Raw genomic sequence first — 230,686 nt, forward strand, 5'->3', positions numbered from 1 at the left:
TGCACTGTTACCCGCCCTCATCTACCCGGCAGCACTACTCTGGATCTTTGCCGCCCCCAGCGCTCAGCACGCCTGGCGTGGTGTACTAACTGGCACACTGTTTTGCGGTATCCTGGCCTTAATTGCTGCCTGGTTAAGGTAAAGGAGAATTATTATGAATCAACCTCATTTTGCTAAAAAAACTTTTACCCGGGCAATGAGTGAATTACATACCTGGGGCGGGTTAGTGTTCGGCTGGCTGTTATTCGTTATCTTTTTTACCGGCACACTGGCGGTATTTGGACAGGAAATTACGCATTGGATGCAGCCGAATGTACGGATTAACCAGGCTGCGCCTGTACAGGCGGTGGCTTCAGCTGACCAAAAACTGCGCCAGCTTGCGCCCCAGGCTGATCTCTGGATGATTGCCCTGCCGCAAAACCGCCATCAAGATCTGGAGATTATATGGAGAAAAGGCCAGGCCATGCTGGAAAGACATTTGGACCCGCAAACTGGAGCAATCATTAAAATGCCGGCTACCGAAGGTGGCCATTTCTTTGCCCATTTCCATTATCAATTGCATAGCGGCAAAACCGGCATGTGGCTGGTTAGTTTAGCCTCGGTTGTTATGCTGGCGGCCCTTGTGTCCGGTATTGCTATCCGCAGCCAGGTCTTTACAGATTTTTTTCGCCTGCGCTGGCGAAGAAACTGGCTGGATGCCCATACCCTATCTGGCGTTCTTACTTTACCCTTTGTCCTGTTAATTACCTATACGGGCCTGACTATTACTTTCTTCATGCTACTGCCGACAGTACCACAAGTGCTATACGGCAGCTCCTGGAAAGGGCCGGTTGCGGTAGCTGCTACTAATTTTGAACGTTCCCCGGCAAATCTTCCTGCCGAATTAGTGCCACTCACCCGTCTCCTGCCATTGGCGGAAGAAAAACTCGGCCAAGGAAAAATCTTCTTTATCCGTATCAGTAATCCCGGCGACAGGCACTCTGTCGTAACCTTTTTTCGGACTGTTGATGACACTATTGTCGCAATGAGCGCGAGGGCATCTTTTGACGGTGTTACCGGCGAATTGCTGGGCAGTCAGACTACCTGGAACAAATATGTGCAAATCTACCGTTCGCTGGTTGGTCTGCATATTGCCAGATTCGGCGGCTACCCCATATCCTGGCTGTATTTTACCGCCGGCCTGATCAGTTGCGTCATGATTGCCGCCGGTCTGATATTTTTTACCGTTAAACGCCGCAATCGCTATAGCCGGAGCAACGCGACAACGCAAATGCTGTACCGCGCCATCGAAGCCCTCAATATAACAACGGTTACCGGCATCATTATTGCCTGCCTTGCCTTTCTATGGTCCAACCGCTTGCTGCCGCCGGGGCTCAAAGACCGGGCGGATGCTGAAATAACCGTATTTTTCAGCATATGGCTACTCATGCTGATTCACGCTTGTCTGCGCCCGCCGCTGCGCGCCTGGGCCGAGCAGCTTGGACTTGCCGCCGGACTCTGTATTGGCTTACCGGTGCTGAATGCACTAACAAGCAATGTCGGTTTATTACCGTCTATCAGGCAAAACGATTGGATGACTGCCGGCGTCGATTTAACAGCACTCCTGCTGGGGGCCTTATTAGCAATCACAGCCTGGCGTGTTGCCTTAAAGCAGGATAAAAGTCAGGCCGCATACCACCCCTTAACTCTCCCTAACACTAACAAATAATCAAACAGTAAAACTGACCGGCTCGGGGTTTCGCATTGTACCGGCTTCGAAACTAAGCGGGCGATTACGGTTTAGCTATATCTTTTGAGCCGCTAAAGCAATCCAATCTCCGCCATCCTTATATTCTTCTCCCGTTAGGCCATTCCACCGGCGCGCAATCTTGAAACCATGCCGGGCCAGTACTTCTGATATTGTTTGCAGCGAATAATCATGAAACCACATATGATATTTTCTGCATTCTCCGTCTTCCTGAATGATCGTGTATTGATCCACCCAGGTATCGTACTCCGGATAATCAAATCCCTGTTCTAATACGACATATTTTCCCGAATGCCAAAAACCGCCATCAGAAAACTGCCATCTATTTTTTAATCCCTCACGCTTTCTCAGTTCACGGGTGGAAACATCAAAAATAAATAAGCCATCTTTCTTCAGCGCTTTATGAACCATTCTAAGCAACCGGTCCCGCTCTTCATCAGGAAAAGTACATAGTTCTCCATATATCTGCAGAACGCTGTCAAATCTTCCATCATAGTTCATGTCAAAAAAATTCCCATGAACATAAGCAATACGCAGCTCCTGCTCCTGCGCTTTTCTCTGGGCGTATTCAATTGACCGCTTGGATAAATCAATACCGGTCATATGTATACCAAATTGACTAAAACTGCTGCTGTATAATCCCGGACCACACCCCAGATCCAACACCCTATCACCGGGTTTTAACAGAGTACTTCTCGTAAGATTTGCAACCGTCCTCTCGATAGTAGCTAGGGTTCGGCTTGCACCGTCAAATTCAGGGGTTAAATGGGCAGCAAGCAACTGCTCAGAAATGTAAGGATCATCCCAAAACAAAACCGCGTCTTTTTCAAATAAGGCCGGTTTTTTAACCGAATCAGCAATCCATTCGAATACTTTTTGAAATTGTGGCTCTATGATTGCCATTGTTGCACCTCCCCCAATTTAATTCTATGTTGCTATATATAGTGTACCATTTCATCAATCCTTTGTATCCAGTGTTTGCGCCGGCCATTCCTATTTTTCCCGCCGCGCAGTTTGCGGCTCCCGTTTTGCCGTTATTTCTTTTGGTCGTGACTAATACGATAAGCGTGGCCAATGCAATTGCAAATGTCAATGCTTCGTAAATCGTCATCATACCACCCTCTTCCTGTAACAGGAAGGGGCTAACCGTCCCCCGAGTAGCCTGCACCGTCATATAGCATATTTTGCCAAAGGTGAAAAAAATTTCCCCGGCTATGCGTGCCGCCTCCACTGGATGAGGGCGGCCTTTTTTATTTTCCCCCGGTGTACTTTCCTTACTGACGCCGGTTGGCAGACAGCCTGGCAGCGCCGGCTTTCCCCCTCTCGCATGATAGCCGAAGGTTTGCGCCCTTTACGGCTGACGGAATTAAAATTTACTTTGTCGTAGCAACAGGAATAAGGGGGGCTCGGAGCCCTCTTGGAATGATTTGTGCATACAGGACGAAATTAATTGACATTGATTATCATTATCTTATATACTTTGTTTTATAGCGAAACAAGCTGAATCCGTGGCGATTACCCTGAATATAAGACAAGAAGGGTAAGTTGCATTCGTTCAGCGCTGTTTTGTTGCCTTGACCATTGCCATTGCGCCGGGACAAGCAGGCTTTCGGCATGAGCCAGGGACCATAAATCTTAAAGGAGTGTGAGGGAACGAATGAAAAAAAGAACACTAAGCCCGGCCAAAAAAAGGCTGCTGTATGCCCTGATCGGCAGCAGCCTTTTTTGGCAATATCCCGTTTACGCCGCCGCAGAAGCAGCGCAACCGCCGTCTGAACAGGCCGTCCGGGAAACAGCAGCCGCCGGTGATGCGACACAGCGTGAATTTGCCCTGGAGGGCGTGGAGGTCACAGCCGCAAAAGACGCCGGCTATGTCGCCAAACGCAGCTCTGTTTCCACCAAGACCGACACGCCACTCAACGAAACGGCTCAGTCCATCAGCGTAGTCACCCGGGAACAGATGGAAGCCCGCGCCGTACAAACCCTGGATGAAGCCATCGCCTATACGCCGGGCATCACGCCCACCACATACGGCAAAGACGCTCGCGGCTACAGCTATGTACTCATCCGGGGGCTCAGCAGCGGCAACTATTCGTCCTTTACCGACGGCCTGCGAAACCCGGTCGGTGTGTTTGCTACAGCCAGTACCGACACCTATGCCTTTGACCGGATTGAAATCCTGCGGGGGCCGGCTTCTATTCTCTATGGCGCCAACGCTCCCGGCGGTCTGTTTAATCAAGTTACCAAGCAGCCGCCTGAGCAGGAACTGCATGAAATCCAAGTTCAGGCTGGCAACAACGCTAATAAAAGTATTGCCCTGGATGTCGGCGGACCGGCACGTGCGGACGGTAAACTGTTGTTTCGTCTGACAGCCCGGACCCAGGAGCAGGATTTTGAGCGGGATTATAGCAGCGGCAGAAGTGTTTTTATTGCTCCGGCGCTAACGTGGAAGCCGGCTGCCGACACGAAACTAACCATCTTAGCTAATTACCAAAAAAATGATATTAAAGGCTTTGCTACAGGCACCCGGGGAATTTTTTCATCCGATAGCCCTCTGTACGGCTATCCCAGCACACTGTTTATCGGCGAGCCGGGTTATGACCGCTTCGAGCGGGAGCAGAAACAGATCGGCTATATTTTTGAACATAAGTTCAACGATATGTGGTCAGTAACGCAGACTGCCCGCCACTCCGATATTGACATAAAATATAAATATATAGACATAGGCGGACTTAGCAGCGATGGCCGAACCTTAGAACGTGTCGCATATTCAATGCCGGAAACCTTGAGTGCCGATACCATCGATACTCATTTTCAGGCCAAATGGTCAAATGGGGAGTGGGCGCATACCGCTTTACTGGGTTTGGATTACCAGCGGCGCAACTTTGATTCCCGTTGGCTAATGGGCTCTGCCCCCAGCCTTGATTTAGTAAGCTTAAATTATGGTCAGGCGGTAACCGCGCCAACTACTCCCTTTTATTCTCAATTGTCTCATATGCGGCAGCGCGGTTTATATCTGCAGGAACAGGCGAAGTTGGGCGACCGTTGGGTGTTTTTGGCAGGCGGCCGCCGGGATTGGTATGAAAATGACGCGAATAGTATCAAACAGACGGCCAATACCGGCCGGGCCGGCATCGTCTATCATGCTACCGACGAGCTGTCTCCGTATATCAGTTATACGAAATCCTTCGAACCGCAGGCCGGCGCGGACCGGTACGGCAAGGCTTTTGTACCGACCACCGGAACCCAGTACGAGCTTGGCGTCCAGTACCAACCAGCCGGAAGCACTGCCCGGTTTACCGCCGCTGTATTTGACCTGCGCCAGCAAAATGTGCTGACCGCCGACCCGCTGAATGAAATCTATACCGGCCCTGAGTACAATGTACAAACCGGAGAGGTGGCATCAAAAGGGCTGGAACTGGAAGCCCAGCTGACACCGGTTAAAGGTCTTAATATTATCGCCGCCTATACCTTTCTGGATAATAAAACAACGAAGAGTACGGTTGCAACAGACATTGGCAACCGCACCGCGGGGATTGCCAAGCACGTCGCCTCACTCTGGACCGATTACACAATACAGGAAGGCAAGCTGAAAAGGCTTGGTTTTGGCGGCGGGCTGCGCTATATCGGTTCCCGTTATAATAGCGCCAACACCGTCAAGCATTCGGGGGTGGTGGTGACCGATGCGATGATCCGCTATGATCTGGACGAATGGCGGCTGGCACTGAACGCCCGCAATCTGTTTGATAAGTTTTATGATGTCGGCACCGGCTATGCCGGCGAAGGCCGGACCGTGCTGCTGACAGCCACGCACCGCTGGTAAGAATAGAAAATATGCTGTCAGCTTCAAAAATTTTGCGATATGCGATAAAAGGAGGGTTTCATGCGGTACTGGTATTCCCTTCATAAATGGTCCAGCCTGATTTGCGCCCTTATCATGCTCATGCTTTGTATCACCGGGCTGCCGCTTATCTTCCACGATGAGCTGGAAGACGCGCTGGACAGCCGCCCGCATTTGACGGCGCGGCCTTCTCTGTACCGGAATCTGGACACGCTTGTCGCGGCCGCTACGGCCGGGTATCCGGCCTATCAGCCGCGCTGGGTCATTATTAATAATGAAAAACCGGAAGTTTCAGTCGGCCTGGCGTCGCCGGACAACGGTGAAAATCCGTGGATTACCTTGAATGCTTACACGGGGAAAGTCATCACGTCCTCAGAAACCAAGTCTCCGGAAAAAACCGCGCTAACCTGGATCTCCCGTTTGCATGCCGATCTGTTTGCCGGTTTGCCAGGACAGTTGTTTCTCGGCTTTATGGGACTTTTATTCCTGCTGGCCCTGGTATCCGGCGTCATCATCTACAAGCCGTTTACGCGGTTTACTGCCTTTGGCGCCATTCGCACCGTGGGTTCGCCGCGCCAAAAATTTGCCGATCTTCATAAGCTGCTGGGCATAGTGGCTTTGGTATGGACTGTGCTCGTGACGGGAACCGGCGTTTTACATACGCTGTCCGCCCCTTTATATCAGCATTGGCAAACTTCGTCTATGCAGTCCCTGCTGGAGCCTTACCGCCATCAACCGCCGCCTAACCGGCTCAGCCCCGTACAGCAGGCTGTCGCTACCGTCCGGGCGGAGCTTCCCGGCCACCGCGTCGCCTTCCTCTATTTTCCCAATGACCAATGGGGCAGCCCATATCATTATATGATATATACAACAGGAGCAACATCGTATACCACTCATTGGTATACGCCGGCGCTGGTTGATGCGGCAACCGGGCAGCTAACGGCCGTCGCCGCCGTTCCCTGGTATATACGCCTGCTGCAGCTCGCACATCCGCTTCATTCCGGAAATTATGGCGGGCTGCCGCTAAAAGTCCTGTGGGCCTTGCTGGATATCGTCACGATCGGTGTGATTGTCAGCGGCAGCTATCTGTGGCTATTGCGAAAACGGCCGGCATCGCCGCTTATATCACAGCAAATGCTGACTGTTTCCGAACTGTCGGCCGCGAAAGCGCCGCAGCCGCAATCCAGCTGGCAAATATGGAAACTGCCCCTGCTGTTAGGGTCCTTAACCGTCCTGGGCTGCGTGGCCGCACTGTTCGGAGCCGGAATCTGGCAGGGATTGTCCTGGTTGTTTCTTAGTCTGCCGCTGCTGATTGCCATAAAGTTATGTTTGCGTTCAGGTCAAAACCACTGACGCGGACTATAAGGAGGCAGTCCCCCCGCTCCTGGAGCAAAGCGTTGACTGTCTCGCCGGCAGCCATTGCTGCCGGCAAGCCAGTGATCAACAATGAGAAGACAATGACCTGGTATTCCCCGACCCCTTCGGCAAACTCCAGGACCGGCGCAACTGGTCCAAACGCTTCAACGTCTGGCCAAAGCGGCCAGCCTTACTGCAAGCAAACTACGAACATCTACAAAAAAATTAAACAGTCTTAGTCCGCTGGAGTTTCGAACCAAGACTGCTTAACTTCTCTATGTCTACTAAATGAGGGTCATTCCAGAAGAGTTACGGGGGAACCTGTAACTCTTCTGCTTTTACATCAACCAGCATTCCGCAGGCGATAAAGTATCGGTGGCATAGTCAAATGCTGACACATCACCACCCCCTAATTTGAAAATGGGTTGCGCGTTGGGAGGAACGGCGGTTGCCGCTTGGCCAGGCGAGTGGCGGCAGGTCGCGTATCGTAAGGCGTGCTATTTCCGTTCCGAAAATGCAAGACGCAATCCGAAACCGACAAATATTAACCCGGTTAGCCAATTAAAATATTCCTGTATTTTTTCATTGCTTTCCATCCAAGAACGTATTTTCGCTGCCGCTAAAGCGTAGATATTCAATATAGCAAATCCCATTATAACAAACACGACCCCGAACAAAATCATTTGCTGGTTCGCATAAGCGCTTTTGTTATCAATAAATTGCGGCAAAAAGCTGAGAAAAAAAAGCGTAGTCTTCGGATTTAACGCAGAGGTTAAAAAACCGGTGAGAAATAAGTCTTTGCCTGTGGATTGCACATTAGAGGTCGCTACAGACATCTTCTGTTTATTTAGCAAACAACTTATTCCAACATAGAACAAATAGCTGGCCCCAAGCAGCTTTATGATAAAAAATGCTAACGATGATGCTTCTAACAAAGCCGCTAACCCAAAAGCAGCCGCCAGTACCTGAAACATATCTCCGATTGAGGCTCCCAATACCGCCTTACATGCTGCTTGGGGTCCCTCCGTCATTCCTTTCGTAATGATGTATATCGTAGTTGGCCCAGGTGTCAAAATCAGAATGAAAGATACCAAAACAAACAAATAAATATTGGTTAGTTCCATATATGAAACACCTACCTTCGCAAAATGTTTTTCTATCCTATCAAGGATAAAGGCTGCTTGTTTCCGCCCCGGGTTGGCTATGCACCTGCCGGCAAATTGAATTTGGCTGTTTTAGATGATGCCGGTTTATTGCAAGGCTAACGCCATTTCGTCGGTGTTAACAAATCCCATCTTTTGATAGATTGGTTTACCTTGCTCAGAGGCCAGCAGTCGTATTGTCCTAACACCTTTGCTTTTGAGCCAAGCAATCGTTGCTTTTGTTAATTCTGTCGCTAAGCCTCTGGTGCGTTCCCGGGGTACTGTATACACATCCCCGATAAAGCCATAAAAGGGTTGCTTAAAAAAGCAATAGGGTATATCTGATTTAATAAAACCACCACAACAAGCCATAATCTTGTCACCATCTTTAACAATGAAATGTGCTGCCTCGTCATTTTGATAAAGATGTATGTATTTTTGCCGTATTCTTTGCTTTGCATCATCTGCCAACAAATCCATATATCCGCTTTCACGAAACATACTAAGTTTTAATTCTATAATTTCATCTATCTCACTTAATTTAGCTTTGTGTACCAAATGGACACCTCCATAAAACATAAAATATTTTGTTGTTGCTATTTATATTCTACTGCAATGCGGTAATTTACACCATCGCTATCTTTTAAGTCCGCAATGTACGTACTTGCAGCGTGCGGCCAGCCGCCGTGATCCCGGTTGCACTTCCAAGCCGGCGGTATGGGACAAAGTGGTTGAAGACAGTGCGCTAGCGTTTTCCCGTCCCAGCATGCACAGGATTTCCTTTGCGCCTGGCGAAAATATCCAGAAGAATAGCAAGGGAGGTTTTCCGCATGTCCGTCTTATCGCCCGTGAAAAATCGGTTGCCATATTATTTTCTGTCTGCCGCCGGCCTGAGCGCCGCGCTGTTCTTTTTCTCCACCGGCTTTTACGACAACTGGCCGCTGACCTGGCTGGCCCCGCTGCCGGTCTGCCTGTACGCCCTGCCGGAAAACCAGGAAGCAGGGCTGGCGCTGTTAAGCCGGACAGCGGCGAGGAACCGGGTTGCTCTCATTGCCGGCCTCAGCCTCCAGCAGGAGCGGCTGGCCAATACGGCCGTCGCCTTTGCTCCGGACGGCTCACTGTCCGCCGCCTATGACAAGCAGCATTTGCTGCCGGCCTACGAAAGCCGCTATACGCCCGGCGACAGCCTGGCCCGGCTGGACGCCGGCGGGGCCGCGGCGGGGCTGGCCATCTGCAAGGACATGGATTTTGTCCGGCCGGCCAGGGACTACAGCCGCCAGGGTACCGGCCTGCTGCTGGTGCCGGCGCTGGATTTTCACGATGACGGCTGGCTGCACGCCCGCATTGCCGTCCTGCGCGGCGTGGAGGGCAATATGGCCGTCGCCCGCGCCGCCCAATGGGGCCTGCTGACGCTCAGCGACAGCCGCGGCCGCATCCTGGGCATGACCGCCACCGATGCGGCCGCCGGCGAAGCTATCCTGCTGGGGCAGCTCCCGGCAGGCGGCGGCCGCTCGCTGTATAGTCTGACGGGCGACTGGCTGGCCTGGCTGTGTCTCGCCGCCACCGCCTTGGCTATAGTTCGATTCAGACAGCTCAGATGAGGATGATCGCACTCATCACGTTTCTGGTGCTGCTGATAGCCGGTGGAATTCGTTCGATACCGACCGTTTTCATTGTTCCCTTTGAACATTACTTTGGCTGGAACCGGGCCGTCATAGCGTGTGATAGGCTTCCATCTCACGGACGTAATAAATCCGCAGAAATTTGTCTACACTTTTAAGAATACCAAAAGCTGCCGGCATTACCGGCAGCCTCCCTGCAAAAACTGCATAAACGTCCCCAAACCCAGCAGCCCGCGTCAGTTGCACCCGTATCCATTCCGAACCGTCCCGGCTGGTCACCAGCCGGCCGCAGAGAACCCTACTGCTTTGCAGCTTCTTCCTGACCTGCTCAACGGTCAGCATCGTTACCGCCTACCGTTCCCCGGCGGGCAGGGCTCCGGCAAGAGACGGGCCTTGATGAACAGGCTGCCCTCATTTTCTTTCACTTCGATTTGTAAGCCCGGCCGCAGAAAGCGCAAAGGCCTGGACAACTGCCTATTGCAGGTTACGCGCCGTGCCGGGCACACGTTTTTTCTGAGCGCTTGCATATTTTTCATTCTATGGGTATACTATAAAAAAAGGACTGACGTGTTGCAAGCACGCCAGCCCAACAGGCTGCCTAACCGGAAAACGGTTAGCCTAGAAATAACCGCGAAACCTTGGCTAGGGCGCGGTTATTTCAGGTTTTTATGACCACAACAAGTGTTGCGAATGCAATCATTAAGTACATTGCCTCAAATGCTGACACATTACCACCCCCTTTCTTACAAAGGGAATGGCTAACCGCTCCTCGACAGCCTGTTACGCTAATTATAGCATATTCTGTCAGGGCGAACAGAAAATTTCGTTCCTGCCGCCTTGCCACTGAGCGGCTTTTTTTTATTTCCCCTGCCTAGCCGGTGAGGGCCGCCGGACAGGCTTACGGTGAGCGGCTGCACGGCTGATCATGGTAAGCTGAACCTCACTCTCTGGTGCCTTTTGCCATCAGTACACGTTCCGCCGGCGCCTATGCGTCTCCGGAAGTAAGAGAAGCAGCAGAACAGGAATTAAGCTGATTCTTTCAGAAGTCCAGGCTATTTGTGAGGCAAACGGCGTTGAGGCCAGAGCTCATTCGCTCTTTGGCAATGCCGTCAAAGAAATTCTGCTTCATGCCGATTCCTGCCGGGCTGACAAGATTATCTGCGGTACCAGGGGGGTGGGCAACTTTGCCGGTTTATTGCTGGGCAGTGTGGCGCGTACTCTGGTAACGTACGCCAAAATCCCCGTAATGGTAATTAAATAGCGGAATTGAAATAAAAAAGAAGAGTTTCTCAGAACTCCTCCGGCTTTCCCCCGCAAACACAGCAGCACGCCCATCAGCGTGCTGCTGTCCTTCCTGCGAAAGATTGAATTAATAACCGTCAGTTCACCCTACTGGCGTTGACACTTACAGACCGTTTATCTGTCATCCGGTACCACACCATGAGCCATACGTTGCCGTCCGGTTATTTATAACTGCCTGACACCCGGGACTACGGCCGGCGTCTTATCGTAATCAATAATCACTCCCATACTAAAGTGGACGAAGAGATCCGGATATCCATCCACTGGCATCCAATAAGCAACTGCTTCTCTGTCGCCATATTTATTTTTTCTAAATACCGGCTGTTGAGTACTTATTGCCTGATTGGCCAAACAACCTTTATGAACTTCAGGCGTACCACAGGAAGAACACTTTTTTCCTTTCACTTGCCCAACGCTTTCACTTGCTGCATTTAGTACGATTATTTCTCGATTTTTGTACGCCAGTTGAGCCGGTTCAGGGTAATGTCCCCACATGAGATGGAAAGCTCGCACTAATTCAGCTAATTCACTTTGTTCAATTTTCATATCCATAAACAATAACCTCCGTTTTATTATCAGGTTGACGAATAAACGCTCTGAAGAACCTAGCTTTCGCCTTTACCTACCGTTGTCTCACTGCGCTTACTATGGTTTCAGAAACCAGGGGACTTTTATCCCTGTCCATGGTGCGATCCTCCTTTTCCTCTAAATTGGCCTTCTAATTACAATAACGAAATTCCGTCCAATTTATTGCAGAGGAAGAATAAAAATGTATAAAAGGCAATTTGGCCACGTTATTAAACTGCTGTAAAAACGACAAAAAGGCTTTACGAAAATTTCGTAAAGCCTTTAAATACAAATGGCGACCCCGGTAGGATTCGAACCTGCGACCTTTTGTTTCATAGTCAGGTTCGGGCTCCATCTTTCGTTTCAAAACGCCATGGATATTTGTCACTGCTGGATTTCCATTACGGAGCGTCACAGAATTTTTAGCGTAGTTATTGTAATATTGTTGCCGGATCTAATATATTTTAGGTTTTTACCTTAATCACGATCGAGCAAGAGAAAAAAGTCTTGACTTAGAGTTTACTTTAAATGATATATTTAAGTACATATCCTCAGGCAATTTATTGATCGTAATAAACCTTTTCATTAATGCCCCTTCACTGATTTGAATAAAGTACTTTCGCCGTCCGCCTATTCCGGCCGGAAAGTGCTTTTAAATATTACGAAACAGAAAAGAGGATGAACATGGAACAGAAAAAATTAGGTTTTGGCTTTATGCGATTGCCGTTAAAAAACCAGGATGACCCGGAAAGCATCGATCTTGCAACAGTAAACCAGATGGTAGACAGCTTTCTGGAACGAGGGTTTACCTATTTTGACACGGCATACATGTATCATGCCAGTAAAAGCGAGATCGCTTTCCGGGAAGCCCTGGTAAAGCGTCACAACAGAGACAGCTTTACCGTCGCCACAAAATTGCCGACCATGTTTCTAAAAACCAAGGATGATCAGATCCGCATTTTTAACGAGCAGCTGGAAAAGTGCGGTGTTGACTACTTTGACTACTATCTGCTGCACAACCTGGGCATATCGAACTATCGAACGGCACAAAGGCTAGACAGTTTTGCCTTTGCGCTGGAAAAGAAAAAAGAGGGGAAAATCAACAGGCTGGGCTTCTCGTTTCATGACCGGGCGGAACTGCTGGACGAAATCCTGACCGCGCACCCGGAGGCAGAGTTTGTACAACTCCAGATTAATTATCTGGACTGGGAAAATGAAAGCATTCAGTCCAGGAAGTGCTATGAAGTAGCCCGGAAGCACAATAAACCCATTGTTGTTATGGAGCCGATTAAGGGAGGCGCACTGGCAAAGGTACCCGAAAAAGCGGAACAGCTGTTTAAAGCCTATCATCCGGAAATGTCGGTACCGTCATGGGCCATACGGTATGCGGCTAGTCTGGAAGGCGTCATGATGGTATTAAGCGGCATGTCGGACATGAATCAGCTGCTGGATAATACCGGTTATATGCAGCAACTCGCACCATTTACCAGCCAGGAACGCGAAATTGTAAACAGCGCCGTAAACATCATCAATGAATCCATCGCCATTCCTTGTACGGCCTGCCAGTACTGCGTGGAAGACTGTCCGAAAAATATAACCATTCCTAAATATTTCGCATTATATAATGCGGAGAAGCAGTCCGCCGGCCAAAGCCCTACCATCCAGCGGGTGTACTATAATAACTATGCGCAATTCCACGGCAAAGCCTCTGACTGTATTGAGTGCAAGCAATGTGAAAACCATTGCCCGCAGCATATCAAAATTACGGAACACTTAAAAGATGTAGCCGCCGCTTTTGAACCGTAACTCCCCCCGCTAAGGCAAGAAAATAGCGACGATATTCGTTACATGCAAAAGGGTGTCACCGCCGGGATATAATTGACCCATAGAGCCGAAAAGAAATTGACCCACACCAAAATCATAAGCTACCATGGGGATTGACAAGATCACCAGGAGGTAGCAAATGTTAAGGAGTGGGCTAATACTTATGATACGGCAAAAAGCTTTGGCGGGTCAATCCCCGTATACAATTGGCAAAGAATTAGGTATATCGAAAAATACGGCAAAGAAATATGCTGCCGGTGATACAGGACAGCACCGGCTGAAAGGTCGGACAAGGCCTTCTAAACTCGATCCATTTAAGTCCATAATCGACGAAATGGTACAAAACGGCATATTCAACTGTGTAGTAATCTATGAACACCTACAAAACCTTGGTTATACAGGCGGCATTACCATCCTTAAGGACTATGTGAAGGACATGCGTCCAGCAAGGAATTCACCGGCGGTAAGGCGATATGAAACCCCTCCCGGTAAACAGGCTCAGATGGACTGGGGCATCACTCACTACCTGGATGAGCATGGCATCGTTCATAAAACGCCGGTATTCGTGATGATCATGGGTAGCTCAAGAAGTAAGTATGTGGAGTTCACGAAACGCTGCGATTTCTACAGCCTGCTTCGCTGCATGGTAAACGCCTTCGAATATTTCGGCGGTGTTCCCCAGGTTGTTCTCACTGACAGGATGAAGACAGTCATTGATGGCAGCGAGGCCGGCAAGCCGCTCTGGAATAAGCGCTTTGAGGATTTTGCCGCCGATATGGGCTTCCTACCAAAAGTTTGTCGGCCGAGAAGGCCTCAGACTAAAGGTAAGGTAGAACGGCTTGTGGACTATGTAAAAAACAACTTCCTTCCAGGCAGACAGTTTCTGGATGTTGACGACCTGAATCTTCAGGCACTGGAGTGGTGCCGTAAAGTGGATAGCAAACCACATGGTACTACGGGCGAAATACCACTTCATGCTTTACAGAAGGAGCCGCTCCTGCCTCTACCGGATAAAGCGGTTCGCGATAACTATCGCTGGGAACTGCGAAAAGTGACGCGCGATGGTTTTGTCAGCTTTGATGGAGCTAAATACGGCGTACCTTGGCAGTATAGCGGACGTGAAGTCAGAGTGCGAATTTCCGGTGACAAATTTGAGGCTTATGACGGCGAAGTGAGAATCGCCCATCATAAAGTGGTATATACATCGGGCAGAATCGTCTGGCTCAAAGGCCAGTATGAAGGATTGGCAGAAAGAAATGGGATGGCAGCCCCGTTTTCGTATGCGAAGCAGACGGACAACCCGACGGTTGAAATCAGGCCGCTCAGCTTGTATGACAGGGTTGCCGGGGTGATCTGATGATAGAACTGGAACACACCCGTGACCTTTTAAAAGAACTGGGACTTAGCACGGCATCTGAGCTGCTGGATGCACGGCTTGAGGCTGCGGCTCACAGTGAACTAACTTATTTATCATTCCTCGGAGGGCTTCTCGAAGTAGAGAACGCCGAGCGTAAACGGCGCAGCGAAGAAACAAGGATGAAATTATCTCGTCTTCCGCACCGTAAAACACTGGATGATTTCGATTTCAACTTTCAGCCAGGCATAGATAGCAGACAAATGAAAGAACTGGCAACACTAGCCTTTGCGGCACGGCGAGAAAATGTAGTGTTTCTCGGTCCGCCTGGTGTGGGTAAGACCCATCTTGCCGTTGGCCTGGCGGTTGAGGCGCTCAGAGCAGGCCTCACAGTATATTTCGTCAGCTTGGCTCAGCTCATTGCTGATTTGAAAAAAGCCATGCTGACCGGTAAACTGGACCGGCGATGGAGGGTCTACACAAGGCCAGCCATACTGATCATTGATGAGGTTGGGTATGCGCAGCTCGACCGCGAGGCAGCGGAGTTAATGTTCCAGCTAATCTGCTCACGCTACGAGAAGGGCAGCATAATACTTACTAGCAACAAGTTCTTTAGCGACTGGGGCGAATTAATGAGCGACACCGTAATTGCAACGGCCTTGCTGGACCGGTTACTGCATCATGCCCATGTCATCAACATTCGCGGAGACACTTATAGACTCAGGGATAGATTGAAGACCGGCGTAAAAACGGTGCCACCGGCTGACATCCATGCAGCGGACAAACCGGCGATATCTTGATCGGCGGTTACGGGCTCCGGCGTTTTTACTTCCGGCGAGTGGGTCATTTTTCAACCGGCGATTCGGTCATTTTTAATCCGGCGTTGACACTCTTAGCTTATTGAATACTTTCCCGCTTAAAAACGCCTGCCACTAGTATGAATGGCAAGCGCATAGAGACATGTTATGATAACATATATTGTAACAAAAATAGCCATTTTTTTCAATGTATGATACTGTGTATCTTTGATCACAATCATTTCTATGTTTGTAATATTGCAAGCATTTCTTATAGGAATGATATTTAGCACAAAAAAGGCTGCCAGCATCACCGGCAGCCTCCCTGCAAAAACTGAACAACCATCCCCAGCGTCATTACCCCGCCGACCAGCACCACCAGCCAAAACACCGACAATAGCAAGCTATAATCGGCACAATACCGGACACTCGCCTGGTCCTTCCGGTCCAGTGCGTTCCAGTAGCAAACCCACAGTGCGGCCTCAACCCGCCAATATCTAGCTAGCTCATCCCACATACCCCTGCACCTCCGCTCGTCAGCAGCAGTTCTCCCGCCGACCTCACCTCAGAGCGGCACACCGTGTCACCCGTAGGGGCGCAGCGAAAGCGGAGCAGGCGCAGCCTTGACCGGTGTGATACCATGACAAGACCGGCGGCGGGACGTTCCCAGTAGTTAGATCAGCTTTTTCCCTTCATCAGGTACTGCTTTGATTAACAATGCACCGCTATGGTCTTCAATGGTAATCTTATTCCCACTCTGAAAACCAAGGTCCTGGAGCCATTTACCCTGCAGCCGGATTAGCGGCCAACGGTCTTTTCCGTTATTGAGGTATGTATAATAGACAGTCAGAATGCGTGAACTTTCCCTTTCACCGGACAAATCTATACCCCCTATCGCAAGCTACAGCAAGTCCCTTGTTATTGACCGGCCCTGCCATTGCTTTTTATAGGGGGAAATTAAAAAGCGCATGCGAGGTTTTAACCCTACACATGCGCTTTGCTTCGTCGTTTGCTAAAGCCCAGACCCAATAAACCGGAACAGAACCGGCTGTCAAACAGAAAAGCAGTCAGTAATATGTACGCGAACACTTGCCTTTCCGGTTGATGGGATCAGGAATAGGCTGAATCATCTGCTGCGTCAAGTCGCACAGCTGCTCCCCAACACCCCACTATACCGCGCCTCGCTTGTTTTCAAGCGGTCGGCATTGTATAATAGAAATGTCGTCGTGGACAGCTAAGCTGTTACGTGTAGGTGCCCAAACACCTGCGCGTGCCTCGGGAGTGCTCCAACACTTCCGGGTCACGGCGACTCTTTAATTTCCACCTATTTCTAATTATAGCCCTTTCTGAGTGAATTGCAAGTCAAGCAGGACAGACAGACCAGGATTTTTTATTGACGGATTGCATATTTTACAATCTATGGGTATAATATAAGAAAAGGACTGACGTGTTGCAAGCACGCCAGCCCGGCAGACTGTCTAACCGAACGGTTAGCCCGGATTACGTTATTGAGAAATAACCGCAAACCATGGCGTGGGAGCGGTTATTTCTGTTTTATGATGAGCACAACAAGTGTTGCGAATGCGACCATTAAGTACATTGCCTCAAATGTTGACACCATACCACCCCCTTCCTGGAAGGAAGTGGCCAACCGTTCCCCGACAGCCTGTTACGCTTATTATAGCATAATCTTCCAGGCTGAAAAGAGAAAATTCTATGAATTGCTTTCACACTGCCACCTTTCAAACGAAGGCGGCTTTTTTATTTTCCCGCGGGCGCCGTCTACCTTGGCTATCTCGGCCTTACCATGCTGCTGGCGAAGGATACGCTGGCGGCTGCACCGGCGCAAGCGGCCATGTCGCCCAAAGATACCTTCTGGCAGGGGTTAATCATCGATGTCCTCAATCCCAAAGTAGCGTTGTTTTTTCTTTCGTTCCTGCCGCAGTTTATTGATCCGCACAACAGTTACGGGATCATTCCCTTTTTAATCTTAGGCCTGACCTTCATCGTTACCGGTGCCCTCTGGCTGCTGGGCGTAGTTTATTTTTCCGCCAAGGTCACCACGCTGCTGCGTGAAAAGACGAATGTGATGAACAAAGTTTGCGGCAGCCTCTATCTCCTGTTGGGAGCCAAACTGCTCGCTGCCGAAAAAAGCTAGGAAAACAAAGGATGGTGTGTGAACATGGCGCATGAGGCAACCCGCCTGCGTGCCTCCGGGACGCCGCCGTAGGGACAGGCCCTGACGGAACCCGGAGCAATCGCCAGCAAAGGAGGTGTGTGGATATGGAACAAACCCGCAGCGGCAGCTTCTGCCGCCGGCAGGACTGCCAGGAAATGGCCGTCACTTCCAGCCATCAAGCCGCCGTTATCATGGCCTAGGCTGTGCCTGTAATTCATTGCTTACCGCATGCGGTGGCAGTGGGTCATACAACAACAGCGCACAGCAGCCCTGCCACCGACATTACCAAAGGTGGTGTGGTGTGTGCTCATGGCCAAACGGGCCAACGGCGAGGGAACCATTTGCCGCCACAGCAACGGCCTGTGGATGGCGGCCGTCACAATCGGACGGGACGCCGCAACCGGCAAATCCATTCGCAAATACTGCTACGGCAAAACCAAAGCAGAAGTCCAGCAAAAAAAAGATGCCCTGATCGAACAAAGCAGAGGACCGGTCTACATCGACGCCGACAAAGTCACCGTCGGCCAGTGGGTGGAAAAATGGCTAAACATCTATGCCAGGGCCAGTGTCCGGGAAAATACCTTTATGGGCTACCGCTCCATCGTCACCACTCACAATCAGCCCCACCTCGGTGCGATCAAGCTGCAGAAGCTCCGGGGCATCGACATCCAATACATGATCAATTACATCCGGGACCATGGCGGCAGTCCGCGTCTGGCCGAACTGGCCTTTGCCATCCTGCGCATTGCCCTGAACAAAGCGTTTAACGAAGAGCTCCTGCACCGGCTGCCTTTCAAAATCGTAACCCTGCCCAGGAAGCGGCGCACCGAATTTACACCGCTGACCACGCAGGAATGGGCACGCCTCTTCGCGGCCGCCAAAGCCGATCCCGAAATGTATACCGTCCTGTCCCTCGAATGGGCCACCGGTATCACCCGCTCCGAACTGCTGGGATTAAAGTGGATAGACTTTAATTTCAGCAACGACACTGTCAGTATCCAGCGGGCCGCCATTATCACCGACAAGGGACTGAAACTTGATGATACCAAAACCGATGCCCGCCGGCGGGTGCTGCCCCTGCCGGAAGTGACGATGCAGGAGATCCGGCTGCACCAGGAACGGCAGAACATCCTGATCAAGTCCAGAGGCCGGTCCTGGCAGAAAAACAACCTGGTCTTTCCCGATAACAACGGCAGAATCCAGGACCCGAAAAAATGGTCCCAGCGGTTCAAACTCACCGCCCAGGCGGCAGGGCTTACGCTTACCTTCCATAAACTACGCCACGATCATGCCAGCCGCCTCTCGGCAAACGGCGCCAGCATCAAGGATGCCCAGTACCGTCTGGGCCACAGCACCACGCAGATGCTGCTCAATGTCTATACCCACCAAAGAATATCCGGCGGTCAGGAACAAATCGCCTTATGGCTGAATTCTTCTTTTCCGGCCGCTCCGAACAATCATGAAACACCACTTAATTAGCATGACAGAAAATGCAGTTACAGCCGCGTTGTTGTACGGTTGTTGTAAAACTGCTATGAAAACGACAAAAAAGGCTTTACGAAAGTATCGTAAAACCTTTGAAATATCAATGGCGACCCCGGCAGGATTCGAACCTGCGACCTTTTGATTCGTAGTCAAACGCTCTATCCAGCTGAGCTACGGAGTCTCTTTATACTAGCCAAAAGCATTCTACCATACTCTTTCAGTTAAAGTCAAGGCGCTTACCAAAAAGCCCTCTTTATTATCCACATGCACGTTATCCTACTTATCCACAGCAAAAATCCTTATATCGTCACTATTTATCTCTTCATCCACAGATTTTTCCCACAAACAATCACATGGTTATCCACAATTTCACGTGTTTTGGGGATAAGTTTGTGGATAAGTCTATTATATGCCTAATAAAAAGCAATAGTGTGATATTTCATCACGCTACCGGCCGGCTCCAATCAACATGGACACCTGTTTTTTCCCAGATGCGGGTAAGGGCTGTTTTAAGCTGCTCGGCACTTTCTGCAGGACGAATTGTAACATCCTTAAAATCCATAAGGCCTTCACCAGCTACCCGGATTATATGTTCTGATGCGAGATAAGCTTCAATAATTTGGCGGGTGGCAGCATCGTCAAAGGCTACTTTAACAGACTTACTCCTCTCGTCGTACTCAATATATCCGCACTTACTATTATGCTGAACAGCCACTTTAAAATTCTTTTGCATAAATACAACCTCTTTTCCAATAAAATATAGCTTATAATACTATATATTACACCGGCAGGATAAACTCCTGCCTTATTTATTATTGTTACTCAGCCCGCTTATATAATGGTTTAAGGCGCTGCTCGATTGTAATATTTTGAACCTGTACAGCCGCTTGTGCCTCAGCATAAAACTCCAACTGGCTATTTACCATTTTACCGCGCTTATCAACGCGTCGGTAGGTGCCATCTTTTTTCATAATATACGCTTTTTGGTTGTCTGTGAGGGAAATTTCCAAAATATCTTTGATTCTTTTAATATGGTTCAAATCCTCAATAGGGAAAAATAACTCTACCCTCTCATTAAGATTCCGTGGCATCCAATCAGCGCTCGATAAAAACACCCGCTCATTGCCACCATTGCCAAAATAAAATATGCGATGATGCTCCAGGTAGCGCCCGACAACACTACGGACCGTTATATTATCACTTACACCAGCCACACCAGGCCTAAGAACACAAATACCCCGTACAATCAGGTCAATCTTAACACCTTGGCAGGAGGCCTCATACAGCTTGAGAACAATATCTTTATCCACAAGTGAATTCATTTTGGCAATAATCCGTCCGCCTCTACCACCTGTTGCAAACTCAATCTCCCGGTCAACCAATTCCTTAATTTTTTCCCGCAGCCCCAGCGGGGCCACAACAATTTTATTCCATACCGGCGGGTCAGAGTAACCTGACAATACGTTAAAAAAGGCAGAGGCATCAGCCCCAAACTGATCATTAGCCGTAAATAACCCCAAATCGGTGTACAGTTTGGCAGTAGCATCATTATAGTTGCCTGTTCCCATGTGAACATAACGTTTAATGCCGTCCTGCTCCTGCCTGACCACCAATATCATTTTGGCGTGGGTTTTCAATCCCACCAGACCATAAATAACATGACAACCTGCTTCCTCCAGGCGTTTAGCCCAGAGAATATTATTTTCTTCATCAAACCTGGCTTTTAGCTCGACAAGCACGGTAACCTGCTTGCCATTTTCTGCAGCCTGAGCCAATGATTTTACGATTGGCGAATTACCACTCACCCGGTACAAGGTCTGTTTAATCGCCAAAACCTTAGGATCCCATGCCGCCTGACGAACAAATTCCACTACCGGCTCAAAAGATTCATAAGGGTGATGCAACAGAATATCCCGCTCACGGAGAGCTTCAAATAAATTATCACTGCCAATAAGATCCTGGGCCAGTTGCGGCCCCATCGGGCTGTAGCGAAGGTGCTCCAGTCCCGGGGCCTCACTAAACTTGAAAAAGCAGGTAACATCAAGTGGTCCCGGAATCTCATAGACATCCTGCTCTTCAATATTAAGTGTTTGCACTAATAACTCTTTTAATTGCTTATTATTGGTTTTACCTATCTCCAGCCTCACAGCCTGGCCTCGCTTGCGCTGTCGCAGCGATTTTTCAACTTCGGCCAGAAGATCTTCAGCATCCTCCTCATCAATGGAGAGGTCAGCATTTCTTGTTATCCGGAATGGCACTATATCTTTAATAATGAAACCATGGAACAGGTGTGCACAATAATGTTTGATAATATCTTCTAAAAATACAAACTGCCGTTTACTTCCCTCAGAAGGCGCTTCGATGATACGGGGCAAAACGCCGGGGACCTGAATGACGGCGGCATGGGTCTCGCCCCGCTCACGGCCCAAAAACACAGCCAGATTAAGGCTGCGGTTGGCCAGAAAGGGAAAGGGATGACCGGCATCCACGGCCATGGGGGTTATAACAGGAAAAATAGTATTGTTATAATAATTCTCAACCCATTCAAGCACCCGATCATCGAGGCTGTTGATATCGGCAAAATTAATATCGGCCCCTTCCAGTTCCTTAAGAATATTTTTTAAATACCTGTATTTTAACTTAACCAATTCATGGGTATCTTCAGCGATACTTGCCAGTTGTTGTCTGACCGTCAGGCCGGCCGCATCAGTTTTATTGATACCGCTTTCAAATTGATGTTTAAGCCCAGCCACACGAATCATAAAAAACTCATCTAAATTTGAACTGGTAATGGCAATAAACTTGAGGCGCTCTATCAGTGGCTTATGTTTGACGTCGGCCTCTCCCAGCACCCTCCGGTTAAACTTGATCCAACTTAATTCCCGGTTAAAGAAGAATTCGGGATTGTCATGGATATCACAGTCTCTGGCATTTGCCATAATCATTACCCCGCCCTTCTAATCAATATTGCTTTTATGCCAAAAACATCTTCAAAAAAATCAGCTTTCTCCGCAAAAGTCCACCTTTCCAGCGACATATCCTCACTACTGACTACAGTTATAATCATTTCATCGCCCCGCAGTACAACATCGGCTTGGCTGACTTTTTGCCGATGGCTGCGATCAATGGCATCGGCAATCCGTATGATGGCAGAAAGCTTGGAAACCGTCACTTTTTGCCCTGGCGTTAAACTGGCCCAGTTAGTATCAGTGTCGGCGGGAGTGCCTTTGGAATGATAAAATGCTATATTGGCCATTATATGTCTCTCGGCTTCTGAAAAACCCATAATATCTGAAGAAATAATTAAACGGTAAGAATAGAAATAATGACGTCTTAAATTAACGTATTTGCCAATATCATGCAGAATGGCGGCCACTTTTAAGAGGCGCCTGTGGCGCTCGCCCAGGCCATGCACACGGGCCAGTTTATCAAACAGGAGTAACGACCACTTTTCGACAGCGGCCGCATGATTAGGATCATAATAATATTTTTTGCCTATCTCCCAGCATAAACTAATCAGTTGATCTTCAATCAGCTGCTTATGTTCATGGCCGGTCTTTTCAGCAATATGTTTAATAATAACGCCATCAATAAACTGATCGCTCGGAATTGCAATCTCTTCGGGGTTAGTGAGTGATATAATCTTTTTGTAAAGCACGATCGTAGGCAATACAATCTCGGCTTTATTTTCAGTAAGATCAAAATTCTTTATAATCTGCGGCAGATTAAGTGAACCAACCTGCTTATAGAGATTGTTAAATTCGGACAGACTGACAAAGGTAACCCGTCCTTGCTCTTTCCCCAGCATTTTTAACAGCAGCTTAGTCTCAGGCCCTGATAGTATCAGCCGCTTAATATTATGCTGGCACATTTCCTTCTCTACCGGCTCGATAGTACTGCTTATATATTGGGATAATGCTTCATGAAAATGGGCTGAATCACGCTGGCTTTTATCAAAGCTTTCTTTAATCCTCAGCGCCCCGATATGGATATTTTGCTGATAAGTAAGGCTGCCCTCTTTGTATAGTGTAAAGCCAAGTCCACCAGAAGAAATATCGACAAATAGCATACCATCCTTTTGATTCAGCAAGCCCCTTTCGTTTACAGTCTTAACCAGGGAAACATATTTATAAAAAATTTCTTGTGGCATGTCAACAACTTCCACATTAAAACCACTCTTCACTTTTATCTGGTCAATAATGTACGGTTGGTTTTGCGCTTCACGGATAGCAGTAGTTGCTACCAAACGATAATCACGCACCCCATATTCAGTAAGTAAACGGCGGTAGCCCTTTAACAGTTCACAAACTTCGCTTACGGCGCCAAAGCTGACACGCCCGGTTTTAAAGGTTTCCTCACTTAACATTACCTGTCGATAGCTCTGTTCAACGATTCGAACATCATCCAGTGTGGTATATTCGACAATCTGAACACCGATCTGCTCTGAACCAACATGAATGGCAGCAAACCGGTCCGGAGCATGTCTGGCCATTGTCTGCCCCCCCTAAATATCTTGATTTTATATAATATGCTCTAATTCGACATTAACAACCAAAAATCCTATCATTTTTGGGACTTAATACTAAATTAACAGTAAATTAATGATATTATCCTTTAGCAACATTTTTTTGCGAATGATACATTTTGGTAGTCTAATCTAGCAGGATTTTATAAATAATAGCAATAACTATGTTATACTAAATTGTTAGTCCAAAAGTGTTAGGAGCTGAACTATTTTGACAGAACGGGTAGCAATCATCGACCTGGGTTCGAATTCAGCCCGCCTGATTGTTATGCACATCTACCACAATGGCGCTTATAACCTCGTATACAATCAAAAAGAAACAGTACGTCTGAGCGAAGGCTTAGCCGAAACCGGGGTATTAGCCCGTGATTCAATGTGGCGGGCCATTGGCACGCTTAAAATTTTTGCCCATATGTGCCAATTAGTAAAAGTTGATAAAATCCTTGCAGTCGCAACAGCCGCTGTTCGTATCGCTAAAAACGGCAGTGAATTCATCAATCTGGCACAGCAGCATACCGGCATCCCGCTGCAGGTTATCAGCGGAGAAGCCGAAGCCCACTTAGGCTTTACAGGTATCATAAATACCATTGATGTTGACAGTGCGCTTCTTTTCGACTTAGGCGGTGGCAGTACCGAAATAACTTTGGTAAAGGACCGGCAGCCGGTCGAGGTTTTTAGCCTGCCGTTTGGCGCTGTCAATCTTACCGAAAAAATTGGTTGCCAGGATAAGGTAAGCGAAATACAGTTAGCAGCCATGCGCGGACATATTATCACACGACTGGAACGACTGCCTTGGCTGAAGCGGCTGGGGCTGCCTATTGTTGGTGTCGGCGGCACAGCCCGCAATATTGCTAAGATGGACCAGAAGCGCAAAAACTACCCGTTTCCCAAAGTTCACAACTACAGGCTTGGAGCGATGGCTTTCGATGAATTGTGGCGGACGCTTACTAAAACTAATCTGACTCAGCGCCGTAAATTTCCTGGACTGAGTACGGAACGGGCTGATATTATTATCGCCGGAACAACCATCGTCAAATCACTGATTGATCTGTCACTGTCGACTAATATTATCATTAGTGGCTGCGGTGTACGGGAAGGAATGTTTCTTAATTACTATCTAGCCAAACAGCAGCACTCTGAGATTATTCCTGATATCCTGATGCATTCAACCCACAATATGCTATTATTTTACAAAGGCAATGAAACGCATGCCTATCATGTAGCCAAGCTTGCTGAAACTATGTTTGACAGCTGGCAGCCTGTTTTAAGATTAGACAGTCGTGATAGAAAGCTGCTGAGAGTAGCAGCATTATTGCACGATATAGGCATTACCATCAACTATTATGATCACGCACGTCACAGTGCTTACCTTGTGGAAAACGCCCGCCTCTTTGGCTTAACTCATCGTGAACAAATGCTGGCGGCAGTGGTTGTTGGCTGGCATAATGGCCCCTCAGCCAAATATATCCGCAATAAACTATATAATGAATTTCTTGACCAGCATGACTGGCAGACGGCCCGCAAGCTGGCACTCCTTGTTGCTTTAGCTGAGAGCTTGGAAACAACTCAGCTGGGACTGGTGCATGATGTTATTCCCTCGTTTTCCTATAGCCAGGCTCATTTGCGCCTGTTAACAGCTGATCCGGTAACGATTGAGCGGCAGGCTATAGATCAACATCGTAAATGGTTCAAAAAAGAGACGGGACTAGAGTTAACAATCAGCTAATAAAATAACACCGGCGGGATATATCCGACCACCGGTGTTATTTTATTAGCGGTTCTAACCGCATAATGCCCCGTCCAGCATGAATACGGGGGCTGCAAGGCCGGAAATAGCATTAGGTACTGCTTGCTGCACCACACCTTTGCAGCGCAATAAGTTATGTTATTCAGTTACATTTATAGCAATTAAGTGCATACTTTTTTTTATTTGCCAAATTATAGATAAAAGGATAAAATAAAGATGTCTATGCGATTTTTCTAGGAGGAAAACGCTATGCCTGCAGACTTTTTATACCCAGCTTCAGGCCTTACACTTCTACCCGAATTTATACGCAAGGTCTTCCCTATGGTTGAACAGGAACTTTCATCCTGGCAGCGGTATGCCGAGGAAAACGGTATGCGGGAATTAGCCGACCAAGCCTTGGCTAGTCTTCATTCCAAAAAATTTCATTGTCAGGGCGGTAGTATCTACAGCCTGTATAAAGGCGTGCCTACCCGTGAATTTGTGCGTCTGATAGTAGCGCTCCAGACCATAAGTGATTATCTCGACAATTTATGTGACCGTGCCGGTTTTACAGATGAAGGAGCCTTTCGCCAACTCCATTTGGCAATAACTGATGCGCTTGATCCCGCCACACCGCTTAATCAGTACTATATCAACTACCCCTTCAAAGATGATGGCGGCTATTTGACAAAGCTGGTTAACACCTGCCGTGATGAAATCTTAAAACTGCCGGCCTATCATTTAGTCAAAACAGAACTTCTCCGGCAAGCTGTACTCTATAGTGAGCTTCAGACCTACAAGCACCTTGACCTTGCCATAAGGGAAAAAAAAATGCTTGACTGGATAAATTGCCACCTACCAAAATACCAGGGAATCAGGCCATGGGAATTTGCTGCCGCTACCGGCTCAACATTAGGGATGTTTATGTTGTGTGCTGCCGCTTATAATCCAAAACTCACACAAAACCAGGCTGATCAGATTTCCTGCGCTTACTTTCCCTGGATTAACGGCTTACATATCCTTTTGGATTATTTTATTGACGGAGACGAAGACCGCCTGAGTGGCGATCTTAACTTTGTTGCTTATTATCCGAGTCATCAGGAAACGCTGGACCGGCTGACTTATTTTAGCAAAGAAGCCCGACGCCGGATAGCGTTGCTGCCGGAACCAGCCTTTGGCCTCACGGTAGTTAACGGTCTGCTGGCGATGTACCTGTCCGACCCCAAGACCGACGCGCCGGCCGAACGCGCGATTCGGGACAGTCTGCTGGATTCGGCGGGATTGTATCCCCGGTTCATGTACAGGCTATGCCGATTGCTCAGAAAAAAAAGTATTCTTTAATTAAAAAAGTGAGCTTCGGCTAAGCTCTTTAGGCTGTCGGCAAAAGCCGCCTATATGTTTGGTATAGAGTTTCTTATCCCTGACTTGCATTAAGATTTTATAAATTATGACGGCCACAAAGAGGGATTGCTACTTCTGCAGTTAGCAATCCCTCTTTGAATTTTTGATTACCCTCAGAGCTTGCTTTGGCTAACAGCTTTAATTATCGCTAAAGCATAGTTACCGCTATTGTAAAGATCCTCTTCTTTAATGAATTCATCGGTGGTATGCACCTTGGACATGCCTGTGCCAAGTACTGCCGTCGGCACGCCAAAGCTGTTGAAATAATTGGCATCACTACCACCGCCGGTGGCTTTGATGACTGGTTTCAGGCCGATGGTTTCGGCCGCCTGGCGAGCCAGCATCACTACCGGCGCGGACTCGGACAACACATAAGCATCATACTCTTTACTAATTTTAACCTCACAGCGGCCACCGGCGGCTTTAACCGTCTCTTCAAATACTTGACGCATATGCTCGGTTTGTGCTGCCAGCTTGCCGGCGCTGCGGCTGCGGGCCTCGGCCTTGATTTGAACTATATCTGGTACAATATTAGTCGCTGAACCGCCTTGGATACTACCAATATTGGCTGTAGTCTCAAAATCAATACGGCCGTCTTTGACTGCCGTCAAAGCCTTACCGGCCAGGATAATGGCATTAAGTCCCTCTTCAGGGGCAACGCCGGCATGGGCCTTTTTACCATATACAGTAATATCAATTTTATTTTGGCCAGGAGCCATATTAATAACTTCACCAGGTGATCCACTGGAATCCAGAGCATAGCCAAGATCAGCCCTTAATAAAGCCGGATCAATATTTTTAGAACCGTTAAGGCCGCCTTCCTCGGCAACTGTAAAGATCACCTGAATGCTGCCATGGGCAATATTCAGCTCTTGCACAATTCTCAGGGCTTCCAAAATGGCCACCACGCCGGATTTGTCATCAGCACCCAGAATCGTATCGCCGGATGAGGTAATGATACCTTCTGTCAATACCGGTTTAATATTGTCACAGGGCTCAACACAATCCATGTGGGCGGTAAACAACAGACAAGGGGCCTCGGCCACAGTACCTGGTAAATAACCCAATACATTACCGCAGTTACCGCCGATCTTGCTGCCGGTATTGTCTTCTGACACCTCCATATGTAGGTCAGCCAGTTTTTGTTTAATGATATCAGCCACCTGACGCTCTGCCCGGGTTGAACACTTAATTTGCACTAACTCCAAAAACTCATTTAACATCCGCTTCCGGTTAATTATATGGATCCCCCCTACATATTTATTTAAGCACCCAACCATATTAAAGCTATCATCTGTAGAAAGGGTGCTCATCATGACAAAAACAATCATCCTGGACGGCCATAACCCCAAATTAGCCAATGCTCTTACCGATTATGGGTTTCAGGTTGTGGACATCACTAACCGCTCTAAACCCGGCCATGCTGCTGACGCTTATCTATATACCAGTTACCGGCCTGATACAGACGACTGTCTTACCAGCCGGCCCGGCCACGCTGATATTTGCATTGGTAATTACCATTATAACACATCTGATCACCCAGACACTGTCACGTTAAATATTACCGGCTTAACCGCCAGCCAGATTGCTGATATCCTGATCCACAAACTCGCACACCGCCCCAAACTCTAAACCGCTAGTGCCTTGGCAAAGTTAGATGTTAGTTTTAGACAACGTAGATTTTTTCGCAATGCAGGGCGGAGGGCGCTAACTGATTCATTAAGATCTGCTTTAATGATCCTGTATGATATGGGCCTCTTATTACTGGCACGGGCCGCGCAGACCGGCAATCTGTCAGCGACGACAACGAAGCAGGGCGGGAAAAGACCGCAATATAAGCCAAACTTTTAGGTGACACACGGCACTATGACTGACGTACAATCAGTGCCCTGCCCCGGGTCACTGCCCCTTCACCAAACCGTTCCTTCAAACGATCAACAGCTTGGGCAACAGCCAGTATTTTTCCATCCCCTTGATCAAACAAGGACATTTGTCCGCTCGCAGTGGCAAGCCCGCTTACGGTTACGCCCAGCAGCCGCACACCTTCATTCAGAGTAATATTGGCAAGAGCTTCTTCAGCAATGCGAAAAATAGTTTCATCAAGATTAGCCGCTACTACCAAAGTCTTACTGCGGGTAATCGTCCGGAACGATGCAAATCGCACTTTAACAGTAATGGTTCGCCCACTTAGGCCCTGCCGCCTAAGCCGCCAGCCTACCATCTCAACCAGCAGCCACAACTGAGTCTTAAGCCCTTCCCGGTCCCGGATGTCTTCGGCAAAAGTGTTTTCTTTGCCAATTGATTTAGGTTGCCGGTCTGCAACGACCGGCCGCTCATCCTGGCCGTTAGCAAGCTGATGAATAATATATCCCACCTGACCACAATGCTTGGCTAAATTCCCCGGGTCAAACCGGGCAACCTCACCAATGGTTTTAAGTCCCAGGTTGTCTAGTATCTGCGCGGTAGACTGGCCTACACCCCATAACCGCGTAACCGGAATAGCAGCCAATACCTGTACCACCTGTTCCGGGCGGATAACCATCAATCCGTCCGGTTTCTTCATATCCGATGCCAGTTTAGCCAGAAATTTATTAGGGGCTACCCCGGCTGAAGCCGTAAGGCCAAGCTCAGATTTGATACGTTCTTTAATTTTAACAGCAATATCGACCGGACTGCCAAACAAACCGTCCATACCTGTAACATCAAGGAAAGCTTCATCAAGTGACAATGGCTCAATTACCGGTGAAAAATCAGTAAATATCTGTATAATTTGCTGTGAAACCTGGTTATATTTTTGATGGTCCGGCGCTAAAAAAATACCGTGAGGGCAGCGTCGTTTAGCCTCAATAGCCGGCATAGCTGACCGAACACCAAATTTACGGGCTTCATAGGAGGCTGTAGCTACTACACCACGCGGCCCGGTACCGCCGATAATAACAGGACGGCCACGCAGTTCGGGATTATCCCGCTGCTCAACAGCCGCATAAAAAGCATCCATATCGACATGAATAATCCAGCGCTGCATTGCGCCACCTCGCACAAGTTCATTTAGAACGCACGTTCTATTGTAAAATTATACATCAATAAGGCCGGCTGATCAACATACGGTTACTAATCTTTGAATTTATTCCCCATCTATGCTAAACTAATGATTAAAGAAAGGAGGAGTTACATATGAAAATCGGTCTGCTCTGTTTTGGTATTATCCTGTTACTGACGCAGAGCGCAGCGGCGGAAATATCGCCAATTATCTGGTCAGAATCAATTCGCACTGCGCCGCCGAAACCAGTCAAAGAATGGATTAATCTTGACAATCATATGATTTTAAAATCTGACCGCAGCCTCTCAATCAATCTGAGTGAGCATTCACCACTAAAATCGATTGAATTGCGCCTGGATGATAATGAATACTTACATTTAAATAAACAGGATTTCCTTTTCAAGATTCAACTTTCAGATAAAATCACCCGGATTATTGATATCCCGTTCGGTGAACATAAATTTAATTAGAAAAATTGGCTTATGCACTCGTCTTTTAGGACGCAGCCAGAAGCCTTACCTTTTTTTATCCGGTGTCATAGAAATTCTGCTGGGGTTAGAAAAAGAAGTCCAAAGCGATAACACGTCAGGACTTCTTTTTGTTCAATGACCAAAATACTTTAATGTCTTTTCAAAAACCTGACCCAACATTTCTTCACCTGGCATTTGGTTAGCATTAACAAATTCCAAATCAAAAGTAATATTATCCAATTTGATAAAAGGTACCATTTCATGATGGGTTTGTAAAAATACCGGCTCGGCAAAAGAGTGAACAATCTTTTCCTGTTCGGTACCGGCGCTATTTCGTTCTTTGCCATAATAATCAAAAACACCCTGAACAGAGTCCACACAATTGCCGTTCTCATCGTATAAAAAAGTATATTTGGGATTTGCATTCATTTGAATCATTTCGTCACCTAAGCCGGCCTGCTCTTTCGCCGCTTTAACCCAGGCCGCATCCACGTTAATCCGGATATTACTTATAACAGGCTCCCAAATTCCGGCAGTCAGCGGCGCCAAAAGCTCATACAGAATAATACCGGCGTTTGCTGCCATATCTTTAACATCTTTCTTATATACCGGCTGAGTCACAATAACACCCATAACCTGTCCTGGAATATCTCTTACAATCCGCAAGAAGGAAAATAATTCACCCAGACTTACCTGCTCTTTCGCCTGAATAAGTATTTTATAGATAATATCACCATCGGTAAACTCCCAATATATGTCGGCTTCATGGGTTTCTGTCCGGCCTTCGATCACAGCGTTGTACTGAGCCTTAATAGTTTTAATGGCAGCTGCACCGGCGATTGCTGCATACATATCATAAACAGCCTGCTGATAGATGTTTTGGGTTGTCAATATAACACCACCATACTGATTAATTGCCTATTATATATATTTTACCGCCATTTAAGTATAAATACAACGTTTCTGCTTATTCTTGTGCCCATTCCTCACTTAACCGATATATATCCCGTCTTAAGGTGGCGCTCCGATTAAAGCTACCCGGTAGTGCCTTGTCTTCCTCCCGGATAAATTGTTCAGTTTTTGCGCTTAAATTATCCAGATAATGCAGGATTTCCGCTTCCAGGATCATCGGTTCCACCGGACTGCCCCACTCAGCCTGCCCATGATGGGAATAAATACAGTGTTTAAGGATTAAGCAAAGCTCTGCCTCCAGATTAAATTTCCTGCACGCCTGTTCAACCAGCTCCATCCCCAAATAAATATGGCGCAGGAGTTTTCCCGCTTTTGTAAAACCAACCGGCAGCCCCAAAGCATCCACTTCAATCTCACGGACCTTGCCAATATCGTGAAATAGAGCTGCAGCCAGTAAGATATCCTTTTTGACCCTGGGGTTACGAACACAATAGTCCAGAGCAGTTGTCGCGACCTCCACTGTATGCTGGAGCAAGCCTCCGATACAGGCATGGTGGTTCTTGACTGCACCGGGATGGCGCTTAAACCTCTCGACAAACTCTTTATCATCAATAAAGACATAGTTAAGTATTTGCTTTAATGATTTACACTCCACGCCGGCAATGATTGCCGTCAATGCCTCATACAACTGTCCGATATCCTGTGATGCCATCATGCCCAGCGTGTTTAGCGCCTCATCGATCTCCTGGCGCGAGGGGATAGCAACACTATCAATAATTAGCTGCGGAGCCTCTTTGAAGTGATCAAGGGTGGCTTCAATATACAATACCAGGTTTTGCTGCAAAATCTGTGAGTACTCGCCCGATATATCCCAGAACTTAGCAGGCACATCAAAGCTATGATCGCTAATATAACAATCACCATAGGTCTTGCCGTTTTTTGCGGTTTTAAGCTCAAATCGCGAAACACGGTATATCCCCGCCAAGCGGGCCCCTTTCGGATTCCTGACCAATTCACCAAGCTTCATCGTAATTCTCCTTCACCGGTAGTCTGCTTTCTGCTTAAACAGCAGGAAATACTTAAATATTCTGCTGCGGACAGACAAACTCCTGTCAAACAACAGGGAACGCCTGCTAATACAGAAAATTTCCTGCAGCTTCCGGCTAACCCACATGCTTACTACAACATATTTGAAGATTATAGCAACTACCTTTACAAGCAATGGCTATAAATATGGTCAGGGCAATCATGCAATACAAATTTTTGAATAATCCACAGCTAAATTACACATTTATATAGTAGGGTACTATTATCCCGATAATGTTATTTAAGGGGGTCATACAATGGGCGGGAGAACTCTTGATCAGTTTCGTAGCCGTCAGCGGGCTAAATCTAAAGGATCGCAATCAACGCAACAAACACCTAAAACTGCTGACGATTATCAACACAAGCACACTAAGCCTACCCAAAACCCGGAAGAAGTCTAGCATCAACTATATTGACAACTTTCCGTTTTTGTTACAGCAAATGGACCTCCGCCCCGCGGAGGTCCATTTACCTGTAGTTGCCAAAACAGATTCATATGTTTTGGCCGGTACTGTCCCCCTCCTCCAGCCAATTTATTCACCTTTCACCAGCTATGCTAATATAATATACCAATAAATATAAGGGGGGTATTATGTTGGCTTCCTACGATAAAATTATAAAATATATTGTAGAAAAATTTCAGCAGGCTCTTTATCCTTTGCAAGAGATAACAAAAAATCAAGAAATTATTATTGCCCAAAATAAGCAAATAATCGATTTACTGGCAACTCTAAGTAATAGTCGTGAGCATGATACGGTGCAAGAAGATGTAGTGATCAGTGAAACAGCCGTTAAACCGGAAGCGCCCATAGAAGCTTAAACAGCTTATACAAAGACCACTTCCAAGAATTCAGTTTGCCGAAAATTCCGGAACAATGTCATTCTGACAAGCAGCTAAATCGTTTGTGAGACTGTTAAAATCGCTTCCCGAGGTGTTGCAAATGATTAGAAAAACTTGGCTTATGCCAAGTCCTTTAGGACGCCAGCAGAAGCCTAAGCTTTTTCTTAGCCCTTAGATCATAGTCCCGGAATTTTTATAAATTCTGATGGGGTAAAGAAAACACGGCTGGCGCCGAGCCTTGGCGAAAGCGTAAGCCGATGTTGCCCTTATCCAGGGAAAGTTATACTTTCTATCCTGAAAAATAACATTTTTTATTCTTTGCTGGTGCCGTTGTAACGGCATGGCTGTCTATCAGGATAAAAAATAGGCGGGTATAAATCCGCCTATTTCTTATGCCTTGCTACAACTATGGACAAACAACAAAACTATTCTAGCAGTTTGTAGCCTGTCCTTACTTAAAGATTGCTGAAATCGAATTACAAATCGTATAAATTGTAAGCAACGCTGTAAAAATTACGATTGGATGATTGCGAAATCGAATCAAGCTACTGATCACCTCACATTGTTTTGCTACTCCATACTATTCCCCGTTTGTAAGTATGCTAAACAACTGTGAGCATAAAATTTTTGTTAAGCAAGTGGGTTTTTCTTAATGTAAGATTGACTAATAGGTAACAACGGTCAGGCCTGCCAGTTACTTCCGCCTTTACAGCGGTCGCTTATCCGGACTCGTGGCAGCTCTGCGGTAAATTAAATCACCCGGCACTGAATGATAATTTTTTTTAAAAAAGGGTAAAAAAAATTTACCAGGGAACACTAGCTCTGAGGTGATTAATATGAAAAAGTCTGTTGAAGAGCAGAAGCTTGACGCAAAAATGCCGGCAGGGTATGGTCCGAATAATCCTGAACCATTATCCCTGAGGGAATCTGAACTTCCAAAAGAAAAAAATACTCATCAGCCAACTTCACAGTATAATACCACACCCGATGTTAACCCCACTGCCAAGTTGGTAAATAGAACGGAACCATAACCGGGCTATTAAAATATCGAATAATTTAATAGCCCGGTTCATTGCCCGGCCTCCCGGACCGATGCCTCCGGTAGTATAATTGTTTGGCGGCTGGTAAAACTAACACCAACTTCTCTCTCCTTTTTTAAGCGCCGTTCATCCTGGACGGCGTTATTTTACTGTCTATTGACTATGAAGCGCATCGCATGCAGCCCACAAGAATGCCACAACAATAAACAAAGGTCTTGTTTATTAATTGTTTACAATTTATACAGGCTTTTTGTTCAGTTCCCTAATAAATAAAAAGAGCCCCTCAGGGCCTAGACAGAAATACAAAATTGACCAGATCACATAAAGAAGTCTATCCCACACATACTATATAGGGATAGTTAACCTCACTACAACAGAACAGGAGGCGGGCGCTATGACAACAATAGCAATTGCAGTATTAATTGTGATCGGTATATGTTTCTTAGCTGTCACGTACTTCGAAAGAGTATCCTATCCCTGGCAGTAAATTTTGCCGTTTGGAGGGCTTACGTAAGCCCTCCAAAATTAATTCATTAATGCTGTAACCCAGGGCTGTTCGTTTAAAATTCAGCACTATTAATAATTTGATGAAAATAGTTAACCTCTTCCGGTGATATATTGGAATGGGCATAATCCGATCTTACACAGTCCTTAATCAGGATTTCGTTATAGCTGCTACAGTTGTACGCTACGCTGGTGCTAATTATTTCCTGGAGCAATGCTGTGGCCGGTTCAATAGCTGCCGCTGGTGTTGCCGGATCTTTTATGACTGTAACCAGATATTCAGCCCGCATAGCATGATGCATTTCTGCAACAATTGCCGAATCGAGAATTCTATAACCTAGACTTTGTGAAAGACAGATATAGGTCCGGCAACTTGCCGGTCGATCTTTGTAAACAAGACATCTTGCCAGGCCATCCAAATGCCGGCATTTCTTATGTCCTGCAACCAGGAATACCTCCAGTTTATTGTTCCCGACATCAACAAACAACTTGGAAACTATGCGTTCGACCTTGCCTTTAGCAATTTTCTTAGCACTGACACTATCCATATTGATTTTGAATCTGCCTTTACAACAATGCTGTTTGCAGATATTACAAGGCAACGGATTTTCAGTCAAAAACGCATCGACAGCATCAAAAAAATCCTGCACAGTAGATCCGGGCGTTAACCCCACAAGATCCACCTCATTTTCTTTGTTAAAAATCAGCTTCAGTTTGACCATTCCTTTCTAAAACCGGATGATAATAATTCTTTTCCGGCACCGCTATGAGCCAATAAAGATATGGACTATCTTCTCTTTTAAATCGCTAATTCCTTTAAATCAAAAAACCGTCCACCCAAGGGGAAGACGGAGAGCAAGGAGAACAGTTCTATAGTTACAGAACGATTACCGTTCTGAGTTATATATTTATCATAACCACCAAATTTTAGAATTAGTTTAGAATGAAATTTAATCTTACGAATTAAAATTAGCAAATGATAGACAAAAATAAATAGCGAGAATATAATGAAAATAGAAATAATATAAGGAGGATACGATTATGCTAAAAGATTATCCTGCTACTCAATTATTTCTTATATCGTTGGTGGTATTATTGATTTTGATCTTTATTACTCCTTTTATAAGGGAATGGCACGTTTGGGCCTTACTGCTAGACAGCCTGAAATTTATAGTAAAAGTTATCTGTGGCTTTTTCTTACTCTGTACAATTGTGATTGACGGTGAATCTATCTTCGCAAAAATAAAATCACATCGCTAAATAGAGCTGCCGATAGTGCAGCTCTTATTCATTAATTACAAATTATGTTAATCTAAGAAAATGCAACTTATGTACGCTCTGTTTTAAGCGCTTCTAACTCCTTAATGATATTAGGCAATTCCGCCAACAATTCCTCTAGTTCTTCTTCACTCATGTTTACACTATCCAGATTATTACTTTCGGCACCAGCTATCACTAACACCCCCAGTAAAGTTTCATTTTTAATTAAAAATTGCCAGGATTACACATTGTGTGCAACCTGGCAATCATAGATGTTAACAATCTTTAGACCCATGGCTTTGCGTCCCTTCCTTTTAGAAGGTTTGCTCTGATATATTTATTTCCTTATAAAGAATTATAAACGAAAACCGTCCGCCTGACAACCCTCTCCCTATAATTTAACCCTCTGCCATTCGCAGAGGGTTAAATTATAGTTTATGTTACATAGGTTGTGTCATTCACAGCCACATTTATGCCCGTTCCACAAATGCTTGCTCTTGCACATCCATTCCTGCACATCATTTAAGGTCTCGCCAAACCGCTGGAAATGAACAACCTCCCGTTGCCACAAGAAGCGGAGGGTATCTTTAACACAAGGGTCATCCGTACAGGCAATTAGATGCTCGTAGGTCACCCTTGCTTTCTGTTCTGCGGCCATATCCTCAGTTAAGTCGGCGATTGGATCACCAAGACAGGCAATGTACGAGGCACACCAAGGTATACCGTTGGCATCGGTCCAGAACAGACCATGATTATGCTGTACATATTGACCTTCCCAGCCAGCCGCTTTAAAATCTTCACAAGTTGCACCGTCAACCAGTTTATATACCATAGCAGCAATCATTTCCATATGAGCCAGTTCTTCTGTTCCAATATCTGTCAATAGAGCTTTTGCTTTATCTGTAGGCATACTATAGCGTTGATTCAGATACCGCAGGGAAGCCCCCAGCTCACCGTCAGGCCCTCCATACTGAGTAATAACCATTTTGGCAAATTTTACATCCGGGCAGGTGACGCGTACAGGATGTTCCAGTTTCTTTTCATATATCCACATATCCACTGCTCCCCTATCACATAATTATAATTCCCAAGGCCATGGTCCTTGGACCCATTGCCAGGGTTCCTCGGATAAGCCGCCAAAACCAAAATTTAGAAGCGGTCCAAATTCAGCCTCATATCTTTCCTTATGCTTTTGTAACATTTCTACAGCACAGTTAAAATCATTAATTGCATCACGGTCACAGGGATGGGTGTCAAGATAAAGATTAAGTTCAACAGCTACAAACTCCATCTCCTGAACTTTTCTAAGCATTGCCCGCTGTTTATCATAGTTCACTTACTTTACACCTCCATGTTTAATCTATTTGGGTATTGCGTAGGCACCCCAAAGCTCGGGAAACAGCGTGCCCTTGACAAGCGCTTCAGACGGGGTAAATGCTTTTTCATAATATTGCCACGGGACATACGAGTGAGCCAGCATAATACAGTCCGGCAGATCACCGTCCATGTCTGGTCTGCATTCTAGACCTGCCATATCGCACATATCCATGTTATGATCTATATCTTCGACCAGATCATCGCTCTCACACATATCGTCCAGATCGTGAAGCTCATCCTTCATTTTCATACCTTTAGCTTTTGCGCGTTCTTCATCGACTTCATTCCGGGTCTTTTTTCTCACAAAGAAAGCCTCCTCTCAATTAACCTATTGTATTTTATGTGAAGCTAACAAAAAACGTCACCTTATTGTCACAAAAAAATCCGGCAGGTCCAAAACCTGCCGGATCAACCGCAATATTAGGAAACAGGCATTATTAGAAAGGCCAGAATGTATAAAACAATGCCGGCTCCACGATACAGAACAGACAAGGCCCATGCCAGACGGATTAACGTAACATCTAAGCCGGTATAAGCGCTAAAACCGGCGCACACCCCCAGAACCATACCATGTTGCTGATCAAGAGCCAGTTGCTGATGAATGCCGGCCGACTCTGGTGCACCAGCACCCTGAATAAACTGCCACACAGTCAAACCACTGAAAAGATATGCACCGGCCCGGATTAGCCAAATCATAAGAAAAGGCCCCCTTTACAGAAATGCCTGCTACGACCGGCGGCTTACCCTTGCAAGCCGCCAAATTTGTCAGACAATTCCATCACTAAATTAATGAATAGAAAAATCATTTCATTAGTAATTATTACCGTAAAGGTAAGCCTTTAAACACGATATTTAGGCGCCGCCCGGACGTCTGTCTTTTTTAACCAGCTTTAGCTTTGAACGAACAGGGGGCGCCGGGGCCTGCTCCGGGCGAATGGCTTTAGCATTTGCCCTCCGGCCAATACTAATTAAGAGACCTACTGCAGCACAATTGATAATAAGGGAAGTCCCGCCAAAACTGATAAACGGAAGGGGTACGCCAGTAACCGGGAAAACGCCGGATACCATGGCAATATTGCCAACAGCCTGCCCTACCACCAGTGCTGTCACACCGACTGCCAGCATAAAACCATAACCGTCTGGGGCACGCCGGGCGATCTGTAATCCATACCAAGCGATAGCACCGAACAGCATTAAGACAAGGCCGGCCCCTACAAAGCCCATTTCCTGGCACAATACGGCAAAAGCAAAGTCTGTATGAGCTTCCGGCAGATAGTGAAATTTGCTTGCTCCCATGCCCAGCCCGGAACCAAACAAACCGCCAGAGCCAATCGCCAAAAGTGATTGTACCGTCTGATAGCCGGATGTTTGCTGATAGGCCCAGGGGTCAATCCAGGCCAGAATCCGTTCAGCCCGGTAGGCTGCGGCATATACTAGATATATGGTTATAGTAGCGGCTGCCATGCCTAAATAAGTAAGTTCCTGCCGGGGAATACCTGCCAAAACATACAGTACCAGACCCAAACCAACAATAACGGCAGCAGTACCCATGTCAGGCTGTTTAAGTACCAACACGCCCATAACCAGTGTAACACCTAGCGGCCAGGAATATAGAGATACCGGTAATCCCCGGTCAAGCCGGGCTCCCAGGTAAGCGGCAGTAATCACAATGGTCGTAAGTTTGGCTATCTCGGAAGGCTGAAACTGAAAGCTGCCAAGCTTAAGCCAGCGTCTGGCCCCGTTGGCATACTCTCCATTAAAATGGACAGCCAGCAGTAAGCCAACGGCTGCAAGTATCGCTACTATCAGCCAACCGCGGCTTAGCTTGCGGTAATCAATGGCGGCAGCTATAACCATAACCACAAAGCCTACGCCAAAAGACAGCAAATGCCGGCTAACAAAAAAGTAGCCGTCCTGAAACAACTGCCCCCCCAGCACAAAGCTGGCGCTAAACACATTCACCGTACCGATCAGGAATAATATCCCAGCAATAAAAAATACCGCCTCAGCCGGGCTAACCCATAGTTTGGGAAACCTTCGAATCTTTTTTGCTCGCACGTACGGGCACTCCCTTCAAAAACACGTTAACCAAACAGCCATTAAATCATAGTATATAATAAGACTCAGCTTAGAAAAGTTGCACTCTCTTAACTCCCAGCGCTAAAAAACGGGAGCTGTAAGAAATCGATAAACGATGGACAAAAAATGAGGTGATCGCATGGGGTAACACCATATAAGCTACTGGCTGTTGATGCTAGTACCCATACCGTAATTATTGTGGATGGCCCCAGCGGGGAAATCCTGACTGAACTGGCCTTTTCCCCGGAATTAAGTCCCACTGAGCTTACTGTAACTGCCGATTATACAAAAGCTTACCTGCCCTGTGCCAATACCAGCGGAAAAAACGAAATATTGACAGTAAACTTAATCAACCAGACACTCTATAGCCTGCCAATGACAATTCCTTACCCTGCCCAGTTTATCTTAGCCGAAACCAGTCTAACTTCTGCCTACCTTGCCGAAGCCTGCGGCACACTGCACCGCTTTGATCTGGCGGCAATGTCCAGCCAGACACTCGGGGCACCGGCGGTTAAGGCAAGCTGTGTGGGCTTAGCGGCTGATGCCGGGAGAATTTATGCCGCCTGGGAACATCATGCCGGCGGCACTATTATGGAACTGGACACTAATGGGAACATCGCCTGGCAAAATGATATTGCCGGCATTCCTACAAATATTATTTTAGCCGGCAGCCGCCTGATAGTACCATTTACAAACACAGCTTTTACCGGTGAAGGTGTGGCTTTGTTTAACTTAAGTAAAAAGCGCCGTATACCGCTGGTAGTGACTATTCAATGTCCCAGCTGCCGCAGTCTCGCAGCCTATCCCTGCCATGCCGCCGTGGCACCAGATAATCAGACTGCGTATATTGTCAACGAAGATGGAGCATCTATTTTTGTAATTGACCTGAGTACCGCCCAGATTATTGATCGTCTGGCCATCGGGAGATCATTATCCCGTTTATACCTGATTCCTAACACGGACCAGGCAATTGGCACCAGCAACTTATTTGCCGATCTCAGCCTGATTGATTTAGCCAGCGGACAGCTGTTGGCAGTGACAAATACCCAGCGCCAGCTTATGTCAAGTATTGCTATTCTCCCCTAATAGTTCGCTACATACAGGCTAAACCCCTCCCGCAGATCGGGAGGGGTTATTTTCAGTAAATTATTATATCTTTAGTTTTCCTAGCTGGCGCGGCCAGTTTTCGCCCCATTTATACTTGCCTTTTTTACTATTCTTTTCAGTTTTAGTCTGCTCCGCTACCCCTTTGTCTGACAAAATTTCAGTTTTAATCTGATATTTGGCTTTTGTTTCACTACTCAAGTCGTCGGCCCGGCCTACCTTGCCCTCGCTGGAGTCTGCATCAGTCTCACTATGCTCACGATCGGTTTCGGGTGTGTAATCTAGTTCAATATCATCAATAGGATTTTCTTCAGAAACCTGATCCCGTTCTACAAACTCTGTGCTTTCGCCAATATTGCAGGCAGCTTCTTCATCAACAAGGATGCCAAATTTGGTATGATTCTTATATTTCACGTCGGCACAGTCTTTTTCTATCTTAATTACGCCTTTTTCCATCATAGCCAGCACCAGGAGGAAATGATCTGTTTCGCGGCGGACATGGTCGGCTAAAACTGCAGGAATTGCACTAAGCAGCCTATTGGTAATAATCATGTCATAAGTTGCCTGCTCAAAGTCGCGCAGGCGAACAGTTGCCGCACGACTATCCTGGAGAAAGCGATTGAACGCAGGCAAGTCAATAGACTTATGCTCAAAAAAGCTCACATAGTTCCACCCCTGCATTGTCAAGTCGTCAAATTCGGCTTGATAGCCCCTGACAACATCAATCAGGCTGATCTCGGACGGGTCCAGCCTGCTGCCGATAAATTTGGTATGTTCAGCCATAATTCTCAGCCAGAAATCAGCTTCAAGCGCTTTGACAACAGCTAATTTCTTACCAGCCCGAATTTTCTCTAAAAGAGCCATAAAATATTCGGCTTCGCGAATTATATGGTCAAAAAAGAGTGGCGGTAACGCGCTGCCCAGTTTATTGGTCAGCGATAAGCCAAGCAAAAGGGTTTTATACTTAATAAACTCTTTCAGAGACGCCATAGTGTCGGTAATAAGTTCAGCAAATTTTTTCTCAATCTGAGGTTTTTCAGCCCGCCCACGCAAAGCCTTAAACTCCCGTTCAAAACTACTGGCTTCTTCAATCAAATCAGGCTTATCAAAGGGCAGACCGGTCTTTATGAACAGAGCATGATCTTCCATGATATGCAGCCAGAACTTGACTTCTTCAAGATCAAGTGGCGGCACCGGCTGAACATTGCCTGTACCAGACGAGCGACGCGGCATAGCAACACACTCCCAACAAAAACGGATTTTAGTGTATTGTATGCCGCGTATGGCCGTAATGTGTTCAGTTAGTGTCTGTATCAGTCTTAAAAAGTAGCGATACAGCGGCAAATAGGCAGCCCTAACAAGCTGAACCGGGTTTCGTACTCGGTCATAATATTTTCAGTAAAATTACTGTTATGAAGATCATAGGTTATATAATCAACAGCAAGCCCAAATTGGCTAAACTGTTCTAATGAAAAATCAAACAGCTGTCTGTTGTCTGTTTTAAACCACAACTGACCGCCAGCTTTTAAAACAATGCGATATTTTTCCAGAAAACCGGCATGAGTGAGGCGACGTTTGGCGTGACGGTTCTTAGGCCAGGGGTCGCAGAAATTAATATACAGCCGGTCAAGCTCCCCGGGTGCGAAAATAGTCAGCAGATCATTCACATTAAAAACCATAAGGCGCACATTCTCTAATTCTTTTTTCCGAGTCTTGAGGGCCGCATTATAGAGAACATCCTTTTGCGCTTCAACACCAATAAAGTTAATTAAATTCTGATGCCGTTCCGCCATCCCGGTAATAAAATCGCCTCTGCCAGTACCGAGTTCGGCATGCACTGGCCAATGATTGCCAAACAAGGCCGCCCAGTTACCCTTAAGTTCTTCACCCGGGTTTTGCAGTACGATATTAGTGAACGCTGTTAATGCCTCAGCAACCCAGGGCTTCTTTCTCAGTCGCAAACGTGCTCCTCCTTACTCCTTATCCAAGCCATATTTTTTTATATAGCGATAGAGTGTGACCCGACTGACATCAAGCATATTAGCCAGGCGGCTGATATTGCCCCCGGCAGCTTTCCAGGCTTCAACAAAGGCCTCTTTATCTTCCTTCCAGGCTTTGCTTAAACGCTGCTCGCCGGGCATGGTAATCTCATTAGCGGAAATAATATTCCCGGCAGTACGGAAAAAGGCCTGCTCGATTACTCCCTGCAGTTGCTTTATATTGCCAGGCCAGTCATAACCCATAATCACCGCTGCGGCCTCCGGGGCTAATTGCTTGGCAGGCAATCCATGCAGAGCTGCCAGCTCCTCGACAATGTGCGCAGCCAAACCAGGCACATCGTCCCGCCGCATCCTTAGTGGCGGGACCCGCACGACAGACCGGGAAATAAGTTCATATAATCCGGCAAAAAACACACCTTTTTCAACCAAGCGTTTAAGATCAGTATCGCAAGCAGCGATAACCCTGACATCAATAGGCCGCTGTACACTTTCCCCGCACCGTGATAAATTGCCGTCTTTGAGGGTCTCTGCCAGCTTGTCCTGCAAAACTGTAGACAGCTTCTCGATCTCATCGAGAAATAGCGTGCCCCCGCTGGCCAATTCTAATTTACCCGGACGCCCCTCAGCCTCGTTCCCACCGCGGCCGAATAACTCCACTTCCAGGATTTCCGGCGGCATATCACCACATTTAACAGCGATCAGAGGGCCGGCCGCCCGGGAACTTGCCTGATGAATCCCGTGCGCTAACCGCTGCTTACCAGTGCCTGATTCGCCTTGCAGTAAAAAGTGATAGTCATTTCTAGCCGTACGGCTGGCCTTATCCTTCATCGTAGTAAATACCTGACTGTCTCCTACCATGCTTGACAAACTGTAGCGGGCCGTGTAACCAGCCGTATGGGCAACCAGGGTCCGCAAATCTTCAATAGGTAATGATACAGCTACAATACTCTCTACCTCACTGTCATCGCCGGCAAGTGGCACAACAGTAGTAATATCCTCATAAGTTTTGCGGGGGGTTATCCAGGTGACCTCCCGATTATAAGAAGGAACCCCGAGAAACCCTTTATAAATTGGTGTATGCCGGTAGTTTACAAGCACATCACTCAGGTTTGGTCCTTCATTTTTATCTTCGGTCCCAGGTGGTACAATGCCTAACAATCTGCTGTTACCAAGCTTATTGGCATAAGCGACCTCACCACCGGGTAAAATGTGATATACCGCGAGCGGTACCGCATCCAGGATAGTGTTCTTGGCATTTAAACTGGCTACCATGGCCAAATGCTGTTCCATCGCATATTTAATACTGAGCACCATGGCCACCATCGCGCTATAAGGCAGTTCCTCCTGCTGGATTGAAACCACTGTTACAACAAATTTCACTTGGTTATCTACGATGATGGGGGCAGAGCAGGCGTCGCCATTTTGACAGTCTTTAATCCACATCTCGGGGCCAAACATTAGAAACGGGACCTTATTTCGGAAAGCGATACCAATACTTGATGTACCAATGTCTTCTTCCTGCATACGGGCACCCTCAAGCTCCCCGGCAGTTTTCTGATAAAATGGCATTGCATAATTTTTTAGGACATACAGGTCCTGATCCGTTAATAACATACTTAGGTTATAGCTGGTAAAATGCTCTTTTATCTCATTATATAATCCATCCAGGAAGTCAATGGCCGTAGTATAACGTTCCCGTCGTTTGCTGATTTCTTCTCTTGACAGCTTAATGTTCAGATGGAAGACATCGCGACCCACACCCAGGTCTTTGCTGCGCTGCCAGGACTCACCAATCCAGGGATGAACATTAGGGTCAACAACGCTGTCATTAACAAATTTATTGTAATATAGTTCAAGTTTTGCTTTATTGCGGCGCTCACGAATCATTATATACCTCCAATATATGTCTTATTAATGTCCAATAAAACTGATAATGTCAAAGATACCTCTTTATTGGATTCATCTAAGATACTATCACATAAATATGACATTTCCATTCTATTCTTTCCATCCCGATCTACTTAAACACATTTTTATAACAACAATCTGGTAAGAATAAACTATGCAAACATCAGGCGGGGTTTTATCCCCGCCTGATGCTAACTTGATGATTAAGTACGGTAGGTGTTGAGATCTTCACTGAAGTGCTGAATAACAGTCTTAAACTCGGTAATTTTCCCCATCATAGCCTGTAGCTTTTCGTTATACACATGCACTGAGGCACTAACCTCCTCACTGGCAGCTGAGTTTTCTTCAGAAATAGCAGCCAACGACTCAATTTTACCATATACCTGATTAAGGCCTGTCATCTCCTGTTCAAGTTTTGTAATCATATCAACGATGTTAACCGCTACAATATCAATGTAGCCGACGTTCTCGGCACTGCCTGTTACAACAGCATTCAATTGCCTGCTTTCAGAAGCAAGGATATCGAATTCAGCCTCAATCATTTGGACAACCTGATCAATAATATTCATTAAGACTTTTAAATCGCTGGAGATACTTTCAGAGTGATGATGCGACTGTTCAGCCAACTTCCGGACTTCTTCAGCCACAACCGCAAAACCACGCCCTTGCTCGCCAGCCCGGGCCGCTTCAATGGCGGCGTTAAGTGCCAGCAGGTTTGTTTGTCCGGCAATAGCTGCCACCATGCCGGTAATTTCATTAATTTTCGTAGCTTGCGTCTGCAGGTGCTCGGCCGAACGTTTCACTTCGGCGAACTTATCAAGGCTGTGCTCTAACTTAGCTGTCGAAGCCTGCACTTCTGCAAAGCCTTTATTAATTTCCGCTACTGCTGCCTCCAGCTGCTCTTTATTTCGGCTTTGCTCAGTTACCACCGTGCTCAATGTTTCAAGATTCCCATTTAAAATACCTACAGCACTCGCTGTTTCCATGGCTTGATTAGTAGCAGCAGTAGCAACATCATGTACCACCCCTGATATTTCATCTGAGGTAGCTTTCATCCGGCCGGCCAAAGAGTTAAAGTCATCGCCATATTTATTCATCTCATCGGTAATTCCTTTAAAACCAATGAACTCACTCTTAACACGTTGCTTATAGCGGGCCAGCATTTGCATGATTTCTTCAAACTCATCACTTGATTCCAGTTTAATCTCAGTAAAGTACTTTCGATCGTGAATGTCGGCGATCTCCTCCCGGATTGTCGCCAATGGTCTGAGAAGAAGCGCGGCAGCAACAGCAGCCACTGCCCCCTGTAAGAAGGCTGTCCATAATGACACAGGTACATTCACTGCCGCCAGCAATCCGTCTGCCAGTAGTGAAAACGCAGTAACAACTATGCCAATTTTAGCGGGAATACTCTTACACATGCCAAAAGACAGCATTTTATTAAGCCGGTAAACAACAGTATGGGTGATCGGTTGCGGGAATGTAATAACCATCTTAAGATGCTCTGATGAAGACTCAAGGATCTCAGTTTTAATGTCTTCTTTAAAATAATCGGCAGTTCCAGCCAAAAGACCTTTCATATAACCAAACATACCACGGTGGGAACGATAACTCAAAACCGCCTCATATTCTGACACCGGACTAATCAAAAGCTCCGGCGGCTTGGCACCTGGTATCCGCTTTACCATAACTACATGAACATCGTACATCGACCGCAAGAAAGAATACAGACTCTCTTGACGGAAGAAAGCCGGGTAAGACTGGGCAAATGTCCGGACATTATCCTTGCCGATAGCAAGCCAGATTTCTTCCTGGCTTTTACCTGTCCGCTCAGCTAAATAAGCAACAAAAGACTTAGGTTTAGCATCTTCAATCTCTTCGGTCGGCATAAACATTGTATCAGGCTGCCAGCCAACATGCCCCATTGCGTCAGTGGTTAAGGCGTCACCCCAGATCTTGCGGGCTGTATTGACCCATGTGCCAACTACCGTTCCCTTCATAAATCACCACTCCGTATTATAAAAATCGCTTTTTTGCTGAGGAAAAACATTCCACAATATTACTACTTTGTATTCTCGACTCAATCAAAAATCCCTCTATATATTTATAGGCTTTGCCCTTTTTCCCCCTAGAATCTTAAGCAAGTCACCTGAAGCTAAAGCACATCAGGGCATGAATGAACCAGCCACAGCCCACCAATAGTAAATCTTTGAGACCTTTTATCATTTTGCCGCCTGCTTCGGGTTAAACTAACACCATAACATGAGCAGGAGGTGATAGTTTGTCCAATAATGAAAACAACAGTATTTACAGCTTTTGGAACGGCAAAAATTTAAAAGGGACCAATGAATACTTTGACCACATCGGTAGCGGTGAAAATTGTACCGAATTCAAATGCGTAGAGGGTACCGAAACAGTCTGCGCCGATGAGCTTTAACAACAACAAAAAATCCACGCCAATACTGGGTGGATTTTTTGTTATTTTACTGGGTTTTATCTATTTTTACAATTAAAGGCACTCAAGCCTAAAGCGTCGTCGCCTTACACTGAACAGCTGCAACTTTGGCACCATTCTAACCGCTCCCTGCTCTAAAATAAATCCTCTCGCAATTATTATCTTACTGTTATATTCTTAAATCCCGACTTTTTTAATGGTTTTTTATCCAATTCTTACTGTGAGTTGCTCGTTAATTCCTTGGTTAAACTATCGAATGAGGAGGTGGTATATATGTTTCACAAAAAGAAACGCAGGTCAATGCTGGGCATGGATATGGACATGAATATGGATGTAACTTCGGTGCTTAAAGCTGTGGCTGTCGGCGCAGTTATTTACCAGGCTGCCAAATTCATGATTCATGAAATGACGGAAGACTAAAAAACCCCTCCCCTCATTTATCGAAGGAGGAGGTGATATTATGTCTAAAAAACAAGATCTGTGCGATAAAAACTGTCAAAGCAGCAAAGCCAATGTAGAATTTGGCAAAGAAATTTGCCCAAATGCCAAAGAAAACAAAAAACAGGAAAAAAGTTGCAAATAATATAATAGATCAGGGTGGGAACTACTCCACCCTGTTTTATTTTTTAAATAAATTATTTAATGTGGTATATTTATCCAAAATTGGGGAATGCTGATACTGGAGGTGAGTGGAATGGGTTTTAAGGATCTACCAGGCGGCTCTAGTGCCAAGCAGGGCCAATCCGCTGCTGACAAAACCACAGCTCAGCAAGCTCCGGCTGCTAGCGATACCCTTCAAAAACAAGAATCTCTTACCAACACCAAATCTTCCCAATAATCCCCTTTTATAATAATAGAGCGGTTGCAACCGCTCTATTATTATTTTTACAAGTTGCCATTACTCTGCAAATCCTTATATATCCTGCTCAAGTATTTCATCGAAATTGAAACTTTGGAGAAACTATAAGTAACCTTAAAACGCAAGGAGGGATTGGATGAAAAAACTTATTCCGGGGATGTTTTCCAGTGTAACCGATGCCGAATTAATCTTGGCCACCACCGGTTATGTCGATGATGCACCCGAAAACGAAACAGATAAGTTTAGCGACAATGCCGGTGACAATAGCCTGTCCCGCGCCGAAATCAATTCCTCAATTATCTCTGAAGCGACTGCCAATGAAACAGCTTACCGCAAGGCCATGGAAGAAGGATTTGAGGATTCTTTAAAATAATAACAACAAAAAAATCCCTGTAGGCATCAGCCTCACAGGGATTTTTCCAGTAGCAAAGATTTCCGGGAAATAATTTCTTGATAGACACTAATGATCATAGGATTAATTTTTTCTAAATCTGCAGGCGCCAGTTGTGACAGTTTATACCGATCCTCCATCATAGTCAGCAACTGGCTCAGTCGCTGTACATCGTCCTCGGCAATCGCCATCTGTTCCCGGTACCAATTCATTCCACACATATCTTCACCCCCATTTTCCTACTATTCGTGAAAACAAATCCGAACCCTCTAAGCCGGGACCTCGTTTGCTACAGCCTCACTTTTAGCATCGCAACCGTCAAAAATCCGCTCACGGCAACGCGAACAGCACTTGGCATCGGCATGCTGCATCGCATAGGCAATTGCGTGTTCCGTATGCACAAAAAACCGCTCTTTGCCAATCCTTTCTGCAAGGCCAGTCGTGCGCAAAATTTTCTGCGGTTGATCATTCAGACCGGAAATTAAAACCATGATGCCGCGTTTTTGCAAACTCTCCACAATGGTACGCAAATGATCCTCACCTGTCAGATCTATAAACGGCACCTTACTAAGGCGAAGAATAAGAATCCTGGGATTATACTGAATGGTATCCATAATACTCGCGGAGAACATCTGGGCTGCGCCGAAGAAAAGCGGCCCTTCAATACTAAAGATGCTGATCTGAGGGCAATCATGGGTATCCAGCCGCGACTGAGCCGCTACTTTAGATAAGTGGTTTTCCGGATTAGGGAGAACTTTGGTTACAACCAGAATGTCGCTCATGCGTTTGACAAAAATAACCATAGCCAGCAACAGTCCAACCTCGACAGCTACTGTCAAATTCGCCAGTACCGTAAGCAGAAACGTAACAACAAGCACGCTGCTACTATTGGATCTGGTCTTTAAAATAGCAAAAAAAGCCTGATGTTCACTCATATTATAGGCAACCAGCATCAGCACCGGTGCCATACTGGCAAGGGGAATAGCCCCGGCATAAGGGGCTAGGACAATGAGGGTTGCCAATACGAATAAGGCTGATATTACAACCGAATAGCGGGTGACGGCCCCGCTCTTAATATTGGTGGCAGTCCGGGCAATGGCCCCGGTAGCCGGAATACCGCCAAAGAGTGGCGTTACTATATTGGCAATCCCCTGCCCAATTAATTCCCTGTTGCTATTATGACGTGTTCCGGTCATGCCATCGGCCACAACAGCCGAAAGCAATGATTCAATAGCTCCCAGCATTGCGATAGTAAAGGCCGGCCGGATAAGCTGCTCCAGCTTATCAACAGTAATGGCTGGGAGTGCAAAATGCGGCAACCCGCCTGGAATCCCCCCGAAAGCGGTCGCAATAGTAGCTACTTGCCCCGGATACATGAATGCTGCCAGTGCCGTTGAGGCTAATAAGCCAACAAGCGAACCGGGGATTCTGGGCAGGAAACGCGGTGTAAGCAATATAAGCGCCAGGCAGACTATCGCAGTTAAGATACTGTATGGATTAAGTGTATCAAGATGAAGGAGGATCTCCCGGATACTGTCAATAAAGCCTTCATGGCCTTGTATTCCTGTCAAACCAAGGAAATTTGCGATCTGTCCTGTAAAAATATTAATTGCAATCCCGGCAGTAAACCCGACAGTAACCGGCCGGGGGATAAACTTTATGAGCGTACCCATTTTAAGAAGGCCCATAACAATTAAAATTATACCTGCCAGCAGGCCGGCCAGCAACAAATTCTCATACCCATGGACCAGTACAATAGAAAGCAGTATGGGTATAAATGCCCCTGTTGGTCCTGTAACCTGGTAGCGGCTCCCCCCAAACAGGGAAGCCAGTACAGCCGCAATAATTGTCGTGTAGATCCCATATTCGGGCTTTACCCCGGCAGCAATCGCAAAAGCCATTGCCAGCGGCAGCGAAATTACACCGACAGTAAGGCCGGCCATTAAGTCTTTTTGAAAATGCCTGGAACAGTAGCGTTTTAGTGGTACTTTTAGACTGCGTAACATGTAATATTCCCTTCAGAAAAAAGTGTGCAAACTAATTATACCCCCTTGATTACATTATGTAAATTTAACCAATCGTCATATTAGTAGATTGAGCTGGAATTATCCCCGTTTTTCGGTGTTAACTGGCAATAACCAACTCAGGCAAGCAAATAATAGGCAAAGGTTACTTCTGAATTAAACTTTGGCATTACTTTATAGAAATCCCATTGTTATTCCTCAAATTTGCAGGATTCTGACTACTGATAAAGAAAAAGGTTAAGTATCGGTATCGTTTATAAACCGGAAATGAGGAGGGTTTCTAATGTTTTCACTTAATTTTATATCGCCTCATAATGAAAAATTATTAATTGCCCGGCAAAAAAGCGCTACTATCCGTTTAGGGGATATTAGGGATATTTATTCCGAAAACTCTATCGTCTGGATTACATTTGGCAGCAAGTACGGACCCAAAAAGAAATTATATGAAGCAATGATCGACAAGGCCCTTACCAAAAAATTCTGCGATTTAACGACTAAAGAACTGATCCATCAAAACCCTGATATCTCAACCGTTGACGAACTAATTCGCACCTTCGAAGCAATATACGAAAAACAGATCCATGTCGACGATACTGTTACTGTGATTCACTTTACCGAAGTAGTGAGAGAATGAGGGTCGCTATAGATTAAACCAACAGGTGCAGGGAGATACTGTACATACGGAGGTAAAGGCATGGGTAAAATTTCTCCTAAGAGCAGCTATAAGAATAAGAAGACAGCAGTAAAAAGTTCCCAGTTTTTTATTGATAAACAAGCAGTTAAACTTCTAAAAATTAAACAGCAACCAAAGGACACCAGTGATATTTAGCAATATAAGGGCATCCTAAAACCTGTCTGAACGCTCGTTCTAGACAGGTTTTTGCTTTTCTGGGAAGCTGATAATTTTATAGTACGTTCTTATGTACACACATCTTGTGTCTTAATCATAGAATGTATCATAACCCCAAAAATATTTAAGGAGGACTATTATGGATGGATTTGGCTTTACGTCTATAAGCGGCACCCGCAGTATGGTCCATGAATTATGCAATGAAATCGGGCTCAATATGGTTATATTCTTATCTGATGGTACCACTTACTATGGCCTTCTTCAGCGTGTCGAGGATGGACGTTTTGCAAGGTTAGCCCCTGCTGGAGGACAACAGAATGTTGTTGTAATTCCCCCTAATGGTTTAGCCTATTTGGAAGATTTTACCTTGATTGACCTGTGTACTATTGTCGCTAAATCTGTAAATACAAATACATTTCCCTTTAGCGACATCGACATTGCGGGAGGAGGCAAAATAAATGACTGAAGAAGATCGCAGCAAAGGCTCATTCATAAGCCAGTTATGTTTCTACCAGGGGCAGGCCGGGGTAAATATTAGAACATGGGGTGGCTTTCAGTTTACCTGCGGCCGCCTGATGGATATCGACGACTGTTTGGCAACTCTAACAGATGTTGCCGTTGTCCTTCCTGGCTCCGAAGAATGTTTTCAGTTAAACTTTGTTACCGTTAATCTTTCACTACTAACTTCTTTTGGTATTTCCGACCGTGAAAACTGCCCTGATTGCGATTACTGCTAACTGTATTTATCCTGTTCATTAATGCATGCAAAGCATATGCGAACGCAGCAGGGAAATCCCGTTTAAAACAACAGTTTTAGGCGGGATTTCCTGATTGCCGCCCCTGAAGACTGCATCCTCTCATCACTGCTTAAATAAATAGCAAAAGACCGGCCCTTAATAAAAAATTACCCAGAAGCATTCAGCCCTGGGCATCAAAGTGTTTATAATAGGGATATTTTATATAAATAGAAAAGCGGGGCTTTTCTATAATTTTACGCTGTCTATAATGAATTATAATTGCCTATTTTTATAATTTGATTAGAGAATTATGGAAAGATAAAAAACAGCAGCCAAAGCCACCGGCAGGTGATCAAAATAATATGCTCTTTGAATTTGCGTAAACTTTCAAAACGTATTTTACCCGCTCACAGTTTAGGAACAGGCATAAACACCCTTCGCGATTGCCTCGGTCAATTTTTCGTTGGTACTCGGACGTCTGTAATAAGTGGCGTTCTCTATGTTAGTTATATAGCCAAACTTCAATATAAAGCAGCCGGTATTTTATTGCGCCGCAGAACAAAAAAATCGGCCTCTTGGGCTGACCCTCCACTAGTTCTACGCGGGCCATTAAATTACGTTTGTATCGCCCCTAACATTATCACCTTCTGAGCCAAGCTCCATGTCTACTGATTATAGGTAGTTTTTTGTCCTGGCACATTTTGCTTGCTACACACTGAACCACTATTTTTGAATATATATAATATAAATACTAATTTAGAAGTTAATGTGCAAGTAACTTGCCTGAAAGGGGGAATTTGATTATATGGACAATGATGAGGAAAATGCACGTTTGTTTGTACATTCTCTGAAGACACTAATAGGCATATATGATGAGGAAAGCGGTGAATCGGTCCCCATAGAAAAGCTTAAGTCGCTCTTAGATCACTATGGCTTATATAATTGAAAGCCGTTGGCTATTTATATTATTTTAAAAATACCCTTTCCAGCCAACATCAACAGACCCGCATGCCTGCAAGTCCGGTCTCGGCTTGAACCGACTCCGTCAATAGCTGATTTTGTTAATTTGCTGTTGTTAAAGAATTAGCTCCTTTATTCTGGTTAAAACCAAATATCTATTATCTCCTGCCCACTTAAAGCGCCGCCCATCGCTGGACGGCGCTTATTCTTTATGCCAGTATCACGGTTACGACAGAATCGTCTTGGGCGTCGAAAATATCTACAGCCGTATTATTGGCCACAATAGCATACCGGCCTTCAGCAACAGGATTACCGTTAAGCAAAATAACATCCACCGAATCAAAGGACAACCCTTCCGGCAATGCATATACCCCGGATTCGTCAGCACGGATTAATTCAATGATCTTACCCATCTTATACCTCCTCGATATTATGTTACTTTATTATATGCACTTACTATTTTGCTGGTACCATCTGGCTTACCGCCGCCTGTCTGCAGACAGCGATCAGAGTAGAGTCGCCGCATGCCCTTTAGGGTAAAGATTTTTCTTATCTCTTAGATAATAGCAGCGAATTTTTATAAATTCTGATGGGGTTAAAAAAACCGCCAACGCGGCCCTTGGGGATTACCGCCGTTCCCAATACTGCCCCCACTGCCGGCGGCCATGATCTATACGGACTTTCAGCCTCTCAAAACTTATAAGCTTTGATATTATAATAAATAGTATAACAAAAGCCGCCTACCCACTGGGCAGGCAGCTTACTATTTAGAATTCTGATACTTCATAAAGAACCATATGCCAGACCAATAACACTAATCTCCAGGACTATTCGCGGACTTTTTCCCGCGTTCAGAAGTTAATACGACTACGGTTCCTGCTAAAACCAGGCTTCCTGATAAGCCCCAACCTATTAGCCCTTCACAAGCATCACATCCATTTATGGTATTTTGCTAAAGTACTCCCCTCATGGTGATTACTGAACTTGTAAGAATAAACCGCACCTAGCAACCGCCCACGTTGTCTGGCTGCTTCTGGGATTTTCCCTGCGCAAGCAGCATTAGTCTCCAGTGTGTGAACAGAGCGAGGTTTCGCCTTAATAAGAATCATTTTGTTTAGGAATTACAATTGAGTCAGGCATTAACTGACTACCCTCTAAGGGCACGTTCCTAAATATCTCGTCATTGGAATTATCATCTCTGACTCTCTTGGTGCTCAACACCTTGCGATAGTGAATAAAAGAGCCCTTGTTGCCGCATTCCGGGCAATAGGTATTATCGCTTCGGTGGCGGTTGGCTTTCCAAGAGAATAAATTGAAGTGAAGCCCGCAGTTCTGACAAATAAAGCCGTTTACAAATACCCCTTCGCGCTCTTTTTCTTTAACCCCTACGGGTTTGCTTTTTAAGATAAGCACTGGCTGATTTTCTCGATTAAAACGGTTGGACTCATCTTTCATAAGTAGAACCATTCCTTTCGTTTACTCGCGGCATAATCGAAATGAAATCAAATTGAGCCCCGAGAATTTTTTTAAATAAACCTTCGTCATCTATTATGAAAACATTATAAGTGAAAATTCAGCAATTTGCTAGTACTTCATCCTTCTTAAAACCAGGGGAATAGCTTGCGTAGATTTTTTCGCAATGCAAGGCGGAGGACGCTAACTGATTCAGTAAGATCTGCTTTAATAAGGCCGGTAGGTGATATGTCTCTTATTACTTGCGCGGGCCGCGCATATCGGACATATGTAAGGTGACGACAACGAAGGGTGGCGGGAAATAGACCGGCAGTATTTACTGGATTAGGCTGACAAGGTACTAGTGTTTTAAATAATGATAAAACGGCCTCAGGCGACTTCGGCAGGCGGTCCCCTACATTAAACACTCTGCATCCTTATCAAGTAAATAAGTTAAATAATCACGGATAATTGCATTTGCTCTGGACTTATCGTCAACGTTCGCAAAATGAAAGTTTCCGTCAGCAATCCTGAAATCAGTAATCCCGTTTACGACTAACTGTTCTTGTATGCGGGCCGTTAACTTACTTAATAATGACTCTTTCATATCAGTGACCATAATATCACATCCTTTTTTCCATAATTTGGATATTATTATAGCACTATATACAAAAAAAGCCAATAGAAAAAGCGCCCACCCCCAGGCTAAACGATTTACCAAGAAATAATTGTGGTTTCTGATGCTCATGCTTGTATTATTACGTTTATACCTGTTTTTAGGCTTAATACCTTGATTGGGATACAATCCGGCTACGACTTAACATAAAAACAGCCTCCCGAATCCTCGGAAGGCTTGAGTTATTGGAGCCGATAACAGGATTCGAACCTGCGACCTACTCATTACGAATGAGCCGCTCTACCAGCTGAGCTATACCGGCAAATTAACATTATCATTTTAGCTTACTCCTGTAATAATGTCAAGATCGGTCATAAGTAATACATTGCTGTGAACAGTAAATGTTATTCTTTGCAGGTTTGCTCTGGCGACCAGCTCATTTCCCCAATTTGGTTGATCAGACTCCCCAAGCCGCTGCCATCACTAAACAAATCGGCCACAATACCACCATCAATCTTGCGATTATCGACCATACCGCGCATAATCTTTTCAATATCCCGTGCACTAAGCGGGCCACGATAAGGTCGATTCTCACTTAAGGCAACAAAAACATCGGCCACACTGACCATCCTGGCACCTAACCGCAATAAATCGCCCGGCACACGAAAAGGATAACCCGAGCCATCCAAAGTCTCGTGATGGAAAGCAGCCCATTCGGCTACTGTAGAAAACCCGTCAATTTGTTCAAGAATTCGATAGGTATAATAGGGATGCTGCTTAATTATGGAGAACTCCCGTTCCGTAAGCTTCCCGGGTTTTTCCAGATATTCATTGGGGATCGACAATTTACCTAAATCGTGAAACAAACCTGCGATCTTCATCAATTTTACTTCCTCTAAACTATAGCCTTTAGCTTTTGCCAGGAATGCCGATACCAGGGCTACACTCCGGGAATGCATACCTGTAAATCGGCTAGTCCGGTCAATGATAGTTGCAAAAATCTCTCCAATGTTAACAATATCGTCAATATTAAATATCATACGGCCATAGGCATCAATCTGGCGAAAGAAATTCTGATAATAATGTGGGTTAGTTAAATCCAGCCAAAAACTCTCCTGGCGGGCAAATTCGTGCAGTGCCTTCACTAGATTCGGATCAAAATAACTGCCGCTCAACTCTCTAATTGCCGATAAAATATCAGGTCGCTGTTCAAATATGTAAACTTTATCCCGAATCAGTATTTCCAGGCGGTCTGCCAAGTTAATTATCCTGCTGATGATCGGAATATTGTGACCGGCAAGGCCGTACGGACTAGAGCCATCCCACATATCATGATGGTGGCGGATGCCTTCAGCCAGCATACTAAACTGAGGTGACTCCTTGAGCAACTGATACCCGGCCTCAGCATGCTGATAAATATCATCGCCAACTTTAAACATATGCAATTTCTTTTTTTCCGACCAGTTGGAGGCAGCTCCAATATCATGGAGTAACGCGGCATATACCAGTAATTGACGCTGCGAATCATCTAAATTAATCTGTTCGGCAATGCGATTGGCAATAAGTGCCGTCCGCCAATGGTGGCGTGATAAACCATCTGTTGATAATTCTAACGCGATAGATAAGGCACTTACTAAATTACTAGGGTGGATATTAAATAACATACTCTCCGCTCCCTATATGAAACAAACTACCTGCGGAACACCGGCGATCACGCAACCATATTAACAGTTGCGAATTTAAATATGAGCCTGCCGATCAAACAGTTCCGCCTGCTTAGCAGAGTTAAACCGGTCTTCAGTACTAAGGTAACCGGTAATACGGCGTACCCGCTTGATGGGTGAACGCTCAACCGCCTTGACAACGATTTCTTCACCCTCAACCATTAACTGTACCCCTGCAAGCTCTTTGCCTTGCCGATGCCACAGCCGGATTTCTTCCTGAACAATAGACCGGATTTCTGCCTCAGTAATCCCTGCTTCAGTTATAACTTTAATTCCGTCAATAATCATATCCATTCCTCCTAATGTAAGGGTTACCTTTAATAATAAACGCTGCCAATAAATAGTCAATAGAACTTAGGTCCCTTAAATTGCGTCCATTCACCCCGGGGATTAACCCTGCCGAGCTGCGCTAAGATCGGCAAATTGTTCCATAGATACACATAAACACACGCAGACGCCCCCTCAGTCAAACGACCTTGCGGATAACCCGTTCATATAAGTATCTGCGCACCCTGGGCCATGATAGTCTGCAAGCGCATCAAGTATCTGCAAAGCATGTTCTACCTCATTTAATGCAAAAACTTCGTCCATAAATTTTCCCATTACCGTCTATTGCCCCTGGATATCGAATGGCAAGTCATATAAAATGCCTGGCAGCACAGCCTTTTGAATACTATTGTCGCAAGGGTTGTATCTTGGGATGATTACAAAAAGCCTGTTTTAAGGTTCCATAAACAAAATTTTATTTATTGCATCAATAACTCCTGTGTTGAGGCCGAAATAAAAAATCAGATTCCCGGTTGAGAATCAGATTTCCTTTGTTCCACTTCCGTTGTATATTATATCATACTTCTGAATGTCATGTGCGATAAAGTTGGATAATAATGGGCAGAATCGAGATCTATGTACTGCCTGTAGTGCTTGCCTTCACGGTTGCCCGGAGTATGCCCTACAGTCTAGCTAGCTAAAACAGCTATGTAAAATACCGGTGATTTATATAATTGATGGTCATTGGGTTTCGCGTAGGAAATAGGCCTATGCTCTGCAAAAGAAAAAGACTAAATAAATCTAATGATTTACCTAGTCTTAATCCCCTGAATTCCGATTCAAAGGTCCTTTGGAGCGGACGACGAGATTCGAACTCGCGACCCTTAGCTTGGGAAGCTAATGCTCTACCAGCTGAGCTACACCCGCATACTATAAATAACTGTAGTAGATTTAAGAGTCATGCCGAAGATAGTCAGTATCCTAACTTAAATAATTATAGCATAAGAACAAGGACAGAGCAAGAGGTATTAAATGGACCCCGGGCTCTGTAATCCCCGGGGTCCCATGCATATTTACAACCTAACAATACCATTTGGGGCCAAACGATGATATTCTACTGCCTCTTGGTCGGTCATTTCTCTAAAATCTTTGTAGTAGCTGCCAACAGACTTAAATACATCTCTTTCATCCACGCAGATAACAGTGATTTTTTCCTGACGTAATCTATTTGTCACATCATTAGGTGCAACCGGCACCGCAACCGTTATGCTGACAGGATTCCATTTCTGGAGCCATTTAACTGCTGCCTGCATAGTGTAGCCAGTAGCAACTCCATCATCAACAACAATAATATCTTGGCCTTTTATCTCATGGTTTTTAACAATCCTATCCTCATATACCTTGACCCTTTGCTCAAATACTTTGCGCGCCGCAGCTACCAACTGGTCAAAACTGTCCTGCTTTACACCTATTCCGCTAACATATTGATTGTCATGAACAAGACTGCCATCCGGCATTATCGCGCCAATAGCCACTTCAGGATTTAGGGGATGACCTATTTTTTTTGCAATAAGTATTCCCATTTTAGCCTGCAGCTTAGCCGCAATTGGTGATGCCACAGCAATCCCGCCGCGGGGAACTGCCAAAATATATGGTTTTTTTAGATTGTGGCCTGCTAATCTCTCTGCCAAAACTTGGCCGGCATGATTACGATCATCAAACATAGCTTACCCTCCTAAAATTCAGATATATATATATAATTTGTGGCAGCGATAATTTTAATGCAAAAAAAGTACTATGGCTAAAACTAATTTAGCCATAGTACTTATGGTGCCTCAGGGCAGAATCGAACTGCCGACACGAGGATTTTCAGTCCTCTGCTCTACCGACTGAGCTACCGAGGCGTATTAAATTAGCATGAGTGAATATAGGATGTTCTTCGCTACCGCTCAGAACTAAGCGATTCACACCAATCAGCCTTCGCCTCTCGGCTCGCCTTCTTGTGTTCACTGCTTATGGCGACCCTGAACGGATTTGAACCGTCGATCTCCGCCGTGACAGGGCGGCATGTTAGACCGCTACACCACAGGGCCGCTTTTACCAACAGAATTATTATATATTACCCCAGTATATTAGTCAAGCAGCTATACATAAGTAATTGCGAAATAAAATTTTTGATTTGACAAAGCTTCCATCCCGGCATATTCAGTAAATTCGAAAAATATTTCACAGAGTCCGCTATCTGAAAAGGGGGAAGCATTACCTGTGACGAATATTCTTTTGTAGATTATGCAGGAGGAACCTATGACAGTTTTTAGTCTGTTAGAATCAATAAGCGCATTGTCTTTTATTGCAATGACGGCATATCTTACAGGACGCAGCCGCTTCATTATGCGTTGCACCAGGTACCCCTTCCATATGCCGAGTCAGTTGCCGCTTATCATTTTATTCTCCTTCCTGGCGATAACAGGCAGCTACAGCGCCCTTCCCTGGGGTAAGCCACTCATTACTACCCGCTTAATTGCCTTACTGTTATCCGGTATCGCCGGCGGCCCCTTTACAGGCTTTAGTGTTGGGATTATCTGTAGTGTGTATATGCTCCTTACTGAAATGCTGGCAACCTCCTCCGCTGTCTATATTGTTTTAGTTGGAACATTCTCCGGATTTGTGCGGCTCCAATTCGGATTTCATCAATTGACTCCTCTCACAGGTGCAAGTATAGCTCTGGTCGCAGAATTATGCCAACTGACTATATATACACTATTTTTAGCCGAAGAATTACTTGCTGCTTTTATTATGAAATCTGCGATCCCTACAATGATCGTCAGTATTGCCGGTATATGGATTTTTCTGTTTATTGTTAATTGGATCGAAGCTGAACAGGATATTTATGGAGCCAGGGCGGCTCAATTGTCACTAAACATCGCCAGCCGTACCCTTCCTTATCTCCGGCTGGGTTTTAATACCTATTCCGCAACCGTTACTGCCCGGATTATTTATGAGCTCACCGAAGTAGATGCTGTTTCTATTACCGGCAGGTATAAGCGCCTGGCATTTATCGGCCAAGGTGCCGAGCATCATAAACCGGGAGAACCGATTATCTCCGCAGCAGTTAAGGAAGCCATTACCAATAAAGTAATGAAAGTTATTAACGCGCCGCTGGACCGGGGCTGCCCTGTTTTGCACTGCCCTCTGCAGGCCGGGGTTGTAGTACCTTTATTTACAGGCAGCAAGGTCGTTGGCACAATCGAACTTGCCAGGGTTAACAATAAAACTGTCTCCGAGCTGGATATCCGCATTGCTAACGGCATTGCCAATTTACTATCAGTACAAATTCAACTGGCGGAGATTGATGAACAACGAAAAATGCGAGAAAAAGCTGAATTGAAAGTACTTAGAGCTCAGATCAATCCTCATTTTCTTTTTAATACGATTAACATTATTATGTCCTTTTGCCGCACCGATCCCGATAAGGCGCGTAGTTTATTAGGCAGCTTGGCAACTTTAATGCATCGTGCTTATTCTAATCAGGAAGACTTTCTGCCGCTGCAGGATGAACTAACTGCCGTTACTGCTTATCTCGAAATTGCAAGATCACGGTTTGGCGACAGGTTAGATGTTGCTGTTCATGTCGAAGATGCTGCAATTAACGCACTCGTACCAGTGCTTTCCCTCCAGCCCTTAGTGGAGAATGCCTTAAATCATGGTTTGTTTCCTAAGGTAGGCCACTGTTTACTCGCAATTGAGGCTTCCATTGAAGCAAATTTACTAATTATTACTGTCACTGACAACGGTGTGGGGATTCCCCGCGAAATACAGGACCAAATCCAGGCAGGTAATTGTGACGGCATCGGTCTGCTAAATGTTCATAAAAGACTGACAAGCCTCTACGGTCCGGAGAACGGTATTACAATAGCATCCAATCCTCCTTTTGGCACAGAAATCCGGCTACAAATTCCGGTCAAATATCCGGTGATATCTAACCAGAAAGTGAGTGGTGCATCGTGAAAACAAAAGCTGTAATTATCGACGATGAACAGCCTATTTGTGATGAAATTGAGTATTTGCTGAATCAGCGGGGGGATATCGAGGTATGCGCCAAATTTACCAATTGTGTCGATGCACTCATTCACATCCTGGGAAAAAAACCGGACATTGTATTTTTAGATGTTATTATCCCTGGTATGACCGGCCTGGAGATGGCGCAAAAGCTCAACAGTATGAAGGAGGTGCCTTATATTGTTTTTATTACCGCCCATACCGAACACGCTATTGAAGCTTTTTCCACCCCTGCTGTTGGCTATGTGACTAAACCCATTACTGAGGAAAAATTAGGAAATGTTTTGGCAAAGATACGCAATCTCTCTGCCAAAACCGCAAGCGAGCGGGGAACTCAAATTGCAAAGGTCTGCGTATTATCCGGCGGTAAAATTGTTCCCGTAAATAAAAAAGACATCGTTTTCATTTATGTAAAAGACAAGGATGTCTTTGTCCGCACTCGCAGCGTTGAGTTCTCAGCTATGCTGACCTTACAGGAGTTTGATAACCTATTGACTGAACCTAATTTTCTGCGCATACATCGCCAGTATATTATAAATCTGGATGAAGTATTGGAGATTACTCCATGGTTTCACGGTTCCTATCTGCTGCGCATGAATGACCTCAATAAACAAGAAGTTCCCGTTAGCCGCACCCGGGTGAAACAGCTCAAGATTGCGCTTGGCCTCAAGTAAATAAATGCAGGAGGTTTACAGAGTCATTGCGTTTAAAAACAAGGCTTACAGTATTTTTTGTCGGTGTAGCCCTGATCGTTTCCCTTGCGGTAGGTATTGTCATTATCCGCGACATGCAGATTCAAATTGAAGTGGCAATCTCCGAGAAAGCCAGATCAGACCTGGCCACAGCGCTTGAGATTGCGGACTATATGCGTCCGGGTCCATGGCACATAGAACATGGAGAACTTTACAAGGGCCGGTTTCGGATCAATGATGATAATGAATTAGTGGATAAAATTGGCCGGTTAACAGATGACACTGTCACTATCTTTTTAAATAACACCCGTGTTGCCACCAATATTATCAGGGATGGCAACAGGGTTACAGGCACACAGGCTGCTGATTATGTTACCCAAACCGTACTGGCCGGAGGAATCTATACCGGTGAGGCTGAAGTAATCGGAATCAAATACCAAACCTCCTACGCACCTATCAAAAATGATGCCGGGCAGATTATCGGCATGTTTTATATCGGTGTGTCAAAAAACTTTGCCGATCAGCTTAAGCACAGCTTTACTGCCGTCGCTATCTTATCTACCCGCATTGCTTTGTTATTTGCCCTTGCGGCCACCTGTTTTATCTCAGTAGATGCCTGGTCTACCGCATCTGTCAACCGTACCAGCCCTCGCTGGACAACGCCACCGCCGCACAAAAAAGAGACGCCGCCTTAGCCAAGGGGCCGTCTCTTCCTTATGAAACAAGGCGTCAATTTTTACTATAAGGGTTTACCAATCTCAACCTTAGCTTTGGGAGGAGCGGCTAATATCGGTAAGATTATTGCCATAGCCAGGACAAGGGCGGTGATAACAAGCGCCTCACTATAATTGCCTGATGACTGGCGGATCCGTGCAAACAGCATTGGTCCCATTATCCCGGCGGCCCCCCAGGCAGTTAACATCCAGCCATAGATCCGGCCAACATATTTTGTGCCAAAAACATCGGCGGCATAAGCAGGCATGGTGGCAAAACCACCGCCATAACAGGCATAGATATATGAGCAGATAATAATAAACATAGTCATGTCGTTCGTATTGGATAAGAAATAAAAAGCCACCGCTTGCGTACCAAACAGGATAAAAAATACCGTACGACGGCCAATTTTGTCAGAGGTAGAAGCCCAAAACAGCCGGCCTAAGCCATTAACTATTGCAAATATACCGAGAATGGCCCCGGCCTGCATTGCCTTGTCCGCAGCGCTCATGGATCCGGGCATAAGATCCTGCGCCATCGGTGAAGCCTGGGAAATAAGAGCAATACCAGCAGTAATATTGAGGAACAGCATCGCCCACAGAAGATAGAAATACTTGGAACTAACAGCCTCACCTAAAGTCATGCCGGCTGCCGCAGCTTTGCCGCCTGGAGCTATCCAGCCAGCTGGCACATAGCCTGGCGGTGGTTCAACCATAAACTGAGCAGCGGCTGTAACCGCCACCAAAAAAATTGCACCAAAGATATAAAATGTCATCGCTGTACCCATACTGGCAATCATTCCCGGTGAAAGCACGGTAAGCATAAGCGAACCAAGGCCAAAACCCATTACAGCCAAACCGGTAATGAGTCCTCTTTTGTCCGGGAACCACTTAACCAACGTAGCAATCGGGGTAATATAGCCAAAGCCCAGACCTAGTCCGCAGATAAGGCCATAGCCAAGATAAATTACCGTAAGCGAACCAATCTGATCGCCAAAGCCTGTGATAAGAGTACCAAGACCAAAGAGAACACCACCGATAGTAGCAACAATCCGTGCACCTTTTGTATCAAGAATATAACCACCGGCAGCACTGGAAAGAGCCAGGAAACCAATAGCAATGGTGAAGGTTAACGTAACATCAGCGTTACTCCAGTTGTGGGCAGCCATTAAAGGCTTAGTAAATACGCTCCAGCCATATACAGTACCTAAGCAAATCTGCATTACTATTCCCGCTAATGCAATCAGCCAACGGTTAGGGTAGCTTTTTCCCTCCATGCAAGAACACTCCTTCCTATTCATGTCCTGACGTATAATCCATGAAATTAGCTAGGAGATTTAATATTTATTAAATATTCCCACTACTTATCAGGCAGTGTTACCCCGGCGCCAAAGCAACATGCCTGCCCTGCAAATTCATGAACTACACCCCCATTATAGACGGAGGCTTCTGCCGCTTCCACAATGCCTTACTGAGCCGCGAAATATCCTTACTCAAGTGTTCTATATGGAGGCTGAAACGTCTAATTTATTATTTAATATTCTGAACTTTTTAATATAAAAAAGAACCTTTGCAAGGCAAAGGTTCTTTTTTGGTGGGCGATGACAGGATCGAACTGCCGACATCCTGCTTGTAAGGCAGGCGCTCTCCCGGCTGAGCTAATCGCCCGCATTTCGAGGTTCGCTTCGTTCGTCGGTTCGATGATTCGAACTTGCGATCTATCGAACCTCGAATCATCGAAATGGTGACCCGTAAGGGAATCGAACCCTTGATACCGCCGTGAAAGGGCGGTGTCTTAACCGCTTGACCAACGGGCCAAAAATGGTGATCCACCCGCGACTCGAACGCGGGACACCCTGATTAAAAGTCAGGTGCTCTACCAACTGAGCTAGTGGATCATCTTCACAAGACAAAATTATACAAGATATCAACAGGCTTGTCAATCAAAAAAAAATAACCTGAGGCACCGCCAGCAGGTTATTTTTTTATAAAATTAGAACATATTTTCAAGGATTATAGTTTGCTCACGTCCGGGGCCTACAGAAACAATCCCAATCCCGATACCGCTAGTCTCACTTAAGCGCTCAATATAGCGGCGGGCATTCAGGGGCAGGTCTTCATATTTGCGTATATCACTAGTAGGCTCATCCCAACCTGGCAATTCCTCATAGATAGGTTCCACCTGGGCCAGTACTTTAAGGCTGGCAGGAAATTCATTCAGGATTTCACCTTTATATTTATAGCTGGTACAAATCTTAAGGGTTTTTAAGCCGTCAAGAATATCGAGACGGGTAATTGCCATATAATCTATGCCGCTGACATAACCGGCATAGCGAACAACACAAGCGTCCAGCCAGCCGCAACGGCGTGGGCGGCCAGTTGTTGTCCCATATTCATGCCCCCGCTCACGGATGGTTTGGCCAATCTCATCCTGAAGCTCAGTCGGGAATGGCCCCTCCCCAACACGCGTCGTATACGCTTTGACAACGCCAATAACTTTATTAATTTGCGTTGGCCCTACCCCGGCGCCGATGCAAGCCCCGCCCGCGATAGGGTGGGAAGAGGTTACATAAGGATACGTACCATGATCTAAATCAAGCAGTGTTGCCTGCGCACCTTCAAAAAGAACTTTTTCATTATTTTTAATCGCTGCATGCAGCACCGCAGCAGTATCAGTAACATAAGGTTTAAGCTGACGGGCATATTCCAGATATTCTTGCTTTACTTGCTCATAGTCAAAGCCCTCAACGCCGTACACAGCTTTAAGCAAATGATTTTTGGCCTCTAAATTATACTCAAGCTTTTCACAAAATTCTTCTTCATCCATCAGGTCCACCATCCGGATGCCGGCCCGGGAGTTTTTGTCCATATAACAGGGGCCGATGCCCCGTTTCGTAGTACCGATTTTTCGGTCACCGCGGGATTCTTCTTCCACTTCGTCGAGCAACCGGTGGTAAGGCATAATTACATGGGCCCGATTGGAAACTTTAAGCCCGGAAGTATCAATCCCTTTATCTTGCATGCTCTTCAGTTCTTTAAGCATCACGGCCGGATCAATAACTACCCCGTTGCCAACTACACAGGTCTTACGGGAATATAATATTCCTGACGGCAGCAAATGCAGTTTAAACTCCGCACCGTTAACAACCACTGTATGCCCGGCATTATTGCCACCTTGATAACGGACAACAACATTGGCTTGTTCAGCCAGGAAATCAACGATCTTGCCTTTACCTTCGTCACCCCATTGGGTGCCAATAACAACTACAGAAGACATCTAATCAATCCTTTCCTACACAACTGGATAAATAATCATTCTCCTACAACCCGAAACGTGCCATAATAGTATCCACATGCCGCAGATAATAGGAATACTCGAAGCACTCTTCGATATCTGAAACGCTAAGGTATTGCTTGATATCAGGATCGGCGATTACATTGGTTTTAAAATCCGCACCCTCCAGCCATCTAGCCATAGCGTTACGCTGTACCCAGCGGTAAGCATCCTCCCGCACAGCCCCTTTATCCACAAGTTTTAGCAATACACGCTGACTAAAAATTAAGCCCCCGGTTTTTTCTATGTTGGCCTTCATTGCCTCAGGATAAACCAGCAGGCGATCAACAACATCAGTAAAAATCCGCAGCATATAATCGACTAAAATAGTACTATCAGGCAAAATAACACGTTCGACCGAAGAGTGGGAAATATCACGTTCATGCCATAGCGGCATATCCTCAAGCGCAGACATAGCATGGCCGCGTACTACCCTGGCCAAACCGGTCACCCGTTCACAGGTGATGGGATTGCGTTTATGCGGCATAGCCGAAGATCCCTTTTGCCCTGGGTGGAAATATTCTTCCGCTTCCCGAATATCAGTACGTTGTAAATTTCTAATTTCAGTAGCAAATTTGTCCAGTGAACCAGCTACAATAGCCAGCGTAGTCACGAATTCTGCATGACGGTCACGCTGGATAACCTGAGTAGCCAGCTTGGCGGCTTTAATCCCCATTTGCTGACATACAAAAGTTTCTATATAGGGATCAATGTTGGCATAGGTGCCTACAGCACCGGATAGTTTGCCAATAGCCACAGCATCCCGGGCACGTTTTACACGCTCGATATTGCGTTCGGTCTCATCCATCCACAACGCAAATTTCAGGCCAAGGGTAAGCGGTTCGGCATGAATTCCATGTGTACGGCCAATCATCGCAGTATATTTATGCTCTGCTGCCCGACGTTTCAGTATATCACGCAAGGTAACAAGATCGTCAATGATAATATCAGCAGCCTGTTTCATCATCACGCCTAAAGCTGTGTCTTTTACATCACTTGACGTTAAGCCCATGTGAATATATTTTGCCGGTTCACCCACATTCTCAGCCACAGCGGTTAGAAATGCTAAAATATCATGACGGGTTTCCTTTTCAATTTCACGTATACGCTCTACTGAGAACTTAGCTTTCTCCTTAATAACAGGTACAGCTTCAGCCGGAATCTGCCCCAGCTTGGCCATAGCCTCACACGCTGCGATTTCAATATCAAGCATTGTTTGGAATTCATTTTCGTCAGTCCAAATACGTCCCATCTCGGGATACGTATAACGTTCAATCATGATACCACTTCGCTTTCCGAACTGTTCTAAATGTTAGCAGGCAGTCCTGTATTTTTTACATAATCAAAAAACACTCTGATTTGCAGATAACCGCTCTCTAGTTTTTCCCCTTTTTTCCCTTGTTTATCATAGCACTAGCAGATAATGGCTGTCAATAAAAAACGAATGATTATATTAATATTAAAATTAATGTTCGGAAAATCAGGCAAACCTGCCGTCTCCGCAACAGCAGGCTTGATTGTTTATTGCCGGGAAATATCCGGTCACTACCTGTATTTTTTCTGGTAACCCCCTCTAAAAGCACATTCATTACCTGTAAGCATACAATGTAATAACTATACTTCTATATAAGGAGGAGTTATTATGGATGATCAGCAGAGATTTATCAGCCAGGACTTCTATTGGGATGGTTGGATTTGGATTATTATTATTATTCTCTGCTTTGTCTTTTTATGCTGTGGAAACAGGTCTGCGCTTTAGCTGTTAATATGGCATGCCACGCGGCCTCATCCTTGCTAACATGCGGCTTATCTCTTTTGAAGAGGAAGAGTTAGCGATGTTGTTATTGCTAACTCTTATTGGGGGAATGGCTTAAGAAAAATTTGCTTATTTTTAAAACCGGACTTTAGTATTTGGCTGATAATGCAGGCCGCATTGAGCACTGTAACATGAGCATCAATTATAGAATAATATAAAGTGATTTACTAATTGACCTAGAAGGAGGATTTTTTATGTTTTGGAATACCAATAGAGAGCTTTGGTTTATCATTCTTGTCATCAGTTTATTTGTCTTATTATTCCCTGGGTTCTTTGATGATACTTCTTGTTCTTAATAGATCCAACCATAAATAATCTAAAAAGTATTTTTACTTATCCTGCCTGAGGATCCCCGGAAGAAAGCCGCGCTGCATGCAGCGCGGCTTCTTTCATGAGCTAATGGGAATGGGAAGGATATAAAAGAAGACAGCCACAAAATGGCATATACTCCCAGCAAGAACAAATATATGCCAAACTGCATGATTATAGGGCAATCTGCGCCAGAGATAAACGCCAGCCCCGACTGTATACAAGAGTCCACCGGCCAGCAGCCAGCCGATTCCCATTGTTGGCAAAATGAGTATCAGCGGCTTTATGCAGATAACCATCAGCCACCCCATAATCAGGTAGCATATCGTGGACAAAATTTTAAATCTCCCGGCATAGAATATTTTGTAAAAAATGCCGACTAAAGCCAGTCCCCAGATCACGCCGAACACCGTCCAGCCCAGCGCACCGTGCAGTACAACCAGCGTAAACGGCGTATATGTACCGGCAATTAACAAATAAATCGCAGCATGATCGGCAATTTTAAAAATATATTTAAGTTTTTCATCAGTGAAGCTGTGATAAAGTGTTGAAGCAAGATACAACAGAACTAATGAAACCCCATATATGCTGAAGCTGACCAGATGCCAAACAGTACCGTATAACTGAGCTGCCGCAATAAGTACCACAAGCCCGCCAACAGCCATTGCAGTACCGATACCATGTGTTACCGCATTCAATCTCTCTTCCATTTTCGCTCTCCTGTCTCGGATTTTTTGTAAAGCCCCTACCTTCATTATAAAGCCCTGCCGGCATATTGGAAATACGTTAATTCTTCCATTCCAATAGCATTCGCCATTTACCAGGGTTTATGCCCTTTATAATTGAATACTTTCGAATTCTGCCGGGGCAAAAAAAAGCAGCCCGGCGGGCTGCTTTGCAGCTAGTTGCCGGGCCCCGGCTTATCCGGGCAGCTTAGATAAATCACTAAACTTCGTAAACTGCTTATGGAAAAAGAGTTGAATACTATCAACAGGACCGTTCCGGTGCTTAGCTACTATTATGTCGGTGATATTTTTGCGCTCAGTCTCAGGTTCATAATAATCTTCGCGATAGATGAAAGCAACAATATCAGCATCTTGCTCAAGTGAACCTGATTCCCGGAGATCACTCAGCATTGGTTTTTTTACCTGCCGGGATTCTACACCCCGGCTCAGCTGCGATAAAGCAATTACCGGCACTTTAAGTTCACGGGCCAGTGCTTTCAGGGAACGGGAGATCTCTGATATTTCCTGCTGGCGGTTTTCACTGCGGGAGCTGCCGACACTGCCCTGCATCAGTTGCAGGTAATCAATAATAATGAGCTTTAAATCATGTTCAATTTTAAGCCGCCGCGCCTTGGAACGCATCTCCATTACAGTAATACCGGCAGTATCATCAATAAAAATCGGGGCTGCAGCCAGGCGGTCGGCAGCCCGGACCAGCTTATCCCAATCATTGTTTTCTAATTCACCAATCCGGAGACGCTGGGCATCGATCGGTGCTTCAGCACACAGCATGCGCTGCACCAGTTGCTCCTTGGACATTTCCAGACTGAAAAAAGCAACTGATTGTTTTTCCTTAATGGCAATGTTTTGCGCAATATTGAGAACAAATGCGGTCTTACCCATACTGGGGCGGGCGGCAATCAGGATCAAGTCTGATGGCTGCAGGCCTGAGGTCAGTTTATCCAGGTCTTTAAAACCGGTAGACAAGCCGGTAATACCGCCTTTAGAGGAATACAGTTCAGATACTTTGTCAAAAACATCAAAAATAATGTTTTTAATGGAAGCAAACTCCTGCCCGGCTTTGCGGCTGGATACCTCCAAAATCATTTTTTCAGCCTTGTCCATAATGACGGCGACTTCTTCATTGGCCTCATACCCCATCCCGGCTACATGGGTAGCAGTATTGATCAGATTGCGTAACAGCGCTTTCTCCTCAACAATCCGGGCATGATACATTACATTGGCAGCAGTTGGAACACTGTTGGCCAAAGCCGAGACATAGGCTATGCCACCGGCAGGCTCCAGCTTTTCGTCCCGCCGCAATACCTCTACCACGGTTACTAGATCAACCGCATCGTTTTTATTAAAAAGCTCCAGCATTGCTTTATAGATAAGTCGATGGGCTTCCCGATAAAAATCCTCCGGCCTTATGATTTCCGAAACCTTAGAAATAGCCTCGCGTTCAATCATCATGGCGCCAAGCACCGATTGCTCGGCTTCTACGTTTTGGGGCGGAACGCGGTCAATCATGTATTCTTCTCCCTCACTTAAATGCCGCGCCGGCCCAGGCGAAGTCGTCCTGAAAGCAAAGCGCGGCAAACTCTCTTACTGTTTACGCGCTGGCTGCCTGAGTTTCGTCAAAAAGTATAGCCAACGCCTCTTCTACGGTAGTAACTGGACGGATATCCAGCCCCAAGTGGCCTTCCGGAATATCTGTTTTATTTTCGTGGGGAATAATCATCGTAACAATTCCCGCCTGTTTGGCTCCATAGGCTTTTTCAAAAACACCGCCCACGGCCTTAACCCGGCCCTGGATGGAAATTTCACCGGTAATAGCAACATCCTGACGGATTGGCTTGCCGGTAATTGATGAAATAATGGCCGATAATATAGCGGTACCGGCTGACGGGCCATCAATGCGGCCACCACCGATAATGTTAACATGCAAATCATAACTGGCCAATTCGTGGCCTGTTAGCTTTCTGACAACAGCGGCAGCATTAAATACAGAGTCTTTGGCCATACTGCCGGCGGTATCGTTGAACCGGATGCTGCCTTTGCCTTTTTCGGCCGGGAAGGCGACAGCCTCAATCTCAAGTACTGAACCAAGGTATCCGCTTACGCCAAGGCCGAATACCCTGCCGACTTCATGGGTAACCGATGCCTTACGATTAACATAAGGGGACAGACGGCTGACTTGCGCCACCCGGTATACATCCTCACTGCTGATGCTAACAGGCTCTTGATCATTGCCAGTCCGCAGCAGAGCCATGCTATAAGCATCAGACAGGATATTCACAGCCTTGCGGCCTTCAATAGTATAATCACTGATAAGATGCGGCACTTCCGGCTCAATGGCAACTTGCAGTTTGAGAGCCGCATTATAGACGATTTCCTCAATATGCTTAGGGGTCAGTGGTTCGAAATATATCTCAGCACAACGCGAGCGTATCGCCGGGGTAATATCACCAGCCTCACGGGTAGTTGCACCAATTAAGACAAAGTCGGCTGGTGCGCCCTCTTCAAACAGTTTTTTAATATATTTGGGCACACTGGCATCGGAAGGATCATAATAGGCAGAGTCAAAAAAGACCCGCTTATCTTCAAGGACCTTTAGCAGTTTATTCTGCAGCATGGGGTCCATCTCACCGATTTCATCAATAAACAATATGCCGCCGGTAGCATCTGTTGCCAAACCGGGCTTGGGTTCAGGTACACCACTTTCTGCCAGATCACGGCGAGCGCCCTGGTAAATAGGATCATGTACCGATCCTAACAGCGGATTAGTAACATCACGCGGGTCCCAGCGGAGGGTTGTGCCATCGACCTCGACAAACGGGGCATCCTGGGCAAACGGGGTATTTCTCAGTTTCTTGGCTTCTTCCAGCACGAGGCGGGCAGCCGTCGTTTTACCAACCCCTGGCGGTCCATACAAAATGAGATGCTGAGGATATGGTGAGGCCAATTTGGCTCGGAGGGCTTCAACCGCCCGCTCCTGACCGACAATCTCGTCGAGAGTAGCCGGCCGCAGCAGAGCCATAGCGGATCGGGTTAATTTGCGGTTCTCCAGTTTTTCCAGCAAAGCGAACTTTTTAAGCGTCTGCGGGTTTTCGGCGTTTGCATCGCTTTCTTCTTTTATAACCTGCAGGCGGATTTCCTGCACATATTCCTGATGACGTTCTTCCATCTTTTCAGCAATTTTCTTTTCGATGCGTTCTTCTAAAGTGCGCCGGGCGCACAGGTCAGCCAATTCTTCCTCTATCTCCCCTAAAATTCCCGGAATATCCTGGCTTGGTGGCAACGTATCAATTGTCGGATCTTCAAACACCAGCTTCTGCAATGCCAGAACCCGCTCAGGCAACTCCGTGGAGCGCATAAGTTCCAGAGCTCCCAGTTTGCCCGCTTTGAGTACAACTTTTTCTGCGCCCATAACACCGGTGTACAAGCCGTACAAGGCAGCTACTTGGCGCTTAAGTTGATCTTCCTGATTGCCGAGACCGCTAGCAGCACGTTCCCGGCTGCTACTGCGTACCAGTTTGTTAAAAAAATCTTTCATTGTATTAAATACCTTTCTATTTTACGGTTTGAAAGCCGGGACCGGTAGAGTGTCGGGAAGGTTCATCCGGTCTTTACTCCGGCTTTACTATTACTTGAATCTGGGTACCAACTTCCTGATGCAGCTTAATCGGTACAGTAAATGTCCCCAGTGACTTGAGTGCATCTTTAAGCTCAATTTTACGCTTATCAATCTCAAGTTTATGCTGGGTGGCCAAGGCATCGGCAATGTCCTTGGCCGTCACTGAACCAAAAAGCCGGCCGCCCTCGCCCATTCTTACCGGAATGGCAACAGTTATTTTAGCCATTTGCGCAGCCAGCAGTTTGGCTTCATCCAGGATCCGCTCTTTTTTGCGTTCCTGTGATGCCTTTTGCTGCGTGGCTGTGATAACGTTATTTACAGTGGCCGGAATGGCCAGTTTTTGCGGCAATAAATAATTACGGGCATAACCCTCGGCTACTTCCAAGATTTCACCTTTTTTACCGAGTTTTTTCACTTCTTGCTGTAGAATTACTTTCATGTGTTCCACTCTCCTTTATGTAATTATCTACTATATCAATAAGTTTAGCTTTAACCTCATCCGTTGTGGCATTTTTGACTTTGGCGCCAGCGACTGACTGATGGCCGCCGCCCCCCAGCTGTTCCAGGATTACCTGCACATTAATATCGCCATGCGACCGCGCACTGATCCCAATACCTTCCTCAGTTTTAAATAACACAAAGCTTACACGCACACCTTCAATATTAAGCAGCATATCGGCGGTTTGCGCCGCTGCCACCTGCGCGTTTTTAACATCGGCCGGACAAATGGCGATAACGACGCCTTCGTGCGGCATATCCGTATTTTCAATAATAGCGGCCCGGTTTTTCATTGTTTCAAAATCAACCCGGAACAGATGCCGGACCAAAGCCGGGTCCGCACCGGCCCGACGGAGATAAGAAGCCGCCTCAAAGGTTCGCACGCCTGTCTGAACAGCAAAGTTTTTCGTGTCAACGACGATACCGGCATACAGTGCCGACGCTTCTAACCGGTTCAGCTCCAGTTTATCATCAAAGTAACCTAGAAGCTCGGTAACCAGTTCACTAGCAGACGAAGCTGACGGCTCCAGATATACCAGCAGGGTGTTGCCAATAATAGTCTCAGCCCGCCGGTGGTGGTCAATAATAACTGTCCGCTCGGCTCTTGCTAAAACGTCGGGAGCTGCAGCCAGTTCCGGACGATGTGTATCTACAACAAAAACCATAGTTTTGGCATTAACGAGTAAGGCCGCCTGCATTGGTGATATAAACAAGTCACGATATTCTTCATAGTCCAGTAATAGTTCTGACAATTTATCAACAGCCACGCCGGGCTGACTTACAACGATATGAACCTGTTTCTTCATGTGACGGACCATTTTGGCAACCCCCAGGGCTGCGCCCAGACTGTCAAAGTCTTCCCCGGTATGCCCCATCACCACAATACTGTCCGATTGATCAATGAGTTCCCGGATAGCCTGAGCCACAATACGGGCTTTAACCCGGGTATTTTTCTCAACCGCTTTAGCTTTGCCCCCAAAAAACTGAACCTTACCGCTGATATTGACAGCAGCCTGGTCACCGCCGCGGCTAAGAGCCAGGTCCAGACCAGCCTGAGCTCGCTGCCCAAGCTCGGCTACCGAGTTTTCCCCGGTAGCTGCCCCAAGGCTTAACGTCACCGGAATCTTATTACCGGCCTGAATCCCACGAATCCGGTCTAAAATATCAAATTTATCCCCGGTCATCAACCGGTCAAGGGCACAGCGGTTTAATACTGCGATATAGGTATCTTCACTGTATTTTTTGAGATATCCGTCAAGTTCGGTAATCCATTCAGCCAGCAGCCGGTTTACTTCACCTAAAATCGTTGTCCGCTGGCTTTCACTTAAACCGGTCAATGCATCATCATAATTGTCAATTTGGATATAGGCCAGTACCGTCTGAATCTGGCAGCTTGCCACCCTGTCGGACTCGTGTCCGGTAACATCGGCAATATAAAGCACGGTACGGGCCTGGTCAACGGCGCGGTAGATGACATCAAAGTGATGGTTATCGGCCTCAAATCTAATCTGCCCGTCTTTATCAGCCAATTTTTCAATTGGCAGCGACGGCCAGATTCTAGCCAGCGACTGACCCGGCTCGCTTGATTCTGCGACCCATTCGGCCAACAAATGATTGCGCCATTCAATAATCCCCTGCTGATCAATGATCACGATAGCCAGAGGCAGATTCTGAAATGCCTGGGCCGCTGCCGAATCAACGCAGCGCCCAATTGTCTCCAGATAGTCGTTAACCGCTTTCTGACGGGCAAAGTAGCGTTCCCGCCCATATAAATAGAGGGCGTATAGTAAGACTGCCCCCAACACGGCGGCATAAGGGTTATAATAACCGATAATCAGCAAAAAAGTTGCCGTAACAGCCAGATAAAGCCGGGTGTCAAACCAGAATGATGGACCCTGGGGCATTTTAATCCCTCCTGTTACTCCAAACGCGGAGCACGCAGTTGACGATAGTCGAAAATCAGATCAAACGCGCCGCCGACAATAATGGCCTGCATGAAAATCCCGTTAGAGAAGATCAAGAATAGTATAATACCTCGTACAAGTCTTGACAAATTGTATTTATCGGCAAGGAAGTAAAAGACAGCCAATCCCTGAACAGCCAGCAGCATGGTAGCAATTACCTGCAGATTCATACCGGCCTTATATAAAAGTTCAAACTCCCGCGACTGGCCCCAGTAGAGAGCCAGTAACGAAACCACCAAAGCATATATGGTAATTCGGGGCACTGTCCAGTGGCGAAACGGCGGAAATGGCTCAACGCGATGACCAAGCCTGCCTAAAACAGCCTTAGCTACTTGGAAGTTAAGAAAGGTATCCACAACAGCCGCCAATACAAACCCGGCAGGTAAAATAATCTTCATAAGATCAATCATCGGCCGCATAGCAGCCTCCATCTGAGCCAGATTTTCCGCATTCATCCCCATAGTGCGGTAAAATTCAATCGCTTGCTCCAGACCTTTAACCATTGCCTCTGTTTGCAGATTGAGCGGGTTGAAACCCATAACCGCAGCCGTAATCGCGATAACCGCAGCTTTGGACACCAGTGACGCCGCCGCCCCTAAAAGTAGCGTTTTCGCAGGTGAAAAACCCTGCCGAAGCGCAAAACCCAGGGCAATCCCAATTAGGCCAAACCCTACAACGACGGAAACAGCAGTTAGCGGATGCATGAGAAGTGCAATTATGATGCCTGCTGCGACAACAGCCAGGATACTCCATCTATATCCATGCCGTACCCCAAGAAGTACGATAGGAACAGGCCAAAGTAGGTTGACAAAAGTTCCGATAACAGGTATATAGACGCTGATCAGAGCAAAAAGTATAGCAACAGCGGTAAGTATTCCGCCTTCTACGATCGGTCTGACTGGAGTTTTTTGCATATTTCACCTCTTCTGGCGGAGATGGCGGCGGTATTCGCTCATATCTCCAAACCAACGTTCAACTTCAGGTTCCTGGTCTATATTGTGCCCAAGCTTAGCATTTACAGCCTCATCCATTTCTGGATAATCAATCCCTAACCTGCGCCCTAAGACGTAGGCTGAAATAATAATCTGAGCCAGCGCTTCGCCGATAGCTTCCCGCTGATTGCGGGCCATCGCCTGATATAGTTTACCCACTTCAGCCAAAAGATCAGCTTTTAATCCCTCAATTAGCCTAATCTTTCTCAAGATATCCGATTCTTGGGAGAACACTAAACCCCCTCCTTAGTCCATCCTATTATATTCTAAGGAGGCACTATTATTTCCTTCTTGGCAGCTAAGGAAAATCATTGAAGGCCTTGGTATAAAACCGAGGCCTGCTATAAGAGGATAAATGTTATAATTGCTAAATTACGTCTCGCAAAATTTAAACCTGCTTTTTATTAAACTTTACATACACAGTAGTACCGGTTGAACCGGTAGTAATGTCAATTTGCGCATTATGCCTGCTGGCAATTCCATAACATACGGCTAACCCCAGGCCGGTACCATTAGCCTTACTAGTTAAAAAGGGAGTCCCTAAACGATTGATAATATGGCTCGGAATCCCCTCGCCTTCATCTTGTACAACCAAAATGACTTGCTCTTTCTCTTCATACGTCCTAACCATAATTGTACCTGTTCCCGACATAGCCTCCAGGCCATTCCGTACTAAATTCAGCAATAGCTGGCGAATCTCTTTTTCATCTACGTACAGGTTATGAACAGCCCCCAGTTCGAGCACTACATATTTGCCGGCAGCCAACGCATCGGATGACAGTAATGGTTCAATTGCCCGAATAATGTTATTTATGTTTGCTTCCCGGCAATCCTGCTGCCTGGGCTTAGCTACTGACAAAAACTCGGAAATAATCGAATTGGCGCGATCCAGCTCGCTAATCATCAATTCGAAATATTCTTGATATTGCTGACAGCCATCTTTCTTCATCAGCATTTGCAGAAAACCCCGCACAGTTGTCATTGGATTACGGACTTCGTGGCTGATCCCGGCTGCCAACTGACCGACCAGATTTAATCTGTCCAGGTGCTGCATCTCTTTCTCCATAATCTTAATCTCAGTTATATCATAAGCATTAGTTAATAGTAACTCTATAAACTTCATCGCCTGTTGGGAAAACTCAATTTGAGCGTCATTGAAACCTGCCGGCGAATTGTCAAAGACTAAACAACCAATTGTACTGTCGCCGCGTACGAATAATGGCATAACCAGAGTAGCGACCCTGGCACAGATAGTGCCGCTTTCTGCGGCGTCAAAACTATCCTCACGCTCAAATACTACCGGCTGCCGCCTAATAATTGCCGCTGTTAATTGTGGTATAATACTGTCAGTTAATGGAACACCAATAATATCCGGAGATTGATTATATACATATCTTATCTGCCAACGGTCTTGTTCTTGCCTGCAGCCCACAGCCGAGTGACAATCCATACCTGCTGCCAGGGAGGTAATAATTATTTGAATGAAATGATCCATATCGGTGATCCATTCTAACGAGTTTCTGATACTGCTGAAGGTCTCCGGCAACCTCCGCAAGTACCTCTCGGTAGTTATATCCTGACAAAAAACAAGTAGGCCACCGGAATAGGGCACGGCCCTGCTTTTCAGCCAACTATTATACTCTGCAACAAATGATTCAGCTTCGACCACCTGCCCTGTTGCTACAGCCTCCTGATATTTGTCCAAAAAAGGATGACCCCGTCCCGCTGCCAGCACAACATAAATATTCTGCCCAATGAGTTCCTGCCAGGTTTTTCGCAGTATTTTTTGAGCTTTAGCATTAGCATACGTAAATCGCCAATTAGTATCTAGAGCAAAGTATCCATCGCTGATGTTTTCCAGTAATACAGCTGAATTGCCATATTGCATAGATTTACCCCCCCGGTACTCAGCCGGCCAGACAGCCTTGTTACATTTGCCTAGCCTGCACCAACATTCGACATGGCTATATATTCCATGGCACTCAACATATTTCCTTTTTGTTAGAAAAACTTGGCTTGTGCCAAATCCCGTAGGGCGCCGGCAATAGATTTTTCTTATCCCTTAGATCCAGCATTGAATTTTGTAACTTCTGATGGGTAAAAAAAGAGTAAGAAGCCAAATAGAAGAGGCTTCTTACTCTTTAGGGTACAATATGCCCGCCTTTTTATTCTGCAGTAAACGGCAGAAGAGCGATATTACGAGCGCGTTTAACAGCTAACGTCATCTGACGTTGATGTTTGGCGCAATTACCAGAAATGCGGCGCGGCAGGATTTTGCCCCGCTCAGTGGTGTACCGGCGCAGTTTCGGAAGATCTTTATAATCGATAGAAGTTACTTTATCAACACAAAAGCTGCAAACCTTTTTCTTAGGTTTACGGCCTCTTTCACGTTTCATAGCCATTCATTTACCCCCCTTTTAAAACGGTATTTCCTCTTCAGGGAAGACATCTTTGCCGAACGAATTTACATCTATATTCCCGGCGTCACCAGTTGACGCCTGTTTACGTTCCAGGAATTCAATGGACTGCGCTACCACTTCGGCGATGCGACGTTTCTGCCCATCATTTGTTTCATATGAGCGGATCTGCAGACGACCCTCGACTAATACCCGCTGACCTTTTGTAAGATTGTTGCCGCACGTTTCCGCCAGTTTTTCCCAGGCAACAATCGGGATAAAGTCAGCATTGTTTTGCCCCTGAGCACCACCGCCAAATCGATTGACGGCCAGTGAAAAGGATGCAACAGCTTTGCCGCTCTGGGTATATCTCACTTCCGGATCTTGCGCCAAGCGGCCGACAAGGATGACCTTATTCATATATCCTCACACCTCCTGGCTACAAAATTAATCTTCCAAGCGAATAACCATGTGCTTAAGAATCTCATCCGTAATCTTCAGCACCCGTTCCAGCTCAAATACCGTAGCTGGCTCGGCAGTGAAGTTTATCAGGGTATAATACCCTTCCATGAAATCTTTTACTTCATAAGCCAGACGTTTTTTGCCCCAGCGGTCAACCTTGTCGATTGTACCACCAGTGTTCTTAATAATATTCTCGAACTTGGCAATGGTTGCATTGGTAACTTCTTCGTCGTTAGGCTTAACGATAATCACGACTTCGTATTTTCTCACGAAATCACCTCCTCCTTTGGACTATTGGCTCCCATTAGGGAGCAGGGAAGGTTTTGAATAACAAAACCACATCGCACTATGTAACTGCGACTAAATAATTATAGCATTACTTGTCTGGTAATTGCAAGAAAAATACTGCAAAATTGTTAGATAGTCTGTATTTGGCTGCCAGCAGGCTGCTTTATCGGCTGAGGAAACCATAACCAGCATCCCACTCATCGTCAGGGAAAGACCCAGCTTAACCATAACAATAGGCAGTGCCGGTAAAAAATTAGCGTAAAAGTCACTGCAAAAATGCCCCGTCCCCAGCAAAGTAACATTTAAAAAACTAGAGTGCTATAGAGTGCTTGGGTGGTTTATTCACACTGCTACTCTCCTAAAAAGAAAAAGAGCGGCCGGCTTCCGCTCTATACATTAAATCTAAAATAGGTTACATCGCCGTCCTGCATAATATAGTCTTTGCCCTCGAGACGGACCCAGCCTTTTTCCTTAGCCGCATTGTGGGAGCCGGCTGTCATTAAATCGGTATAGGATACAATCTCCGCCCTGATGAAGCCACGTTCTATATCACTGTGAATCTTACCGGCAGCCTGCGGCGCTTTCGTGCCGCGGACAATTGTCCAGGCCCGCACTTCCTGCTCCCCGGCTGTAAAAAACGTCATGAGACCCAACAGCTTAAAACTCGCCCGAATCAATTTATCCAGGCCGGATTCATTCAAACCTAAGTCAGCTAAAAATTCACAGGCCTCAGCAGCAGGCAGCTCGGCAATTTCCGACTCGACTTTGGCCGAAACAACGATGACCTCCGCCCCTTCCCGTGCCGCATAATCTTTAACTTTAGCCACATGGGGATTCACATCGGCATCAGCGGCTTCTGCTTCACTGACATTAGCAACAAACAGGGTTGGCTTTAACGTCAGCAGAAACAAGTCTTTGAGTATTTCTGCCATAGCCTCGTCAGTTACAACCCGGCGCGCCGGCTGACCATCAGCCAGTGCCTGGTGCACAATTTTCAAGACTTCCAATTCGCCCTGGGCTTTTTTATCACCACTTTTAAGCATCTTTTGAGCACGGTCAATGCGTTTCTCCACGGTCTCCAGGTCAGCCAGGCATAGCTCGGTATTGATAATATCAATATCTCGCAGCGGGTCCAGACTACCGGCCACATGGGTAATATTATCGTCGGTAAAGCATCTGACTACCTGAGCCACAGCATCGACCTGACGGATATGGGATAAAAATTTATTGCCAAGTCCTTCCCCCTGGGCTGCGCCCTGTACCAGGCCGGCAATATCCACAAACCGCATCGCCGCTGGCAAAGTCCGCTGCTTGGGTTTATACATTGCCGTCAGTTTTGCCAGGCGGGCATCGGGAACATCAACAACACCGACATTAGGCTCAATTGTACAAAAAGGATAGTTGGCAGCCTCAGCTCCGGCTTTGGTAATCGCATTAAACAGCGTGCTTTTACCTACATTCGGCAAACCGATAATACCAACTTCAAGATTAGTGCTCATGAATATTACTCCACCTTTAATTTTTTCAGCCAAATGCTTAAATAAATACAGTTAACTGTTACATTGTATGATATCGCCGACTGAAATACAAGTACGTATCGGCCAAGCTTGTCTTACCTGCCTGCCGGCGGTCCTGCCTGCACAACCGCCTTAACACCTTTTTCAAACTTTGGCCGGGGAAGCATTACCTGACGGCCACACTGCAGGCATTTAAGACCAAAATCAATCCCTGTACGGGTAATCTCCCAGCAGTCACCACCACAAGGATGGGGTTTTTTCATTTTGACGATCTCACCGACTTTATAATTGTATCTTTCGTTCATGTCATCCTCCTGTCTTAACCAACTCCCGGGGACTTACAAGCTGACGTGACCTGATCTTAGCTGCTGTAACCGTTCTTTGATCAACCGTCGTAATGTTGTTTCCACTTTCACCTGTTCTAATGGTACCGTTTTGGCCGTTATACGGATAACCACCTCGCCGGGTTTGAGATCAACCACACCTACAACATTCGGCCCTGCCAACACTTCAGGCATACTTGTCCCAACAGTACTGCAGGTTTCCTCTAAAATTTTTAAAATCTCACTAATATCGGCCTCATAAGGTACAGGCACATTGACAACAGCCTGCATATAGCCGCGCGTATAATTGCTCACCTTGAGAATAGAACCATTAGGAACTATATGAAGAGTGCCGTTGCCATCCCGCAGTTTGGTAACGCGAAACCCCATTTCCTCGACAGTCCCGGTCATATCGCCAATCACTACATAATCGCCAACCCCATACTGGTCTTCGAGGATAATAAAAAAGCCGGTAATAAAATCTTTAATCAGGCTCTGGGCACCAACCCCTACGGCCAAACCGATAATACCGGCACCGGCCACAATTGAGGTCGTATCGATTTTGAACTCCTGGAGCATCAATATTGCAACTATAAAGTAAATAACATATCTAACAATACTGTGCAGCAGGCTGCTGAGCGTTCTGGCCCGCTGTTCTTCCAGGTATATTGTCTTTGCCCCTGGCTTAGGAATAAAAACTTGTGCAATGATTATACTGGTAAATCTAAGCAGCACCATACCGCCTATGCCAATCGCCACCAGCCGGATCAAGGTCACCGCCATCCCCAGCCAGAAGTCTGATGTCAGCAATTGTTCCACAGACTAACCTCCATACTCAGTAATCTTCTCATAAACATACACGTTATCGCCTGCCAGCGCCCTGCTAAATAATTTTGACCAGCGTACCCTGGCGGCGGCAAACAGGTTAAAGATCAGGTGTTCCTGCCGAGCCGCAAACAGCAGGCATTGGCCGCAGCTAATATCGATCTCCCGTGGTGTTGGCAGGGCATAGGCCGGAATACCGTTTTGTGCCAGTAATTTTTCCGCTTTAACGGCCTGATGCACTGACGCAAAAGAAATCAGCCGGTCATAGCTTTGATAGCTAATAATATCACCTGCTTTATAAAGTCACAGCTTTAGCGTGGGAAATGGTCTCAACAATAGTATACATATTCGTCACTTCGCCTACCGACAGTTGTTCCTTAAGTTGATAATAATCAAGGCAGGTACCGCACGCCAGAACAGTAACGCCCCTCTCAGCCAGCATTTGCAGTTGCTCCAGCACCGGCGAACCCTGTATAGTCAGCCTGATACCGCTATTGATAAACAGCAGTGCCGCCGGTTGCGGCCTAGCCTCGAGCAAGGTCGTCATAAACGCTTTCATTAAGACTGCCCCCAACTCCGGTGCACCGTGCCCCAATGTATCCTGCGTAATCAGGTATACCTGGCCGCCGGCTTCCGGGGCGGAACCTGGTATTGGCGCAGCAGCTGACACTGATTGCTGGCCTGTACCTTTAATGACTGTAATATAGTAGTGTCCGTTTTTTTCCTCTACAGCTGCGCTCAAACCCTTGGCAGCCGCAAACTTAATGACATTAATTTTTGCTACCTCATTATCCACAATGATGGTAATCCGGCCTGACTCGACTGCTTCCAGCGTCTTTTTAGTCTGAATAACCGGCTGTGGACAAACCAGTCCTCGGCAATCAACAACTTTATCTGACATAAATCTCTCCCCCTCCGTCCATAACTTGTCCAATCAGGCAGGCTTGTGCCAAACCTGCGTCATGTAAGGCAGCAAGTAATTCTTCAGCTTGCTTTGCAGGTATCGCTAATAGCAATCCCCCTGATGTCTGGGGATCAAAGCAGATATCCCTGATGTTTTCCTGTACATGTTCAGCAAAGGTCACCGTTTTGAGATAATTACGGTTGGCGTAAGCCCCGGCAGGCACCAGCCCCATACCAGCGGCCTCAGCAGCATCAGGCAGCAACGGTAAGGCTGCACTATTGACAGTTATCGATACTTTACTGCCTGCCGCCACTTCATAAAGATGTCCTAATAGTCCAAAACCGGTAATATCGGTACAGGCATGAACACTAAAACCTGCGGCAACCTTGGCGGCAACCGCATTTAGTGCTGCCATACCGGCAGTTGCCGCAGCCACACCCTGAGGAAATAAATCGGCGCGTGCTGCTGACGTCAGAATACCAGTGCCCAGCGCTTTCGTCAGCACCAGTTGATCCCCGGGTTGTGCCCCCGCATTTGTCCAAATCTTGTCTGGATGGGCAAGACCGGTAACTGTCAATCCGTATTTGGGTTCATCATCGGCAATGCTATGCCCGCCAATAATAACGGCCCCAGACTCAGCAACCTTATCCTGCCCGCCTTGCAAAATAGCCTGCAGTACTTCTCCCGGCAGTTTACAATTAGGGAAAGCCACCAGATTGAGTGCCGTTATCGGCGTTGCCCCCATCGCATAAATGTCACTTAAACTATTCGCCGCAGCAATTTGTCCAAACAGATATGGATCATCAACAATGGGGGTAAAAAAATCAACGGTCTGCACCAGGGCGGTTGTTGCATTTAGTTTATAGACCCCGGCGTCATCTGACGTAGCTATGCCAACAAGCACATTAGGATTAAATGTTACCGGTAGCTGTTTTAAAACCCCGGCCAGCTCCCCTGGCCCCAGTTTGGCAGCGCAGCCGCCGCGCTGACTGTACTCTGTAAGTCTTACCACAGGTATCCCTCCCTGGTTAATATTCGATTAGAGTGCCTATTGATATATTATAACCTGCCTCGTTAAAATCCTGCTTCACTCATGCTTACAGTTTTCACCGCATTCAGACGGGCAAAAACCAAAGCCCTCATTATAGTCACACGGTTCTAAATGAATAACAACATCACAGGGAGCAAACTGAGCCTTTATAGTAATTTCAATTTCATCACAAACATTATGGGCCTGTTCAAGATACATATCTTTCTTAAGCACGATATGCATATCAATCAGACGGAAACTGCCGGATCGTCTGGTTCTTAGCCTGTGGAAAGCAATAACCTCCGGATGCTGGTGCACAATTGCCCTGATTTCCGCTTCTTCGGCTTCAGGCAAAGTAACATCTGTCAGTTCATAAATACTTTTCATAGTCATGCTAAAACCGGCTTTAAACACGATAACGGCCACAGCGATGGCAATGATTGGATCAAGCCAATACAAACCTGTCAGCTTAATAATAGCCAAGCCGACAAAAACACCGGCACTTGTCCAGATATCGGCCTTCAGGTGCAGCGCATCGGCCTCCAAAGCCTGCGAACCGGTAAGACGGGCCACATAATACAGTTTACTGGAAACCCAGTAATTAACAACGATGGATACAGCCATCACAATGAGACCGTATTCCAGATATTCCGGCATATGAGGATTATTGATCCTATCTATGGACTCATAAACAATCCATAGGGCTGCTACTACAATCAGCACCGCCTCAAATGCGGCTGACAGGTTCTCAATTTTTCCATGGCCGTACGCATGTTGGCTGTCAGGTGGCTTGCTGGCTTTTCTTACGGCAACGTAAGCCACCAGGGCCGCAATTAAATCGACGGCGGAATGGGCTGCTTCCGAAACAATACTAACCGCCCCTGTAAATAAGCCGACAACTAGCTTAAGCGATACTAATAACGTATTCGATATGACCGATAGCCGTGCTGTTTGTTGCTTTAAATGGTTATAGTTAGTTTCCAAACCTTTCCCTCCAAATTAAAACATTAGAAAAACTTGGCTTGTGCCAAGCCCTGTAGGACGCCGGCAGATGCCACCGGTGCCCTTAGAGTATAGATTTTTCTTATCCCTTAAATCATAGCATTGCGCCTTATAAAGGCTGATGGGGTAATAAAAAAAACCTGCGGAGACGATTAGGTCCCGCAGGTTTTACCTGCTGCTTGCGCTGCCCGGCTGCACCGGCTTAGCCGGTCGCCTGTTCCTACGCTTATTATATTAGCACAGCAAACAAAATGTGTAAAATTCCTTTAGCCGATTTAGAGTACAACTAGCCGATCTGAACAATATGCTGCACTGGATAGCCCAACGCCGCTAAGCGGTCGGTTAGTGTTTTAACATCACTAATCTCGGCCCGGATAACCACCTCATATTGATTATCCTCCGTAGGAAAGCTGACAAAACTGCCAATGCTGACACCTTGCTCTTTAAATACACCGGAAATATCATTAATAACACCTAAACGGTCCGGAACGATCAGACTCAGGCGGGTTTTTCCCTGCGGTAATCCCATAGCATCGACAAAAGCCTTAAATATATCAGTTTCTGTCAGGATGCCGACTACCGTCTGATTGGCATCAACAGCAATTAACCCGCCAATTTTATTATTATACATTAAAAGGGCTGCTTCTTCCACCGTAGCATCAGCGCTTATTGTTAATACCTTTCTGGTCATAATGTCTTTTACCTGCATTTTAGCCAGGAGATAGTTTAGTTCAAATACAGATAACGATGTTGCCGGCGAAGCCGATACCTCCCGGAGATCCCGGTCAGTGACGATACCCACCAGCTTGCCATTATCGACCACCGGTAAACGGCGGAACTTGTTACTGCGCATAATCTGCAGCGCATCCACAATCGTCATGGCTGACGTAATCGTAGTGGGGTTGGCTGTCATTCGTTTGGATACGATCATAGCATACACTCCCCTGCATATGTATTTTTATTGAACAGCGGCTTATGGTATCAGGGCGGTTGGTTAACCGCCCAGATACGCCTTCCTTATCTCTTCACTGGCCGCCAGTTCTTTGGCATCGCCTGACAAAATAATGCGCCCGGTCTCCAGAACATAGGCTTTATGAGCAATAGACAGTGCCATATGGGCATTTTGTTCAACCAAAAGAATCGTGGTACCGGTCTGATTGATATCTTTAATAATTGAAAATATTTCCTTAACCAATAGCGGCGCCAAGCCCATAGAGGGTTCATCCAGCAGCAGAATTCGCGGGCGGCTCATTAGGGCCCGTCCCATCGCCAGCATCTGCTGCTCGCCACCGGAAAGTGTGCCGGAAAGCTGACTGCGCCTTTCACCCAGCCGTGGGAAGCGGGCAAATACATTATCCATATCGGCTTTAATTTCTTTGGTATCAGAGCGAAGATAGGCACCTAGTTCAAGATTCTCCAGCACCGACATATGGGCAAACACACGCCGGCCTTCAGGGACCTGGGATATGCCCATTTTAACAATATTCTGCGCAGGTATACCCGCAATATTTTGACCCTCAAAGGATATCTGGCCGGTTTTAGGTTTTAACAGGCCGGAGATAGTCCGGAGTGTAGTGCTTTTACCGGCCCCGTTGGCGCCAATAAGGGTAACAATCTCGCCCTGATTTACTTCGACACTAATCCCTTTTAGCGCATGGATGGCACCATAATATACATTAATATTATCAATTTTTAACATAGCCATAATCTAAACCTCCTCACCGAGGTAGGCCTCGATAACCCGTGGATTATTTTTAATTTCCTGTGGCGTTCCCTGGGCAATAATACTGCCATAATCAAGAACATAGATCCGCTCACAGACGCCCATAACCAGGCTCATATCATGTTCGATCAACAGAATGGTGAGATTAAACTCCTTCTTTATCCAGCGAATCATGTCCATAAGCTGATGCGTCTCCTGGGGATTCATCCCCGCAGCCGGTTCATCTAGCAATAATAGCTTAGGCTGAGCTGCCAGCGCCCGGGCAATTTCCAGCCGGCGCTGTTCACCATAGGGGAGGTTTTTGGCAATTTCGTCTTTTTTATCTGCCAGTTGAAAAATTTCCAAAAAACGAATAGCCTTCTCCTCAAGCTCCGCTTCTTCCGAATGATAGCCGCCCATGCGCAGGAAAGATGCTATAAGACCATACTTTACGTGAAAATGATAGGCAATTTTTACATTGTCAAGCACAGTAAGATCGGCAAACAGCCTGATATTCTGGAAAGTGCGGGCAATCCCCCGCTGGGTAATCTGGTAGGGCTTGAGGCCAACAACACTTTGGCCGTCAAACTCGATTTGCCCTTCTGTTGGCTCATACACCCCGGTTAGGAGGTTAAACGCCGTTGTCTTACCGGCACCGTTAGGGCCAATGAGGCCTACCAGTTCACCGGGCGCAATATCAATCTCAAAATTAGAGACCGCCCGCAGGCCGCCAAAAACTTTTGACAGCTTAGTTGCCTTGAGTAGAGTCATGTTTCTTACCTCCTGTCAAGCGGCCCAGCATCTTCAGGCTTAACTCTTTATTGCCAAACAGGCCCTGCGGCCGGTACAACATTAAAATGATGAGCATCAGCGAATAGATAATCATCCGCCACTCGGGGTAGCTGGCAAGCGCCGCTGACACAAAGGTCAGTAAAACAGCAGCGGTAATACTGCCGGAGATGCTGCCGAGGCCGCCCAATACCACCATTGTCAAAATATCAAACGATTTCATAAACGTAAAAGATGCCGGATGGGCAATATAAAAATAATGGGAGAACAAAGAACCGGCCACACCGGCAAAAGCTGCCCCCAGAGTAAAAGCCAGCACCTTATATTTGGTTGTATCGACCCCCATGGCTTCGGCGGCAATTTCGTTTTCACGAATAGAAATACACGCCCGGCCGTGGGTGGAGTCAATAAAATTCTTAATGGCAAATACCGTAAACACGACAAGTCCAAATACCCAGGTAAAATCGGTATAACGGGGGATACCCATAAAGCCTGACGCCCCGCCAACATAGGGAATGTTGAGGATACAAATCCGGATGATTTCACCTAAGCCCAAGGTTGCAATTGCCAGATAATCCCCATTTAAACGCAAGGTTGGCAGACCAATAGCAAAACCTAACAGGCCGGCGCCAAGGGCGCCGCCAAGTATGGCAACAATAAAAGGCAGTTGCAACTTTACAGTCAGTACGGCACTCATATAGGCGCCAACAGCCATAAAACCGGCATGACCGATAGAGAACTGCCCGGTAAAACCGTTAATAAGATTAAGGCTTACAGCTAAAATAATATTAATGCCAATCAGAACAATATTAAGCTGCCAGAAAGGCCCGATTACATCAGCAAGGATCAGGCTCTGAACAGTGGCATACACTAGTATACAGGCCACTAACCCTATAAGATCTGTTTTAGTTTTCCTTCGCAAATTCATGGCCTGTCACCTACACTTTCTCCCGGATATTTTTACCCAAGAGACCAGTTGGTCTCCACAGCAGGATAATAATCAAAATCCCAAACGCAACAGCGTCCCGGAAGGTTGAAGACCAAAAGCCGCTGACCAATGCTTCAATAACCCCCAGCATAGTGCCGCCAAGCATGGCACCGGGAATGCTGCCGATACCGCCTAACACTGCAGCGACAAAGGCTTTTAGACCAGGCATGATCCCCATCAACGGATCAATCGAGTTATAGTAAATACCAACAAGCACACCGGCTGCCGCCGCCAGTGCCGAACCAACCCCAAAGGTAAAAGAGATTACCCGGTCAACATCAATCCCCATAAGCCGGGCAGCATCGGTATCAAAGGACACAGCCCGCATCGCTTTTCCCATTTTTGTTTGTTGTACGACATAGGTCAGAATGACCATTAATAGCAGGGATACCACTAAAATAACAACTTGCTGGCTGTTAATAATCAGACCCCCGACATTATATATCTCGGCATTAAAAACTGCCGGAAAAGTCCGTGGCTGAGGTGACACCAGCAGCATTCCGCTATACTCTAAAAACAGGGATACGCCAATAGCCGCGATCAAAATCGCAATCTTAGGCGCACTCCGCAGAGGCCTGTACGCTACTTTTTCAATTGTCATACCGAGAATAGCCGCAGTAGCCATTGAAAAAAGCAGCGCCGGAACAAAAGAAAACTTAAATACAGATGTGGCAAAATAACCTGCATAGGCGCCCACCATGTATATGTCGCCATGGGCGAAATTGATCAGCCTGATTATACCGTAAACCATGGTATAACCCAGCGCAATGAGCGCATAAATGCTGCCCAGGGAAATACCATTAATTAGTTGTTGCCCAAATTGTACAATTAAGCTTGAGGAATCCAATGCGCTCTCCCCTCTCCATTTCAAAAAGTATTATTATATATTGAAGGGCCGGGTTGGTCCGGATGGCCGGGAAAATCCCGGCCACAGGGAACGCAACATCCACCCTAACTTAGGGATTTACCTTCTCTTTAAAGGTTTGCTTGCCGTCTTTCATTTCAATAATTACGGCACTCTTAACCGGATCGTGGGTAGCATTGAAGGTAATTAAACCAGATACGGCCTGATAATCCTTGGTTTTAGCCAATTCTTCCTTAATCTTCACAGGGTCTGCACTGTTGGCCCGTTTTATCGCTTCAATCACCATCATAGTAGCGTCATAGGATAAGGCGGCAAAAGCATCCGGAGTCTGATTGTACTCTTTTTTATAAGCTTCGACAAAGGTTTTTACCGCCGCACTGTTATCGTCAGGCGAATAGTGATTGCTGAAGAAGCTGTTATTTAAAGCCTGAGCACCGCCGATTTCCGGCAATTTAGCCGAATCCCAGCCGTCCCCGCCCAGGAAAGGGACAGTAAGTCCAAGCTCGCGGGCTTGTTTAATAATCATACCAACTTCCTGATAATAACCGGGAACAAACACTACATCAGGATTCTGAGACTTGATTTTGGTCAGCGTTGATTTAAAATCAGTATCTTTTGCTAAATACGCTTCACTGGCGACAATTTTTCCACCATTTTTTTCAAAGGTTTCCTGGAAGAACTGGCCTAACCCTTTAGCATAGTCACTGGAGTTATCAATATATACGGCAGCCGTCTTGGCCGAAAGTGATTTTTGGGCAAAGGTAGCCATAACCGAACCTTGGAACGAATCAATAAAAGCTGCGCGGAAGTTAAAATCACGCACCTTGCCGCTGTTAGGGTCAACAGTAACTTTGGGATTTGATGCAGTCGGGCTGATAGCCAATACTTTGTTATCAGCATTAACCTGGGCCGCAGCAATAACACTGGATGAAGCAATCGGGGCAATAACAGCCACCACCTTATCCTGGGTTACCAGCTTTTGCATGGCATTGGCTGCTTCCGCTGCTTCACTTTTATTATCGGCCACAACTAAAGTAAGCTGTTTACCAAGCACACCACCTTTGGCATTTACTTCCGTGATTGCTAATTTAGCGGCATTTGTTGCCGACTGGCCAAAAGTGGCATTGCCACCGGTCATCTCCAGGTTGGCGCCAAGCTTGATTACATCTGCCTGCTGGCCGCCGCCGCAACCGGCAGCGAGTCCGGCCACCATCAGCACACCTACCATTACACTTACCAACTTTGCAAATCTTGTTTTTGACATGGTTTCCCCTCCCAAATATCAAAACTGGATACCGTGATGCAAATATTGCAGTACAGTATCGACCCCTTGCGTTGAGACCCAATCAGCGTAAAAAGCAACAGATCTCAACAGTTGTTAGTACCCGTATGTCCACTAACAACAACTACTTGTTTCGCATACAGTGTAATTATAGGGGCCTTGTCCATCTCTGTCAATACTTTCAGCACAGTACATCTTACTATTTGTCCACGGAGGAGATACTTTAATTGTATTGCTGTTATTAAAAAGGGATAAGGCCTTAGCCTTACCCCTTGCACTCCATTGTACACGGCAGAGTTTATTGTCACAATATTTTAAATATCCAGGTATTAGGGATTTATCTTTTCTTTAAAGGATTGCTTACCATCTTTCATTTCAATGACGACTGCGCTTTTTACCGGATTATGGTTGGCATCAAGGGTAAGAATCCCGGTGCTTACCTGTAGATTTTTCGTTTGTTCCAGAGCATCGCGGATTTTGGCAGGATCAGCACTGCCGGCACGTTTAATCGCATCAATGATTACCAGGCCGGAGTCATAGCCGAGAGCTGCCAAGGCGCTTGGCTCCTGACCGTATTCTTTTTTGAAGGCTTCCACGAATTTTACTATATTAGGATCTTTATCCTGTGAGGAATAGTGGTTGCTGAAAAAGCCGTTGTTAAGGGGGGCAGCACCGGCAATATCAACCAGCTTGCTGTCATCCCAGCCGTCTGTCCCCAGCAGCGGCACAGTGATGCCAAGCTCGCGGGCCTGTTTGACAATTTTGCCCACTTCCTCATAATAAGCGGGGATAAAAATTACATCAGGGTTAGTGCTTTTGATTTTAGTCAAGGTAGCTTTAAAGTCGGTATCCTTCTGCAAGAAGCCTTCCTTAGCTACGATCTTGCCACCGGACTGAGTAAAAGCTGTCTCGAAAACCTCGGCCAGACCTTTGGAGTAGTCTGAGCTGTTGTCAATATAGATAGCGGCTGTTTTGGCATTGACACTTTTGCTGGCGAAATCAGACATTACTTTACCTTGGAAAGGGTCAATGAAGCAGGCGCGGAATACGTAAGGCCGTACTTTGCCATTATCAACCGTTACTTTAGGGTTCGTCGCGGTAGCAGTAAGTACCGGGATTTTATTATCTTGAGCAATTTGCAGGGTAGCCAATACATTGGAACTGGATACCGGGCCAAGCACAGCCACGACCTTATCCTGGGTTATCAGTTTGGTAATCGCATTAGCTGCCTCGGCTGGTTCTGATTTGTTGTCAGCCACTACAAAGGTAAGCTGTTTTCCCAGTACGCCGCCGGCGGCATTGGCTTCTTTGAAGGCCAGCTTAATACCATTAGTTGTTTGGTTGCCAAAATTAGCAATCCCGCCGGTCATTTCAAAGTTACCGCCAATTTTAATATCTTTGGCATCGGCAGTCTGTGATGACGTTGCCCCGCCGCAGCCTGCCACCAGGCCGGCCAGCATGGTGAGCCCTACTGCTAAACTGATAAACGTTAGCCACTTTTTACTCACGGTAAATCCCTCTTTTCTCCTCAATCTTCTTTCTACATGCACAAAGGACACGGGGAACAATCTGTCTGGCTAGCATAAGAGAAAAGTACAGTATAAAATTCCAAATCAGATTCGTTCCAGGTTTACAGTTTGTTAAAACCCCAAACCCCATGTTCCCCAGTCGCAGATATTTGTGTGCATATGTCTATAAATATTATTATATTGGCAAGCCCAGCGACCTGTCAATACGTTTTTTTCAACACTTGTAATTTTATTGTTTTTGCAGAACGGATTAAAGTCCACAAAATACAAAACATCTCCGCCTTCTGTCCTGTCAGCGGAGATGTTTTGTATTATCGATAAAACTGAATCGGCTCCCCGTTAGTGTCCATACTCCAGACACCACAGGGGCAAATGCCGGCACAGATACCGCAGCCGATGCATTTATTCGGGTCAGACATATATTCTGCTCCCGCTTGGCCGGGTATTCGGGTAATTGCGTTTTCCGGACAAGACTTCAGACACATATGACAATCACGGCAAGTACCACAGCTGATACAGCGGTTATAATCATTATTGGCTTCAGGCACATCACAACTATGACATTTCTTGAAATAGGCCGTGCTCATCCTGTCAGGAGAAATCTTCGTCTTTTGGACAGCAGTATAACTGCTGTTCCCCAGGTAAGCATTGGCGGCAAGTGCCGCCTGGCGGCCAGCTCCGATGGCATCTACCAGCCTGCCCGGGCGAATGGTGTCGCCGGCAATAAAGATACCGGCGCCAACACTATAATCAGGAGCCGGCTGTAGACAACCGCGGTCAAAGGCAAAATCGGCAGGCAGGAAGCCAAGATCCGGGGTCTCGCCGATTGAGATGATGACAGTATCGCCTTTAATCAGCTGTCCGTCCTGAGTGATAATCCCTTCAGCTGTTACCTCTTTAGTAAATACCGGCCAGAGAATCTCCCCCCCCAGGGCCTGCACATGGGCAAGCTCATGGGCAAAGGCCGCCGGCCGTTGAACGTCAATACAGGTCACCTGCTCGGCCCCCAGGCTGTAGGCGCCGACCGCGACATCCATCCCGGAGTTGCCGCAGCCAATTACAATGACTTTCTTCCCAATACCAGGACGTTCACCCCGGTTTATCGCTTTGAGGAAATCCAACCCCTTGACCAGGCGTTCGTGGCCGGGCCAGGAGATCACCTTCGTAATATGAGCACCGGTGGTAACGATCACTGCATCATAGCTGGCTTTTATTGAGGAAAACTTTTTTTGGTCAACCGCTACGCCTGTTTTAATCGCAACCCCCATTTTTTCAATCCTGGCAATCTCCCGCGCCAAGGTTGCCTGTGGCAGACGCGTGCGGGGAATAACCTGCTCCATTTTGCCGCCGGCTTTGGCATCAGCTTCAAATACCGTTACCTCATGCCCTAGCCGGGCCAGCTGCCAGGCAGCAGTCAGGCCGGCCGCACCGCCGCCAATAACAGCGACCTGCTTGCCTGTCTTAACTTCAGCCCGCGCCAGATCCGCTTCAGCCGAATAACTGCCCAATTTACCGATTTGCGCTGAGATATCAACAGCCTTCCGGGTACAATCATCCATACATAAGTTCGGACATACCGAGCCGCATACCGAGCCGGGAAACGGCGTATATTCGAGCACCAGCCGATAGGCTTCATCAATCTTGCCGTCCCGCAGCAGATTAAAGCGCTGTTGGGAAGGAATCGAAGCTGTACAGTTAAATTCGCAGGGCGCGCTGTATTTGGCATTCTCCCAAACCGGAACCCGCCGGCGGTATACACCGGTGGCAATAGCACCGATAACCGCGAAATCATCATCACAGACATCGCCGAAGATGCTGCCAGGCACCCAAGTGCCGGTCCGAAAAGCATTAAGATTGGTGTTAGCTCTTTTAGGGCGTTCATCATAAGAAAGGGGAACTACTTTCTGCCATTCACTCCACACAGTCAGCTGGCTGCGGATTTCCTGCCGCCCGATGGCAGTCAGAAAATCATCCATCTTACCGTCAAGATAGGAAATATCGTCGGCATTTAGTGTCAGTATCTTAGTATCTTTCGCCGATATGCCCTGGGCCCGGCCCCGGAAATAAACAATACCGCCGACCATGCCTGTACAGGCACGATCGCCTAAAACAGATGCAAACTGATCGCTGTCATAGCCGCACACTACGGCAATGCCGCCCCCCATGAATTCAAAGGCAAAACTACCGACATTTTTCAACACCCAAAACTCAGGGGCCTCATACAAGGGATCATGCTTCATCAGTGAACCGGAGCGGGTTCCGGCCCGCCCGCCAACATAGATACTGCCGGCAGCCGCACAATGGGCCGTAGTATCGCCGCCGTCACCCTTAACGATAATCCGGCCGCCGGCATTAAGCCAGCCGACGTCGGCCGAGGCTGAACCCTCCACAATAATTTCGGTACCCGGCAGACACATCGAACCGACCCGCTGCCCGGCATTTCTTACAATAAACTTAAGCGGCTTGCCTTCCGGGTGCCATAGCGGACCGCCAATATCATGCTGACCTGCCGCTTCAATATGAAACTCTGTTTCTCCCTGGGCCAGCGCCGCATTGACACTCTCTAAGAGGTCTTGCGTTGACATCCGCTTATTGCCGTCAATTGTATTTATTTTAAACATGCGCATTCCCTCCTAGCATACATATTGGATAGCCAGCTTATCAGCAATCGCTCTATCGGTAGTTACCAGCGCATCCGAACGGCCAACAGGCAGTGAGCTGTTGCCGACCGGTGCCATCAGCTTTTTGAGTTCACTGTCTAGCGCCAGCATGTAGTCAACGATGTTCTGCGCCGCTTTATCAATATCCAGCCGTTTAACCAGCCGCGGGTTTTGTGTACATATCCCGGCCGGGCAGTTGCCGGTATTGCAGGCATTACAGCGTCCCAGTTCATTCCCCACACAGCCGCACAGCTGAATAAGGATTTTACCCAGGAATATACCATTGGCACCCAGGCAGATCATTTTGAACGCATCAGCAGCCGCGTTACCTGTCAGGCCAAGGCCTCCCCCCGCCCACAAGGGAATTTGCCCCTGGCGTCCTTGTTTAACAGCAGCCAGGTAGCATTCGCGGGTTTTGGATACCACCGGATGGCCGGTATGGTCAAGGGATACTTCATTGGCGGCACCGGTACCACCCTGAATCCCGTCCAGGAAAAACCCGCCGCAGATTTTATACGGGTCTCGCAAAAGGTTATTATAGACAGATACCGATGTGGCCGAGGCTGCACATTTAATAGCAACAGGAACGCGGAATTTAAAGGCGGCATTCATCGACATAAACATTTTTTGTACCGACTCTTCAATCGAATATAAACCCTGGTGATTAGGCGGCGATAAGAGGTCAGCCTTAGGCACACCCCGGATAGACTGAACCGGCTTAGATACCTTGGCTGCCGGCAACAAGCCGCCGTCACCGGGCTTTGCTCCCTGGCCGATTTTTATCAGAATTCCGGCCGGGTCAGCCTGCATATGCGGCATGGCCTGAACGATACGGTTCCAGCCAAAATGCCCTGAGGCAATTTGTAAAATCATATATTTTAGGTACTCCGACCGTAAAAGCTTAATCGGCATCCCCCCTTCGCCGGAAGACATCCGGACAGGCAGCTTATGCTTCTCATTCAGATAAGCCGTGGCTATCGCGACAGCTTCCCAGGCCCGGGTAGAGAGGGCGCCAATTGACATATCACTGAATATGACCGGATAAATCCAGTTAACAGGCGGTGTATGCCCACTCAGTGTAAGCTCATTACCGTCAGAAGTAAGCGGCAGCTCATGCGGCAGCAAAACACGGCCAAAAGGGGCCAGAATATCGAAAGTATGGCGTTCCGAGTCCAGGGCAGGGTCAGTCATCTGTGAAATACGGCCAACAACAATTTTATCCAAAGTCCGTTCATTATTACCGAGGTTATTACGGCCGCCCCGTTTTACCGTGGCCCCGCCGCTGCGATTGAGATAATTAATCCGCGAGTCAGGATTGCGCACCGGCTTAATCGCATTATTGGGGCAAACCTTTTCGCACATGCCACAGCCAACACAGGCATTAGCAACAGCTGCCCTTTGTTTAATTACCGGTATTGCCAGATGGCGCTGGCTGGGGTCCGGTTGATGCCCTGTTGAAACAGTCACCGACCGCCGTTCCATTACCGCCTCAATGGCGTTAAACGTACATGCGGCAACACAGCTGCCGCACATGGTACAGCGCTCACTGCTGTACTGCAGCTTCCACGGCAAATCGTTTACACTGACATCCTGTACTTTTACTGCTTCCATCGTTCTACCTCCAAGTCCGGGGTAATAACCACAACTTCCCGTTCATTCGGATAAATATCCTGTTCCTGATTACGTCCCGGCATGATCTGATTAAGGCCGCAAACTTCGGAGGAAATGGCAATCATCGTGCCATCACTGCCAACCACGACAGGGCGTAGTTTCTTGGAATCACAACAGGTCACCATCCGCCCGTCAGGCAGCATAGCAATAATGGTATTAGGTCCGTTAATTTCCAGATGACCTAGCGACTGACGAATCGCTGTCAATTCACGATGATCAGGCCGTTTGGCGATTTCATCAAAAGGCAATGGTGTAATGACATGTTTATAATACTTGATCGGCCACTTCAGGACATTAAGTACATAATGTAAAGTATAAAGAAAGTTTTGCGAGTCGGATTCAAACCCAATATAGCCGCGGTGCAAAGGTTTCTGGTATTCTTTATTCTTTGTATAAAAAGTATTTTCACCATTTGCGCACAGGGTATAGCCCTGCAGAAAGAACGGATGGGCGGCATAGCGCACAATTTCATAATTAGTATTCTGCCGGCACTGAACAACAATATTTTTGGCCATGAGTTCGCCGGTATTATCCCATAGTTTAAAATAGACAGCTATGTCGCGGGGATCACCAATCTCTTTCAGTGTCAAAACATCGGGCCAGAAAGAATACACATAGCCCTGATCTTCGTTCTCAAGTAACACTCGCAGAGCCAGCCGCGTGTCTAACAATAATTCTGCTTTGGCCTCCGGCGTGGCAGTACGGTAATATTCCGGATAATCATAGGCCCGGAATATATAATAGGGCATAGCTTTAATATCTAATCCGGGCTGACGGACACCACGGGGAATCCATTCATAAACAGGGGTAAAGTTGTTGGTTTCCATAAAGTGCTCTACCAGCGCGGCCCCTTTTTGGGTACAAGCCATGGATAATAATGGTTTATCTTTATAATTGGCGAAAACTCCTTCGAGGTCTTGCATGACCATGGCAAAACCGGAGTTATCGTGCCCCTCCTGCTGAGGCAGCATCAAATGCAGTGCCAGCGACGGATGAAATGCTACTTTGCTTTTTATAGCCCCTATTCTACACATTCTACTCTCCCACCCTCTTCAATCGGCTGCTGCTAACGCCCGTTTGAACATTCTAGTCAGCCTTATATTTAATAAGGAACAAAAAAAAGCCCAGCGCGAAGATACCCCTCCCTTGGGACCTTCCGCCGGGTCTTTTATACCCACGGTGTAGTGCGTGCCACGCTGCACCTGTGCCGCTTGGTCCAGACCGCTGTAGCAGCGCGGAACCCTAGACACACTCCCTTAAAACATATGTACATTCCAAAAATACCGAAATGTACACTATATGTTTTGAGTTTAATTATAGAAACGAATCGTTTTGCTGTCAATATGCAAATTTAAAGTAAGTTTATTCTGATAAATCCAGGATTTTACGGCTAGGATAGCGAACATCTCCAATCCTCACTGTATATTTATTCACATCAAGGTATTCCATTACCGGTACTGCGATCTTGCGTGAAGTGTTCAGTATATCCCGTAACTCTGACACTGTAAGTGTCTCATGGCCTTGAAAATGCTTGTGAATAAGCTGTACAATGTACTGAATTGTTTTGCGGTATACAAAAATATCATTAACCTTTATTAGCACGCCGGCCCGCGTAAGGATGTCATGAGCAGCCTTAGATTTATCGGCCGGCAATAATAATTTTTGCGCCAGCAAGGCCGGGCTAACGTTTTCCAAGCCAATATTTTCCAAAAAAACTGCCGCTTGGCCAACCAGTTCCTGTTTCCAGTCACCATGTTTGTCGGCATGGCTCTTTAACGCAAGATCGCCGCCGGTAATTGCCACCATGCCCTTGCGTAGCCATACTGCCAGTAATGTTTCAAAGCTTTTTTCAGCAAGCTGCAGCTTCTGCCGGATTATTTCTTTGGATAAGCCACTCCGCTCTGGCTGGGTTTTATGATACTCTTTCAGAATACCGGTAATAGCTCTGGTTTGTTGATCAAATATCTCTGCGGCAATATAGGTCCCGTCCAGACAATGTATTCTTGCCTGTGCAGTCAGCTTATCAATTATTTCATCCACAGTTTTGTCGGACAAATAGCCACTTTGTTGCCGGATTTCCGCCCTTGTCAGCAACAAGGGGCTTTCGGCCAGGCGGTAATAAACAGCTGCAGACAGATCGGCCGTACTCACCGCTGCCGCCAGGGCAGTTCGGCTGGCGGTTAAACGCCTTGTGGCCCGGCCTGGGGCTATTAAGGTAACCCCTCCCAGCAGATGCTGCGGCGAATATAGCCTGATAATACCCCGGTCACCACTGCCGGCGGCTAGCGGTTGTTCCAAAATTAGCCGCATCAGACGATGAGAGGCTCCTTTAAAAGCATAAATCCTGCCCAGAAATTCACCGGTTCCTAAATGCAACCTGACGCGCAGGCCACTCTCGACGGCCTGCAGCCAATCGGCAGCCACATCCCAGATCTGGCTGACTTCTCCCCGTTCAACCGCGCTGAGGATCATACCCCGGCTGATTTGCTCCAGTTCCGGCCCGGCTAGATTAACGGCTGCCCGCTGACCGGCCACAATCCCGTTAACCTTAGCGCCATGCCACTCCAGGCCGCGCACACGAATAAGCTGGCCTGACGGATACAATCTTAGGGTATCACCAACCTGAGCTTGTCCGCTTAATACCGAGCCGGTCACCACAAGGCCATGACCTTTAATGGAAAAGACCCGGTCAAGCCAAAGTCGGAAAGGCGCATTACAATCCCTGGCAGTCAACCGGCCTGCTATTTCGGCCAACTTCTCCCCAAGTTCCGCAATCCCTTCGCCAGTGAGCGCCGATACCCGGCAAAGGGGAGCATTCTTTAAAAAAGTTGGCTCTATAAACTCTCTTATATCACTCTCAATAAGCTCCAGCCATTCGTTATCTGCTTTATCTATTTTATTGACAACAATAATTCCCTGTTTGATTCCATATAATTCAAGCATGGCTAAATGTTCTCTGGTCTGGGGCATAACCCCCTCATCGGCCGCTATAACCAGCAGGACCAGATCAATACCGCCTGTTCCGGCCAGCATATTTTTTAGAAAACGTTCATGGCCGGGTACATCGACAATCCCCGCAACCAGCTCAGCGCGCAAAGGCAGGGCGGCGAACCCCAAATCAATGGAAATTCCCCGTAGCTTTTCCTCTTTCAGCCGGTCGGTATCAGTCCCAGTCAGTGCCCTGATCACAGCCGACTTGCCATGGTCAACATGGCCGGCAGTACCAATGATAACACACTTCAAGATGCTCTTTCCTCCTGACTAAGACATAGTCTTAAAAGCTGCAGCAATCTCCGGCAAGTCCCGCTCGGCTAAGCAGCGCACATCAAAAATAACCCTCTCGTCTTGTATCCGGACAACAATCGGCATCTCCCTTTGCCGCAGACGGCTCTCCAAACACCCGGCACTTATGCCCGGCAGGGTTACAGCCACACCATAGCCTGTCAGCACGGCTGCCGGCAAGGCCCCTCCTCCCACCGGCGAGTTTAATGCTACTACCTGGCAAGTAAGCAGCGGGTTCTGCTGAACAAGCAACCGATACAGACCTTCAGCCCGCTCCTTTAAAGCCCGGGGGGTTATCGTCAGCATTGCCAGCACCGGAATATCCTGCCAGGGATCGCCGGCCATATAGTCCTGCAGAGTGCCTTCAAGGGCGGCTAATGACAGCTTATCAATACGGACGGCCCGCAGCAGCGGATGTGTCTTCATTAGGTGGATATACTCTGCCTTCCCGGCAATAATGCCCCCCTGCCCGGCCCCCAGCAGTTTATCACAGCTAAAAGTAACAAGATCAAATCCCAGGGCCAGCTGCTCGATAACTGACGGCTCTGTCTGCCCTCCTACTGCTAAAGATCTTAGCGTACCACTGCCCAAATCCTCAATCACCGGCAAACGGTGCTTGTGGGCTAACGCGGCGAGACCGGCTCCATCCGGCTGCGACGTAAAACCAACAATACAATAATTACTGGTATGAACTTTTAGAATCGCTGCCGTATTCGGGCCAATGGCCTGTTCATAATCGCCCAGGTGTGTTTTATTGGTAGTGCCAACCTCAACAAGAACAGCACCACTTTGTTTTAAAACATCAGGAATACGGAAAGAACCGCCGATTTCCACGAGCTCGCCGCGACTGACAATAACCTCCCGCCCCCGGGCTACAGACGATAAGACTAACAATACCGCTGCCGCGTTATTATTAACGATAAGTACATCTTCCGCCCCCGTCAGTTGGCGGAGTTTTTCTGCAACATGTTCATAGCGGCTGCCGCGTTCGCCTGAGTTTATATTATATTCAAGGGTGCTATAACCTTCCATAATCTGAGAAACACTGGCAATGGCACGCCGGCCAAGCGGTGCCCGCCCCAGATTGGTATGTAACACAACCCCCGTAGCATTAATCACTTTGCGTAAGCTGGAACGGGTTTGGTACTCAAGCAGCTGTCTGGCAGTTGTAACAAGCGCCTCAGGGCTGGTATCCACATTGTCCCCCTTAACTAGTACTGTTCGCAACTGGTCAGTGACTTTACGCAAACAGGCAATGATTAAATTACGGGGATACTTATTCATATCAGGCTCAGCTGCAGCAACAGCAACGAGGCGGTCAATAGCAGGTATTAAACGTAGCTTCCTATTATCTGCACTCATTTAGTCTATTCCCCCCACCAGGTTCTTTGGCGATTTATGGGCCGTAAAGATTCGCTGTATACCCTCCAATGATTATTTACAGACAGGCTTTAGCGCGGAATGCAAACGATTGAATGTTGTCACTATCCTGCCTGGAAAGAAATATCGTTTGGTTTTCATATATAATCATTGTTAAATTTTTCTTATTTTATTCCTTTATTGCCGGGAAAATTCCTGCTATTACGTATAGATTTAGCATTACTTACACATAATGGTAATATCAAATATCTTTACCGGGAGCTGTGGCATGCTAAATAACATATTAAATTTCCCAGGCCTGAATAAACTATCGCCTATCAAACAACCCCCGCCGGCACCTGAACCTACACAGGAATCGAGATTTAATATTGCCCAGCCTAGTGCTGTATACGACTTGGCAATGTCTGTACGGACCCTTGTCCAGGGTGCCAGGGCTGAGGGGCGTGACATTGTGGTCCTGTGTATCGGCACTGACCGCTCGACAGGCGATTCCCTAGGTCCGCTGACAGGAACTAAACTTAAGAATATTAATTTATTTCCTCATATCTACGGCACTCTCGATGATCCGGTCCATGCCACTAACCTTGAGTCTATGCTCAAATCCATTAACACTGCTTTTCCAGCCCCTTTTGTCATTGCTGTGGATGCCTGCTTGGGCAAACTTGAGAATGTAGGCTATGTTACACTGGGGCAGGGTTCTCTTAAACCGGGGGCGGCAGTCAACAAAGACCTGCCGCCGGTCGGCAATGCCTATATAACCGGCATTGTTAATGTCGGCGGCTTTATGGAGCATTTGGTACTGCAGAGTACCCGTTTGAATTTGGTCATGAAAATGGCTGATACAATCGCCCATGGTTTATCATTTGGTTTAGGGCGCCCCCAGATTCATACACAGTAAAACGCAGAAGAAATAAAGAAAACACGGCTTGCGCCGAGCCTTTGGCGAAAGCGTAAGCCGATGTTGCCCTGATCCAGGGAAAAAATCTTTTTAGCAGGATAAAAAGACCAGGCTACTAGAAAACTAGTAGCCTGGTCTTTTTGGGGATTACTCATCTTCGCCGCCAGCCGACTCCTTGAGCATCTGGCAGGCACCGCGGAATACCGCGCCCTCATTAATAGTTAAAATACCAACCTTAATATCCCCGTACACTTTGGCGGTAGGCAGTAGTTCCAATTTATCTGAAACCTCGATATTGCCGGTGATTGTACCGGCAATAATTACGTTACAGGCTTTTAATTGCGCCTGTAACCGGCCACTTTCACCAATCACAACATCACCAACAGTAACCAGTTCTCCCTCGTGCTGGCCATCAATACGGATCGTCCCCTGCGAGGAAATACTACCCTTAAAAGAGGTATCCCGTCCGAGAATCGTGCCAACCTGATCACTCATACTAATGGCCTGTTTCTTGCTGCTGCCAAACATGGTTGCGGCTCCTCCCTTATAAGAAACTGGACGGATTAACGGCCGTCCCATTTACGCGGATTTCATAATGGCAATGCGGCCCCGTGCTTATACCTGTGTTGCCCATATAAGCGATCGTCTCGCCTTTTTTTACTTTTTGTCCTGGCGCAACCAGCAATTCAGAATTATGTCCGTAAATTGTAATAATGCCGTTGCCATGATCAATCTCAACCAGTTTTCCATAACCGCCATACCAGGTACTATTGGCAACAACACCATCAGCAGTGGCAACAACCGGCGTACCGGTATCATTGGCAATATCAATCCCTGGGTGCCAGTCACTGCCCACCCCCCAAGGCGAACTGCGCCAGCCAAAACGTGAAGTAATGTCACCATTGGTCGGCCAAATAGACGGAGTGGCCGCTAAGCGCTCATTTTTCTCGATCAGCGAATTCTTTAACGCTAACAGGCTTTGTTCCCGTTCTTTAACAGAAGTTCCCAGCTCTTGCACCAGATTATTCAGTTCATTAATACCAGGTTTACTTTCTGGCCCCCCCAGGCCATTATGATTTCCCACCCTGACGGGTGCTGAACGGGAAGCACCTGTTGAGTCATCACTATTTACCAGCCGTCGCAAATCAGCATCCAGTTGATTCAGGCGGACCATATCTTCCTGTAGCTGAGCTGTCGTTCTCGCCAGTTCCTCCAACTGTGAATACTGTTTGCTGTTTACTTCCCGCAGCTGCGTCAGTTCCATTTTTTCCTGGGTGGCGATATTAGCCTGATAACGATAACTAAGCATCGTTCCCGACAGTATTGTAAGACAAATACCCAGCGCTGCGGCTGCATATTTGACAGTTTTAATTGGTATGCGCACACTAAATACAGATTTGGCATGATGTGGCACTATCATCAAGGTATATTCCCGTTTGTCAGGTTTTGGCGGTTTTGAATGCAATACTTTCACCTCTTAATTGTCTTTTATGCCTAATTGGATATTATTCGCCAAAAACTGCAAAAATCCTGCCATTTTATGAATTTTTTCCCAACGCTTTATTTAATGCGCCTTTTTCCTCATCGGTCAGGTAATACGCAGATTCACCCTTAGTTATTGGTTTTGCGTAAACCCGGGACTCATTCCGACCATAAATACTTGACAGCACAACCCCGGTTTTACTCCCGTCGAGTAAGGCCAGCGCAAAGCTTAGGTCACTGCCCGTATCTTCAAAAGCATTAAAACGGACAACACCAACATACTGAATAGAGGCGGCCGTAACTGTGGCGAGGCGGCGGCACTCGCCCTCCAGACGATTAACCTTGTCTACAGCCAGCCGGACTTCCTCAACATGCTGTACCAGTAACCGTTCGATATTAATGCCCTCCATGCCTGCCATCATTTTTTTATACCGTCTAGTCAATCTGCTCAACTTACGATTGATGTTGATAAAAACAATAAGAGCCAGAAAAATCAGCACGGTTAATACCAGTAATATATAAGGAAGATTTGTAGTAATGAATACAGTATACTGAGATATATCCAAAATCGACATTGTATCACCTTTCCTCTAATCTGCCCAGCAAATAAAGTTATTTACATTGGCGGCCAAAAATAAGCAATAACCGCAGCCGCAGGGATGGCTGGCAGCAAATTTGCCAGCCTTATTTTTTTTAGTTCCAGCATTAGTATGCTCACCCCAACGATAAGAATGCCGCCGGTGGCTGTCATTTCCTTAATTACATTGTCAGACAGAACCGCACTTAAAAACCCGGCTAGTAAGGTAATCAGCCCCTGATAAAGCAAAACGGATATACTGGAAAACATTACACCGATGCCCATAGTTGAGGCAAAGACAATAGCTGTAATTCCATCTAACAATGATTTGGCATACAGCGTACTGGTGTCACCGGTCAACCCATCCTGAATCGAACCAACAACAGACATTGCCCCAATGCAGTATATCAGGCTGGCAGTGACGAAACCGCGGCCAATACTGCTTTGGCCGCCGCCGCTCTGTTTGCCAAGTTTCAACGATAAACGCTCGCCAAGTTTATTTAGATAATGATCAATATTGAGGGCCTCGCCTATCACTGCCCCCATTGCCAGTCCTAAGATGACGACAAGTATATTTTCTGTTTTAAGTGCCATTTGTAGGCCTATAACCCCAACAGCCAACGCCATTCCCTGCATAATAGTATTGTGATATTTCTCAGGTATGCCCTGTTTTAATGCCAGTCCGATACCGGAGCCGACGAAAACAGCGGCAGCATTAACGATAGTTCCTTTCATTACCGCAAACCTCCCGGCAGCGCCAGCTCCCGTACGGCAGCAATGGCCTGTTCAATCTCCGCCCGAGTATTAAAATAGCCTGGGCTAAACCGCACAGTTCCTGTTTTAATCGTCCCCAGCGTCTGATGGGCCCAGGGAGCGCAGTGTAAACCGGCGCGGCAGGCGATGCCATATTCTCTGTCCAGAGCATGGGCTATCAGACCACTGTCCTTGCCGGCCAGCGTAAACGATACCACGGCGGTACGTCCGGCAGTACTTGCGGCTCCATAAAGTTTTACCGCCGCAATATCCTTTAAGCCGGCAAGGAGTAATTGCGTCAGTGCCAATTCTTTGGCCTGTATATTTTTTCTGCCGGTAGCCAGAATAAAGCGGACACCGGCTTTTAAGCCGGCAATGCCAGGGGTATTAGGTGTACCGCTTTCCAGCCGGTCAGGCATAAATTCCGGTTGGTTGTCAGATTCAGACAAACTGCCGGTACCGCCGACTCTAAGCGGGGCTACAGCCACTGTTCTGCTGACAAATAAGCCGCCGGTGCCCTGAGGCCCCAGCAGACCCTTATGACCGCTAAAGGCCAGTATATCAATGCCCATCCCGGCAACATCAATAGCTTCGACCCCGGCCGTCTGCGCAGCATCAACAATCAAAACAACCCCCTGCCGCCTGGTCATCTCTCCGACCTCGGCCACCGGCATAAGGGTACCGGTAACATTGGAAGCATGGCTCATAATGACGGCTTTAGGTTTATTGCTGATAGCGGCCCGCATTGCCGCCAAATCAAGCTGGCCGTCGCCGGAACAGGGGATAACCGTAACTTGTACGCCTTTGGCCTCAACAAAACGAACAGCCCTGGCGACAGCGTTGTGCTCCATGGCTGTTGTAACAATCCGGTCACCGGGACTTAATAGTCCAAATATAGACATACAGATAGCATCGGTGGCATTATGGGTAAACACGATCTGGTTCGCATCCTCAATGCCAAATAATTCAGCAAGCCCCTCACGCGCCTCATATAATAACAAACTGGCTTGACGCGCCATACTGTGACCGCCACGCCCCGGATTTGCTCCTATCAATCGTAAGCAATCATCAACAGCCTGATAGACAGACTCTGGCTTAGGCCAGGTTGTAGCCGCATTATCAAGATAAATCAACTCATTCGCTCCTAATCTTCCAGTATCATCCGGGCCAGGGGGAATGGTTCCAGGGCCCGGTATAAAATACCATGTACCTGAGCAATCAATAGCCCATAATTAACAATTGGCACCCCCGCCTCCCTGGCCATTGCCAAACGATAAAGCATTTCCCGCCGATTAAGCATACAGGCGCCGCAATGGACAATTAATTTATATTTCTTTAAATCCGGGGGAAATGAACTCCCGGAAAACCAGTCGAAATCCAACTCGCTCCCGACCGACTGCCTAAGCCAGCGGGGAATCTTCACCCGGCCAATATCATCAGCCTGACGGTGATGGGTACACCCTTCCGCAATAAGCACCTTATCGCCAGGCTGTAGTGCCCCGATGGCTTTGGCCCCGGCCACGAGAGTTTCAAGATCGCCTTTATGCCGGGCCATTAAAATCGAAAAAGAGGTCAGCATAATACCTGGCGGGGTATCGGCTCCAACCTTCATGAATTCCTGTGAATCAGTGACAACCAGGCGCGGCGGGCTTTTGAGTCCTGCCAAAGCTTCTTTTAGTTCACGTTCTTTAACAATCACAGCACAGGCATCATTATCTAAAAGATCGCGTATTGTCTGAACCTGCGGCAGAATCAAGCGTCCTTTGGGTGCTGCTAAATCAATAGGTACAACCAATACCACCGTATCTCCCGGCGACACTAAATCACCAATAACCGGCGGGCCTTCCCAGTTATCTGGTGCTAACCTGATAAGTAAGCGTTTCAATTCTTCAATGCCCTGACCATTTTTGGCACTAATACTGCTTAACGGTAAAGCCAGCAATGCGCTGTACTTATCAATTAGCTCGGCTGTAACCGGCATAATATCGCTTTTATTGACAACACCGGCCATAGGCAAACCACGCTTGCGGATATTCTGCACCAGCGTCTGCTCAAACTCCGTAACACCCTGTTCAGGCTCAATAACCACAATGGCTAAATCAGCTTTATTGAGAACCTGCAGCGTACGCTCGACCCTTAACTGTCCCAAATCACCAACATCATCAATGCCGGCCGTGTCAATAATCATTACCGGCCCCAGCGGCAAGATTTCCATAGCCTTATATACAGGATCAGTCGTTGTCCCCGGCACAGCAGAAACCAATGCAATATCCTGGCTGGTAAGGGCATTAATTAAGCTTGACTTACCGGCATTACGCCGTCCAAAGATCGCAATATGCAGCCGTGATCCCTTGGGGGTTTCTTGCATATGTTCTCCCACCCTTCTATTTTTGTGACCCGGCGATTCCTGGCCGGGTCATAGCCCGGGGGTCCAGAACGGCATCAAGCTCCTCGGCAGACAGAACAGCTAATTCCAGGGCCGCCTGACGCACACTAATACCGGCCTTCATCGCCCGCCGGGCAACCTTTGACGCCTGATCATAGCCAATATGCGGAACCAAAGCCGTAACACTGACCTGGCTGCCTGCCAATAACAACTGGCAGCGTTCAGAATCTGCCATGATTCCCTGAACACAAAACTCATTAAGTATGGTTACTGCATTTGTTAATATTGACAGGTTTTCCAGCAGATGATGGGCAATTAAGGGCATAAAGGGATTAAGCTCAAGCTGCCCGGACTGCGCAGCCATAGCAATTGCAATATCTGAAGCCATAACATGAAAGGCTACTTGATTAACAGCTTCCGGAATAATCGGATTCACCTTACCGGGCATAATGGATGACCCGGCCTGCCGTTCCGGCAGCCGTATCTCGCCCAGTCCGGCCATCGGGCCAGAAGAAAGCAGTCTAAGGTCATGAGCCAGCTTTCCCAGATTTACTGCCAAGGCCTTAAGCAGACCGGATACCTCAACAAAAACATCTGCATTCTGAATAACATCAATCATGTTTTCAGCCCGGGCTAAGCCAATGCCGGCATATTGCCGCACCCGGTCATTTACCATAAAGATATACTTCCTGTCAGCATTTAGGCCTGTGCCAATCGCCGTACCACCTAGGGCGGCCTGCCGCAGACGTTCCTCAACCTTATACAACCGCCAGCGGTCCCGGGCAATCGCACCGGCGTAGGCACTAAACTCCTGGCCTAACATTACTGGTACCGCATCTTGCATCTCGGTACGGCCAACCTTTATCACGCCGGCAAACTCAGCTTCTTTGGCCTGCAATGCTGCCTGCAGTCCAGCACAACTCTCGCTTAACGGCTTAAGCAGCCATATGGCGGCAATTCTAAGTGCCGTTGGATAAACATCATTTGTAGATTGATGTTTATTAACATGGTTTAACGGATGAACTATATCATAGTCACCGAGACGTCCGCCTAAAAGTTCAATAGCCCTGTTAGCAAGCACCTCATTCACATTCATATTGGTGGAGGTCCCGGCCCCTCCCTGCAAGGCATCAACAACAAACTGGTCACTTAACTTGCCGTTCATTACCTCTTCTGCCGCCGTGGCTATCGCTCGTGCTTTGTCTTGAGGGAGAAAACCCAATTCGCTGTTGACTTCTGCTGCTGCTTTTTTTATTAGGCTTATCGCCTTAATTAGCGTATATGATACTTTATAACCGGATAACGGAAAATTCTCCCTGGCCCGTAAGGTATAAATCCCATAGTATACACCGGCAGGAATTTCCCGTTCTCCCAACAGATCTTTCTCTAGCCTCATATGCAGCTAACCCACCTCCTGCTTCAGAGCCTGATAAATCAATGTTTCACGTGAAACATTTTATTTCACACTACAAGGTGGCCACGAAAGCCGGTATTAACCGACTCTTGCCGGCTGGACAACATTTCGATAATCCGTTCTAAGTCTTCTGGTGAATAATACTCAATTTCAATTTTGCTTTTTAGTTTTCCCGGTTTAATTCGCACTTGCGTGCCTAGCATCATTTTTAAACGATCCTCAAATTCATTCATAAAAAACTGATGATCCGCTACGGTCTCCGGCTCGACTTTGCCCTCAGTCTTCTTGGCCGGACGCCGGGCAGCTAAACGACGTACCAGTTCTTCGGCGTCCCGCGCCGATAAATCTTCCTCAATAATTTGGTTAGCAGCCTCAAGCTGCACTGCCGGCACAGTCAGGGCTAACAGTGGTCTGGCTTGTCCGATAGATAATGTTCCACGTGAAACAAATTCCTGGACCTCAGCCTGCAGGTTGAGCAAGCGTACAATATTAGCAATCATCGAACGGCTGCGCCCGATCTTCTGCGCGACCTCTTCCTGGGTTAAGCCAAACTCCTCCATTAACCGCCGGAATGCCATGGCTTCTTCAATAGGATTAAGGTTCTGACGTTGCAGGTTCTCAATTAATGCGATCTCCATCATTTCTGCATCGGTATAATCACGGATAACCGCCGGAATCTGTTTTAACCCTGCCAATTGTGAAGCCCGCCAGCGCCGCTCGCCAGCTACAAGTTCATACCCACTAAGGGTTTTACGGACAATAACCGGTTGGATGACACCATGTTGCTTAATAGACTGAGCTAGTTCAGCTAATGCCTCTTCATCAAAACTTTGCCTAGGTTGATGAGGGTTAGGCATAATATCTGTAAGGGTAATTTCATTGGTGTACTCCGGTTCTGCATTCATTTCAACAGTGCCCGGAGAACCAAACAAAGCGTCCAAGCCTCTGCCCAATCCTCGTTTACTCATCACCAATCACCTCACGTGCTAAATCAAAATACACTTCTGTACCTTTAGATTTAGGATCATATTTTATTACAGGCTGCCCATGGCTGGGGGCCTCGCTTAAACGGACATTACGGGGAATAATTGTTTGATATACTTTATGACGGAAATGGTTTTTAACCTCATCAACGACCTGAATGGATAAATTGGTACGGGCATCAAACATGGTAAGCACAACACCTTCAAGCGTCAAAACTGGATTTAAATTCTTTTGCACCAGGCTCACTGTACTCATCAATTGTGTCAAGCCCTCCAAAGCATAAAACTCGCATTGAATAGGAACTAGCACCGAATTAGCAGCCGTCAATGAATTAATTGTTAGTAAACCCAACGAAGGCGGACAGTCAATCAAAACGTATTCATAGCTGAATTTTGCCTTATCCAGGGCTCGCTTTAATTTACCTTCACGGGACATCATTGATACAAGCTCAATTTCAGCCCCAGCCAGCTGAATTGTCGCCGGCAACAGCTTAAGATTCGGGATTTGGGTCGGAAGCACAATTGTTTCCAGCGGGACATCGTTTACCAGCGCATCGTAGACACAGCGTTTAATTGAGCCTTTATTGAATCCCAATCCGCTAGTGGAGTTACCCTGCGGGTCAATATCAATAAGCAGCACCCTTTTACCCAGCTCAGCCAGACAAGCCGACAGATTAACCGCTGTTGTCGTCTTGCCAACTCCCCCTTTTTGATTGGCGATAGCAATCACTTTTACCAAACTAGTTCACCTCAAATAGATTGTAGCATTAGAATCGTTTTCATCCTTTCATTCTCCCACCTATGCATAATTTCCTGCCAAATATTTTTTTGATATGAAAAACTTGGTAATGAAACATTAAAATCAATAAATTATTTGTAAATCTGCAAATATCACAGCTTTAACTAATTGGCAAAATATAATATAATGCTAATAATACCGCACTTCATTAAGGAGGTCTTTCCCATGCCGATATATCATCCCCGGTTAACGACTATCGACCTTGATGAAACCAAACGCTATGCAGGGTTAAGCGGTAAAACAGATTTTTCCGCTACACTCCTTTCTGATGCATGCACGCAAGCTCAGCTTTTGGCTACGCCCAGAGGAGTCTGGCAGGTTTACGCCTATGATCAGGATTCACATACCATTATGTCGCCTTCTCCGCTGATACTTACGGCCGAAGCAATTATCAGGCATCTGCAGGGAGCCGCAGAAGTAGCAATAATGGCAGCAACAATTGGCATCAGCCTCGAACAGGAAGTATCTAACCTATTCTCTAAAAATCAATATACGCTAGGCCTGTTACTGGATGCCGCCGGCACGACAGCAGTAGAAATGACCTGTAACGCAGTCTGTTATGTAATATCCGGGCAAGCAGCCCGTTCCGGGCTTACTGCCGGCCGCCGCTTTAGTCCCGGTTATGGCGGCTGGCCAATTATTGTACAGCCTGAAATCCTCCAGTTAGCCTCAGGCGCTGCCATTGACCTGAGCGTTACAGATACCAAAATGCTTGTACCGCGCAAATCTGTCACAGCTATTATTGGTTTATATCCTTATCACCAAACATTAAATTTACATCATGAGCAAGTTCTGTCATGCGATAAATGCGGACAGCCGGGTTGTCATGCACGAAAGGAGACCACTACTGAATGATCCATATTTTTGACGGTGCAATGGGAACTATGTTGCATCAAGCAGGCTTAGCACCAGGAGAATGCCCCGAAGCATGGAATATTGCTCATCCGGAAAAAATAACAAAAATCCATCGTCAATATATTGAAGCCGGTGCAACAATAATAGAAACGAATACCTTTGGCGGCAACCGCATAAAATTAGCTCATTACGGCCTTGAGCAGAAAACAGTTGCCATTAATGCGGCTGCCGTGGCTGCGGCCCGCCAGGCCGCAGGCACTCATGCCCAACTTGCCGGTTCTGTCGGCCCCACCGGCAAGTTTATTGCCCCACTAGGTGATTTAACCTTTGACACTGCCTATGATGTTTTCTTTGAGCAAATAAGTGCGTTGGATCAGGCCGGAATTGACTTTATAATCATTGAAACTATTATCGATATGCAGGAAATGCGGGCCGCTCTCCTGGCTGCCAAAGCAGCAACCCGCAAGCCCATTATCTGCCAGCTATCTTTTGATGCTGACGGCCGCACAGTAACAGGCACCGATCCCCGCACAGCCGCCATCACCCTGGAAGCTATGGGAGCAACAATAATAGGTGCTAATTGCTCATTAGGCCCGGCTCAGCTTTTGCCGGTAATTGCGACCTTAGCCCAGTCCAGTTCCTTAGCCATCAGTGTCCAGCCAAACGCAGGCATGCCGGAGTTAATTAATGGACACACCGTTTTCCCGATGAAAGCGGGCGAAATGGCCGCCTGGATTCCGAAGCTGGTAGCCGCAGGCGCTACTTTTATCGGTGGCTGCTGTGGCACCACCCCGGCCCATATTAAGGCGATCAGGCAAGCAGTAGACAACCTGAGCACTCCGGTTAGCCACAGGCCTCATACTGCCTGCACGGCGTTAACCAGCCGGACCCGGACCCTATACCTTGGTCCCCGGTTTGCACCGGTCATTATTGGTGAACGCATCAACCCCACTGGCCGTAAAGCCTTAGCTAAGGATATTAAAGAAGGTAACCTCATCACAGTAAAAAAGGAAGCGCTGGCCCAGATTAAAGCCGGGGCCGGTATCCTTGATGTTAATATGGGCGTACCTGGAATTAATCAGGCAGCCACCATGAAACAGGTTATCGAAGAATTATCGGTCTTAGTTGATGCGCCGCTGGCTATTGATACAACTGACCCGGCCGCGCTTGAAGCCGGGCTCAGGGCTTATCCCGGCCGGGCCCTGATTAACTCGGTCACAGCCGAAGCCGAAAGGCTGGAAAGCTTTTTACCCTTAGCTAAAAAATATGGGGCAACCGTATTATGCCTGCCACTATCCGACGGCGGCGTTCCCACTACAGCAGCAGAACGAATAAAAGTGGCCAAACAAATTATTGATGTTGCCGTAGAACATGGCTTAAACCGGCAAGACCTGTTGCTTGACGCCTTAGTGATGACAGTAGCAACAGATGCCCGGGCGGCAGCAGAAACATTATTAACGCTCAAGTTATACCGCGAGCATTTTGGCTGCCCTGCCGTTATGGGCCTCAGTAATGTCTCCTTCGGTCTGCCCCGGCGCGATTTAATGAATGCCTCATTTTGCGCGATGGCACTTGCCTCAGGCCTTGATGCGCCAATCCTTAATCCCTTCGATCCGCTTATGCAGGATATCTGGTCAGCAGCCTCCGCCCTCAGCGGCCATGACAGCCAGGCCATTGCTTACAGCAGGAAATATGTTGAACAGCCTGCCCCACCAGTTACTGTTAGTAATACACCACCTGATCTATTAATGCAGATCCGGCAAACTGTTATTAACGGTGAAACAACAGGTGTTGCCCCGCTCATCCGGCAGGCACTTGCCGAAAACTATCCACCTCTCACTATAACTGATCAGGCTTTGACAGCAGCCATGAATGAAGTGGGACTGGCTTTCGGACAAGGCCGCTGCTTTTTACCGCAGGTCTTATTGTCAGCTGAAACTATGCGCATTGCTTTTAATACAATTAAAGAGGTTCTACCGGCCCATACTACCCAGAGTTTAGGAACAGTATTGTTAGCTACAGTAAAAGGCGATATCCACGACCTCGGTAAAAACATTGTTGCCGCCCTGATGGAGAATAATGGCTTTACTGTTATTGACTTAGGAAAAGATGTCGCTCCGGCAGCGATTGTAGCTGCTACCAAAGAATACCGGCCTCACATTATCGGTCTCTGTGCGCTTATGACAACTACACTGCCTCAAGTTGACATAACTATAAATGCCCTAAAAGCTGCTGGTTTCACTGTCAAAACAATTGTCGGCGGTGCCGTGCTTACAGAAAGTTATGCCCTGCAGGCCGGCGCCGATGCCTACGCCGCCAACGGAGTAGCTGCCGTCAATATTGCCAAACAACTGCTTGGCAGCAGCAATTAGCGCAACCCCGATAGGATAGCTGCCTGAGGTAAGCTCTGTTATGCAAACATACCGCAACAGTCAGTACGCTGCCGGCGGCAATGATCGCAATCGTTCCGCCTATAACAAAAACAGAAGTCCTGATACCATAGTTTTATCTGGTATCAGGACTTTTTTTAATCCGTAGCTATAGTCACCACAATACTAAAGTGGCCCTCTTACTATATTTATTTTGCAGGTTGCTGCGGGCGATTATTTTTTACCTGAATATTAATAATAACATAATCGCCTTCAATATCCTGTTTAACTTTGATATCCATACCGCTTTTTTTCATTTGACTGACGACACTATTGATTGTATTGATAAAAATACGCACATCCTTAATTATCTTTACAACCGTTTGTTTGGGAGTTGCCTGTTTTTCCTTTTCCCGGGAAATATTTACGGTATAGGTTTCAATTAAATCCTCTGTTTCCCGTACATTTAAGCCTTTTTCCTTTACCCCGCCGAGTATTTCCAACTGTACATGTGTGTCTTCAATTTTTAATAAAGCCCGCGCATGGCGTTCAGTTAAATTTTGTCCAACCACAGCCTGGCGTACTTCTGACGCAAGTTTTAATAACCGAAGTTTATTAGCAATTGTTGACTGATTTTTCCCTACCCGTCTGGCCAGTTCTTCCTGCGTAAAGTTAAAGCTTGCAATCAAATGCTGATACCCTTCCGCTTCTTCCAAAAAGTGCAAATCTTCGCGCTGCAGATTTTCAATCATGGCTAACTCTGCCATCTCTTTATCCTCAAGTTCCCGCACAATCACAGGAACCTCCGGCAATCCAGCCAAGCGCGAAGCCCGCAATCGCCGTTCACCGGCAATCAATTCATAAACAGGCCCCCGTCGACGGACCAGCAGCGGTTGAATCACACCAAACTCGCGAATGGACGCTGCCAATTCCTGCAAAGAATCGTCATTAAAGGTTTTTCTGGGCTGAAAAGGATTAGGGATAACAATATCAGGCGATACCCGTTGCACTGCTTGCACTTCATCAGCAGAGTCCGTATCTGTATTTAGAGCAGGTTTAGCTGCAACTATTTCATCAACAATAACGGCAGAACTTTTCTCGGGAACAAGTTCAGGAATAGTTGGCGAAGCATCTCCAATACCAAACAGCTTAGCCAAGTTTCTCATGTTTCCACCACCTACAAACAACATTTGCGACTTGCGTTATTTTATATATTCTGCAAGAACTGGAATTTTCCTCTAAATTAGAGCGGTTTTTTTTCCGGTGTTCCCGGCCGGCGGGGATATTCAGCAGGTGTCGCCGCCATCTTTTTAATATAAATAACTGCTCTTTTATCGGCAATACCGGGCAAATTGACAGGTTCCAGCCGGTCGATGCTGCCACCAAGGATTGCTATCGCCCGGGCTGCTTCTGCCACTTCCTCTTCATATTGCGCCCCTTTCAGGGCTATAAACCAACCACCCGGCCGGACAAAAGGCAAACAGAGCTCACACAGAATATTTAGCCTGGCCACAGCCCGCGACACCGCAATCTGAAATTTTTCCCGGTATTGCCTGCCTTTGCCGCCCTCCTCCGCCCGGGCATGTACAAGCTCAACCTCCCGCAGCTCCAGACGGTCAGTCACCGCCTGCAAAAATAGTAATCGCTTATTCAGGGAATCCATGAGTGTCAGTTTTAGATCAGGCCGGTAAATTTTAAGCGGAATACCCGGAAACCCGGCGCCTGTGCCAACATCAATTATACAGGTATCAGTATTAAAAATATCCTGCCGGTAACAGGACAGAGAATCAATCATATGTTTAACCGCCACATCCTGTGGCCGGGTAATGGCAGTCAGGTTTATTTTTTTGTTCCATTCAACCAGTAACTGATAATAACTGTCCATAGCTGTCAGTTGATTGTCTGATAATGCCAGACCATATTCAGTCGACGCTTGCAACAGCAGTTCTTTAAAATCTTCCATACCTTGCCCCCTCTATTCCCCCTGTCGGCTGCGCCGTTGTTCCAGATACACCATTAGTATGGAAATATCGGCAGGTGATACACCCGATATCCGTGCCGCCTGCCCCACTGACAGCGGCCGGATTTTATTAAGTTTCTGCCTGGCTTCTAAGGCCAAGCCACTCATCTGGTTATAATCAATCTCTTCCGGCAAATGTTTAGTCTCCAATTTAGCAGAGCGCTCAACCTGTTCAATTTGTTTTTGAATATACCCTTCATATTTAACAGCAATCTCAATCTGTTCCCTCACTAATGCCGGTATATCAGGCAGGTCAAACTGTGTACGCATTGCCTCATAGGTAATTTCAGTCCGCCTAAGTAAATCATACAGGGTTATACCTGTTCGCAGCTCGGCGGTGCCAAGCGCTGCCAATTTACTCTGTATCTCAGCCACTGGCGTAATTTGCCTGCTTTTTAACAGCGCCAGCGTGTTTTGAATCGCATCACGCTTAACAGTAAACCGCTCGTACCTTTCGTCACTGACTAAACCAAGGTCACGGCCTTTTTCGGTCAGACGCAGGTCCGCATTATCCTGCCGGAGAATTAGCCGGTATTCCGCCCGTGATGTCATAATCCGGTAGGGTTCACTGGTTCCTTTAGTCACCAGATCATCAATCAGCACACCGATATAAGCATCGGCTCGCGACAAAATGAAGGGGGGCTTAGCCTGTGCCAACCTCGCCGCATTAATACCCGCTATCAGGCCCTGAGCGGCTGCCTCTTCATAACCGGAGGTGCCGTTAGCCTGCCCGGAGGAAAACAGCCCTCTGATCTTTTTCGTTTCCAAAGTAGGCTTTAGTTCTGTCGGATCAATACAGTCATATTCAATCGCATAGCCGACCCGCATGACTTCCGCCTTCTCCAGTCCGGGAATGGTCCGCAGGAAAGCCATTTGAACATCAACAGGCAAGCTTGTAGACATCCCCTGCACATACATCTCTGTAGTTCCTGTACCTTCAGGCTCAACAAAAACCTGGTGCGATAATTTATCAGCAAACCGGACGACTTTATCCTCAATTGACGGGCAATAACGCGGCCCTGTCCCTTCAATTAGCCCCATATATAAAGGCGACCGGTGCATATTTGCTCTAATAATAGCGTGGGTCTCGGCATTCGTGTAGGTAAGCCAGCAGGGTGTCTGCTGCCGGGTAGTAATATCACTCATAAAAGAGAAATTATGGGTAATCTCATCACCAGGCTGAATAGCCATTTTCCCGGTATCTACAGTCCGGCCATCCACTCTGGCCGGGGTTCCGGTCTTAAACCGCATAAGCGTAATACCTAAAGCGCGAAGTGTTTCGGACAATTTTACTGCCGGCCGCTGTCCGGCCGGTCCGCCAGGATAGTTAATGTCACCAATGATAACCCGGCCGCGAAGATAAGTGCCTGTAGCTATCACAACACAGGCAGCAGCGTACAACTCCCCTAACTCAGTAACAACACCTGCAACCTGGCCATTCTCAACAAGAATCTGTTCAATCAGTGCCTGTTTAACAGCCAAACCCGGCTGCATTTCCAGCGTATGCTTCATAGTTAGCTGATACAGCTGTTTATCAGCCTGCGCCCGCAAAGCATGAACAGCAGGGCCTTTGCCGGTATTAAGCATCCGCACCTGGATACAGGTCTTATCAGTATTAATACCCATTTGACCGCCTAAGGCATCAATCTCCCGCACCAGATGGCCCTTGGCCGGTCCGCCTACAGCAGGATTACACGGCATCATTGCTATATTATCCAGATTAAGTGTAGTGATGAGCGTCCGGCAGCCCAGCCGCGCGGCCGCCAGGGCAGCCTCACAGCCGGCATGTCCTGCACCAATCACTATTACATCATACTTTCCTGCCTGAAACAAATTCCCTTCACCTCATTAATTAATTAGAAAAACTTGGCTTATGCCAAGTCCTTTAGGACGCCGGCAGAAGCCGCCTGTTAATAAATATTCGCTCGTGGCTATTTACCAATACAAAACTGAGCAAATATCTGATCAATAATATCCTCACCGATAGTGTCGCCGGTAATTTCCCCTAGTTTCTCCCAGGCGGCCCGCAGATCAACAACAACGCAGTCCGGCGGCAGGCCGCGCTCAATCGTTGCCAAAGCCTCGGCCAGTCGTTGATTCGTTTGCCGCAGAGCATCTGCATGTCGAACATTATTCACAAAAGCGGCTTCACCCTGACTGACCTGACCCTGATAAACCAAGTTCGCTATTATCTCCTCCAGCTCGGCCAAACCTTCTCCCAGTGTTATCGAAGTTCTTACGACCAGCCTGTTGCCGCTATACTGCTCCAGGGCTGTAAAATCAAGCAAAGGGGGCAAATCACTTTTATTAACAATAATAATAGCCTGTTGACCTGCAAGCAACTCTAATATTGCCCGGTCTTCCGGTGCCAGCGGCATGGAAGCATCCAAAAGCAGTAAAACGAGATCAGCCTGCTTCACTAATGCCTTAGCCTTTTCCACACCAATTCGCTCTACAATATCAGTTGTTTCATGAATTCCTGCCGTATCAATTATTTTAAGCGGTATCCCGCGGATATTGACATATTCCTCAATGCTATCTCTGGTCGTACCGGGAATATCCGTAACAATCGCCCTTGTTTCCCGCAGAAGGGCGTTAAGCAGGCTAGACTTGCCCACATTAGGCTTACCAATAATTACTGTCGCCAAACCTTCCCGCAGTATCCGGCCGGTCTGAGCTGTGGCCAACAGTTTATCCACATCTGCTTGCACCTGGATAATAAGCTGCGCTACATCAGCGGCTGCCGCTTCCTCAATATCTTCTTCCGGAAAATCGATGGCCGCTTCCAGCTGGGCAATCATACTAAGGATAACATGGCGCAGGTGTTTAATCTCTGTTGATAACAGCCCGGAAAGATTACCCACTGCCGTCTTGAGTGAAGCATCAGTTTTTGATCTGATAATATCAATGACAGCCTCAGCCTGAGCCAAATCAAGCCGTCCATGTAAAAAAGCCCGCTTGGTAAACTCACCAGGCTCAGCCAGCCTGGAACCCAGCACAAGCGTCAGCTCTAAAATTCGCTGTAATGGCACTGGTCCACCGTGACAATGAATTTCGACAACATCCTCCCGGGTATAAGACCGGGGTGCCCGCATAAGGATTAATAGCACCTCATCAACCGTTTCGCCGCTCTCTGGATCAATAATGTCACCATATACAACCTGATGTGACACAATCCTTGCTGCCTGCTTACCGCTTTTACTGCTGAACAGCCTGTTAGCAATAGCCACAGCTTTATTGCCGCTAATTCTGACAATACCAATGCCGCCCTCACCCACCGCTGTAGCTATAGCGCTAATTGTATCATTGTCTGTCAGCATATTCAAAAAAACTCCACTCCTTGAGTCCTGTAATCAACACGTAATCTAAATAAACCGATAAATGTAATATTATTCCCTATACCTTGCCCTTTTCCTGCATAAACAATAATTAATATAGTATTTACAGCCAAAAATGAAAATACACATTAATTTATTCTTACAGACAAGTTGCTAGCAGGTAAAAGATCTCTAAGATAGAAATAAATAGGTAATTAAAAAATGTCTATATTTGTCGTTATAGAAAAAAGAAAGAAGGGCTGGCAATGTCTGAAAAAAAAGGCATTTTACTGGAAACTGGCACAAATGAATTTGAAATAGTTGAATTCTCAATAGGCCCGGTCAGCTACGGCATTAATGTGGCTAAAGTCAGAGAAGTAATCAACCCCTTACCGGTCACCAAAATGCCAAATGTCCACCCCTGGGTTGATGGTATCTTTACCCTGCGCGGCCGGGTTATGCCATTGATTAACCTCCCCCGCTGCCTGAACAGCCAATCAACCACAACCTCACCCAAAATTATTGTAAGCGAGCTTAACAACTACTATGTAGCCTTCCTTGTTGATGAAGTATCCAGGATTCACCGGATCTCCTGGACAGCCATGGAGCCACCCCCTCATATCGCCAACTCAGAAATGGTTGTCGGCATTATAAAAATGGCCGATAAGATGGTGGTTCTGCTTGATTTTGAAAAAATAGTAGCCGAAATCAACCCCGAAATGAATCAGAAATTTAATGAAGTTACCGAACAGTCAGCCGATATAACGGCAATTCGTAAGAATAAAACAATTTTAGTGGCTGAGGATTCCAAACTGCTGCGGGATTTATTATTAGGCACCCTGCACAAAGCCGGTTACGCCAATATTATCCTGACAGAGAACGGCCTGGATGCCTGGCAAAAAATTGAGCAATTAAGCGGCAGCGGTGAACCCATTGAAAGCAAAGTGCAGCTAATAATAACAGATATTGAAATGCCCCAAATGGACGGCCATCATCTTACCAAACGTATTAAAGAAAATGATAAATTGAAACATTTGCCTGTCCTAATCTTCTCCTCGCTCATTAATGAAGAGATGCGGATCAAAGGCCAGTCAATCGGGGCTAACGGCCAGGTCTCAAAACCTGAAATAAACCAATTAATTGACCTTGTTGATAAATTCATTCTCTAAAGGGTAGCGATTATTTTTAGCCCTTAGGCTGCACAACATTTAACTTTATAAATTCTGACAGGTTAGAAAATCGGCTACCACTGAGGTAGTCGATTTCCTTATCCTCTCAATCGGCGCTACTTCATTACCAGATCCCATAATTGTTTGCCAATCAGCAGACTGGTCATGCTAATAAATAATGGACGTACATAGGCAGTACCGCTTTTAATCGCAACCTGTGAACCGGCAATTGCACCGGCAATCATGGCTCCCCCCATGATAAAGCCATAATAAAAATTCACTGAATCAAGATAAATGAATGTTATCACCGCAGCAATATTACTGGCAAAATTCATTACTTTAGCATTGCCTGCTGCCACTACAAAATCAAACCCCAGCATCAGAAAGGAAAAAATAAAAAATGAACCGGCCCCGGGACCAAAAAAACCGTCATAAAAACCAATCGCCAGCACAGACAGGGCAATAATTGACTTTGTTTGCGGAGTAAGTCCCTGATACGTTGATTCTGCGCCCCAGTCTTTTTTTAAAATAGTATATATAGCCACGACAATTAGCAGCACAACCACCAATGGCTTTAAAAACTCCGGTGGAATGTGACGAACCGTATAGGCGCCCAAAACGGAACCAATAAAGGATAAGGGAAACAGCCAAACGACCAGACGGCAGTCAATCTTGCCTGATCGCAAGAAAGAAATTGTACTTGTGATTGAGCATAGCGAGCTGGCAAGTTTATTAGTACCTAGCACCACACTCGGCGGTAAACCGGTAAACATAAGTGCCGGTAAAGAGACTAAACCGCCCCCGCCTACAACCGAATCAATAAAAGCAGCAATAAAGCCCGCAATAAGTAAAAATAAAATAATTTCAGGGCTAATTGAATCCAAATTAACATCTCCTATTGCGCTGAGCACACAACAATCAATGCTCTTATCATAAACCGTATCAGATTTATAAATCAAGTACTTTTTCACTTTCTTATATTGTCAATAAATTCCCAGCAGTGTACAATATTGAGTGAAAGTGAGGTGCCTGTATGGCCTGTGAACACAAGTATTATAGCCTTATCCTCAAAGGCTGCTCCCGGCAGGAAAACCTGCGGCAGCAGCTGGAGAATGTCTTATTACGCGGAAAATTAGCCATAAAAATGGCAATTGACCAGATGCCGTCTGTTATAATATATAAGGGTAAAGTTAACAATATACTGGAGATACTGCCAATATTTACAGCCGAAAAGGCGGCAATCACAGTTACCTTTGGCGGTGTCCCGCAACCATTGCCTCTAAAAAAAATCTACCCTCATTTTTCAGAATTAACGCCTGACTTACAAGCATTATTAACCCCTGTTCCCCAAAATCTCTGGTTAGGTGAAACCATACATTTGATTATAGCGGCAACATTTTTAGAGGAAAATGGGGCATTGATCATATCCAGCCATGCTATCTACTTTGTTGATAAACCGGCAGACGATACTAACTGCCGCTGGCTTATTATTCCCTATACTCAAATTACCGGTTTCCCGGCTGTGTCCCCGGGAAACAACCTGATAATAAACTGTTGCGATCCTAACGGTTGCCAAACCAATACCTTCTCACTGCAGGCAGAGTCCTTGCCCGCTGCTGCAACAGCCATCCGTAAGGCCAAGGCTGCCAAACACTATTTAACAAAGGTTAGAACAACCTGCCTTGGTTGCGGTTTCTTATCTGAAGATTATGCAGACAGCGCCCCGTTCGAAGCCCTTTGTCACTGTGGTCAGCCCTATGAGCGGATAATTATTGCTTAAAAGCCCTGTGCCGGCCAACTCCGGCACAGGGCTTTTCTACGGCAAAAATAAAGCCGGGGCATATGCCCCGGCTTTATTGCTTATCTTTTTAATGTAATAACCACTTTGCGATAGGGTTCATCGCCTTCGCTATAGGTGACAATACGATTATCACCCTGAAGAGTCATGTGAATGATTTTGCGTTCCTGCGGACTCATAGGTTCAAGAACTACCCGCTCACCCCGTCGCTTAACCTTATCGGCCAGCCGCATAGCCAAGCGGGAAAGTGTTTCTGCCCTGCGCTTGCGATAGTCTTCAACATCTAAAACAATGCGGCTGCGCTCATCAGCGTCACGATTGGCGGCCAGATTAGTCAGATATTGCAAAGCATCCAGCGTTTGACCATGTTTACCGATCAATATGCCTAACTCTTCACCCCTGAGGTTAATGACCACATGGTCCTCATTATTCACGCTCTCCATACTAACATTAATTTTCATAGTCTTAAATATCGAGTTTAAGAACTGCTTTGCCTCAGCCACCGGATCAATAGGACGAATAGACACTCTTACTTTGGCAAGCTTAGAACCGATAAAACCAAACAATCCTTTGTTCGGTACCTCCAGCACCTCATGGTCAATCCGGTCACGGCTTACCCCTAGCTCGGCCAGAGCCAATTCAATGGCTTCTTCAATTGTTTTACCAGTCTTTTCTGTACATGTAAGCTTACCGTTCATAAGTTAACGTGCCTCCTCACGAGCAACCGGCGCATTATTACGATACATAAACCACTGTTGGCCAATCTGGAACATATTGCTTACTACCCAGTAGAGTACTAAACCCGCCGGGAAAGTTAAGCTAATATAACCAATAAATATGGGCATAAAGATTAACATCATTTTATTTTGCTGCGTCATCTCTGTCGTTGTCTGTTTTTGCTGAATGTAGGTAGTGAGGGCCGATAATACAGGTAATATAAAGGTAGGATCAGGCTGAGCCAAGTCTGTCATCCATAAAAAACTTGGTGGCAGCAGAGCATATTGATAATCCCGGATCGCGAAAAAAATCGCTATTAAAAACGGCATTTGCACAAGCAGCGGCAAACAACCTGCCAAAGGGTTTACCCCAGCTTCTTTATACAAATTAGCAAGCTCTTTATTAAGCTTCTCCGGATTGCCCTTGTATTTTTCCTGTAATTCTTTCATTTTCGGCTGAATATCCTGCATCGCTTTCATTGACTTTACCTGCTTAACAGTCAGCGGATACATCAGCGCTTTAATCGCGATAGTTAGTAAAATAATCGCTATCCCATAATTAGGAAAGCCAATACTGGTAGTCACATTATAAAAGAAAGTCAATGCAGTTTGCATAATATTGCTTAAAAAATCCAAAAAATTTCCCTCCTGCAAATAATTGGCTGTTTATTTAAACAGGATCATACCCGCCGGGATTAAACGGATGGCAGCGTAAAATACGCCGGATAGCCATCATCGAACCGCGGGCAACCCCATACTTTTCAATAGCTGTTAGTGCATACTCAGAGCATGTAGGCACAAACCGGCAGCTAGGCGGTTTTAACGGCGACAAAAACAGCCGGTAAAATTTTATAGTGCCGATAATAAAACAGGTTATAATCTTTTTCATAATTTTTCCGCCATCAGCTTAGCTTTAGAGCATATTTCAAGAAAAGCCTTAGTAGTCTGGGCCTGTCCAGCTTTAACCAACGGCTGACGGGCAACAAGAACTAAATCAACCCCATTCAGTATCTCGCCCTGATGAAGTCGATATGCTTCTCTTAACAAGCGTTTTAAGCGGTTGCGCACGACAGCAGGTCCTAAACGCTTGCCGGCAGCAAAACCAATCCGGCGTTTGCCAGAACGATTCGGCAAAACATACAGCACCAACAACTTGTTGGTATAGGACTTGCCAGACCGGTATACTGCCTGAAAGCTTTTAGTTTGGCACAGCCTGCCGCATTTAGGCAGCGTAAACCTTTTGACCATTGTAACCATCCGGTTTCTATAATTATTTTTTGGAGATGCTCATAATTAATGAACTATTATTACAAGCATCCCCATCTGATGGAAAAAATAGGCCACGAAAGCGGCCTACTTATGCTGACAATTTTTTTCTGCCCCGGGCACGTCTTCTTTTAATTACGAGCCGGCCGCCTTGGGACGACATACGCTCACGAAAACCATGAGTTCTTTTCTTCCACAGCGTATTCGGTTGATAAGTACGTTTCATCTCTAAACACCTCCTTATACAAGCGGAGACAAACAATACACTGAAATTCACAAAATTTCACTAGCTTAGATTATAGACCAGCGCAAGGCCGTGTGTCAAGAATATTGGCAACGGCAAATTAGTAGTTCTGTGGATAAAATTCATCTTTTTAGGTCGCTGTCGAAAATATCTTGTTGATAACTGGCACATGATTTGTTAATATAAATTATGCAGTTATCAACATCGCCTGGGGATACTATTGATTTATATACATTTTTCGTGACTTATCCACAAAAACCATGACTTATTCACAGACTTGTCCACAAAGTCTTATAACTTGATAATACACGGTTGCGGGATTATTATGTCCCGCCGTTGTATTTTTTTTTCGCCTTAAATACTGAATGAATAAAACTTATGCACACTTGTTGATATCTTTGTGGATAACTTATGTTAATTATCCGTATATTTTGTGGAAAACATTGTAGGAAAGGACTGATTAGCTAAAATGAGCGCGGATACCGCTTATATGGCAAGCATTTGGCAACAGGCCCTGGTACATATGAAAAAAGCTTTTATAAAACCGCTTTTTGAAACCTGGATCAAATCAACAATACCCTTGTCAATTAACGATTCGGTTATAGAAATCGGTACGCCGAAATTATTTGTCAAAGAGTGGCTTGAAAGCCGCTATCTGCCTGTTATTAAGGCTGCCTTAAAAGCTGCCGCTAATAAAGATTTTGAAATTGTCCTAATCAATATGGATATCGAAATGGAAGGTCTTGAAGACAGCCCCCTCCTCACAGCGGTAGAAGAAGCTGAAAATGATATTAATATTGAATCCATTATTTCTGCCGAAATCCAGAATACATACAAGCCTGATTCTAAACCACTAACCGCTCATCATGATATATCCCCTGATGATTTCCTTAGTTACCTTGACGATATCAGCGATATACCTGAAGCGGCAGCCACACTGTCCCCGACCCGATTAACAGCACCGGTCCCCTCTCCCCCAGCCTCCAGCCACCAGGATAAAAGGTCGGCCCGCAACCAGCAGCTCTACAATCTCCCCCCGGCCGATGAATTTATTCTAAATCCTAAATATGTGTTTTCCACCTTTGTTATCGGCAATTCTAACAGATTAGCCCATGCTGCCTCATTAGCCGTTTCCGAAGCCCCCGCTCAAGTCTACAATCCCTTCTTTATTTACGGCGGCGTAGGACTTGGCAAAACCCATCTCATGCATGCTATTGGTCATCGTATTAAAGAAAACAACCCCAATATGAAAGTTGTTTATATATCAAGTGAGAAATTTACCAATGAACTGATTAATTCCATTATCAGCGGTAATCCTGAGAATTTCCGGCAAAGATACCGGAATATTGATGTTCTGCTCGTTGATGACATTCAATTTTTATCAAAAAAAGAACACACGCAGGAAGAATTTTTCCATACTTTTAATACTTTGCATGAAGCAAATAAACAAATCATCATTTCCAGTGACCGGCCGCCACGTGAAATTCAAACCCTGGAAGACAGGCTTAGATCCCGCTTTGAATGGGGTCTGATTACAGATATTCAGACTCCGGATCTGGAGACAAGGATTGCTGTACTGCGGAAAAAAGCAATGATGGAAAGCCTTAACGTTCCCAATGAAGTTGTTGTATATATTGCCAGCAGAATCGAAAACAATATCCGCGAGCTTGAAGGTGCCCTGATCAGGGTTATCGCCTATGCTTCGCTCAATAACCAACCAATCGATATTGATCTGGCAACCGAAGCCCTCAAAGATATCTTCCCCAACGGCCGCCCCAAACAAGTTACCGCAGAACTTATCCAGGATGTCGTTGCCAGCCACTTTAAACTTAAATTAGAAGATATGTCGGCCAAAAAACGTACCCGCAATGTGGCCTATCCCCGGCAAATTGCCATGTATCTCTGCCGTGAACTAACCGAAACCTCATTGCCTAAGATCGGTGAAATATTCGGCGGCAGAGATCATACTACAGTTATACATGCCCATGACAAAATCAGCCGTGAAAAAAATATGGATGCCAAACTTAATAATACCCTCAAGGATTTGATTAAACGTATTGAGTCCTAGTACAAACCTGTGTATAACTACCGGCTTAACCTGTACACAAAATGTTAATAACCTTATTCAGTACTTTTGCTGTTGATATGTGGATAACCTCGATAACACTTATCGACATATTATAAACAGCCAAATTTCATATACCATCAACACTCGACACATTTATCAACATATCAACAGCCCCTACTACTATTACGGCTATTCTATTAATATATGCGTTAAATAATAATAATATTACAGCCTGATTCAAATTTTTTACTGATCCACAATATGCAAGGAGGCTTCCCTATGAAAATAACCTGTGCCAAAGACCAGCTCAATCATGCAGTGCAAACTGTCCAAAAAGCAGTAACTGCAAAAGCGGCACTTCCCATCTTATCCGGCATCTATATATCAGCCCAAAACAATAAACTTGAGCTGCAGGCCACTGATTATGAAATCGGTATCAGCTGTGCTATTGATGCTCAAATTGATATCCCCGGTCAAATTGTCTTGTCTTGTCGCTATTTTCAGGAGCTGGTAAAAAAACTGCCAGGTGAAACGGTCGAAATAGCCTCATCCGCTGAAGACCGGACAATAAAAATTACAGCAGGTACCTCACAGTTTAATCTTCTAAGCCTGCCGGCAGGAGAATTTCCTGTATTAAAACCATTATTTGATAAGTCGGCCCAGGAGAATTCTTTAGTTATCAAAGATAATCTGCTCCGCGATTTGATCAAAAGAACAGTTTTTGCTTGTGCAACTGAAGAAAGCCGGCCAATCTTTACCGGCGCATTATTAGAATCGACAGAGTCTGACGTCCGTATGGTTGCTACCAATACACACAGGCTGGCATTAAAAAAGAGCATATTGGAAACAACTAATACTAATTACAATCCCCTTAAAATTGTAATCCCCTCTAAAGTTCTTAATGAGCTGGCCCGTTTGTTATCTTCAGAGCTACCGGTTGATGTAAATATCTGCTGGGAAAAAAACCGAGTAGCTTTTCGTTTTGAAAATGTCTATTTGGAATCAAGAATTATTGAAGGCCAATATCCGGATTATAACCGGGTAATACCGCCGCAATTTGGCACTGTAGCCGCAATTAATACAGCACTTTTTATGGATGCTGTCGAACGTGTTTCCTTGATGGCCAAAGACGGCGAATACAATGTTATTAAATTTCAGTTTAATCATGATCAGGTTATTATTACCTCTAATAATCCTGATGTAGGTAAAGCCTATGAAACAGTGCCTGTTACTACAACCGGGACCGAAATAACAATTGCTTTTAATGCCAAGTATGTAACTGATATTTTAAAAAATATTGGCACTCCGGAACTTCATTTTTCATTAAATACACCACTTAGCCCGGCTAGTATAAAACCTGTCAATGATGAAAATTATACCTATATTATCACTCCGGTACGTACAAGCTAATTGCCGGAAAGATTGGCTATACGGAGGAAAACTCATGGAAGAAATCGAAATACATACAGCGGAAATAAATATGGACCAACTGTTGAAATGGGCAGGTATCATTGATAATGGTGCTCACATCAAACCTTTTATTGAAAACCGGCTGATTACCCTTAACGGCACGATTATCACTGAACGCCGCAAAAAGGTTCGGCCTGGGGATATCATTGCCATTAAAGATATTGGCAGTTGGAGAATAGTTACAGGTGAGGTATGAGAGTAAATCGGCTTTTGATGCGTAATTTCCGTAATTATGTAAATATAACTATTAACTTTACGGCAAATATTAACATCTTTGTCGGGCAAAATGCACAAGGAAAAACTAATTTATTAGAGGCTTTGTATTTTTTAGCAATGGGTCGCTCTCACCGTACGAATACCGAGCAGGAATTAATCCGCTGGGAACAGCCTGCTGCCGCTGTCGAGGTTATTTTTAACAGGCAGGATATGGAAAATTCTCTAAAAATCAAGCTTATAACCGGCCAAAATAAGGAAATACTATATAATAGTTACCCCTTGCCGGCCCGAGAACTGGTCGGTTCACTTAATGCCATACTATTTTCGCCAGAAGACTTGTTGCTAATAAAAGGAGCGCCGGCTTTACGTCGGCGCTTTTTGGATAATGAGATTTCTCAGGCCAACCCGGCGTATTATCGGCAGTTACTGAGCTATAACCGGATACTTGGTCAGCGTAATAACCTGCTAAAAAAAATCCGCGAAGGCAAAGCCAGCAGTGATATGCTCTATCCATGGGATGAACAATTAGCCGGAGCTGCTGCCGGTATTGTCAAAAAACGTTTAGAATCAGTTAGAAAGCTGACAATGCTGGCTAATCTCCATCACCGTAAAATTACTGCCAGCCGTGAGAATTTAACTGTGGCATATTTTTTAAATGGCTCAGATCAGGATAAGATTGAGGATTTAAGCGGCTGGTATCATGAACATCTTAATCGTCAGCGTAAACAGGATATTATGAGTGGAAGTACAGCCATTGGGCCACACCGGGATGATTTGATTTTTTCAGTCAATGGCAAAAACATGCGTAATTTTGGCTCGCAAGGGCAGCAACGAACCGGTGTATTAGCTCTAAAGCTGGCCGAATTAGAGTTTATAAAATCAGAAACAGGAGAATATCCTATCTTATTATTGGATGATGTCATGAGTGAACTTGACGCCGGGCGCCGTTCTGAGTTACTCTTATTTATTAGGGAGCGTGTTCAGACCTTTATCACTGCAGCTGACGAACAATACTTTTCTGAAGCAAAACTGGGAAAATTTTACCGGGTATTAGGCGGTACAGTAACGGAGTGATATATTGTTTAAGCTAAAAGATGTATTACCGGCTACGCTTAAATCAATGGGAATGACAAAAAAATATAATGCCCAGTCCGTAATCGTTCACTGGCAGGAGATTGTGGGTGAGGAAATATCCAGCCACTCCTGGCCGATTTCAGTGGAACGGAATATTTTATTTTTAGCTGTGAATAATTCTGTGTGGAGTCATCACTTAATGATGCTTAAACCGGAAATTATCAACAAAATCAATAAATTCTTAAATGAAAAACTAATTTATGATATTAGATTTCAAGCAGGAGATTTAAAAAAATACCAGAATCAACAAGACGATGGGGAAAATATTACTATTTTGCAGCCTACAAAACTTACGACTGACGAATTAGCTGCTATTTGGCAAGCAACGGTAGTGATTCAGGATCACAGTCTCCGGAAAAAATGTTATTATATGTTAATTAAGCAGACTGCTATTACTAAAACAAAACAAAAAGAAGGCTGGAAAACTTGTAAAAACTGTAGTGTCTTGTTGCCTCCGGCTCAAGATTTTTGTACAGCCTGTAGTATTGAACATAAACAGGAACAAAAAATGTCGCTCATTAGGCTTTTAAAGGAGGCTCCCTGGCTTAGTTATCACGATACTTGTCAGTTTGTTGCCTGCAGTCCGCGGGAATACCATGCCACTAAAAAAGGCCTGGTACATAAACTGATCCGTGCCTTATTTGAACCAGGCTGGGACAAGCTGAATGAGGCTGTCTTGGTTATGCTTATGACAGGCATTCCACCAGACAGAATAAATCAAAGCACAATTGATACAGTAATTGGAAAAATTAAAGTGCGACTTGCGGAAAAAGTCAGGAGGAAAAAATATGTTTCTGCACCTGGGCGCTGATACAGCCATTCCTTTACGTAGTGTAATTGCTATTTTTGATTTAAAGATATCCAGTTCAACCGCGACAGAACAATATTTAAAAAAGATCAAATCTCTGAATAAAGTTATTGATATATCCGATAATAGTGCAAAAAGTTTTATTATAACCGACCAAATTGTTTATCTTTCAGCTATATCATCACAAACACTAAAAAAAAGAGCTGGTCATTTATCGGTCGGAGATGAGGAATACGGGGGTTAAGTATTATGGCAGATATGAATGATACAACAGTTAACGGCAATTATGGCGCGCAGCAGATTCAGGTTCTGGAGGGCCTGGAAGCTGTGCGTAAACGTCCGGGCATGTATATTGGCAGTACTTCGTCCAAGGGGCTTCACCATTTGGTATACGAGGTAGTCGATAATAGTATTGATGAAGCATTAGCAGGTTTTTGCGACAGGGTTGAGGTAACTATTCATAATGATAATAGTATAACTGTCATTGACAACGGACGTGGTATTCCGGTTGATATGCACGAAACCGGCAGACCGGCTGTTGAAGTTGTGCTTACCATATTGCATGCCGGCGGTAAATTTGGCGGCGAAGGCTATAAAGTTTCCGGTGGTCTCCACGGTGTCGGTGTATCGGTAGTAAATGCACTGTCAGAGTGGATGGAAGTGGAAGTAAAAAGAAATGGTAAAATTCATTTTATCCGTTTTGAACGGGGGATTACGGCACAAGATCTTACCATCATTGGTGAAACCAGTGAGACTGGTACTAAAGTTTGGTTTAAACCAGACCAGGAGATTTTTGAGGAAATCGAGTATAGCTTTGAAACCTTAAAAAACCGTTTACGGGAACTGGCTTTTCTTAACCGAACCTTGACAATAAACCTTGCGGATGAGCGAAATGAAGTAAAGGCCGAGTTTTATTATGAAGGTGGAATTACCTCTTTTGTTGAGCATCTAAATAAAAGCCGGGATGTTGTGCATAAACCGATTTATTTAAACGGCTCCAAAGAGACAACTCTGGCTGAGATTGCCATTCAATATAACGATGGTTATGTTGAGAGTATCTATTCTTTTGTTAATAATATAAATACCCAGGAAGGCGGAACCCATTTAAGCGGGTTTAAAATTGCCCTGACCCGGACAATTAATGATTTTGCCCGTAAATTCAATGTACTCAAAGATAACGACGAAAATTTAAGTGGCGAAGATGTCCGTGAAGGTTTGACCGCTGTTATCAGTGTAAAGATTCAGGAGCCGCAGTTTGAAGGACAAACAAAGACTAAATTAGGTAACAGTGAAGTCAGAGGGATTATTGACAGTATTGTGTCGGAAGGCCTTAACGAGTTTTTTGAGGAAAACCCAGCTGTTACTAAAAAAATTATTGAAAAATCGGTTACCGCTTCACGAGCCCGTGAGGCTGCCCGTAAAGCGCGCGAATTAACCAGGCGTAAAACAGCGCTTGAATCAAGCTCATTACCTGGAAAACTGGCTGATTGCTCAATTAAAGATCCTGATCAAACAGAGATCTATCTGGTAGAAGGTGACAGCGCCGGCGGTTCGGCCAAACAGGGACGGGACCGGCGGTTCCAGGCTATTCTGCCATTACGGGGAAAAATCCTGAATGTAGAAAAAGCGCGGATGGATAAAATCCTTAACAATTTAGAAATCAGGGCGATGATTACTGCCTTTGGCAATGGAATTGGCGAAGAATTTGACCTTGAAAAACGACGATATGGTAAAATTATTATCATGACAGATGCGGATGTTGACGGCTCACATATTCGCACCTTATTATTGACTTTCTTCTATCGTCACATGCAGCCATTAATTCAAAGCGGACATGTATATATTGCGCAGCCACCGCTATATCTTGTGAAAAAAGGCCGGGAAAGCTGGTATCTCTACAGTGATGCCGAAATGGATAATCTGCTGACCAGAATTGGCCGGGACAATATTAATGTTCAGCGATATAAAGGGTTAGGCGAGATGAATCCTGAACAATTATGGGAAACAACTATGAATCCGGAGACCAGAACTATTCTAAGAGTTGACCTGGATGATGCCATTGCTGCTGATGAGATATTTTCAATACTTATGGGTGATAAAGTAGAACCGCGCAGAAAATTTATTGAGGATAATGCTAGTAAAGTAAGAAATCTGGATATCTAATGACATGAAAAAGAAGCTGTACCGTTTCGTACAAGCTTCTTTTTTACTAGTTAGTTATTTTGCTGACAGTACATTCATATAGCAGCTTTTTAGCCTGGCGGGAGGCCCATTTAATTTCATTTGCGGTTACGGCCACATCAAGTAAAGGGTGGAGATAATAGCTGCCTGTCAGTGTTGCCTGCCACAATTCAATTGCCTGGGTAAGCTTTTCCCAGTAATTTTCACTGATTTCCTCTGGTACGGCTATTTGCCTGTTAATAATGATAGACCGTAACTTGCTATTGACTCTGGTTATCGTAATACAGCCACTTGCCAGTATCTCCAAAATTTCTTGAAATTCCGGGCTAACCGGCTGCAGACCTGATTGCAGCCGCCGGTCAAATCTTGCCGGCAGGAGCTCGTAAATTCTATCAGCCTTACCGATCAGAGATTGGTTATAATCAATAAATTTTTCGGTAATGGTAAACCAGTTGGGCTGTTCCGCTTTACCGGCATTTAATAAATCGCCTTCACGGCTTAGAAATTCCCGTAATTTACGTGTTTCTTTATTGAGTTGATGAACATAATCTTTTTGTTCCGGGTATAATGCCGGTCTGATATTATCGAGTTTGACATAATCTTGAACAGCCTGGCAAAAATATAGGACTGCCTCTTTATTGCTTTCTTCAAGTTTTTCCTTAAATTGTTGCCGGTAGCGGGGCGGCCAGAGGATAATATTGGTGAACATGGCTACACTTAAGCCCACAAATATTACCGCTGACCTGGCCAGGGCATGGGGGATAAATTGTTCGGCGCTGGCGCTTAAGACAAATAATGCAGCAATAATTCCCATTGTTACACTGCTTTGAAAGTTGAATTTAATGTGTAAAGCTATTAGCAGTATGGTGATGAGACCCATAACCATTGGATTACTCCCGGCCAGGTAACCCAAAATGAGGCCGGTTGTTACGCCCAGAATATGTACCAGTATTTGATCCTGGGCTGTTTTTACCGATAGGAAGATGGAAGGCTGCATATTTATAACAGCAGAGACAGCACCAAAAAAAGCAGGCTCAAGGTTAAGCAGTTTGCAAATATACATAGTAATTGTGACTGCAATCCCTGTTTTTATAATGCGGGCACCAATTTTCATGTATAATCCCTTCTTTTTCGCTGTTTTTCAAATAGAATGCTTTATACTATAAGTTGCCTTTAAAAATAAGGATATTAACAGGGTAACACCTAAAAGAAGTAATACATATATGATTAAACAATACATAGCTGCTATCCTGCCTGAACCCCGGTAATTAGTATAATTAACCAAAAATTCGACACTCGCGTAATTTTTATAGCCAGGTACTAATTCTAGGTATTATATGTTAAATTATTGTGGTATAATAGTTTCACTGCTAGGTAATAGAGGTAGGAAACATGAAATGAGGGGGCCCGTTTGTGAAGGAAATATCTGTAGGAATTTTAGGGATAGGCTCATATGTTCCAGAAAAAATTATTACCAATTTTGATTTAGAAAAAACTATTGATACTTCAGATCAGTGGATTGCTGAGCGTACCGGCATTCGGGAGCGGCATGTTGTAGCTGAAGGGCAGGCAACATCAGATTTAGCTACTAAGGCAGCCGAGAGGGCCCTGATAGATGCCGGGATTAGCGGCGGGGAGATTGATTTAATTATTGTTGGCACTGTTACTCCGGATATGCAGTTCCCATCAGTTGCCTGTTTAGTTCAAAACAATATTAAAGCGAATCATGCGGCCGCGTTTGATTTAACCGCAGTATGTTCAGGCTTTGTATACGGACTTGCTACAGGCAGCGCTTTTATTAAAACAGGCACTTATAAAAAAGTTTTAGTTATTGGTGCTGAAGCTTTATCGACAATTACCGATTGGTCGGACCGTAATACGGCCATCCTGTTTGGCGATGGAGCTGGAGCTGTTGTTTTAGGTGAGACAGAGCCCGGAACTGGCATTCTTGGTATTGATTTGGGGGCAGATGGCAATGGGGGTAACCTTTTACGCGTGCCTGCCGGCGGTTCACGTCTGCCGGCCACAGCGGAAACAATCTCCCAAAGACTCCATTATACCCAAATGGATGGCAATGAGGTTTTTAAATTTGCGATTAAAGTAATGGGGGAAACTGTAAATAAAGCTCTGGAAACTGCCCGGCTTACGGCAAAAGATATTACTTGTCTTGTACCACATCAGGCGAACATGAGAATTATCCAGTCAGCAGCTAAGCGATTAGGCTTGCCTATGGATAAGGTTATTGTTAATGTTGATAAATATGGCAATACATCGGCTGCATCGATCCCGCTTGCTCTTGATGAAGGTGTTAAAAGCGGCCGGATAAAGAATGGCGATGTAATTGCTTTAGTTGGTTTTGGCGGGGGTTTAACATGGGGAGCCACAATTATTAAATGGTTTAAATCCTGATTGCAGCTAGAAAAATCCCGCTGGTATTGTCCAGCGGGATTTTTCATTATCAGCAAGTATAGCCCTGCAGCGGCAGCAGGCTTTATTTTACATCAATAACTTTACCTTGAGTGATTGTCAATAATTGCTGGGGTGTAAGACAAAATACATCAAATGGCGTACCGGCAGCTGCCCACACCTCGCTATAGTGGAATAAGTCCGCGTCAATAAAGCATGTAAGCTGGTTAACATGTCCGACAGGTGGAATGCCGCCGATGGCAAAGCCGGTGATTTCCTGAACATAATTAGCATCCGGGCGGGATACAGTTTCGCCCAGATATTCTTTCATCTTTTTTTCATTAATACGATTATTGCCGCTAGCAACAATCAGCACAGGCTGGCCGCTGGTTTTTCCCCGGAAAATCATAGATTTAACGATTTGTCCTACTTCACAGCCAATCGTATTGGCGGCTTCAATACAAGTGCGGGTGGAATCCTGCATTGTCACTACTTTAAGTTCAAGACCGTATTTGTTAAGTTCTGTCTGAATTCTGGCCGCGCTTTTTCCTAATATTCCTGACATAATTGCATCCTCCTGGCTGAACAATAATTAATTATGTATTATTATACAATATTTGTCACAAAAGTGAAGTGTTTTTAGCATTTGCCTAAATTAGGGCATATAATACAGCAACATAATGTTCCAGGAAAGGGAGATGTGTAATGACTGACAGAAAAACAGATAAATTTCAAGGATGTTGTCAGCTCAATTTTAATATATTGCCTGCCAATAAACCGGCCGCTGTAGATGCCGGTTTCTGGGTTCAGGCTACAGCCAGTGGTGAGATATGCGGTTATGATTGCGGCGGCAGTATATCAATTTCGGCAGAAGGGCTCATCCCGTTAGGTGTATATACCGTCTGGTTTGAGACTGACCGGGGCTTGCGCCCCGCAGCCCCTACTGATGCCGTATATACAGCTGACGGCTTTGATCCTAACAGGCTGGTGGTTAATAGTGACGGAATACTTAACTATTATGTGGGACCGCTAAATTTTAATCCGTTTAGAGGTATACCTCTAAATGGCAGTAAAAGTACGGCAATTATTTATGGGGTTGTTATTGGTTTTAACAGTTATCGGACTACCAATGGCACTGTTCCCGGTGAATTTAACGTAAATTTTTTTGAACAGCTGCGGGCCGATGTTAATTTTAGAACAGTAAGCAAAACTGCTCCGGGGAACAGTGTTTAGGATTAATAAAGAATAGTGACCGGGGTGCCGACAGAGATCATTCTTGACAGCTCTAACGCATCCTGGTTATACATACGGATACAGCCTTTTGAGACAGCTCCGCCGATGGACGAGGGATTATTAGTGCCATGGATGCCATAGTGTGGCTGATTTAATCCCATCCATATGGCGCCAAACGGACCGCCGGGATTGGAAACTTTACTTACAATAAGAAAGTTACCTGTTGGAGTAGCAGTAGATACTTTGCCAACGCCGACAGGATAGGTTTTGATAAGTCTGCCGTCTTTAATCAGCGTCAAGGTCCGCCGGGACAGAGAAATTTTAATTAGATTAGCCAATTAGATCACCTCCGTTACTATAGTATGCTGATAGGGGCAGATGTGACGCGATGAAGAGCTGCAGTCCCCCCGGCAGCGTGTTTTGTAAATAATTAAAAGAGTTGTGAATTTTTTAACAGGTAAAAGATAAATAGAAGGAATTTACTGAAATTTACCGAACTAATAAATTTAGTTGGTATTATTTAGTAATTAATAAAATTGAAGGGAGTGACTTACAAAAATGGCGCAATTACTAAAATGGCTGCAAGGAATTAATGGTAAATTGGCACTCTGTCTATTTTTTACAGGCATAGCTCCTTTAATGGGAAGTATGCTGTTGATGGAAATCCTATCTCCGGCTAAGTTTCAGGCATTTATTAATACATATCTTATCGTTGCGATTGTAATATTAGTATTATGGACGCTGTTTGTTACCAGAGCTATAGCCAATCCAGTGCACGAATTACTGGCCAGTTTGAGAGAAATGGCAGCAGGTGGCGGCGACTTGAGCAAAAAGTTAAAAATTCAAACCCAGGATGAAATTGGCCAATTAGCCTACACGGCGAATAATATAATGGGAAAAATTTCGGATTTGGTAGGTGAAATTACTCAGATTAGCGGCAAAGTATCGGTGGCAAGTAAATATCTGTCCGAATATACGACACAGACCACAGAAGCTATGCGGCAAACTACGGAAAATATGGGAGAAATTGCGGCCGGGGCTTGCCGGCAGGTAGCGGATATCGAACAATGCAGTCAGTCTGCGATCCATGCCAGCACACAAGTACAGGATACAAACCGTCTGGCTGCCCAGACCGTTGATCTGGCTAAAGCAGCCAATGCCAGTGCCATAGAGGGTGTCGGCCAGGTTAAAGAAGCGATTATAACCATGACCGGGGTTAAGAATCAGATGGATATATCTGCTCAAGCTATCCATGGGCTGGCGGAAAGGATTAGTCAGATTGGGCAAATTGTTGAAGTAATCACGGCGATTGCGGCGCAGACTAATCTTTTAGCACTCAATGCTGCCATTGAAGCGGCCAGGGCTGGTGAGCAGGGCCGGGGGTTTGCCGTGGTCGCCGATGAAGTGAGAAATTTGGCAGAAAGCTCACGGCAGTCGGCAGAAGAAATAACCAGCCTGGTATTGGGAGTACGCCAGGAGACGATTAATACGGTGGCAGCGATTGAGGATGCTCTTAATCAGGCCAGTAAGGGAGCAGAGATGGCTGGTGGTTCTGAAGCTGCATTAAACCGCATTATCACGATTAGCCGACAGTTAAATGAACAAGTTACATTTATGGCTAAGAATACAGCCGGAGCAGCCACTGATATTGAGAATATCGCTGTCAATATTGGTGAAATTACGGCGATTGCTCGTCAGTTTTCCGGCGCTAGTCAGGAAATTAATGCTGCCAGTGAAGAGGTTTTTGCAACAATTGAGAAAATCGCAACATCTGCGCATGAGCTTGATAGTATGGCGCAAAGTATGGAAGAAATGACAGCTCAGTTTACCGCTGTGGATGAGACCACCAGAAAAAGGATTAAAGAAAAACTTGACAAAGCGCGGGCATTATTAATGCAACATGGAATTATAGCCATAAATAATAATAATCAATTGACTGCGGGTACTGTAGTCATAAATAATAATGACCGGCTTGTTGATGAAATCGCGCAAGCGGTCGGCGCTGCTTTTACTGTTTTCCAGGGCAATACGCGGATTGCCACAACCGTGACTACAAAATCAGGCCGCCGGGCTATTGGTACATCTGCAGCTAATTATGTTGAAAAAGCAGTACTGGAACGGGATACCGAATATATTGGCCGGGCAACGGTAATGCGTCAGTGGTGTATTGTCAATTATGAGCCGCTCAAGGACAAACATGGGCGTATTATCGGTATGTTATTTGTGGGTGAAAAGTTAAAAATCTGACAATAAGCAAAAAAATATGGGCAATTGATGTGATGTATAATCCATCAATTGCTTTTTTTTTATTAGGACAGGCCCAATTTTTTTGTGAAGGTAATAAATTAGTAAAAAGCAGGTTCTTTTCTAATATGACATAATACAAAAGAATATTGAAAAATTTAGAATATTATTTAAATTGCTTTTTTATAAATACAAAAAAGGAGGCATGGAATATGGCCTATGATTTTGAGAAATTAATCAAACAAGATCGGGATGACCATAAACAATACAAGTTTGAGGGGACGCTGTTGGATTATCTGACAATCGTAAAAGAAAACCCCGGTTTAGCGGTACTGTCACATCAGCGGATGTATGAATTGCTTGTAAAATCAGGTGTTGATACAATCCAAACCGAAGAAAATCCGCGGTTAAAAAGGATTTATGGTAATGATACCCTAAAGCGTTATAGTTTTTTTCAAAAAAAGTTTTTTGGTATTGACAAAAGCATTATGAAAATCATGCGTTATTTCCATTCGGCGGCAATGAAAGGGGAAGAATCCCGTCAGGTTTTATATCTGGTCGGTCCGGTTGGGGCCGGTAAATCTTCGATTATGGAAGCCTTAAAACAGGCACTGGAGATGAGCCCGCCGGTCTATGTTCTTAAAGACTGCCCAATGCGGGAAGAGCCGCTTCATCTTATACCGAAACATCTAAGGCCGCAGTTTGAAGAAATGCTGGGGATCAAAATTGAAGGAGATTTGTGCCCTAGCTGCCGGTACCGGCTCAAAAATGAATTTCAGGGCGAGTTTGAGAGGTTCCCGGTGACGACATCTGAATTTTCTATCCGTTCGCGCAAAGGTATTGGCGTTGTACCGCCGGTTGACCCTAACAACCAGGACACATCCGTTTTGTCCGGGTCTGTGGATATCTCTAAACTTGATCTTTATCCTGAGGATGACCCGCGGGTATTGTCTCTTAACGGTGCTTTTAACGTAGGTAACAGAGGGGTTGTAGAATTTATCGAGGTATTTAAAAATGATGTGGAATATCTTCACACAATGATCACTGCTACGCAGGAAAAGTCAATTCCCTCTCCCGGTAAAGGCGCAATGATCTATTTTGACGGCATTATTCTGGCCCATTCCAATGAAGCAGAATGGAACAAGTTTAAATCCGATCATACCAATGAAGCGATTCTTGACCGGATTGTCAAAGTGGAAGTACCCTATTGCCTGGAACTTGACGAAGAAGTTAAGATATACCGCAAAGTATTGAAAAATAGTAGTTTTAATGCTCATATTGCTCCGCATACCATTGAGGTGGCTTCGATGTTTGCTATTCTTACCCGGCTGACACCCTCGGCCAAGGTCGATGCGTTTACTAAATTAAAAATTTATAATGGTGATGAGATCGTTGAAAAGGGATCGACCAAGAAGATTGATATATTTGAACTGCGGGATGAGGCACCACGGGAAGGTATGTCCGGCATTTCTACCCGCTTTATCATGAAAGCTATTGATACTACATTATCAGAATCAGAGTTTAATTGTATTAATCCGATTGCCGTTATTGAGACAATGGTTAAAGCAACAAAAGAACTGGCGATTGCCGATGACGAAAGGAAAAAGTACCTTGGTTTTCTGCAGGATACTGTTAAAAAGGAATACAATAAGATTCTGGAAAAAGAAGTAACTAAAGCCTTTATCCATGGTTACCGGGAGCAAGCGGAGAGCCTGTTTAATAATTATCTTGATCATGCCGAAGCTTATGTTAATGCAACTAAGCTAAAAGATAAAAGTACCGGGGAAGAACTTGAACCGGATATTAAATTTTTACAATCCATTGAAGAACAGATCGGGATTACCGGTACAGCCGCCCAGGGCTTTAGACAGGATGTTACTTCTTATATGTTTTCCGTGATGCGGGGGGGCGGAAAAATTGAATATGAAAGCTATGAGCCCCTGAAAGAAGCTATTGAAAAGAAGCTGACAGCTTCTGTGAAAGAACTTTCCCGTATTATTACCCAATCCAGAGTCCGGGATAAAGAGCAGGACGGCAAGTTTAATGCCATGGTCGAAGCCATGCAAGATAATGGTTATTGCCCGCATTGCTGCAATGTGATATTAAAATATGCCGCCAATAATCTGTGGAAGGACTAGTGGGGCAGCGGAGGTGACCTATGGCAATTTTTAAGGAGGGGCGTACAGGCCAGTCAGATCGCTCTCAATATGATCGCAAACGCCATCGGGAACTGGTGGAGGATGCTATTAAGCGCAACATGGGCGAGATTATTGCCGATGAAAGTATCATTGGTCAAAGTAAAAATAAGAAAATTAAAATACCGGTTCGGGGCATCAAAGAATATCAATTTATCTATGGCAAAAATAATGGGGGAACAGCCAGCGGCACAGGCCAGGAACAGCGTGGCCAGGTAATTGGCCGCAGCAATAATCAGCAGGAAAAAGGGATGGGGCAGGCCGGCAGTGAACAGGGTGAGGACATCTATGAGATTGAAATCACCATGGATGAAATTATTAACTATATGTTTGAGGATATTAAACTGCCGGATCTGGAACGGAAAAAATTTGCCTTGCAGGAGTCAGAGTATAAATTTAAAAAAGCAGGATATCAGCGTAAAGGGATTCCGCCGCGTTTGGCTAAGAAGCGCACAATGGTAGAGAAAATCAAACGTCAGCAAGGGCTTATCCGGGAAAAAGTATATGCAGAACCTGATGGCGAGGATAATCCGCAGGAGCGGGCGCGAGTGCCTTTCCGCGAAGATGACCTGCGTTACTTCCGGGTTAAGGAAGATATTCGGCGGCACTCAAATGCAGTTGTTTTTTGTATTATGGATGTTTCCGGTTCCATGGATCAAAGTAAGAAATATTTGGCCCGCAGTTTCTATTTTTTGCTGTACCAGTTTTTGCGGTGGAAATATGAGCAGGTAGAAGTCGTGTTCATTGCTCATACCACAGAAGCCAAGGAAGTCAATGAACGGGAGTTTTTCCATCACGGCGAATCCGGTGGCACCATGATATCGAGCGGTTATGCAAAAGCGCTTGAAATCGTTGAACAGCGTTACAGCCCTACCGTTTGGAATATCTATTGTTTTCATTGTACAGACGGCGACAACTGGACCGAAGATAATCCGAGAACGATTGACAGAGCAAGGGAGCTGGTTAGTGTCAGTAATTTATTTGGCTATGTGGAGATACTTGCCAATTACGGTTATGGAGCAACGATTCGCCGCGAATTAGAGCAAAAGATCAAAGATGAAAATTTTATTATTGTCTCTATGGGCAGCAAAGATGATATTTGGCCGGCTTTTAGAAGGGTGCTGGAAAAGGAAACAGAAACCGGGGCAGCAACCGGGGGTGAGAATTAATGCCGACAGATTATACGATTAGTGAGCTGCAAAACTGGAATGATCAGGTTGAAATATTGATTAAAAAAAATAAGCTTGATTGTTATGAGCAGCAATTTGAACTTTGCAGCTATGAGGATATGTTATGTTATGAAGCCTATGTCGGTATGCCTTCCCATTATCCCCACTGGAGTTTTGGTAAAACCTATGAGCGGCAAAAAACCTTTTACAGCTATAATCTAACCGGGTTACCTTATGAAATGGTAATTAATTCAGACCCTTGCCTTGCCTATTTAATGCAGGATAATACGCTGCTTTTGCAGGTATTGACGATTGCTCATGTGTATGGGCATAACGACTTTTTTAAAAATAACCGCTTATTTAAGCAAAACACCCGGGCGGAACTGACTGTTGAAATGTTTAAGAGCCATGCCGGCCGGGTACGGGACTATATCGCCGATCCCAGTATCGGACCCAAAAAGGTGGAGCGTATCCTTGATGCTGCTCATGCCCTTAGATTTCAGGTTAGGCGAACAGGCGAAGGTAAACTGCCGAATAGAACTGAGCTGGCGCAGGAGACGTCTGATGAGGTTCCTGAGCGGCTAAAATGTGATTTGCTGAGCTATTTAAGTGAACGTGGTAAACTGACCTATTGGGAGAAGGATTTAATTAATATAGTTAGAGAGGAAACCTTCTATTTTCTGCCCCAGATGGAGACGAAAATAATGAATGAGGGCTGGGCGAGTTATTGGCATTATTTGCTGCTCAATCAAATGAAGCTGGAGCAGGGGCTGCATTTTGAATTTCTACAGCGTCATAATATGGTTATCAGGCCGTTTGAAGGCAGTATCAATCCCTATTTTATTGGCTTCAAAATCTTTGAATATCTTGATAGAACTGTTGGCCGGGAAAAAATCTTTGAAATACGGGCGCAAGAGCGTGATCAATCCTTTTTGCGAAGGTATTTAAACAGGCAGTTATGCGAAGAGTTGTTTTTGTTTAATTATAAGGTGCGTGGCGTTGATATTATCGTGTCTGAGGTAGCTGATGAAGAGGGCTGGAAAGCAATTCGAGATGAATTAGCAAATTCCGTGGGTTTGGGTATGGTGCCGGAAATAAATCCTCAAGGTGTTGAAAATGGAGTATTAATCCTGGAGCATGTTTATGACGGGCGAGAACTAGAAATAAATTATGCTAAAGAGACGATTAAATATATCGCGGATTTATGGGGCGGTAAGGTAGATTTAAAGACCAAGCTGAATAACCGGGATAAGGTTATCCGGTGTACTGATGATAAAATTGTATCTGTCTGGGACTTGTAAAATTTAAGAAACTCCCCCTTGATAATGGCGATGGCCTTCGATCAAGGGGGAGTTTCTTATGCTATGTATTCCCGGGCTGCTTCTTCACCGGTAAGGACGCGGTACGCGCCTTCAGCCAGGGCCTGTAATTCATTTTCACCAGGCATGACAGTAACAGGCGCAAGAAAACCGATATACTCTTTAAGCTTGCCTGTCAGTTGCTCTGAATAGGCGATACCGCCTGTCAGAATAATATGGTCCACTTGGCCGCAGACCGGTACGGCAGCCGCCGCAATACTTTTGGCAATTGTATAAATCATAGCCTGATAGACAAGTGTTGCTTGCTTATCACCGGCTGCAGCGCGGTGTTCAACCTCGCGTACATCATTAGTACCCAGATAGGCTACCAGACCGCCTTGGCCGGCTAACAGCCTGGCGATAGCAGCATAGTCTAGTTTTTCAGCAATCACTCTCGCCGCAAGTTGCCCGGCCGGCAGTGTTCCGGCCCGTTCCGGTGAAAAAGGCCCTTCGCCATCAAGAGCATTATTCACGTCCAAAACTTCACCGCACGCATGGCAGCCTACCGAAATTCCGCCTCCGAGATGGGCCACAATCAGCTTGAGGCTGTCATACGGACGATTAATACTTTTGGCAAAACGTTTGGCAGCAGCTTTTTGGTTAAGGGCATGAAAAATACTTTTGCGGCCTATCTCAGGCCGGCCGGTAATACGGGCTACAGGTGCCAGTTCATCAACAACTACGGGATCGACAATATAGCCAGGGCAGCCGCCTTGCCTGGCAATAAGGTCGGCCAGAATAGCACCCAGATTACTGGCATGGGCTCCATAGCGGCTATGCTTCAAGTCCGCCAGCATACAGTCGTTAATTTGATAAGTACCGCTTACCATTGGTTTTAGCAGGCCGCCGCGGCCAACCACCGCTGAAAAATCTGACGGGTTAACATTTTGACTGGCTAAAAAAGAATTTATGTTTTCCAGACGAAACTGTATCTGATCGGTAATACTGAAAAATTGAGCAATGTCTGTGGTGTTATGGCTAATATTTTGGGCAAATACTTCTTTGGTGTCCTGGTATAGGCCAATTTTAGTCGAGGTTGATCCCGGGTTGATTGTTAAAATTTGATACGTCATGATGACCTCCTAATAGCATCCATGTTATATCCTTATTGTAGTATTAAAACTATAGTTTGTTAAGCAAAAATAAAGGAAATAAAAATACCTGGCTAAACCAGGCGTATAATCCCAAGGATAATTAAAATCGCGCCAGGAACATAAGGAAACCGTTTTTTTAGATCAGCAGAAATTAAGCGGGCAGCGGCGCTTATTCCCACAGCAATCAGCAACATCTGAATAAAAGTCATGATTGCCGGGGTATAAAGGGGGAGGGGCTTAATCAGGGCAGCGGCAAAAGTTGCCACCATATTATCAAGACCTAAGGCTAAACCGAGCAATAGGGCTTCCGAAGGGCTGATAGAGCGGGAACGGTCAAGATCAGCTGTCTCCGGGTCGCTCATAATACTGATAACAATACGCCCGATACGGAGTTTTAAGGGAGGCTTAGCGGTTGGGTCTCCCTGTGGTGCCTTGTTAGTAATATATTCGTGAAATATATTCCAGGCGCCGATAGCAATTAAAAGCAATGATCCGGCAGCAACTGCCAGCGCGGTATTAATAAATGAACCTAAGTAATAGGCGAATGCCATTGCAGTACCGGTGGAGAGTGCAGTGATCACACCGATCACCGCCAGTGACTTGGCCGGCAATTTTATTGATTTTATACCATAAGCTACGCCGGCGGCAAAAGCGTCAATACTGACAGCCAAGCCAAGTAATAGTACATAAAAGATGCTCATAAAATAGATGCCTCCTGTTGTATGATAAAACAGTTGTTCTTTTTCACGATTAGTATATGGAATACAGTAAGCAGCGGTTACCAGTCCGCGATTATTAGATACTTTTTATTGGTTGACGTGATTTTTGCAGGATTTTTTTGCATATATGGGGAAAATATAGTAAGATGTCGAGTATTGAGGTGGTTTTGTGGAAGATGGTTTAGGTTTAGATTTAGGTTTAGGTAAAGTATTGCCTATCAACATTGAAGACGAAATGAAAAATTCATATATCGATTATGCGATGAGTGTAATTGTTATGAGGGCATTGCCTGATGTTCGCGATGGCCTTAAACCTGTTCACCGGCGGATACTTTATGCTATGCATGAAGCTGGTATGGCTGCCAATAAGCCGTATAAAAAGTCAGCACGTATTGTCGGCGAAGTTTTGGGTAAATATCATCCGCATGGTGATTCCTCGGTATATGATGCCATTGTTAGAATGGCGCAAAATTTCTCTACCCGCTATATGCAGGTCGACGGCCACGGTAATTTTGGTTCTGTTGACGGCGATTCGGCGGCAGCTATGCGTTATACTGAAGTGCGTATGTCACGGATTGCTGAAGAAATGCTGGCTGATATCGAAAAAGATACAGTCGACTTTGTCCCCAACTATGATGAATCTTTAAAAGAGCCGTCAGTACTGCCGGCAAAAGTTCCTAACCTGTTGATTAACGGTTCATCCGGTATTGCCGTTGGTATGGCTACTAACATTCCTCCCCACAACCTGGGAGAAGTAGTTGATGGCCTGATCATGATGATTGATAACCCGGCAGTGACTATCAACGAAGTAATGATGGCGATTAAAGGCCCGGATTTTCCTACCGGAGCTTTAATCCTTGGCCGTGAGGGTATTCGCCAGGCGTATACAACCGGACGGGGCAGCGTGAAAATCCGGGCCCAGGCCAGGATTGAAAATATGTCCAGTGGTAAGCAGCGTATTTTAGTTACCGAATTGCCTTATCAGGTTAACAAGGCCAGAATGATTGAAAACATTGCCGGTCTGGTTCGTGATAAGACTATTGAAGGCATTACCGATCTCCGGGATGAGAGCGACCGGAAGGGTATGCGCGTAGTTATTGAGTTAAGGCGTGATGCCAATGCTGATGTTGTTTTAAATCAGCTCTATAAACACACGCAAATGCAGGATACCTTCGGGGTTAATATGCTGGCCCTTGTTAACGGCCGTCCCAAGGTACTTAACCTGTTAGAGGTTCTCCACCATTACATTGAGCATCAAAAAATTGTAATTGTGCGCAGGACAACGTTTGAGCTGGCTAAAGCCCGGGCCAGAGCTCACATTTTAGAAGGCTTAAAAATTGCCCTTGATCATTTGGATGCTGTTATTAGGACGATCAGACAGTCGCAAACCCCGGAAATTGCTAAAAATGCTTTAATAGATGCATTTGACCTCAGTGAAAAGCAGTCCCAGGCTATTTTAGATATGCGCCTCCAGCGCTTAACCGGTCTTGAACGTGAAAAAATTGAGAATGAATACAAGGATATCATGGAGACTATCGAATGGCTGGAAGCTGTGCTGGCTGATGAGGGTAAGGTCATGAATATCATTAAAGAAGAGCTGCTGGATGTCAAAAAGCGTTTTGCCGATGAACGGCGTACCGTAATAACCAGCGATGTATCGAAGATGGAGATGGAAGATCTTATAGCTGAAGAGGATATTGTAATTACTCTGACTCATCAGGGGTACATTAAACGCCTGCCTGTTGACACCTACCGCAGTCAACGGCGGGGCGGTAAGGGTGTAACCGGGATGGGAACCAAAGAAGAGGATTTTGTTGAACATCTCTTTGTGGCTACAACCCATCATAATCTCCTGTTTTTCACCAGCAGAGGCAGAATGTACCGGCTTAAAGGATATGAATTACCGGAGGCTGGGCGTACTGCTAAAGGCACGGCCATTGTTAACCTGCTGCAGGTGGAAAAAGATGAAAAAATTACTGCTGTTATTCCCCTCAAAGAATTTAGCGCTAAAAGATACTTATTTATGGCTACACAAAAAGGTATTGTCAAGAAATCAGAATTGATGGAGTTTGACACCGCCCGTAAAGGTGGTCTGATTGCAATATCCCTGGATGAAGATGATAATTTGATTGGTGTTAAACTCACCAATGGTGAGCATGATATCATCATGGGTACCAGGGATGGTAAGGCTATTGTTTTCCGTGAATCCGATGTACGGGTCATGGGCCGTACAGCCCATGGTGTTCGCGGCATTAATCTTGATGGCAGCGATCAGGTCATTGGTATGGAAGTAGTGAAAAAAGACGGTGAAGTGTTAACCGTAACCTCTGAAGGGTATGGTAAACGTACACAAATTAATGAATACCGTATAACCGGCCGCGGTGGCAAGGGTGTCATTAATATCAAACCGAATTCGACCGAAAAAATTGGTTATGTTATCGGCATAAAGGTGGTTAAACCCGGACAAGAGCTGATGCTGATAACCAGTGACGGTATTATTATCCGGATGGAGATTGATACAATATCGGTAACTAGCCGCAGCACTCAGGGTGTTAAGGTTATGCGTACAGATAAAGACGATCAGGTTGTGGCGTTAGCGGTTGTTGAAAAAAAAGCGAATAATGATTAATTCTCACAGGGTTGGTGCATTCGCGCCAACCCTTTATTTTAGAAGCCGAGTGTCTTGACCACATTATCTTTTTAGTTTGCTGACGGCCAAAATGGCAAATGGCGGCGTCAGCCCCTCCTAGCAGACCCCTGCCAGTATGCGTCGTCGGTGCTTCCTTGCCATTTACCATTTTGTCTCGCCCTAAAACTAAAATATAACATGGCCAAGACACTAATTACCTTTCCTGGATAAGGAAAATGGACTTTTTCGGGAGGCCTGGTTTAAGCCTGGTCTTCTTTTTGCTAAAAATGCTTGTTTTGTCACTGCATATTGGTCTGATGGCAGTGGATTTGAGAAAATGCTATTGACATAAACAAGTCAGGCGTGATAATATAGTCAAGTCGATTCAATTACAAGGTAATTATAACCAAGTATGAATAATGACAGGAAAAAGTACTCAGAATAAAGATGTTGACACGATCAATCAAACGTGATAACATATAAAAGCTGTCGCATTTAAGTAGGCGACAACAAAAAGCACAACGGTTACAGGGCAAAATGTATGATTTGCGATATGCCCGTGATCCTAGCGCATCCATGCACGTCGGTCCCGGGCCAAGCGTATCGTCCTGATACGCCCGTGACACTAGCGCGTCCATGCGCGTCGTTCCCTGAAAACTGAACAATGTAAAGAAATGCATCATAACAAGCCAGATGTGCGGTGTGCTGCTTGCAGCACAAGCAACACAAATTTGATTTAATTGAGCCGATAAAACGGCTTCAATATATATAGTCGTAACCGACTATACACTTTATTGGAGAGTTTGATCCTGGCTCAGGACGAACGCTGGCGGCGTGCCTAACACATGCAAGTCGAACGGAGTAGTTAGCAATAACTACTTAGTGGCGAACGGGTGAGTAACGCGTAGACAACCTGCCTCTTAGCTGGGGACAACACCGCGAAAGTGGTGCTAATACCGAATGTGGTAACTCGGTTGCATAACGGAGTTAAGAAAGATGGCCACTCTAAAGAAGCTATCGCTAAGAGATGGGTCTGCGTCTGATTAGCTGGTTGGTGAGGTAACGGCTCACCAAGGCGACGATCAGTAGCCGGTCTGAGAGGATGAACGGCCACACTGGGACTGAGACACGGCCCAGACTCCTACGGGAGGCAGCAGTGGGGAATCTTCCGCAATGGACGAAAGTCTGACGGAGCAACGCCGCGTGAGTGAAGAAGGCCTTCGGGTCGTAAAGCTCTGTCGTTTGGGACGAACGTGGTCTATGTGAATAATGTAGACTAATGACGGTACCAAAGGAGGAAGCCACGGCTAACTACGTGCCAGCAGCCGCGGTAATACGTAGGTGGCAAGCGTTGTCCGGAATTATTGGGCGTAAAGGGCGTGTAGGTGGCCTGGTAAGTCGTGTGTCTAAGTGCGAAGCTCAACTTCGTATGGGCGCAGGAAACTGTCAGGCTTGAGTGCAGGAGAGGAAAGTGGAATTCCCAGTGTAGCGGTGAAATGCGTAGATATTGGGAGGAACACCAGTGGCGAAGGCGACTTTCTGGACTGTGTCTGACACTGAGGCGCGAAAGCCAGGGGAGCGAACGGGATTAGATACCCCGGTAGTCCTGGCCGTAAACGATGGGTACTAGGTGTAGAGGGTATCGACCCCTTCTGTGCCGGAGTTAACGCAATAAGTACCCCGCCTGGGGAGTACGGCCGCAAGGTTGAAACTCAAAGGAATTGACGGGGGCCCGCACAAGCGGTGGAGTATGTGGTTTAATTCGACGCAACGCGAAGAACCTTACCAGGGCTTGACATTGAGCGAAAGATTCAGAGATGAATCCCTATCTTCGGATACGCGAAAACAGGTGGTGCATGGCTGTCGTCAGCTCGTGTCGTGAGATGTTGGGTTAAGTCCCGCAACGAGCGCAACCCTTATCCTTTGTTGCCAGCGCGTAAAGGCGGGAACTCAAGGGAGACTGCCGCAGAGAATGCGGAGGAAGGCGGGGATGACGTCAAGTCATCATGCCCCTAATGTCCTGGGCTACACACGTACTACAATGGGCTTAAACAAAGCGAAGCAAGCCTGCGAAGGTAAGCAAAACGCAGAAATAAGCTCTCAGTTCGGATCGGAGGCTGCAACTCGCCTCCGTGAAGTCGGAATCGCTAGTAATCGCAGGTCAGCATACTGCGGTGAATACGTTCCCGGGCCTTGTACACACCGCCCGTCACACCACGAAAGTCAGTCACACCCGAAGCCGGTGGGGTAACCGCAAGGAACTAGCCGTCTAAGGTGGGGCCGATGATTGGGGTGAAGTCGTAACAAGGTAGCCGTATCGGAAGGTGCGGCTGGATCACCTCCTTTCTAGGGAGAACCGTTTGGGGTAACCCCCAAACTACTTCCAAGGTCGGTACATCTTGGCAGATGCACAACATTTACATTGTTTGGTTTTGAGGGAATGCTGCTGTTAGCAGAAATTACTTGTTGAAATATACAAGCAACGATGCTAACATAGATATTCCTGAAATAAATGAGGTTAGAAATTAACATTTCTAACTAGCGACCGTAAGGAACTAAAGTTCCGAACGTTTGCTTAAATCCAGTGACGATAGCTGTGGGGCTCCACCTGTTCCCATACCGAACACAGTAGTTAAGCCCACAAACGCCGAAGGTACTTGGCTGGAAACGGCCCGGGAGAGTAGGAAGTTGCTGGTTCCGGAACTGAAATTACCACAACCTACTTGTTGAACTCAACAAGTGGCTGTGATAACATAGATGTTCTGCTGTTCCTTGAAAACTGCACAGAAGAAAGCAAAAGTAAAATTACCTCTCATATGCAAATATGTAGAAGTAACTTAACGAAGCGCAATTAGGATTTATGTAAATGACTTAATCTTAGTCACAAGCTAAGTTTAAGTTGAGGCGGAGACTGGCTAGAAATGGACAGATGCTAGGCGGAGGGAGGACGCGAACGGAGTCGTACTGGAAGTACGTCGAAGAGAGCGCCCGGACTGACAACAACGCAGATGGCCGTTTATAGACAGTCGGAGCAAAGTCAAGTTAGTAAGGGCATATGGTGGATGCCTAGGCGCCAAGAGCCGAAGAAGGACGCGGTAAGCTGCGAAAAGTCATGGGGAGCCGCAAGCAGGCCCTGATCCATGAGTCTCCGAATGGGGGAACCCAATGGTGGTCATGCACCATTACCTAACTTAGGTTAGGGGGGCACCCGGGGAACTGAAACATCTAAGTACCCGGAGGAAAAGTAATCAAACGAGATTCCCTAAGTAGCGGCGAGCGAACGGGGAAGAGCCCAAACCTGTTTGGATGTTGGAGATTAGACATAGGACATTGGATAAAAGGAACGTAAAATATTCTTAGACTTCCAACATCTAAAATCTAACATCCAACATCCAAACAGGGGTTGAGGACTGACAACAATCAAATCAGGCTTAGCCGAATCATCTGGAAAGATGAGTCGCAGAAGGTAACAACCCTGTAGGCGAAAAGCAGAGTTTGAGGGTCAGAATCCAGAGTACCACGGGACACGAGGAACCCTGTGGGAAGCAGGGGGGACCACCCTCCAAGGCAAAATACTCGTGGCGACCGATAGCGCATAGTACCGTGAGGGAAAGGTGAAAAGCACCCCGGGAGGGGAGTGAAAGAGAACCTGAAACCGTATGCCTACAAGCAGTCGAAGGCCCGTATGAGGCTGACGGCGTGCCTATTGAAGAATGAACCGGCGAGTTACAGTATCCAGCAAGGTTAAGTGGCAGACACGGAGCCGAAGCGAAAGCGAGTCTAAAGAGGGCGAGAGTTGGATATTGTAGACCCGAAACCGCAGTGATCTATCCATGGCCAGGTTGAAGCGCAGGTAAAAATGCGTGGAGGACCGAACCCGTGAGCGTTGAAAAGCTTTGGGATGAGTTGTGGATAGGGGTGAAATGCCAATCGAACGCGGAGATAGCTGGTTCTCCCCGAAATAGCTTTAGGGCTAGCCTCAGGAAATTAAGTACAGACGGTAGAGCACTGATAGGGCTAGGGGCCTAATGGGTTACTGAACCTTGTCAAACTACGAATGGATGTACTCGAACCCTGGGAGTCAGACTACGAGTGATAAGACCCGTGGTCAAGAGGGAAACAGCCCAGACCATCAGCTAAGGTCCCGAATGCCGTACTAAGTGGCAAAGGATGTGGAGATACAAAAACAACCAGGATGTTGGCTTAGAAGCAGCCACCATTGAAAGAGTGCGTAATAGCTCACTGGTCGAGTGTCGCTGCGCCGAAGATGTCCGGGGCTAAAGTACGGAACCGAAGCTATGGCATTCCTAACGGAATGGGTAGGGGAGCGTTCTATACCCGGAGAAGGTATACCGTAAGGAGTGCTGGAGAGTATAGAAGTGAGAATGCCGGTATGAGTAGCGAAAAGACAAGTGAGAATCTTGTCCACCGAAAGCCTAAGGATTTCTGAGGAAGGATCGTCCGCTCAGAGTTAGTCGGGCCCTAAGCCGAGGCGAAAAGCGTAGGCGATGGACAACTGGTAAAAAGTCCAGTACCACCTGGAATCGATTGAGCGAGGGAGTGACACAGGAGGGTAGGCAAGCGCGAGGATGGAAATTCGCGTCTAAGCTTGTAGGGTGCATCACAGGCAAATCCGTGATGCTAAAACCTGAGGAGTGATGGGCAGCTGTTAGAGATAATGGCGAAATTGCTGATCCCAGACTGTCAAGAAAAGCTTCTAGTGAGAGACCAGGTGCCCGTACCGTAAACCGACACAGGTAGGCGGGGAGAGAATCCTAAGGTGCGCGGGAGAACCCTCGTTAAGGAACTCGGCAAAATGTCCCCGTAACTTCGGGAAAAGGGGAGCTTGTAAACCGTGTAGATCAGAAGCGAACGAAGCGGGAATGAGTTGCAAAAAAGAGGCCCAAGCGACTGTTTACCACAAACACAGGTGCCTGCTAAAGCGAAAGCTGACGTATAGGTGCTGACACCTGCCCGGTGCCGGAAGGTTAAGAGGAGAGCTTAGAGCAATCGAAGGTTTGAATTGAAGCCCCGGTAAACGGCGGCCGTAACTATAACGGTCCTAAGGTAGCGAAATTCCTTGTCGGGTAAGTTCCGACCCGCACGAAAGGTGTAACGACTTGGGCACTGTCTCAACGAGGGACCCGGTGAAATTGAAATACCTGTGAAGATGCAGGTTACCCGCGACTGGACAGAAAGACCCCATGGAGCTTTACTGCAACCTGACATTGAGTTTTGGTAAATGATGTACAGGATAGGTGGGAGACAGGGAAGTGCGGACGCAAGTCTGTATGGAGTCGATGTTGGGATACCACCCTTTATTTACTGGAGTTCTAACTCAAGGAGTAACGAAACTGAGGACAGTGTCAGGCGGGCAGTTTGACTGGGGCGGTCGCCTCCGAAAGAGTAACGGAGGCGCCCAAAGGTTCCCTCAGCGCGGCTGGAAATCGCGCGAAGAGTGTAAAGGCAGAAGGGAGCTTGACTGCAAGACAGACAAGTCGAGCAGGGACGAAAGTCGGGCTTAGTGATCCGGTGGTACCGAGTGGAAGGGCCATCGCTCAACGGATAAAAGCTACCCTGGGGATAACAGGCTAATCTCTCCCAAGAGTCCATATCGACGGGGAGGTTTGGCACCTCGATGTCGGCTCATCACATCCTGGGGCTGAAGTAGGTCCCAAGGGTTGGGCTGTTCGCCCATTAAAGTGGTACGTGAGCTGGGTTCAGAACGTCGTGAGACAGTTCGGTCCCTATCCATCGCGGGCGTAAGAGACTTGAAGGGAACTGCTCCTAGTACGAGAGGACCGGAGTGGACGGACCGCTGGTGTACCAGTTATCCCGCCAGGGGTAGAGCTGGGTAGCTACGTCCGGAAAGGATAAACGCTGAAAGCATCTAAGCGTGAAACCAGCCTTAAGATGAGGTCTGTCATTCGCAAGAAGTAAGGCCCCTTGAAGAAGACAAGGTAGATAGGCCAGGAGTGGAAGTGGAGCAATTCATGGAGCGGACTGGTACTAATAGGCCGAGGACTTGACTTACACCTCGTTTGCACGACGTGCAAACATAAGCAGCGAACCAGCTTGCCGCGAGCCGAAAGGCGAACCGGGAAGTTGCGTGAGTCGCTTAGTTAGAGCGGAGCGATAACATCCATAATGTATGTTGTAACTCCGAGCTGGCAACCAGTAAATTACTATTGCGCAAATCTTTCTTCTGTGAAGTTTTCAGGGAACAAAGAGATAATTAGGAGGTTCCGCGCTCCGCTTGGAACTAAGCGATTCACGCAGGTTTCCGCGTCGCTATCGCTCCTAAAAACCTGGTTCTCTGCTTATGGTTCTCTGCTTATCCAGTGACGATAGCTGTGGGGCTCCACCTGTTCCCATACCGAACACAGCAGTTAAGCCCACAAACGCCGAAGGTACTTGGCTGGAAACGGCCCGGGAGAGTAGGAAGTTGCTGGTTAGCAAGAAAAGCACTCACTGTTGCAGTGAGTGCTTTTTATTATGGAAAGCGAACAGGCTTAGACCGTTCAGAGTGCCCCAGCTGCGAGGCGGAGCGAGGACGCCGCCGTAGTCGTACTGGAAGTACGTCGGAGGGGGCGCCCGCAGTGCCAACGAAGCAGCTGGGGTGCTATGGACGGTCGTAGCAGCCGAAGGTACTTGGCTGGATGGGCCCGGGAGAGTAGGAAGTTGCCGGTAGCAAGTGTCTGCTTTATGCAGATGCTTTTTTTATTTGCAATAATATATTATAATTACTATTGATATTGGAGAATTTACCAGTAGATTTAATATCAGTAAGACAAACGGCAATACGCGAAGGAGGTTTAATCAAATGGCAAGGCAAATAGGCAAAGAGTTTATGGAGCAAACCAAGTACAAGTTTGCTACACCTTCCGATCAGGCCCGGGGTTTGCCACAGCCACCGGTGGAAATGGATATCGGTAACCCCGGCCTGGTGATCGATTTGCCAGACCATGGGGCATGGCAGGCTGATATTTCTCTAACCCAGGCAATTCTGCAAAGGACCAGTGTCCGTACTTATGCCGCAAAGGCATTGTCATTAACTGAGCTTTCCTATTTGCTGTGGTGTACACAAGGGGTTAAGTCGATTGAACCGCATTTGGTCACGTTCAGAACCGTACCTTCAGCCGGGGCAAGGCATGCTTTTGAGACATATTTGTTAGTGAATCAGGTTGACGGTCTGGAGCCGGGCCTATATAGGTTTTTAGCCGTCGATCATCAATTGGCCAAGGTAGAGGTCACAGGCAGTGCTGCTGATATAATTACTGAGGCCTGTTTGCGGCAAAAATTTGTTAAGGCAAGTGCGGTTACATTTATTTGGACGGCAGCTGCCTATCGCATGACCTATCGCTATGGGCAGCGCGGCTATCGGTATTTACACCTGGATGCCGGTCATGTCTGTCAGAACCTCTACCTGGCGGCAGCGGCAGTGGACTGTGGTGTTTGTGCAATTGCAGCTTTTGATGATGATAAACTTAATGCGGCCCTGGCTATCGATGGTGATAATCAGTTTGCGGTCTATGTAGCTACTGTTGGCAAAAAAGCATAAGGTATAACATATCACATTACAAAGACGGGTGAGGAAACCAACCTTAGCCGCCCGATAAAATTCTTGACAGTTACATATACCTGTGGTAATATTACTCAAGAATAAAAAAAGATACAGTATTTTTCATCAAGAGTTGGCTGAGGGACTGGCCCTATGAAGCTGCGGCAACCATCGCAAAGGCGAACGGTGCCAATTCCTGCAGCCTGTAAGGGTTTGGCAGATGAAGAATAGCATAGTCTTGAATTATGCCTCTTCGACTGCGGAGAGGTTTTTTACATGATTAGCAAGTATATCGGTTTATGATCATAAGTAAGAACGCCAATACCCTAAAGGGCCCCGGCGGCTTCTGCCGGCGTCCATGAAGGACTTGGCACAAGCCAAGTTTTTTCTTATTGTATATCACAACAGGAGGCAGATAACTATGATTTCATTAACAGGCTTACAAAAGATATATAACGGCGAGTCTGGTACGGTAATCGCCCTTGATCATGTATCTTTGAATATAAAGCAGGGAGAGATCTATGGCATTATTGGTAAAAGTGGCGCTGGGAAAAGCACTCTTATCCGCTGCATAAACCTGTTGGAACGTCCTACCGCCGGCCAGGTATTTATTGCTGGCCAGGAAATGACAGCGTTGTCAGAAGTGCAATTACGCGATGCCCGTAAAAGTATCGGCATGATTTTTCAGCATTTTAATCTGTTGTCTTCGCGCACAGTGCTCGACAATGTGGCTTTTCCCTTGGAGATTGCCGGTGTCGGTAGAACTGAACGGGTAAAAAAAGTACTGCCGCTGTTAGAGCTTGTTGGCTTATCTGACAAAAAAGATGTCTATCCGGCCCAGCTCAGCGGCGGGCAAAAACAGCGGGTCGGCATCGCCCGGGCTTTGGCAAGTCAGCCCAAAGTGCTGTTATGCGATGAAGCAACTTCAGCCCTTGACCCGCAGACGACAGAGTCAATTCTGGCTTTATTGAAAGATATTAATAGAAAATTGGGCTTAACGATTGTCCTGATTACCCATGAGATGCATGTAATTAAAGCAATCTGCGATCAAGTGGCTGTAATTGAAGCCGGCCGGCTTGTAGAAACCGGGAGGGTGCTTGATGTATTTACCAGGCCCCAGTCAGACACCGCCCGCGAGTTTATTAAAGCCGTAGTAAATAATAAATTGCCGGAAGCCCTGGCGGAGATTGTATCAGACAAGCCGGTTGCCGGCAGCAACCTGGTTGTGCGCTTATCTTTCTTCGGGGCGGCCACTAATGAACCGGTTATTGCCGGCCTGATCAGGCGTTTTGCCGTTGATGTCAACATTATCTCCGGTAATATTGACCATTTGCAGGCCACACCGTATGGCACGCTGGTTATAGAGTTGTCCGGCCAACAGGAGGATATTCAAAGTGCGTTGCGTTATCTGCAGGCCAGAGATTTGGGAACAGAGGTGATTGGCTATGTCACAAGACATGCTTATGCTGCTGGTTGAGGCTTGCGGGGAAACCGTCTATATGGTAGCTGTTTCAGCCCTGGTCTCCGCCTTGCTGGGAATCCCGCTTGGCGTAATCCTGGTTATCACCGGCAAGGGCCACATAAAAGAGAACCTGGTATTTAATCAGACCTTAGGAGCAATCGTTAATGCTGCCAGGTCAACGCCGTTTATTATTTTAATGGTCGCTATTATACCTTTTACCAGGATTATTGTTGGTACTTCAATCGGCACCAATGCGGCGATTGTACCCCTCACAATTGCAGCAATTCCCTTTGTCGGCCGCGTTGTCGAGTCGGCCCTCAAGGAAGTGGATGCCGGGCTGGTCGAAGCCGCACAGTCAATGGGGGCATCGCCCCGGCAGATTATCCTGAAGGTACTTATTCCGGAAGCCCTGCCGTCTATACTATTGGGACTGACATTAATGGTGATCAGTTTAATTGGTTACTCGGCCATGGCTGGTGCCATTGGCGGCGGTGGCCTGGGAGACCTGGCGATCCGCTATGGTTATCAACGCTTTAGAGCAGATGTCATGCTGGCAACGGTCGTTATTCTGATTGCGCTGGTACAGATCGTCCAGTCCAGTGGTGACTATTTTGCCCAGAGACTTAACAAACGCTAGAATATGGAAACAGAACTATAGGGGGAATACGTAAGCATGGAAGATAATATCCGTAATATTCGTGAAGGCGGTTACGCGTCAGCCAAGGCCCGGCAATTTACCGAATCGGTCATCAGAGAGATGAGCCGGATTGCGGCTGCGCATAATGCGATTAACCTCGCCCAGGGTTTCCCGGATTTCCCGGCCCCGGCAGCGATTAAACAGGCTGCTGTCAGGGCTGTTAATGAGGATTATAATCAATATGCTATAACCTGGGGGACCAAAGGCCTGCGTGATGCCATTGCCGCCAAGGTGGAACGGGACTATGGTGTTGTTATCGACCCTGAAAGTCAGCTTACCGTGTGCTGCGGGGCCACAGAGGGCATGATTGCCACCCTCTTGGCCACTGTTAACCCGGGCGATGAAGTCATTATTTTTGAACCGTTTTATGAAAATTATGGCGCCGATGTCATCCTGTGCGGGGCGGTACCCCGGTATGTCAGCTTAACCCCGCCGGCATTTAACTTTAACCGGGAGGAGCTTATTGCCGCTTTTTCCGATAAAACCAGGGCCATCATCATTAATACCCCCAATAACCCAACCGGCAAAGTCTTTAATCGCGAAGAACTGGAGCTCATTGCCCAGTTGTGCAGGAAGCATGATGTGCTGGCAATCAATGATGAAATCTATGAACATATCCTGTATGACAATACTGAGCATATCCCGCTGTGGACCTTGCCGGGCATGACCGACAGGACGATTGCGGTAAATAGTGTATCTAAAACCTTCAGCGTAACCGGCTGGCGTATTGGTTATGTTCAGGCCTCACCGGCGATCACGGCTTCGGTGCGTAAGGTACATGATTTTCTTACCGTAGGCGCGGCGGCCCCCCTGCAGGTAGCCGCGGCCGAGGCTTTTACTTCTGGCCTGGAATACTATGCGGAATTGGCTGGTTTTTATAGCGAACGGCGGGATTATTTGCTTAATGCCCTGGAGAAGGTTGGCTTTAGCTGTGTGCGTCCACAGGGAGCCTATTATATTATGACCGACATTACACCGTTTGGCTGGGACGACGATGTTGCCTTTGCTAAATACCTGGCCAGCGAGATTGGGGTGGCGGTTGTGCCCGGCTCAAGCTTTTTCCGGCCTGAAAGCAATGCCGGTAAAACCTTGGTCAGGTTTTGTTTTTGCAAAAAGTTTGAAACCCTGCAGGCAGCAGCCGACCGCTTGACCAAGCTGACAGTTAAATAATAGGAGTTATAAAAGGGGGACATGAGAATGAATAAGTACATAAAAGCAGTAGCCTTGGCCACGGTCCTTGTGGCTGCAGTTGCCGGACTTACCGGCTGCAGTAAGCCGGCAGCAACGCCGGCAGCAGATAAAATACTCAAGGTCGGGGTAACGGCCGGCCCGCATGCCGAAATTATGGATGTTGTTAAACAAGTCGCTGATAAAGACGGTCTGAAGATTGAAGTTGTTGAATTCAATGATTATGTTCAGCCTAATGTGGCCTTAAGCCAGGGGGATATTGACGTCAATAGTTTTCAGCATCAGCCGTATCTGGACAATATGGTCCAAGACCGCAAATATGATATAGTGTCAGTTGCTAAAACTGTTATTTATCCTATGGGCATATATTCGAAGAAGATTATCGCGCTTAATGAGCTTAAGCCAGGCGCCACGATTGCCATTCCCAACGACCCGACCAATGGGGGCCGGGCCTTATTACTGCTGGAAAAACAGGGATTAATTAAGCTTAAACCGGGAGTCGGCCTGAAAGCGGCCGCCGCTGATATTGCCGAAAACCCCAAGGGCTTTAAAGTCAAAGAACTTGACGCTGCTCAGGTACCGCGTTCGCTGGAAGATGTTGATCTGGCGGCCGTTAACACCAACTATGCCATGACCGCCGGGCTTGTTCCCAACAAAGATGCGCTGGCGATTGAGGACGGCAATTCTCCGTATGCGAATATTATTGCTGTAAATGCAAAAGACAAGGATAACCCGGCGATTACTAAACTGATCAAGGCCTATCACTCCGAAGAGGTAAAAAAGTTTGTTAATGAGCATTTCAAAGGCTCCGTAATTGCTGTCTGGTAATTGTAATATCGTGCTGAATGAGAAAAACCACGGTCTAGCGGCCGTGGCTTTTTTCTTACTCGGCCTGCAGCCGCAGGTTTTTTATCCTGATAGAAAGGATAACTTTCTCTGGATAAGGGCAACATCGGCTTACGCTTTCGCCAAAGGCTCGGCGCAAGCCGTGTTTTGTGCAGGAGTTTGTCCTGAGTAAAGCGAAAACCCTTTCAACAAGAAAAGTATTGAGAAGATAAGGAGCGACTATGCGCATCTTACATACAGCCGACTGGCATTTTGGCAAAACGATTGAAGGCCGGGACAGACACCGGGAGCAGGTGGCGTTTGTGGAGGAATTAGCGGGCATTTGCGCAGATGAACGCATTGACCTGGTACTGGTGGCCGGAGATGTCTTTCAAAGCCCTAACCCCAGTGCGGCAGCCGAGGAATTGTTTTATTATGCGGTTGACAAGCTGGCTGACCATGGCCGGCGGGGTGTGGTCATTGTGGCCGGCAACCATGATAATCCGGACAGGCTGTGTGCTGCCTCACCCCTGGCCGGCCGTTTAGGCATTACTCTGGCCGGCTTACCTAAAGAAGAGCTTGGCCCAACCAGTCCGGGGCCGGGGAAGGTGTACCGGGTCAATGGCGGTCAGGCCTGGCTGGAATTGGCTGTGCCGGGAATTGACCATACCGCAGTCATTGCGGCTCTGCCTTATCCCTCAGAAGGACGGCTTAAAGAGCTGCTGGCCGCTTCCCTGGAAGAGAGTGATTTGCGTCAGGGCTATAACAACAGGCTCGCCGGGCTGTTTAGTGCAATTAATGCCAGGTACCGGCCTGCTTCTGTTAATCTGGCCATAAGCCATCTGTATGTTCGCGGCGGCATTGAATCAGAATCTGAGCATCAGATTCAGGTGGGCGGGGCCTATGCGGTAGATCCGCTGGTGTTTCCGGCGGCTGCCCAATATATTGCCCTGGGGCATTTGCATCGGCCGCAGTATGTGGGCGGGACGCCGGCCCCCTGCCGCTATGCCGGCTCGCCGCTGGCCTACAGCTTTTCCGAGACCGGCTACGCCAAGTCGGTAACCATCGTTGATGTCCGGCCCGGTCTGGCTGCCCAGATACGGGAGCTGCCGTTAAGTGCCGGCCGGCCGCTGGTGAGATGGCGGGCGACCGGTGGCTTGGCCCAGGTGCGGGCCTGGGTTGACGCCGGGCGCGATAAGGAGGCCTGGATTGAGGTCGAACTGGAGATTACGCAGGCGCTGGCTCTGGATGAAATCCAACAATTACGGGCCATGCATCAGGGTTTTGTTACCATCAGACCGGTGTTTCAGGCAGTAGAAGACAATCAGTCCAAGGTTCCGGCCCGCCTGAACAGTATGCCGCTCAACGAACTGTTTATCCGGTTTTATGAACAGCAAAACGGCGGCCTTAAGCCTGAGGCCCGGCTTGTCGAACTGTTTCTTGAATTAAGTCAGAGTATCCTGGCGGAGGAAGAACAGAGCGACTGCGGGGGGGAGGCGGTGTTATGAAGCCTGTTATGCTGAAGATAGCCGGGTTGCACAGTTTCCGGGAAGAGCAGGAGATTCCTTTTGAACGGCTGTCCGAGCTTGGGGTTTTTGGTATTTTCGGGCCGACCGGCAGCGGTAAATCTTCTATCTTAGATGCGATGACCCTGGCCCTGTACGGGACGGTAGTCAGAGCCGGCCGCCGTACCCAGGGCATCTTAAATCATGCTGAGAAGCATGTGACGGTTATATTTTCGTTTTCGCTGGGTCAGGGCAACGCGCGCCGTCTGTACCGGGTGGAGCGCCGTTATGCCCGCAAAGACCAACTGGCTGTAACTAATACCCACAGCCGGCTGATTCTGATAAATGACAGTCAGGAAGAGCTGCTGGCCGATAAAGACCGCGAGGTTACCGAGCAGATAACCGGACTGTTGGGGCTGAAGGAAGAAGACTTCACCAGGGCGGTTGTGCTGCCGCAGGGGAAGTTTGCCGAGTTTTTAAATCTGGGCGGCAAAGAGCGGCGGGAGATGCTGCAGCGCTTGTTTTCGCTGGAGCAGTACGGCAATGTTCTGATTAATAAAGTAAATGACAGGGTACGAACTGCAGAAACAGGCTATATTGAGGTAGAAAGCGAGCAAAAAGGGTTGGGCGATGCTTCCCCGGCGGCGATTGCCAAGGCCCAGGCCGGGCTGCTGATTGCCGCCCGGACGGAAGAACAGGCCCTGCAGGCATACCGTCTGGCGGAAGCAAGGTATACTGAAGCCAAGACGGTACATAACCTGCAGGAAGAAATAACCCGGAAGCAGGCGGAGCTTACTGCCCATCGTCAACAGGAACCGGCAATGCAGCACCTGGCGGCGGCCCTTGAACAGGCAGAAAAAGCGGAACGGGCGGCCGGTGTTTTGGCAGAGTTTTTAACAAGCCAGACCAACGAGCAGGCAGCGGCTGCGCTTAAGCGGCAGACAGTTGAGCAGGCAGCCCGGCTGGCTGCAGTAAGCAAAGAGCTAAATATTGCCTATAACAGCGCCAGCGAGGTCCGGAGCAGACGCGAGCCTGAACTCATTGAACAACGGACAAAGTTAGCGGCAGCCCGGCAGCTTGAAGAACAGGTAATCCGGCTGCAGGCAGCGGCGGCCGGATTGGCAGCACAGCAACAGCAACAGCAGCTTGTGGCTGCAGGGGCAGGCGAGTCATTAGCCCAGCAGACAAGCCGCAGCCAACAGTTGGAGGAAAGGTTAAAAAAGCTTGAGCAGCAGCTAACGGCCGCCGGTATTAGTGCGGTTCAGCGGGCTAAAGTGCAGGAATGCGTTACCGGTGCGCAGCTTCTCAGGCAAAATCTTACCGCCGCTGAGAAAATCAAGCAGGCCGAGGTTTTGCGCAAACAGCAGTGTGAACAGACGGCAACTGCCGCCAGACAGGCGGAAGGGTTACGGCGGCAGATTGAACTACGGTTAAATACCCTGACGGCAGCTGAGGCGAAAACGGTGGAGTCCCAGCTCCAGGCCGCAGCTGATCAGCTTGACCAGCTGCTGTCAGGTGAAAAGCACGCCGCCGCCATTCGGCTGGCCGGTGAACTGACGGTTGGCCAGCCTTGTCCGGTCTGCGGCTCGGACAAGCATCCCTGTCCGGCAGTGCAGCAATCAAATCATGGTGATATTGATGGTTATAAGCATTTTGAGCAGGAGATTGCCGCCGCCAAACAGCGTATGGCCCTATTGACCCAAACCCTGGCCGAAACTGGTAAAATGGTAGCAGCCGAGCGCCAAAGCCTGGCCGATGCCAGTGCGGCTGCGGCCGCACTTAGTCAGCAGGCAGCGTCGGCAAGCGCCGAACTTGACAAGATCCGGACTGAATATGGCGAAGCCCGGGCTGAGGTCAATGCTGGGCACAGGCAGTTACAGACGGCTTTACAGGCCGCAGACCCCAATCTTGCCGGCCAGCTGACGGTTGATGGCCTCCTTAGGCATGTGGAGGAACTTGCCGCATATATTAGTAATCAGGATATGCTGGCGGAAACCCTGGTAAAACAGTTGGCTAACCACCGGCAGGAATATGAGGGCTGCCAGCGTGAAATTTCTATACTGCACCAGCGCGTCCAGGCGGCGGCGGCCGGTTTGGCAGCAATTACTGCCAGGGTTAGCGCCGCGCAGGAACAGGTAACAGCCAAACAACAGGAGCTTATGGCCATTACTCGGGGGCTACCTGCGAGCCAACTCCTGGCCCGCACTGCCCAGGCCCTTGAGACTGTGCGCCGGGAGGAAGAACTGGCGAAAAACCGTGCTGAACAGGCGGCAGAGGCCTTAATAGCCGCAGAACAGGAGCAGGCCCGGGTGGAAACCAGCTGGCTGGAGGCGGTGAGACGCCGGGAACTCAGCCAGGTAAAACTTGAGGCTAGACTGCGGGAAGAAGGGTTTGCCGACGTTAACGCTATGACTGACGTGCACCTGCCGGCGGCCCGGCGGGAAGAAGGGCGCCGCCGGCTCAGGGTTTATGCGGACGCAGAGCAGCGGCTGAACGCTCAGTGTGACCAGCTGTTGGAGGCTCTGCAAGGCCGGATGGTAACCGGTGCCGACTGGGAACAAATTCAACAATGCCTGGCCCAGGCGGAACTGGAAAAGAATACGGCTACCCGGGAACGGGTAGAGGCTGATAAAGAATACCGGGATCTGTCGGTTAAGCACCACCGCTGGTCGGAGCTGGAGGCGGTGCGGCTGACGCTTAAAGAACAGCGGGAATGCCTAATGGCGCTGCGAACATTGTTACGCGGCAATATCTTTGTCGAATTTCTGGCCCAGGAACAGATGGAATTAGTGGCCCGGCAGGCCTCGGAGCGCTTAAAGCAGATAACCCGGCACCGCTATGCCCTGGAGCTTAATTCTGACGGCGGGTTTCTGATTCGTGATGATGCCAATGGCGGTGTCAGGCGGCCGGTCAGTACTTTGTCAGGAGGAGAAACCTTCCAGGCCGCATTGGCGTTATCCCTGGCGTTATCGGCGCAAATTCAGCTTAAAGGCAAGTATCCGCTCGAATTCTTTTTTCTGGATGAAGGTTTTGGTTCCCTTGACCAGCAGGCCCTGGATGTGGCGATGACCACCTTAGAGAAGCTCCATATCGAGCGGCTGACCATCGGGATTATCAGTCATGTGTCTGAGTTAAAACAGCGCCTGCCGCGACGGTTGGTTGTGGAACCGGCCGAACCGGCCGGGCGGGGCAGCCGCGTATGGGTCGAGGAGGCATAATAATGACGCTTAAGACCGGGCGGTTACTTATTCTTTGTTTGGTTTTACTGGTAAGTATTGCAATCGGCGCAGGTTTATTTATCAGGAATTATACCGGTACCGCCAATGCCGCTACATTTACCTACCGGATGGTGCCGGCAGACGGGGGGGTTATCCAGAGTAAGCAGCCGGAGCTGCAGGTGCAGCTTACTTTGCCGGGAGAAACGCTGGCGTCTTATCAGCTGTATCTTGACGGCCAGGCTATAGCGGCGGCTTATCAGCCCGAACTGGGTTTGATTACCGGCCGTCCTCCCCAGGAACTTCAACCCGGCCGGCATAACCTGAGCCTGACCTTCGTACTTACCGGCTACCAGCCGGTTGAAATTAGCAGCAGCTTTACAATTGAGGATAAACGGTCCGAATATCAGTCGCCAGGCGCCGGGACTGAACAGTCCTCGTTACTGGCGGCGGGTCTTAACGTCCTCAATCAATACCGCACCGCCCTGGCTTTGCCGCCGGTAACAGAACAGTCCCTGCTTACCCGCAGTGCTCAGGCCCATGCCGATTATCTGGCCCGCAACAGGCTGCTTGGCCATTATGAGGATAAGTCTCAGCCCGGTTTTACCGGGGCAACCGTAAAAGAGCGGGCCGAATTGGCCGGGTATTATCAGCCGGTGGGGGAGGGCTTGTCTACCGCAGCTGTCGATGGCGGCGGGGGGGTTGATAGTTTGATGGATGCCCCTTATCACCGACTGGCGCATATAAACCCCAATTTCACGGAGGTTGGTATGGGCTTTACCCTGCGGCCGGATTGCACTGTGATTAACTATGGTGCGCCCCAGGGGCTGACAGATGGCAGAATCGTGGTATATCCCTATCCGGGCCAGACCGATGCCAAGATTGGCTGGAAAGCCGTCGAAACCCCTAACCCCCTGGCCGCCTATGGCCAGGAGGAGACCTATGTCGGTTATCCGATTAGTTTAAGTGTGCATGACAGTGCCACCCGGGAACTGCAGGTTTTATCAGCCAGCCTGGCAACCGCCGGCGGTCAGCCAGTCCCTTTTTTTCTGGTTGATGCCAGCAAGGAGAGTGCCTGGAAACAGCATGTGTTTCTTATTCCCCGGACAGTGTTGGTTCCGGGTATGGCCTATACAGCGCGGATTGAGTCCTTACGCCTAATGGCTGACGGCAGTACCGCCACCCTGGCGAGGGAATGGACCTTCGCCACGCTGCCTAACCTGGAAGCCGCGTCAGCCAGTCTCGGGCAAATGAGCAATGGGGCGGATTTTGTCAGTGTCAAGCTGAAAAATGGCGAGCTTGCCGATTTAGCCTATACAGTTAAACAAGGCGGCCAGATCTGGCAGACCTATCAGGACGGGCGTTACCTGCGCTATAACCCCGGCCAGCCGCTGACCGGTACCTTTACACTTGAGCTTACCAGCAGTTTGTTTCCCGGCCCGGTGGTATATGAATTTGAGATGACAGGCAATGAGCAAAACCGGCAGCTGATGCTGCGCTGACGGCGATATTATTATTAGGTGGAGGCTCGCTATGTATTTTAAACAATTACTCAGTATTCTTGCTCTTAGTTTTACCCTGGTCCTGACGGCCGCCACTGCTGGCAGTGCGGCACCGCTTACCGGCCAACAGGCTGATGAGGTGCTGCCTGAGCCTGCCAAAGTCCGGCTGGGCATTGATAACCTTGACCGGTATCTGACTGTGTTCCAGGGAAAAAGGGTCGGGCTTATTACCAATCAAACCGGGATGACCAGTGATTTTCAAAGCACCATTGATGTGCTTAACGCTAAGACCCGGCTTGTCGCGCTTTTTTCACCCGAACACGGCATCCGGGGTCATGTGCCGGCAGGGGCACCGGTCGGCAGCTATGTTGATGAAAGCACCGGCACACCGGTGTACAGCCTGTATGGGCCAACGAAGAAACCAACTGCCGCCATGCTGGCTGATGTCGATATTCTGGCTTTTGATATGCAGGATATCGGGGCTCGTTTCTATACTTATATGTATACAATGGCGTATGCCATGCAAAGTGCTAAAGAAAACGGCAAAACCTTTGTTGTGTTTGACCGGCCGAATCCGGTGGGCGGGACAGTGGTAGAAGGAAATATTATCCAGGACGGTTATGAGTCGTTCATCGGTATGTATCCGATTCCGGCCCGGCATGGCCTGACAATCGGTGAATTGGCCCGGTTAATGAACCGGGAATATCATATTGACTGCGAGCTTGTGGTTATTCCCATGACCGGCTGGCAGCGCAGTATGTATTTTGCCGATACCCGCTTACCCTGGGTTATGACCTCGCCGAATATCCCGACGCCTGATACGGCGTTAGCCTATAGCGGCACCGGGATTTTTGGCGGTACTAATGTTTCCGAAGGCATTGGCACTACCCGGCCCTTTGAGCTTGTCGGCGCTCCCTGGCTTAATGCCGCTGAGCTGGCTGGGCATATGAATGCCGCCGGCCTGCCGGGGGTTATGTTCCGGCCGGTGTACTTTACGCCCCGCCAGCCGGAGGTCAAATATCAGGGCCGGCTGTGTGGCGGCGTGCAGCTGCATGTTACCGATATGGCGGCCTACCGGCCGGTACGTACCGGTCTTACCCTCTTGTATGTAATTAAGGAGCTGAGTGACGGCAAGTTTGCTTTTAATCAGTCGGCTACTGCCGCCACAGCCACCATCGACATCTATACCGGTGACAGTAATGTCCGCTGGGGTGCGCCTTTGGCGGAAATCCTGCGCCAGTGGGACGACACTGCCGACCAGTTCCAAGCGTTATCCAGGCAATATTATCTCTATCAATAGCTGGCCCAACAAAGTGTCTCCCGGCTGTACTGTCTGACAGGGACGGCCGGGAGACACTTGTGGTTTGCTGACTTAACGGTAATCGTGTGGTATAATCTGGGTAGCAATATGAATCCGTTGACGGAGGGGATGGAATTTGAAAATAAGGCATCTCAGACATGCTACTTTTCAGCTGCATATGAAGGGGCTGAGCTTGTTGGTTGATCCTGTTTTAGGTGCTGCCGGCAGTATGGCGCCAATTGATAATTCGCCTAACCAGCGGCGGAATCCATTGGTAGAGCTGCCGGTTACTGTGGGCGAGGCAATAAGGACGGACAGTTGCCTCATTACTCATAGCCATTGTGATCACTTTGATTCTGCAGCCGGTGAGTTCTTGCCCAAACACATGGCGGTGTTTTGCCAGCCGGAAGATCTGGCTAAACTACAGCAACAGGGGTTTCATAACCTACAGGCGGTTGATCCGGCTGTTACCTGGCAGGGAATAACCATCACGCGTACCGGGGGGCAGCATGGCACCGGGGAAATTGGCCGCAAAATGGCGCCGGTGTCTGGTTATATTCTGAAAGCTGTTGGTGAGCCCACCCTTTATATTGCCGGTGACACCATCTGGTGCCCGGAGGTGGCAGCAGCGCTGGCGGTGCATAAGCCGCAGGTGATTGTACTGAATGGCGGCGCGGCCAGGTTTAATGAGGGCGAGCCAATAACCATGGGGCCGCAGGATATCTATCAGGTATGCCGGCAGGCCCCGGCGGCGATGGTTATTGTTGTGCATCTGGAGGCCATTAATCATTGTCTGTTGACCAGGGCTGAGCTCAATGGCTTTTTGGTTCAGCATGGTTTAGAGAGCAGGGTGCTGGTTCCTGATGATGGTCAGTGGCTTACGTGTTAAACTGCCCGCAGGAGGGTAATATATGAAGAAGTATGTGCTTATCTATAATCCGGTAGCCGGCGATGCTAAATTCAAGACCCGGCTGGATGAGGTAATCGAATACCTGCAAGCGGCAGACGGTATAGTAATCCCCTTTCGCACCAGGCTTAAAGGGGATGTCCGGGCCTTTGTCAGTCAGAGCAAGGGCTTTGCCACCGCTGGCCTGCTTGTGGCCGGTGGTGACGGTACTGTCCATGAGGTTATCAACGCCATGCTGGCCGAATCTGTCGATGTACCTTTAGGGATTATCCCCAGCGGTACCTGCAATGATTTTGCCAGTCACTTAAGCCTGGGAAAAGATTTGGCCGGCTGCCTGCGGGCCGTGACCGGCGGGCAGTGGCGTACGGTTGATGTGGGCATGGTTAATGGCGAGTATTTCCTCAATGTGGCCAGTGCCGGCCTGCTGACCTCGGTAGCCCATAGTGTGGATACAGCCTTAAAGAATACCCTGGGCCGGATGGCCTACTACTTTAAAGGCCTGGGGGAGTTGCCCAGCTTTCGCTCCCTGCGGGTCAGGATAACGGCAGACGGCCGGACGATCAATGATGATATTCTGCTATTTCTGGTCATGAACAGCGGGCTGGTGGGCAGCTTTCCCACTCTCGCCCCCCAGGCCAAGATCGACGATGGCAAGCTGGATCTGCTGATTGTCAATAAATGCAGCATTCCTGAACTTATGGGGCTGTTTTTCAGTATCTTCTCCGGCCGGCACATTGCCAGCAGCCACATCCGGCATCTGCAGGCCGCCAATATCTATATAGAGTGTGATGAACCGGTGGAAAGCGATCTGGATGGGGAATTAGGGCCATTGCTGCCGCTGGCGATTTCTACAGTTACCAATAAACTAAAGGTTTTCCGATTGACATAAAGGAGGGCTACTATGCGATCAACGACTTTATGCCTGCCTGTTCAGGGCCGGCCGGCGGAGCGTATCCTGCTCGGCCTGAAAAAGACCGGATTCGGTTGTGGCAAGTACAACGGGTTTGGCGGCAAATTTGAGGAGGGTGAGACAGCGGCGGCAGCGGCTGTGCGCGAGTTGAAAGAAGAATGCGGCTTAGCCGCCTGTGAGGCTGATCTTGAATATGTGGGCGAATTACAGTTTGTTTTCCCGGCCAGCCCGGAGCTTGACCATGATGTGCAGCTGTATGTCGTGCCTACCTGGCAGGGAGAACCGCAGGAATCGCCGGAAATGAAGCCTGAATGGTTTGCGATTGCCGATATACCTTACAAACAGATGTGGGCAGATGATATCTATTGGCTGCCGGCCGTGCTTAAGGGTAAAAAAATCAGCGGCCGGGTAATTTTTGGTGAGAATAACGAGGATGTTGAGGATATCACTATCAGGAGCTTGTAAAAATTGTAAACGGCAAAATTAAAAAATTAATTGACAGAGAGACCTGTCTTTTGCTATACTTTGCACAAATACATATTGTTATTGTCAATGACCAGGGAAAGTACACACGGCCAGAGAGCCGCAGCGAGCCAACGGTAGTGGGAGTTTGGCGCTGCTCAGCCTGTCGAATGGGCCTGGGAGATGCAGTCTGAGCCGCGATCAGCGGGGTAGGCACTGACGGGTTACTGCCGCCGTTATCAGGGAGCAGGTATCGGGCTGGTTTGCCCTGTACCCAGTTAAGCCGGGCCGGAGTATATATCCAGCCAATCAGGGTGGCACCGCGGGTTATCCCCGTCCCTTAAGTCATACAGTACCTGTATGACTTAAGGGACGGGGTTTTTGTTTTAGTTCTGAGATGTTACAAGGACAGCTAACCTTACTAAGATAAATAAGGAGGAGATTAATGTGGAAAGCAAACAGCAACAAGAATTAATTATCGTCCAAACCGGGCAGGAGGGCCGCTTCCGCTGGGTGGCAGTGACTGCCCTGCTGCTGGCTATTGGCGTTATATTAAAAATCGTTACCCCTTCGATTGCCGGTATTACCCCCAACTGGCTGATTGCCATGTATTGCATTGCCATTAATCTTACCCGGGTCGGCGTTAAACAGGCGGCCGGCATTGGTTTGGTAACAGGCGCTATCTCTATTCCCATCTCCAAGGCGGCGTTGCCTTACGCTAATTTCGTCAGTGAGCCGGTCGGTGCCGTTGTCTGTGCGCTGCTTGTTCATACCTCACTCAGTCTGACGATCGGCAAAATCAACCTGCGGCCGGCCATTACCGCCGGGATCAGTACTGTGGCCAGCGGCTTTACCTTTATTACCATTCTCAAAGTTGTGCTGTCCTTGCCAATGGCGGTGTATCTCTATGGCATGATGCCTGTTGTTTTGACAGTGGCCGCAATTAATATGGTAATTACCCAGCTCTTATATTTTCCGGCAAAAAGGATGTTTGGCGGCAAGGAGGCGTAGTCAATGGCAGCTGTGGAATTTGAAAATTTTTCTTATGCTTATCCTACCGGTGAGGTGGTGCTTGAACAGGTATCCCTAACGGTTGCCAAGGGTGCATTTACTGTAATTACCGGCCCCAGCGGCGCTGGTAAGACGACGCTGGCTCTGGCTGTTGCCGGGGTTGTACCGCATTATTTTGGCGGGCGGCAGGGCGGGAAGGTATTAGTTGGCGGCGTCAATTCGTCGCAAAGAAGTATGGGGGAACTGTCTGAACAGGTTGGTACAGTGCTGGCAGACTATGAAAGCCAGCTGGTCGCGATGACCGTGGCGGAAGAAGTGGCTTTTGGTCTGGAGACCTCCGGTCTTAGCCGCAATGAAATCAAGCAGCAGGTAAGCGTAACACTGGCCAAGGTAGGGCTGGCCGGGCTGGAAGAATGTCAGGTAGCCGGGTTGTCCGGCGGGCAGAAGCAGCGGCTGGCTATTGCTTCGGTCTTGGTGATGTCACCGGCTATCCTGGTGCTTGATGAGCCGGCATCGGCCCTTGATCCGGAAGGCGCGGCCGGGATTTATGAACTGTTGTATGACCTGAATTGCCAGGGAACAACGGTAATTGTGGTTGAACACCAGCTGGCCCGGATTTTGCCCTATGCCAGCCAGGTTGCCGTGCTGCAGGGCGGCAGCCTCGAGTTCACCGGCGATGTAAGCCAGACGCTGGCGTATATGTGGCAGCAGCCTGAGCTCAAGCTCGGCGTACCGTCTTTATGGGCCATAAAGCTGACGCTTGAGCAGGAAACCGGGCTTAGCCTCGGGGCCTGGAAGACAGAGCGCCAGGCAGCCGAGGAACTCAACCGGCTTACTTGTATAAAAGGGGTGGCCAGAAGTGCCTGAATTACTTCTGAACATGAAAGATATTGAATTTACTTATAGCAGTGGCAAAAAGGCACTGGCTAAGGTTGATTTTACTGTGACAGCCGGTGAATTTGTGGCTCTGGCCGGGCGCAACGGCAGTGGCAAAACAACGCTGACCCGGCTGGCCATGGCCCTCTTAAAGCCAGGCAGCGGCAGTATACACCTGCGGGGACACAACACGGCCGCCATGACCACGGCCGACATGGCCCGCAGCATTGGTTATGTATTCCAAAATCCGGATAGACAGATTTTCCGGGACAGTGTGGTGAAAGAAGTGGCTTATGGGCCTGAGCAGCTGGGGTTTGCCCCGGCTGCCGTCACCGAGTCGGCCGCGTGGGCACTCGCCGTGACCGGCCTGACTGAACTAGCCGGCAGTTTTCCCCGCACGCTCAGCCGGGGCCAAAAGCAGAAAGTGGCAATCGCCTCCGCCATTGCCATGCGCCCGCAAATGCTCATTCTGGATGAGCCGACAAGCGGCCAGGACCCCTGGGAAGCACAAAGCCTGATGGAACTTTTAACCGAACTTAATCAGCAGGGGATTACCATTATCCTGGTTACCCATGATATGGAACTGATTAGCCGGTATGCCGTCCGGGCGGTTGTACTGGAGCAAGGCCGCAAGGTATTTGACGGCCCGCCGGCAGAACTGTTTGACGGCAGTCAGGATATTGGCGCCTGGGGGCTGATGCCGCCGTCAGCCCTGGCTTTAAGCCGTCAGCTTACCGGGATGAATGCCCGGAGTGCCGATGAATTGGTGGAACAGCTTGCGGCGGCGATAAAACGCAGGGGGGAGCAATATGCCTAAACTTGCACCGCTTACCAAACTTATTTTAACAGCGGCCGTGTCGGTATGGGCACTGCTGGTGCCGACACTGGCCGGCCAGGCTGCCCTGGTCGGCGGGCAGCTCCTGCTGTTTGTGCTTTATCGCCTGTCAGGCAAACACTTTACAGGTGCCCTCGGCTTAGCTGTTTTTGCTATCATGCTGGCCGGGCTTCAGTATGTATTTGGCAGTACCGTCGAGTTTGCCCTGATGACAGGGCTTAAAATGTTGGCGATGTCGCTGATTTTTATATTTTTATTGGCAACTACCCGCCTGCAGGATTTGACCGCTGCTTTAGTCAGCCAGTGCCGGATTCCTTATGAATATGCGTTTATGTTTACCTCGGCGCTGCGTTTTGTACCTGATTTTCTGGCGGAAAGTCAGGCTGTCCGTGAGGCCCAGGCTTGCCGGGGCTATGTTTTTCGCGGCAATCCCCTGAAGCGGCTGCGGGACTATGTTGCGATCGTTGAACCTCTTGTCCTGCGGGCCGTGTCGCGTTCCGAAACCATGGCGATGAGTCTGGAGCTGCGGGGCTTTGGCAGCCGGGGCCGCCGGCAGTTTACGGCCGATGTAACGCTGGGGCCTGCTGATTTTGCTGTTATGTTCCTGATGCTGGCCCTTACAGCCGGGCTGGCGGTTAACCGGTAAATTGTTCGTTGCTGCCACCAGGTTGCAAAATACGGTGGCAGCAGCTTTTTTTTTGCCTGACCATGAAGGAAAAAAATATATATAGCAGAATATAATACCAAATATCAGTTACTAGTATCTTGCGTCACTTAAAATTTGAGATTAGCTAGCAAGGATTTTTTCGCCCTGCTAGGCGGAGGAGCCGCGCATATCGGACATATGTAAGGCGACGACAACGACGCAGGACGGAAAAAGACTGCTATCTAATCCAAATAGTTAGGTGACGCAAGGTACTAGCTGCATTGACGCTGGTATTTTGGGGAATAATTTAAAATCTGCCAGATGATTTAAACAAGAGAGGAGTTTCAAAGCATGGCCGTAATTAATGAAAATTATCTAAAATTGCCTGGAAGCTATTTGTTTGCTGAAATAGCAAAGCGGGTCGCAACATTCAAAGACGATAATCCCAAGGCAAATATTATCAGACTTGGGATTGGTGATGTGACCAAACCCTTGCCTGAGGCGGTAATTAAAGGACTGCATGCTGCGGTTGACGAAATGGCTGATGCCAGAACCTTCCGCGGCTATGGCCCGGAGCAAGGCTATGCCTTTTTGATAGAAAAAATTATTAAAACCGACTACGAGACACTGGGCGTAACCCTTGCTGTTGACGAAGTTTTCGTAAGCGACGGCTCTAAGAGCGATGTCGGCAATATCCAGGAGATTTTCGGTGTTAATAACAAAGTGGCCATTACTGACCCGGTATATCCAGTGTATCTGGACACCAATGTTATGGCTGGCCGCTCCGGTCAGCTCAGCAGCGGCAAATTTGCCGGTGTAACCTATCTGACCTGCAATGCCGGCAACAATTTTATCCCCGCCCTGCCTGAGGAAAAAGTGGATATTATTTACCTCTGCTATCCTAATAATCCGACCGGCACCACCTTGTCCAAGGCCGAATTGAAGAAATGGGTCGATTATGCCAAGGCCAATGGGTCCATCATTCTTTATGACGCCGCTTATGAAGCCTATATTCAGGAACCGGGAGTGCCTCATAGTATTTATGAGATCGAGGGTGCCAAGGACGTGGCCATTGAGTTTAGAACCTTCTCCAAAAATGCCGGCTTTACCGGCACCCGCTGCGCCTTTACGGTAGTGCCGAAAAGCGTTATGGCCTTTACTGCCGATGGCAGTCAATACCCCTTAAACAGCCTGTGGAACCGCCGTCAGACCACCAAATTTAACGGTGTCCCCTACATAATTCAAAAAGGGGCCGAAGCCGTATATACTCCGGAAGGCCAACAGCAGATCAAAGAGCTGATCAGCTATTACATGGCTAATGCCAAAACCATCCGCGACGGCTTAAAGAGCATTGGCCTGGATGTTTTCGGCGGGGTCAATGCTCCGTATATCTGGCTTAAAACACCCCAAGGCTATGACTCCTGGTCCTTCTTCGACAAGCTCCTGACAGATGCCCACATCGTCGGTACCCCGGGCGCCGGCTTCGGTCCGGCCGGCGAGGGTTATTTCCGGCTTACCGCTTTCGGCAGCCAGGAGAGTACTAAGGAAGCGATTGAGCGGATTAAAGTCAAGTTAAGTTTGTAAGCAATAATAAAGTGAGATTATCCACATAACGTGGGTAATCTCACTTTTTTACGGTACAAGCCGACGGCAGTAAACTTCAGCTCCAGAGCGGTCTTGCGCCTGAGCTATGATTATTGAATTACGGTGATGGCAGCACCATCGCTTATTTCGTCCGCAGGGGCAGCTATAACCATACTTTCCGGCGGGAGGGCGGAGGTTATTTCTGTTAACTCGCCGCTTGTTTCCCCCGTTGTTATTTGCTGGCGCACCGCTTTGCCGTTGGCCGCGAGGTAAATAAAGCTTTGCCCCTGATCGTCCCGGACTATGGCGGAGGAGGGAACGGCAGGTACGGTGGCAGCGGCGCCTGTGTCGATGCGAACCGTAACCGACATGCCGGGCTGGAGTAAGCCGGCCGGGGGCGGGGTGAGAGCAAGGTGGGCCAGGAAGGCCGGGATTTGGTTGTCTGTGACTTGGGGATAGATGCGGGCAACCTGCCCTGGTATTGGCTGTTGCCCGGCCTCTACCGTAACCGGTGTGCCTAAATGGACCAGATACAAGTCATTCTGGTTAAGCTGAACCACAACCTCCACTTCCTGGCCACTCCCTAAAACGAGCAGCTGTTGCCCGGCCTGCACCGTTTTTCCGGGAACAGGCAGACCGGATACGATGCCGCTGACCGGGGCGTTGAAGGTGGTGCCGGCAGCCGGCAGTGTATTCGGCGACGCGGTTACACCGGCTTTCGCCTGTTGGAGTTTGGCAGTGGCAAGCTCCAGCTGCCGCTTGGGGATTGCCCCGATTTCGTATAGTTTCTGATCACGGTTAAATTCTCTCAAGGCCTGTTCATAATTACTCTGGGCGTCCTGCCCGGCTGGCGCTGCTGCCGGTTCGGCCGCTGGCCGGAGCTTAAGCAGCGGCTGGCCGGCTTTAACGGCCTGGCCTTCTGTTACATATAGCTCACTGAGGTAACCGGCGAGTTCGGCAATGACCGGGACAAGGGCCGTGGTTTCGACCGTGCCGGGCCGGACGAGCTGGATTGACTTATTTATCGTACTAACAGGTACCGCTGTTAGGCTGGCAGGCGGGCGGGGAGGCAGGTACTGCTGCAAAAATGAGGCCGGCAGCAGATTGCAGCTGCTTGCTGCCAGGAGCGCCAGGGGAAGCAACAGGGCACTGAATACCGTGAGCAGGCGATACTTGCGGGAAAATTTTTTCACACAGATCATCTCCAGTACTGATTGACTAGCACCGATACTATGTTCTCACTTTTCCCCGCTGGCGTCAAGTGTTGCCGCCAGGGTGGACTTTCCGCTATAATATAGAGAGGCTGGGCCTGTAAGGGGGAAAGAACATATGCGCATTCGACAAATGATAAGTGCTAGTAAGCGGAAGGCCGGCAAACGGTGGATAAAACATATTGCTGTCAGATGGGTGCTCCCGCTGGCAGTGGTATTTAGTATAGTTCTGGCAGGCCGCGCGGCCAATGATCAGCAGCCATTAAGTGCTGTCAGTGGGCCGGCAGTAGGGGTGGAATCTGACCGGTATAGTGGCGGCAGGCAGGTCGAGGCTGTTGAAAGCATGGCGAGGAGTAATGACCGCTTAGCGAATAAGCCTACGATTTGGCCAACAAGCGGCGCCGTTACCTCCGGCTTTGGCGGCCGCAGTTCGCCGGGGGGCATTGGCAGTGAAGTGCATCCGGGCATTGATATTGCCAACAATGCCGGTACACCGGTGGTTGCTACCGCAGACGGCGTGGTTGCCCGCAGCGAGTGGTCTGACGGCTATGGCAATGTTGTTCAGATCGATCATGGCGAGGGTATTTCGACCATTTACGGTCATAATTCACGCCTGGTGGTAACTGTTGGGCAAAGGGTCAGCAAGGGCCAGATTATTGCTTATCTTGGCAGTACCGGGAAAAGTACAGGGCCCCATGTTCATTATGAAGTCAGAGTAAAGGGGACGGCTGTGGATCCCCTGCGCTTTTTGGTGTTATAACTATTTTTATCCCTGCAGGGAAGTAAATAAGGATAAAAAATGCCGGGCCGTTGCGGAGAGAAAGCGGTTGCGAACCCAGATGAGGGCCGCCGCTGTTTCCAGGGCCGGGTTGACGATTACTTTGGTCAGCAGGTCGGCGCTGGGCACGAGACTTACGGCCGAGCGCGGGACGACGGCTATACCGATAGCGGCGGTGGCCCAGGCTAACAGGGGCAGAACATCGTCGCTTTCACAAAGAATTTCAGGTGTAAAACCAGCCTGGTGGCAGTGCTCGGTTAGCATGTGTTTGTATTTGCGGTGAATCATTAACGGTTTACCCGCCAGCTCGGCCAGATTAACCTCCGGCTTATCGCCGTCGCCAAGGCTGCTGTAACCGGACCGGAAGGCAATAATAAGCGGCTCCTTGGGCAGTTCAATCGATTCATAGACTTCCGTGTCAACCGGAACCCGTACCATGCCCAGATCAACGATGCCTTTGTCCAGCAGCTCGGTAATCCGCCGGCTTTCCCCCTCCCGCAGGCGAAAGCGCACATGGGGGTAGCGGTCCCGGAAGGTGTGGATCAGATCAGGCAAAAGTGTGACCCAGGAGGAGGTAACGGCGCCGATTGACAGGGTTCCGCGCACGCCGGTGTCAAACTCCTTTAATTCCCGGATGGTATTAGTAGTTAATTCCAGTATCTGCTCCGCCCGGTGCCGCAGCAGATTGCCGGCTTCGGTGACTTTTATCCGGCGCCGGCCCCGTTCAAACAGCTGCACGCCAAGCTGGGCTTCCAGTTGTTTCATTTGCCTGCTTAGCGGCGGCTGGGCGATATGCAGCCTCTTGGCGGCTGCGGTGATACTCCCCTCTTCGATAATAGCCAGGAAATACTGCATGTCTTGAAGATTCATAATGTCCTCCGGCATACCTGAACGGTATAGTTAGTGGTTGTATTTAGTATTTTACGTATGGTAGTAGACTTGTTACAATCATACGCAAGAACTATGCTTGTCGTCAATGGTATTTCAGCGGAGGGTTACTATGAATTTTACTACGATACACCTGGTGGGCTTTTTGGTTACCATTATAGCCGTGTTTGCGGTTGGTCTTTATTCGGCGCGCCGTGTACAGTCGGCAGAAGCATTTAGTCTTGGCGGGCGTTCCGCCGGACCGGCCCTGGTATCGGGAACTATTGCCGGCACAATTATTGGCGGTGCCGCTACCATCGGCACGACCCAGCTGGCCTATTCAGCCGGCTTGTCAGCCTGGTGGTTTACCCTGGGGTCCGGTATCGGTTTTTTAGTGATGGGTTTTTTTTATGCCAGCCCCTTGCGGAATACCGGGCTGGAGACGATCTCGCAGTATCTTGTCCTGAACTATGGGCGGCCCATCGGGCCTTTGACAAGTATAATTTCCTCTGTCGGCATTTTCTTCAGCATCGTGGCCAGCAGTCTGGCCGGCATTCATTTGTTGACAACCCTTTTTGGGCTGGGGTCCTGGCAGGCGGCCGTGGTTACCGTGCTGCTGGTAGCGGCTTATGTTTTCTGGGGGGGCCTGCAGGGAACCGGCCTATCGGGGCTGATGAAGGTGGGCATCATTTATGTTACCCTGTTTTCCGCCGGCTGGTATGCCTTGCAGTTTTTGCAGCAGATGCCAAGCCTGACTGCCGTGTTTCCCTCGCCGGTATGGTTCAGTCTGTTCGGGACTGATATCTGGGGCGGGCTGGGCAATGTGTTTTCACTGATTGTCGGCATTATCTGCACCCAGACCTATATCCAGGCGATATTTGCCGCCCGTGACTCGCAGACGGCCCTGATCGGCACCTGTACAGCGGCAGTGATAACCATTCCGGTAGGCTTGCCGTCAGTGGCCATCGGTATGTTTATGCGGGTTAACTATCCCGATATTCTGCCGATTGACGCCTTGCCGATGTATCTGCTGCACCATATGCCGGCCTGGCTTGGCGGTATTGGTCTGGCCGGGCTGCTAATCTCGGTAGTGGGCTCAATTGCCGGTCTGTTGCTGGGGATTGCCACGATGGTAGCCCGTGACATCTTTCATGGTGTGTTTGGTGTCAGCGGCAACCGCAGCTTACTCTGGATTAACCGCGGCACAATTGTCGTAATCGCGACTGGGGCCATGCTGACAGCACTGGCTAATCTGCAGTCCTTTGTGTTAAGCTGGAATTACCTGTCCATGGCTTTGCGGGGGGCGGGCGTATTTTTGCCGCTCACGCTGGCCGTGTTTTTGCCGGGAGTTTTAAAGCGTAAGTGGGCGATTTCTTCCATGCTTGTAAGCACACTCTTCTCTATTGCCGGTTATTCTCTGCTGGCACTGTCGGTCAATCCGCTATATACAGGAATAGCAGCAAGCTTGTCAGTCATTTTGGCAGGGAGCTTTTTTTCCTGGTTTACCCAGCGGAAGCACATACTGGAATAGGTTGGACTGAGAACAGCGGATAAAGAGCTTGGCCTGTATTCTGGGGCCAGCTCTTTTTTGCTGCCCGGTCATAGGTTAGCCGTCATCTGGCGGCGGGATGATCACCACTAATGATAGCTGTGATCATTAATGGTGATTTTTAATAATGATCAGGGCGTGTTATACTGTGCCCAGAGAAATTTTCATACTTGCGTTTGCTGTCCCGGGATTAGCAAACGTCAATTTATAAGTAGTCAAAGCAGACTCTTTCATTGTGAAAGGGTCTTTTTTGTTTAGAGGCAGATGCGGCTGCCGGGGGGTGATGTGCGCTTGGGGGCGTCCAAAAGGCCGGATTATGTAATTAAATCTTAAATTATGAGAGGAGTTTGGAAGATGAGCAGCATTCAATGTCAGGAGCCTGTAAGTAAAAAGCAAAGGGGTTTCTTTGACAAACTGGAGGCCAGGGTTCCGTTGTGGCAGCAAATGATAGCGGGGTTGATTATCGGCGCCATAGTGGGAAATTTCTGGCCAGATTTTGGCAAAACACTGGCCCCGGTGGGAACAGCATTTATAAAATCCATTAAGATGATTATCATTCCCCTGGTGTTATCGGCGGTCACTTTGGGTATTTATCATATGGCCAGCGATATGAGGCAGTTGGGGAAGATGGCATTTGTTACTTTCTCCTGGTTTTATATTGCTACCGGCCTGGCCTCGTTGCTGGGGATTGCTCTTAATCAGGTTTTTCATCCGGGAATAGGGGTAGAAATGGCGGCCACCGGTGTAATCCCCAAAGATTTGGCAACATCGATTAATTGGGTGGCGTTTTTCTTAGATATGATTCCTGATAATGTTGTGGCAACTGCCGCCGCCGGCAAAATTTTGCCCTTTTTAACCTTTTGCATTGCCTTGGGGGTGGCTCTGGGGACGATGAAGGACAAAGCCAAGCCAATTGTCGATATTCTGGACACATTATTTGAAGCGACAATAAAAATTGTCAATGGTATTTTACGGGTGACGCCAGTGGCAGTGGCCTGCATTATTGCCTGGGTTTTTGCCTCGCAGGGCAAGACGATGCTTATTGCTTTATCCAAGTTAATCTTCACTTTATATGTGGGACTGTTCGTCTTTGGCGTAATATTTATGGTACTGGTTGCCTTGCTGGGCTATAATCCGATTAAAATGGTAAAAACAATAGCCGATGCCTTATTGTTGGGTTTTGCCACCTGTTCTTCCGAGCCGGCCTTACCCATCTTGTTAAAACAGCTGGAAAAGATGGGTATCCCTACTAAGATACCGGCTTTTTGCCTGCCGCTGGGCTATACGTTTAATCTTGACGGGTCGGCTTTATATCAATCGCTGGCGATCTGCTTTATTGCTGATGCTTATGGCCTGGAGCTGACAATGCCGGCCCTGGCGACTATTCTCATTACCACTCTGATTGCCAACAAGGGGACGGCTAATGTCCCCTCAGCTTCCCTTGTCGTCATGGCCGTTATCCTGACTACGATTGGGCTGCCGGCAGAAGCGATTGCAATTCTTGCCGGTGTGGACCGCCTTATGGATATGGGCCGGACGGTCGTCAATGTATTCGGCAATACCTTTGTCGCTTTGCTGCTGAACCGGTTTTTCGGCAACCCCGACGCCCCTAAACAATTCAACTCCATGCAAGCCTAACCTGCTGAAAAGAGGCCATGGAATTTATGGGCATGACCTTTTACACGGCATCTCTGCTGTCAGGTGAGTAGGGATTGGCGCCGGCCAGTTCTATAAAGGCCCGCATCGCCGGTGTCAGCCATTTCTCACGATGGTAGATTAATTGTGTCCGTACCTTAAACGCCGGTCCGCACCAGTCCAATTCAAGCAGGTTATTGCGATCGATATCGTCGGTGACCGCAATTTTCGGCAAAAACGCAATCCCTAACCCACAAATAGTACACTGTCTGATCGCACCGATGCTGGATAGTTCCATAACTGCACCAGGTTTGACCGCCTGCTCTTTAAACATGGCCAGAATTAAAGGCCGGTAGCCGCAGCCGGGCAATGTCGTTATCAGGCAGTGACCGGCCAAAGCCTGCGGGGTAATTTTTTTCTGCCGGGCCAGCGGGTGAAAGGGACTTGCCACTGCTGTCAATTGTTCGTCGTGTAATGTTCGTACCGTCATTTCCGGGGCTTTGACTGAATCGGTCAGCACTAAGGCCACATCGATGGTGCTGGCCTTGATTAATTCGAAAAAATGCTCACAGCTTTCTGTCTGTACCCGGATCTCGACCTGGGGATAAAGTTTGCGGTACTCAGTCAGAATTTGGGGAAGCCGGTATACGCAAACCGTTTCGGCGGCACCAATATTCAGGACGCCGCGGACAACCTGCGGCAAAAACTCGCCCTTGGCTTTGGTGCATAGATCAAGAATATGTTTTACATTCTCAAGAAATTTTTGGCCGTCGTGCGTGAGCTGGATACCACGGCCCATCCGTTCAAATAACTTCACCTGCAGCTCGTCTTCAAGCTGACGGATTTGCCCGGTGATGTTGGACTGGGCATAACCCAGTTTTAGGCCGGCCTTGGTAAAATTAAGTGTCTGGGCCGCAGCGTAAAAAATTTGTAATTGACGTAGTTCCATATTCTGCTGCTCCTTTCTAACTATCTCTATAAATGATTAATAGCATATAAAATAATCATTATTTTAATTAATAGTTTCATGATATACTATTGCCGGAAATTAGTCTATATACTGCGCACTAAAGTATTTAAACAAGGCCGAAATAATGTTACCTGATTGCTGTTTTTGCATACTCTTGCTTGCAGAGTATAAAGTAATTAAAGCTAAAAGAAAAGGGATGAGGAGTAAATGAGTAATGTGTTTTATCGGGCGGTAAATAAAGAGTACCTGGAGGTCGACTACGGGGAAGGCATTTATTTGTATGATACTGCCGGTAATAAGTATATTGATGCCTGTGCCGGTGCGGCTGTGGCCAACCTTGGGCATGCCCACCCGGGGGTGCTGGCGGCGATGGCCGAGCAGGCCCGGAAAGTGGCCTTCAGCCATTTGTCCCGTTGGACATCAAAGCCTATTCAGGAATTAGCGGATCTGGTAGCGGCGTTGGCACCGGCTTCTCTGAATAAGCTGTATTTGGTATCCGGCGGCTCGGAAGCGACGGAGGCAGCCCTAAAAATGGCCCGTGGTTACTTTGTAGAACGGGATGGACAGAGCGCAAAATACCGCATTATTTCCCGCTGGAAGAGCTTTCATGGCAATACAATCGGCTCCCTGTCAATGACCGGTGATAAACGCCGTAAACAATACACACCCTTGCTGCTCAATTTTCCCCATATTGCCCCAGCCTATTGTTATCGCTGTCCTTTCGGCAAATGCCAGGAAACCTGTCAGGTGGATTGCGCTCTGGATTTGGAGCGGGCCGTTAAAATGGAAGGGGCCGAATCTGTTGCCGCCTTTATTGCCGAGCCGGTGGGCGGTGCAGCCTGCGGCGCGATTGTCCCCCATAAAGATTATTTTAAAATTATCCGCCAGATTTGCGATCATTATGATATCTTGCTGATTGATGACGAGGTAATGGCTGGTTTTGGCCGCACCGGCTCCATGTTCAGCATTGCCGACTGGGGTGTGGTGCCTGATATGATTTGTGCCGCCAAGGGGATGAGTGCCGGTTATTCTCCCCTGGGCGCCGTAATCGCCAGGCAGGAGATCTACGATGCGTTTAAACAGGGGTCAGGCGTGTTTGTGCATGGCCACACCTATGGCGGCAATCCCTTATCGGCGGCAGTCGCACTCGCGGTGGTTAAAGCTTTGGTTGCAGACAACATCGCAGAAAACTCCCGGACCATTGGTGACTATTTACTGGCTCAAATGCAGGCGAAATTATTGCCGTTCGCTTTTGTTGGCGACGTACGGGGCAAAGGCTTGTTGCTTGGCGTTGAAATTGTCAGGGATAAAAAGACGAAAGAGCCGTTTCCGGTGGCGATGGGTATGGCTGAAAAGCTGGCAGTCGCGTTGCTCAGACAGGGGGTAATTGTCTATCCGGGCACAGGCAATGCGGACGGGGAAAACGGGGACCAGTTTCTGCTGGCGCCGCCGCTCATCATTACCAAAGAGCAGGCCGATGAGCTGATTGCCGCCATGGTGGCCGGGTTTAGAGAATTTGAAAAAAATATAGGCCAGTTTAAGTAAAAGGGATGAGCATATGGAAAAATTAATTATTACAATTGCCCCGACCGGCAATGTGCCAACCAAAGCTATGACACCTTATGTCCCGGTAACGGCGGCGGAAATAGCCAAGGATATTATCGCCTGCTATGCAGAGGGGGCTGCTGTTGCCCACATCCACGCCCGGGATGAGCAAGAGCAGCCTACTTGTGAGGTTGCCTGTTTTGCCGAAACGGTGAAGCTCCTCCATGCGGCCGGCTGCCCGATTATCAAACAGCTTTCCACCGGCGCCCGGGGCGGCAAGACTGGTGAAGCCCGGGCCGAGCCGCTGACGCTGAACCCTGAATCAGCCAGCCTGGCGACAGGGTCTTCTAATTTTCCGGCCAGTATTAACGCTAACGAGCCCAGGCTTATTGAATATTTGGCAAAGGTTATGCTGGCTAAAAAAATTAAACCGGAAATTGAAGTGTTTGATGTGGCGATGATTAACAACGCCGTCAGCTTGCAAAAGGCCGGGCTGTTGCGAGGGCCGCTGCTATTCAACCTGGTCCTAGGGGTAAAGGGATCTTTGCCGGCTACTGCGAAAAATTTATTTTTTCTCATTGACAGCTTGCCGGCTGATGCTGTCTGGAGTGTCTCTGTTATTGGGCCGCAGCATGTCAATTTGTCAGCGGTGGCGATCGCTTTAGGCGGCCATGTCCGGGTCGGAATCGAGGATAATGTGTATTATACCAAAGGGGTTTTGGCAACGAATCGTGCTTTAGTTGAGCGGATTGTCACAATCGCCAAAAGTATTGGCCGGGGGCTGGCAACACCGGCAGATGTTAAAAGAATCTGGGGGATTGCCGCCTTGTAGTCTGGCTGGAACCTTCGTCCCTGTGTCTGGTTGGAGGCTGGCCGAAAACCAAAAGAGAGCTTGCTGCACAAGTAGTGGCAAGCTCTCTTTTGGCGTTTCGGCCAGGGCCGTGGTTATTCAGTCTGGTTGCGCCGGCGTACAGGTGATGTAATTAATCTGTCGGCAAATATTTTTGTAGTACGGACCTTACGGCGCCGGTTCCCGCTGTCATTTCCGCAAAGTAATGTTCGATTTTTTCTCCCAACCCTATTTCATACAGGTTAATGCCAAACAGGTCCTCGCGGCCGAGGAGCGGGTGTAAAGCCTGGCCGGCACCTTCAGCTTCACCTAGCCGGATACCGGCAACGGCCGCTGCCAGGCTAGCCAGCAAAGGATCAGGGCTTAAACTCATGGGCCGGCCCTGATCGTCGACGCCCAGCAGATAGCGGCACCAGCCGGCAATAACCAGCGGTATATAGACAAGACGCCGGGGATCTAAATCCGGCTTCAGGGTATAGGCCTTAATTGTTTCACCAAACCGCACGCCTACCTTTTGGGAGGTGTCGGTGGCAATGCGCTGGGGCGTATCCGGAATATAGGGATTAGGCAATCTTACTTCAATGACTTCCCGGATAAAGGCCCCCGGGTCCATAATCCCGGGCTTCATCACTACCGGCAGCCCTTCCTGATAGCCAATTTTTTCCACTAATTTTTTCAGCTGCGGATCTTTCATTTCATCGGCAATTAAAGTATACCCCAGTAGACAGCCAAAAATCGCTAATGCCGTATGCAAGGGGTTTAAGCAGGTGCCTACTTTCATTTTCTCGACCAGATCTACTGTTTGCCTGTCGGTGAAAAATACACCGGCCTGTTCCAACGGCGGGCGCCCATTGGGAAATTTATCTTCAATAACCAGATATTCCGGTTTTTCCGCATTGACAAAAGGCGCAATAAAGGTATTTTTGCCGGTGCAGATAATATCTGTGCTGCTAAAACCGGCTTCCTGCAGGGTTTTCTGAACCCCTGCGGCCGGCCGGGGGGTAATTTTATCAATCATGCTCCAGGGGAAAGATACTATTTGCGGATTGTTAAGGTAAGTAAGGAATCCTGTTTCAGCCAGCCCGTTTTCTACCCATTCCCCGGCAATTGCCGCCATGGCGTTGTGAAGTTTGTCGCCATTGTGAGAACAGTTGTCCATACTAACGAACGCAACCGGCAGGGCGCCGCTCCGGTAGCGTATATAAGCCAGGGCCGTAACTTTAGCCATAGCACTTCGTGGCTGCTCCGGGCCGTTGGCCATGTCTGCCAGCACGTCGGCGGCATAAGTATCGCCACCAGCCTTCAGATTATAGCCTTTTTCAGTTATGGTAAAACTGACAATTTGCAAGGATGGTTTGGTAAATATGGTTGTTAGCCGCTGCCAGTCGTCTGCCGCTGCCGGATCGCCGACTAAACCTTCGCTGATACTGGCAACAAGCTTTTTTTCCAGGCTGCCGTCAGCATTCATAATTGCCAGTAAGCCCAGATTATCATAAGGTGTATATATTTTCTTTATTATTTCAGCATCGTAGGCTTCGACAGCAACGATTCCGGTCTGGGCCTGGCCTGTATTTAAAAGCGTTTGCTGCAATACGGCAATAAATCCGCGGAAGATATTGCCGGCGCCAAAATGTACCCAGGCCGGATTTTCCCGCGTCAGGACAAGCATTCGGTCATAATCAAAATTTATATTTTCTATGCCGGCTTGTGTCCAGGCGGTATTATTTTTTATCGAACTTCTATGTAAACTTACCATATTAAGCTTCCTCGCCTCCGTTAGTATCCGGTTTCTTGGTATATTCCAGGTTCAGGCGGTGAATCGGTGATCAGCGTCTGGCGATGCAGATTAAGGTTTTGAACGGCCGGTTATATTTACAGAAACCGTTTTTAGGGGCAGGAAATAGTGCTCATATTGCTGACGCAGATAAGCAAGGTCAACGACGACTTTATTTAAATGAATGTCAATTGTGGCCTTTGCCAGTCGTGCATCTTTCGCTCTTATGGCCAGCAGCAGGGTTTTATGCTGTTGAATCAACTGGTCCCAGTCATAGCCTACAGCTAAATTGAGCATTCTGACCCGGTTATAGTGCGCATTCATCTGCTGCAGCATAAACCAGATCCGCGCTTTCTTACAGCCTTTAAAAATGGTACCATGCATACTTTCGTCAAGCTCGAAAAATTTAAGATAATTTTTTTCATTTATACACAATTCCTGGAGAGTAACGTTGGACTGTAGCTCAAACAGAGCCTCGCCGGGGAAAGCCCGGCAGGCCTCCTGAATAACTTCCCGTTCCAGTGTTTCTCTGGCAAATTTCGATTCTTCGACCTGATCCGTGTCGATAAGGGAAACATAAGTCCCTTTTTGGGGTACAATATCCAGCAGATTTTCCTGAGCCAGCTTGATAAATGCTTCACGGACAGGAGTACGGCTCACCTGCAAATAGTCTGCGATCTCCTGCTCGGAAATGCTTTGCCCCGGTGGCAGCGTTAAATTAACTATATTTCCTTTTAGTAATCTGTATACATATTCTCTGGCCGATTCCTGCGGAAACCGTTCAATTATGCGCAAGTTCTCACTTAACTCCTTTCACTGTTTTTCTTACATGGTAACATAGTCTTCTAAGGGCGTAAACAGCGTTTATCCACATTGCCCTGCATAGCCTGCACCAGTGCCATACGCTATGCAGGCAGACTAATAGTTGACGTGGACCTGTGACGCATAAATGAATTCGCTGGCCCCAATTTGTATTAGCTGGCCCGGTAATAAGAGCTTAGTCAAAAACCAGGACAATCTTTTGTATGGCGGGGTCTTTGGCGTCAATCATGTCGAAGGCTTTTTGCGCATCAGCGAAGGGGATAATATGAGATACTAAGCCGCTAAGGTCCAGTTGCTTGTTGCGGTACGCTGCAATGACCTCGGCAAATTTATGACATTGTAAACGGGAGCCACGAATATCCAGTTCCTTGGCGGTAATTTTTAACTGGGCAACTGGCGAAGGCTGGTCCAGGAAGGCCATGGTGATTACCCGGCCGGCATTACAGGTGACCTCGGCCAGCTGTGCTAAAGAGTCGGCCACACCGGCCCCGTCAATCGAAACAGTCGGTCCATAGCCGCCAGTCAGCTTGCGAACTGCGGCAATCATATCCTGTTGGCTGGCATTGACGGCATGATGAGCCCCTAGCCTGAGGGCTTCGTTCAGCCGCTCTTCCACGATGTCAGCCACAATAACCGTGGAACCGGTGAGCTGAATTGCCTTAATTAAGCTTTTTCCCAGCGCTCCGGCCCCTAAGACCAGCACCGTATCCTGGGCTGTAATCTGGGCCCGGGCTTTAGCCTGAAAAGCAATGCTGAGCGGTTCAATCATAATGGCATCAGCAAACGGCAGCTCTGGCGGCAAAAGATGCAGGGCTGCCTGATCTGCCACCATATATTCGCGGTAGCCGCCATCGACGTGCACACCGCGTACGTTAAGGTGACAGCAGACATTAGGGCGTCCTATGCTGCAGGGGTAGCAATGACCGCAGCTGATAACCTGGTCAATGATGACATGGTCGCCAGTTTTCACCCGGTTGACACCAGGGCCGGTTTCGGCCACCACCCCAACCACTTCATGGCCCATAACGCGCGGGTAAGTGGCAACCGGTGAGGTTCCATGATAAATATGGACGTCAGAGCCGCAAATACCGGCTGCCTTTATTTTTACCAGGACATCGCCGGGACTTTGCAGTGCCGGTTGCGGTACGTCGCCCATCACAAGCTCTAAAGGCTTTTTCGTTAATAATTGTTTCATTCTACAGTCTCCTCCCGGGGCACTCAGGTTATCTTGTCAGCCAGTTCAGCGGGGCAATGACCAGCGGTGGATACAAAATCATCAGCAGCAGCAGGATGCACTCCACAATGAAGAAGGGAATGATGGCTTTGACAATGGCTTCCATGCTGATTTTGCCTGCCCCGCAGGCTACATTAAGCACTGTTCCCACCGGTGGTGTAAGCAAGCCGATCACATTGTTGATAACGAATATAAGCCCAAAGTAGACCGGATCAATGCCTGCCTGGCGCACAATCGGCATCAGTACCGGTGTCAGAATAAGAATGGTAGGCGTCACATCCATAGCTGTACCCACCAAAATAACAACAAGGTTAATAATCAGCATGAGCAGAATCGGACTATGCATAAATGGCTCTAAAATCTCGGAAACAAGACCGGGAATATTGCCAATTGTCATCAGCCAGGAAGAAACCATGGCCGCTGCCGCCAGGAACATAATAACACTGGTCATTTTGGCGGAAGAGGCCAGGCATTCGAATAAGTCCCGGAAAGTGAGAGCCCGGTAAACAAAGGTGCCGACAAATAAAGCATAGGCCACGGCCACCACACCCGCTTCCGTGGGGGTAAAAATACCGCCGCGCATCCCCACCACAATCAGTACTGGCATGAGCAGTGCCCAGAGCGCCTTACCTACCGCCTGGAGCATTTCCCGGCCGCTTTTGCGGGGCAATACCTGCACCTTGTCCTTGCGGGCCACCCAGGCCCAGGTTGCGGCCAGCGCCACTGAAATATACAAACCGGGCATGATACCGGAGATGAACAGCTTGCTAATGGACACGCCTGCGGTTACGCCAAAAATAATCATTGGCACGCTGGGCGGCATAATCGGCGAAACTATGTTGCCGGCAGCCACCAGGGCGGTGGAGCGGTTGCGGTCATAGCCGGCATTTACCATCATGGGTATGAGAATGGCGCCCAGTGCCGCCGTACTGGCCACCGCTGAACCGACCAGGCTGGCAAACATAACAATGGCTAAAATTGCAACATAGCCAAGGCCGCCGCGGATGTGTCCCACCAGGGCCAGGGCCGCATCGACAATACGCTGGGTAAGGCCGCCACGGTTCATTAAATCCCCGGCCATGACGAAAAAGGGCACTGCCATCATGGCGAAGCTATCGGCGCCAAGCATAAGATTTTGCGCAATAATCTGGGCATCGAACACATCAAGATAGAACATAAGGCAAACGCCGCTGAACAGCAGTGAGAAGGCGATTGGCACACCAATGGCCATGGCAGCACAGAGTGAGACTAAGAAAATGAACATGGACATTAGGATTTTTCCTCCTCTGACTGCGCTGTCTCCACCAGCATGTCTTCTTCAGACTCGTGCATTTTAAGCAACCGCTTCAGGGAACCGGGTATAAACAGAGCCTTATAGCAGTTACTAAGCACATTTACGGCAATGCAAAAGCTGGTTATCAAACCAATTCCATAGATCAGGGTAAGCGGGATATTGGTTGCAGAAGCTTTGCTGTCAACATTGAGCAGGGTAAGCTCCCAACTGCCCTGGAAAAGCAATACCATTAACAACAGAATCAGCACTTGTCCGCAGAGATAGCCGGTTTTCTGGAAAACTGGCGGCAGGCGGCGGATAACGGTGTCAACACCGAGGTGCGTATTGTCGCGCATGGCGCCGATAGCACCAATATAAATAATCCAAACAAACAAATACCGTGCCATTTCCTCTGACCAGGTAATACTGGAATTGAAAAAATACCGCAAAATAACATTCATAAATACCAACAGTATCATCAATCCCAGCATGGTTGCCATGAGTATTTCCACTATTTTAAACAGCTTATCCAGAGCACGGGACATAACTATTCCTCCTAATCGCTTCCCCGGTTATCTAATTTTTTACGTCTCTGATTCGCCGCACCATATCCTCGGCCCAATCATATTTTTGATAAAGCTTTTCATAAACAGGCTGCATCAGCGTGATCAGCTGCTGACGGGTGGCGGCGTTAGGCGTAGTGATCTTAATGCCGTGCTCTTGCAAAAAATTCTTGTCATCAGCGATACTTTTGGCGTACGAATCCCAGGCCTCCTGCGAGGCTTTGAGCGCGGCCTTTTCGATAAGCTCAACCAGTTCCTTGCTCAAGGAACTGTATAATTTATTACTGGCCAGCAGTTCAATTGTAGTGATCATATGATTTGATTCAAAAATATCGCTCTGTACTTCATACCAGCCTTCATTGCGAAAGGTGGAAAGCGGATTATCCTGACCGTCCACAACTTTTTGCTCCAGTGCTGTAAATACCTCGCCCATCGGCATGGGGGTAACATTCGCACCCAGGAGGCTGCCGACCTGAATATGAATAGGGTTGTTGGGCATTCTCAGGCGTAAGCCTTTAAAATCCTCCAGGCTGGCGATAGTGCGATTGCTGCTGAATACGCGCACTCCATTCGGATACCACCCCAGAAAATGCACTTTCGAAATCTTCTCGACGTCGGCCGCCATTTCCTCGCCGATTTTTCCGGTATAAACGGCGCGGGCGTGGTCAAGATCACGGAACAGGAACGGCCAGTCGGGAATTGACATTTTTCCCACTTCGTTCCACATAACAGTACCTACCGCGCACATTTGCAGATTGCCATTGCGTACGCTGTCATACAGCTCTTTTTCCCCGCCCAGGGTGCCGCCTTCGTAAACCTCGACTTTTAACGCTCCGTTGGAGCCTTCCTCAACCATCGGTTTAAATGTTTTTGTCAGAGCCACCGTTGCCGGGTGGGTTGAGGCCAGGGTGGAGCCGACCCGGATTACCACCGGATTTTTACTGGTAGCCTCAGTGCCTTTTGTACCTGACCCGCCGCAGCCTGCCAGTAATAGCGTAGTTAAAGCCCCTGCCAGTAATACCTTGCTAATTTGCCTGATCTTTTTATTCATAAATTAACAGCCTCCTAACCTTATCATCAAAATTATTTGCGCCTATAAGCCGGTTCTTCGCCTGTGCACGTGGTGTGCCCGAATTCCCCCTCTCAGAGACATTGTAATCTTGTTTTCGGCGTTGCTTCCCCCTTCCCTCCCAGGCCGGCCGGCGGCCGGCTGTTCATTTGGCCCTTGAATGTTTTATTGATTATGTATTGCCACAGCGCTCAATGGCGTCCCATAAGCCATTGAGATACAAGGCTCCCAGCGCGCGGTCGTACAAGCCGTATCCGGGTCTGCCGTCTTCGCCCCAGATCATCCGCCCGTGGTCAGGGCGCAGCGGGCCGGTGAAGCCTGTATCGTACAGCGCTTTCATGATACCGTACATATCAAGCGAAGAATCGTCTGCTTTATGAGCGGTTTCGTCGAAAACGCCCGGTCCGTAAACTTTAATATTGCGGACATGGGCAAAATGAAGGCGCTTGATTTTGCTGAAATGGTGAAACATCTCCACAATATCGTTTTCGCGGTTAGCTCCCAGCGAACCGCTGCAAAGAGCAAGGCCGTTAGCAGGACTGTCAACTAAACTCAGGATGCGTTCCAGGTGTTGGCGGGAAATAACGATGCGGGGCAGGCCAAATACCGGCCAGGGTGGGTCATCCGGGTGAATAGCCATTTTTATACCGCACGTTTCCGCTGTGGGAATAATACCCTCTAAAAAATATTTAAGATTGGCCAGCAGCTTTTCTTCATTTACATTTTTATATAATTCAAAAAGCTTCTTGACTTCGGATAGTCTTTCTTTTTCCCAACCCGGCAGTTCAAAGCCGTTTGCTCCTTTTTCCATCTCCGCGGCCAGAACATCCGGTTTTAAACCTGTGAGTATCTTTTCATTATAGGACAGTGCCGTTGAACCATCAGGCAGGACTTTAGCCAGATCAGTGCGCATCCAGTCAAAAACAGGCATAAAATTGTAGCAGACGACATCAATTCCTGCTTTAGCCAGATTATGTAGAGTGATGCAATAATTTTCTATGTAGCGGTCTCTGGCCGGCAGTCCGAGTTTAATGTCCTCATGAACATTGACGCTTTCCACCGTTTTAAACATAAGGCCGGCAGCTTCAATCTTATTTTTGATAGCCAGTATGTCTTCATACGGCCAAACTTCCCCTACCGGGATATGATAGATCGCGCTGACGACATTTTTCATCCCCGGTATTTGTCTGATATAGCTAAGCGGGATCGTATCCAGCTTACTGCCATACCAGCGAAAAGACATTAACACATGTAATTCCTCCCTGTATGCAATCTTTCATGCAGAAACCTGACTGAATATGTAAGATGTCCAGTAACATTTCTCATGGGTAATTTAAAGCTAATTGAATATTACCATACTACCATACTAGTGTAAATAGAGTGCGTAAATATTTTGAAAACATGGAATAAAGTATTAACAGGTTTGGCAAGAACAATATGTATACCTGCAGTCAGATTAGCCGCAGGGAAATAACAAACAGGGCCGATGGCTGCCCGCTTTTTTGTGTTTATGTCAATAGACGGGAATATTGTATTGACATTCGTACTTTGGCTGAGTATAATCATGGTAACAATAAAATATCGGATATAGTAATGACGGAAAAAAGTAATTTTGTCTTTTCCATACAGAGAGCTGGTGGGTGGTGTGAACCAGCTGGAGATACTAAATGAAGTTCCTTCCCGAACTGCAGGCTGAAGATGATAGTAGGCTGGGCCGTGTTGTCTGCGTTACAGACATTAAAGTAGATCTTATGATTTATAAACAGGGTGGTACCGCGGCTTTTCGCCCCTTCGGTGCTGCCTGTTTTTATTTTTGAAGATCTTAATTGGGTGGTACCGCGGTAATTATCGTCCCTCTTCACAGAGGGGCGATTTTTTTTCTCTATAGCCGGCATAGAGGAAATACAAAGATGTTATATTTTAGGAGGCTGCTTATGAATATTCCTTTTATTATTGTTTGTCTGTATATCGTCTTACTGTTTATTATCAGCTATTATGCTAAACGGCGGTCTACCGGCAGTGCGGCAAACTATGTGCTTGCAGGCCGGCAGCTTACCACACCGCTTATTACCGTATCCATTGTCGGCCTGGCTGTAGGTGGCGCGTCAACGATTGGGGTTGCCGAACAAGCCTATAAGGTCGGACTTTCCGCCGGCTGGTATACAACCGCCTGGGGCCTGGGGGCGATTGCTATGGGGCTGCTGGTCGCCAGAAGATACCGTGAGCTCAATATTACAACAATCCCGGAGCTGTTAGGCCGTTATTATGATAAAAAAGGCATGATTGCCGGGATTATCTGCCAGATCCTGATCCAGCTTGTTGTCATGTCGCTCCAGTATATTGCCGGGGGCAGTATTCTTTGCGCGTTAATGCCGGAGGTATTTACCCTGACCTCCGGGATGCTGACAAGTGCTGTGGTATTTATCGGCATCACCTCCATGGGCGGGATGTGGTCAGCCAGTTTATCCAATCTTTTAAATGTCAGTCTGAAATATATAGGGATTATTCTGGCCACAATTGTCGGCGTAACCCATGCCGGTGGTATGGCCAATATCCAAGCCAACCTTCCTGCTGATGTACCGTATCTGGATTTGTTTGACGGAGTCGGCATCATTGGTATTATAAGCTGGATCGTGGTCCTGGTTACTGTCAACCTGTCGCTGCAGAGCATCATTCAGATATCCCTGGGGGCTAAAAATGTAAAAACCGCACAACGCGGTTTTATTATCGGCGGGCTGATGATGCTGCCGATTGGTTTTGTCAGTGCCTTGCTGGGGGTTATTGCCAAGTCTATGTTCCCGGATGTCAGCCCGGCCCTGGCCCTGCCGATGACGATCATGTCGCTGGATCCGGTGCTGGCCGGTATTACCCTGGCGGCACTCTGGGCGGCTGATGTGTCCACAGCCTGTAACCTGCTGCTTAGCTCGGCAACCTTGTTTTCGCAGGACATTTACAAAAAATTTATTAACCCCGCTGCCAGCGAAGAGAAATTCCTTGTTACCACCAAAGTGGCGGTAGTGGCTCTGGGCTTGCTGACTCTGACGCTGGCTATGACCATCAGTGGCATTATCAGCACCCTAATGATTGGGCTCAGCCTTACCGCTGCGTTTAGTGTCATTGTATTGTTTACCCTCTTTGCACCGGCGCTCTGCCGCAGAAATTCCGCCTTTTATACAATCCTGACCGGGGTAGTTGTGCTGGTATTGTGGCAAACCACCCCTGGTATCCGGGTATTGCCCCATGTCATCTATCTGGAATGGCTTGCTTGCCTGGCCGCCTTCTTCCTCACCTATTTGCTTGACCCCAAGCCAATAGCCCGCACCGAGTGTGCGTAATTGCGGCGGACAGGAAAACCTTTGCAGACACAACCACCGTCTTGCGCCTTGGCGGAGTAAATACAAAGCAGACCTGGATTTGGTTCCAGGTCTGCTTTGTAAGCTATATAATAGTTTTATTAACGCCTGATCTCGGCCAGTACTTCATTAATATCCGGCAGCTCGGGAATGGGATATATCTTTACCCAGAGTACTTTCCCTGCCTCATCAATGAGTACATTGGCCCGTTCGGAGAAGCCTTCGCCATCACGAAACAGCCCGTAGGTCTGGGCAACCTGGCCATGCGGCCAAAAGTCTGCCGGCAGCTTGGTCCGGGTAATCTCAAGCTCTTTGGCCCAGGCATTTTTGCTTGGATAAGCATCAACACTTAGTCCTAAGGGAACGGTGTTGAATTTTTCCATTTCCGCATAATTTGCTTCCAGTGATTTCATCTGCTCGGCACAAACCTTGGTCCAGGCCAGGGGGTGCCAGGACAATAGCACTTTTTTTCCCCGGTAGTCGGATAATTTGACGTCCTGACCACGATTGTCCTTGAGGACAAAGTCGGGAGCATAATCACCTGCAGTAATCTGTTTCATGGTATTTACCTCCTATGTATTAGATTATTTAACAGAGTCTTTATACCACTGCCTAATAGTATTCCCTTAACGCTAGCCCAGCAATCGTCAAATCGCATAAGGCTATGGTTATTATTCTCTGATAACCTGATAATTCCTGCGTATTGACAGATTTTATTGATAGAGTGCATACCTGCGCCGCTGTGATGCCAGCCTGGCCGCACCCCTGTATCTGCCGGTAAAATTCCGGTTAAAATATATGCAGAAATAGTTGACAAAGTCAGCAAATAATAATATTATTTAATTGAGAAGCATTATCAATGAAAGGTGTGTGAAATGTATGTCTGTTAAAGTTGGTCAAAAAGCCCCCGGTTTTGCAATGACAACTACCCGTGATATGGAAACTCTTGACCAGGTTGCCAAGCTGGAGGATTTTCAGGGAAAGTGGCTGGTGTTGTTCTTTTATCCGCTAGATTTTACGTTTGTTTGTCCGACTGAGATTCTGGGGTTTAACGCCAGGCTGGCTGAGTTTGAGAGTCTGGGAGCTTCGGTCCTAGGTGTGAGCACTGACAGTGTATACTCACACCGGGCCTGGATCAAGGCTTCGCGGGGAGACGGCGGTCTGGGCGGCCAGCTTAACTACCCGCTGGCCTCTGATATTACCAAGCAGGTTGCCCGTGAGTATGGTGTTCTTATTGAAGAGGAAGGGATTGCCCTTAGAGGCTTGTTTATCATTGATCCTGAGGGCATACTCCGTTATCAGGTGGTCAGCGATTTGAACGTGGGACGCAGTGTTGAAGAAGTGGTGCGGGTTCTGAGTGCGTTGCAAAGCGGCGGTCTTTGCCCGATTGACTGGCATCCTGGTGATAAAACTCTTTAATACATATTACCCTGATTATTCACAGGTCCTCTCCCTGTTATTTGCGGTGAGAGGACCTGTTTTCGTACCGCTTTGTCAGTGTAAGAACCTCGTTTTCGGACAAAACATAATTAATAAAGCTGGTCAGGTTCTTTGCCAGTTCGACCTCTACCCATTCATCGCGGAAGCTACCCTGGTCATCGGTAAGAACCGTTACTGTTGGTCTGGCTTGCAATTTTGGCCGGGCTTCGGTGACCACGCCGATAAAGCCGGTGTCAAGGACAACAAATGTTCCCAGCGGATATAGGGGGGCTTTGGCTAAAAATATATCGGCAATTTCTTTGTCCAGGTAGGTTCCACTCATCGACATGATGGCTTCGTAAGCCTGATGGGGCAAGAGGGCCGGACCTTTTTGGAAATCGGAGACGATGGTATCATAGGCATCAGCTACTGCTGTAATACGGGCATATTCATGCAGCTGATCACCGCTGAGGCCGCGTGGATAGCCAGTTCCGTCCACCTTTTCATGATGCTGGAATATTACATGGCTGGCGACAATGGAATAATCGCGGAGTTTCCGGGCATATTCAAAGCCTTGGCGCGGATGGTCTTCCTCGCTGACACTGCCATTGTCCAGCACTTTGCCAATATCGTGCAATAAGGCCCCCATCACCAGTTCTTGCATTTTTGCCGAGTTATATTCCAGGTCACTGGCGATAACCGCCGCCAGGGCCGCTACGTTTATACAATGGCTATACACATAATCGTCAGCTGTGACCGTGGTGTCCAGCCGAATGAGCTGGTTGCTGCTAATGGTTTCGATAATTGTCCTGGCCATAATATAAATGCTGTGTACATCTATGAGCTTGCCCTCTTTGGCATTATCAAAAGAGGCTTTCAGGATTTTGATCGCTTCTGTTCGCTTATCTTCCGGCAGCGTTTCTTCGTAGACTAAACCAATCCGCTCAATAATCGGATTGGTTACAAATAAGTTCAAAACGCCGAAATTATGGATTTTTTTGATGTAGCTTTCGCTCAGGCGGATGCGGCTGCCCAAAAGCACCCGGCCGTCTGCGGCACACAGGCGTGTGTAGGTAGTCATTCCTTCTGTTAAATTGTGGATGGAAACTTTCTGCATAGAAGTGCCTCGCTTATTTGTAATGTATCTAAGTTATACTCTGCTTTGCAATTTATACCGTATTGTAGATAAACTAAAAGGCATCAGTCTGAGGACAGACTGATGCCTTAATAATAATTACAATGTAATTGCAACCTGGCAGTCATAGACATGTCCTTAGACCCATAGCTTTGCGTCCTTATCTTTCGAATAAGTTTGCCATCTATTCTCTTTTTTGTAAATTGATTACTTGCTATATTATTACTTTTATTATCATATTTGTCAAGAATTTAATTATTTCGACAAAATATGATAATTTAAAGTAGCCGTCTTTGCCTATTGACATCTAGGACGGTGCGTAATATCATAAATAATACTTAACTAGTTAAGTATTGGCGATTTATAAGCGGCAATAAATATATAATGTTTTTTTCAAGGAGTCAAAGAAGATATGAAAACTGAATTACAGCCAGTAGGGAAAGAGTTGTGGACCAGGGATTTTTTGATTTTGTTTTTTACCAATAGTTTGTTTTTTGCAGGGTTTCAATTGTTAATTCCGGTTATACCGCTCTATGTCACCCGCCTGGGCGGGACAAGCGGCCAGGTTGGCCTGATAGCCGGTATTTTTGTATTTTCGGCAATTTTTATTCGCCTGTTTACGGACTGGGGAATTAAAAAATTTGGTAAGAGATATTGTCTCTTTATTGGCATTACAATTTCTTTTTTATCAGTGGCTGGTTATTATCTGTGGCTTTCGGTGGGCGGGCTGCTGGCAATCCGGATTATTCACGGGATTGGCTTCGGTATTGCCACTACTTTTTATGCTACACTTGCCGCCGACATTATTCCTGTTTCCCGCTGCGGTGAGGGAATGGGGTATTTTGGCATGGGGACAACCATGGCTATGGCGGTAGCACCGGCGGCCGGAATCTGGTTAATGAACAGTTATGGCTTCGGTGCTGTTTTTTTCGTATCGGCCTTGTGCCAGATACACGCACTGCTGGGGGTATACTTTTGCTCTGTACCTGCGATGCCAGTGGCTGATGAGGTACGGTCAGACCTAAGCCGGTCTGTTTGGGACCGGTTTATGGTGAGAGGAACACGATTTCCGGCGTTTCTTGCCATGCTATTTGGTATTTGCTACGGCAGCGTGCTTACTTTTATTGCGGTATTTGCCAAAGAGGTCAATATAGCAAACCCTGGCTATTTTTTTCTGCTGGGCACGTTGTGTATGTGTCTGTCACGTACTGTGACCGGAAAAATTTTTGACCGTAAAGGCCCGGCCTGGGTCATTCTGCCTGGGGCCATTTTATTTTTGGCAGGCCTGGCAATCCTCACTGCCACTACTACGCTGACCGCAATATTAGCGGCCGCCGTTTTCTATGGTTTTGGTGTTGGCGCCCTTTTCCCGGCTCTGCAAACCTGGATATTGAATCTGGTGCCGGCCAGCCGGCGCAGTGCTGCCAGTGCGACTTTCTATAATGTATTGGATATTGGTGCCGGCGGGGGCGCTATTATGCTGGGGCTGCTGGCCGGCGCAACAGGCTATGCGTCGGTGTATATATATTCCACTGGGGTGATGTTTGTATTTTTGGCAGCTTATAGTTATTATTATGTTAATGAAAAGAAGGGTGCAGCTACGGCAATGAAATGACAGGAGGGTGTATGGAAATAACCGAAAAGATTATTCACCAGCTTTATCAGACAACCCGGATTATTTCTACAGGCTTGAACCAGCAGCTGGAGCCATGCGGTATTTATAGCTCTGAGTGGGCCATTATTACAACCGTTAAAACCAAGGGCGCCATGTCCCAGACTGCTTTGGCCAAGTATCTGAATATTGAACCGCCGGCCATATCTAAGAGCCTGGCCAATCTGGAACGGAAGGGGCTGATAGAGCGGCGGGAAGGCTGTAACAAACGGGAAAAAACAGTGATGCTGACTGCCTTAGCCCTGGGCCGGTACACTCATTGGCAGGCTATTGTCAGACAGCAGCGGCAGCAGCTGTTAGCAGGCCTAAGCGAAGAGCGGCTAAACAGCTGTTATGGAATATTAAAAGATATTTGCAATAATGCGCAGCCTTCCAAGTAACGGCCTGGGGCAGTTAGGCACAGAAGCGGAAAGAGTCTGGCCAGCCATTTGGCTGCCAGACTCTTTCCAATATGTACCCTTATTCAAACACAACAATGGCATCTTTGCGTTTAATACGCAGTAAAATCGTCTCCAATACCCGGAAGGCGTGGTTGAGTTTCTCTGAGCCTAAGTAACCGGTAATCAAATCCTGGCCGATTACCAGGTCGAGGTTTTGCGGTTCGGCACAGACCAGCACCGCTTTATTGTTGCCGAGCACCGGGGTTTGGTACAGATTACCCTCCAGCAGGCTTTTTACCCTGTCGCTTTCCAGCAAGCCCGTATTGGCCTGGATTCGCTGCAGTTGCATATATAGGTCCGGGCTGACTGTTAAGGCAAACTTACCGACAAACCCTTTGGCTGTCAGGATCTCCAACCCTTTTACAATATCATTGAACGCATTTTCTCCCTCTTGCCAGTCTTTCTTGGCCAGCTTGGTTGAGCCGGCGACATTGGCAAGTCCGTCATAACCCAGCGCCGCATTGCCCAGAAAAATCAGTTCGTCTTCTTTTTTGGAACAAATAGCGGCGGCACCGGCCGTACTTGCCAGATCCAGCGGCAAGCCGAATTGCTTGCTGTTCTCAATATCACGCCAGGAGATATAAAAATCCTTATAGACCATAGGAATTTCGATAAAGCGCCGCCCCTGTGTTTTTACCGGGGCTGCATCATCATCATCGCCAAAAAAGCCAATTTCACCTTGGCCGGCAGTACCGAAGTCATCAACATTGATACTTTGGGCACCGGCTCCCAGAGGACCGTATATTGTTACGAATTTTCGTCCGACAAGCGTGGCTTTGGCGGTTTTAACAACAACCTCATCAATTTTTTCCCATTGTTCTTCAGAAAACTGAGCATCGTCCCGTAACAAAAATTCCATAATATACACCCCTTTATTTTTGAATTAAGCTGCCTACCGTAGATTGGGCGGCAATAATTTTTTTCTGGTTGGCAGTTGATTCGCCGGTCAGACCCAGTTCTTCCAGCATTTCCTGGACCTCGCCTTCGCCGGCGGCAAAATGGTTGGCCTCTTCGGGATCAAGATATTTCAATAAAGCCATCAGTTCGCCGACATGCGCTTTTTCTTCATCCCGAATGTCGCCGATAACTTTTTTGGCAACAGGATCGTCAGTCGCCTGAACATGAGCATCATAAATATAAATTGCCTCCAGTTCTCCCGCAATATTTAGCCTGATGGCCTGAAGAAGCTCATCCCGGGTTAGCTTCCTGTTTACATTCCCCTGAAACGGATTTGCGAAATTTGGCATAATGTTGTTAATCTCCTTTCTTTATAACCAAAATTTAGCTGCTAAACGGTTAGTAATTTCATGCGTAATACCCCAGCGGGCTAATTACCATAATTCTACCATATTTATTAATAGTATTCAATAAATAACAATAAATATCCGTCTTGATTTGGGGCCGCAGTAGAATGGCGGCCTGGTGGATTAGTTGCCGGTTTTCCGTAAAACCCATTTAGTAAGCTCGGTAGTAAAAAATGGAATAGGCGTCAGCAGGAGAAAGAGCAGCCAATGGTGGAAACTAGGCTCAATTGTCTTAAAGACAATATGCAGCGGGCCATAAACGGAGACTAAGAGCAATGCTAAAGAAAGCGCTACGCCGGCATTTAAATATTTGTTGCTGAAAAATCCTAATTGAAATACTGAATAGTATTCGGAGCGGGCGGCATAAGCACACATTACCTGGGTTGTTATCAGGGTGATGAAAGCAAAGGTCCGGGCGATACCCAAGTCGCCATGATAGGCATGCAGGCCATAATAGAAGGCACCTAATACGGTAACCGCCATGGACAGGCTTTGCATAGCAATCATAATCTGAAAGTTTCTGGTTAGCAGCGGTTCGGCCGGATCGCGTGGCTTTATATTCATGACATTGGGTTCACTTTTTTCTACGCCCAGGGCCAGCGCGGGAAACGCATCTGTAACCAGATTGACCCATAAGAGCTGAATGGGCAGCAGGGGAATGGGCCAGCCGAGGGCGATCGCAAAGAAGATAACCAGTATCTCCGCCGCATTGCAGGACAAGAGGAAGTAGACGAATTTACGGATGTTGGCATAGATAACCCGTCCTTCCTCCACGGCGGCGACAATGGTGGCAAAATTATCGTCAGCCACTACCATATCGGCAGTTTCTTTAGTGACGTCAGTTCCGGTTATACCCATGGCAACACCAATATCCGCTTTTTTTAAAGCCGGAGCGTCGTTAACACCGTCACCGGTCATGGCGACAATCTGATGATTGCTGCGCAAAGCTTCAATGATAGACATTTTATGCTCAGGTGACACCCGGGCAAATACACTGGCTGACTGAACGAGATTCTGCAAATCGTTTTTGCTTAAGGTATCCAGCTGTGTGCCGACAATCGCCTGGTCATCGCCGGTGGCAAGCCCGAGGTCTTTGGCAATGGCCAGGGCGGTGTCCGGGTGATCACCGGTAATCATAATTGGGCGGATACCCGCATTGCGGCATGTGTTGACAGCCTCGCGGACCTCAGCGCGGGGCGGGTCAATCATCCCCAATAGTCCAATGAATACCAGCTCATTTTCCACGGTGGGCGGGGCGGCTACCGCCGGCAGCTCCGCCCACCGGCGGTAGGCTACGGCCAAAACCCGCAGTGCCTGCGAGGCCATTTCCCGGTTGGCGGCGTCAACCGCCAGTCTTACCGCCGGTGTTAATAGCTGAATTGCGCCATTAACAACAATATGCGTGCAGCGGCTGATTAATACATCGGGAGCCCCTTTGGTAAAGGCCAGCAGTTCCCCGTCAACCTGGTGAAACGTGGTCATCATTTTTCTGACAGAATCAAAAGGCAGCTCCTGCAGGCGCGGGTAGCCGGCCGTCAGTGTTTGCTGATGGTAACCGCCTTTTTCCGCTGCGACCACCAGCGCGCCTTCCGTTGGATCCCCCACGATGTGCCAGGCCTGATCAGCCGTTTGCTTAAGCTGCGCGTCATTGCAAAGTGCGGCTCCCTGCAGCAGCCGGGTTAGATCCTGCTCGGCGGAAATCGCCACCGGTGTGTCCTGCTGCTGAAAGTCGCCGGCCGGTGTATAGCCTTCGCCACTAACAGCATACATTTTATCTAAGGTATAGCATTTGACTACAGTCATTTGATTTTGGGTTAGTGTGCCTGTTTTGTCTGAGCAAATAACGGAAATACTCCCCAGTGTTTCCACTGCATGCAGTTTTTTCATAATCGCCCGTTTCTTCGCCATGCGCTGCATACCCAGGGCCAGCACGATCGTAACTACCGTAGGCAGCCCCTCCGGGATGGCAGCAACAGCCAGACTGATCGCTGTCATCAGCATCAATTGCACCTCGGCGAATTCCAGGATGCCGTCGCTATAGCTGTTATAAATACCCATACCAAAAACGGCTGCGCAAACAACCAGACAGAGGTACCCGAGCAGGTGGCCGAATTCAGCCAGTTTTTTCTGCAGGGGCGAGTTTTCTGTTTCGACAGTTTGCAGCATTTCGGCAATTTTACCGATTTCCGTATTCATGCCGGTATTTACGATGATCCCTTTGCCCCGGCCGTAGGTGACAACCGTACTCATAAAGCCCATATTATGGCGGTCAGCCAAAGCGGCGTCAGTGGCTGCGGTCTCCGTATTTTTGTCGACTGGCACCGATTCACCGGTAAGAGAAGCCTCTTCCACTTTGAGATTGAATGATTCTATAATACGCAAATCTCCCGGCAGGTAGTCCCCGGCCTCCAGGAGAACAATATCGCCTGGAACCAGTTCTCTGGAGGGGAGGACGGTAGTCTCGCCGTCGCGCAGAACTTTGGTAGTGGGGGCAGACATTTCTTTCAGGGCTGCCAAGGCTTTTTCGGCTTTGGCTTCCTGAAATACGCCCAGACATGCGTTTAACAGCACAATGGCAATAATAACGACAGAATCGGCTATCTCACCCACTAACACAGAAATCAGACTGGCGGCAATAAGAATCAGCACCAGGAAGTCTTTAAACTGATTGATGAATTTTTGCCAAAGCGGCTCCAACGCTTTTTCCTTCAGTTCGTTATAGCCATGGGTTGCCAGCCGCTCGGCTGCCGAAGCTGTGGATAAGCCAGTGACGGCATCGGATTGCAGTAAGGAAGTGGTCTCCTGAGAAGTTAATTCATGCCAGTGTTTTTTCATAAAACTCCTCCTCTAATTATTCTTTTACCGAGAGTTTTTTCAAAAAGGAACACTTTTTTCTTCGTCCAGGATCTTAAAGGCCCGGAAAGAATAGCCTAGAAAAACGAATGTGGAGATATCAGGGATAAGGCACAGCCCGGCGGCAATGCCTCCCCAAACGGCTTCCAGCCATTTGCCGGTCTTCTTTTTTAAAAAGACACCCAGGGAAAATATGGCATAGGACCAGAGAAGCCGTCCCCAGCGTACGATCTCCTCAGTTTCTTCGAGGTTCCGGTAGTCTGGTACAATAGTGGCGATAATTTGCGCTAATGCAGCAATAACGATATGTAATAGACCCACATAACCCGTTATTCGCGCCCATTTCCAGTTCATCATCCCACCGCTTGTGTATAATGACCGGTGTTGCCTTTACTCTGTACCCTTCCCGAAAAATTCATCAGGTTTACCTTCCTTTCATCGTTTTTTTATTAGAAAAACTTGGCTTATTCCAAGTCCTTTAGGACGCCGGCAAAGCCGCCTGTACCCTGCAGGGGTATAGATTTTTTATCCCTTGTATTATGACTTTTATATTTTTAAAATGCATGGGGTAATAAAAAGGCCTTGCCTCAAAAGGCAAGGTCTTACCAACAACCTGACAGTTGCCAACAAAGCCGGGAATCGTACCGCACTGACGACGTTGTTGTAAAGGTTACTCCCCTTGGATATAATTAAATTAATTTAATTATATCCAACCAAATAAAGGAAGTCAATGGAAGCTGGTACTTTTTGTAAAGGAATAATTGTACCGGTTTTCGGTGTGGTGTATGGGCCGGTTATAAAACCGGGGGCAATCATTGACAGTTGCCTGTTGTTATAGTATATTAAGTTAAAAATAGAGTTTATCATAATTTAATGAATTTTTGGCTAATTGGAAAACCAAAGGCTAAGAGAACTCCCCCTGTGTTGGCGGCATTCTCATAACCTTTGTTTTTTTTGCATGATAGAAAGGATAGCGGATTTCTGATCGTAAGTAAGAAAAACTAAGGCTTCTGCCGGCGTCCTAAGGACTTGGCACAAGCCCAGTCTTTCCTTATGCTATAAATCCTTTAATTTGTAAGTTAATAACAGAACAGGGAGGGATAAGCAAGCGGTGCCGGGCAGAGTGGGGTATTATTTATTAAAATAGGAGGTTCTATAATGAAAAAGGTTAGTTTATTCCTGGTTATTACCTTGATTCTTGCGGTATTTATGGTGGGGTGCGGATCACAGCCTGCAAAGGTGGAAGAGCCTCAAAAGCAGACCTTGCTGGATGTTATAAAAAAGCGCGGAACAATAAAGGTTGGAACGGAAGGGACCTACCCGCCGTTCACATTTAAAAATGAAAAAGGCGAATTGGAGGGCTTTGATGTTGAGATCATCAACGAAGTGGCAAAGCGGCTGGGTGTTAAGGCCGAATTTGTACCCACCGAATGGAAAGCAATGTTTGCCGGTCTTGATTCCGAGCGGTTTGATGTTATTGCAAATCAGGTAGGTATTAATGAAAAAAGGCTGGAAAAATACGACTTCTCAGTTCCCTATACTGTTTCCGGTGCTCAGGTTATCGTAAATAAGGATACTACCGATATAAACAGCATAGAAGACATTAAAGGGCGTAAAGTTGGCGTAACGCAGGGCAGCAACTGGGAAGAACTTGCCAAGAAGTCCGGGGCGAATGTCCAGTTTTATAAAGGGGCAAACGAAATTTTTGCCGACCTGGGAGCCAAACGTATTGAGGCAGCCTTGAATGACCGTCTGTTTGTCTCCGAGTATCTTCTGAAAAATCCTAATCAGAATCTTAAAGTTACAGGCAAAACCTTCAATGTAGAACAGTCAGGGCTTGCATTCCGTAAAGGATCTCCCGAGCTTATTGAAGCGGTAAATAATGCGCTTAAGGAAATACAAGCAGATGGCACCTATCTAAAGATATCGAACAAGTGGTTTGGGGAAGATGTTAGTAAGTAGAGAATGGGGAATTGTCATTGACTCCCTGCCTGTTTTAGGGCAGGGAGCCTTGGTTACTCTTTATTTAAGCCTGGCAGCAATGGCAGGCGCAGTCTTGCTCGGGCTGTTAGTCGCATTAATGAGAATATCTAAGGTTAAGGTATTCATACAAGCCGCCAGAGTTTATATATCATTTTTCCGCGGAACGCCGCTGCTTGTGCAGCTGCTAATATTATATTTCGGGTTAACCTCTTTTCATATTGTGCTTAATCCCTTTACTGCAGCACTTATTGGCCTGATTTTGCATTTCGGGGCTTATATCTCGGAAATTTTCCGGGCGACTATCCTGTCCATCAGCCGGGGGCAGTGGGAGGCCGCGCTGTCTCTGGGGATGACTAACTCGCAAGTACTGAGAAGAATCGTTTTGCCCCAGGCTACCCGCATTTCCATTCCGCCATTATGGAATTGCCTTATTGATATTTTAAAATCATCATCTTTAGCCTCGGTCGTTACTGTACCGGAATTAACTCGCCAGGTAGAAGAGCAAAGCGCGGCCCAGTTTGTTTTTATGCCCTATTTTATTACCTTGGCGATGTTTTACTGGGTAATGGTTGCGGCTATGGGCTGGGTTCAGGAATGGCTGGAGAGAAAGCTTGAAATACCGGGAGGCTCCGGATGATTGAGGTCGTGGATTTATACAAAAATTTTGGTGGCACAAGTGTTCTGAAAAGTGTGAGCCTGGCGGTGCGGGCGGGAGAAGTCTGTGTTATTATCGGGCCTAGTGGCTCAGGTAAAACCACGTTGCTGCGCTGCCTGAACTATTTAGAGGTTCCTGACGCCGGGCAAATCCGGGTAGGCGGCTTTACCAGTGCTGTAAATCACCTTGCCGGGAACAACCGGCTGATCCGGCAGTTGCGCCAGCAGACCGGTATGGTATTTCAGCAATTTAATCTTTTTCCCCATAGAACTGCGTTAGAGAATGTTATGGAAGGGTTGCTTACCGTCAAGAACACCCCCCGGCAGGAAGCCCAAAGGCAGGGGTTGCTTTGGTTGGCGAAAATGGGGCTGGAAGAAAAGGCGGCAGCGTATCCGGGACAACTTTCGGGCGGACAAAAACAGCGGGTGGCAATAGCCCGGGCGATGGCGATGGAGCCAGCGGTGCTATTGCTGGATGAGCCCACGTCAGCCCTTGATCCGGAACTTGTCGGCGAAGTCCTGCTTGCTTTAAAAAAGCTGGCGCAAGAAGGAATTACCATGGTTGTGGTTACCCATGAAATGGGCTTTGCCCGGGAGGTCGCGCATAAGGTGGTGTTTATGGATGAAGGCATAATTGTGGCGGAGGGCCCGCCACAGCAGGTATTCGCGTCCGCCAACCCTAGAATAAAAGCATTTACAGCTCAACTGCTGCGGAAATAAATTTAAAGCGGTATAAATCATAGATTAAGAAATTACAATCCGGCTTCTTAGCCTGAAATAAAAAGCAGTTAAGAAAGTTTGATTTTGGGAAGTGCTGTCAATGCTGCGGGCGGGATTACCGGCGGGTGACAGCCGGGTTTGGCGGGGCCTTTAGATTAGCGCCGCAGTAGGGGCAATTAACCCATTCTGCCTGTACTTCCTTCCGGCAATTACTACAGGCCGGTTTCGCCGGCACTCCACATACCGGACAGAAATTGTAATGGGGATGTAATTTGGTTTGGCAACGCTGGCATTTCATAAAAACAGCCTCCCTTATTTATTAAAATGTATTTTTGTTAAATAATGAATGACCTAAGGTGCAAAGCTGCTTGTTACCTTAGGTCATTAAACGTTAGGGAATAAGCCAGACCTTTAGTACGGTAAGCACCATACTAAAGGTCTGGCTTATTGGCTACCCAACGCTAGTACCAGGCTGTACTACAGCCATGCTGTTGATACTATCTGTAAAGCTACTCCCCTTTAGAGAATATTAAATTATCTTATTATAACCTGGTTTGCAAAATATGTCAAAATGTGCGTCACTTAAAAGCAGGGGTAATTTTGCCGTCTTTTTCCGCCCTGCTTCGTTGCCGTCACCGTACAGATGTCTGCTGTGCGCGGCCCGCGCAAGTAATAAGCGGGCACATAGCCTCCAGCCCATTAAAGCAGAGCTTAATGGCTCAGTTAGCGTCCTCCGCCGTGCCGGCCAAAAATTTCGCAACCTAACCTGAGATACGAGGTACTCAAAAAAACTGATCCTTTGTCAATAAAGGATCAGACTGAGGAATCGATATTTATTTACCAACACAGCCAAACTGCCCGGGCTGTTGAGCTACTGCAATAATCGTAGCGTTACCGCCACATTTTTCGCAGGTCTCCGGCTTCTTCCCTTCCGCTGCCTCAAGAATCCAACCACATTCCACGCATTTGTAAAAGATATCTGCCATTGGCAAACCTCCTTTGTATAATTATTATCTAATTATATTTATTCTCTACTAACCAGACTTATCCTTTTTTGGATTAATATGTATTCAATATACATGAACGACTATTAATTTTATGGTCTAGCCTAAACCGGTATCTTGAATTTCGCCAGTTAAGTAAGAAGCTGCAGCCACCGTCCCTGTAGCTGGTAATTGCGAAAAAATAGTTGACTAAGTCAAGTATTTTTATTATATTATTACTATATTCCTCTACATGGCAGGCTAGGGCAAGGAGGGTTTTTATGGATGAAAGTATGAGAAACAGGGCCACTGTAATTCGGGAGTTTAATCGGTTTTATACGCACTTTATTGGGCTGATTAATAAAAATATATTGGCAAGCCCGTATTCTCTGGCCGAGGCAAGGGTATTGCTGGAGGTGGACAAGGCCGGTCAGTGTACTGCGAGTGAGTTAACCAGCTTATTACAGATTGATCCCGGCTATCTGAGCCGTATACTGAAACGGCTAATAGCAGAGAAATTAGTGATAAAGTCCCGGTCACCGGCTGACGGCCGGGTTCAGGTTCTGTCATTAACCGGGCTGGGGCAGGCAACGTTCAGCAATCTGGCTGAAGCATCGACTCAGCAGATTGGCCGTATTCTGGCAGAACTGCCTTTATATCAGCAACAAGAGTTGATTGACCTTCTGGGCGGGGTTCGTAAAATTTTAGCGCCGGCCGGTGAGCAGGCGATTACGATCCGTACAGGACAGCCGGGAGACTTAGGCTATATTGCTTACAGGCATTGCGTGCTCTATCACCAGGAATATAGTTTAGAGCCGGCGGTATTTGAGCGTTATGTGCTGGCAGGTCTTTTAAAATATGCAGAGGAGCGACAAGCCGGTGCAATCTGGGTGGCACAGGTTAATGACAAAATTGCCGGCTTTATTGGTATGGTTGGCTTGGCTGAGGAAACCGCTCAGTTAAGATGGTTTCTCATTGAGCCTCAATTCCGCGGGCTGGGTATGGGACGGCGTTTATTGCAAGCTGCCATGGACTATGCCAGGGAGAATAAATATAAAAAAGTTTTGTTATGGACATTCCAAGGACTTGACACGGCCTGTCATTTATATAAAAGTTTTGGTTTTACGCCTACGCAGCAGGCGGGGAATGATACCTGGAAGAAGGGGCTGCAGGAGGAACGGTGGGAGATAACTTTATAAACGGCAGTTCTGGTATTAATGGTGTTTATATGGTGTTTATCAGGATTGCTCTCAGGGCAATAATATGTTAAAATAAAGGTAATCTAAGATGAACGTCAACTTGAATATGTCCAACCTACTTTAATAATTAGGGAATTCAATGGTGTGCGGCTGCCGGGCCAGCTACTGCGTGGAGGGCAAAAACAGATCTCAGGATACCCACCTGCCGGGTGCAGGTTTGGACATATAAAGGAACGGCATTTTGGATTGACAGGACTTGCCATATACTGGTAAGTCCTTTTTGTTTACTTTACTCTATTTAGGCATCCTCACAGTTGCTTAACAGACGCTGCTGTCACTACGCCGGCCCAAAAAGAGGGGACTGCCCCAAGCGCAAGCTGCGGCAGTCCCCTCTTTTTAGGCCGGACTGGATTTTTTGAGACGCAGTCCGGGATTATTTTATATTTTGGTTATACTGCATATATACTACATGGGTTTGCAGATATTCTTCGAGGCCATGCTTACCGTCCGCACCGCCGATTCCTGATTTGCGCCAGCCGGCATGGAACCCTTGCATAGCTTCGAAGTTTTCTCTGTTCACATAGGTCTCGCCAAACTTGATTTCCTTGCAGGCACGCATGGCCACATCAAGGCTCTTGGTATATATGGACGAGGTCAGCCCGTATTCACAATCGTTAGCTAACTCAAGCGCCTCGTCCAAATCTTTAAATGTGGCAATTGGCAATACTGGACCGAAAACTTCTTTTTGCATAATCGCAGTGTGTTGCTGGCAGTGAGTAAGGACGGTAGGCTCAAAATAAAAACCTTCTTTTGTTGGGGCCCGCTTACCCCCTAAGGCCAGCTGGGCTCCATCAGCCAGAGCCTGTTTGACAGCTGCTTCCACAAGCTCGAGTTGTGTTTTGCTGACCATTGGCCCCATGTCAATATCTGGCTGCGTGAGCGGATTGCCATAGGTAGTATTCCGCATGGCGGCTATTATTTTTTCAGTAAATTGGTCGGCTACTGATTCATGCACATATACCCTTTCGGCGCAGTTGCATACCTGACCGCTATTAATAATACGCGAATCGCGAATGCTGGCTGCGGCTAAATCAAGGTCAGCATCAGGCATTACAATCGCAGGGGCCTTGCCTCCCAGCTCCAAAGAAACCTTAGTAACATTTTCTGCTGCCGCCCGCATAATGGCAATGCCGCCGTCAACGCTGCCGGTGAAACTAACCATACCTACTTTCGGATGGCCGGCAAGAGCATTGCCGACAACGGCCCCTGCTCCGGAAACCAGGTTGAACACCCCTTTAGGCAGTGCGGTTTGGGCAACAATTTTAGCAAATTCAAAAGCGTTATTTGGTGTTTCTCTACTTGGTTTTATTACGATAGTATTACCTGTTACCAGGGCCGGTGCCATTTTCCGGGCAATTAGGAAGAAAGGAAAGTTCCAGGGCAGTATGCCGGCAATAACACCGATTGGCATTTTAAATAAAAAAATATTTTCATTGGGCCGGTCACTTTGGATGATCTCGCCCTCATAGCGGCGGGCAAACTCAGCCATATAATCCATATAATCGGCAGTAAAGTTGGCTTCAACCCGCGCCAGCGGCAAAATCTTGCCTTGTTCCTCGGCAATAACCCTGGCGATTTCTTCAGCATTTTCACGGACTTTTTGGGCAATTTCCTTGATATACCTGGCTCTTTCAATTGCTGGTAGTTTAGCCCACGATTTTTGTGCCTGTTCAGCCGCATTTACGGCTGCATTGACATCTGCCGGCGTACCTTCGGGAATTTCGGAAATTACCTGTTCTGTGGCTGGATTAATTACCGCAATCATCCTGCCTGAGCGGTTTTGAATAAACTCACCATTAATGAACATCTGATGGATTTTCACGCCTATTCCCCCTCGATTGTCATTGTCTCTAAACCATAGTGCTGTTTTCCGCGTGGATGATATCTGCATCTGGAAAACATGCAGCCAACAGTTTAAATAGTCTGACTGTATATATTTGACAAAAAACAGGATACTCCTTTAGCAAACGGCCGGGTTGACAAATAACTGCTAAGGGCTGTTTATTTATTGCTATTTTGCTGAAGTCCTTTTGCATGCAAGTCAGCCCGGCGGGAACAATACAGGTGAAGAAAAGAATCCGGAGGTGATTAAACTATGAGCCGGTACTTTGAGCTTAGCCGCCACAGTGGCAATCAGGAGCTCTTCCGGGTGGTTGAAATGTCGGTAGCGGCGCTGCTGGCTGATCACCCGTTTCATATTCTGGCCGAGGGTTTGCATGGTACAGGCAAGACAACCATTTTCCGGGCGGCCCGGGAATTGCTGCCGCCGATTAAACGCATTAAAAATTGCCTCTATAATTGCGATCCCGCGAGACCCCATTGCCCCCTGCACCGCGATTTACCGCCGCCGGTTATTGCAGAAATCGGGATAGAAGAGGTTCCCCGGCCCTTTCTTGAAATCTCTCAGGCGGCAAAAGTGGGGTCAGTTGTCGGCAGTATCGATCTTGCCAGACTGACAGATCCGGTGAAGCCGCTGGCGGCTCTTTTGCCAGGGACCATTCCCCGGGCGCACCGGGGCATTATTTTTATTGACGGAATTAACAGGCTGGCCGATACGGCACCGGAAGTGGCCGAGGTATTGTTAGACGTTATGGGAACCAGACCAGGGCAAATACAAATGGAAGAACCAGGTCTGCCAGCCGTAACGCTGCCGGTTGCGGTAGGTATCTGGGCGGCCTCCAATCCGGATGAGGAACCCGGCCCGCTTAGCCGGGTCAGGAAGCAGCTGTCTGACCGGTTTGATTTAACTGTGGCCATGGGCCGGCCGGATAATTATCAGGCTGTTGTCGATATTCTGGCCGGGAGTGCGCAAGCGGCGATGGCAGCCCTGCCCGGACAGCTGGCCGGTAATCTGGCGAATAGCACTGTAAGTCCGGAGCTCCGGCAGGTACTGGCAAAAATTTATATTGACTTCAGGCTGGATAGTCCGCGGGGGGCTCAGGCCATGGAGACGGCGGCCCGCTTAACTGCCTTATTGAGCGGCCGCAGCAACGCAACTGTGGCTGATTTGGCGCAAGTAGTGTCCTTGGCACTGGCGCATAGGGTTAGCGGTGACACAATTACCGCAATTACTGCTTATCTGACTGGTTTGTCCTATCCGCAGTCTCAGCGGCAGGGACAACAGGACCGTAAGCTTGAGGACCGGATGCTTTCACGCTGGGTTATGCTGTGGGCAGCTGTTAAAAGACAATTAGCTGCCGTAATGAGGGCGCGGTGTCACCGGCCTGCGGCTGAAACCAGTGAAGGTGGTAAGGGGGCAGGGGCCGGTGGGCCAGCCCGGATCGTTGACCCGCTGGCGACGACAATTATCGCTCCGCCTAAACCAGCCATCCCGATTGCCAATCTGCCTGATGATCAGCTAGTGACCAGGGATACCCACGCCCATGGCTGAGGGATTGGCAGCCACTCTTGCCAGTTTGTCTTTAGAGCGGCTGGCAGGACCGGAGGAAGTGATTATTCAGGCCCTCGCGGCCGGCGGGGGGGTGCGGCTGGGGCAATGTGCTGTTCTCAGCACCAAGGTTCATGCGTTTAATTCTCACAGCCCTGAACATGTGCAGATCATGGTGAATGCCGATGCCGGGCAGGTATTCTACCACCGCCGGGACAGCGGTATGATTTGCCATCTGGATATTTTTCATCAGTGCGGAACCGTTGATCATGCTCTTGCGGCCAGGTATGTGTGCCAGGCAGTTGACGTTTATCATAAGCTGGCCGGGGCTCAGGCCGTAGCTAGTCAGGGCGGCTTAGTCAATCCTGATTTAATTGATATTCAGACAGCCGCAGGCGGCGGGCGGATAACCGGGACGCTCACCGGCGGGCAGAAGGAATCTCTGCGCCGTGTTCACGAAAATCATGTTCATCTTGCCCTTCACTTACCCAGTGACCATATACGTTGTTTATTTTTCATTGTTGCCGCTATTGAAACTGCGATTCTCACTTGCGGTTGCGAATTAAGGTGCAATGAGCAGATTACCTGTATTCATTCTACTGATACTCAGGCCGACCTGAGCCCCTATACCGGTCAGACCGATTCGCAGCTTACTGGTCAGCGGGAAGAAGCACAACCTTGCAGCCTGGATAATGCGGTTACCGGCAAGCAGCCAGGACCTGCTGACCAGGCGGTTAAGCCGAGTGGCGCCGGGAACAAACAGGAACAAGGGCTGTGCAAAAGCCAGACACTTGTTACTACTAGGGAAAAGGGCCCGGCTTTTACGGAATTTCGCGACCGGGAGCCAGTGGCGCGGGTAACACCGTCAAGCAGTTTTTTCGCGGCTGGCCTGTCAGACAGTGTAAAGCAGGCTCTTGCCTGTGCCCGGAACCGGCCGGAAATCGCGGCCGGCAGCAGCAGTACCCAGCACAAGCGGCCTTTGGCCGGCGGGTTGATTGCCGGTTCTGACCGCCCGGCTGCGATTGCCCTTGATGTTGCGGCTACTGTCACGGCTGCTGCCCGTCAGTTTGCGGAGCAAAGCGAAGGCCGGTTGCGGATTCGGCCTGCGGATCTGCGGTTTACGGCCCGACGACCCTGCCTCAGCCGCATTTATGAGGAAACAGCCAAGTCGCTGATCGAGGCTCTGACTGCTGCCAATGAGGTTAAACAATCACAGTACAGTTCTTATGCATAGGGCTGGATACTGATGCTGGTTTTCTCAAACAGCTGACGGTGGCGGCGGGCGGTGTATTACATCTGTTCACTGAGTTTGAGTACCAGCTTATGTTATAGACGCAGCCTGGTGCTGATGTTAAGGGCGGCAGCCAACTCGCGAACAGGGACAAATATCTGCCCGTTTTGCCTATAAGGGGGGTGCGGCAGCAGCAAAGTTTCGCCATTTACGCTCATTCGGTTTTGTCCTGCCGTCAGGACGGCTTTTTTTTGCCCCTGGGTAAAGGTAACGGTATCGCCTTGCTGGTTAATACCGGCTGCAAGAGCATCGGCTGTTGCGACGGCCGGCAGAAAAAGGTGCTGAGTTTTTCCTGACCTGGTAATGGCAGCCGGGGCCGGCAGAACGATTTTACGGCCGTTGACTGTTATAAAATTAGCGTTGACTTTAGCCCTTAGCTCCCGGCTTAGATTAGCCGCTGGGGGGGCAAAGGCGGCTAACAAGGTGATGGCGATGGTATTCTCGACCCTGTAAAAGGGATCGGCATTATTTAAGTTGGCCCCATTCAACATAAATACGAACCCTATTCTGCTGTCCGGATCGTAATAAGCATCCCCTGACAGACCGTAGGCTTCGCCCGAATGGCCGATCAGACGCCTGCCGGGCACTAAGTCATCGGTAATGTGAAAGTTTAGTCCTTTTTGTTTATAAAAACCGTCCATACTGTAGCCAAACCACTGCATACTATGCATGAGATCGGCCGTATCGGCTTTGAGAATCCGGATACGGTTATAGCTGCCGCCGTTCATATGGGCTTGCATAAACTTGGCAAAGTCAGTTGTGCTGGCCCGCAGCCCCCCGGCAGGGGAATAGCCGAGCGCACTGCCCAGCGGGGCAGTAATTGTTGCCGGTGCCGGCTTAATGCCGGTATAAGTGTCTTTGGTCGGCCGGAAATGAATAAACTGCCCATCCGGTCTGTATAAGGTAGCAATATTCTGCCAGTTATTAATGTCAGCCGGCTCAAAGCTGGCATCCATTCCGAGCGGTTTAAATATGAAGGTGCTGCAATACTCTGCAAAGGGCAAGCCGGAGATTTTCTCAACAAGCGAGCCGGCAATGCCGGTGCCGAAATTGGAGTAATTAAAGCAGGTGCCAGGGGCTTGGGGCGCAAAGGTGGCGGCGCTATAATACTGTCCCCCGGGAACCAGCAGCTCTTTAATGTCCAGCGCCGGCAGCAGCGCAGGGGTTGACTCGACGATGGCATCATATGCCCCGCTGTCAATAATGCTTGAGGTGTGATTCAGGAGCTGGCGGAACGTGATTTTCACAGCTGGATAGTGGGGGTTTCTTACCTGATAACCAAGGCTGCTGCTGATATCATCATCCAGGCCGAATTTGCCCTGCTCGTACAGCTGCATGAGTGCTGTAGCGGTTACCATTTTGGAGAGGGAAGCCACCCTGAATAAAGTGGCCGGTGTTACTGCCCGCCCGGTGTTAAGATCAGCCCAGCCATAGCCGCCGCTCCAGATTATTTTATTATCGCGATATACGGCAGCTGACAGGCCGACAACACGATAGTCGGCCATGATCGCCAGCAGTTGTTTATCAAGGGCTGTGGGGTTGGCCGGCTGTTGATAAGACGGCAGCGCAAAATAGCCCGGTGGTGCCTCTGGCCCGGCGGCCAGGGCCGGCAGACTGGCGGCGGCCAGGGTTATGCCGGCCAGCATTACCGGCAGGCATTTAAATAAACGGGAACAAGACATGAACGTTTCCTCCTTATAGCCTGAAGAACAGGTGATGATAGTAAAGCGTCTTATTGGTGATTATTACCGGTTGCGGGCCAACCCCTAAATCACAGATCAATTTTTGTTTTTTTGTGGTCGCATTCAGCTGATATAAGGCATGATTGGCTGAGGTGTTGGTATAGTAGATATCGTTGCCGGCAATGGCAATAAACCCTGTTTTGTCATCGGTGAGCTTAGTACGGTTTTGGCCATCGGTGCCAATCGCATACAGCTTTTGCCCGTCATCATAATTGCTGTAATAGATAGTCTTGCCGGCTGCTGTCAGGCTGATGGCCCGGTCATTACCCACTTTGCTGCGGCCGCTGCCGTCAAGCTTCACTTTATATATTCTGTAACCATCGGCGGCATTGAGATAATATACCCAGTCGCCTGACAGACTGAGGTTTTCTGACGGGTCGCAATTTAGCTGTTGCGTTACCTGACCGTCCAAGGAGGTTTTATAAATGAAGTTGGCCGGTGCGGAATGCCGGTTGCCTCCCTGTATATAGACAAGCCAATTGCCGGTCAGTACTACCTGACTGACCGGGGCATCGGTAATCCTTGTTTTTTCTTTACCGTCCCTGCTCAGTCTGTAAATGCGGTGATTGTCAGACCAGTTGCTGTAATATAAATATTTCCCGGAAATATTTAGGCTCCAGGCTTCATCACTGCTAAGGACAGTGGGGGCAGTTGCGCCGGGATTAAGGCGGTGAATGTTCTCCCTAATGCCGGTGCGGGGGTCAGGGGCTAGCGCCAGGTAGTAAAGGGGCTTGCGGGTAGATGACAGCGTCCGGCGCTGGCCGGCCGCAACTGCCGGGGCTGGCGCCGGACGGGGCTGGGGTCTCCGGTTAAAATAGTCATCTGTTGCCTGGACAATCGCTTTAGCAGCCTCCAGGCGGTAGACCCGCCGGGATATCAGTTTGGCATCCTGGGGATGGGGCAGCATGGCAATTTCGGCAATGACCGCCGGTATCCAGGTTGCGTTTAGCAGGACCAGGCCTGGCCGGTCCTGCAAGGGCGATTGCGGGATCCGCAGGTTTTGGGCTAGATTAGCCGCAATCAGGGTGGCCAGGTCTTGCGCCGGCCTGGGGGCCGAGGAGTTATAGAGCGCGGTAGTGCCCCGGCTCAGCTTGTTGACGGCCTTGTCTGCCGGTACTGAATTATTATGAATCGAGATTAAGGCCGCAGCCTCTAAAATATTGGCGGCGTCAGCCCGGTCCAGCAGACTGGGCCGGGAATCGTCCGTGCGGGTCATATAGACGTCATAACCGTGTTGGGCAAATAAATCGCGGCTTAAGCGGGCAATATCAAGATTAAGGTCCTTTTCCCGGAGAAAGTTACTGGTGGTACCTAAATCCGGTCCGCCGTGACCAGGATCAAGCACAATGGTTGCAGGCAAGTCTGTTCCGCTATCTGTAAAGCGTAACACAAGATAGGTACGGTGCGTGACTGTGTTGTCAGGATTGGGTAGCGGTTTCCGTTTGACGGTGACAATCTGCAGGTTAGCGATTTGACGGTTATAGGCAATCGCAATGCTGAGTTCATTGGCGGCGATTGCTGCGATTGTTACCTGGTGCACACGGGACGAAGCAATGGCTTTGGTAAAGGTGCCCTGCTCTGCCAGTTCCGGCATTGCCGGCCGTGCAGCCAGTGTTATTGCAACTGTGCTGCCTTGCCGCGTTACCCGGTATTCCGGTTCCAGGCGATCATCAGCGGCGAGGGCTGTGCAGGCCTGCCTGGTTTCTACGGCAATGGCGACAGCATCGGTATGTTCCAGCTGAAAAAGCTTTAGCTCGGTTGCCGACTGGGCAGCTGGCGCCGATACGGCCAGGCCGGCAGCTGCCGGGCCTGGGCAGAATAATAAGGTAATCGCCAGCAGCAGTGGCAGCAGGGATATCTGTACAGGCATAATACACCTCTTTATTGTTTATAAACTAAGGAAAGATGTTCGCTTTCAAAAGCAAAACACCTGCAGGATTTTCCTTATTGACATTTGTATCTGTCCCTTGGTATGCTATATACAAACTAATAATAAAACAAACATCAATGACCAGGGATAGTAAACATACGCAGGAAGCTGCAGCGAGCCAATGCCAGTGAGAGTTTGGCGCCGTCCGGTATGTTGAATGGGCCTGGGAGGTACAGCCTGAGCCGCAGGGGCGGGGTAGGCGCTGTCGGGCTTCTTCCGCCGTTACCAGGAAGCGGGTATCGGAGTTCGTCCTGTACTTAGTAAGCCGGGCCATGCTTGTCGTGGCCAATGAGGGTGGCACCGCGGGTTAAACCCCGTCCCTTTGCGCATGTTGACACATGCGCAAAGGGACGGGGTTTTATATTTTTTACGAGGAGGATATGTACTGATGGAAAACAAACAGACAGAAATGGTTACGGTCACAACAGGCCGGGAAGGGCGGTTCCGGTGGGCGGCGGTAACAGCAATGCTGCTGGCTATCGGGGCGATACTCAGGCTGGTGAGTCCCAGTATTGCCGGGGTTTCGCCTAACTGGATCATTGCCATGTATTGTCTGGCTATTGTGCTGTTCCGGCCCTCCTTCAGGCGGGCCATGAGTATTGGGCTGGTGGCCGGCGCGTTGTGCCTGGCTACGTCAAAATCAGTTTTTCCGTATGGAAATCTGATCAGTGAGCCGGTTGGCGCCCTGGTTTGTGCCTGTATCGTCAGCCTGCCTGTTAACATGAAAGCGGGACGGCTGGATTTACGGCCGGCGCTGGGAACTGTTGGCGGGACCCTGGCCAGCGGCCTGACTTTTACGACCCTGGCCAAGATTATTCTGGGTTTGCCGCTGCAAGTCTATCTCTACGGGATGCTGCCGGTGGTGCTGACCGTGGCGGCAGCCAACACGGTTATTGCTCAGGCGCTCTATTATCCGGTGGCGGCGTTGCTGGGCGGGCGGGCTGGCAAAAGCAAGGAAACGGAGGGAATCGGCCAATGACCATCTGGAATCAGGAGATTGAAACAATGCCTGTGGCCGCTATGCGGCAATTGCAGCTGGGGCGGCTGCAGGAACTTGTGGACAGAGTGTACCGCAATGCTCCCTTTTACCGGTATAAAATGGAGGCGGTGGGGGTAATGCCGGCTGACATCCGGTCGCTGGCGGATATAACAAAATTGCCGCTGATGACTAAGCAGGATATGCGGGATAATTATCCCTATGGGCTTCTGGCCGTCCCCCTTAAGCAAATTGTCAGGTTTCATTCATCCAGCGGTACGACGGGCCGGCCAACGGCTGTTGCGTATACGAAAAACGATGTGGATATGTGGGCGGAATCCCTGGCTAGAACCCTGGTAGCCGGCGGCCTGGAGCCTGACTCGGTATTTCAGGTTGCTGTTAACTACGGTATGTTTACAGGCGGTCTGGGGATGCATTATGCTGCAGAAAAGGCGGGGGCTGCCATCGTACCGGCCTCATCCGGTAATCCTGTCCGGCAGGCGATGCTGATGCAGGACTTTGGGGTGACGGCAATTATTATTACGCCGTCCTATGCCCTGCATTTGGCCGAGGCGCTGCAGGCCAGGGGGATTGATCCCCGCAGCCTGGCTTTAAAATCAATATTTTGCGGGGCTGAGGCCTGGTCGGACAGTATGCGGCTGGAGATTGAAAAAGTGTTTGGCACCAATACCTATGATGTATACGGGTTAAGTGAGATTATTGGCCCCGGTGTGGCCACCGACTGCCGTTTGCAGGCCGGGCTTCATCTGCATGAGGACCTGTTTTACCCGGAAATAATTGACCCTGTTACGGCCGAGCCCCTCCCTGACGGCCAGGTCGGAGAACTGGTGATTACCACCTTAACTAAAGAAGGGATGCCGATGCTGCGGTACCGCACCCGTGACCTTACCGCCCTTGGCCGCACCCCGTGTGCCTGTGGCCGGACCGGTGTGACCATGCAGCGGGTTACCGGGCGCAGTGATGATATGCTGATTATTCGCGGTGTTAATGTATTTCCGTCGCAGATCGAAAGTGTTTTATTGGAAATGGGCGCTACCGCTCCCCATTATCAACTGATTATTGAGCGTAAGAATAACCTTGATGAACTGACTGTGCTGGTGGAACCTACGGAAGCCGGTTATGCGGAGCTGGGCGATGAAGGGCTGCGCAACCTGGAAAAAACAATTCAAAACCAATTAAAAGCGGTACTGAATATCAAGTCCATCGTTCGGCTGGTATTGCCGCACACCATTGAACGCAGCGAAGGAAAAGCCAAACGCGTGGTGGACAACAGAAAATAGGCATAAGCAAACAGGTCTGTTCTGAATGCTTGAATCAGAACAGACCTGTTGTTACCGTGGATATTACGCCGGTATGGGCTTGCCTTAGTTGGCGTTCGCTAAATATTCCTGGTTGACCAGGCGTTTAATAGCAACATTCTGAGTGGCGGCCAGATCAATGATTGTGCCGTTATCTGTTTTAATCACCGGCCGGTCAAGCTTGTTGGCATTAAAGAAAATGACCTGACCTGTGGTCTCATCGCTTAAGAGTACCGGTGAGTTTATCAGGCAGTCGCGAATGTGGCGGATAAAAGGCTGGCACACCCCCTGATCCAGCTTGCCGAACATCTCCTTGGCCATGGCTTCCAAAACCGGGAACGGATTGGCATGCTCGCCGATATAAGAGCGCTGGTGAAAGAAATCGGCAACAGCAATGATCCTGGCATAGAGGTGGATTTTATCCCCGGTCGAACCTAAGGGGCGGCCACTGCCGTCCATATATTCATGATGCTGCAGGATGCTCAGCATAACTTCCTGGGGGATAGCAGGCACATGCTGGAGCAGTTTACCACCGTTTATGATATGTGAATTGGGATGCGCATCGGCCTCTTTGGCGATGACCAGTTTCCCCACATCATGCAATAGGGCTGCCAGAATTAAAACGTGGATTTGATCTTCGGTCATTCTCAGCTTCCGCCCGATAATACTGCTGATAAAAGCCACCATGACCGAATGCCGGGCTACTTTGTCGGCTAGATTATAGTCACTGACCAGCAGATAATCCATAATTGCCGGCCCGGTGGAAAGTACGGCTGAGTAAATGCTGAAGGAGGTATCCTTAAGTTCCTGTACCGGAAGCTGATTGTTGTTTCTAATAAAATCAAAAGAATGGACCGCCGCTGTCATCACGCTGTCATACTCTTTAAAGAAGGTAATAAAATCTGCCGCCAGACTGCTCGGCTGGGCAACCGGCGCCGGCGGTTCCTCCGGGCTCTCCGTTGCTTGGCCGGCCGTTTTATCTATAATAATAATGCTGTGAACATCCCACATGAGCAGCAAGGAGATGATGCGGGGGTTGACAACAATATCTTTCCCCAATAAGGTCTTACCGCTGGCAGACAGGACTGGTTCACCGATAACCATTCCGGAAACTAACTCATTGACGCTGATCATCCTTGTTGACATACTCCCAACCCCCTTTTAAAGTAGACTCATGCAATCCAAAACTAGAATTTTTTGCCGGCCAGTTCGCTAGCTGCTGATATCGGCCTGGTAATCGTTCAGGATAACTATCTATAATGGCAATATAAGTATAAAATTGATTCGTCTGAATTGCAATCGGCCTAAAGTCATGGGGGATAGTACCGAGGTCCTAGAAAAAAATCCCCGCCAAGCGGGGATTTTTTAGCAGGCTTATAGTTATAAGGTAATGAGTGGTGAGGGTTAGTTAAGCACTTTTATGAATATTTTGCCGGCGGGGGCGTGTAATTGTACTTTGCTGCCCTCCGGTACCTCGCCCCTGATGATCATTTTGCTCAATTCGGTCTCAACCAGGCGGCTGATTAAACGTTTCAGGGGTCTGGCGCCGAATTGCGGGTCATAGCCCTCCCTTGACAATAACTCCAGGGCATTGTTTTCCCAGGTCAGAGTAATGTTCAGTTGTTTCTGCAGGCGCTTGTTGAGGGTTTCCAGCATAATCGCGGCAATGGCTCCAACCTGCCCGGCAGTCAGGGCATTAAAGACGATGATATCGTCAATGCGGTTTAAGAACTCCGGCCGGAAATTGTGTTTCAGTAAATCCAGTACCCGGTCTTTGGCGGTGGTAAAATCACTGTGCAAAATTTCATGGGAACCGATATTGGAGGTCATGATGATAACCGTATTTTTAAAATCAACAGTACGGCCCTTGCTGTCGGTAAGGCGGCCATCATCCAGAATTTGCAGCAGGACATTAAACACATCAGGATGGGCCTTTTCAATTTCATCCAGCAGCAGGACACTGTAAGGGCGGCGACGGACAGCTTCCGTCAGTTGTCCCCCCTCATCATGGCCGATATAACCGGGCGGGGCCCCAATCAGGCGGGCAACAGCGTGCTTTTCCATATATTCACTCATGTCAAGCCGGATCATGCTGCGCTCATCATCAAACAGTACTTCGGCCAGGGTTTTTGCCAGTTCGGTTTTGCCAACACCGGTCGGGCCCAGAAAAATAAAGGAACCGATTGGCCGGCTCGGGTCTTTAATACCGGCCCGGGCTCTGATGATTGCCTCGCTGATGGCTGTGACGGCCGCCTCCTGGCCGACGACCCGCTGGTGGAGAATGTCTTCCAGATTCACCAGTTTTTCCCTCTCGCCGGTCATCAGCTTGGTTACAGGCACGCCCGTCCAGCGGCTGACCACTTTGGCGATATCATCCTCATCGACCTCTTCCTTAAGCATGGTTTTATGGGAGCGGCTATGGGTGAGCTGCTCTTCTTCGGTGTTGAGTTTCTTTTCAAGCTCCGGTAACCGGCCATATTTGAGTTCTGCCAGCCGGTTCAGATCATAGGCCCGTTCGGCTGCTTCCATCTGAGTGCGGACAGTTTCAAGCTCTTCCTTTAAATCCCTAAGCCGGATGATGGCCTGTTTCTCCAGCTGCCACTGCGCTTTTAGCGCCTCTGCCTGCTCCTTAAGGGTGGATAGCTCCTGACCGATGCGGCTAAGTTTGTCTTTGGAGGAAGGGTCGGTTTCTTTTTTCAGGGCCTGTTCTTCAATTTCCAGCTGCATAACCCGGCGCAAGGTCTCATCCAGCTCTGTCGGCATGGAATCGATCTCAGTACGCAGCTTGGCAGCCGCTTCATCAATCAGGTCAATCGCCTTATCTGGCAAAAAACGGTCGGAAATATACCGGTCGGACAGAACCGCGGCGGCGACAAGGGCGGCATCTTTTATTTTTACCCCATGGTGAACCTCGTAACGTTCTCTTAACCCGCGTAAAATCGAAATCGTATCCTCGGCGTTTGGCTGATTTACCATGATTGGCTGGAAGCGGCGCTCCAGGGCCGTATCCTTTTCAATATGCTTGCGGTATTCATTCAGCGTGGTTGCACCGATGCACCGGAGCTCGCCCCTGGCCAGCATTGGCTTAAGGATGTTGCCGGCATCCATGGCTCCTTCCGCCGCTCCGGCTCCCACCACGGTGTGCAGCTCGTCGATAAACAAGATGATTTTGCCTTCTGATTTGGAGATTTCACTTAATACTGTTTTCAGCCGCTCCTCAAATTCACCGCGGTATTTGGCACCGGCGAGCATGGCTCCCAGATCGAGCGAGTACACGGCTTTATTTTTTAAGGTCTCCGGTATGTCGCCGGCAATAATACGCCTGGCCAGGCCTTCGACAATCGCTGTTTTACCCACCCCGGGCTCGCCAATCAGTACCGGATTGTTTTTCGTGCGGCGGGACAGGATTTCAATAACCCGGCGAATCTCCTCGTCCCGGCCGATTACCGGGTCAAGCTTGCCCTGGCGGGCCAGTTCGGTCAGATCCCGGCCATATTTTGCCAGGGCCTGCAGGTTTTCGTCCGGGTTATCGGTGGTGATGTTTTGTCCGCGCCGGAACTCAGTAATAATCTCCTGCAGCCGGTTTTTTGTCAGGCCAAAATCGCGGCAGACTTTTACCAAATCGGCATCCCCGTCGTCGGCGATGGCCATAAGTAAATGTTCAACACTGATATAATCATCTTTCATAGTTTTAGCATGTTTTTCGGCTAACGCCAGTACCCGCACCAGGGCGGTATTCATGCGCAGTCCGCTATCCTGGCCCCGGACCGCGGGAATGGTTTGTAGCAGCTGCTCAAGTTTACCTGTAAACAGCCGGCTGTCGATGGCTAACTGCGCCAGGAGATAAGCCATAATGCCCTCGGCATCTTTGACAAGCGCCAGTGCCAGGTGCTTGGTGGTTAGTTCCTGATGGTAGTGCAGGGCGGCCAGCTGCTGCGCTTCCTGCAGGGCGGCCGCGGCTTTTTGCGTATATTTTTCACTATTCATTATTTATACCTCCCTAAACAATTATTTGAGGTTACTTTAAGGATTATGTGCTAAAATAAGCTTACAGTTAAATATTAGCAGAAAAACGTTATTAATAGGAGCCGGATTAAGGGCAATGTGCGTTGATTTTAGGCCTAATTGGCTGATTTTTTGCCTATTAATGAGAGCAGGCGCACGGATACTCACCTTTTCTGACCTTTTGACTTTGTTTGACTTTTAATATTGCCGACTACCCCCTTATTTTATTAGCGGCGTTGCAAAAGCTGCCGTTAATAGCCCTGTTGGTGTCATTTAATTAGAGCTATGTAAGTGCCGGTATTGGTTTAGCGTTGGCCTGAGCCCCTTGACGTGCTTGCCCTGGGGCAGGTCGCTGATAGCTGGACTCGGCCTGCAGTAATTGAATAACCTAAGACGCCGGCGGCTGCTTGTCCGTAACGGCCCGGATAGCAAGGCTTGTTTTTTCAGGTAAAATATGTTAAAATTTAATTGATTTTTATATGGTATGGGCTAGGGGCGCTGGATAGGCCAGCTGAGATAAAGATCCTTTGATATCTTTGACTCTTTAACCTGATTCTGGATAATACCAGCGTAGGGAAGCTAATTGCTGTCATCAACTGAGGGCACAGGTATTCCTATATGGTTACCTGTGCCTATTATTTTGCCGTGAGGTGAGGATATGAAAAATGTATTAACAATTGCCGGTTCCGATTCCAGCGGCGGGGCTGGTATTCAGGCCGACCTCAAAACCTTTGCTGCCCATGGGGTATACGGGATGAGTGTCATTACCGCGATTACTGCACAAAATACCCAGGGGGTATTTGCGGTTCAGGATGTTACGCCAGCTATTATCGCCCAACAGCTTGATGCAATTTTTGATGATATTGAGGTGGCTGCCGTTAAAATCGGCATGGTATCTCAAGTCGAGACTATTAAAGTGATTGCAGCCAAACTAAAGGAATATGGCGCTAAAAATATTGTCGTCGATCCGGTTATGATCTCCAAAAGCGGCTATCATTTACTGAATCCGGCCGCTGAGAGTACGCTGGTTGCGTATTTACTGCCCCTGGCGGCGATTGTGACCCCCAATATACCTGAAGCAGAGGTAATTACCGGTCAGTCAATCACTACCCTTGCCGATATGGAAACCGCAGCCCGGGCGATTTTGGGCCTGGGACCGCAGAGTGTGCTGCTGAAAGGCGGACACCTGAACGGTGATGCGACCGATGTCTTATTTGACGGCAGCCAGTCAGCCTATTTGCCGTCACGGCGGATTAGCACCAAGAATACCCATGGCACAGGTTGTACTCTTTCCTCGGCCATTGCAGCCAACATCGGCCGGGGGCTGCCGGTGGCGGCTGCGGTAAAAGCGGCCAAAGAATACATAACAACGGCGATTGAACATTCTTTGTCTGTGGGCAAAGGCGTGGGGCCTACGCATCATTTTTACAGCCTGTATAAGCAGGCCGGCATGTTGGAAGAATAGTGTAATGCTTGCAGGGGAAAGCGGCGTTGCTGATTGGCTGACCAGTCTGGCTGCCGCATGGTTAAGGCTAGATGTGCTTGCGGGTTAAAGGACTTTGGGGCCGGGGTATTGATTTGGCAACAGGAGTAACCTCTGTTTCCAGCTCCGCCGTTGTTTCCAGGTCGCTCTGCACAGGTGGCAGCGGTGTTTGTGACGGGGTGGGTGGTGGCTGGGGGGTAATTCCTGCCGGCGGGGGGCCAAAGCAGGAAGTAGTGCTGCAGCGGTTGAAGAGTGTTTGGCGGAGTGCTTCCAGCACAACAATCTGCTCGGCGGTAGCGCATTGGTCATCGGCAGAGGGTGAGAGGCAGTTTGTCACAAGCTTTACTATATCAATGGGGGCGCAGGTAATGCTGAGAAGTTCGCTGCTGAAAGCAATTTTACAGCAGAGCAGCTCGTTAAGCATGTCGATCAGTGTGCCTGCCCGGTCATAACGGATCACGGACCGCTCGAAGATTTCAAATGGTACGCCGGGAGTACGCTGAATTTCTTCCGAGGCGCCGACCAGCAGCCGGTAAGAAGCAACAAGTGAGGAATAGTTGGGGATAACAGCATTGATATCAGCTAACAGGGTATTAATAATTGAAATATTGTCGCTGGTCGTGCTGGTCGTGGTGTTGGTGGTAGTTGTTGTACTGTCGGTGGTATTAGTGTCAGTGTTAGTGGTAGAACTGGTATTGTTGCAGGTGTTGGTACAAGTGTTGGTAATAACCGCCATTGTAACCCCTCCTCTCCTGGCAAAGTGCATCTGCAAAGCAAACACTGTACTATATGCCGTATGTTTTTGCCTAAAAAAATATGCCGTTATTAACAAAAAAACAATAAGTTATAGCATAAACTGGTAATTTGTATATCGGTTTCTTTGCTTTTTATCTATCATTTTTAAACAGATGGATATGCAGCTTTTTTTTTGCCTGAGATCCACTATACTAAAGATATTTTACGGAGATAATTACAGATAAAGGTGGTAAGGAGGCTAACATGCAGCATGGTCCGTCAATCTATGGAATCTTGTTCATACTGGCGCTTTTTGCTGGGCTAACATGGCTGGGGGTCCGGCTGTTACCTAAATGGCATCCTGTCTATGCCGGTAAGCCGGTTAGGTATGGCTACTGGCTGGCCACAATCTTATCAATCGGGATTCTGTTCTGCAGCCGCTGGTTACGTACGGCCGGCAGCTTGGCCGGCGAAGGGGTCCGGTATGCCAGTTACGCGGCGTATGTGTGGCTGTTTGGGCTGTTGTTCATGCTGGTGGTACTGCTGGCCGGCTATGCTGTCAGACTGCTGGTAAGGAAGTTTAGCCGTCCGCAAACCGGCCACCTGGCAACAGAGCCGGCAGCGGGGGGAGTACCGGTTCCGGGCAGGTTAACCCGCCGGCAGTTCTTGCAGGGGGCGGTGGCTGTGGTCCCGGCAGTACCGCTGGCGGTTACTGCCTATGGGGTGATTGGCGGGGATACAAATATTGTTGTTAACCGGTATACCCTGGCTTTTCCGCAACTGCTGCCGGCGCTGGACGGCTATGTTATTGCCCAAATCAGTGACACCCATATTGGCTCATTTTTTGGTATGGATAAACTGGACCGGGTACTGGCCATGGTTAAGCAGGAAAAGCCGCAGCTATTGACACTTACCGGCGATTTGGTAGACGATCTGGATTTGCTGTCACCAACAATGGCACGACTGACGGCTTTCCATTCTGAACTGTCGCACGGTATTTTCTATTGCTGGGGCAACCATGAATACTTCCGGGATATTGGCCGCATTCGCCAGGCTTTGTATGCCAGCCCGGTCACTGTGCTGGAAAACCGCAGCCAGGCAATCGGCAACGGGTTGTATCTGGCTGGTGTGGATTATCCCTGGGGCAGAAATAAAGCAGAGCAGGAAGCTAAACGGCGCGATTTTTTTGCTCAGGCTGTGCGGACAATACCGGCAGAAGCCTTTACTGTCTTGCTGGCCCATCATCCCGATTTTCTGGATAACGCGTTTGCCGCTAACGTGCCCTTGGCTTTAGCCGGGCATACCCATGGCGGCCAGGTGTCGGTTTTTGGTGTTTCGCTGTTGCCGGTGCAATATCGCTACATGCGCGGGCTGTTCCGGCAGCATGGCTCCTACGGCTATGTCAGTGCCGGCACCGGTCATTGGATGCCGCTAAGAATCGGCTGCCCGGCAGAGGTTAGCCTGTTTACACTCCAGCGGGGAGGCTCATAGCGATGGCGCGGTGGTTTTATGAAGCAGGTACCTGATATTATTGACTATGACCTGAAAATTTTATTTATCGGCTTTAACCCCGGCCTCAGGTCCGCCGCAACGGGGCATCACTTTGCCGGCTATTCGAATAAGTTTTGGAAGCTGCTAGCCGCGGCCGGTCTTACACCCTACCGGTTCCGGCCGGAAGAAGACCGGGCCTTGCTGGCTGTAGGTCTGGGAGTCACCAATATCGTAGCCCGCCCCAGCCGGGCTGCCGCTGAGATTACCAAAGCGGAATATCAGGCCGGGAAGGAAATTCTGGCCGCTAAGCTCAGCCTGTACAGACCCCGGCTTGCCTGCTTTGCGGGAGTGGGAGTATACAAGGAGTTTGCCGGGCGGTCCAATATCAAATGCGGCCGGCAGCCGGTGCCAACGGTGGCAGGGGTAACTGATTTTGTTGTGCCGTCTCCCAGCGGGTTAACGCGGATTGTGTTTGCCGAGCAGTTGGCTTATTATCAGGAACTGGCGCGGCTCCTGGCGTGTTCAACTCAGTTGGAAGAACGATAATGCCCATGAGGGCAGGACGATAGTGATGAAAATTTGACATGAACATTAGGAAAAAGGATGAGGCCGGCGTTTAGCGGCGAAAATGTCTGCTTATCTCATAAATTCAGCTGTTGGCGCTGCTTGGCTGCCATTTAAAAGTTAAGTATAATTATGAATAGATTATGCAGATGAGAGGGGTACGTACATATTATGTCAAAAAAATGGCTTACATTTATTGTTTTGGCCCTGTTTGTACTGACTGTAGGCTTAACCGGCTGCGGCGGCAGCCAGCAGGCTCAGCCGGCGGCGGCAAAAGTCCTTAAAGTTGGGGCTGAGGCGACGTTCCCGCCTTTTGAATTCCAGGACGAACAAAGCAAAGATTATGTTGGGTTTGACGTGGATCTGATGAAGGCGATTGGTAAGCAGATGGGCGTGGAAGTACAGATTGTTAACACCGCTTTTGACGGTCTGATTCCTGCGCTGGAGAGCGGACAGATTGACGTTATTGCATCAGCGATGACTATTACCGATGAACGGGCGCAAAAAGTCAGCTTCTCTCAACCCTATTACAAATCCGGTTTATCGATTATTGTAAAAGCCGACAATAATGACATTAAAGCCTTTAAAGACCTGGAAGGCAAACGGATTGCCGTACAGATCGGCACTACCGGCGCTGAAGCAGCTAGAAGAATTACAGACGCCAAGGTCCGTGAGTTTAACAGTGCCTCGGAAGCCTTCCTGGAGTTAAAGGCCGGCGGCGCTGATGCTGTTGTCAACGATCTGCCTGTCAATGAGTATTATCTGGCTAAGGGCGGCAGTAAAGACGCTAAACTGGTGGGTGAGGTTCTCAGTGCAGAAGAGTACGGTGTGGCTGTTACTAAGAAAAACACCGAACTGGCCGAAAAGATTAATAAAGCCTTAGAGGATATCAAGCAAAATGGCGAATATGCTAAAATCTACGAAAAATGGTTTGGCAGGAAGCCGCAATAATTATCAATCTAGCTGTACCAGTCTAAGCCGCTGGTACAGCTTTTCCTTTTATGGCAGGTATAATGCCGTTTTTGTCCAATTCCTATTAAAAGCAAAGTCGATATAATAAGCAATCATTGTCCTGCCGGTGTATTGGTTATGGGGATAAGACCCCGGGAACTGTGAGGAGGCGACAATTGCTTGAAAAAAATACTGTTGGTGGTCAGGTGGTTTTCACCGGCTCCGGCTCAATTACTGCGTTAAAATCAGTGAAAGCCGAACGGCTGATTTTGACGCCTGAGCAGTAACTGCCTGCAAGGGCCTACCCGAGTTAAGCCGGTAACGGTCACGGCTGAACAAATGGCCGGTGTACTGAAACAGGTACACAGCGGGTTATAATTTTACAATTATAACCAGAAGGAAAGCTGTTTGACAGCGGCGAAATTATATTGCAGATTCTGTCTAGACAGGAACCTTGGGGAAAGGCAGGGATGATATATGCTTGATATATACCGTCTGAACGCCTATCTAACGGCACTTCATGATACCGCGATGACTTTAATGAACCATCTTGATATTCAGGAATTGCTGGAAAGTATGGTGGGCCGGGCTGGGGAACTTGTTGGCACTAAGAACGGTTATATTGCCCTGCAGGACGAAGCCGACGGCAGCTTTACCCTTAAGGTTACTGCCGGCTTTTATACCCGCTATCTTGGCATGGTGATTACACCCGGGGATGGCGTTATGGGGCAGGTCCTGCTGCATGGTGACACCTGTATCATTAATAATTATACTGCCTGGTGCCACCGCAAGCAGGGTCCTGAATACAATGTTCTCAGGGCCGTAATGGGAATGCCGCTCAAAGCCGGCGGAGACCTGGTGGGCATTATTGGCCTGGCCTACGATGAGCCCAAAGAATTTGGTCAAGAGGAAGCTGCTGTACTCAGCCGGTTTGCTGATCTGGCATCCATCGCTCTTACCAATGCCACCCTGTATACGGCATTGCAGCAGGAACTGGCCGAGCGCAGGAAGATTGAGAAAAAGCTAAGGTATATGAGTTATCACGATGCCCTCACCGGGTTATACAACAGGACGTTTTTTAAGCGGGAAATGGGACGGTTTGAGCGTTCCGGCCACAAGCCTGTTGCCATTATTTTATGTGATGTGGACGGTCTTAAACTGATCAATGATACCCTAGGGCACGAGCAGGGGGATCTGCTGCTGGATGCGGTCGCCGGGGTCATAAAAGCCAGTGTCCGTTCCCGTGATATTGTTGCCAGGATTGGCGGCGATGAATTCGCTATTTTGCTGCCGGATACGGACAATAAGCGGGTAGGGTCCATCTGCAGCCGGATACGCAGGGCCGTCGATGCGTATAATGCCGGGCATCTGGAGCTGCCGCTCAGTATGTCGCTGGGCTTTGCCGTCAGGGACGGCAGTGTAGCGGGTACCGGTACCATGAATGAGCTGTTCCGGGAAGCTGATGATAATATGTACCGGGAAAAACTGCACCGGAGCCGTAATACCCGCACGGCAATTGTGAAGGCTTTATTGAAAGCCCTGGAGGTTCGCGATTTTATTACCGAGGGCCATGGGGACCGGCTGCAGGCCTGGGCGGCAGAGCTGGCTGCAGCCCTTGATTTAACTGAACGGCGCACAAATGATATTAAATTGCTGGCTCAGTTCCATGATATCGGGAAAGTGGGGATACCGGACCGGCTTCTGTTTAAGCCAGGCCTGTTAACGCCGGAAGAGCATCTGGAGGTGCAGCGGCACGCCGATATCGGCTACCGGATTGCCCAGTCGATCTCCGATCTGCTTCCTATTGCCGATTTCATTTTAAAACACCATGAATGGTGGAACGGCAGGGGTTATCCGATTGGTCTGAAAGGTGAGGAAATTCCCCTGGAATGCCGGATTTTGGCCATTATTGATGCCTATGATGCGATGACCAGTGACCGGCCATACCGTAAAGCCCTGCAGCCTGATGCGGCCCTGACGGAACTGAGGCAGCAGGCCGGCAGCCAGTTTGATCCGGAGCTTACGGCAATTTTTTGTGAGCTTATCGTAAAGCACTTTAGGAGGGACGGCGTTTGACTCTTAAACTAATCCTGGGCCGGGCCGGCTATGGCAAGACCTGGCAGTGTTTTGATGCTGTTTTATCCCGGCTGGCCGAATCGCCTGATGGCCGGCCGCTTATTTTTATTGTCCCGGAACAGGCTACCTATGAGGTCGAGCGGGCTCTGGCTTCCGCCTGCCCGGCTAGCGGGTTTGTGCGGGCCTATGTTCTCGGCTTCCGCCGGCTGGCCCACCGGGTGCTGAATGAGACGGGGGGGGCCGTCAGGCCTCATATTTCCGAACTAGGCAAGCGGATGGTCTTTCGCCGCCTGTTAATGGAACACAAAGCCAGCCTAAGACTGCTTACCCGGGCGGCTGCCGAAAAAAGCTTTGCCGAAACCATTGAAGGCTTGGTTAAAGAGTGTAAGACCTATAAGATCAGCCCGGCTATGCTGGCGGCGGCGGCTGAGCAGGAGCGGCTGGACAGTCCGGCGCTGGCCGGCAAGCTCCACGATGTAGCCCTGCTGTACCAGGGGTTTGAAAATTTTTTGGCCGAACGGTATATCGACCCCGAGGACTTCCTTAACCTTTTGGCCGAAAAGATTCCCGCATCAGGGCTTTTAGCTCAGTCTGAGGTGTGGATCGACGGCTTTAGCTGGTTTACGCCCCAGGAATATGCAGTCCTGGAGGCCTTGCTGCAAGCTGCGGCAAGTGTTACGGTTACCCTTTGCCTGGACCGGCCTGACAATCCCTTTAACACCCGGGAAGAAGCGCTGTTTCACCGGCAATGGCAAACATATGAGAAATTGAAAACAACGGCCGCAAAGCTAAAGGTGCCGGTAAGTCAGCAAGAATTAGCCAGGCCGCACCGTTTTGAAAAAAGGTCGTTAGCCGCCATTGAACAGAATTTCTTTGGCGGGCGTAAAGCCGGGGCAGCAGGAGTCCGGAATAACGGCAGCGGCTTTATGCTGGCTGAGGCCGCTAACCGGCGGGTTGAAGCTGAGGCCATTGCCTGTGAAATGATCAGATTAAGCCGCGAAGAAGGCCTGCGGTGGCGGGATATGGCTGTTTTGATTCGTGATACAGACAGTTATGTCGAATTGATGACAACAGTCCTGGCTGACTATGATATTCCGTTTTTCAGTGACGGCAGCCGGCCGGCTGTGCACCATCCCCTGGCTGAGCTTGTGCGGTCGGCCCTTGAGCTTGTACTGGAAAAATGGAGCTATGAGCCGGTATTTCGCTGCCTTAAAACCGATTTGCTGCCGGTAACCCGGGATGAAGTTGATATTCTGGAAAATTACTGTCTGGAGTTTGGCATTCGTGGTTCGCGCTGGACAAGCCTGGAAGCCTGGACATTTCGCCGCCGCTTTTCGCTGGCAGAGGACGAGGGGGCCGGTGATGAATTAAGTGAGTCCGGGCAGGCGTATCTGGAACGGGTTAATCACATTCGCCGTCAGAGTACGGCCGCACTGGTACAGTTTACCGGCCGGCTGCTGCCGGCCGGGCGTCAGGGGTTGCCGCCGGTGGAATTGGCGCAGGCCGTTTATGAACTGTTGACAGGCTTGCAGGTACCGGACACGCTGGAGACCTGGGCTGCTGCCGCTGAACGGGACGGGGACCTGGAACAGGCCCGTGAACACCGGCAAATATGGGCCAAAGTAGTCGATTTGTTTGATCAGATTGTGGATACTTTTGCTGAGCAGCCGTTAACACTGGCGGATTTTGCGGCGATTGTCGGCGAGGGGCTGGAAGGGACCAGGCTAAGTCTGATTCCACCCAGTCTGGACTATGTAACCATTGCCGCGCTGGAAAGAACCAGGCGGCTTAATATCAAAGCCGCCTTTGTGCCGGGGGCGAGCGATGGGGCGCTGCCGCGCCGGCGGCGGGAAGAAGGCCTGCTGACCGATAATGAAAGGGCGCTGTTGACCCGGCTGGGGCTGGA

General features: G+C 47.8%; 207 protein-coding genes, 8 tRNA genes, 4 rRNA genes, 1 other RNA gene, 1 pseudogene, 5 riboswitches and 2 other annotated features (2 of these 228 cut by a window edge). Of the genes and pseudogenes, 97 read left to right on the plus strand and 124 right to left on the minus strand.

The features are described 5' to 3' along the window. Nucleotides 1–142 carry the end of a hypothetical protein gene (locus tag SPTER_RS21765; RefSeq protein WP_144352310.1) on the plus strand. The gene continues 185 nt to the left of window position 1, outside the view, so only the last 142 of its 327 coding nucleotides appear in the window; the start codon falls outside the window, past its left edge; its stop codon occupies nucleotides 140–142. A 12-nt stretch (nucleotides 143–154) separates the two neighbouring features. Then, nucleotides 155–1,708 (plus strand): PepSY-associated TM helix domain-containing protein, encoded by a 1,554-nt coding sequence (locus SPTER_RS21770; protein ID WP_144352311.1) that lies wholly within the window; start codon nucleotides 155–157, stop codon nucleotides 1,706–1,708. 75 nt (nucleotides 1,709–1,783) lie between these two features. On the opposite strand, the gene SPTER_RS21775 is transcribed toward SPTER_RS21770, so the two are convergent. Next, on the minus strand, nucleotides 1,784–2,650 hold the full coding sequence (locus SPTER_RS21775; RefSeq protein ID WP_144352312.1) for a class I SAM-dependent methyltransferase: 867 nt from the start codon (nucleotides 2,648–2,650) through the stop codon (nucleotides 1,784–1,786). A 754-nt stretch (nucleotides 2,651–3,404) separates the two neighbouring features. On the opposite strand from SPTER_RS21775, the gene SPTER_RS21780 reads away from it, so the two are divergent. Next, a complete protein-coding gene (locus tag SPTER_RS21780) occupies nucleotides 3,405–5,570 on the plus strand; it encodes a TonB-dependent siderophore receptor (protein WP_144352313.1) in 2,166 nt (721 codons plus the stop codon). Between the two features lie 60 nt (nucleotides 5,571–5,630). Then, entirely contained in the window at nucleotides 5,631–6,941 is a 1,311-nt protein-coding gene (locus SPTER_RS21785) for a PepSY-associated TM helix domain-containing protein (RefSeq protein WP_144352314.1), read from the plus strand. A 500-nt stretch (nucleotides 6,942–7,441) separates the two neighbouring features. On the opposite strand, the gene SPTER_RS21790 is transcribed toward SPTER_RS21785, so the two are convergent. Both SPTER_RS21790 and SPTER_RS21795 read right to left on the minus strand, forming a co-directional pair. After that, on the minus strand, nucleotides 7,442–8,068 hold the full coding sequence (locus SPTER_RS21790; RefSeq protein WP_144352315.1) for a LysE family translocator: 627 nt from the start codon (nucleotides 8,066–8,068) through the stop codon (nucleotides 7,442–7,444). 126 nt (nucleotides 8,069–8,194) lie between these two features. After that, nucleotides 8,195–8,644 (minus strand): GNAT family N-acetyltransferase, encoded by a 450-nt coding sequence (locus SPTER_RS21795; protein ID WP_170233365.1) that lies wholly within the window; start codon nucleotides 8,642–8,644, stop codon nucleotides 8,195–8,197. A gap of 272 nt (nucleotides 8,645–8,916) precedes the next feature. Here SPTER_RS21795 and SPTER_RS21800 point away from each other — a divergent pair, with 272 nt between their 5' ends. Continuing rightward, entirely contained in the window at nucleotides 8,917–9,687 is a 771-nt protein-coding gene (locus SPTER_RS21800) for a nitrilase-related carbon-nitrogen hydrolase (protein ID WP_144352317.1), read from the plus strand. 111 nt (nucleotides 9,688–9,798) lie between these two features. On the opposite strand, the gene SPTER_RS21805 is transcribed toward SPTER_RS21800, so the two are convergent. Further along, nucleotides 9,799–10,050 (minus strand): hypothetical protein, encoded by a 252-nt coding sequence (locus tag SPTER_RS21805; RefSeq protein ID WP_144352318.1) that lies wholly within the window; start codon nucleotides 10,048–10,050, stop codon nucleotides 9,799–9,801. A 712-nt stretch (nucleotides 10,051–10,762) separates the two neighbouring features. On the opposite strand from SPTER_RS21805, the gene SPTER_RS21810 reads away from it, so the two are divergent. Next, nucleotides 10,763–10,969 (plus strand): universal stress protein, encoded by a 207-nt coding sequence (locus SPTER_RS21810; protein ID WP_246105648.1) that lies wholly within the window; start codon nucleotides 10,763–10,765, stop codon nucleotides 10,967–10,969. Nucleotides 10,970–11,175: 206 nt separating this feature from the next. Here SPTER_RS21810 and SPTER_RS21815 read toward each other — a convergent pair whose 3' ends face one another. After that, nucleotides 11,176–11,562, minus strand: a complete 387-nt coding sequence (locus SPTER_RS21815; protein ID WP_246105394.1) for a hypothetical protein — start codon at nucleotides 11,560–11,562, stop codon at nucleotides 11,176–11,178. 699 nt (nucleotides 11,563–12,261) lie between these two features. On the opposite strand from SPTER_RS21815, the gene SPTER_RS21820 reads away from it, so the two are divergent. The 3 genes from SPTER_RS21820 to istB all read left to right on the plus strand — a co-directional run bounded on the left by SPTER_RS21820 (nucleotide 12,262) and on the right by istB (nucleotide 15,555). Further along, nucleotides 12,262–13,383, plus strand: a complete 1,122-nt coding sequence (locus SPTER_RS21820) for an aldo/keto reductase (RefSeq protein WP_144352319.1) — start codon at nucleotides 12,262–12,264, stop codon at nucleotides 13,381–13,383. A 157-nt stretch (nucleotides 13,384–13,540) separates the two neighbouring features. Continuing rightward, entirely contained in the window at nucleotides 13,541–14,758 is a 1,218-nt protein-coding gene (gene istA, locus SPTER_RS21825; protein WP_144349234.1) for an IS21 family transposase, read from the plus strand. Further along, nucleotides 14,758–15,555, plus strand: coding sequence for an IS21-like element helper ATPase IstB (gene istB / locus SPTER_RS21830; RefSeq protein ID WP_144349924.1), 798 nt, complete (start codon nucleotides 14,758–14,760; stop codon nucleotides 15,553–15,555). Before istA ends, istB begins: the two co-directional genes overlap by 1 nt. Nucleotides 15,556–15,671: 116 nt before the next feature. Here istB and SPTER_RS21835 read toward each other — a convergent pair whose 3' ends face one another. The 4 genes from SPTER_RS21835 to SPTER_RS25800 all read right to left on the minus strand — a co-directional run bounded on the left by SPTER_RS21835 (nucleotide 15,672) and on the right by SPTER_RS25800 (nucleotide 17,173). After that, nucleotides 15,672–15,866: a hypothetical protein gene (locus SPTER_RS21835; RefSeq protein ID WP_144352320.1), complete on the minus strand. Its 195-nt coding sequence runs from the start codon at nucleotides 15,864–15,866 to the stop codon at nucleotides 15,672–15,674. Beyond that, nucleotides 15,863–16,069 carry a hypothetical protein gene (locus tag SPTER_RS21840; RefSeq protein ID WP_144352321.1) on the minus strand — a complete coding sequence of 69 codons (207 nt, stop codon included), beginning with the start codon at nucleotides 16,067–16,069 and terminating at the stop codon, nucleotides 15,863–15,865. The genes SPTER_RS21835 and SPTER_RS21840 overlap by 4 nt, the downstream gene beginning before the upstream one ends. Nucleotides 16,070–16,225: 156 nt before the next feature. Continuing rightward, nucleotides 16,226–16,432, minus strand: a complete 207-nt coding sequence (locus SPTER_RS21845; protein WP_170233366.1) for a SymE family type I addiction module toxin — start codon at nucleotides 16,430–16,432, stop codon at nucleotides 16,226–16,228. Nucleotides 16,433–17,095: 663 nt separating this feature from the next. After that, nucleotides 17,096–17,173: a putative holin-like toxin gene (locus tag SPTER_RS25800; RefSeq protein ID WP_341539063.1), complete on the minus strand. Its 78-nt coding sequence runs from the start codon at nucleotides 17,171–17,173 to the stop codon at nucleotides 17,096–17,098. 186 nt (nucleotides 17,174–17,359) lie between these two features. Here SPTER_RS25800 and SPTER_RS21860 point away from each other — a divergent pair, with 186 nt between their 5' ends. Both SPTER_RS21860 and SPTER_RS21865 read left to right on the plus strand, forming a co-directional pair. Beyond that, the gene (locus SPTER_RS21860; protein ID WP_144352323.1) at nucleotides 17,360–17,710 is read left to right on the plus strand and encodes a LysE family translocator; all 351 of its coding nucleotides are present in this window, start codon (nucleotides 17,360–17,362) and stop codon (nucleotides 17,708–17,710) included. Between the two features lie 249 nt (nucleotides 17,711–17,959). Continuing rightward, nucleotides 17,960–19,210 carry a tyrosine-type recombinase/integrase gene (locus SPTER_RS21865; RefSeq protein ID WP_144352324.1) on the plus strand — a complete coding sequence of 417 codons (1,251 nt, stop codon included), beginning with the start codon at nucleotides 17,960–17,962 and terminating at the stop codon, nucleotides 19,208–19,210. Between the two features lie 110 nt (nucleotides 19,211–19,320). On the opposite strand, the gene SPTER_RS21870 is transcribed toward SPTER_RS21865, so the two are convergent. The 4 genes from SPTER_RS21870 to SPTER_RS21885 all read right to left on the minus strand — a co-directional run bounded on the left by SPTER_RS21870 (nucleotide 19,321) and on the right by SPTER_RS21885 (nucleotide 23,708). After that, nucleotides 19,321–19,397, minus strand: a tRNA-Arg gene (locus SPTER_RS21870). Nucleotides 19,398–19,658: 261 nt separating this feature from the next. After that, a complete protein-coding gene (locus SPTER_RS21875) occupies nucleotides 19,659–19,949 on the minus strand; it encodes a hypothetical protein (RefSeq protein WP_144352325.1) in 291 nt (96 codons plus the stop codon). 85 nt (nucleotides 19,950–20,034) lie between these two features. Beyond that, nucleotides 20,035–22,161 (minus strand): RNA degradosome polyphosphate kinase, encoded by a 2,127-nt coding sequence (locus tag SPTER_RS21880; RefSeq protein WP_211367368.1) that lies wholly within the window; start codon nucleotides 22,159–22,161, stop codon nucleotides 20,035–20,037. After that, nucleotides 22,161–23,708, minus strand: coding sequence for a Ppx/GppA phosphatase family protein (locus tag SPTER_RS21885; RefSeq protein ID WP_144352326.1), 1,548 nt, complete (start codon nucleotides 23,706–23,708; stop codon nucleotides 22,161–22,163). Before SPTER_RS21885 ends, SPTER_RS21880 begins: the two co-directional genes overlap by 1 nt. A gap of 244 nt (nucleotides 23,709–23,952) precedes the next feature. On the opposite strand from SPTER_RS21885, the gene SPTER_RS21890 reads away from it, so the two are divergent. Together SPTER_RS21890 and SPTER_RS21895 are read left to right on the plus strand one after the other, a co-directional pair. Further along, nucleotides 23,953–25,467, plus strand: coding sequence for a Ppx/GppA phosphatase family protein (locus SPTER_RS21890; protein WP_144352327.1), 1,515 nt, complete (start codon nucleotides 23,953–23,955; stop codon nucleotides 25,465–25,467). 342 nt (nucleotides 25,468–25,809) lie between these two features. Next, complete coding sequence (locus SPTER_RS21895) at nucleotides 25,810–26,808, plus strand: tetraprenyl-beta-curcumene synthase family protein (protein ID WP_246105395.1); 999 nt, start codon at nucleotides 25,810–25,812, stop codon at nucleotides 26,806–26,808. A 173-nt stretch (nucleotides 26,809–26,981) separates the two neighbouring features. On the opposite strand, the gene SPTER_RS21900 is transcribed toward SPTER_RS21895, so the two are convergent. Continuing rightward, nucleotides 26,982–28,109 (minus strand): M20/M25/M40 family metallo-hydrolase, encoded by a 1,128-nt coding sequence (locus SPTER_RS21900; protein ID WP_144353038.1) that lies wholly within the window; start codon nucleotides 28,107–28,109, stop codon nucleotides 26,982–26,984. A gap of 73 nt (nucleotides 28,110–28,182) precedes the next feature. Between SPTER_RS21900 and SPTER_RS21905 the strand changes: the two genes are divergently transcribed. Beyond that, on the plus strand, nucleotides 28,183–28,500 hold the full coding sequence (locus SPTER_RS21905; protein ID WP_144352329.1) for a hypothetical protein: 318 nt from the start codon (nucleotides 28,183–28,185) through the stop codon (nucleotides 28,498–28,500). A 232-nt stretch (nucleotides 28,501–28,732) separates the two neighbouring features. On the opposite strand, the gene dinB is transcribed toward SPTER_RS21905, so the two are convergent. After that, entirely contained in the window at nucleotides 28,733–29,893 is a 1,161-nt protein-coding gene (gene dinB / locus SPTER_RS21910; protein WP_144352330.1) for a DNA polymerase IV, read from the minus strand. 149 nt (nucleotides 29,894–30,042) lie between these two features. Between dinB and SPTER_RS21915 the strand changes: the two genes are divergently transcribed. After that, nucleotides 30,043–30,378 (plus strand): hypothetical protein, encoded by a 336-nt coding sequence (locus SPTER_RS21915; protein ID WP_144352331.1) that lies wholly within the window; start codon nucleotides 30,043–30,045, stop codon nucleotides 30,376–30,378. Nucleotides 30,379–30,510: 132 nt separating this feature from the next. Here SPTER_RS21915 and SPTER_RS21920 read toward each other — a convergent pair whose 3' ends face one another. After that, on the minus strand, nucleotides 30,511–31,269 hold the full coding sequence (locus SPTER_RS21920) for a hypothetical protein (protein ID WP_144352332.1): 759 nt from the start codon (nucleotides 31,267–31,269) through the stop codon (nucleotides 30,511–30,513). Between the two features lie 76 nt (nucleotides 31,270–31,345). Further along, nucleotides 31,346–32,317 carry a 3'-5' exoribonuclease YhaM family protein gene (locus SPTER_RS21925; RefSeq protein WP_144352333.1) on the minus strand — a complete coding sequence of 324 codons (972 nt, stop codon included), beginning with the start codon at nucleotides 32,315–32,317 and terminating at the stop codon, nucleotides 31,346–31,348. A 651-nt stretch (nucleotides 32,318–32,968) separates the two neighbouring features. Here SPTER_RS21925 and SPTER_RS21930 point away from each other — a divergent pair. Both SPTER_RS21930 and SPTER_RS21935 read left to right on the plus strand, forming a co-directional pair. Beyond that, the gene (locus tag SPTER_RS21930; protein WP_144352334.1) at nucleotides 32,969–33,196 is read left to right on the plus strand and encodes a hypothetical protein; all 228 of its coding nucleotides are present in this window, start codon (nucleotides 32,969–32,971) and stop codon (nucleotides 33,194–33,196) included. An 857-nt stretch (nucleotides 33,197–34,053) separates the two neighbouring features. Further along, complete coding sequence (locus tag SPTER_RS21935; RefSeq protein WP_144352335.1) at nucleotides 34,054–34,248, plus strand: hypothetical protein; 195 nt, start codon at nucleotides 34,054–34,056, stop codon at nucleotides 34,246–34,248. A gap of 569 nt (nucleotides 34,249–34,817) precedes the next feature. Here the strand turns inward: SPTER_RS21935 and SPTER_RS21940 are convergent. After that, nucleotides 34,818–35,483: a YkgJ family cysteine cluster protein gene (locus SPTER_RS21940; protein ID WP_144352336.1), complete on the minus strand. Its 666-nt coding sequence runs from the start codon at nucleotides 35,481–35,483 to the stop codon at nucleotides 34,818–34,820. 319 nt (nucleotides 35,484–35,802) lie between these two features. Here SPTER_RS21940 and SPTER_RS21945 point away from each other — a divergent pair, with 319 nt between their 5' ends. Further along, a complete protein-coding gene (locus tag SPTER_RS21945) occupies nucleotides 35,803–36,021 on the plus strand; it encodes a hypothetical protein (RefSeq protein WP_144352337.1) in 219 nt (72 codons plus the stop codon). A gap of 67 nt (nucleotides 36,022–36,088) precedes the next feature. On the opposite strand, the gene SPTER_RS25740 is transcribed toward SPTER_RS21945, so the two are convergent. From SPTER_RS25740 to SPTER_RS21970, 6 genes are all read right to left on the minus strand, one after another. Next, a complete protein-coding gene (locus SPTER_RS25740; RefSeq protein ID WP_281289471.1) occupies nucleotides 36,089–36,217 on the minus strand; it encodes a hypothetical protein in 129 nt (42 codons plus the stop codon). Between the two features lie 54 nt (nucleotides 36,218–36,271). After that, nucleotides 36,272–36,359, minus strand: a riboswitch (cyclic di-GMP riboswitch). 116 nt (nucleotides 36,360–36,475) lie between these two features. Then, nucleotides 36,476–37,075, minus strand: a complete 600-nt coding sequence (locus SPTER_RS21950; RefSeq protein ID WP_144352338.1) for a manganese catalase family protein — start codon at nucleotides 37,073–37,075, stop codon at nucleotides 36,476–36,478. Nucleotides 37,076–37,099: 24 nt separating this feature from the next. Continuing rightward, nucleotides 37,100–37,357, minus strand: a complete 258-nt coding sequence (locus SPTER_RS21955; RefSeq protein WP_144352339.1) for a spore coat protein CotJB — start codon at nucleotides 37,355–37,357, stop codon at nucleotides 37,100–37,102. A gap of 24 nt (nucleotides 37,358–37,381) precedes the next feature. Next, nucleotides 37,382–37,702, minus strand: coding sequence for a spore coat associated protein CotJA (locus tag SPTER_RS21960; RefSeq protein WP_246105396.1), 321 nt, complete (start codon nucleotides 37,700–37,702; stop codon nucleotides 37,382–37,384). A 116-nt stretch (nucleotides 37,703–37,818) separates the two neighbouring features. Further along, nucleotides 37,819–38,094 (minus strand): PspC domain-containing protein, encoded by a 276-nt coding sequence (locus tag SPTER_RS21965; RefSeq protein WP_144352340.1) that lies wholly within the window; start codon nucleotides 38,092–38,094, stop codon nucleotides 37,819–37,821. Nucleotides 38,095–38,250: 156 nt separating this feature from the next. After that, on the minus strand, nucleotides 38,251–39,456 hold the full coding sequence (locus SPTER_RS21970) for an FtsW/RodA/SpoVE family cell cycle protein (RefSeq protein WP_246105397.1): 1,206 nt from the start codon (nucleotides 39,454–39,456) through the stop codon (nucleotides 38,251–38,253). Nucleotides 39,457–39,675: 219 nt separating this feature from the next. Between SPTER_RS21970 and SPTER_RS21975 the strand changes: the two genes are divergently transcribed. After that, nucleotides 39,676–40,563: a YncE family protein gene (locus SPTER_RS21975; protein WP_144352341.1), complete on the plus strand. Its 888-nt coding sequence runs from the start codon at nucleotides 39,676–39,678 to the stop codon at nucleotides 40,561–40,563. Between the two features lie 63 nt (nucleotides 40,564–40,626). On the opposite strand, the gene SPTER_RS21980 is transcribed toward SPTER_RS21975, so the two are convergent. The 4 genes from SPTER_RS21980 to SPTER_RS21995 all read right to left on the minus strand — a co-directional run bounded on the left by SPTER_RS21980 (nucleotide 40,627) and on the right by SPTER_RS21995 (nucleotide 46,489). After that, nucleotides 40,627–41,814, minus strand: a complete 1,188-nt coding sequence (locus SPTER_RS21980; protein WP_144352342.1) for a DUF2935 domain-containing protein — start codon at nucleotides 41,812–41,814, stop codon at nucleotides 40,627–40,629. 86 nt (nucleotides 41,815–41,900) lie between these two features. Further along, nucleotides 41,901–42,542, minus strand: a complete 642-nt coding sequence (trmB, locus tag SPTER_RS21985) for a tRNA (guanosine(46)-N7)-methyltransferase TrmB (protein ID WP_144352343.1) — start codon at nucleotides 42,540–42,542, stop codon at nucleotides 41,901–41,903. A gap of 12 nt (nucleotides 42,543–42,554) precedes the next feature. Continuing rightward, entirely contained in the window at nucleotides 42,555–44,468 is a 1,914-nt protein-coding gene (locus tag SPTER_RS21990) for a sigma-54-dependent Fis family transcriptional regulator (RefSeq protein ID WP_144352344.1), read from the minus strand. A gap of 224 nt (nucleotides 44,469–44,692) precedes the next feature. Next, nucleotides 44,693–46,489, minus strand: coding sequence for a heme NO-binding domain-containing protein (locus SPTER_RS21995; protein WP_144352345.1), 1,797 nt, complete (start codon nucleotides 46,487–46,489; stop codon nucleotides 44,693–44,695). Nucleotides 46,490–46,770: 281 nt separating this feature from the next. Here SPTER_RS21995 and SPTER_RS24925 point away from each other — a divergent pair, with 281 nt between their 5' ends. The 5 genes from SPTER_RS24925 (at nucleotide 46,771) to SPTER_RS22000 (ending at nucleotide 48,176) form a co-directional block, all read left to right on the plus strand. Beyond that, a complete protein-coding gene (locus SPTER_RS24925; RefSeq protein ID WP_170233367.1) occupies nucleotides 46,771–46,926 on the plus strand; it encodes a hypothetical protein in 156 nt (51 codons plus the stop codon). Nucleotides 46,927–47,217: 291 nt separating this feature from the next. After that, complete coding sequence (locus SPTER_RS24930) at nucleotides 47,218–47,364, plus strand: hypothetical protein (protein WP_170233368.1); 147 nt, start codon at nucleotides 47,218–47,220, stop codon at nucleotides 47,362–47,364. 40 nt (nucleotides 47,365–47,404) lie between these two features. Continuing rightward, nucleotides 47,405–47,527 carry a hypothetical protein gene (locus SPTER_RS25745; protein WP_281289472.1) on the plus strand — a complete coding sequence of 41 codons (123 nt, stop codon included), beginning with the start codon at nucleotides 47,405–47,407 and terminating at the stop codon, nucleotides 47,525–47,527. Nucleotides 47,528–47,638: 111 nt separating this feature from the next. Then, nucleotides 47,639–47,782 (plus strand): hypothetical protein, encoded by a 144-nt coding sequence (locus SPTER_RS24935; protein WP_170233369.1) that lies wholly within the window; start codon nucleotides 47,639–47,641, stop codon nucleotides 47,780–47,782. Between the two features lie 157 nt (nucleotides 47,783–47,939). Further along, nucleotides 47,940–48,176 carry a hypothetical protein gene (locus SPTER_RS22000; RefSeq protein ID WP_144352346.1) on the plus strand — a complete coding sequence of 79 codons (237 nt, stop codon included), beginning with the start codon at nucleotides 47,940–47,942 and terminating at the stop codon, nucleotides 48,174–48,176. 32 nt (nucleotides 48,177–48,208) lie between these two features. Here the strand turns inward: SPTER_RS22000 and SPTER_RS22005 are convergent, their stop codons facing one another. Together SPTER_RS22005 and SPTER_RS22010 are read right to left on the minus strand one after the other, a co-directional pair. Then, on the minus strand, nucleotides 48,209–48,415 hold the full coding sequence (locus SPTER_RS22005; RefSeq protein ID WP_144352347.1) for a hypothetical protein: 207 nt from the start codon (nucleotides 48,413–48,415) through the stop codon (nucleotides 48,209–48,211). A 48-nt stretch (nucleotides 48,416–48,463) separates the two neighbouring features. Further along, nucleotides 48,464–50,200, minus strand: coding sequence for a SulP family inorganic anion transporter (locus SPTER_RS22010; protein ID WP_144352348.1), 1,737 nt, complete (start codon nucleotides 50,198–50,200; stop codon nucleotides 48,464–48,466). A gap of 301 nt (nucleotides 50,201–50,501) precedes the next feature. Here SPTER_RS22010 and SPTER_RS22015 point away from each other — a divergent pair, with 301 nt between their 5' ends. The 4 genes from SPTER_RS22015 (at nucleotide 50,502) to SPTER_RS22025 (ending at nucleotide 51,805) form a co-directional block, all read left to right on the plus strand. Continuing rightward, complete coding sequence (locus SPTER_RS22015; RefSeq protein WP_144352349.1) at nucleotides 50,502–50,852, plus strand: ASCH domain-containing protein; 351 nt, start codon at nucleotides 50,502–50,504, stop codon at nucleotides 50,850–50,852. A gap of 60 nt (nucleotides 50,853–50,912) precedes the next feature. Next, entirely contained in the window at nucleotides 50,913–51,047 is a 135-nt protein-coding gene (locus SPTER_RS25750; protein ID WP_281289474.1) for a hypothetical protein, read from the plus strand. 160 nt (nucleotides 51,048–51,207) lie between these two features. Next, nucleotides 51,208–51,534, plus strand: a complete 327-nt coding sequence (locus SPTER_RS22020) for a hypothetical protein (protein WP_144352350.1) — start codon at nucleotides 51,208–51,210, stop codon at nucleotides 51,532–51,534. Beyond that, nucleotides 51,527–51,805, plus strand: a complete 279-nt coding sequence (locus SPTER_RS22025) for a hypothetical protein (protein WP_144352351.1) — start codon at nucleotides 51,527–51,529, stop codon at nucleotides 51,803–51,805. The genes SPTER_RS22020 and SPTER_RS22025 overlap by 8 nt, the downstream gene beginning before the upstream one ends. A 1,169-nt stretch (nucleotides 51,806–52,974) precedes the next feature. On the opposite strand, the gene SPTER_RS22030 is transcribed toward SPTER_RS22025, so the two are convergent. The 10 genes from SPTER_RS22030 to SPTER_RS22075 form a co-directional block, all read right to left on the minus strand. Next, nucleotides 52,975–53,178, minus strand: coding sequence for a hypothetical protein (locus tag SPTER_RS22030; protein WP_144352352.1), 204 nt, complete (start codon nucleotides 53,176–53,178; stop codon nucleotides 52,975–52,977). A 682-nt stretch (nucleotides 53,179–53,860) separates the two neighbouring features. Then, a complete protein-coding gene (locus SPTER_RS22035) occupies nucleotides 53,861–54,220 on the minus strand; it encodes a hypothetical protein (RefSeq protein WP_144352353.1) in 360 nt (119 codons plus the stop codon). Nucleotides 54,221–54,632: 412 nt separating this feature from the next. Further along, the gene (locus SPTER_RS24940; RefSeq protein ID WP_170233370.1) at nucleotides 54,633–54,836 is read right to left on the minus strand and encodes a hypothetical protein; all 204 of its coding nucleotides are present in this window, start codon (nucleotides 54,834–54,836) and stop codon (nucleotides 54,633–54,635) included. 243 nt (nucleotides 54,837–55,079) lie between these two features. After that, nucleotides 55,080–55,155 (minus strand) — tRNA-Thr (locus SPTER_RS22045). 82 nt (nucleotides 55,156–55,237) lie between these two features. Next, on the minus strand, nucleotides 55,238–56,497 hold the full coding sequence (locus tag SPTER_RS22050) for an HD domain-containing phosphohydrolase (protein ID WP_144352355.1): 1,260 nt from the start codon (nucleotides 56,495–56,497) through the stop codon (nucleotides 55,238–55,240). A 75-nt stretch (nucleotides 56,498–56,572) separates the two neighbouring features. Beyond that, complete coding sequence (gene nrdD, locus SPTER_RS22055; RefSeq protein WP_144352356.1) at nucleotides 56,573–56,845, minus strand: anaerobic ribonucleoside-triphosphate reductase; 273 nt, start codon at nucleotides 56,843–56,845, stop codon at nucleotides 56,573–56,575. Nucleotides 56,846–57,675: 830 nt separating this feature from the next. Further along, nucleotides 57,676–57,751: transfer RNA gene (locus SPTER_RS22060), tRNA-Gly, on the minus strand. Between the two features lie 146 nt (nucleotides 57,752–57,897). Continuing rightward, nucleotides 57,898–58,548: a phosphoribosyltransferase gene (locus tag SPTER_RS22065; protein ID WP_144352357.1), complete on the minus strand. Its 651-nt coding sequence runs from the start codon at nucleotides 58,546–58,548 to the stop codon at nucleotides 57,898–57,900. Nucleotides 58,549–58,652: 104 nt separating this feature from the next. Continuing rightward, a tRNA-Phe gene (locus SPTER_RS22070) sits at nucleotides 58,653–58,728 on the minus strand. A gap of 112 nt (nucleotides 58,729–58,840) precedes the next feature. Further along, a tRNA-Asp gene (locus tag SPTER_RS22075) sits at nucleotides 58,841–58,917 on the minus strand. A 211-nt stretch (nucleotides 58,918–59,128) separates the two neighbouring features. Here SPTER_RS22075 and SPTER_RS22080 point away from each other — a divergent pair. Genes SPTER_RS22080 through SPTER_RS22090 form a run of 3 tightly spaced genes read left to right on the plus strand, consistent with a single transcriptional unit; the run spans nucleotide 59,129 to nucleotide 62,270 of the window. Then, a complete protein-coding gene (locus tag SPTER_RS22080; protein ID WP_170233371.1) occupies nucleotides 59,129–60,832 on the plus strand; it encodes a histidine kinase in 1,704 nt (567 codons plus the stop codon). Then, complete coding sequence (locus tag SPTER_RS22085; protein ID WP_144352359.1) at nucleotides 60,829–61,557, plus strand: LytR/AlgR family response regulator transcription factor; 729 nt, start codon at nucleotides 60,829–60,831, stop codon at nucleotides 61,555–61,557. The genes SPTER_RS22080 and SPTER_RS22085 overlap by 4 nt, the downstream gene beginning before the upstream one ends. A 26-nt stretch (nucleotides 61,558–61,583) precedes the next feature. Beyond that, a complete protein-coding gene (locus SPTER_RS22090) occupies nucleotides 61,584–62,270 on the plus strand; it encodes a cache domain-containing protein (RefSeq protein ID WP_144352360.1) in 687 nt (228 codons plus the stop codon). Nucleotides 62,271–62,314: 44 nt separating this feature from the next. On the opposite strand, the gene SPTER_RS22095 is transcribed toward SPTER_RS22090, so the two are convergent. The 6 genes from SPTER_RS22095 to purB all read right to left on the minus strand — a co-directional run bounded on the left by SPTER_RS22095 (nucleotide 62,315) and on the right by purB (nucleotide 66,901). Next, nucleotides 62,315–63,565 (minus strand): L-lactate MFS transporter, encoded by a 1,251-nt coding sequence (locus SPTER_RS22095; protein WP_211367369.1) that lies wholly within the window; start codon nucleotides 63,563–63,565, stop codon nucleotides 62,315–62,317. A gap of 315 nt (nucleotides 63,566–63,880) precedes the next feature. Next, nucleotides 63,881–63,956 (minus strand) — tRNA-Val (locus SPTER_RS22100). A 74-nt stretch (nucleotides 63,957–64,030) separates the two neighbouring features. Beyond that, a tRNA-Glu gene (locus SPTER_RS22105) sits at nucleotides 64,031–64,105 on the minus strand. Between the two features lie 5 nt (nucleotides 64,106–64,110). Beyond that, a tRNA-Lys gene (locus SPTER_RS22110) sits at nucleotides 64,111–64,186 on the minus strand. Between the two features lie 95 nt (nucleotides 64,187–64,281). Next, a complete protein-coding gene (locus SPTER_RS22115) occupies nucleotides 64,282–65,565 on the minus strand; it encodes an adenylosuccinate synthase (protein ID WP_144352362.1) in 1,284 nt (427 codons plus the stop codon). 43 nt (nucleotides 65,566–65,608) lie between these two features. Next, nucleotides 65,609–66,901 carry an adenylosuccinate lyase gene (gene purB / locus SPTER_RS22120; protein ID WP_144352363.1) on the minus strand — a complete coding sequence of 431 codons (1,293 nt, stop codon included), beginning with the start codon at nucleotides 66,899–66,901 and terminating at the stop codon, nucleotides 65,609–65,611. A gap of 165 nt (nucleotides 66,902–67,066) precedes the next feature. Between purB and SPTER_RS25755 the strand changes: the two genes are divergently transcribed. Then, a complete protein-coding gene (locus SPTER_RS25755) occupies nucleotides 67,067–67,189 on the plus strand; it encodes a hypothetical protein (RefSeq protein WP_281289475.1) in 123 nt (40 codons plus the stop codon). A 638-nt stretch (nucleotides 67,190–67,827) separates the two neighbouring features. Here the strand turns inward: SPTER_RS25755 and trhA are convergent. From trhA to selA, 30 genes are all read right to left on the minus strand, one after another. Beyond that, the gene (gene trhA, locus SPTER_RS22125) at nucleotides 67,828–68,457 is read right to left on the minus strand and encodes a PAQR family membrane homeostasis protein TrhA (protein ID WP_144352364.1); all 630 of its coding nucleotides are present in this window, start codon (nucleotides 68,455–68,457) and stop codon (nucleotides 67,828–67,830) included. Nucleotides 68,458–68,667: 210 nt separating this feature from the next. After that, nucleotides 68,668–70,002: a replicative DNA helicase gene (dnaB, locus tag SPTER_RS22130; RefSeq protein WP_144352365.1), complete on the minus strand. Its 1,335-nt coding sequence runs from the start codon at nucleotides 70,000–70,002 to the stop codon at nucleotides 68,668–68,670. A gap of 82 nt (nucleotides 70,003–70,084) precedes the next feature. Further along, nucleotides 70,085–72,028 carry a Lon family ATP-dependent protease gene (lonC, locus tag SPTER_RS22135; protein ID WP_144352366.1) on the minus strand — a complete coding sequence of 648 codons (1,944 nt, stop codon included), beginning with the start codon at nucleotides 72,026–72,028 and terminating at the stop codon, nucleotides 70,085–70,087. Between the two features lie 73 nt (nucleotides 72,029–72,101). Then, nucleotides 72,102–72,548 (minus strand): 50S ribosomal protein L9, encoded by a 447-nt coding sequence (gene rplI, locus SPTER_RS22140; protein ID WP_144352367.1) that lies wholly within the window; start codon nucleotides 72,546–72,548, stop codon nucleotides 72,102–72,104. After that, entirely contained in the window at nucleotides 72,508–74,511 is a 2,004-nt protein-coding gene (locus SPTER_RS22145; RefSeq protein ID WP_144352368.1) for a DHH family phosphoesterase, read from the minus strand. Before SPTER_RS22145 ends, rplI begins: the two co-directional genes overlap by 41 nt. 14 nt (nucleotides 74,512–74,525) lie before the next feature. After that, a complete protein-coding gene (locus SPTER_RS22150; RefSeq protein WP_144352369.1) occupies nucleotides 74,526–75,485 on the minus strand; it encodes a YybS family protein in 960 nt (319 codons plus the stop codon). Nucleotides 75,486–75,488: 3 nt separating this feature from the next. Further along, the gene (locus SPTER_RS22155) at nucleotides 75,489–75,797 is read right to left on the minus strand and encodes a MazG-like family protein (RefSeq protein ID WP_144352370.1); all 309 of its coding nucleotides are present in this window, start codon (nucleotides 75,795–75,797) and stop codon (nucleotides 75,489–75,491) included. A gap of 154 nt (nucleotides 75,798–75,951) precedes the next feature. Next, entirely contained in the window at nucleotides 75,952–77,451 is a 1,500-nt protein-coding gene (locus tag SPTER_RS22160; protein ID WP_144352371.1) for an ATP-binding protein, read from the minus strand. A gap of 277 nt (nucleotides 77,452–77,728) precedes the next feature. Next, complete coding sequence (gene rpsR, locus SPTER_RS22165) at nucleotides 77,729–77,959, minus strand: 30S ribosomal protein S18 (RefSeq protein WP_144353041.1); 231 nt, start codon at nucleotides 77,957–77,959, stop codon at nucleotides 77,729–77,731. Nucleotides 77,960–77,980: 21 nt separating this feature from the next. Further along, the gene (locus SPTER_RS22170) at nucleotides 77,981–78,379 is read right to left on the minus strand and encodes a single-stranded DNA-binding protein (protein WP_144352372.1); all 399 of its coding nucleotides are present in this window, start codon (nucleotides 78,377–78,379) and stop codon (nucleotides 77,981–77,983) included. A 27-nt stretch (nucleotides 78,380–78,406) separates the two neighbouring features. Continuing rightward, entirely contained in the window at nucleotides 78,407–78,691 is a 285-nt protein-coding gene (gene rpsF / locus SPTER_RS22175; RefSeq protein WP_144352373.1) for a 30S ribosomal protein S6, read from the minus strand. 407 nt (nucleotides 78,692–79,098) lie between these two features. Continuing rightward, on the minus strand, nucleotides 79,099–80,208 hold the full coding sequence (gene ychF, locus SPTER_RS22185) for a redox-regulated ATPase YchF (RefSeq protein WP_144352374.1): 1,110 nt from the start codon (nucleotides 80,206–80,208) through the stop codon (nucleotides 79,099–79,101). Nucleotides 80,209–80,321: 113 nt separating this feature from the next. Next, on the minus strand, nucleotides 80,322–80,531 hold the full coding sequence (locus tag SPTER_RS22190; protein ID WP_144352375.1) for a DUF951 domain-containing protein: 210 nt from the start codon (nucleotides 80,529–80,531) through the stop codon (nucleotides 80,322–80,324). A 33-nt stretch (nucleotides 80,532–80,564) separates the two neighbouring features. Continuing rightward, complete coding sequence (locus tag SPTER_RS22195; protein WP_246105398.1) at nucleotides 80,565–81,368, minus strand: mechanosensitive ion channel family protein; 804 nt, start codon at nucleotides 81,366–81,368, stop codon at nucleotides 80,565–80,567. 3 nt (nucleotides 81,369–81,371) lie between these two features. Then, a complete protein-coding gene (locus SPTER_RS22200; RefSeq protein WP_170233372.1) occupies nucleotides 81,372–81,614 on the minus strand; it encodes a putative Se/S carrier protein in 243 nt (80 codons plus the stop codon). Between the two features lie 55 nt (nucleotides 81,615–81,669). Further along, on the minus strand, nucleotides 81,670–82,275 hold the full coding sequence (yedF, locus tag SPTER_RS22205) for a sulfurtransferase-like selenium metabolism protein YedF (RefSeq protein ID WP_144352377.1): 606 nt from the start codon (nucleotides 82,273–82,275) through the stop codon (nucleotides 81,670–81,672). Then, entirely contained in the window at nucleotides 82,265–83,296 is a 1,032-nt protein-coding gene (selD, locus tag SPTER_RS22210) for a selenide, water dikinase SelD (RefSeq protein WP_144352378.1), read from the minus strand. The genes yedF and selD overlap by 11 nt, the downstream gene beginning before the upstream one ends. Nucleotides 83,297–83,365: 69 nt before the next feature. Further along, nucleotides 83,366–84,292, minus strand: coding sequence for a cation diffusion facilitator family transporter (locus SPTER_RS22215; RefSeq protein ID WP_144352379.1), 927 nt, complete (start codon nucleotides 84,290–84,292; stop codon nucleotides 83,366–83,368). A gap of 170 nt (nucleotides 84,293–84,462) precedes the next feature. Further along, nucleotides 84,463–84,542: riboswitch (NiCo riboswitch) on the minus strand. 54 nt (nucleotides 84,543–84,596) lie between these two features. Then, nucleotides 84,597–85,241: a CBS and ACT domain-containing protein gene (locus SPTER_RS22220; protein WP_144352380.1), complete on the minus strand. Its 645-nt coding sequence runs from the start codon at nucleotides 85,239–85,241 to the stop codon at nucleotides 84,597–84,599. Nucleotides 85,242–85,304: 63 nt separating this feature from the next. Beyond that, the gene (locus SPTER_RS22225; protein ID WP_144353043.1) at nucleotides 85,305–86,009 is read right to left on the minus strand and encodes an ABC transporter ATP-binding protein; all 705 of its coding nucleotides are present in this window, start codon (nucleotides 86,007–86,009) and stop codon (nucleotides 85,305–85,307) included. A 9-nt stretch (nucleotides 86,010–86,018) separates the two neighbouring features. Continuing rightward, on the minus strand, nucleotides 86,019–86,783 hold the full coding sequence (locus SPTER_RS22230) for an ABC transporter ATP-binding protein (protein ID WP_144352381.1): 765 nt from the start codon (nucleotides 86,781–86,783) through the stop codon (nucleotides 86,019–86,021). Continuing rightward, on the minus strand, nucleotides 86,761–87,729 hold the full coding sequence (locus SPTER_RS22235; protein WP_144352382.1) for a branched-chain amino acid ABC transporter permease: 969 nt from the start codon (nucleotides 87,727–87,729) through the stop codon (nucleotides 86,761–86,763). Before SPTER_RS22235 ends, SPTER_RS22230 begins: the two co-directional genes overlap by 23 nt. 10 nt (nucleotides 87,730–87,739) lie before the next feature. Further along, a complete protein-coding gene (locus SPTER_RS22240; RefSeq protein ID WP_144352383.1) occupies nucleotides 87,740–88,636 on the minus strand; it encodes a branched-chain amino acid ABC transporter permease in 897 nt (298 codons plus the stop codon). A 109-nt stretch (nucleotides 88,637–88,745) separates the two neighbouring features. Beyond that, complete coding sequence (locus tag SPTER_RS22245; protein WP_144352384.1) at nucleotides 88,746–89,918, minus strand: ABC transporter substrate-binding protein; 1,173 nt, start codon at nucleotides 89,916–89,918, stop codon at nucleotides 88,746–88,748. Between the two features lie 347 nt (nucleotides 89,919–90,265). Further along, nucleotides 90,266–91,444 carry an ABC transporter substrate-binding protein gene (locus tag SPTER_RS22250; RefSeq protein WP_144352385.1) on the minus strand — a complete coding sequence of 393 codons (1,179 nt, stop codon included), beginning with the start codon at nucleotides 91,442–91,444 and terminating at the stop codon, nucleotides 90,266–90,268. Between the two features lie 332 nt (nucleotides 91,445–91,776). Continuing rightward, the gene (locus tag SPTER_RS22255) at nucleotides 91,777–94,086 is read right to left on the minus strand and encodes an FAD-dependent oxidoreductase (RefSeq protein ID WP_144352386.1); all 2,310 of its coding nucleotides are present in this window, start codon (nucleotides 94,084–94,086) and stop codon (nucleotides 91,777–91,779) included. 12 nt (nucleotides 94,087–94,098) lie between these two features. Then, nucleotides 94,099–95,736: a glutamate synthase-related protein gene (locus SPTER_RS22260; RefSeq protein WP_144352387.1), complete on the minus strand. Its 1,638-nt coding sequence runs from the start codon at nucleotides 95,734–95,736 to the stop codon at nucleotides 94,099–94,101. After that, entirely contained in the window at nucleotides 95,724–96,830 is a 1,107-nt protein-coding gene (locus SPTER_RS22265) for a class II glutamine amidotransferase domain-containing protein (protein WP_144352388.1), read from the minus strand. The genes SPTER_RS22260 and SPTER_RS22265 overlap by 13 nt, the downstream gene beginning before the upstream one ends. 328 nt (nucleotides 96,831–97,158) lie before the next feature. Beyond that, nucleotides 97,159–99,039, minus strand: a complete 1,881-nt coding sequence (selB, locus tag SPTER_RS22270; RefSeq protein ID WP_144352389.1) for a selenocysteine-specific translation elongation factor — start codon at nucleotides 99,037–99,039, stop codon at nucleotides 97,159–97,161. Nucleotides 99,040–99,057: 18 nt separating this feature from the next. Beyond that, nucleotides 99,058–100,440: an L-seryl-tRNA(Sec) selenium transferase gene (gene selA / locus SPTER_RS22275; protein ID WP_144352390.1), complete on the minus strand. Its 1,383-nt coding sequence runs from the start codon at nucleotides 100,438–100,440 to the stop codon at nucleotides 99,058–99,060. 418 nt (nucleotides 100,441–100,858) lie between these two features. Between selA and yyaC the strand changes: the two genes are divergently transcribed. Next, on the plus strand, nucleotides 100,859–101,356 hold the full coding sequence (gene yyaC / locus SPTER_RS22280) for a spore protease YyaC (RefSeq protein ID WP_246105399.1): 498 nt from the start codon (nucleotides 100,859–100,861) through the stop codon (nucleotides 101,354–101,356). A gap of 147 nt (nucleotides 101,357–101,503) precedes the next feature. On the opposite strand, the gene SPTER_RS22285 is transcribed toward yyaC, so the two are convergent. The 9 genes from SPTER_RS22285 to SPTER_RS22325 all read right to left on the minus strand — a co-directional run bounded on the left by SPTER_RS22285 (nucleotide 101,504) and on the right by SPTER_RS22325 (nucleotide 109,690). Then, nucleotides 101,504–101,884, minus strand: coding sequence for a bactofilin family protein (locus tag SPTER_RS22285; protein WP_144352392.1), 381 nt, complete (start codon nucleotides 101,882–101,884; stop codon nucleotides 101,504–101,506). A gap of 16 nt (nucleotides 101,885–101,900) precedes the next feature. Next, complete coding sequence (locus SPTER_RS22290) at nucleotides 101,901–102,830, minus strand: M23 family metallopeptidase (RefSeq protein ID WP_246105400.1); 930 nt, start codon at nucleotides 102,828–102,830, stop codon at nucleotides 101,901–101,903. Between the two features lie 64 nt (nucleotides 102,831–102,894). Then, nucleotides 102,895–103,413 carry a DUF4446 family protein gene (locus SPTER_RS22295; RefSeq protein ID WP_144352393.1) on the minus strand — a complete coding sequence of 173 codons (519 nt, stop codon included), beginning with the start codon at nucleotides 103,411–103,413 and terminating at the stop codon, nucleotides 102,895–102,897. A 41-nt stretch (nucleotides 103,414–103,454) separates the two neighbouring features. After that, nucleotides 103,455–104,150, minus strand: coding sequence for a DUF554 domain-containing protein (locus SPTER_RS22300; protein WP_144352394.1), 696 nt, complete (start codon nucleotides 104,148–104,150; stop codon nucleotides 103,455–103,457). Then, a complete protein-coding gene (locus tag SPTER_RS22305) occupies nucleotides 104,150–105,301 on the minus strand; it encodes an aminotransferase class V-fold PLP-dependent enzyme (RefSeq protein ID WP_144352395.1) in 1,152 nt (383 codons plus the stop codon). Before SPTER_RS22305 ends, SPTER_RS22300 begins: the two co-directional genes overlap by 1 nt. 11 nt (nucleotides 105,302–105,312) lie before the next feature. Further along, nucleotides 105,313–106,536, minus strand: a complete 1,224-nt coding sequence (hydF, locus tag SPTER_RS22310; RefSeq protein ID WP_144353045.1) for a [FeFe] hydrogenase H-cluster maturation GTPase HydF — start codon at nucleotides 106,534–106,536, stop codon at nucleotides 105,313–105,315. Nucleotides 106,537–106,552: 16 nt separating this feature from the next. Next, entirely contained in the window at nucleotides 106,553–107,950 is a 1,398-nt protein-coding gene (locus SPTER_RS22315) for an aspartate ammonia-lyase (protein ID WP_144352396.1), read from the minus strand. 65 nt (nucleotides 107,951–108,015) lie between these two features. Beyond that, complete coding sequence (locus SPTER_RS22320; protein WP_144352397.1) at nucleotides 108,016–108,936, minus strand: ParB/RepB/Spo0J family partition protein; 921 nt, start codon at nucleotides 108,934–108,936, stop codon at nucleotides 108,016–108,018. After that, nucleotides 108,929–109,690 carry a ParA family protein gene (locus SPTER_RS22325; protein ID WP_144352398.1) on the minus strand — a complete coding sequence of 254 codons (762 nt, stop codon included), beginning with the start codon at nucleotides 109,688–109,690 and terminating at the stop codon, nucleotides 108,929–108,931. The genes SPTER_RS22320 and SPTER_RS22325 overlap by 8 nt, the downstream gene beginning before the upstream one ends. A gap of 225 nt (nucleotides 109,691–109,915) precedes the next feature. On the opposite strand from SPTER_RS22325, the gene SPTER_RS22330 reads away from it, so the two are divergent. Both SPTER_RS22330 and SPTER_RS22335 read left to right on the plus strand, forming a co-directional pair. Beyond that, nucleotides 109,916–110,605 (plus strand): methionine synthase, encoded by a 690-nt coding sequence (locus SPTER_RS22330; RefSeq protein WP_144352399.1) that lies wholly within the window; start codon nucleotides 109,916–109,918, stop codon nucleotides 110,603–110,605. Then, entirely contained in the window at nucleotides 110,602–112,977 is a 2,376-nt protein-coding gene (locus SPTER_RS22335) for a homocysteine S-methyltransferase family protein (RefSeq protein WP_144352400.1), read from the plus strand. Before SPTER_RS22330 ends, SPTER_RS22335 begins: the two co-directional genes overlap by 4 nt. A 206-nt stretch (nucleotides 112,978–113,183) precedes the next feature. Here SPTER_RS22335 and noc read toward each other — a convergent pair whose 3' ends face one another. The 4 genes from noc to mnmE form a co-directional block, all read right to left on the minus strand. Next, nucleotides 113,184–114,164 (minus strand): nucleoid occlusion protein, encoded by a 981-nt coding sequence (noc, locus tag SPTER_RS22340; RefSeq protein ID WP_246105401.1) that lies wholly within the window; start codon nucleotides 114,162–114,164, stop codon nucleotides 113,184–113,186. Between the two features lie 53 nt (nucleotides 114,165–114,217). Continuing rightward, entirely contained in the window at nucleotides 114,218–114,937 is a 720-nt protein-coding gene (gene rsmG, locus SPTER_RS22345; protein WP_144352401.1) for a 16S rRNA (guanine(527)-N(7))-methyltransferase RsmG, read from the minus strand. 12 nt (nucleotides 114,938–114,949) lie between these two features. Beyond that, the gene (mnmG, locus tag SPTER_RS22350) at nucleotides 114,950–116,827 is read right to left on the minus strand and encodes a tRNA uridine-5-carboxymethylaminomethyl(34) synthesis enzyme MnmG (protein ID WP_144352402.1); all 1,878 of its coding nucleotides are present in this window, start codon (nucleotides 116,825–116,827) and stop codon (nucleotides 114,950–114,952) included. A gap of 98 nt (nucleotides 116,828–116,925) precedes the next feature. Then, nucleotides 116,926–118,311 carry a tRNA uridine-5-carboxymethylaminomethyl(34) synthesis GTPase MnmE gene (mnmE, locus tag SPTER_RS22355; protein ID WP_144353047.1) on the minus strand — a complete coding sequence of 462 codons (1,386 nt, stop codon included), beginning with the start codon at nucleotides 118,309–118,311 and terminating at the stop codon, nucleotides 116,926–116,928. Nucleotides 118,312–118,577: 266 nt separating this feature from the next. Between mnmE and SPTER_RS22360 the strand changes: the two genes are divergently transcribed. After that, nucleotides 118,578–119,480: a chemotaxis protein gene (locus SPTER_RS22360; protein ID WP_144352403.1), complete on the plus strand. Its 903-nt coding sequence runs from the start codon at nucleotides 118,578–118,580 to the stop codon at nucleotides 119,478–119,480. Nucleotides 119,481–119,596: 116 nt separating this feature from the next. Here the strand turns inward: SPTER_RS22360 and SPTER_RS22365 are convergent, their stop codons facing one another. Next, on the minus strand, nucleotides 119,597–120,364 hold the full coding sequence (locus SPTER_RS22365) for a TSUP family transporter (protein WP_144352404.1): 768 nt from the start codon (nucleotides 120,362–120,364) through the stop codon (nucleotides 119,597–119,599). 149 nt (nucleotides 120,365–120,513) lie between these two features. Here SPTER_RS22365 and SPTER_RS22370 point away from each other — a divergent pair, with 149 nt between their 5' ends. Further along, nucleotides 120,514–121,260 carry a hypothetical protein gene (locus SPTER_RS22370; RefSeq protein WP_144352405.1) on the plus strand — a complete coding sequence of 249 codons (747 nt, stop codon included), beginning with the start codon at nucleotides 120,514–120,516 and terminating at the stop codon, nucleotides 121,258–121,260. Between the two features lie 80 nt (nucleotides 121,261–121,340). On the opposite strand, the gene jag is transcribed toward SPTER_RS22370, so the two are convergent. The 5 genes from jag to rpmH all read right to left on the minus strand — a co-directional run bounded on the left by jag (nucleotide 121,341) and on the right by rpmH (nucleotide 123,486). Beyond that, entirely contained in the window at nucleotides 121,341–121,976 is a 636-nt protein-coding gene (jag, locus tag SPTER_RS22375) for an RNA-binding cell elongation regulator Jag/EloR (RefSeq protein ID WP_144352406.1), read from the minus strand. Between the two features lie 3 nt (nucleotides 121,977–121,979). Next, nucleotides 121,980–122,609, minus strand: a complete 630-nt coding sequence (locus SPTER_RS22380) for a YidC/Oxa1 family membrane protein insertase (protein ID WP_144353048.1) — start codon at nucleotides 122,607–122,609, stop codon at nucleotides 121,980–121,982. Between the two features lie 55 nt (nucleotides 122,610–122,664). Then, a complete protein-coding gene (gene yidD / locus SPTER_RS22385) occupies nucleotides 122,665–122,883 on the minus strand; it encodes a membrane protein insertion efficiency factor YidD (RefSeq protein WP_144352407.1) in 219 nt (72 codons plus the stop codon). Next, a complete protein-coding gene (gene rnpA / locus SPTER_RS22390) occupies nucleotides 122,880–123,242 on the minus strand; it encodes a ribonuclease P protein component (RefSeq protein ID WP_144352408.1) in 363 nt (120 codons plus the stop codon). Before rnpA ends, yidD begins: the two co-directional genes overlap by 4 nt. Nucleotides 123,243–123,351: 109 nt before the next feature. Beyond that, nucleotides 123,352–123,486, minus strand: coding sequence for a 50S ribosomal protein L34 (gene rpmH / locus SPTER_RS22395; RefSeq protein WP_144352409.1), 135 nt, complete (start codon nucleotides 123,484–123,486; stop codon nucleotides 123,352–123,354). 541 nt (nucleotides 123,487–124,027) lie between these two features. On the opposite strand from rpmH, the gene dnaA reads away from it, so the two are divergent. From dnaA to gyrB, 7 genes are all read left to right on the plus strand, one after another. Next, the gene (gene dnaA, locus SPTER_RS22400) at nucleotides 124,028–125,572 is read left to right on the plus strand and encodes a chromosomal replication initiator protein DnaA (protein WP_246105402.1); all 1,545 of its coding nucleotides are present in this window, start codon (nucleotides 124,028–124,030) and stop codon (nucleotides 125,570–125,572) included. Nucleotides 125,573–125,851: 279 nt separating this feature from the next. Continuing rightward, nucleotides 125,852–126,982 carry a DNA polymerase III subunit beta gene (gene dnaN, locus SPTER_RS22405; RefSeq protein WP_144352411.1) on the plus strand — a complete coding sequence of 377 codons (1,131 nt, stop codon included), beginning with the start codon at nucleotides 125,852–125,854 and terminating at the stop codon, nucleotides 126,980–126,982. A gap of 34 nt (nucleotides 126,983–127,016) precedes the next feature. After that, nucleotides 127,017–127,238 carry an RNA-binding S4 domain-containing protein gene (locus tag SPTER_RS22410; protein WP_144352412.1) on the plus strand — a complete coding sequence of 74 codons (222 nt, stop codon included), beginning with the start codon at nucleotides 127,017–127,019 and terminating at the stop codon, nucleotides 127,236–127,238. Next, nucleotides 127,235–128,332 carry a DNA replication/repair protein RecF gene (recF, locus tag SPTER_RS22415; protein WP_144352413.1) on the plus strand — a complete coding sequence of 366 codons (1,098 nt, stop codon included), beginning with the start codon at nucleotides 127,235–127,237 and terminating at the stop codon, nucleotides 128,330–128,332. Before SPTER_RS22410 ends, recF begins: the two co-directional genes overlap by 4 nt. Before the next feature lie 4 nt (nucleotides 128,333–128,336). Beyond that, nucleotides 128,337–129,203, plus strand: a complete 867-nt coding sequence (locus SPTER_RS22420) for a DciA family protein (protein WP_144352414.1) — start codon at nucleotides 128,337–128,339, stop codon at nucleotides 129,201–129,203. Next, nucleotides 129,181–129,444: an extracellular matrix regulator RemB gene (remB, locus tag SPTER_RS22425; protein ID WP_144352415.1), complete on the plus strand. Its 264-nt coding sequence runs from the start codon at nucleotides 129,181–129,183 to the stop codon at nucleotides 129,442–129,444. The genes SPTER_RS22420 and remB overlap by 23 nt, the downstream gene beginning before the upstream one ends. Nucleotides 129,445–129,449: 5 nt before the next feature. Next, nucleotides 129,450–131,363: a DNA topoisomerase (ATP-hydrolyzing) subunit B gene (gyrB, locus tag SPTER_RS22430; protein ID WP_144352416.1), complete on the plus strand. Its 1,914-nt coding sequence runs from the start codon at nucleotides 129,450–129,452 to the stop codon at nucleotides 131,361–131,363. 46 nt (nucleotides 131,364–131,409) lie between these two features. Here the strand turns inward: gyrB and SPTER_RS22435 are convergent, their stop codons facing one another. Continuing rightward, on the minus strand, nucleotides 131,410–132,495 hold the full coding sequence (locus SPTER_RS22435) for an FUSC family protein (RefSeq protein ID WP_144352417.1): 1,086 nt from the start codon (nucleotides 132,493–132,495) through the stop codon (nucleotides 131,410–131,412). A 299-nt stretch (nucleotides 132,496–132,794) separates the two neighbouring features. On the opposite strand from SPTER_RS22435, the gene SPTER_RS22440 reads away from it, so the two are divergent. Continuing rightward, nucleotides 132,795–133,790, plus strand: coding sequence for a beta-ketoacyl-ACP synthase III (locus tag SPTER_RS22440; protein ID WP_144352418.1), 996 nt, complete (start codon nucleotides 132,795–132,797; stop codon nucleotides 133,788–133,790). Between the two features lie 82 nt (nucleotides 133,791–133,872). Here the strand turns inward: SPTER_RS22440 and SPTER_RS22445 are convergent, their stop codons facing one another. Then, nucleotides 133,873–134,352 carry a YbaK/EbsC family protein gene (locus tag SPTER_RS22445; protein ID WP_144352419.1) on the minus strand — a complete coding sequence of 160 codons (480 nt, stop codon included), beginning with the start codon at nucleotides 134,350–134,352 and terminating at the stop codon, nucleotides 133,873–133,875. Between the two features lie 140 nt (nucleotides 134,353–134,492). Here SPTER_RS22445 and SPTER_RS22450 point away from each other — a divergent pair, with 140 nt between their 5' ends. Beyond that, nucleotides 134,493–135,020, plus strand: a complete 528-nt coding sequence (locus SPTER_RS22450) for a hypothetical protein (RefSeq protein WP_144352420.1) — start codon at nucleotides 134,493–134,495, stop codon at nucleotides 135,018–135,020. A 2-nt stretch (nucleotides 135,021–135,022) separates the two neighbouring features. On the opposite strand, the gene SPTER_RS22455 is transcribed toward SPTER_RS22450, so the two are convergent. Further along, nucleotides 135,023–135,358, minus strand: a complete 336-nt coding sequence (locus SPTER_RS22455; protein WP_144352421.1) for a L,D-transpeptidase — start codon at nucleotides 135,356–135,358, stop codon at nucleotides 135,023–135,025. Between the two features lie 319 nt (nucleotides 135,359–135,677). Between SPTER_RS22455 and SPTER_RS22460 the strand changes: the two genes are divergently transcribed. The 4 genes from SPTER_RS22460 (at nucleotide 135,678) to SPTER_RS22475 (ending at nucleotide 141,929) form a co-directional block, all read left to right on the plus strand. Further along, nucleotides 135,678–137,267 (plus strand): methyl-accepting chemotaxis protein, encoded by a 1,590-nt coding sequence (locus SPTER_RS22460; RefSeq protein WP_170233373.1) that lies wholly within the window; start codon nucleotides 135,678–135,680, stop codon nucleotides 137,265–137,267. Nucleotides 137,268–137,476: 209 nt separating this feature from the next. Further along, a complete protein-coding gene (locus tag SPTER_RS22465) occupies nucleotides 137,477–139,402 on the plus strand; it encodes a PrkA family serine protein kinase (protein WP_144352423.1) in 1,926 nt (641 codons plus the stop codon). A 20-nt stretch (nucleotides 139,403–139,422) separates the two neighbouring features. Beyond that, nucleotides 139,423–140,628, plus strand: coding sequence for a YeaH/YhbH family protein (locus SPTER_RS22470; RefSeq protein ID WP_144352424.1), 1,206 nt, complete (start codon nucleotides 139,423–139,425; stop codon nucleotides 140,626–140,628). Next, on the plus strand, nucleotides 140,628–141,929 hold the full coding sequence (locus tag SPTER_RS22475) for a SpoVR family protein (protein ID WP_144352425.1): 1,302 nt from the start codon (nucleotides 140,628–140,630) through the stop codon (nucleotides 141,927–141,929). The genes SPTER_RS22470 and SPTER_RS22475 overlap by 1 nt, the downstream gene beginning before the upstream one ends. Nucleotides 141,930–141,985: 56 nt before the next feature. Here the strand turns inward: SPTER_RS22475 and buk are convergent, their stop codons facing one another. Then, nucleotides 141,986–143,059 carry a butyrate kinase gene (gene buk, locus SPTER_RS22480; RefSeq protein WP_144352426.1) on the minus strand — a complete coding sequence of 358 codons (1,074 nt, stop codon included), beginning with the start codon at nucleotides 143,057–143,059 and terminating at the stop codon, nucleotides 141,986–141,988. Between the two features lie 92 nt (nucleotides 143,060–143,151). After that, complete coding sequence (ytaF, locus tag SPTER_RS22485; RefSeq protein ID WP_144352427.1) at nucleotides 143,152–143,781, minus strand: sporulation membrane protein YtaF; 630 nt, start codon at nucleotides 143,779–143,781, stop codon at nucleotides 143,152–143,154. Between the two features lie 253 nt (nucleotides 143,782–144,034). Here ytaF and gyrA point away from each other — a divergent pair, with 253 nt between their 5' ends. From gyrA to SPTER_RS22595, 23 genes and pseudogenes are all read left to right on the plus strand, one after another. Then, on the plus strand, nucleotides 144,035–146,428 hold the full coding sequence (gene gyrA / locus SPTER_RS22490) for a DNA gyrase subunit A (protein ID WP_144353049.1): 2,394 nt from the start codon (nucleotides 144,035–144,037) through the stop codon (nucleotides 146,426–146,428). Between the two features lie 791 nt (nucleotides 146,429–147,219). Next, nucleotides 147,220–148,774: ribosomal RNA gene (locus tag SPTER_RS22495) — 16S ribosomal RNA — on the plus strand. Between the two features lie 234 nt (nucleotides 148,775–149,008). Further along, nucleotides 149,009–149,125 (plus strand): 5S ribosomal RNA (rrf, locus tag SPTER_RS22500). Between the two features lie 338 nt (nucleotides 149,126–149,463). Further along, a 23S ribosomal RNA gene (locus tag SPTER_RS22505) occupies nucleotides 149,464–152,461 on the plus strand. Nucleotides 152,462–152,765: 304 nt separating this feature from the next. Continuing rightward, nucleotides 152,766–152,882: ribosomal RNA gene (rrf, locus tag SPTER_RS22510) — 5S ribosomal RNA — on the plus strand. Together the 16S, 23S and 5S rRNA genes form the textbook arrangement of a ribosomal RNA operon. A 369-nt stretch (nucleotides 152,883–153,251) precedes the next feature. After that, on the plus strand, nucleotides 153,252–153,989 hold the full coding sequence (locus tag SPTER_RS22515) for a SagB/ThcOx family dehydrogenase (RefSeq protein ID WP_144352428.1): 738 nt from the start codon (nucleotides 153,252–153,254) through the stop codon (nucleotides 153,987–153,989). A 120-nt stretch (nucleotides 153,990–154,109) separates the two neighbouring features. After that, a riboswitch (SAM riboswitch) is annotated at nucleotides 154,110–154,216 on the plus strand. 194 nt (nucleotides 154,217–154,410) lie between these two features. After that, nucleotides 154,411–155,466, plus strand: a complete 1,056-nt coding sequence (locus SPTER_RS22520) for a methionine ABC transporter ATP-binding protein (RefSeq protein ID WP_144352429.1) — start codon at nucleotides 154,411–154,413, stop codon at nucleotides 155,464–155,466. Then, nucleotides 155,435–156,088, plus strand: coding sequence for a methionine ABC transporter permease (locus tag SPTER_RS22525; RefSeq protein WP_144352430.1), 654 nt, complete (start codon nucleotides 155,435–155,437; stop codon nucleotides 156,086–156,088). The genes SPTER_RS22520 and SPTER_RS22525 overlap by 32 nt, the downstream gene beginning before the upstream one ends. 36 nt (nucleotides 156,089–156,124) lie before the next feature. Beyond that, a complete protein-coding gene (locus SPTER_RS22530) occupies nucleotides 156,125–157,318 on the plus strand; it encodes a pyridoxal phosphate-dependent aminotransferase (RefSeq protein WP_144352431.1) in 1,194 nt (397 codons plus the stop codon). A 27-nt stretch (nucleotides 157,319–157,345) separates the two neighbouring features. Then, nucleotides 157,346–158,164 (plus strand): MetQ/NlpA family ABC transporter substrate-binding protein, encoded by an 819-nt coding sequence (locus tag SPTER_RS22535; protein WP_144352432.1) that lies wholly within the window; start codon nucleotides 157,346–157,348, stop codon nucleotides 158,162–158,164. A gap of 239 nt (nucleotides 158,165–158,403) precedes the next feature. Further along, entirely contained in the window at nucleotides 158,404–159,669 is a 1,266-nt protein-coding gene (locus SPTER_RS22540; protein ID WP_144352433.1) for an exonuclease SbcCD subunit D, read from the plus strand. An 8-nt stretch (nucleotides 159,670–159,677) separates the two neighbouring features. Beyond that, nucleotides 159,678–160,169 (plus strand): annotated as a pseudogene (locus SPTER_RS25995) (AAA family ATPase); the annotation flags it as partial. A 2,277-nt stretch (nucleotides 160,170–162,446) separates the two neighbouring features. Beyond that, nucleotides 162,447–162,884 carry an SbcC/MukB-like Walker B domain-containing protein gene (locus SPTER_RS26000; protein ID WP_425474376.1) on the plus strand — a complete coding sequence of 146 codons (438 nt, stop codon included), beginning with the start codon at nucleotides 162,447–162,449 and terminating at the stop codon, nucleotides 162,882–162,884. 2 nt (nucleotides 162,885–162,886) lie between these two features. Continuing rightward, the gene (locus SPTER_RS22550; RefSeq protein WP_170233374.1) at nucleotides 162,887–164,383 is read left to right on the plus strand and encodes a CAP domain-containing protein; all 1,497 of its coding nucleotides are present in this window, start codon (nucleotides 162,887–162,889) and stop codon (nucleotides 164,381–164,383) included. Nucleotides 164,384–164,414: 31 nt separating this feature from the next. Continuing rightward, a complete protein-coding gene (locus tag SPTER_RS22555; protein ID WP_144352436.1) occupies nucleotides 164,415–165,683 on the plus strand; it encodes an exo-beta-N-acetylmuramidase NamZ family protein in 1,269 nt (422 codons plus the stop codon). A 136-nt stretch (nucleotides 165,684–165,819) separates the two neighbouring features. Then, nucleotides 165,820–166,572, plus strand: a complete 753-nt coding sequence (locus SPTER_RS22560) for an MBL fold metallo-hydrolase (RefSeq protein ID WP_144352437.1) — start codon at nucleotides 165,820–165,822, stop codon at nucleotides 166,570–166,572. Nucleotides 166,573–166,594: 22 nt separating this feature from the next. Further along, on the plus strand, nucleotides 166,595–167,479 hold the full coding sequence (locus SPTER_RS22565; RefSeq protein WP_144352438.1) for a diacylglycerol/lipid kinase family protein: 885 nt from the start codon (nucleotides 166,595–166,597) through the stop codon (nucleotides 167,477–167,479). Nucleotides 167,480–167,491: 12 nt separating this feature from the next. Next, nucleotides 167,492–167,965: an 8-oxo-dGTP diphosphatase gene (locus SPTER_RS22570; RefSeq protein ID WP_144352439.1), complete on the plus strand. Its 474-nt coding sequence runs from the start codon at nucleotides 167,492–167,494 to the stop codon at nucleotides 167,963–167,965. 444 nt (nucleotides 167,966–168,409) lie between these two features. Next, the gene (locus SPTER_RS22575; RefSeq protein WP_144352440.1) at nucleotides 168,410–168,973 is read left to right on the plus strand and encodes a tryptophan transporter; all 564 of its coding nucleotides are present in this window, start codon (nucleotides 168,410–168,412) and stop codon (nucleotides 168,971–168,973) included. Nucleotides 168,974–168,976: 3 nt separating this feature from the next. Then, the gene (locus SPTER_RS22580; protein ID WP_144352441.1) at nucleotides 168,977–169,840 is read left to right on the plus strand and encodes an energy-coupling factor ABC transporter ATP-binding protein; all 864 of its coding nucleotides are present in this window, start codon (nucleotides 168,977–168,979) and stop codon (nucleotides 169,838–169,840) included. Then, nucleotides 169,833–170,666, plus strand: a complete 834-nt coding sequence (locus SPTER_RS22585) for an energy-coupling factor ABC transporter ATP-binding protein (protein ID WP_144352442.1) — start codon at nucleotides 169,833–169,835, stop codon at nucleotides 170,664–170,666. The genes SPTER_RS22580 and SPTER_RS22585 overlap by 8 nt, the downstream gene beginning before the upstream one ends. Then, nucleotides 170,659–171,330, plus strand: a complete 672-nt coding sequence (locus SPTER_RS22590; RefSeq protein WP_144352443.1) for an energy-coupling factor transporter transmembrane component T family protein — start codon at nucleotides 170,659–170,661, stop codon at nucleotides 171,328–171,330. Before SPTER_RS22585 ends, SPTER_RS22590 begins: the two co-directional genes overlap by 8 nt. A gap of 351 nt (nucleotides 171,331–171,681) precedes the next feature. Continuing rightward, the gene (locus SPTER_RS22595; protein ID WP_144352444.1) at nucleotides 171,682–172,914 is read left to right on the plus strand and encodes an LL-diaminopimelate aminotransferase; all 1,233 of its coding nucleotides are present in this window, start codon (nucleotides 171,682–171,684) and stop codon (nucleotides 172,912–172,914) included. Between the two features lie 110 nt (nucleotides 172,915–173,024). Here SPTER_RS22595 and SPTER_RS22600 read toward each other — a convergent pair whose 3' ends face one another. After that, entirely contained in the window at nucleotides 173,025–174,116 is a 1,092-nt protein-coding gene (locus SPTER_RS22600; RefSeq protein ID WP_246105403.1) for an efflux RND transporter periplasmic adaptor subunit, read from the minus strand. Nucleotides 174,117–174,243: 127 nt separating this feature from the next. Here SPTER_RS22600 and SPTER_RS26005 point away from each other — a divergent pair, with 127 nt between their 5' ends. Continuing rightward, nucleotides 174,244–174,885 carry a M23 family metallopeptidase gene (locus tag SPTER_RS26005; RefSeq protein ID WP_144352446.1) on the plus strand — a complete coding sequence of 214 codons (642 nt, stop codon included), beginning with the start codon at nucleotides 174,244–174,246 and terminating at the stop codon, nucleotides 174,883–174,885. Between the two features lie 6 nt (nucleotides 174,886–174,891). Here the strand turns inward: SPTER_RS26005 and SPTER_RS22610 are convergent, their stop codons facing one another. Further along, nucleotides 174,892–175,773, minus strand: coding sequence for a LysR family transcriptional regulator (locus SPTER_RS22610; RefSeq protein WP_144352447.1), 882 nt, complete (start codon nucleotides 175,771–175,773; stop codon nucleotides 174,892–174,894). 130 nt (nucleotides 175,774–175,903) lie between these two features. Here SPTER_RS22610 and SPTER_RS22615 point away from each other — a divergent pair, with 130 nt between their 5' ends. Together SPTER_RS22615 and SPTER_RS22620 are read left to right on the plus strand one after the other, a co-directional pair. Continuing rightward, nucleotides 175,904–177,301 (plus strand): sodium:solute symporter family protein, encoded by a 1,398-nt coding sequence (locus tag SPTER_RS22615; RefSeq protein ID WP_144352448.1) that lies wholly within the window; start codon nucleotides 175,904–175,906, stop codon nucleotides 177,299–177,301. Between the two features lie 372 nt (nucleotides 177,302–177,673). Beyond that, nucleotides 177,674–178,957, plus strand: coding sequence for a dicarboxylate/amino acid:cation symporter (locus SPTER_RS22620; protein ID WP_144352449.1), 1,284 nt, complete (start codon nucleotides 177,674–177,676; stop codon nucleotides 178,955–178,957). 40 nt (nucleotides 178,958–178,997) lie between these two features. Here the strand turns inward: SPTER_RS22620 and SPTER_RS22625 are convergent, their stop codons facing one another. Continuing rightward, nucleotides 178,998–179,903 carry a LysR family transcriptional regulator gene (locus SPTER_RS22625; RefSeq protein ID WP_144352450.1) on the minus strand — a complete coding sequence of 302 codons (906 nt, stop codon included), beginning with the start codon at nucleotides 179,901–179,903 and terminating at the stop codon, nucleotides 178,998–179,000. Between the two features lie 228 nt (nucleotides 179,904–180,131). Here SPTER_RS22625 and SPTER_RS22630 point away from each other — a divergent pair, with 228 nt between their 5' ends. Further along, nucleotides 180,132–181,469, plus strand: a complete 1,338-nt coding sequence (locus tag SPTER_RS22630; RefSeq protein ID WP_144352451.1) for an aspartate aminotransferase family protein — start codon at nucleotides 180,132–180,134, stop codon at nucleotides 181,467–181,469. Nucleotides 181,470–181,482: 13 nt separating this feature from the next. Continuing rightward, on the plus strand, nucleotides 181,483–182,301 hold the full coding sequence (locus tag SPTER_RS22635) for a beta-keto acid cleavage family enzyme (RefSeq protein WP_144352452.1): 819 nt from the start codon (nucleotides 181,483–181,485) through the stop codon (nucleotides 182,299–182,301). Nucleotides 182,302–182,452: 151 nt separating this feature from the next. Here the strand turns inward: SPTER_RS22635 and SPTER_RS22640 are convergent, their stop codons facing one another. The 7 genes from SPTER_RS22640 to uxuA form a co-directional block, all read right to left on the minus strand. Then, the gene (locus SPTER_RS22640) at nucleotides 182,453–184,075 is read right to left on the minus strand and encodes a mannitol dehydrogenase family protein (protein ID WP_144352453.1); all 1,623 of its coding nucleotides are present in this window, start codon (nucleotides 184,073–184,075) and stop codon (nucleotides 182,453–182,455) included. Between the two features lie 90 nt (nucleotides 184,076–184,165). Continuing rightward, a complete protein-coding gene (locus SPTER_RS22645) occupies nucleotides 184,166–184,888 on the minus strand; it encodes a GntR family transcriptional regulator (protein WP_144352454.1) in 723 nt (240 codons plus the stop codon). A 202-nt stretch (nucleotides 184,889–185,090) separates the two neighbouring features. Further along, nucleotides 185,091–186,110: a zinc-binding alcohol dehydrogenase family protein gene (locus SPTER_RS22650; protein WP_144352455.1), complete on the minus strand. Its 1,020-nt coding sequence runs from the start codon at nucleotides 186,108–186,110 to the stop codon at nucleotides 185,091–185,093. Between the two features lie 28 nt (nucleotides 186,111–186,138). Continuing rightward, nucleotides 186,139–187,419: a TRAP transporter large permease gene (locus SPTER_RS22655; RefSeq protein ID WP_144352456.1), complete on the minus strand. Its 1,281-nt coding sequence runs from the start codon at nucleotides 187,417–187,419 to the stop codon at nucleotides 186,139–186,141. Beyond that, on the minus strand, nucleotides 187,419–187,967 hold the full coding sequence (locus SPTER_RS22660; RefSeq protein ID WP_144352457.1) for a TRAP transporter small permease: 549 nt from the start codon (nucleotides 187,965–187,967) through the stop codon (nucleotides 187,419–187,421). The genes SPTER_RS22655 and SPTER_RS22660 overlap by 1 nt, the downstream gene beginning before the upstream one ends. Before the next feature lie 31 nt (nucleotides 187,968–187,998). Further along, nucleotides 187,999–189,036, minus strand: coding sequence for a TRAP transporter substrate-binding protein (locus SPTER_RS22665; protein WP_144352458.1), 1,038 nt, complete (start codon nucleotides 189,034–189,036; stop codon nucleotides 187,999–188,001). 190 nt (nucleotides 189,037–189,226) lie between these two features. After that, nucleotides 189,227–190,297, minus strand: a complete 1,071-nt coding sequence (gene uxuA / locus SPTER_RS22670; RefSeq protein WP_246105649.1) for a mannonate dehydratase — start codon at nucleotides 190,295–190,297, stop codon at nucleotides 189,227–189,229. 341 nt (nucleotides 190,298–190,638) lie between these two features. Further along, nucleotides 190,639–190,848, plus strand: a binding site (T-box leader). A 140-nt stretch (nucleotides 190,849–190,988) separates the two neighbouring features. Between uxuA and SPTER_RS22675 the strand changes: the two genes are divergently transcribed. After that, complete coding sequence (locus SPTER_RS22675) at nucleotides 190,989–192,389, plus strand: sodium:solute symporter family protein (protein WP_144352460.1); 1,401 nt, start codon at nucleotides 190,989–190,991, stop codon at nucleotides 192,387–192,389. Nucleotides 192,390–192,508: 119 nt separating this feature from the next. On the opposite strand, the gene SPTER_RS22680 is transcribed toward SPTER_RS22675, so the two are convergent. After that, nucleotides 192,509–192,967: a redoxin domain-containing protein gene (locus SPTER_RS22680; RefSeq protein ID WP_144352461.1), complete on the minus strand. Its 459-nt coding sequence runs from the start codon at nucleotides 192,965–192,967 to the stop codon at nucleotides 192,509–192,511. Nucleotides 192,968–193,286: 319 nt separating this feature from the next. Here SPTER_RS22680 and SPTER_RS22685 point away from each other — a divergent pair, with 319 nt between their 5' ends. Next, nucleotides 193,287–193,826 carry a peroxiredoxin gene (locus SPTER_RS22685; RefSeq protein WP_144352462.1) on the plus strand — a complete coding sequence of 180 codons (540 nt, stop codon included), beginning with the start codon at nucleotides 193,287–193,289 and terminating at the stop codon, nucleotides 193,824–193,826. Nucleotides 193,827–193,863: 37 nt separating this feature from the next. Here SPTER_RS22685 and SPTER_RS22690 read toward each other — a convergent pair whose 3' ends face one another. Continuing rightward, complete coding sequence (locus SPTER_RS22690) at nucleotides 193,864–194,943, minus strand: HD-GYP domain-containing protein (RefSeq protein ID WP_144352463.1); 1,080 nt, start codon at nucleotides 194,941–194,943, stop codon at nucleotides 193,864–193,866. Nucleotides 194,944–195,069: 126 nt separating this feature from the next. Next, nucleotides 195,070–195,153, minus strand: a riboswitch (cyclic di-GMP riboswitch). A gap of 220 nt (nucleotides 195,154–195,373) precedes the next feature. Between SPTER_RS22690 and SPTER_RS22695 the strand changes: the two genes are divergently transcribed. Further along, nucleotides 195,374–196,576 carry an MFS transporter gene (locus tag SPTER_RS22695; protein ID WP_144352464.1) on the plus strand — a complete coding sequence of 401 codons (1,203 nt, stop codon included), beginning with the start codon at nucleotides 195,374–195,376 and terminating at the stop codon, nucleotides 196,574–196,576. Between the two features lie 11 nt (nucleotides 196,577–196,587). After that, on the plus strand, nucleotides 196,588–197,013 hold the full coding sequence (locus SPTER_RS22700) for a MarR family winged helix-turn-helix transcriptional regulator (RefSeq protein WP_170233375.1): 426 nt from the start codon (nucleotides 196,588–196,590) through the stop codon (nucleotides 197,011–197,013). Nucleotides 197,014–197,092: 79 nt separating this feature from the next. Here SPTER_RS22700 and SPTER_RS22705 read toward each other — a convergent pair whose 3' ends face one another. The 4 genes from SPTER_RS22705 to SPTER_RS22720 all read right to left on the minus strand — a co-directional run bounded on the left by SPTER_RS22705 (nucleotide 197,093) and on the right by SPTER_RS22720 (nucleotide 201,587). Further along, nucleotides 197,093–197,932 carry a family 1 encapsulin nanocompartment shell protein gene (locus SPTER_RS22705; protein ID WP_144352466.1) on the minus strand — a complete coding sequence of 280 codons (840 nt, stop codon included), beginning with the start codon at nucleotides 197,930–197,932 and terminating at the stop codon, nucleotides 197,093–197,095. Nucleotides 197,933–197,945: 13 nt separating this feature from the next. Next, complete coding sequence (locus SPTER_RS22710; RefSeq protein ID WP_144352467.1) at nucleotides 197,946–198,320, minus strand: demethoxyubiquinone hydroxylase family protein; 375 nt, start codon at nucleotides 198,318–198,320, stop codon at nucleotides 197,946–197,948. A 180-nt stretch (nucleotides 198,321–198,500) separates the two neighbouring features. Then, nucleotides 198,501–201,212, minus strand: a complete 2,712-nt coding sequence (locus SPTER_RS22715) for a cation-translocating P-type ATPase (RefSeq protein WP_144352468.1) — start codon at nucleotides 201,210–201,212, stop codon at nucleotides 198,501–198,503. 39 nt (nucleotides 201,213–201,251) lie between these two features. Beyond that, complete coding sequence (locus SPTER_RS22720; protein ID WP_144352469.1) at nucleotides 201,252–201,587, minus strand: hypothetical protein; 336 nt, start codon at nucleotides 201,585–201,587, stop codon at nucleotides 201,252–201,254. A gap of 801 nt (nucleotides 201,588–202,388) precedes the next feature. On the opposite strand from SPTER_RS22720, the gene SPTER_RS22725 reads away from it, so the two are divergent. Genes SPTER_RS22725 through SPTER_RS22735 form a run of 3 tightly spaced genes read left to right on the plus strand, consistent with a single transcriptional unit; the run spans nucleotide 202,389 to nucleotide 204,587 of the window. Then, nucleotides 202,389–203,192, plus strand: coding sequence for a transporter substrate-binding domain-containing protein (locus SPTER_RS22725; RefSeq protein ID WP_144352470.1), 804 nt, complete (start codon nucleotides 202,389–202,391; stop codon nucleotides 203,190–203,192). Further along, the gene (locus SPTER_RS22730) at nucleotides 203,179–203,850 is read left to right on the plus strand and encodes an amino acid ABC transporter permease (protein WP_144352471.1); all 672 of its coding nucleotides are present in this window, start codon (nucleotides 203,179–203,181) and stop codon (nucleotides 203,848–203,850) included. Before SPTER_RS22725 ends, SPTER_RS22730 begins: the two co-directional genes overlap by 14 nt. Next, a complete protein-coding gene (locus SPTER_RS22735; RefSeq protein ID WP_144352472.1) occupies nucleotides 203,847–204,587 on the plus strand; it encodes an amino acid ABC transporter ATP-binding protein in 741 nt (246 codons plus the stop codon). The genes SPTER_RS22730 and SPTER_RS22735 overlap by 4 nt, the downstream gene beginning before the upstream one ends. 115 nt (nucleotides 204,588–204,702) lie before the next feature. Here the strand turns inward: SPTER_RS22735 and SPTER_RS26010 are convergent, their stop codons facing one another. Beyond that, on the minus strand, nucleotides 204,703–204,885 hold the full coding sequence (locus SPTER_RS26010) for a zinc ribbon domain-containing protein (RefSeq protein WP_144352473.1): 183 nt from the start codon (nucleotides 204,883–204,885) through the stop codon (nucleotides 204,703–204,705). A 535-nt stretch (nucleotides 204,886–205,420) separates the two neighbouring features. Continuing rightward, the gene (locus tag SPTER_RS24945) at nucleotides 205,421–205,573 is read right to left on the minus strand and encodes a hypothetical protein (protein ID WP_170233376.1); all 153 of its coding nucleotides are present in this window, start codon (nucleotides 205,571–205,573) and stop codon (nucleotides 205,421–205,423) included. Between the two features lie 278 nt (nucleotides 205,574–205,851). Between SPTER_RS24945 and SPTER_RS22745 the strand changes: the two genes are divergently transcribed. Together SPTER_RS22745 and ssrS are read left to right on the plus strand one after the other, a co-directional pair. Beyond that, the gene (locus tag SPTER_RS22745; protein WP_144352474.1) at nucleotides 205,852–206,769 is read left to right on the plus strand and encodes a bifunctional helix-turn-helix transcriptional regulator/GNAT family N-acetyltransferase; all 918 of its coding nucleotides are present in this window, start codon (nucleotides 205,852–205,854) and stop codon (nucleotides 206,767–206,769) included. Nucleotides 206,770–206,846: 77 nt separating this feature from the next. Continuing rightward, nucleotides 206,847–207,021, plus strand: a non-coding RNA gene (gene ssrS, locus SPTER_RS22750) — 6S RNA. Nucleotides 207,022–207,202: 181 nt separating this feature from the next. Here ssrS and aldA read toward each other — a convergent pair. Then, nucleotides 207,203–208,651 (minus strand): aldehyde dehydrogenase, encoded by a 1,449-nt coding sequence (aldA, locus tag SPTER_RS22755; RefSeq protein WP_144352475.1) that lies wholly within the window; start codon nucleotides 208,649–208,651, stop codon nucleotides 207,203–207,205. 273 nt (nucleotides 208,652–208,924) lie between these two features. Here aldA and SPTER_RS22760 point away from each other — a divergent pair, with 273 nt between their 5' ends. Together SPTER_RS22760 and SPTER_RS22765 are read left to right on the plus strand one after the other, a co-directional pair. Beyond that, on the plus strand, nucleotides 208,925–210,220 hold the full coding sequence (locus tag SPTER_RS22760; RefSeq protein WP_144352476.1) for a magnesium chelatase ATPase subunit I: 1,296 nt from the start codon (nucleotides 208,925–208,927) through the stop codon (nucleotides 210,218–210,220). Then, on the plus strand, nucleotides 210,213–211,451 hold the full coding sequence (locus tag SPTER_RS22765; RefSeq protein ID WP_144352477.1) for a hypothetical protein: 1,239 nt from the start codon (nucleotides 210,213–210,215) through the stop codon (nucleotides 211,449–211,451). Before SPTER_RS22760 ends, SPTER_RS22765 begins: the two co-directional genes overlap by 8 nt. 92 nt (nucleotides 211,452–211,543) lie before the next feature. Here the strand turns inward: SPTER_RS22765 and SPTER_RS22770 are convergent, their stop codons facing one another. Next, on the minus strand, nucleotides 211,544–213,190 hold the full coding sequence (locus SPTER_RS22770; protein WP_144352478.1) for a serine hydrolase: 1,647 nt from the start codon (nucleotides 213,188–213,190) through the stop codon (nucleotides 211,544–211,546). A 13-nt stretch (nucleotides 213,191–213,203) separates the two neighbouring features. Further along, a complete protein-coding gene (locus SPTER_RS22775) occupies nucleotides 213,204–215,120 on the minus strand; it encodes a DUF5050 domain-containing protein (RefSeq protein ID WP_144352479.1) in 1,917 nt (638 codons plus the stop codon). A 128-nt stretch (nucleotides 215,121–215,248) separates the two neighbouring features. Further along, nucleotides 215,249–215,505, plus strand: a binding site (T-box leader). A 63-nt stretch (nucleotides 215,506–215,568) separates the two neighbouring features. Between SPTER_RS22775 and SPTER_RS22780 the strand changes: the two genes are divergently transcribed. Both SPTER_RS22780 and SPTER_RS22785 read left to right on the plus strand, forming a co-directional pair. Further along, on the plus strand, nucleotides 215,569–216,159 hold the full coding sequence (locus SPTER_RS22780; protein ID WP_144352480.1) for a tryptophan transporter: 591 nt from the start codon (nucleotides 215,569–215,571) through the stop codon (nucleotides 216,157–216,159). After that, on the plus strand, nucleotides 216,156–217,457 hold the full coding sequence (locus tag SPTER_RS22785) for a phenylacetate--CoA ligase family protein (RefSeq protein ID WP_144352481.1): 1,302 nt from the start codon (nucleotides 216,156–216,158) through the stop codon (nucleotides 217,455–217,457). The genes SPTER_RS22780 and SPTER_RS22785 overlap by 4 nt, the downstream gene beginning before the upstream one ends. Before the next feature lie 84 nt (nucleotides 217,458–217,541). On the opposite strand, the gene SPTER_RS22790 is transcribed toward SPTER_RS22785, so the two are convergent. Both SPTER_RS22790 and clpB read right to left on the minus strand, forming a co-directional pair. Beyond that, on the minus strand, nucleotides 217,542–218,621 hold the full coding sequence (locus SPTER_RS22790; RefSeq protein WP_144352482.1) for an HD-GYP domain-containing protein: 1,080 nt from the start codon (nucleotides 218,619–218,621) through the stop codon (nucleotides 217,542–217,544). A 258-nt stretch (nucleotides 218,622–218,879) separates the two neighbouring features. After that, on the minus strand, nucleotides 218,880–221,462 hold the full coding sequence (gene clpB, locus SPTER_RS22795; RefSeq protein WP_144352483.1) for an ATP-dependent chaperone ClpB: 2,583 nt from the start codon (nucleotides 221,460–221,462) through the stop codon (nucleotides 218,880–218,882). Nucleotides 221,463–221,961: 499 nt separating this feature from the next. Continuing rightward, nucleotides 221,962–222,074: riboswitch (TPP riboswitch) on the plus strand. A gap of 64 nt (nucleotides 222,075–222,138) precedes the next feature. On the opposite strand from clpB, the gene thiD reads away from it, so the two are divergent. Beyond that, complete coding sequence (thiD, locus tag SPTER_RS22800; RefSeq protein WP_144352484.1) at nucleotides 222,139–222,945, plus strand: bifunctional hydroxymethylpyrimidine kinase/phosphomethylpyrimidine kinase; 807 nt, start codon at nucleotides 222,139–222,141, stop codon at nucleotides 222,943–222,945. 67 nt (nucleotides 222,946–223,012) lie between these two features. Here thiD and SPTER_RS22805 read toward each other — a convergent pair whose 3' ends face one another. After that, nucleotides 223,013–223,699 carry a hypothetical protein gene (locus tag SPTER_RS22805; RefSeq protein WP_144352485.1) on the minus strand — a complete coding sequence of 229 codons (687 nt, stop codon included), beginning with the start codon at nucleotides 223,697–223,699 and terminating at the stop codon, nucleotides 223,013–223,015. Between the two features lie 263 nt (nucleotides 223,700–223,962). Between SPTER_RS22805 and SPTER_RS22810 the strand changes: the two genes are divergently transcribed. The 5 genes from SPTER_RS22810 to addB form a co-directional block, all read left to right on the plus strand. Beyond that, on the plus strand, nucleotides 223,963–225,189 hold the full coding sequence (locus SPTER_RS22810; protein ID WP_144352486.1) for a metallophosphoesterase: 1,227 nt from the start codon (nucleotides 223,963–223,965) through the stop codon (nucleotides 225,187–225,189). Between the two features lie 18 nt (nucleotides 225,190–225,207). Beyond that, nucleotides 225,208–225,735, plus strand: a complete 528-nt coding sequence (locus tag SPTER_RS22815) for a mismatch-specific DNA-glycosylase (protein WP_144352487.1) — start codon at nucleotides 225,208–225,210, stop codon at nucleotides 225,733–225,735. 189 nt (nucleotides 225,736–225,924) lie between these two features. Continuing rightward, nucleotides 225,925–226,704 (plus strand): basic amino acid ABC transporter substrate-binding protein, encoded by a 780-nt coding sequence (locus tag SPTER_RS22820; protein ID WP_144352488.1) that lies wholly within the window; start codon nucleotides 225,925–225,927, stop codon nucleotides 226,702–226,704. A gap of 477 nt (nucleotides 226,705–227,181) precedes the next feature. Next, on the plus strand, nucleotides 227,182–228,780 hold the full coding sequence (locus SPTER_RS22825) for a diguanylate cyclase domain-containing protein (protein WP_144352489.1): 1,599 nt from the start codon (nucleotides 227,182–227,184) through the stop codon (nucleotides 228,778–228,780). Further along, nucleotides 228,777–230,686 carry the 5' portion of a helicase-exonuclease AddAB subunit AddB gene (addB, locus tag SPTER_RS22830; protein ID WP_144352490.1) on the plus strand. It continues 1,588 nt past the right edge of the window, so the window shows 1,910 of its 3,498 coding nt (coding positions 1–1,910); the start codon lies at nucleotides 228,777–228,779; its stop codon lies off the right edge, out of view. The genes SPTER_RS22825 and addB overlap by 4 nt, the downstream gene beginning before the upstream one ends.

Origin of the sequence: Sporomusa termitida, assembly GCF_007641255.1 — a bacterium.
GTDB classification, from domain to species: Bacteria; Bacillota; Negativicutes; order Sporomusales; family Sporomusaceae; genus Sporomusa; species Sporomusa termitida.

Excerpts from the sequence above, each read along its gene's own strand:
- SPTER_RS21770 (WP_144352311.1), top strand. The coding sequence starts at position 155 with ATGAATCAACCTCATTTTGCTAAAAAAACTTTTACCCGGGCAATGAGT.
- SPTER_RS21775 (WP_144352312.1), bottom strand. The coding sequence starts at position 2,650 with ATGGCAATCATAGAGCCACAATTTCAAAAAGTATTCGAATGGATTGCT.
- SPTER_RS21780 (WP_144352313.1), top strand. The coding sequence starts at position 3,405 with ATGAAAAAAAGAACACTAAGCCCGGCCAAAAAAAGGCTGCTGTATGCC.
- SPTER_RS21785 (WP_144352314.1), top strand. The coding sequence starts at position 5,631 with ATGCGGTACTGGTATTCCCTTCATAAATGGTCCAGCCTGATTTGCGCC.
- SPTER_RS21790 (WP_144352315.1), bottom strand. The coding sequence starts at position 8,068 with ATGGAACTAACCAATATTTATTTGTTTGTTTTGGTATCTTTCATTCTG.
- SPTER_RS21800 (WP_144352317.1), top strand. The coding sequence starts at position 8,917 with ATGTCCGTCTTATCGCCCGTGAAAAATCGGTTGCCATATTATTTTCTG.
- SPTER_RS21805 (WP_144352318.1), bottom strand. The coding sequence starts at position 10,050 with ATGCTGACCGTTGAGCAGGTCAGGAAGAAGCTGCAAAGCAGTAGGGTT.
- SPTER_RS21815 (WP_246105394.1), bottom strand. The coding sequence starts at position 11,562 with ATGGATATGAAAATTGAACAAAGTGAATTAGCTGAATTAGTGCGAGCT.
- SPTER_RS21820 (WP_144352319.1), top strand. The coding sequence starts at position 12,262 with ATGGAACAGAAAAAATTAGGTTTTGGCTTTATGCGATTGCCGTTAAAA.
- istA (WP_144349234.1), top strand. The coding sequence starts at position 13,541 with ATGTTAAGGAGTGGGCTAATACTTATGATACGGCAAAAAGCTTTGGCG.
- istB (WP_144349924.1), top strand. The coding sequence starts at position 14,758 with ATGATAGAACTGGAACACACCCGTGACCTTTTAAAAGAACTGGGACTT.
- SPTER_RS21840 (WP_144352321.1), bottom strand. The coding sequence starts at position 16,069 with ATGTGGGATGAGCTAGCTAGATATTGGCGGGTTGAGGCCGCACTGTGG.
- SPTER_RS25800 (WP_341539063.1), bottom strand. The coding sequence starts at position 17,173 with ATGGTGTCAACATTTGAGGCAATGTACTTAATGGTCGCATTCGCAACA.
- SPTER_RS21860 (WP_144352323.1), top strand. The coding sequence starts at position 17,360 with ATGCTGCTGGCGAAGGATACGCTGGCGGCTGCACCGGCGCAAGCGGCC.
- SPTER_RS21865 (WP_144352324.1), top strand. The coding sequence starts at position 17,960 with ATGCGGTGGCAGTGGGTCATACAACAACAGCGCACAGCAGCCCTGCCA.
- SPTER_RS21875 (WP_144352325.1), bottom strand. The coding sequence starts at position 19,949 with ATGCAAAAGAATTTTAAAGTGGCTGTTCAGCATAATAGTAAGTGCGGA.
- SPTER_RS21880 (WP_211367368.1), bottom strand. The coding sequence starts at position 22,161 with ATGATTATGGCAAATGCCAGAGACTGTGATATCCATGACAATCCCGAA.
- SPTER_RS21885 (WP_144352326.1), bottom strand. The coding sequence starts at position 23,708 with ATGGCCAGACATGCTCCGGACCGGTTTGCTGCCATTCATGTTGGTTCA.
- SPTER_RS21895 (WP_246105395.1), top strand. The coding sequence starts at position 25,810 with ATGGTTGAACAGGAACTTTCATCCTGGCAGCGGTATGCCGAGGAAAAC.
- SPTER_RS21905 (WP_144352329.1), top strand. The coding sequence starts at position 28,183 with ATGACAAAAACAATCATCCTGGACGGCCATAACCCCAAATTAGCCAAT.
- dinB (WP_144352330.1), bottom strand. The coding sequence starts at position 29,893 with ATGCAGCGCTGGATTATTCATGTCGATATGGATGCTTTTTATGCGGCT.
- SPTER_RS21915 (WP_144352331.1), top strand. The coding sequence starts at position 30,043 with ATGAAAATCGGTCTGCTCTGTTTTGGTATTATCCTGTTACTGACGCAG.
- SPTER_RS21925 (WP_144352333.1), bottom strand. The coding sequence starts at position 32,317 with ATGAAGCTTGGTGAATTGGTCAGGAATCCGAAAGGGGCCCGCTTGGCG.
- SPTER_RS21930 (WP_144352334.1), top strand. The coding sequence starts at position 32,969 with ATGTTGGCTTCCTACGATAAAATTATAAAATATATTGTAGAAAAATTT.
- SPTER_RS21935 (WP_144352335.1), top strand. The coding sequence starts at position 34,054 with ATGAAAAAGTCTGTTGAAGAGCAGAAGCTTGACGCAAAAATGCCGGCA.
- SPTER_RS21940 (WP_144352336.1), bottom strand. The coding sequence starts at position 35,483 with ATGGTCAAACTGAAGCTGATTTTTAACAAAGAAAATGAGGTGGATCTT.
- SPTER_RS21945 (WP_144352337.1), top strand. The coding sequence starts at position 35,803 with ATGCTAAAAGATTATCCTGCTACTCAATTATTTCTTATATCGTTGGTG.
- SPTER_RS21950 (WP_144352338.1), bottom strand. The coding sequence starts at position 37,075 with ATGTGGATATATGAAAAGAAACTGGAACATCCTGTACGCGTCACCTGC.
- SPTER_RS21965 (WP_144352340.1), bottom strand. The coding sequence starts at position 38,094 with ATGATTTGGCTAATCCGGGCCGGTGCATATCTTTTCAGTGGTTTGACT.
- SPTER_RS21980 (WP_144352342.1), bottom strand. The coding sequence starts at position 41,814 with ATGCCGCGTCGCTCGTCTGGTACAGGCAATGTTCAGCCGGTGCCGCCA.
- SPTER_RS21990 (WP_144352344.1), bottom strand. The coding sequence starts at position 44,468 with ATGATTCGTGAGCGCCGCAATAAAGCAAAACTTGAACTATATTACAAT.
- SPTER_RS21995 (WP_144352345.1), bottom strand. The coding sequence starts at position 46,489 with ATGAAGGGAACGGTAGTTGGCACATGGGTCAATACAGCCCGCAAGATC.
- SPTER_RS24930 (WP_170233368.1), top strand. The coding sequence starts at position 47,218 with ATGTTTCACAAAAAGAAACGCAGGTCAATGCTGGGCATGGATATGGAC.
- SPTER_RS25745 (WP_281289472.1), top strand. The coding sequence starts at position 47,405 with ATGTCTAAAAAACAAGATCTGTGCGATAAAAACTGTCAAAGCAGCAAA.
- SPTER_RS24935 (WP_170233369.1), top strand. The coding sequence starts at position 47,639 with ATGGGTTTTAAGGATCTACCAGGCGGCTCTAGTGCCAAGCAGGGCCAA.
- SPTER_RS22000 (WP_144352346.1), top strand. The coding sequence starts at position 47,940 with ATGAAAAAACTTATTCCGGGGATGTTTTCCAGTGTAACCGATGCCGAA.
- SPTER_RS22005 (WP_144352347.1), bottom strand. The coding sequence starts at position 48,415 with ATGTGTGGAATGAATTGGTACCGGGAACAGATGGCGATTGCCGAGGAC.
- SPTER_RS22010 (WP_144352348.1), bottom strand. The coding sequence starts at position 50,200 with ATGTTACGCAGTCTAAAAGTACCACTAAAACGCTACTGTTCCAGGCAT.
- SPTER_RS22015 (WP_144352349.1), top strand. The coding sequence starts at position 50,502 with ATGTTTTCACTTAATTTTATATCGCCTCATAATGAAAAATTATTAATT.
- SPTER_RS25750 (WP_281289474.1), top strand. The coding sequence starts at position 50,913 with ATGGGTAAAATTTCTCCTAAGAGCAGCTATAAGAATAAGAAGACAGCA.
- SPTER_RS22020 (WP_144352350.1), top strand. The coding sequence starts at position 51,208 with ATGGATGGATTTGGCTTTACGTCTATAAGCGGCACCCGCAGTATGGTC.
- SPTER_RS22025 (WP_144352351.1), top strand. The coding sequence starts at position 51,527 with ATGACTGAAGAAGATCGCAGCAAAGGCTCATTCATAAGCCAGTTATGT.
- SPTER_RS22030 (WP_144352352.1), bottom strand. The coding sequence starts at position 53,178 with ATGGGTAAGATCATTGAATTAATCCGTGCTGACGAATCCGGGGTATAT.
- SPTER_RS22035 (WP_144352353.1), bottom strand. The coding sequence starts at position 54,220 with ATGAAAGATGAGTCCAACCGTTTTAATCGAGAAAATCAGCCAGTGCTT.
- SPTER_RS24940 (WP_170233370.1), bottom strand. The coding sequence starts at position 54,836 with ATGGTCACTGATATGAAAGAGTCATTATTAAGTAAGTTAACGGCCCGC.
- SPTER_RS22050 (WP_144352355.1), bottom strand. The coding sequence starts at position 56,497 with ATGTTATTTAATATCCACCCTAGTAATTTAGTAAGTGCCTTATCTATC.
- nrdD (WP_144352356.1), bottom strand. The coding sequence starts at position 56,845 with ATGATTATTGACGGAATTAAAGTTATAACTGAAGCAGGGATTACTGAG.
- SPTER_RS22065 (WP_144352357.1), bottom strand. The coding sequence starts at position 58,548 with ATGTTTGATGATCGTAATCATGCCGGCCAAGTTTTGGCAGAGAGATTA.
- SPTER_RS22080 (WP_170233371.1), top strand. The coding sequence starts at position 59,129 with ATGACAGTTTTTAGTCTGTTAGAATCAATAAGCGCATTGTCTTTTATT.
- SPTER_RS22095 (WP_211367369.1), bottom strand. The coding sequence starts at position 63,565 with ATGGAGGGAAAAAGCTACCCTAACCGTTGGCTGATTGCATTAGCGGGA.
- SPTER_RS22115 (WP_144352362.1), bottom strand. The coding sequence starts at position 65,565 with ATGTCTTCTGTAGTTGTTATTGGCACCCAATGGGGTGACGAAGGTAAA.
- purB (WP_144352363.1), bottom strand. The coding sequence starts at position 66,901 with ATGATTGAACGTTATACGTATCCCGAGATGGGACGTATTTGGACTGAC.
- SPTER_RS25755 (WP_281289475.1), top strand. The coding sequence starts at position 67,067 with ATGATTATATTAATATTAAAATTAATGTTCGGAAAATCAGGCAAACCT.
- trhA (WP_144352364.1), bottom strand. The coding sequence starts at position 68,457 with ATGGAAGAGAGATTGAATGCGGTAACACATGGTATCGGTACTGCAATG.
- dnaB (WP_144352365.1), bottom strand. The coding sequence starts at position 70,002 with ATGATTGACCGCGTTCCGCCCCAAAACGTAGAAGCCGAGCAATCGGTG.
- lonC (WP_144352366.1), bottom strand. The coding sequence starts at position 72,028 with ATGAAAGATTTTTTTAACAAACTGGTACGCAGTAGCAGCCGGGAACGT.
- rplI (WP_144352367.1), bottom strand. The coding sequence starts at position 72,548 with ATGAAAGTAATTCTACAGCAAGAAGTGAAAAAACTCGGTAAAAAAGGT.
- SPTER_RS22145 (WP_144352368.1), bottom strand. The coding sequence starts at position 74,511 with ATGCCCCAGGGTCCATCATTCTGGTTTGACACCCGGCTTTATCTGGCT.
- SPTER_RS22150 (WP_144352369.1), bottom strand. The coding sequence starts at position 75,485 with ATGCAAAAAACTCCAGTCAGACCGATCGTAGAAGGCGGAATACTTACC.
- SPTER_RS22160 (WP_144352371.1), bottom strand. The coding sequence starts at position 77,451 with ATGCAATATGGCAATTCAGCTGTATTACTGGAAAACATCAGCGATGGA.
- rpsR (WP_144353041.1), bottom strand. The coding sequence starts at position 77,959 with ATGAAACGTGAAAGAGGCCGTAAACCTAAGAAAAAGGTTTGCAGCTTT.
- SPTER_RS22170 (WP_144352372.1), bottom strand. The coding sequence starts at position 78,379 with ATGAATAAGGTCATCCTTGTCGGCCGCTTGGCGCAAGATCCGGAAGTG.
- ychF (WP_144352374.1), bottom strand. The coding sequence starts at position 80,208 with ATGAGCACTAATCTTGAAGTTGGTATTATCGGTTTGCCGAATGTAGGT.
- SPTER_RS22190 (WP_144352375.1), bottom strand. The coding sequence starts at position 80,531 with ATGAACGAAAGATACAATTATAAAGTCGGTGAGATCGTCAAAATGAAA.
- yedF (WP_144352377.1), bottom strand. The coding sequence starts at position 82,275 with ATGTCAGATAAAGTTGTTGATTGCCGAGGACTGGTTTGTCCACAGCCG.
- SPTER_RS22220 (WP_144352380.1), bottom strand. The coding sequence starts at position 85,241 with ATGATCGTATCCAAACGAATGACAGCCAACCCCACTACGATTACGTCA.
- SPTER_RS22225 (WP_144353043.1), bottom strand. The coding sequence starts at position 86,009 with ATGTTAAAAATTGATAATATTAATGTATATTATGGTGCCATCCATGCG.
- SPTER_RS22230 (WP_144352381.1), bottom strand. The coding sequence starts at position 86,783 with ATGACTCTACTCAAGGCAACTAAGCTGTCAAAAGTTTTTGGCGGCCTG.
- SPTER_RS22235 (WP_144352382.1), bottom strand. The coding sequence starts at position 87,729 with ATGAATTTGCGAAGGAAAACTAAAACAGATCTTATAGGGTTAGTGGCC.
- SPTER_RS22245 (WP_144352384.1), bottom strand. The coding sequence starts at position 89,918 with ATGTCAAAAACAAGATTTGCAAAGTTGGTAAGTGTAATGGTAGGTGTG.
- SPTER_RS22255 (WP_144352386.1), bottom strand. The coding sequence starts at position 94,086 with ATGTTTAAAATAAATACAATTGACGGCAATAAGCGGATGTCAACGCAA.
- SPTER_RS22260 (WP_144352387.1), bottom strand. The coding sequence starts at position 95,736 with ATGGAAGCAGTAAAAGTACAGGATGTCAGTGTAAACGATTTGCCGTGG.
- SPTER_RS22265 (WP_144352388.1), bottom strand. The coding sequence starts at position 96,830 with ATGTGTAGAATAGGGGCTATAAAAAGCAAAGTAGCATTTCATCCGTCG.
- selA (WP_144352390.1), bottom strand. The coding sequence starts at position 100,440 with ATGAGTGCAGATAATAGGAAGCTACGTTTAATACCTGCTATTGACCGC.
- yyaC (WP_246105399.1), top strand. The coding sequence starts at position 100,859 with ATGTCTGTACGGACCCTTGTCCAGGGTGCCAGGGCTGAGGGGCGTGAC.
- SPTER_RS22285 (WP_144352392.1), bottom strand. The coding sequence starts at position 101,884 with ATGTTTGGCAGCAGCAAGAAACAGGCCATTAGTATGAGTGATCAGGTT.
- SPTER_RS22295 (WP_144352393.1), bottom strand. The coding sequence starts at position 103,413 with ATGTCGATTTTGGATATATCTCAGTATACTGTATTCATTACTACAAAT.
- SPTER_RS22300 (WP_144352394.1), bottom strand. The coding sequence starts at position 104,150 with ATGAAAGGAACTATCGTTAATGCTGCCGCTGTTTTCGTCGGCTCCGGT.
- hydF (WP_144353045.1), bottom strand. The coding sequence starts at position 106,536 with ATGCAAGAAACCCCCAAGGGATCACGGCTGCATATTGCGATCTTTGGA.
- SPTER_RS22315 (WP_144352396.1), bottom strand. The coding sequence starts at position 107,950 with ATGAGGCTAGAGAAAGATCTGTTGGGAGAACGGGAAATTCCTGCCGGT.
- SPTER_RS22320 (WP_144352397.1), bottom strand. The coding sequence starts at position 108,936 with ATGAGTAAACGAGGATTGGGCAGAGGCTTGGACGCTTTGTTTGGTTCT.
- SPTER_RS22330 (WP_144352399.1), top strand. The coding sequence starts at position 109,916 with ATGCCGATATATCATCCCCGGTTAACGACTATCGACCTTGATGAAACC.
- SPTER_RS22335 (WP_144352400.1), top strand. The coding sequence starts at position 110,602 with ATGATCCATATTTTTGACGGTGCAATGGGAACTATGTTGCATCAAGCA.
- noc (WP_246105401.1), bottom strand. The coding sequence starts at position 114,164 with ATGTTGTTTGTAGGTGGTGGAAACATGAGAAACTTGGCTAAGCTGTTT.
- rsmG (WP_144352401.1), bottom strand. The coding sequence starts at position 114,937 with ATGGAAGATTTTAAAGAACTGCTGTTGCAAGCGTCGACTGAATATGGT.
- SPTER_RS22360 (WP_144352403.1), top strand. The coding sequence starts at position 118,578 with ATGTCTGAAAAAAAAGGCATTTTACTGGAAACTGGCACAAATGAATTT.
- SPTER_RS22370 (WP_144352405.1), top strand. The coding sequence starts at position 120,514 with ATGGCCTGTGAACACAAGTATTATAGCCTTATCCTCAAAGGCTGCTCC.
- jag (WP_144352406.1), bottom strand. The coding sequence starts at position 121,976 with ATGAACGGTAAGCTTACATGTACAGAAAAGACTGGTAAAACAATTGAA.
- SPTER_RS22380 (WP_144353048.1), bottom strand. The coding sequence starts at position 122,609 with ATGCAAACTGCATTGACTTTCTTTTATAATGTGACTACCAGTATTGGC.
- yidD (WP_144352407.1), bottom strand. The coding sequence starts at position 122,883 with ATGAAAAAGATTATAACCTGTTTTATTATCGGCACTATAAAATTTTAC.
- rnpA (WP_144352408.1), bottom strand. The coding sequence starts at position 123,242 with ATGGTCAAAAGGTTTACGCTGCCTAAATGCGGCAGGCTGTGCCAAACT.
- rpmH (WP_144352409.1), bottom strand. The coding sequence starts at position 123,486 with ATGAAACGTACTTATCAACCGAATACGCTGTGGAAGAAAAGAACTCAT.
- dnaA (WP_246105402.1), top strand. The coding sequence starts at position 124,028 with ATGAAAAAAGCTTTTATAAAACCGCTTTTTGAAACCTGGATCAAATCA.
- dnaN (WP_144352411.1), top strand. The coding sequence starts at position 125,852 with ATGAAAATAACCTGTGCCAAAGACCAGCTCAATCATGCAGTGCAAACT.
- SPTER_RS22410 (WP_144352412.1), top strand. The coding sequence starts at position 127,017 with ATGGAAGAAATCGAAATACATACAGCGGAAATAAATATGGACCAACTG.
- recF (WP_144352413.1), top strand. The coding sequence starts at position 127,235 with ATGAGAGTAAATCGGCTTTTGATGCGTAATTTCCGTAATTATGTAAAT.
- remB (WP_144352415.1), top strand. The coding sequence starts at position 129,181 with ATGTTTCTGCACCTGGGCGCTGATACAGCCATTCCTTTACGTAGTGTA.
- gyrB (WP_144352416.1), top strand. The coding sequence starts at position 129,450 with ATGGCAGATATGAATGATACAACAGTTAACGGCAATTATGGCGCGCAG.
- SPTER_RS22435 (WP_144352417.1), bottom strand. The coding sequence starts at position 132,495 with ATGAAAATTGGTGCCCGCATTATAAAAACAGGGATTGCAGTCACAATT.
- SPTER_RS22445 (WP_144352419.1), bottom strand. The coding sequence starts at position 134,352 with ATGTCAGGAATATTAGGAAAAAGCGCGGCCAGAATTCAGACAGAACTT.
- SPTER_RS22450 (WP_144352420.1), top strand. The coding sequence starts at position 134,493 with ATGACTGACAGAAAAACAGATAAATTTCAAGGATGTTGTCAGCTCAAT.
- SPTER_RS22460 (WP_170233373.1), top strand. The coding sequence starts at position 135,678 with ATGGAAATCCTATCTCCGGCTAAGTTTCAGGCATTTATTAATACATAT.
- SPTER_RS22465 (WP_144352423.1), top strand. The coding sequence starts at position 137,477 with ATGGCCTATGATTTTGAGAAATTAATCAAACAAGATCGGGATGACCAT.
- SPTER_RS22470 (WP_144352424.1), top strand. The coding sequence starts at position 139,423 with ATGGCAATTTTTAAGGAGGGGCGTACAGGCCAGTCAGATCGCTCTCAA.
- SPTER_RS22475 (WP_144352425.1), top strand. The coding sequence starts at position 140,628 with ATGCCGACAGATTATACGATTAGTGAGCTGCAAAACTGGAATGATCAG.
- buk (WP_144352426.1), bottom strand. The coding sequence starts at position 143,059 with ATGACGTATCAAATTTTAACAATCAACCCGGGATCAACCTCGACTAAA.
- ytaF (WP_144352427.1), bottom strand. The coding sequence starts at position 143,781 with ATGAGCATCTTTTATGTACTATTACTTGGCTTGGCTGTCAGTATTGAC.
- gyrA (WP_144353049.1), top strand. The coding sequence starts at position 144,035 with ATGAAAAATTCATATATCGATTATGCGATGAGTGTAATTGTTATGAGG.
- SPTER_RS22515 (WP_144352428.1), top strand. The coding sequence starts at position 153,252 with ATGGCAAGGCAAATAGGCAAAGAGTTTATGGAGCAAACCAAGTACAAG.
- SPTER_RS22520 (WP_144352429.1), top strand. The coding sequence starts at position 154,411 with ATGATTTCATTAACAGGCTTACAAAAGATATATAACGGCGAGTCTGGT.
- SPTER_RS22525 (WP_144352430.1), top strand. The coding sequence starts at position 155,435 with ATGTCACAAGACATGCTTATGCTGCTGGTTGAGGCTTGCGGGGAAACC.
- SPTER_RS22530 (WP_144352431.1), top strand. The coding sequence starts at position 156,125 with ATGGAAGATAATATCCGTAATATTCGTGAAGGCGGTTACGCGTCAGCC.
- SPTER_RS22535 (WP_144352432.1), top strand. The coding sequence starts at position 157,346 with ATGAATAAGTACATAAAAGCAGTAGCCTTGGCCACGGTCCTTGTGGCT.
- SPTER_RS22540 (WP_144352433.1), top strand. The coding sequence starts at position 158,404 with ATGCGCATCTTACATACAGCCGACTGGCATTTTGGCAAAACGATTGAA.
- SPTER_RS26000 (WP_425474376.1), top strand. The coding sequence starts at position 162,447 with ATGGAATTAGTGGCCCGGCAGGCCTCGGAGCGCTTAAAGCAGATAACC.
- SPTER_RS22550 (WP_170233374.1), top strand. The coding sequence starts at position 162,887 with ATGACGCTTAAGACCGGGCGGTTACTTATTCTTTGTTTGGTTTTACTG.
- SPTER_RS22555 (WP_144352436.1), top strand. The coding sequence starts at position 164,415 with ATGTATTTTAAACAATTACTCAGTATTCTTGCTCTTAGTTTTACCCTG.
- SPTER_RS22565 (WP_144352438.1), top strand. The coding sequence starts at position 166,595 with ATGAAGAAGTATGTGCTTATCTATAATCCGGTAGCCGGCGATGCTAAA.
- SPTER_RS22570 (WP_144352439.1), top strand. The coding sequence starts at position 167,492 with ATGCGATCAACGACTTTATGCCTGCCTGTTCAGGGCCGGCCGGCGGAG.
- SPTER_RS22580 (WP_144352441.1), top strand. The coding sequence starts at position 168,977 with ATGGCAGCTGTGGAATTTGAAAATTTTTCTTATGCTTATCCTACCGGT.
- SPTER_RS22590 (WP_144352443.1), top strand. The coding sequence starts at position 170,659 with ATGCCTAAACTTGCACCGCTTACCAAACTTATTTTAACAGCGGCCGTG.
- SPTER_RS22595 (WP_144352444.1), top strand. The coding sequence starts at position 171,682 with ATGGCCGTAATTAATGAAAATTATCTAAAATTGCCTGGAAGCTATTTG.
- SPTER_RS22600 (WP_246105403.1), bottom strand. The coding sequence starts at position 174,116 with ATGATCTGTGTGAAAAAATTTTCCCGCAAGTATCGCCTGCTCACGGTA.
- SPTER_RS26005 (WP_144352446.1), top strand. The coding sequence starts at position 174,244 with ATGCGCATTCGACAAATGATAAGTGCTAGTAAGCGGAAGGCCGGCAAA.
- SPTER_RS22610 (WP_144352447.1), bottom strand. The coding sequence starts at position 175,773 with ATGAATCTTCAAGACATGCAGTATTTCCTGGCTATTATCGAAGAGGGG.
- SPTER_RS22615 (WP_144352448.1), top strand. The coding sequence starts at position 175,904 with ATGAATTTTACTACGATACACCTGGTGGGCTTTTTGGTTACCATTATA.
- SPTER_RS22620 (WP_144352449.1), top strand. The coding sequence starts at position 177,674 with ATGAGCAGCATTCAATGTCAGGAGCCTGTAAGTAAAAAGCAAAGGGGT.
- SPTER_RS22625 (WP_144352450.1), bottom strand. The coding sequence starts at position 179,903 with ATGGAACTACGTCAATTACAAATTTTTTACGCTGCGGCCCAGACACTT.
- SPTER_RS22630 (WP_144352451.1), top strand. The coding sequence starts at position 180,132 with ATGAGTAATGTGTTTTATCGGGCGGTAAATAAAGAGTACCTGGAGGTC.
- SPTER_RS22635 (WP_144352452.1), top strand. The coding sequence starts at position 181,483 with ATGGAAAAATTAATTATTACAATTGCCCCGACCGGCAATGTGCCAACC.
- SPTER_RS22640 (WP_144352453.1), bottom strand. The coding sequence starts at position 184,075 with ATGGTAAGTTTACATAGAAGTTCGATAAAAAATAATACCGCCTGGACA.
- SPTER_RS22650 (WP_144352455.1), bottom strand. The coding sequence starts at position 186,110 with ATGAAACAATTATTAACGAAAAAGCCTTTAGAGCTTGTGATGGGCGAC.
- SPTER_RS22655 (WP_144352456.1), bottom strand. The coding sequence starts at position 187,419 with ATGTCCATGTTCATTTTCTTAGTCTCACTCTGTGCTGCCATGGCCATT.
- SPTER_RS22660 (WP_144352457.1), bottom strand. The coding sequence starts at position 187,967 with ATGTCCCGTGCTCTGGATAAGCTGTTTAAAATAGTGGAAATACTCATG.
- SPTER_RS22665 (WP_144352458.1), bottom strand. The coding sequence starts at position 189,036 with ATGAATAAAAAGATCAGGCAAATTAGCAAGGTATTACTGGCAGGGGCT.
- uxuA (WP_246105649.1), bottom strand. The coding sequence starts at position 190,297 with ATGTCTTTTCGCTGGTATGGCAGTAAGCTGGATACGATCCCGCTTAGC.
- SPTER_RS22675 (WP_144352460.1), top strand. The coding sequence starts at position 190,989 with ATGAATATTCCTTTTATTATTGTTTGTCTGTATATCGTCTTACTGTTT.
- SPTER_RS22680 (WP_144352461.1), bottom strand. The coding sequence starts at position 192,967 with ATGAAACAGATTACTGCAGGTGATTATGCTCCCGACTTTGTCCTCAAG.
- SPTER_RS22685 (WP_144352462.1), top strand. The coding sequence starts at position 193,287 with ATGTCTGTTAAAGTTGGTCAAAAAGCCCCCGGTTTTGCAATGACAACT.
- SPTER_RS22690 (WP_144352463.1), bottom strand. The coding sequence starts at position 194,943 with ATGCAGAAAGTTTCCATCCACAATTTAACAGAAGGAATGACTACCTAC.
- SPTER_RS22695 (WP_144352464.1), top strand. The coding sequence starts at position 195,374 with ATGAAAACTGAATTACAGCCAGTAGGGAAAGAGTTGTGGACCAGGGAT.
- SPTER_RS22700 (WP_170233375.1), top strand. The coding sequence starts at position 196,588 with ATGGAAATAACCGAAAAGATTATTCACCAGCTTTATCAGACAACCCGG.
- SPTER_RS22705 (WP_144352466.1), bottom strand. The coding sequence starts at position 197,932 with ATGGAATTTTTGTTACGGGACGATGCTCAGTTTTCTGAAGAACAATGG.
- SPTER_RS22710 (WP_144352467.1), bottom strand. The coding sequence starts at position 198,320 with ATGCCAAATTTCGCAAATCCGTTTCAGGGGAATGTAAACAGGAAGCTA.
- SPTER_RS22715 (WP_144352468.1), bottom strand. The coding sequence starts at position 201,212 with ATGAAAAAACACTGGCATGAATTAACTTCTCAGGAGACCACTTCCTTA.
- SPTER_RS22720 (WP_144352469.1), bottom strand. The coding sequence starts at position 201,587 with ATGATGAACTGGAAATGGGCGCGAATAACGGGTTATGTGGGTCTATTA.
- SPTER_RS22725 (WP_144352470.1), top strand. The coding sequence starts at position 202,389 with ATGAAAAAGGTTAGTTTATTCCTGGTTATTACCTTGATTCTTGCGGTA.
- SPTER_RS22730 (WP_144352471.1), top strand. The coding sequence starts at position 203,179 with ATGTTAGTAAGTAGAGAATGGGGAATTGTCATTGACTCCCTGCCTGTT.
- SPTER_RS22735 (WP_144352472.1), top strand. The coding sequence starts at position 203,847 with ATGATTGAGGTCGTGGATTTATACAAAAATTTTGGTGGCACAAGTGTT.
- SPTER_RS26010 (WP_144352473.1), bottom strand. The coding sequence starts at position 204,885 with ATGAAATGCCAGCGTTGCCAAACCAAATTACATCCCCATTACAATTTC.
- SPTER_RS24945 (WP_170233376.1), bottom strand. The coding sequence starts at position 205,573 with ATGGCAGATATCTTTTACAAATGCGTGGAATGTGGTTGGATTCTTGAG.
- SPTER_RS22745 (WP_144352474.1), top strand. The coding sequence starts at position 205,852 with ATGGATGAAAGTATGAGAAACAGGGCCACTGTAATTCGGGAGTTTAAT.
- SPTER_RS22760 (WP_144352476.1), top strand. The coding sequence starts at position 208,925 with ATGAGCCGGTACTTTGAGCTTAGCCGCCACAGTGGCAATCAGGAGCTC.
- SPTER_RS22765 (WP_144352477.1), top strand. The coding sequence starts at position 210,213 with ATGGCTGAGGGATTGGCAGCCACTCTTGCCAGTTTGTCTTTAGAGCGG.
- SPTER_RS22770 (WP_144352478.1), bottom strand. The coding sequence starts at position 213,190 with ATGTCTTGTTCCCGTTTATTTAAATGCCTGCCGGTAATGCTGGCCGGC.
- SPTER_RS22775 (WP_144352479.1), bottom strand. The coding sequence starts at position 215,120 with ATGCCTGTACAGATATCCCTGCTGCCACTGCTGCTGGCGATTACCTTA.
- SPTER_RS22780 (WP_144352480.1), top strand. The coding sequence starts at position 215,569 with ATGGAAAACAAACAGACAGAAATGGTTACGGTCACAACAGGCCGGGAA.
- SPTER_RS22785 (WP_144352481.1), top strand. The coding sequence starts at position 216,156 with ATGACCATCTGGAATCAGGAGATTGAAACAATGCCTGTGGCCGCTATG.
- SPTER_RS22790 (WP_144352482.1), bottom strand. The coding sequence starts at position 218,621 with ATGTCAACAAGGATGATCAGCGTCAATGAGTTAGTTTCCGGAATGGTT.
- clpB (WP_144352483.1), bottom strand. The coding sequence starts at position 221,462 with ATGAATAGTGAAAAATATACGCAAAAAGCCGCGGCCGCCCTGCAGGAA.
- thiD (WP_144352484.1), top strand. The coding sequence starts at position 222,139 with ATGAAAAATGTATTAACAATTGCCGGTTCCGATTCCAGCGGCGGGGCT.
- SPTER_RS22805 (WP_144352485.1), bottom strand. The coding sequence starts at position 223,699 with ATGGCGGTTATTACCAACACTTGTACCAACACCTGCAACAATACCAGT.
- SPTER_RS22810 (WP_144352486.1), top strand. The coding sequence starts at position 223,963 with ATGCAGCATGGTCCGTCAATCTATGGAATCTTGTTCATACTGGCGCTT.
- SPTER_RS22815 (WP_144352487.1), top strand. The coding sequence starts at position 225,208 with ATGAAGCAGGTACCTGATATTATTGACTATGACCTGAAAATTTTATTT.
- SPTER_RS22820 (WP_144352488.1), top strand. The coding sequence starts at position 225,925 with ATGTCAAAAAAATGGCTTACATTTATTGTTTTGGCCCTGTTTGTACTG.
- SPTER_RS22825 (WP_144352489.1), top strand. The coding sequence starts at position 227,182 with ATGCTTGATATATACCGTCTGAACGCCTATCTAACGGCACTTCATGAT.